This window comes from Arthrobacter rhamnosi, assembly GCF_054510975.1.
Map to the genome: position 1 here is coordinate 57,199 of NZ_JBTNDN010000004.1, position 230,686 is coordinate 287,884.

Annotated in this window: 192 protein-coding genes, 4 tRNA genes and 1 riboswitch (2 of these 197 running past the window's edge); of the genes, 66 read left to right on the top strand and 130 right to left on the bottom strand. The window is 69.5% G+C overall.

The window, feature by feature from the left end; translation table 11 throughout:
- From ACX80J_RS10840 to ACX80J_RS10870, 7 genes are all read right to left on the bottom strand, one after another.
- On the bottom strand, positions 1-894 hold the 5' portion of the coding sequence (locus ACX80J_RS10840) for an acyl-CoA dehydrogenase family protein (RefSeq protein ID WP_459347770.1). Its footprint begins 297 nt before the window's first position; only the first 894 of its 1,191 coding nucleotides appear in the window; the start codon lies at positions 892-894; its stop codon lies beyond the left edge, outside the window.
- Positions 895-1,110: 216 nt separating this feature from the next.
- Positions 1,111-1,184: transfer RNA gene (locus ACX80J_RS10845), tRNA-Ile, on the bottom strand.
- Positions 1,185-1,247: 63 nt separating this feature from the next.
- On the bottom strand, positions 1,248-2,540 hold the full coding sequence (locus ACX80J_RS10850; RefSeq protein ID WP_459347771.1) for a glycosyltransferase: 1,293 nt from the start codon (positions 2,538-2,540) through the stop codon (positions 1,248-1,250).
- Between the two features lie 50 nt (positions 2,541-2,590).
- Positions 2,591-3,466, bottom strand: coding sequence for a DMT family transporter (locus ACX80J_RS10855; protein WP_459345775.1), 876 nt, complete (start codon positions 3,464-3,466; stop codon positions 2,591-2,593).
- Positions 3,454-4,080, bottom strand: a complete 627-nt coding sequence (locus ACX80J_RS10860) for a CDP-alcohol phosphatidyltransferase family protein (protein ID WP_459347772.1) — start codon at positions 4,078-4,080, stop codon at positions 3,454-3,456. Before ACX80J_RS10860 ends, ACX80J_RS10855 begins: the two co-directional genes overlap by 13 nt.
- A gap of 105 nt (positions 4,081-4,185) precedes the next feature.
- A complete protein-coding gene (locus ACX80J_RS10865) occupies positions 4,186-4,992 on the bottom strand; it encodes a phage holin family protein (protein ID WP_459347773.1) in 807 nt (268 codons plus the stop codon).
- A gap of 149 nt (positions 4,993-5,141) precedes the next feature.
- Entirely contained in the window at positions 5,142-6,575 is a 1,434-nt protein-coding gene (locus ACX80J_RS10870) for a sugar porter family MFS transporter (RefSeq protein WP_459347774.1), read from the bottom strand.
- Between the two features lie 292 nt (positions 6,576-6,867).
- Between ACX80J_RS10870 and ACX80J_RS10875 the strand changes: the two genes are divergently transcribed.
- Positions 6,868-8,097, top strand: a complete 1,230-nt coding sequence (locus ACX80J_RS10875) for a multidrug effflux MFS transporter (RefSeq protein ID WP_459347775.1) — start codon at positions 6,868-6,870, stop codon at positions 8,095-8,097.
- Between the two features lie 37 nt (positions 8,098-8,134).
- Here the strand turns inward: ACX80J_RS10875 and ACX80J_RS10880 are convergent, their stop codons facing one another.
- The 6 genes from ACX80J_RS10880 to ACX80J_RS10905 all read right to left on the bottom strand — a co-directional run bounded on the left by ACX80J_RS10880 (position 8,135) and on the right by ACX80J_RS10905 (position 16,038).
- Positions 8,135-9,634: an SDR family oxidoreductase gene (locus ACX80J_RS10880; RefSeq protein ID WP_459347776.1), complete on the bottom strand. Its 1,500-nt coding sequence runs from the start codon at positions 9,632-9,634 to the stop codon at positions 8,135-8,137.
- A 191-nt stretch (positions 9,635-9,825) separates the two neighbouring features.
- A tRNA-Asn gene (locus tag ACX80J_RS10885) sits at positions 9,826-9,898 on the bottom strand.
- 54 nt (positions 9,899-9,952) lie between these two features.
- The gene (gene dnaG / locus ACX80J_RS10890) at positions 9,953-11,896 is read right to left on the bottom strand and encodes a DNA primase (protein WP_459347777.1); all 1,944 of its coding nucleotides are present in this window, start codon (positions 11,894-11,896) and stop codon (positions 9,953-9,955) included.
- A gap of 64 nt (positions 11,897-11,960) precedes the next feature.
- Positions 11,961-13,244, bottom strand: coding sequence for a deoxyguanosinetriphosphate triphosphohydrolase (locus tag ACX80J_RS10895; RefSeq protein ID WP_459345768.1), 1,284 nt, complete (start codon positions 13,242-13,244; stop codon positions 11,961-11,963).
- A gap of 95 nt (positions 13,245-13,339) precedes the next feature.
- Positions 13,340-14,596 (bottom strand): tRNA dihydrouridine synthase DusB, encoded by a 1,257-nt coding sequence (gene dusB / locus ACX80J_RS10900; protein ID WP_459347778.1) that lies wholly within the window; start codon positions 14,594-14,596, stop codon positions 13,340-13,342.
- An 86-nt stretch (positions 14,597-14,682) separates the two neighbouring features.
- Positions 14,683-16,038: a YibE/F family protein gene (locus tag ACX80J_RS10905; protein WP_459347779.1), complete on the bottom strand. Its 1,356-nt coding sequence runs from the start codon at positions 16,036-16,038 to the stop codon at positions 14,683-14,685.
- A 313-nt stretch (positions 16,039-16,351) separates the two neighbouring features.
- Here ACX80J_RS10905 and ACX80J_RS10910 point away from each other — a divergent pair, with 313 nt between their 5' ends.
- Together ACX80J_RS10910 and ACX80J_RS10915 are read left to right on the top strand one after the other, a co-directional pair.
- Positions 16,352-17,083, top strand: a complete 732-nt coding sequence (locus ACX80J_RS10910) for an alpha/beta fold hydrolase (RefSeq protein WP_459347780.1) — start codon at positions 16,352-16,354, stop codon at positions 17,081-17,083.
- A gap of 208 nt (positions 17,084-17,291) precedes the next feature.
- Positions 17,292-18,107: a lysophospholipid acyltransferase family protein gene (locus tag ACX80J_RS10915; RefSeq protein ID WP_459347781.1), complete on the top strand. Its 816-nt coding sequence runs from the start codon at positions 17,292-17,294 to the stop codon at positions 18,105-18,107.
- 34 nt (positions 18,108-18,141) lie between these two features.
- Here ACX80J_RS10915 and ACX80J_RS10920 read toward each other — a convergent pair whose 3' ends face one another.
- The 3 genes from ACX80J_RS10920 to ACX80J_RS10930 all read right to left on the bottom strand — a co-directional run bounded on the left by ACX80J_RS10920 (position 18,142) and on the right by ACX80J_RS10930 (position 21,664).
- Entirely contained in the window at positions 18,142-19,053 is a 912-nt protein-coding gene (locus ACX80J_RS10920) for a GNAT family N-acetyltransferase (protein ID WP_459347782.1), read from the bottom strand.
- Positions 19,053-20,441, bottom strand: coding sequence for a glycine--tRNA ligase (locus ACX80J_RS10925; RefSeq protein ID WP_459347783.1), 1,389 nt, complete (start codon positions 20,439-20,441; stop codon positions 19,053-19,055). The genes ACX80J_RS10920 and ACX80J_RS10925 overlap by 1 nt, the downstream gene beginning before the upstream one ends.
- A gap of 260 nt (positions 20,442-20,701) precedes the next feature.
- Complete coding sequence (locus ACX80J_RS10930) at positions 20,702-21,664, bottom strand: DMT family transporter (protein ID WP_459347784.1); 963 nt, start codon at positions 21,662-21,664, stop codon at positions 20,702-20,704.
- A 66-nt stretch (positions 21,665-21,730) separates the two neighbouring features.
- On the opposite strand from ACX80J_RS10930, the gene ACX80J_RS10935 reads away from it, so the two are divergent.
- Positions 21,731-21,958, top strand: a complete 228-nt coding sequence (locus ACX80J_RS10935) for an RNA-binding S4 domain-containing protein (RefSeq protein ID WP_459347785.1) — start codon at positions 21,731-21,733, stop codon at positions 21,956-21,958.
- 97 nt (positions 21,959-22,055) lie between these two features.
- Here the strand turns inward: ACX80J_RS10935 and ACX80J_RS10940 are convergent, their stop codons facing one another.
- Positions 22,056-22,736, bottom strand: a complete 681-nt coding sequence (locus tag ACX80J_RS10940; RefSeq protein WP_459347786.1) for an alpha/beta hydrolase — start codon at positions 22,734-22,736, stop codon at positions 22,056-22,058.
- 141 nt (positions 22,737-22,877) lie between these two features.
- On the opposite strand from ACX80J_RS10940, the gene ACX80J_RS10945 reads away from it, so the two are divergent.
- Positions 22,878-23,696: an SGNH/GDSL hydrolase family protein gene (locus tag ACX80J_RS10945; protein WP_459347913.1), complete on the top strand. Its 819-nt coding sequence runs from the start codon at positions 22,878-22,880 to the stop codon at positions 23,694-23,696.
- Between the two features lie 188 nt (positions 23,697-23,884).
- Here the strand turns inward: ACX80J_RS10945 and ACX80J_RS10950 are convergent, their stop codons facing one another.
- From ACX80J_RS10950 to ACX80J_RS10960, 3 genes are all read right to left on the bottom strand, one after another.
- Positions 23,885-24,127 carry a hypothetical protein gene (locus ACX80J_RS10950; RefSeq protein ID WP_301229893.1) on the bottom strand — a complete coding sequence of 81 codons (243 nt, stop codon included), beginning with the start codon at positions 24,125-24,127 and terminating at the stop codon, positions 23,885-23,887.
- A gap of 126 nt (positions 24,128-24,253) precedes the next feature.
- On the bottom strand, positions 24,254-25,360 hold the full coding sequence (gene metX / locus ACX80J_RS10955; RefSeq protein ID WP_459347914.1) for a homoserine O-acetyltransferase MetX: 1,107 nt from the start codon (positions 25,358-25,360) through the stop codon (positions 24,254-24,256).
- Between the two features lie 42 nt (positions 25,361-25,402).
- Positions 25,403-26,722 (bottom strand): bifunctional o-acetylhomoserine/o-acetylserine sulfhydrylase, encoded by a 1,320-nt coding sequence (locus tag ACX80J_RS10960; protein WP_459345757.1) that lies wholly within the window; start codon positions 26,720-26,722, stop codon positions 25,403-25,405.
- 81 nt (positions 26,723-26,803) lie between these two features.
- Positions 26,804-26,920, bottom strand: a riboswitch (SAM riboswitch).
- A gap of 154 nt (positions 26,921-27,074) precedes the next feature.
- On the opposite strand from ACX80J_RS10960, the gene ACX80J_RS10965 reads away from it, so the two are divergent.
- Positions 27,075-27,716, top strand: a complete 642-nt coding sequence (locus tag ACX80J_RS10965) for a VOC family protein (RefSeq protein ID WP_459345756.1) — start codon at positions 27,075-27,077, stop codon at positions 27,714-27,716.
- Positions 27,717-27,795: 79 nt separating this feature from the next.
- Here ACX80J_RS10965 and ACX80J_RS10970 read toward each other — a convergent pair whose 3' ends face one another.
- From ACX80J_RS10970 to ACX80J_RS11000, 7 genes are all read right to left on the bottom strand, one after another.
- Positions 27,796-28,083 carry a DUF1540 domain-containing protein gene (locus ACX80J_RS10970; protein WP_087072076.1) on the bottom strand — a complete coding sequence of 96 codons (288 nt, stop codon included), beginning with the start codon at positions 28,081-28,083 and terminating at the stop codon, positions 27,796-27,798.
- A gap of 177 nt (positions 28,084-28,260) precedes the next feature.
- Complete coding sequence (locus ACX80J_RS10975) at positions 28,261-29,058, bottom strand: CPBP family intramembrane glutamic endopeptidase (protein WP_459347787.1); 798 nt, start codon at positions 29,056-29,058, stop codon at positions 28,261-28,263.
- Between the two features lie 57 nt (positions 29,059-29,115).
- Complete coding sequence (gene hutI, locus ACX80J_RS10980; RefSeq protein ID WP_459345754.1) at positions 29,116-30,330, bottom strand: imidazolonepropionase; 1,215 nt, start codon at positions 30,328-30,330, stop codon at positions 29,116-29,118.
- Positions 30,318-31,796, bottom strand: a complete 1,479-nt coding sequence (locus ACX80J_RS10985) for a formimidoylglutamate deiminase (RefSeq protein WP_459345753.1) — start codon at positions 31,794-31,796, stop codon at positions 30,318-30,320. The genes hutI and ACX80J_RS10985 overlap by 13 nt, the downstream gene beginning before the upstream one ends.
- Positions 31,793-33,010, bottom strand: coding sequence for an allantoate amidohydrolase (locus ACX80J_RS10990; protein ID WP_459345752.1), 1,218 nt, complete (start codon positions 33,008-33,010; stop codon positions 31,793-31,795). Before ACX80J_RS10990 ends, ACX80J_RS10985 begins: the two co-directional genes overlap by 4 nt.
- Before the next feature lie 31 nt (positions 33,011-33,041).
- Positions 33,042-34,721: a urocanate hydratase gene (gene hutU, locus ACX80J_RS10995; RefSeq protein ID WP_459345751.1), complete on the bottom strand. Its 1,680-nt coding sequence runs from the start codon at positions 34,719-34,721 to the stop codon at positions 33,042-33,044.
- Complete coding sequence (locus ACX80J_RS11000; protein ID WP_459347788.1) at positions 34,718-35,398, bottom strand: IclR family transcriptional regulator; 681 nt, start codon at positions 35,396-35,398, stop codon at positions 34,718-34,720. The genes hutU and ACX80J_RS11000 overlap by 4 nt, the downstream gene beginning before the upstream one ends.
- A 62-nt stretch (positions 35,399-35,460) precedes the next feature.
- Here ACX80J_RS11000 and hutH point away from each other — a divergent pair, with 62 nt between their 5' ends.
- From hutH to ACX80J_RS11015, 3 genes are all read left to right on the top strand, one after another.
- Positions 35,461-37,083 (top strand): histidine ammonia-lyase, encoded by a 1,623-nt coding sequence (hutH, locus tag ACX80J_RS11005; protein ID WP_459347789.1) that lies wholly within the window; start codon positions 35,461-35,463, stop codon positions 37,081-37,083.
- Positions 37,084-37,132: 49 nt separating this feature from the next.
- Complete coding sequence (locus tag ACX80J_RS11010; protein ID WP_459347790.1) at positions 37,133-37,978, top strand: siderophore-interacting protein; 846 nt, start codon at positions 37,133-37,135, stop codon at positions 37,976-37,978.
- 97 nt (positions 37,979-38,075) lie between these two features.
- Positions 38,076-38,828 carry a SpoIIAA family protein gene (locus tag ACX80J_RS11015; protein WP_459347791.1) on the top strand — a complete coding sequence of 251 codons (753 nt, stop codon included), beginning with the start codon at positions 38,076-38,078 and terminating at the stop codon, positions 38,826-38,828.
- A 45-nt stretch (positions 38,829-38,873) separates the two neighbouring features.
- Here ACX80J_RS11015 and ACX80J_RS11020 read toward each other — a convergent pair whose 3' ends face one another.
- From ACX80J_RS11020 to ACX80J_RS11110, 19 genes are all read right to left on the bottom strand, one after another.
- Positions 38,874-40,073: a cation:proton antiporter gene (locus ACX80J_RS11020; RefSeq protein ID WP_459345746.1), complete on the bottom strand. Its 1,200-nt coding sequence runs from the start codon at positions 40,071-40,073 to the stop codon at positions 38,874-38,876.
- A gap of 7 nt (positions 40,074-40,080) precedes the next feature.
- Positions 40,081-40,563 (bottom strand): cation:proton antiporter regulatory subunit, encoded by a 483-nt coding sequence (locus ACX80J_RS11025; RefSeq protein WP_087072065.1) that lies wholly within the window; start codon positions 40,561-40,563, stop codon positions 40,081-40,083.
- A gap of 24 nt (positions 40,564-40,587) precedes the next feature.
- Positions 40,588-41,562, bottom strand: coding sequence for a cation diffusion facilitator family transporter (locus tag ACX80J_RS11030; protein ID WP_459345745.1), 975 nt, complete (start codon positions 41,560-41,562; stop codon positions 40,588-40,590).
- Positions 41,563-41,702: 140 nt separating this feature from the next.
- Positions 41,703-42,800 (bottom strand): NAD(P)/FAD-dependent oxidoreductase, encoded by a 1,098-nt coding sequence (locus ACX80J_RS11035; protein WP_459347792.1) that lies wholly within the window; start codon positions 42,798-42,800, stop codon positions 41,703-41,705.
- A 9-nt stretch (positions 42,801-42,809) separates the two neighbouring features.
- Positions 42,810-44,105, bottom strand: coding sequence for a glycine C-acetyltransferase (locus ACX80J_RS11040; RefSeq protein ID WP_459347793.1), 1,296 nt, complete (start codon positions 44,103-44,105; stop codon positions 42,810-42,812).
- Positions 44,106-44,119: 14 nt separating this feature from the next.
- Positions 44,120-45,163, bottom strand: coding sequence for an L-threonine 3-dehydrogenase (gene tdh, locus ACX80J_RS11045; protein WP_459345742.1), 1,044 nt, complete (start codon positions 45,161-45,163; stop codon positions 44,120-44,122).
- Between the two features lie 286 nt (positions 45,164-45,449).
- Complete coding sequence (locus ACX80J_RS11050) at positions 45,450-46,349, bottom strand: aminoglycoside phosphotransferase family protein (protein WP_459345741.1); 900 nt, start codon at positions 46,347-46,349, stop codon at positions 45,450-45,452.
- 25 nt (positions 46,350-46,374) lie between these two features.
- Positions 46,375-47,889 carry an Asp-tRNA(Asn)/Glu-tRNA(Gln) amidotransferase subunit GatB gene (gatB, locus tag ACX80J_RS11055; RefSeq protein WP_459345740.1) on the bottom strand — a complete coding sequence of 505 codons (1,515 nt, stop codon included), beginning with the start codon at positions 47,887-47,889 and terminating at the stop codon, positions 46,375-46,377.
- Positions 47,889-49,394: an Asp-tRNA(Asn)/Glu-tRNA(Gln) amidotransferase subunit GatA gene (gene gatA, locus ACX80J_RS11060; RefSeq protein WP_459345739.1), complete on the bottom strand. Its 1,506-nt coding sequence runs from the start codon at positions 49,392-49,394 to the stop codon at positions 47,889-47,891. The genes gatB and gatA overlap by 1 nt, the downstream gene beginning before the upstream one ends.
- Positions 49,395-49,397: 3 nt before the next feature.
- A complete protein-coding gene (gene gatC / locus ACX80J_RS11065) occupies positions 49,398-49,694 on the bottom strand; it encodes an Asp-tRNA(Asn)/Glu-tRNA(Gln) amidotransferase subunit GatC (RefSeq protein ID WP_087072057.1) in 297 nt (98 codons plus the stop codon).
- A gap of 113 nt (positions 49,695-49,807) precedes the next feature.
- A complete protein-coding gene (locus ACX80J_RS11070; RefSeq protein WP_459347794.1) occupies positions 49,808-50,341 on the bottom strand; it encodes a GNAT family N-acetyltransferase in 534 nt (177 codons plus the stop codon).
- Positions 50,342-50,381: 40 nt separating this feature from the next.
- Positions 50,382-50,909, bottom strand: a complete 528-nt coding sequence (locus tag ACX80J_RS11075; RefSeq protein WP_459347795.1) for a DUF2087 domain-containing protein — start codon at positions 50,907-50,909, stop codon at positions 50,382-50,384.
- The gene (locus ACX80J_RS11080) at positions 50,906-51,778 is read right to left on the bottom strand and encodes an inositol monophosphatase family protein (protein ID WP_459347915.1); all 873 of its coding nucleotides are present in this window, start codon (positions 51,776-51,778) and stop codon (positions 50,906-50,908) included. Before ACX80J_RS11080 ends, ACX80J_RS11075 begins: the two co-directional genes overlap by 4 nt.
- Before the next feature lie 32 nt (positions 51,779-51,810).
- Positions 51,811-54,147 (bottom strand): NAD-dependent DNA ligase LigA, encoded by a 2,337-nt coding sequence (ligA, locus tag ACX80J_RS11085; protein WP_459347796.1) that lies wholly within the window; start codon positions 54,145-54,147, stop codon positions 51,811-51,813.
- Positions 54,148-54,261: 114 nt separating this feature from the next.
- A complete protein-coding gene (locus ACX80J_RS11090; RefSeq protein ID WP_459347797.1) occupies positions 54,262-55,266 on the bottom strand; it encodes a PP2C family protein-serine/threonine phosphatase in 1,005 nt (334 codons plus the stop codon).
- Between the two features lie 63 nt (positions 55,267-55,329).
- Positions 55,330-56,667, bottom strand: a complete 1,338-nt coding sequence (locus ACX80J_RS11095) for an adenylate/guanylate cyclase domain-containing protein (protein ID WP_459347798.1) — start codon at positions 56,665-56,667, stop codon at positions 55,330-55,332.
- Positions 56,664-57,260: a PH domain-containing protein gene (locus ACX80J_RS11100; RefSeq protein WP_459347799.1), complete on the bottom strand. Its 597-nt coding sequence runs from the start codon at positions 57,258-57,260 to the stop codon at positions 56,664-56,666. Before ACX80J_RS11100 ends, ACX80J_RS11095 begins: the two co-directional genes overlap by 4 nt.
- A gap of 3 nt (positions 57,261-57,263) precedes the next feature.
- Complete coding sequence (locus tag ACX80J_RS11105) at positions 57,264-58,145, bottom strand: biotin--[acetyl-CoA-carboxylase] ligase (protein WP_459347800.1); 882 nt, start codon at positions 58,143-58,145, stop codon at positions 57,264-57,266.
- Between the two features lie 47 nt (positions 58,146-58,192).
- Positions 58,193-59,071 carry an SDR family oxidoreductase gene (locus tag ACX80J_RS11110; RefSeq protein WP_459347801.1) on the bottom strand — a complete coding sequence of 293 codons (879 nt, stop codon included), beginning with the start codon at positions 59,069-59,071 and terminating at the stop codon, positions 58,193-58,195.
- A 259-nt stretch (positions 59,072-59,330) separates the two neighbouring features.
- Between ACX80J_RS11110 and ACX80J_RS11115 the strand changes: the two genes are divergently transcribed.
- The 3 genes from ACX80J_RS11115 (at position 59,331) to ACX80J_RS11125 (ending at position 61,587) form a co-directional block, all read left to right on the top strand.
- Positions 59,331-60,914 carry an acyl-CoA carboxylase subunit beta gene (locus ACX80J_RS11115; RefSeq protein WP_459347916.1) on the top strand — a complete coding sequence of 528 codons (1,584 nt, stop codon included), beginning with the start codon at positions 59,331-59,333 and terminating at the stop codon, positions 60,912-60,914.
- Positions 60,911-61,150, top strand: a complete 240-nt coding sequence (locus tag ACX80J_RS11120; protein WP_459347802.1) for an acyl-CoA carboxylase subunit epsilon — start codon at positions 60,911-60,913, stop codon at positions 61,148-61,150. The genes ACX80J_RS11115 and ACX80J_RS11120 overlap by 4 nt, the downstream gene beginning before the upstream one ends.
- A gap of 200 nt (positions 61,151-61,350) precedes the next feature.
- Positions 61,351-61,587, top strand: a complete 237-nt coding sequence (locus ACX80J_RS11125) for a YegP family protein (protein WP_459347803.1) — start codon at positions 61,351-61,353, stop codon at positions 61,585-61,587.
- A 26-nt stretch (positions 61,588-61,613) separates the two neighbouring features.
- Here the strand turns inward: ACX80J_RS11125 and ACX80J_RS11130 are convergent, their stop codons facing one another.
- Positions 61,614-62,888, bottom strand: coding sequence for a serpin family protein (locus ACX80J_RS11130; RefSeq protein ID WP_459345729.1), 1,275 nt, complete (start codon positions 62,886-62,888; stop codon positions 61,614-61,616).
- A gap of 175 nt (positions 62,889-63,063) precedes the next feature.
- Here ACX80J_RS11130 and ACX80J_RS11135 point away from each other — a divergent pair, with 175 nt between their 5' ends.
- The 4 genes from ACX80J_RS11135 to ACX80J_RS11150 all read left to right on the top strand — a co-directional run bounded on the left by ACX80J_RS11135 (position 63,064) and on the right by ACX80J_RS11150 (position 68,213).
- The gene (locus tag ACX80J_RS11135; RefSeq protein WP_459345728.1) at positions 63,064-64,779 is read left to right on the top strand and encodes a DUF885 domain-containing protein; all 1,716 of its coding nucleotides are present in this window, start codon (positions 63,064-63,066) and stop codon (positions 64,777-64,779) included.
- A gap of 220 nt (positions 64,780-64,999) precedes the next feature.
- Positions 65,000-65,542: an AMIN-like domain-containing (lipo)protein gene (locus ACX80J_RS11140; RefSeq protein WP_459345827.1), complete on the top strand. Its 543-nt coding sequence runs from the start codon at positions 65,000-65,002 to the stop codon at positions 65,540-65,542.
- A gap of 103 nt (positions 65,543-65,645) precedes the next feature.
- Positions 65,646-66,278, top strand: a complete 633-nt coding sequence (locus tag ACX80J_RS11145; RefSeq protein ID WP_459347804.1) for a Maf family protein — start codon at positions 65,646-65,648, stop codon at positions 66,276-66,278.
- Positions 66,279-66,386: 108 nt separating this feature from the next.
- A complete protein-coding gene (locus ACX80J_RS11150; protein WP_459347805.1) occupies positions 66,387-68,213 on the top strand; it encodes an acetyl/propionyl/methylcrotonyl-CoA carboxylase subunit alpha in 1,827 nt (608 codons plus the stop codon).
- A 33-nt stretch (positions 68,214-68,246) separates the two neighbouring features.
- Here the strand turns inward: ACX80J_RS11150 and ACX80J_RS11155 are convergent, their stop codons facing one another.
- The 4 genes from ACX80J_RS11155 to ACX80J_RS11170 all read right to left on the bottom strand — a co-directional run bounded on the left by ACX80J_RS11155 (position 68,247) and on the right by ACX80J_RS11170 (position 73,506).
- Positions 68,247-68,942, bottom strand: coding sequence for a hypothetical protein (locus ACX80J_RS11155; protein ID WP_459347806.1), 696 nt, complete (start codon positions 68,940-68,942; stop codon positions 68,247-68,249).
- Complete coding sequence (locus tag ACX80J_RS11160; RefSeq protein ID WP_459347917.1) at positions 68,939-70,321, bottom strand: serine/threonine-protein kinase; 1,383 nt, start codon at positions 70,319-70,321, stop codon at positions 68,939-68,941. The genes ACX80J_RS11155 and ACX80J_RS11160 overlap by 4 nt, the downstream gene beginning before the upstream one ends.
- A 191-nt stretch (positions 70,322-70,512) precedes the next feature.
- Positions 70,513-71,925 (bottom strand): MFS transporter, encoded by a 1,413-nt coding sequence (locus ACX80J_RS11165; RefSeq protein WP_459347807.1) that lies wholly within the window; start codon positions 71,923-71,925, stop codon positions 70,513-70,515.
- 180 nt (positions 71,926-72,105) lie between these two features.
- On the bottom strand, positions 72,106-73,506 hold the full coding sequence (locus ACX80J_RS11170) for an NAD(P)H-quinone dehydrogenase (RefSeq protein WP_459345723.1): 1,401 nt from the start codon (positions 73,504-73,506) through the stop codon (positions 72,106-72,108).
- Between the two features lie 119 nt (positions 73,507-73,625).
- On the opposite strand from ACX80J_RS11170, the gene ACX80J_RS11175 reads away from it, so the two are divergent.
- From ACX80J_RS11175 to ACX80J_RS11190, 4 genes are all read left to right on the top strand, one after another.
- Complete coding sequence (locus ACX80J_RS11175) at positions 73,626-74,426, top strand: purine-nucleoside phosphorylase (protein WP_459345722.1); 801 nt, start codon at positions 73,626-73,628, stop codon at positions 74,424-74,426.
- 85 nt (positions 74,427-74,511) lie between these two features.
- Complete coding sequence (locus ACX80J_RS11180) at positions 74,512-76,263, top strand: phospho-sugar mutase (RefSeq protein ID WP_459347808.1); 1,752 nt, start codon at positions 74,512-74,514, stop codon at positions 76,261-76,263.
- Between the two features lie 55 nt (positions 76,264-76,318).
- Complete coding sequence (deoC, locus tag ACX80J_RS11185; protein WP_459345720.1) at positions 76,319-77,008, top strand: deoxyribose-phosphate aldolase; 690 nt, start codon at positions 76,319-76,321, stop codon at positions 77,006-77,008.
- 37 nt (positions 77,009-77,045) lie between these two features.
- Positions 77,046-77,357 carry a hypothetical protein gene (locus ACX80J_RS11190; protein ID WP_459347809.1) on the top strand — a complete coding sequence of 104 codons (312 nt, stop codon included), beginning with the start codon at positions 77,046-77,048 and terminating at the stop codon, positions 77,355-77,357.
- A 98-nt stretch (positions 77,358-77,455) separates the two neighbouring features.
- Here the strand turns inward: ACX80J_RS11190 and mfd are convergent, their stop codons facing one another.
- Entirely contained in the window at positions 77,456-81,043 is a 3,588-nt protein-coding gene (mfd, locus tag ACX80J_RS11195) for a transcription-repair coupling factor (protein ID WP_459347810.1), read from the bottom strand.
- A 251-nt stretch (positions 81,044-81,294) separates the two neighbouring features.
- Between mfd and ACX80J_RS11200 the strand changes: the two genes are divergently transcribed.
- The 5 genes from ACX80J_RS11200 to ACX80J_RS11220 all read left to right on the top strand — a co-directional run bounded on the left by ACX80J_RS11200 (position 81,295) and on the right by ACX80J_RS11220 (position 86,081).
- Positions 81,295-81,792 carry a DUF2505 domain-containing protein gene (locus ACX80J_RS11200; RefSeq protein ID WP_459347811.1) on the top strand — a complete coding sequence of 166 codons (498 nt, stop codon included), beginning with the start codon at positions 81,295-81,297 and terminating at the stop codon, positions 81,790-81,792.
- A gap of 49 nt (positions 81,793-81,841) precedes the next feature.
- Positions 81,842-82,063 (top strand): SCO4848 family membrane protein, encoded by a 222-nt coding sequence (locus ACX80J_RS11205; RefSeq protein ID WP_459345716.1) that lies wholly within the window; start codon positions 81,842-81,844, stop codon positions 82,061-82,063.
- 48 nt (positions 82,064-82,111) lie between these two features.
- Positions 82,112-83,473, top strand: coding sequence for a Na+/H+ antiporter NhaA (gene nhaA / locus ACX80J_RS11210; protein ID WP_459347812.1), 1,362 nt, complete (start codon positions 82,112-82,114; stop codon positions 83,471-83,473).
- Positions 83,474-83,483: 10 nt separating this feature from the next.
- The gene (locus ACX80J_RS11215) at positions 83,484-85,157 is read left to right on the top strand and encodes a sensor histidine kinase (RefSeq protein ID WP_459345714.1); all 1,674 of its coding nucleotides are present in this window, start codon (positions 83,484-83,486) and stop codon (positions 85,155-85,157) included.
- A gap of 282 nt (positions 85,158-85,439) precedes the next feature.
- A complete protein-coding gene (locus tag ACX80J_RS11220; RefSeq protein WP_459347813.1) occupies positions 85,440-86,081 on the top strand; it encodes a hypothetical protein in 642 nt (213 codons plus the stop codon).
- A gap of 41 nt (positions 86,082-86,122) precedes the next feature.
- Here ACX80J_RS11220 and sufU read toward each other — a convergent pair whose 3' ends face one another.
- Both sufU and ACX80J_RS11230 read right to left on the bottom strand, forming a co-directional pair.
- The gene (gene sufU / locus ACX80J_RS11225; protein ID WP_459347814.1) at positions 86,123-86,575 is read right to left on the bottom strand and encodes a Fe-S cluster assembly sulfur transfer protein SufU; all 453 of its coding nucleotides are present in this window, start codon (positions 86,573-86,575) and stop codon (positions 86,123-86,125) included.
- Positions 86,572-87,891: a cysteine desulfurase gene (locus ACX80J_RS11230; RefSeq protein WP_459347815.1), complete on the bottom strand. Its 1,320-nt coding sequence runs from the start codon at positions 87,889-87,891 to the stop codon at positions 86,572-86,574. The genes sufU and ACX80J_RS11230 overlap by 4 nt, the downstream gene beginning before the upstream one ends.
- Positions 87,892-88,308: 417 nt before the next feature.
- On the opposite strand from ACX80J_RS11230, the gene ACX80J_RS11235 reads away from it, so the two are divergent.
- From ACX80J_RS11235 to ACX80J_RS11250, 4 genes are read left to right on the top strand one after another with little or no spacing between them, the layout of a single operon-like run.
- Positions 88,309-89,820 (top strand): glycoside hydrolase family 16 protein, encoded by a 1,512-nt coding sequence (locus ACX80J_RS11235; protein ID WP_459347816.1) that lies wholly within the window; start codon positions 88,309-88,311, stop codon positions 89,818-89,820.
- Between the two features lie 51 nt (positions 89,821-89,871).
- Positions 89,872-91,209, top strand: a complete 1,338-nt coding sequence (locus ACX80J_RS11240; RefSeq protein WP_459347817.1) for a YveK family protein — start codon at positions 89,872-89,874, stop codon at positions 91,207-91,209.
- Positions 91,210-91,211: 2 nt separating this feature from the next.
- Complete coding sequence (gene pssD / locus ACX80J_RS11245; protein ID WP_459347818.1) at positions 91,212-91,661, top strand: PssD/Cps14F family polysaccharide biosynthesis glycosyltransferase; 450 nt, start codon at positions 91,212-91,214, stop codon at positions 91,659-91,661.
- Positions 91,658-92,242: a glycosyltransferase gene (locus ACX80J_RS11250; RefSeq protein WP_459347819.1), complete on the top strand. Its 585-nt coding sequence runs from the start codon at positions 91,658-91,660 to the stop codon at positions 92,240-92,242. The genes pssD and ACX80J_RS11250 overlap by 4 nt, the downstream gene beginning before the upstream one ends.
- Before the next feature lie 34 nt (positions 92,243-92,276).
- On the opposite strand, the gene ACX80J_RS11255 is transcribed toward ACX80J_RS11250, so the two are convergent.
- The 12 genes from ACX80J_RS11255 to ACX80J_RS11310 all read right to left on the bottom strand — a co-directional run bounded on the left by ACX80J_RS11255 (position 92,277) and on the right by ACX80J_RS11310 (position 109,489).
- Entirely contained in the window at positions 92,277-93,809 is a 1,533-nt protein-coding gene (locus ACX80J_RS11255; protein WP_459347820.1) for a lipopolysaccharide biosynthesis protein, read from the bottom strand.
- Complete coding sequence (locus ACX80J_RS11260) at positions 93,806-94,927, bottom strand: O-antigen ligase family protein (protein ID WP_459347918.1); 1,122 nt, start codon at positions 94,925-94,927, stop codon at positions 93,806-93,808. Before ACX80J_RS11260 ends, ACX80J_RS11255 begins: the two co-directional genes overlap by 4 nt.
- Positions 94,928-95,094: 167 nt before the next feature.
- On the bottom strand, positions 95,095-96,033 hold the full coding sequence (locus ACX80J_RS11265) for a glycosyltransferase family 2 protein (protein ID WP_459347821.1): 939 nt from the start codon (positions 96,031-96,033) through the stop codon (positions 95,095-95,097).
- On the bottom strand, positions 96,030-96,452 hold the full coding sequence (locus ACX80J_RS11270) for an adenylyltransferase/cytidyltransferase family protein (protein ID WP_459347822.1): 423 nt from the start codon (positions 96,450-96,452) through the stop codon (positions 96,030-96,032). Before ACX80J_RS11270 ends, ACX80J_RS11265 begins: the two co-directional genes overlap by 4 nt.
- A complete protein-coding gene (locus ACX80J_RS11275) occupies positions 96,449-97,231 on the bottom strand; it encodes a CDP-alcohol phosphatidyltransferase family protein (RefSeq protein ID WP_459347823.1) in 783 nt (260 codons plus the stop codon). The genes ACX80J_RS11270 and ACX80J_RS11275 overlap by 4 nt, the downstream gene beginning before the upstream one ends.
- Positions 97,232-97,234: 3 nt before the next feature.
- Positions 97,235-100,120, bottom strand: a complete 2,886-nt coding sequence (locus ACX80J_RS11280; RefSeq protein ID WP_459347824.1) for a fibrinogen-like YCDxxxxGGGW domain-containing protein — start codon at positions 100,118-100,120, stop codon at positions 97,235-97,237.
- Positions 100,121-100,137: 17 nt separating this feature from the next.
- Complete coding sequence (locus ACX80J_RS11285; protein WP_459347825.1) at positions 100,138-100,572, bottom strand: hypothetical protein; 435 nt, start codon at positions 100,570-100,572, stop codon at positions 100,138-100,140.
- A 356-nt stretch (positions 100,573-100,928) separates the two neighbouring features.
- Positions 100,929-102,419 (bottom strand): sugar transferase, encoded by a 1,491-nt coding sequence (locus ACX80J_RS11290; RefSeq protein WP_459347826.1) that lies wholly within the window; start codon positions 102,417-102,419, stop codon positions 100,929-100,931.
- Positions 102,420-102,727: 308 nt separating this feature from the next.
- On the bottom strand, positions 102,728-105,409 hold the full coding sequence (locus ACX80J_RS11295) for a helix-turn-helix transcriptional regulator (RefSeq protein ID WP_459347827.1): 2,682 nt from the start codon (positions 105,407-105,409) through the stop codon (positions 102,728-102,730).
- Entirely contained in the window at positions 105,406-108,039 is a 2,634-nt protein-coding gene (locus ACX80J_RS11300) for a LuxR C-terminal-related transcriptional regulator (protein WP_459347828.1), read from the bottom strand. The genes ACX80J_RS11295 and ACX80J_RS11300 overlap by 4 nt, the downstream gene beginning before the upstream one ends.
- 203 nt (positions 108,040-108,242) lie before the next feature.
- Positions 108,243-108,824: an aminoacyl-tRNA hydrolase gene (pth, locus tag ACX80J_RS11305; protein WP_459347829.1), complete on the bottom strand. Its 582-nt coding sequence runs from the start codon at positions 108,822-108,824 to the stop codon at positions 108,243-108,245.
- Between the two features lie 14 nt (positions 108,825-108,838).
- Positions 108,839-109,489, bottom strand: coding sequence for a 50S ribosomal protein L25/general stress protein Ctc (locus ACX80J_RS11310; protein WP_459347830.1), 651 nt, complete (start codon positions 109,487-109,489; stop codon positions 108,839-108,841).
- A gap of 235 nt (positions 109,490-109,724) precedes the next feature.
- Here ACX80J_RS11310 and ACX80J_RS11315 point away from each other — a divergent pair, with 235 nt between their 5' ends.
- Positions 109,725-110,222: a VanZ family protein gene (locus tag ACX80J_RS11315; RefSeq protein ID WP_459347831.1), complete on the top strand. Its 498-nt coding sequence runs from the start codon at positions 109,725-109,727 to the stop codon at positions 110,220-110,222.
- A 497-nt stretch (positions 110,223-110,719) separates the two neighbouring features.
- Here ACX80J_RS11315 and ACX80J_RS11320 read toward each other — a convergent pair whose 3' ends face one another.
- The 5 genes from ACX80J_RS11320 to ACX80J_RS11340 form a co-directional block, all read right to left on the bottom strand.
- On the bottom strand, positions 110,720-113,455 hold the full coding sequence (locus tag ACX80J_RS11320) for a helix-turn-helix transcriptional regulator (protein WP_459347832.1): 2,736 nt from the start codon (positions 113,453-113,455) through the stop codon (positions 110,720-110,722).
- Positions 113,455-116,082 carry a helix-turn-helix transcriptional regulator gene (locus ACX80J_RS11325; RefSeq protein ID WP_459347833.1) on the bottom strand — a complete coding sequence of 876 codons (2,628 nt, stop codon included), beginning with the start codon at positions 116,080-116,082 and terminating at the stop codon, positions 113,455-113,457. Before ACX80J_RS11325 ends, ACX80J_RS11320 begins: the two co-directional genes overlap by 1 nt.
- Positions 116,083-116,457: 375 nt before the next feature.
- A complete protein-coding gene (locus ACX80J_RS11330) occupies positions 116,458-117,438 on the bottom strand; it encodes a ribose-phosphate diphosphokinase (protein WP_459314272.1) in 981 nt (326 codons plus the stop codon).
- Complete coding sequence (glmU, locus tag ACX80J_RS11335) at positions 117,435-118,925, bottom strand: bifunctional UDP-N-acetylglucosamine diphosphorylase/glucosamine-1-phosphate N-acetyltransferase GlmU (protein ID WP_459347919.1); 1,491 nt, start codon at positions 118,923-118,925, stop codon at positions 117,435-117,437. Before glmU ends, ACX80J_RS11330 begins: the two co-directional genes overlap by 4 nt.
- A gap of 103 nt (positions 118,926-119,028) precedes the next feature.
- A tRNA-Gln gene (locus ACX80J_RS11340) sits at positions 119,029-119,100 on the bottom strand.
- Between the two features lie 131 nt (positions 119,101-119,231).
- Here ACX80J_RS11340 and ACX80J_RS11345 point away from each other — a divergent pair.
- Entirely contained in the window at positions 119,232-119,762 is a 531-nt protein-coding gene (locus tag ACX80J_RS11345; RefSeq protein ID WP_459347834.1) for a hypothetical protein, read from the top strand.
- 42 nt (positions 119,763-119,804) lie between these two features.
- Here the strand turns inward: ACX80J_RS11345 and ACX80J_RS11350 are convergent, their stop codons facing one another.
- From ACX80J_RS11350 to ACX80J_RS11370, 5 genes are all read right to left on the bottom strand, one after another.
- Positions 119,805-121,316 (bottom strand): dynamin family protein, encoded by a 1,512-nt coding sequence (locus ACX80J_RS11350; protein WP_459347835.1) that lies wholly within the window; start codon positions 121,314-121,316, stop codon positions 119,805-119,807.
- Complete coding sequence (locus tag ACX80J_RS11355; RefSeq protein ID WP_459347836.1) at positions 121,313-123,169, bottom strand: dynamin family protein; 1,857 nt, start codon at positions 123,167-123,169, stop codon at positions 121,313-121,315. Before ACX80J_RS11355 ends, ACX80J_RS11350 begins: the two co-directional genes overlap by 4 nt.
- 87 nt (positions 123,170-123,256) lie before the next feature.
- On the bottom strand, positions 123,257-124,687 hold the full coding sequence (locus ACX80J_RS11360) for an IniB N-terminal domain-containing protein (RefSeq protein ID WP_459347837.1): 1,431 nt from the start codon (positions 124,685-124,687) through the stop codon (positions 123,257-123,259).
- A gap of 114 nt (positions 124,688-124,801) precedes the next feature.
- Complete coding sequence (locus ACX80J_RS11365) at positions 124,802-126,916, bottom strand: helix-turn-helix transcriptional regulator (RefSeq protein WP_459347838.1); 2,115 nt, start codon at positions 126,914-126,916, stop codon at positions 124,802-124,804.
- Between the two features lie 2 nt (positions 126,917-126,918).
- Complete coding sequence (locus tag ACX80J_RS11370) at positions 126,919-129,051, bottom strand: Hsp70 family protein (RefSeq protein ID WP_459347839.1); 2,133 nt, start codon at positions 129,049-129,051, stop codon at positions 126,919-126,921.
- 279 nt (positions 129,052-129,330) lie between these two features.
- Here ACX80J_RS11370 and ACX80J_RS11375 point away from each other — a divergent pair, with 279 nt between their 5' ends.
- Positions 129,331-130,608: a right-handed parallel beta-helix repeat-containing protein gene (locus ACX80J_RS11375; RefSeq protein ID WP_459347840.1), complete on the top strand. Its 1,278-nt coding sequence runs from the start codon at positions 129,331-129,333 to the stop codon at positions 130,606-130,608.
- 68 nt (positions 130,609-130,676) lie between these two features.
- On the opposite strand, the gene ACX80J_RS11380 is transcribed toward ACX80J_RS11375, so the two are convergent.
- The 9 genes from ACX80J_RS11380 to ACX80J_RS11420 all read right to left on the bottom strand — a co-directional run bounded on the left by ACX80J_RS11380 (position 130,677) and on the right by ACX80J_RS11420 (position 143,101).
- Positions 130,677-132,086, bottom strand: a complete 1,410-nt coding sequence (locus tag ACX80J_RS11380) for a UDP-glucose dehydrogenase family protein (protein ID WP_459347841.1) — start codon at positions 132,084-132,086, stop codon at positions 130,677-130,679.
- 70 nt (positions 132,087-132,156) lie between these two features.
- A complete protein-coding gene (locus tag ACX80J_RS11385) occupies positions 132,157-133,242 on the bottom strand; it encodes a right-handed parallel beta-helix repeat-containing protein (RefSeq protein WP_459347842.1) in 1,086 nt (361 codons plus the stop codon).
- On the bottom strand, positions 133,239-135,080 hold the full coding sequence (locus ACX80J_RS11390) for a right-handed parallel beta-helix repeat-containing protein (RefSeq protein ID WP_459347843.1): 1,842 nt from the start codon (positions 135,078-135,080) through the stop codon (positions 133,239-133,241). Before ACX80J_RS11390 ends, ACX80J_RS11385 begins: the two co-directional genes overlap by 4 nt.
- Positions 135,077-136,429, bottom strand: coding sequence for a glycosyltransferase (locus ACX80J_RS11395; protein WP_459347844.1), 1,353 nt, complete (start codon positions 136,427-136,429; stop codon positions 135,077-135,079). Before ACX80J_RS11395 ends, ACX80J_RS11390 begins: the two co-directional genes overlap by 4 nt.
- Positions 136,430-136,946: 517 nt before the next feature.
- Entirely contained in the window at positions 136,947-138,056 is a 1,110-nt protein-coding gene (locus ACX80J_RS11400; RefSeq protein WP_459347845.1) for a glycoside hydrolase family 26 protein, read from the bottom strand.
- Between the two features lie 5 nt (positions 138,057-138,061).
- Complete coding sequence (locus ACX80J_RS11405; protein ID WP_459345670.1) at positions 138,062-139,876, bottom strand: ABC-F family ATP-binding cassette domain-containing protein; 1,815 nt, start codon at positions 139,874-139,876, stop codon at positions 138,062-138,064.
- A 29-nt stretch (positions 139,877-139,905) separates the two neighbouring features.
- Positions 139,906-140,877, bottom strand: coding sequence for a 4-(cytidine 5'-diphospho)-2-C-methyl-D-erythritol kinase (locus ACX80J_RS11410; protein WP_459345669.1), 972 nt, complete (start codon positions 140,875-140,877; stop codon positions 139,906-139,908).
- Between the two features lie 23 nt (positions 140,878-140,900).
- Positions 140,901-141,794: a 16S rRNA (adenine(1518)-N(6)/adenine(1519)-N(6))-dimethyltransferase RsmA gene (gene rsmA / locus ACX80J_RS11415; RefSeq protein WP_459347846.1), complete on the bottom strand. Its 894-nt coding sequence runs from the start codon at positions 141,792-141,794 to the stop codon at positions 140,901-140,903.
- A 350-nt stretch (positions 141,795-142,144) separates the two neighbouring features.
- The gene (locus tag ACX80J_RS11420) at positions 142,145-143,101 is read right to left on the bottom strand and encodes a TatD family hydrolase (protein ID WP_459347847.1); all 957 of its coding nucleotides are present in this window, start codon (positions 143,099-143,101) and stop codon (positions 142,145-142,147) included.
- Positions 143,102-143,285: 184 nt separating this feature from the next.
- On the opposite strand from ACX80J_RS11420, the gene ACX80J_RS11425 reads away from it, so the two are divergent.
- Genes ACX80J_RS11425 through ACX80J_RS11435 form a run of 3 tightly spaced genes read left to right on the top strand, consistent with a single transcriptional unit; the run spans position 143,286 to position 148,313 of the window.
- Entirely contained in the window at positions 143,286-144,311 is a 1,026-nt protein-coding gene (locus tag ACX80J_RS11425; RefSeq protein ID WP_459347848.1) for an AAA family ATPase, read from the top strand.
- A 40-nt stretch (positions 144,312-144,351) separates the two neighbouring features.
- Entirely contained in the window at positions 144,352-145,890 is a 1,539-nt protein-coding gene (locus ACX80J_RS11430) for a DUF58 domain-containing protein (RefSeq protein WP_459347849.1), read from the top strand.
- Entirely contained in the window at positions 145,887-148,313 is a 2,427-nt protein-coding gene (locus ACX80J_RS11435) for a transglutaminase family protein (protein ID WP_459347850.1), read from the top strand. Before ACX80J_RS11430 ends, ACX80J_RS11435 begins: the two co-directional genes overlap by 4 nt.
- On the opposite strand, the gene ACX80J_RS11440 is transcribed toward ACX80J_RS11435, so the two are convergent.
- The 3 genes from ACX80J_RS11440 to rsmI all read right to left on the bottom strand — a co-directional run bounded on the left by ACX80J_RS11440 (position 148,310) and on the right by rsmI (position 151,543).
- Positions 148,310-148,864 carry a hypothetical protein gene (locus tag ACX80J_RS11440; RefSeq protein WP_459347851.1) on the bottom strand — a complete coding sequence of 185 codons (555 nt, stop codon included), beginning with the start codon at positions 148,862-148,864 and terminating at the stop codon, positions 148,310-148,312. The genes ACX80J_RS11435 and ACX80J_RS11440 overlap by 4 nt on opposite strands.
- A 267-nt stretch (positions 148,865-149,131) precedes the next feature.
- The gene (locus ACX80J_RS11445; RefSeq protein ID WP_301229695.1) at positions 149,132-150,613 is read right to left on the bottom strand and encodes an NAD-dependent succinate-semialdehyde dehydrogenase; all 1,482 of its coding nucleotides are present in this window, start codon (positions 150,611-150,613) and stop codon (positions 149,132-149,134) included.
- 138 nt (positions 150,614-150,751) lie between these two features.
- Positions 150,752-151,543: a 16S rRNA (cytidine(1402)-2'-O)-methyltransferase gene (gene rsmI / locus ACX80J_RS11450; protein ID WP_459347920.1), complete on the bottom strand. Its 792-nt coding sequence runs from the start codon at positions 151,541-151,543 to the stop codon at positions 150,752-150,754.
- Between the two features lie 355 nt (positions 151,544-151,898).
- Between rsmI and ACX80J_RS11455 the strand changes: the two genes are divergently transcribed.
- Complete coding sequence (locus ACX80J_RS11455) at positions 151,899-153,530, top strand: dolichyl-phosphate-mannose--protein mannosyltransferase (protein WP_459347852.1); 1,632 nt, start codon at positions 151,899-151,901, stop codon at positions 153,528-153,530.
- 40 nt (positions 153,531-153,570) lie between these two features.
- Complete coding sequence (locus ACX80J_RS11460; RefSeq protein WP_459347853.1) at positions 153,571-155,412, top strand: AMP-dependent synthetase/ligase; 1,842 nt, start codon at positions 153,571-153,573, stop codon at positions 155,410-155,412.
- A gap of 113 nt (positions 155,413-155,525) precedes the next feature.
- Here the strand turns inward: ACX80J_RS11460 and ACX80J_RS11465 are convergent, their stop codons facing one another.
- Positions 155,526-156,404: a TIGR01906 family membrane protein gene (locus ACX80J_RS11465; protein ID WP_459347854.1), complete on the bottom strand. Its 879-nt coding sequence runs from the start codon at positions 156,402-156,404 to the stop codon at positions 155,526-155,528.
- A 126-nt stretch (positions 156,405-156,530) separates the two neighbouring features.
- Here ACX80J_RS11465 and ACX80J_RS11470 point away from each other — a divergent pair, with 126 nt between their 5' ends.
- Positions 156,531-156,833 (top strand): hypothetical protein, encoded by a 303-nt coding sequence (locus ACX80J_RS11470; RefSeq protein ID WP_459347855.1) that lies wholly within the window; start codon positions 156,531-156,533, stop codon positions 156,831-156,833.
- A 162-nt stretch (positions 156,834-156,995) separates the two neighbouring features.
- Here the strand turns inward: ACX80J_RS11470 and ACX80J_RS11475 are convergent, their stop codons facing one another.
- Entirely contained in the window at positions 156,996-157,988 is a 993-nt protein-coding gene (locus ACX80J_RS11475) for a stage II sporulation protein M (RefSeq protein ID WP_459347856.1), read from the bottom strand.
- 112 nt (positions 157,989-158,100) lie between these two features.
- Here ACX80J_RS11475 and ACX80J_RS11480 point away from each other — a divergent pair, with 112 nt between their 5' ends.
- The gene (locus tag ACX80J_RS11480; protein ID WP_459347857.1) at positions 158,101-158,901 is read left to right on the top strand and encodes an RDD family protein; all 801 of its coding nucleotides are present in this window, start codon (positions 158,101-158,103) and stop codon (positions 158,899-158,901) included.
- A gap of 27 nt (positions 158,902-158,928) precedes the next feature.
- Here ACX80J_RS11480 and ACX80J_RS11485 read toward each other — a convergent pair whose 3' ends face one another.
- The 4 genes from ACX80J_RS11485 to ACX80J_RS11500 all read right to left on the bottom strand — a co-directional run bounded on the left by ACX80J_RS11485 (position 158,929) and on the right by ACX80J_RS11500 (position 162,637).
- Positions 158,929-160,230, bottom strand: coding sequence for a L,D-transpeptidase (locus ACX80J_RS11485; RefSeq protein WP_459347858.1), 1,302 nt, complete (start codon positions 160,228-160,230; stop codon positions 158,929-158,931).
- 166 nt (positions 160,231-160,396) lie between these two features.
- The gene (ahcY, locus tag ACX80J_RS11490) at positions 160,397-161,896 is read right to left on the bottom strand and encodes an adenosylhomocysteinase (protein WP_459347859.1); all 1,500 of its coding nucleotides are present in this window, start codon (positions 161,894-161,896) and stop codon (positions 160,397-160,399) included.
- Between the two features lie 58 nt (positions 161,897-161,954).
- Positions 161,955-162,143: a Trm112 family protein gene (locus ACX80J_RS11495; RefSeq protein ID WP_459345141.1), complete on the bottom strand. Its 189-nt coding sequence runs from the start codon at positions 162,141-162,143 to the stop codon at positions 161,955-161,957.
- A gap of 107 nt (positions 162,144-162,250) precedes the next feature.
- Positions 162,251-162,637, bottom strand: coding sequence for a DUF3499 domain-containing protein (locus tag ACX80J_RS11500; protein WP_459345140.1), 387 nt, complete (start codon positions 162,635-162,637; stop codon positions 162,251-162,253).
- Positions 162,638-162,763: 126 nt separating this feature from the next.
- Between ACX80J_RS11500 and ACX80J_RS11505 the strand changes: the two genes are divergently transcribed.
- Positions 162,764-163,258, top strand: coding sequence for a metallopeptidase family protein (locus ACX80J_RS11505; protein WP_459345139.1), 495 nt, complete (start codon positions 162,764-162,766; stop codon positions 163,256-163,258).
- A gap of 34 nt (positions 163,259-163,292) precedes the next feature.
- Here ACX80J_RS11505 and ACX80J_RS11510 read toward each other — a convergent pair whose 3' ends face one another.
- Genes ACX80J_RS11510 through ACX80J_RS11520 form a run of 3 tightly spaced genes read right to left on the bottom strand, consistent with a single transcriptional unit; the run spans position 163,293 to position 169,257 of the window.
- Positions 163,293-165,080, bottom strand: coding sequence for a DUF5719 family protein (locus tag ACX80J_RS11510; protein WP_459347860.1), 1,788 nt, complete (start codon positions 165,078-165,080; stop codon positions 163,293-163,295).
- The gene (locus ACX80J_RS11515) at positions 165,077-168,685 is read right to left on the bottom strand and encodes a glycosyltransferase family 2 protein (RefSeq protein WP_459347921.1); all 3,609 of its coding nucleotides are present in this window, start codon (positions 168,683-168,685) and stop codon (positions 165,077-165,079) included. Before ACX80J_RS11515 ends, ACX80J_RS11510 begins: the two co-directional genes overlap by 4 nt.
- The gene (locus tag ACX80J_RS11520; protein WP_459345137.1) at positions 168,664-169,257 is read right to left on the bottom strand and encodes a WhiB family transcriptional regulator; all 594 of its coding nucleotides are present in this window, start codon (positions 169,255-169,257) and stop codon (positions 168,664-168,666) included. The genes ACX80J_RS11515 and ACX80J_RS11520 overlap by 22 nt, the downstream gene beginning before the upstream one ends.
- Positions 169,258-169,497: 240 nt before the next feature.
- Between ACX80J_RS11520 and ACX80J_RS11525 the strand changes: the two genes are divergently transcribed.
- Positions 169,498-170,265 carry a TIGR03089 family protein gene (locus ACX80J_RS11525; protein ID WP_459345136.1) on the top strand — a complete coding sequence of 256 codons (768 nt, stop codon included), beginning with the start codon at positions 169,498-169,500 and terminating at the stop codon, positions 170,263-170,265.
- Here ACX80J_RS11525 and ACX80J_RS11530 read toward each other — a convergent pair.
- Positions 170,240-170,815 (bottom strand): GtrA family protein, encoded by a 576-nt coding sequence (locus tag ACX80J_RS11530; protein ID WP_459345169.1) that lies wholly within the window; start codon positions 170,813-170,815, stop codon positions 170,240-170,242. The two genes, ACX80J_RS11525 and ACX80J_RS11530, sit on opposite strands and share 26 nt — an antisense overlap.
- Positions 170,816-171,124: 309 nt before the next feature.
- Here ACX80J_RS11530 and ACX80J_RS11535 point away from each other — a divergent pair, with 309 nt between their 5' ends.
- The 4 genes from ACX80J_RS11535 (at position 171,125) to manA (ending at position 175,893) form a co-directional block, all read left to right on the top strand.
- Positions 171,125-172,279: a 5-(carboxyamino)imidazole ribonucleotide synthase gene (locus ACX80J_RS11535; RefSeq protein ID WP_459345135.1), complete on the top strand. Its 1,155-nt coding sequence runs from the start codon at positions 171,125-171,127 to the stop codon at positions 172,277-172,279.
- 123 nt (positions 172,280-172,402) lie between these two features.
- Entirely contained in the window at positions 172,403-172,906 is a 504-nt protein-coding gene (gene purE / locus ACX80J_RS11540; protein ID WP_459345168.1) for a 5-(carboxyamino)imidazole ribonucleotide mutase, read from the top strand.
- Positions 172,906-174,477: an LCP family protein gene (locus ACX80J_RS11545; protein ID WP_459347922.1), complete on the top strand. Its 1,572-nt coding sequence runs from the start codon at positions 172,906-172,908 to the stop codon at positions 174,475-174,477. Before purE ends, ACX80J_RS11545 begins: the two co-directional genes overlap by 1 nt.
- Positions 174,478-174,525: 48 nt before the next feature.
- Positions 174,526-175,893 carry a mannose-6-phosphate isomerase, class I gene (gene manA, locus ACX80J_RS11550; RefSeq protein ID WP_459347861.1) on the top strand — a complete coding sequence of 456 codons (1,368 nt, stop codon included), beginning with the start codon at positions 174,526-174,528 and terminating at the stop codon, positions 175,891-175,893.
- 71 nt (positions 175,894-175,964) lie between these two features.
- Here manA and ACX80J_RS11555 read toward each other — a convergent pair whose 3' ends face one another.
- Together ACX80J_RS11555 and glpX are read right to left on the bottom strand one after the other, a co-directional pair.
- Entirely contained in the window at positions 175,965-177,008 is a 1,044-nt protein-coding gene (locus tag ACX80J_RS11555) for a lipid II:glycine glycyltransferase FemX (protein WP_459347862.1), read from the bottom strand.
- A 60-nt stretch (positions 177,009-177,068) separates the two neighbouring features.
- Complete coding sequence (glpX, locus tag ACX80J_RS11560; protein WP_087074845.1) at positions 177,069-178,121, bottom strand: class II fructose-bisphosphatase; 1,053 nt, start codon at positions 178,119-178,121, stop codon at positions 177,069-177,071.
- Between the two features lie 153 nt (positions 178,122-178,274).
- On the opposite strand from glpX, the gene ACX80J_RS11565 reads away from it, so the two are divergent.
- The 5 genes from ACX80J_RS11565 (at position 178,275) to ACX80J_RS11585 (ending at position 183,660) form a co-directional block, all read left to right on the top strand.
- On the top strand, positions 178,275-179,021 hold the full coding sequence (locus ACX80J_RS11565; protein ID WP_459347863.1) for a DUF4245 domain-containing protein: 747 nt from the start codon (positions 178,275-178,277) through the stop codon (positions 179,019-179,021).
- Between the two features lie 29 nt (positions 179,022-179,050).
- Positions 179,051-179,665: a carbonic anhydrase gene (locus ACX80J_RS11570; protein WP_459345131.1), complete on the top strand. Its 615-nt coding sequence runs from the start codon at positions 179,051-179,053 to the stop codon at positions 179,663-179,665.
- Between the two features lie 22 nt (positions 179,666-179,687).
- Complete coding sequence (locus ACX80J_RS11575) at positions 179,688-181,163, top strand: class II fumarate hydratase (protein WP_459347864.1); 1,476 nt, start codon at positions 179,688-179,690, stop codon at positions 181,161-181,163.
- A gap of 113 nt (positions 181,164-181,276) precedes the next feature.
- Positions 181,277-181,945, top strand: a complete 669-nt coding sequence (locus ACX80J_RS11580) for a TetR/AcrR family transcriptional regulator (RefSeq protein WP_459347865.1) — start codon at positions 181,277-181,279, stop codon at positions 181,943-181,945.
- On the top strand, positions 181,942-183,660 hold the full coding sequence (locus ACX80J_RS11585) for an MDR family MFS transporter (protein WP_459347866.1): 1,719 nt from the start codon (positions 181,942-181,944) through the stop codon (positions 183,658-183,660). Before ACX80J_RS11580 ends, ACX80J_RS11585 begins: the two co-directional genes overlap by 4 nt.
- Before the next feature lie 108 nt (positions 183,661-183,768).
- Here ACX80J_RS11585 and ACX80J_RS11590 read toward each other — a convergent pair whose 3' ends face one another.
- Both ACX80J_RS11590 and ACX80J_RS11595 read right to left on the bottom strand, forming a co-directional pair.
- Positions 183,769-184,239 carry an NUDIX hydrolase gene (locus ACX80J_RS11590; protein ID WP_459345127.1) on the bottom strand — a complete coding sequence of 157 codons (471 nt, stop codon included), beginning with the start codon at positions 184,237-184,239 and terminating at the stop codon, positions 183,769-183,771.
- 5 nt (positions 184,240-184,244) lie between these two features.
- Positions 184,245-184,751, bottom strand: a complete 507-nt coding sequence (locus ACX80J_RS11595) for a prepilin peptidase (protein ID WP_459345126.1) — start codon at positions 184,749-184,751, stop codon at positions 184,245-184,247.
- A gap of 59 nt (positions 184,752-184,810) precedes the next feature.
- Between ACX80J_RS11595 and ACX80J_RS11600 the strand changes: the two genes are divergently transcribed.
- A complete protein-coding gene (locus ACX80J_RS11600; RefSeq protein WP_459347867.1) occupies positions 184,811-185,572 on the top strand; it encodes a hypothetical protein in 762 nt (253 codons plus the stop codon).
- 88 nt (positions 185,573-185,660) lie between these two features.
- Here ACX80J_RS11600 and ACX80J_RS11605 read toward each other — a convergent pair whose 3' ends face one another.
- Together ACX80J_RS11605 and ACX80J_RS11610 are read right to left on the bottom strand one after the other, a co-directional pair.
- Positions 185,661-186,980, bottom strand: a complete 1,320-nt coding sequence (locus tag ACX80J_RS11605; protein ID WP_459345166.1) for a PhoH family protein — start codon at positions 186,978-186,980, stop codon at positions 185,661-185,663.
- Between the two features lie 299 nt (positions 186,981-187,279).
- Positions 187,280-188,047: an isoprenyl transferase gene (locus ACX80J_RS11610; protein ID WP_459345124.1), complete on the bottom strand. Its 768-nt coding sequence runs from the start codon at positions 188,045-188,047 to the stop codon at positions 187,280-187,282.
- Positions 188,048-188,396: 349 nt separating this feature from the next.
- Between ACX80J_RS11610 and trhA the strand changes: the two genes are divergently transcribed.
- Positions 188,397-189,038 carry a PAQR family membrane homeostasis protein TrhA gene (gene trhA, locus ACX80J_RS11615; protein WP_459345165.1) on the top strand — a complete coding sequence of 214 codons (642 nt, stop codon included), beginning with the start codon at positions 188,397-188,399 and terminating at the stop codon, positions 189,036-189,038.
- A gap of 135 nt (positions 189,039-189,173) precedes the next feature.
- Here trhA and ACX80J_RS11620 read toward each other — a convergent pair whose 3' ends face one another.
- On the bottom strand, positions 189,174-189,539 hold the full coding sequence (locus tag ACX80J_RS11620; RefSeq protein WP_459347868.1) for a hypothetical protein: 366 nt from the start codon (positions 189,537-189,539) through the stop codon (positions 189,174-189,176).
- 65 nt (positions 189,540-189,604) lie between these two features.
- Positions 189,605-190,522 carry a mycothiol conjugate amidase Mca gene (mca, locus tag ACX80J_RS11625; RefSeq protein WP_459347869.1) on the bottom strand — a complete coding sequence of 306 codons (918 nt, stop codon included), beginning with the start codon at positions 190,520-190,522 and terminating at the stop codon, positions 189,605-189,607.
- A gap of 74 nt (positions 190,523-190,596) precedes the next feature.
- On the opposite strand from mca, the gene ACX80J_RS11630 reads away from it, so the two are divergent.
- Complete coding sequence (locus ACX80J_RS11630; RefSeq protein WP_459345121.1) at positions 190,597-191,031, top strand: DUF4307 domain-containing protein; 435 nt, start codon at positions 190,597-190,599, stop codon at positions 191,029-191,031.
- A 206-nt stretch (positions 191,032-191,237) separates the two neighbouring features.
- Complete coding sequence (gene greA / locus ACX80J_RS11635) at positions 191,238-191,729, top strand: transcription elongation factor GreA (RefSeq protein ID WP_459345120.1); 492 nt, start codon at positions 191,238-191,240, stop codon at positions 191,727-191,729.
- A 3-nt stretch (positions 191,730-191,732) separates the two neighbouring features.
- On the opposite strand, the gene ACX80J_RS11640 is transcribed toward greA, so the two are convergent.
- From ACX80J_RS11640 to ACX80J_RS11655, 4 genes are all read right to left on the bottom strand, one after another.
- Entirely contained in the window at positions 191,733-192,332 is a 600-nt protein-coding gene (locus tag ACX80J_RS11640; RefSeq protein ID WP_459347870.1) for a rhomboid family intramembrane serine protease, read from the bottom strand.
- Between the two features lie 9 nt (positions 192,333-192,341).
- The gene (gene ilvA, locus ACX80J_RS11645) at positions 192,342-193,604 is read right to left on the bottom strand and encodes a threonine ammonia-lyase (RefSeq protein ID WP_459347923.1); all 1,263 of its coding nucleotides are present in this window, start codon (positions 193,602-193,604) and stop codon (positions 192,342-192,344) included.
- Between the two features lie 92 nt (positions 193,605-193,696).
- On the bottom strand, positions 193,697-195,022 hold the full coding sequence (locus ACX80J_RS11650) for an AI-2E family transporter (RefSeq protein WP_459347871.1): 1,326 nt from the start codon (positions 195,020-195,022) through the stop codon (positions 193,697-193,699).
- Positions 195,023-195,055: 33 nt separating this feature from the next.
- Positions 195,056-195,973, bottom strand: a complete 918-nt coding sequence (locus ACX80J_RS11655) for an aldose 1-epimerase family protein (RefSeq protein ID WP_459347872.1) — start codon at positions 195,971-195,973, stop codon at positions 195,056-195,058.
- A 153-nt stretch (positions 195,974-196,126) separates the two neighbouring features.
- On the opposite strand from ACX80J_RS11655, the gene ACX80J_RS11660 reads away from it, so the two are divergent.
- Genes ACX80J_RS11660 through galK form a run of 3 tightly spaced genes read left to right on the top strand, consistent with a single transcriptional unit; the run spans position 196,127 to position 199,202 of the window.
- Positions 196,127-196,927, top strand: a complete 801-nt coding sequence (locus ACX80J_RS11660; RefSeq protein ID WP_459345116.1) for a DeoR/GlpR family DNA-binding transcription regulator — start codon at positions 196,127-196,129, stop codon at positions 196,925-196,927.
- Positions 196,924-198,051 (top strand): galactose-1-phosphate uridylyltransferase, encoded by a 1,128-nt coding sequence (gene galT, locus ACX80J_RS11665; RefSeq protein WP_459347873.1) that lies wholly within the window; start codon positions 196,924-196,926, stop codon positions 198,049-198,051. Before ACX80J_RS11660 ends, galT begins: the two co-directional genes overlap by 4 nt.
- The gene (gene galK / locus ACX80J_RS11670) at positions 198,048-199,202 is read left to right on the top strand and encodes a galactokinase (protein ID WP_459347874.1); all 1,155 of its coding nucleotides are present in this window, start codon (positions 198,048-198,050) and stop codon (positions 199,200-199,202) included. Before galT ends, galK begins: the two co-directional genes overlap by 4 nt.
- Positions 199,203-199,344: 142 nt before the next feature.
- Here galK and ACX80J_RS11675 read toward each other — a convergent pair whose 3' ends face one another.
- On the bottom strand, positions 199,345-200,193 hold the full coding sequence (locus ACX80J_RS11675) for a Bax inhibitor-1/YccA family protein (protein ID WP_459347875.1): 849 nt from the start codon (positions 200,191-200,193) through the stop codon (positions 199,345-199,347).
- Between the two features lie 293 nt (positions 200,194-200,486).
- Here ACX80J_RS11675 and ACX80J_RS11680 point away from each other — a divergent pair, with 293 nt between their 5' ends.
- The 5 genes from ACX80J_RS11680 to ACX80J_RS11700 all read left to right on the top strand — a co-directional run bounded on the left by ACX80J_RS11680 (position 200,487) and on the right by ACX80J_RS11700 (position 205,525).
- Positions 200,487-201,827, top strand: coding sequence for a branched-chain amino acid ABC transporter permease (locus ACX80J_RS11680; RefSeq protein ID WP_459345112.1), 1,341 nt, complete (start codon positions 200,487-200,489; stop codon positions 201,825-201,827).
- Positions 201,828-201,836: 9 nt separating this feature from the next.
- Positions 201,837-202,817, top strand: a complete 981-nt coding sequence (locus ACX80J_RS11685) for a branched-chain amino acid ABC transporter permease (protein WP_459345111.1) — start codon at positions 201,837-201,839, stop codon at positions 202,815-202,817.
- Between the two features lie 149 nt (positions 202,818-202,966).
- Positions 202,967-203,950, top strand: a complete 984-nt coding sequence (locus ACX80J_RS11690; protein ID WP_459347924.1) for an ABC transporter ATP-binding protein — start codon at positions 202,967-202,969, stop codon at positions 203,948-203,950.
- On the top strand, positions 203,947-204,690 hold the full coding sequence (locus tag ACX80J_RS11695; RefSeq protein ID WP_459345110.1) for an ABC transporter ATP-binding protein: 744 nt from the start codon (positions 203,947-203,949) through the stop codon (positions 204,688-204,690). The genes ACX80J_RS11690 and ACX80J_RS11695 overlap by 4 nt, the downstream gene beginning before the upstream one ends.
- A gap of 130 nt (positions 204,691-204,820) precedes the next feature.
- On the top strand, positions 204,821-205,525 hold the full coding sequence (locus ACX80J_RS11700) for a hypothetical protein (protein WP_459347876.1): 705 nt from the start codon (positions 204,821-204,823) through the stop codon (positions 205,523-205,525).
- Positions 205,526-205,683: 158 nt separating this feature from the next.
- Here ACX80J_RS11700 and ACX80J_RS11705 read toward each other — a convergent pair whose 3' ends face one another.
- The 19 genes from ACX80J_RS11705 to ACX80J_RS11795 all read right to left on the bottom strand — a co-directional run bounded on the left by ACX80J_RS11705 (position 205,684) and on the right by ACX80J_RS11795 (position 227,466).
- A complete protein-coding gene (locus ACX80J_RS11705) occupies positions 205,684-207,078 on the bottom strand; it encodes an ABC transporter substrate-binding protein (protein ID WP_459345108.1) in 1,395 nt (464 codons plus the stop codon).
- Between the two features lie 227 nt (positions 207,079-207,305).
- Positions 207,306-207,378: transfer RNA gene (locus ACX80J_RS11710), tRNA-Leu, on the bottom strand.
- Between the two features lie 146 nt (positions 207,379-207,524).
- The gene (locus ACX80J_RS11715; protein WP_459345107.1) at positions 207,525-208,964 is read right to left on the bottom strand and encodes an NAD(P)/FAD-dependent oxidoreductase; all 1,440 of its coding nucleotides are present in this window, start codon (positions 208,962-208,964) and stop codon (positions 207,525-207,527) included.
- Between the two features lie 63 nt (positions 208,965-209,027).
- Positions 209,028-210,419: a S8 family serine peptidase gene (locus ACX80J_RS11720; RefSeq protein WP_459347877.1), complete on the bottom strand. Its 1,392-nt coding sequence runs from the start codon at positions 210,417-210,419 to the stop codon at positions 209,028-209,030.
- A 4-nt stretch (positions 210,420-210,423) separates the two neighbouring features.
- Entirely contained in the window at positions 210,424-211,368 is a 945-nt protein-coding gene (locus ACX80J_RS11725; RefSeq protein ID WP_459347878.1) for a Ppx/GppA phosphatase family protein, read from the bottom strand.
- The gene (locus tag ACX80J_RS11730) at positions 211,368-212,120 is read right to left on the bottom strand and encodes a DUF501 domain-containing protein (RefSeq protein ID WP_459347925.1); all 753 of its coding nucleotides are present in this window, start codon (positions 212,118-212,120) and stop codon (positions 211,368-211,370) included. Before ACX80J_RS11730 ends, ACX80J_RS11725 begins: the two co-directional genes overlap by 1 nt.
- A gap of 139 nt (positions 212,121-212,259) precedes the next feature.
- Complete coding sequence (locus tag ACX80J_RS11735; RefSeq protein ID WP_459347879.1) at positions 212,260-213,126, bottom strand: FtsB family cell division protein; 867 nt, start codon at positions 213,124-213,126, stop codon at positions 212,260-212,262.
- A 97-nt stretch (positions 213,127-213,223) separates the two neighbouring features.
- Positions 213,224-214,504: a phosphopyruvate hydratase gene (gene eno / locus ACX80J_RS11740; protein WP_459345103.1), complete on the bottom strand. Its 1,281-nt coding sequence runs from the start codon at positions 214,502-214,504 to the stop codon at positions 213,224-213,226.
- Between the two features lie 115 nt (positions 214,505-214,619).
- Positions 214,620-215,432, bottom strand: a complete 813-nt coding sequence (locus ACX80J_RS11745) for a MazG nucleotide pyrophosphohydrolase domain-containing protein (RefSeq protein WP_459347880.1) — start codon at positions 215,430-215,432, stop codon at positions 214,620-214,622.
- Positions 215,432-216,586: an adenosine deaminase gene (locus tag ACX80J_RS11750; protein WP_459347881.1), complete on the bottom strand. Its 1,155-nt coding sequence runs from the start codon at positions 216,584-216,586 to the stop codon at positions 215,432-215,434. The genes ACX80J_RS11745 and ACX80J_RS11750 overlap by 1 nt, the downstream gene beginning before the upstream one ends.
- A 24-nt stretch (positions 216,587-216,610) precedes the next feature.
- A complete protein-coding gene (locus tag ACX80J_RS11755; RefSeq protein ID WP_459347882.1) occupies positions 216,611-217,294 on the bottom strand; it encodes a DedA family protein in 684 nt (227 codons plus the stop codon).
- Positions 217,295-217,547: 253 nt separating this feature from the next.
- Positions 217,548-218,834, bottom strand: a complete 1,287-nt coding sequence (locus ACX80J_RS11760; RefSeq protein ID WP_459347883.1) for a thymidine phosphorylase — start codon at positions 218,832-218,834, stop codon at positions 217,548-217,550.
- An 81-nt stretch (positions 218,835-218,915) separates the two neighbouring features.
- The gene (locus ACX80J_RS11765; protein ID WP_459345098.1) at positions 218,916-219,311 is read right to left on the bottom strand and encodes a cytidine deaminase; all 396 of its coding nucleotides are present in this window, start codon (positions 219,309-219,311) and stop codon (positions 218,916-218,918) included.
- 7 nt (positions 219,312-219,318) lie between these two features.
- Positions 219,319-220,602 carry an ABC transporter permease gene (locus ACX80J_RS11770; protein ID WP_459345097.1) on the bottom strand — a complete coding sequence of 428 codons (1,284 nt, stop codon included), beginning with the start codon at positions 220,600-220,602 and terminating at the stop codon, positions 219,319-219,321.
- Positions 220,599-221,987, bottom strand: coding sequence for an ABC transporter permease (locus ACX80J_RS11775; protein ID WP_459347884.1), 1,389 nt, complete (start codon positions 221,985-221,987; stop codon positions 220,599-220,601). The genes ACX80J_RS11770 and ACX80J_RS11775 overlap by 4 nt, the downstream gene beginning before the upstream one ends.
- Positions 221,984-223,528, bottom strand: a complete 1,545-nt coding sequence (locus tag ACX80J_RS11780; protein ID WP_459347885.1) for an ABC transporter ATP-binding protein — start codon at positions 223,526-223,528, stop codon at positions 221,984-221,986. Before ACX80J_RS11780 ends, ACX80J_RS11775 begins: the two co-directional genes overlap by 4 nt.
- 150 nt (positions 223,529-223,678) lie before the next feature.
- Positions 223,679-224,791, bottom strand: coding sequence for a BMP family lipoprotein (locus ACX80J_RS11785; protein ID WP_459347886.1), 1,113 nt, complete (start codon positions 224,789-224,791; stop codon positions 223,679-223,681).
- Between the two features lie 254 nt (positions 224,792-225,045).
- Complete coding sequence (locus ACX80J_RS11790; RefSeq protein WP_459345093.1) at positions 225,046-226,251, bottom strand: amidohydrolase; 1,206 nt, start codon at positions 226,249-226,251, stop codon at positions 225,046-225,048.
- A 75-nt stretch (positions 226,252-226,326) separates the two neighbouring features.
- Positions 226,327-227,466: a mannose-1-phosphate guanylyltransferase gene (locus ACX80J_RS11795; protein WP_459345092.1), complete on the bottom strand. Its 1,140-nt coding sequence runs from the start codon at positions 227,464-227,466 to the stop codon at positions 226,327-226,329.
- A gap of 382 nt (positions 227,467-227,848) precedes the next feature.
- Here ACX80J_RS11795 and sdhC point away from each other — a divergent pair, with 382 nt between their 5' ends.
- From sdhC to ACX80J_RS11815, 4 genes are all read left to right on the top strand, one after another.
- Positions 227,849-228,232, top strand: coding sequence for a succinate dehydrogenase, cytochrome b556 subunit (gene sdhC, locus ACX80J_RS11800; protein ID WP_087074914.1), 384 nt, complete (start codon positions 227,849-227,851; stop codon positions 228,230-228,232).
- A 4-nt stretch (positions 228,233-228,236) separates the two neighbouring features.
- The gene (locus tag ACX80J_RS11805) at positions 228,237-228,704 is read left to right on the top strand and encodes a succinate dehydrogenase hydrophobic membrane anchor subunit (protein ID WP_459345091.1); all 468 of its coding nucleotides are present in this window, start codon (positions 228,237-228,239) and stop codon (positions 228,702-228,704) included.
- 87 nt (positions 228,705-228,791) lie between these two features.
- Positions 228,792-230,570, top strand: coding sequence for a succinate dehydrogenase flavoprotein subunit (sdhA, locus tag ACX80J_RS11810; RefSeq protein ID WP_459345090.1), 1,779 nt, complete (start codon positions 228,792-228,794; stop codon positions 230,568-230,570).
- On the top strand, positions 230,570-230,686 hold the beginning of the coding sequence (locus ACX80J_RS11815) for a succinate dehydrogenase iron-sulfur subunit (protein WP_459345089.1). The gene runs 669 nt beyond the window's last position; the window shows 117 of its 786 coding nt (coding positions 1-117); the start codon lies at positions 230,570-230,572; its stop codon lies beyond the right edge, outside the window. The genes sdhA and ACX80J_RS11815 overlap by 1 nt, the downstream gene beginning before the upstream one ends.

The window sequence follows — 230,686 nt, forward strand, 5'->3', positions numbered from 1 at the left end:
GACGAGCTGCTGCTGAACGAGCTGGAAGCTGGCGATGGGCCTGCCGAACTGCTCGCGCTCCACCGCGTAGCGGCGTGCGACGTCGAAGGCTGCCAGCTGCTGGCCCACGGCCTGCCACCCGACGGCCAGCCTGGTCACCTTCAGGACCTTGTTCGTGTCCCGGAAGCTGTTCGCGCCCTTCAGATGGAAATCATCGGGGACCACGACGTTGTCCAGCACGATGTCCGCGTTCTCGACGGAGCGGAGGGCGATCTTGTTCTCGATCTTCGTCGAGGTGAAGCCGGGGGTCGTCGTGTCCACCAGGAAGCCCTTGACCTGGTTGTCCTCGAGGTCCCTGGCGTAGATGACCACCCAGTCGGAGAAGGTGGCGTTGCCGATCCAGCGCTTCGCGCCGTTCAGAGTCCACGAGTCGCCGTTCCGGCGCGCCGTGGTCCGCGTTCCTCCCGCGACGTCCGAGCCGCCGAGCGGTTCCGTCAGGCCGAAGGCCCCGATCTTTCGGAGGGCGTAGATGTCCGGCAGCCACTCCTCCTGCTGCTCCTTCGAGGCGAGCAGTTCGATCGAGCCGGTGAACAGGCCGTCGTGGACGCCGAGGAAGGTGGCGAAGGAGGTGTCCGCCCTGGTGAACTCGGCGTGGGAGATGCCCGCGAAGAGGTTGGAGTAGCCCTGACGGTGCACGGGGCTCACCGGATCGAGTTCGGCGATCTTCGGGATGAGCTCCTTCGGGAAGGAACCCTGGTTCCACCAGGCGACGGCATTCGGCCGGACTTCGAGGGCGAGCCAGGACCGGATCTCCTCGAGCCGGGAGCGCTCCTTGTCGGACAGCAGCTCCTCGAATGCATAGAAGTCGCCGCCCGGGTAGGGGAGGTCGTTGACATCGATCGACGTCTTGCTCATCGGAATTCCCTTCCTCTGGTCAGCGGCGACCAGCACACTCCAGGCGGACAGCCTGACGGGCGCGACGCGCTCATGGCCCTATGTTACTCGCCAGTAACTTAGGGCGCCAGCGGTCCACCGGCGGAGCGCCGGCCAGCGGTGGGGTCCGGAATGCACGGATGCGCCGCCCACGGGCGTGGACGGCGCATTGGCGAGGGTCGTGCTCGACCCGGTCGGTAGGGCTGCTGGGGCTTGAACCCAGGACAAACGGATTATGAGTCCGCTGCTCTAACCAGCTGAGCTACAGCCCCCAGGGGCGTACTGCCCCCGATGCGTCGGTCCCGGACTGTTCCCCGGGGCACCGAACGCAGGTTTCATTGTAAGCGGAGGGCGTCCGCATCGCTGTCGGCGGACTCGTCGGCGGGCCCGTCGACCGATTCGTCGTCGGAGCCACTCCGCACTCCGTGCGCGGAGAGGGTCCCGTGTGTGGAGAGGGTCCCGTAGTAGAGCCCTTCGAAGGTCGCGAGCGTCGCGTGGATGTCGTGCTTGTTCACCATCTCCCGGCTCGCCGCACCCATCGTCTGCTGGTCCTCGGGGGACAGCTCGAGGATCTCGGTGATGCGGCGGGCCAGTTCGTCGGAGTTCCCGGGTTCGAACAGGAAGCCGTTCTTCCCGTCGGACACCAGGTGCGGCAGCGCCATGGCATCGGCGAGCAGCACGGGCGTCGAGGCCGACATCGCCTCCAGCGTGACGAGTGACTGCAGTTCCGCCGTCCCGGGCTGGCAGAACACGGAGGCGCGGATGTAGCTCCTGCGCAGCTCCTCGTCGTCGATCAGGCCCCGGAAGATGACGCGGTCGCCGATGCCGAGGCGGGCGGCCTGCGCCTGCAGGGCGGCCTTCACCTCGCCACCGCCGACGATCTCCAGGTGGACGCGGAGGTGCTCGGGGGTCTTGGCCACGGCGTCGATGAGCACATCGACGTGCTTCTCCTCGGCGAGCCGTCCCACGAAGAGGACGGTGGGGTGCTGGTGGGGCTCGATCGTCTCGCCGGGCTGCCGTTCGTAGGCGGCGGAGTCGATCCCGTTCGAGACGGGCAGCACCTCGGTGAGGAAGGCGTGGTCCCGCATGGCCTTCGCGGCGAGGGGGGTCGGCGTGGTCACGGCGGCAGCCTTGGCCATCACCTTGCCCATGTCCTTCCACGAGTTCTTCGCGACGATCCGCTTCAGCCACTCGGGGAACGGCAGGAAGGGATTGAGGTTCTCGGGCATGAAGTGGTTGGTGGCCACCACGCGGATGCCCCGTCGCACCGCCTCGTACAGCGTGTACTCCCCCACCATGTAGTGGCACTGGATGTGGACGACGTCGGGCTGCACCTGGTCGAAGAGCAGACTGATGTCCCGTCGAATCTCCCAGGGGTAGCAGATGCGCCAGTAGTCGTGTGTCGGCACACTGTGCGAGCGGAGGCGGTGGACCGTCCAGTCCCCACCCGGCTCGGTGAAGCTCCTGCCGTTGGACGCCCGGGGCGCGAGGACGTGCACCGTGTGCCCGCGCCCGCTCATGCCCTTCGCGAGCCGGTACCCGAACTGCGCCGCACCGTTCACGTTGGGCGGATACGTATCCGCGGCGATCAGGATGGTCAGGGGTTTGTAGTCAACCGGGTAACTCACGCGTGGATTCCCCTACGTCGGTGTGCTGGACGGAACTGGTGCAGGTCGTGTCAGCGCTGCCTCCTCACGACGTCGGGATGATGTCGGGACAGGGCAACGACCCCCACAATAGCAACGAGGGCGGCCGAGCCCATGCCGAGCGCGGTGACCGTCCGCACATCCGGCTGGAGTTCGCCGAGGATGGTGATCCCCACGGCGATGCCCACGATGGGGTCGATGACGGTGAGCCCCGCGATGACGAGATCGGGCGGGCCTGTCGCGTAGGCGCTCTGCACGAACCAGGATCCGAGGGCCGCGGCCCCGGCGAGCGCGACCAGGGTCAGGAACGGGACGTTGAGCAGGAACCGGCCGTTCGGATCGAGCAGGTGACCGGCGACGACCTTCGTCAGGACCGCGACGAACCCGAAGAGGACGCCGGCACCGAGGATGTAGGCGAAGGCGTTGAGCCGGTGCCGGCCGAGCACCGCCAGGGAGCCGAAGACCACGACGGCGGCACCGAGCAGGAGCACGACGGACAGTTCCTGGGCCGGATCGATGGAGTGGTTCTGACGCGTGACGTTCACGGCGAGCAGCACGAAGAGGGCGCTGCCGCTGACGCACCCGGTGATCGCGGCGACGGTGGGGCGGTTGATGCGGATGCCCTGGTCCCTGGAGTTGACCACGGTGGTGATGACCAGCGCGATCGCGCCGATGGGCTGGACGACCGTGAGGCTCGCGAGGCTCAGCGCGACGACGTTCAGGGCTGTCCCCGCTCCCAGGAGGAAGAGGCCGAACAGCCAGCGCGGATTGGCGAGGAGGCGGGCGAACCCGGACGAGCTGAGGGACAGCCCGCCCGTGTTCGCCCGCACGGCACTGCCCTGCCGCTGCGCTCCGAACGCGAGGAAGACGGCGCCCAACAGCGCAAGCACGATGGCTAGGAGCTGCACGACTGCTGCTCGGCCCGCTCCAGCCGGTACTTGCGGTGGGCTGCGGTGAAGTAGGCGTAGAACGCGGCGAGGTGCAGCGCGCACCCGGCGGCGAGCAGCCCCTGGGCGACGATCAAGATCCACTCGTGTCCGAAGCCCTCGACGCGGTGCAGCAGGAGCAGTGGTGCTCCGACGAGCAGCAGCGCGGTCCGGATCTTGCCGATGGTGGCGACGGGGAGATGCAGGGGCCCGCGGAACAGGACGAGCGCGTTGATGATGAGAAGGACATCCGGGATGACGATGGCCCAGACGAGCCACGCCGGGGCGATGCCGTCCACGACGAACGTGACTGCGACGACGATCAGGGCGGTCCGGTCGGCCAGGGGGTCCAGCCACTTCCCGACGACGGACACCTGGTGGAGGCGACGGGCGATGTAGCCGTCGACCCAGTCCGTGGACCCGACGATGCAGAGGGTCAGGACGGCCGCCCCGTACCGCTGCTGGACGATGAACCAGACGAACAGGGGGGCACCGAGGAAGCGGACGACGGTGATGAGGTTGGGCAGGGTCCATGCCGTCGCGAGTTCAGTGCCCTCGCTGCTGGACCGCGCTCCGGCCCCGATCGATTTCGTCACCTGTGCCTCCCCACCCCATTATGCAGTGGAACGGCCGCTCTCCCGTGGCCTCCCGCGGTGCGGTGCTGGTCGCGGGCGAGCGGCCGTCCTGGAACGTACTGCCTGCTACTTGCTGAGGAGTCGGCGCAGCATCACGAGCATCGCGGCCACGGAGGCGGCGAGGACGCTCAGGGGCTTCCACCGGTCGGCGAGGCTCGTGTTGTGCGGGACCTCGCGCCGGACCGCGACGGCCGCGACCCTGCCGTTGCCCTTCGACGCGTCGGCCTTCGGGCCGGCCCCCGACGAGCGGTGCCGGGCCTTGTCCAGCCGCGCCTTGACATCCGCACGGGCGCCGAGCGAATCGCGGGCGTCGGCGATGTGGGTGCGGCGCTCGCCCGAGCGGCCGCGCAGTTCCTCGTAGGACGGCGTGGGCTCCTTGGGCTTGGTGTCCCGGGCGTCGTCCCTGGAGTCCTTGTCCTCCTTCGGCTTCTTCACGTCGAGGGTGGCGGGGTCGAAGCTGCGGCCTTCCTTCAGCACGCCCAGGTCGTAGCGGATGCCGCGGATGGCATCCTGGGGTACCAGCGGGAGTTGCTTCTTGAGCCGCGAGACGCCGATCAGCGCGAGGATGCCGCCGATCACGAGGAAGAGGAGTGCCACCAGCAGGGCTGCGAGCCAGGCCGGCATGATCTCGGCGAGGCCCATGATGGCCGCGACCACGAGGGCGACGGCGAAGAACAGCACGAAGACCAGCGCGACGACGAGGAAGGCGGCCGCGATTCCGGCCTTGATGCCCTTCTGCTTCATCTGTGCGACGGCGATCGAGAACTCGTCGCTGACCTGCCGCGGCGTCAGGCGCGCCAGGAGTTTGATGAGTCCAAACAGCGAGAGCGAGCCTGTGGACCGCTTGCCGCGCGTACTAGCCGAGCTGTTCATAGGCCCTGCCTCCATTCGTATGTGTCTAGCTGGAAATTCGCTGAACCAAAATTACCACCGGCCGCCACCCCGGGTTCCGCCTCCTGTCGACCCCTGCCGATGTGGGACCGGAGGGCCGCCGGTGCGCTAGTGCGCCGCCGTCGGGACCGTCAGGCGGGCGTGAGTTCCCTGTTGTCCTCGAGGTCCTTCCCGGCGAACTCGGGAAGCCTCGTACGGACGAAGAGGAAGGACAGGACGGCGAACACCGTGAAGGCCGCGTACATGATCCAGAGACCGAGGTTCTCGCTGACCCAGGGGAAGGTCAGCGTAACGATGAAGTTGAACACCCAGTTGACCATCGTGGCGACGCCGAGGGCGATGGAGCGGATGCGGTTGGGGAACATCTCGCCGAGGGTGACCCACATGACGGGGCCCCACGTGGCGGCGAAGAAGATGACGAAGAGGTTCGCACCGACGAGGGCGACCGGGCCCCACGCCCCGGGCAGCGTGATGTCCTCGCCCGATCCCTCGGCCTGCAGGAAGGCGAGGGTCGCGGCCAGGAGGCCGACGGCCATCCCGATGGAACCGACGAGGAGCAGCTTGCGGCGGCCCACCCGGTCGACGAAGAAGATGGCGACGAAGGTCATCGCGACGTTGATGACCGAGGTGATGACCGACGTCGTGAACGAATCGCTCTCGCTGAAGCCGACCGACTTCCAGAGCGTGGTCGAGTAGTAGAAGATCGCGTTGATGCCCACCAGCTGCTGCAGTGCGGCGATGGCCATGCCGACCCACAGGATGGGCTGCAGGCCGAAGGCCGGGCCCCGGAGGTCGCGGTAGCTCGCGCGGTCCTCACGCTCGAAGCTCTCCCGGATCTGGCGGATCTTGCCCCGGGTGTCGCCGATGCCGGAGACACGGGACAGGACGCGCGCCGCTTCCTCGTCGCGGCCGGCGCGAATGAGGAACTGGGGCGATTCGGGGATGATCAGCGCCAGGACCCCGTAGACGACGGCGGGGATCACGCCGATCAGAAGCATCCAGCGCCACGCGGACAGCCCCCACCACAGCTCGTTGCCGGCTCCCCCGGCGGCGCCTGCCAGCGAGGCGTCGGAGAGCAGTGCGGCGAAGATGCCGACGGTGATGGCTAGCTGCTGGACGGAGGCCAGGCCGCCGCGCCACTTCGACGGGGCGATCTCGGCGATGTATCCGGGGACGATCACGGAGGCGATGCCGATGGCGAGACCGCCGACGAGGCGCCAGGCCATGAGGTCCCACTCGGAGGCGGCGTAGGCCGACCCGGCGGAGTTGACGGCGAACAGGAGGGCGGCCGCCACCATGACCTTCTTCCGGCCCCAGCGGTCGGCCAGTCCGCCGGCGAACCAGGCACCTGCTGCGCAGCCGAGGAGCGTGATGGCGACGGTGAAGCCCAGGACCGTGGGGCTCAACTGGAAGTCGGCCTGGATCGAATCCACGGCGCCGTTGATGACGGCGGTGTCGAAACCGAACAGGAGCCCTCCGACGGCGGCGGCGACCGTGATCGCGATCACCCTCGCGAGGTGCTGTGGTGACTGCGCCGTGTCCGATCCGGCGTCGTGCTCGTTCATGGTCCGTTCTCCCTGCTCGATCCGTGTTTCTCACCCTACGTCAATCCGAAGCGTGCTTAGCAGCGGCCCCGGGCGCCCTCCGCCTCCACCCACCATGCTGGAAGGGTTGACGCGGGCCGTAGGATGAAAGGGTCGTTGATTCGCCACAGCAACCAATTCGTCCGGTATCGGACGAGGGGTTGCGTGCCGCGAGCCGCTCCGCCGTCGTCGCCGGGCCGCCGCAGCGATCGATGCCGTTCCACCCCCTCTCTCCGTATCCACCGGCAGCACCTCCCGTTCGTTAGGCAGCATCGTGAGCACCATCACCCACCCAGGCGACACCCTCTCCCGCCGCGAGAAGATCATCTACGTCTTCATCCTCGGCACACTGACGGCACTCGGCCCGTTCACCATCGATCTCTACCTGCCGGCCTTCCCCGCCCTGCAGTCGGACCTGGGCGTCTCCGAGGCTGCGGTCCAGCTGACCCTCACCGGGACGATCATCGGCTTCGCGAGCGGGCAGCTGCTCGTGGGCCCGCTCAGCGACAAGATCGGCCGGCGCCTGCCGCTCATCCTGGCGACCACCCTGCACGTGTGCTCCTCCATCGGCGCGGCGTCGTCGGAGGACATCAACATGCTGATGCTGTTCCGGATCCTCCAGGGCATCGGTGCGGCAGGCGGTGGTGTCGTGGCGATGGCCATGGTGAGGGACCTGTTCGGCGGCTACACGCTGGTGCGCATGCTGTCCTACATGGCGCTCGTCAACGGCATGGCGCCCATCTTCGCCCCGGTGATCGGATCGCAACTGCTCCTGCTGTTCCCCTGGCCCGGCATCTTCTGGTTCCTCGCGTGCTACGGCGTGCTGGTGATCGTCGCCGTGTCGCTGTTCATCATCGAGACCCTGCCCCGGGAGAACCGCCGCCGGTCCGGCCTCACTGTTGCGCAGCGGTACCGGGCGGTCCTGAGCGACCGCATCTTCGTCGGCATCCTGCTGGTCGGCGGCATGAACTTCTCAGGGCTCTTCTCCTACCTGTCGGCGTCGCCCTTCCTCTTCCAGGGACCGTACGGCCTCAACGAGCAGCAGTACGGCCTGCTGTTCGCCATCAATTCCCTGGGCATCGTCGCCGGCGTCCAGATCAGCTCCCGCGTGCTGAGGCGCGTCGGCCCGCAGTGGGTCATCGCCCTGGCCACCGTCGTGCAGGTCATCATGGCCCTGCTCATCATCGCCTTCGATCAGCTGGGCCTCGGGTTCTGGGGCACCGCACTCCCGCTGTGGTTCTACATCATGGCGACGGGCTTCATCTTCCCCTGCGTGCAGGTCCTCGCACTCATCAACAACGGCGCGCAGGCCGGCACGGCCGCTTCGCTGCTCGGCGCGGTCACCTTCGGCACGGCCGGCGTGATCTCGCCCCTGGTCGGACTGCTGGGCGAGGGGATCGAGTCGGCCACGCCGATGGCCCTGGTCATGGCGGCCTGCATCGCCCTCGGCGTGGTGTTCCTGTGGACCATCGTCCGGCCCCGGACGGTGCCCGCGCTGCAGTAGCGCGCTCCTGCAGTAGCGCGCTCCTGCAGAATGCCGTTCAGACCGCGGTCGGCTCCGCCGGCAGGGCCTCCGCCGCCCTGGCGATGTTGCGTGCCATCGCCGCGAAGATGAAGCCGTGGAACGGCAGCACCGCGAACCAGTAGAGGCGGCCCGAGAGCCCCTGCGGGAAGAACACCGCGCGCTGGTAGTAGGAGCTCCCGGAGCCGTCGGGCTCGACCCGGAACTCGAGCCACGCCCTGCCCGGCACCTTCATCTCGGCACGGAGCCGCAGGCGCTCCCCCCGGACCAGTTCCTCCACGCGCCAGAAGTCGAGCGCCTCCCCCGTGAGGAGCTCCTTCGCATCCCGCCGTCCGCGGCGCAGGCCCACGCCTCCCGCGAGCTTGTCCATCCAGCCGCGGGCCGCCCAGCCGACGGGCCAGGAGTACCAGCCGTTCTCGCCGCCGATACCCTCGACGACGCTCCAGAGCCTCTGGGTCGACGCCGTCGAGCTGTACGTCTGGACGTCGGTGAAGACCGTGTGGCCTGCCCACTGGGGGTCCGAGGGCAACGGATCGGCCTCGGCGTCGACCTGCGACGCCCCGGCCCAGCTCGTCTCCACCTCTCCCGCGCGCATCCTGCCCAGCGCCAGGTCCACTGCCCGCCGGTAGCCGGTCAGCCCGCCCGCCGGCGCAGGGACGTACTGGTCGATGTCGTGCTCGGAGGTCACGGCGTCGTGCTGCAGCGATTCGATGAGCGGCATCGCCATGGCCCGCGGGATGGGCGTCACGAGGTTCACCCAGTGCCCGGCGAGGCGCGGCGTGAGGACCGGCAGTGCGAGGATCCGGCGGTGAGGGAGCCCTGCGGCCGCGGCGTACTGGTTCATCATGTCGGCGTAGGTGAGCACCTCCCGGGAGCCCAGGTCGAAGGTCCTGTTCAGTCCGGCGGGAAGATCCAGTGCCCCGACCAGGTAGTGGATGACGTCGCGGACGGCGATGGGCTCGATGTGGTTCAGCACCCACTTGGGCGCCGGCATCACCGGGAGGACGTCCGACAGGTGGCGGATCATCTCGAAGGAGGCGGATCCCGAGCCGATGACGACGCCGGCCTGGAAGGCGATGGTCGGCGTCCCGGACTCGAGGAGAATCCTGCCCACCGCGGTGCGCGAGCGCATGTGGGTGGACAGCTCGACGCCCTCGGGATGGAGGCCTCCGAGGTAGACGATCCGACGCACCCCGGCCGCAGTGGCCGCCGCCGCCACGGTGGACGCGATGTCCGCCTCGCGCTCGTCGAAGTTCCTGCCGGACCCCATGGAGTGGACGAGGTAGTAGAGCGTGTCGACGCCCTGGCTGACCTCGCGCATGGTGTCGGCGTCCTGCAGGTCCCCCTGCACGATGTCGACGGAGCCGGCCCAGGGGACGTCCTTGAGCTTCTGCGGGGAGCGGACGACCACCCGGACGTGGTGTCCATCCGCGACCAGTTTCGTGACGAGGCGACCGCCGATGTATCCCGTGGCTCCGGTGACCAGGATGAGCTTGCCGCGCGTGCCGTCGTTGTCCATGCGCACAGCCTACGCCCGCCGTCCGACACCCCGTCCGACACCCCGGCGGGGTCCGCGGCGGAGCTTCCAGAGGTCCGCGGGCCTCCGTCCGGCCCGGATCCCGAAGCCGACGGGCCCGCGGGAGCACCTGCCGGCCGGATGGCAAAAAGAATGCCCCTGACCCGTGTTTCCACAGGTCAGGGGCATATTTGCTCCTCCGACTGGACTTGAACCAGTAACCCTTCGATTAACAGTCGAATGCTCTGCCAATTGAGCTACGGAGGAAAGCGCGAGTTCTACTTTACATACCTTCCGGGGGGATGTGAAATCGGCACCCGATCACTCCTCGCGGAGCTGTCTCCGCTGCATCTCGAGCTCCATCAGGTCGCGCTGCAGCTGGTTGTAGAGTGCCGGATCGGAGGCGGGGTCCATGCGCTGCAGCTGCCCCAGCTTGTCCGCCTTCTGCTGCGTGATCCGGAGCTCGGTCAGCCGGTTCAGGATGTCGCGGCAGTACGCCACCATCGCGTCCGCATCCTTCGCGGGCAACGGCCGGACGGCCAGTTCGCTGACCAGGGGGCGCAGGACGTCGGGGACGCCCTCACGCACCGATTCCACCCACCGGGGCAGCTCGGTCCCCGCCGCACCCGCTGCGAGCACCGCGGTGTGCAGGGCCTCGTAGACGGGGACGGTGAACCGGAAGGTGGAGAAGCTCTCCCACTGCGTGGCGGTCAGGAGGGTGGGCTGCTGGAGGGCCACCTCGAGCACCTCCCGCTCCATCCGGGCGATGGGATCCCGTGGATCGGGGCGTTCGAAGTACGGCTCGTCCGGGGCAGCCGAGGAGGCACCGGCAGCCGGCGAGCCGGACGGAGCACCGCCCTGCTGGGCGGGGCTCCCCTGCTGGCCCTGCCGGGCGCCGGTTGAGGACGCCGGGCCCTTGTCGCGGCGTGCCGCCGCGGCGACGGCGCGGGCCACCTGGTCCTCGCCGACGTACTGCATGCCGAGCCAGCGCGAGAGCTCGCGCGTGTAGGTGGACCGGAGGGAGACGTCGCGGATCTGGGCGACGATCGGGGCCGCGTGCCGCAGGGCCTTCACCTGTCCCTCCCCCGAGGAGAGGTCGAAGTTGGCGAAGGACGCCTTGATCGCGAACTCGAAGAGGGGGCGGCGGTCGGCGATGAGCGCGCGGACGGCGTCGTCACCCCGAGTCTGCCGCAGGTCGCACGGGTCCGCGCCGGATGCCTCGACGGCGACGTAGGTCTGCGAGTTGAACCGCTGGTCCTCCTCGAAGGCGCGCAGGGCCGCCTTCTGGCCCGCGGCGTCACCGTCGAACGTGAAGATCACCTCGCCGCCCGTGCCGTCGTCGGACAGGAGCCGGCGCGCGATCTTGATGTGGTCCGTACCGAACGCCGTACCGCAGGTGGCGACGGCGGTGCCCACGCCCGCGAGGTGGCATGCCATGACGTCCGTGTAGCCCTCGACGACGACGAGCTGCCGGTTCTTCGCGATCTCCCGCTTGGCGAGGTCGATGCCGTACAGCACCTGGGACTTCTTGTAGAGCGAGGTCTCCGGGGTGTTGAGGTACTTCGGCCCCTGGTCGTCCTCGTAGAGCTTGCGCGCGCCGAAGCCCACGGTGTCCCCGGTGATGTCCCGGATGGGCCAGATGAGGCGCCCCCGGAAGCGGTCGTAGTACCTCCCGGCGTTGCTCGAGGACGCGCTGAACATGCCGGTCAGTTTCAGTTCGTCCAGGGTGAAGCCGCGGCCGGTGAGGTGGTTCAGCAGCGTGTCCCAGCCCTGGGGGGCGTAGCCGACACCGAACTGCTCCGCGGCACCGCGGTCGAAGCCGCGTTCCTGCAGGAACTGGCGTGCGGTGGCGGCGCCCTGGGTGAGGAGCTGGTCCCGGTAGAACTCCGCGGCGATCTTGTGGGCGTCGAGCAGGCGCTGCCGCCGGCCGACGTCCTCCCGCCGCGGCCCCGTGCCGCCGTCCTCGTAGTGCAGCTCGAAGCCGATGCGGGCCGCCAGCTTCTCGACCGTCTCGCTGAAGGAGGTGTGGTCGAGTTTCTGCACGAAGGAGATGACGTCTCCGCCCTCGCCGCAGCCGAAGCAGTGGTACGAGCCCATCTGGGGGCGGACGTGGAAGGACGGCGACCGCTCGTCGTGGAACGGGCACAGTCCCTTCCAGGACCCGATGCCCGCCGACTTCAGCGTGACGTAGGCCTCGACGACCTCCTTGATGTCGGTCCGCTGGCGTACCTCATCGATGTCTTCGCGCTTGATGAGTCCGGCCATGGGACCCAGTTTATGCCCGTTGCCGGCGCCGCCCGACCGCCCCCGGACGGGATGTGCGCAGCGCCTACCAGAGGGCGGGGACGGGTCCGACGATCCGCTCGTGGAGGCTGAGCGCGGAGGCGTCCGTCAGCGACGCCACCTGGTCGATGACCACGCGCAGGCGGGCGTTCCCGTCCGGCGCCTCCCGCCAGTCCGCCGCGTACATGGGCTCGAGGTAGCGGTCGCCGTCGGCGTGGATCTGCGCGACGAGGGACGCGAGGATCTCGCGCTGGCGCTCGTAGAGCGGCTGGCGGTGGTCCGTGGTCATCACGTACGTGGTGGCGAGGCCCTTCATGACGGCGATCTCCATGATGGTCTCCTCGGGCACCACCATCTCCGCGTTGTAGCGGGTCAGCGGGTCCGGTCCGTAGATGGAGCGCGTCGACTGCATGGCGCTCAGGCAGAAGCGGCCGATGAGCTGGCTCGTCATGTTCTTGAGGGCCGCCATGGACCTGCGCGTGCCGTCCGCCTCGCGCACCCAGACCGGCGTCCTCTCGAGGCGGGCCAGTGCCGCGTCGACGGCGGTCGGATCGGTACCCGGGAGGTACCACTGCTGCGTGTAGCCGACCACCCGCGCGCGGGCGTCGGCGCTGTCCATCCATTTGAGCTGCAGGTGGCCGGCGACGATCGCGTCCTCGACGTCGTGCACGGAGTAGGAGATGTCGTCCGCGAGGTCCATCACCTGCGCCTCGAGGCACGAGCGGCCGTCCGGGGCGCCGTCGCGCAGCCACTCGAAGACCGGCAGGTCGTCGTCGTACGCACCGAACTTCGTGGTGCGCTGGCCGCCGATCACCGGTGCCGACGCGGCCGTCCACGGGTACTTGCACGCGGCGTCGAGGCTCGCCCGGGTCAGGTTCAGGCCGGCGGGCTTGCCGTCCTCCTGCAGGACCTTCGGCTCGAGCCGGGTGAGGAGCCGCAGGGTCTGGGCATTGCCTTCGAACCCGCCGATGCCGTGGGCGATGTCATTGAGCGCGGACTCGCCGTTGTGACCGAAGGGCGGGTGCCCCAGATCGTGGGCCAGGCACGCGGTGTCGACGATGTCGGGGTCGCATCCCAGCGTCCTGCCCAGCTCCCGGCCGACCTGCGCGACCTCCAGCGAGTGCGTGAGACGCGTGCGGACGAAGTCGTCGGTGTCCGGCGCGACGACCTGGGTCTTCGCGCCCAGCCGGCGCAGCGCCGAGGAATGCAGCACCCGCGCCCGGTCACGCTCGAAGTCGGTGCGGTGCGAGCTCTTGGGCGGCTCCTCCACCCACCGCTCGGTGTCCGCGGCACTGTAACCGGTGGTGGCGGACAGTTCGGGGAAGCTCATGATGCCTTTCTAGCGCAACGATGACGGAAGGGACCCGCGGCACCGGCCCCTGTGGACCAGGCGCCTGCACGGCGCGGACGGGCACGGCACCGGCGTCAGCCGCCGGACACGTCCACCTCTGCGGCGGCGATGTCCGCCTGCTGGGCGGCGTTGAGGACGCGGCCGTCGAGCCAGTGCTCGGGCAGTGCGGTCCTCTTCGGGGAACCCGCGCGGCCGCGCGGGCCCTCCGCGTCGGAGCCGGGATACGGCGAGTCCTTGTCGAGTTCGTCGAGGAGCCCGCGCAGCACCTCCAGGGTGGGCACGGTGGCCAGTTTGGCCCGCAGTTCCCCACCCACCACGTAGCCCTTGAAGTACCAGGCCATGTGCTTGCGGATGTCACGGAGCCCCATCATCTCGCTGCCGAAGGTCTCGACCAGCAGTTCCGCATGCCGGTAGACGGTGTCGGCGACCTGCCCGAGCCCCGGCTGGTGGCGGGAGGAGCTGCCCTCGAAGGCACTCATGAGATCCCCGAAGAGCCAGGGGCGCCCCTGGCAGCCCCGGCCGATGACGACGCCGTCGACACCGGTCTCCCGCACCATCCGGACGGCGTCCTCCGCGCTCCAGATGTCGCCGTTGCCGAGCACCGGGATGTCCGGCAACGCCTCGCGCAGTTCGGCGATGGCATTCCAGTCGGCCTTGCCCGAGTAGAACTGCGAGGCCGTACGGCCGTGCAGGGCGACGGCGGCCACGCCGCTGTCGCGGGCGATCCTGCCGGCCTCGCGGAAGGTCAGGTGGTCCTCGTCGATACCCTTGCGCATCTTGATGGTCAGCGGGACGTCCCCCTTCGATGCCTCGCGCACGGCGGTCTGCACGATGCCGGTGAAGAGGTCGAGCTTCCACGGCAGGGCCGCTCCCCCGCCCTTGCGGGTGACCTTGGGGACGGGGCAGCCGAAGTTCAGGTCGATGTGGTCCGCGCGGTCCTCCTCGACGAGCAGGCGCACTGCTGCGCCCACGGTCTTCGGGTCCACACCGTACAGCTGGACGGAGCGCACCTTCTCGTCGTCGTCGTGCGAGATGATGCGCATCGACTCCGGGCTGCGCTCGACGAGCGCGCGGGACGTGACCATCTCGGAGACGTAGAGCCCGCCGCCGTATTCACGGCACAGCCGGCGGAACGCCTTGTTGGTGATGCCCGCCATCGGCGCGAGGATCACCGGCGTGTCCACCGTGATGTTGCCGAGGGTGAGCGGCGGGAGGTCGAGCCGGAGCGCGGCGTCGGCCGGGGTGTCGGCCGGACCGGCGGGCGGGCCTGCGGGCGCGTCGGCCCGGGGATCACCGGCGGGCGGAGCGGAGAGTGTCGATACTGCAGTCACCCTCCCATTGTCGCAAGGCGCCGCAAATCCGGCGTCGCTGTTCGCTGCGCGCCGACGCTCCCGGCCGGCTTTGCGCCAGGCGCTGGTCATGCGTCCGGCTCCGTCCTGAGCCGGGCGCTGGGCCCGCCGAGTGCCACGAGCCGCGCACCCGGGGCGAGGGTGCCCGGGGTACCGGAGGGTTCCGCCGTCGTCGCACCGCTGCCGCCGTCGTCGCGCCCGCCCGTGCCCTTCGGGCCCACCGCCTTGACCACGAGCACGGCGACTGCGGTGGTGAGCGGGATGGCCAGGACGAGACCGATCGAGCCGACGAGCGTCCTCACCACTTCTTCGGCGAGTTCGCCGCTGGTCAGGGTGTCGATCAGGGCGCGGTCGTAGAGGGAGACGAGGATCAGGACGGGAAGCGCCGCCCCTGCGTACGCGAAGGCGATCGTGTACACCGTGGAGGCGATGTGGTCGCGGCCGATCCTCATCGCGGAGGAGAAGAGCCTGCGGCCCGGGGTCTCGGGTGCGAGCTCGTACAGCTCCCAGACGGACGAGGACTGCGTGATGGTCACGTCGTTGAGGACGCCGAGGCCCGAGATGATGAGGCCGCAGAGGATGATCGAGGAGATCGAGAGCCCGTCCGAGGCGTTGACGAGGGTGTAGGCGTTCTCGTCGCCCACGCCGGTGAGGTGGGCGGCATCCGTGGCCCAGGCCGCGAGGACCGCCGTGATCCCGAGGCCGACGACGGTTCCCAGCAGGGCGGTGGACGTCCGGGCGGAGAAGCCGTGCGCGAAGTAGAGGACGCCGTACATGATCACCACGGATCCCACGAGCCCGAGCAGCAGGGGCGGCCGGCCCTCCACGAGGCCGGGGAGGATGAACTGGGCCAGGACGACGAGGGCGCCCACGAGCCCGATGATGGCGCGGAGTCCCCGCCACCGGGCCACCGCGATGACGACGACGGCGTATCCGACCGCGAGCGCGACGATCGGGACCGAGCGCACGAAGTCGACGAACACGTACGGTGCCGCTCTGCCCTGCATCACGGTGGAGAGGTCGAGGTAGCGGATCTCGTCGCCCGCCTCCACCGCGTCGGTCTTCGCGAGTTCGGGGGTCACCTCCACGGCGATCACGTCTCCCCCGTCCGCGGGCTGTGTGTCCGCGATCGTGCAGGTCAGCGCGGTGCCGCCGGCGTCGACCGTCGCCTGCGACGACGGGCATTCACCCTCCCGGACCTCACGGACGGTGCCGCGGTCGAAGCTGACCCCCTCCGCCGTCGCGTAGGGATCGGTGACCGAGAGGGACCCGCGGTCCCCGTCCGGCCACAGGAGCACCATGGCGATGAGGGTGATGACCCCGACGGGTACGAGGATCGCCGAGAGCAGCAGGGTGGCGCGTCGCCGCGTGGCGATCACGGACGACCCCCGATTCTCGGTCGGGTGGAGGTGGCTGGTGCCCACGGACTTCCCTCGGGTCGGACGGCGGTCGGACGATGTGTGCCGGACATCCTGCCGTGCGTGACGTCGTGCCGGACGTCGTGCGGGACGGGTAGCGGACCGGACCGGCACCAGGACCGCGGCGCACCTCTCGGATTCTACGCAGGAATGCGTGCGATCGTGCGAACGCGCCGCACGGTTCGCGGGAGCACCCGGCCGGCCGAGGACAGGGCATGCTGGGAGCCACCGGGCAGGGCAGGCCCGACGGTGATGCCCGCGGGTGATGCCGGCAGGGCGTCGGAGCAGGAACAGGCCTCCGGGCGGAGAGGGACGGTCCATGGCACAGGATGCATCGTCGGCAGGGGGCCGGGATCCCGTAGCCACCGTGAGCGGTGCGACGGGAACCGTACGGGGCGTGGCGCTGGTCCTGCACGGCGGCCGGGCGGACAGTTTCGACCCCGTGCAGCCCCAGCACCTCAGTCCCCTGCGCATGCGTCCCTTCGCGGCACGCCTCGCGGCGGGCGGCGCGGCGCACGGTCTGGCCGTCTGGACGCTGCGTAATCGTGTGAGGGGCTGGAACGGCGCGGAGCAGTCGGCCCTGACGGACGCCCGGTGGGCCCTCGACCGCATCGCGGCGCAGCACCCGTCGGTGCCGGTCTACCTGCTGGGGCACTCGATGGGAGGACTCTCGGCGCTCTACGCCGCAGGTCATCCGCAGGTCCGGGCCGTGGCGGCCCTCGCGCCCTGGCTGGCGCCCGCGAGCCCGGTGGAACCGGTGCGGGGCCGGAGCGTCCTCATCATGCACGGGGATGCCGACCGGTGGACGAGTCCGACGGAGTCCCTGTCCTTCGCCCGCCGGGCCCAGGGTGTCGTGGCGGATATCCACTACGTCAGCATGGTGCGGGCCGGTCACTTCATGTTCCGCACCGTCCGGGTGTGGCACGGACTGAGCACGTCGTTCCTGCTCCGCCGTTTCGCGGAGGACACCGGCGCCGCGGTCGACGCCCGCCTCCTCGAGCGGTCCGCCGCGCTCTACCGCGCTCCTGATCCGCTCGGGATCACCGCCTGAGGGCCGGCTGTCCGATGGGGCGCCTGCTCCGGGAGCGCCTGCCTCGGGGGCGCCTGCGGAAAACACCGGATTGCCACGGCGTAGGTCCGGCCGGTCGGGGTACGTAACGGGTACAAAGAGAACGGGCACGGGAAGCAGGCAGCACGGGCGGGGTCCTCCCGCTCGCGCCGAGGGGCAGGAACCGATGGGCAGGAAGAGGGATCCGGGCATGGGATGGAAGCCACGGCAGAACGACCGCATGTACCGGTTCGTGGTGCACGCGGGCCAGGCGTTCTTCGCCGCACTGCGACTGCCCGTCACGGTGACCGGGACGGAGAACCTCCCGGCGCCGGACCCGCTGTCCGGGAGATCCCGCCGCGCGGTCCCGGGGTCGGGCGCCGTCGTCGCGATCACGCACTTCGGCTACCTCGACTTCGCGTTCGCCGAACTGGTCCTGTGGGACCACGCCCGCGCCCAAGCACGCTACATGATCTCGAAACGCGCGGCCGACCACTGGTTCGTGAGCCCCTTCGTGTTCGGGCTCGGACACGTGGTCACGGACCGCAAGGCCGGCGCTCCGGCGTACGACGACGCTCTGGCGAAGCTGCGCGCCGGCGAGTACGTGGCGATCCTGCCCGAGGCGGGCGTGTCCCGCAGCTACAACGTCCGTGCGCTGAAGACCGGCGCCGTGCGGCTCGCGGCCGAAGCCGGCGTGCCCGTCATCCCGATCTCCGTCTGGGGGTCCCACCGGCTGCTGAGCCGCGGCCACGGGTTCTCCCTCAGGCGCGCCTGGAGGGCGCCCGTCCGCGTCCACGTCAGCCCCCCGATCCGTCACGCCCCCGGCCTCGACGTCGTCGAGGAGACGGAGCAGCTGCGCCGGGAACTGCAGGACGGCATCGACACCTGCATCGCCGACTTCCCCCTGACACCCGAACCGGGTGCCTGGTGGATGCCCGCACGGCTGGGCGGCGGGGCGATGACCGACGAGGAGCGCGACGCCGCGGATGTCGCCGACAGGAAGGCCGGCCGGCACGACCGCGGCTGACGCCGCCCAGCGGAACGCCTGCGGGGCGCCGGTCTCAGGCGGTCGCGACGACGAGTGTCTCGGGTCCTGCGAGCTGCGCGGCACCGGTGGCCAGCAGGGGTTCGACGACGGCGACCAGGGCCTCCATGGAGTCGTCCACCTCGAGCTGGATGGGGTACTGGTGCACGAGCATCGCGATGATGGTGGCCACGGCCGCCTGCTGCTCCTGCGGCGCAAGGGTGGTGTCGTAGCCGAGCAGGACGTCCGCGGGGTCGTCGGTCCGGGCCTGCGTGTAGCTGACCGCGAAGGCCGCGATGGCCCCGCCGTCGGCCTTGGGCCGGTCCCGCAGGACGATCGCTCCGCCTGCTCCGCTCGCGTCCCCGAGGAACAGCTGCTGGGCGCGGCCCAGGCTGAGGTCCGCCCGGTCCCACCCGTGGACGGACTCGTAGAAGGAGGCCAGCGCCCGGGTCAGTTCCACGGATCCGGTCGCCGCTTCCTCCAGCTGGGGCCCCGCGGCGTCGTCGAAGGCAGGCGCGGCGAGTGCACCCGGCGCGATGACGACGAGCCGCGAGCGCTGCAGGGCGGTGAAGCCGGTGGCCCCGGCGAAGGCCGCGCCGGTGGTCCCCGGCGTCACCTTGGACCGCAGGGCGGTGATGCCCGACGGCGACGCGGCCGCCTCGTGCTGGAGCATGGTGAGGAGCGTCGACCCGATGCCCGCCCGGCGGTGGTCCGCGGCGACCTCGATGTAGCACCAGAGGCGGTCCGGGTGGAGTGCCGCACCGTACACGCAGCCGGCGGCGACAGGGATGCCCTGGTCCACCACGGTGATGCACCGGTTCCACGGACTGTCCGACGGCGTGCGGAAGGACCCGCGGAACTGCTCGGCGGCGGCCGATTCCGGGCCGCCCCAGAGCTGGATGAGCTCGAGGTCGTCGCCCTCCTGCCAGGCGCGGTATTCGAGGGCCATCAGGCTCCGACCAGGCGGGCGGCGAGGTATCCCTGCACCTGGTCGAGCGACACACGCTCCTGGGTCATGGTGTCGCGTTCGCGGATGGTCACGGCCTGGTCCTCGAGCGTGTCGAAGTCCACGGTGATGCAGAACGGCGTGCCGATCTCGTCCTGGCGGCGGTAGCGGCGGCCGATCGCCCCGGCGTCGTCGAAGTCGATGTTCCAGGCCTTGCGCAGCTGCGCCGCGAGGTCCTTCGCCTTCGGGGAGAGGTCCTCGTTGCGGCTGAGCGGCAGCACCGCCGCCTTGACGGGGGCCAGGCGGGGATCCAGCTTGAGGACGGTGCGCTTGTCCACGCCGCCCTTGGCGTTCGGCGCCTCGTCCTCGGTGTACGAGTCCACGAGGAACGCCATGAAGGAGCGGGTCAGGCCGGCGGCCGGCTCGATCACGTACGGCGTGTACCGCTCGTTGGTGGCCTGGTTGAAGTACCCGAGGTCGGTGCCCGAGTGCTTCGAGTGCGTGGAGAGGTCGAAGTCCGTGCGGTTCGCGACGCCCTCGAGCTCACCCCACTCCGAGCCGGTGAAGCCGAACCGGTATTCGATGTCGGTGGTGCCCTTGGAGTAGTGGCTGAGCTTCTCGAGCGGGTGCTCGAAGAGGCGCAGGTTGTCCGGGTTGATGCCGAGGTCGGTGTACCAGGAGAGCCGCTCGCCGATCCAGTACCTGTGCCATTCCTCGTCCGTCCCGGGCTCGACGAAGAACTCCATCTCCATCTGCTCGAACTCGCGGGTGCGGAAGATGAAGTTGCCCGGCGTGATCTCGTTGCGGAAGCTCTTGCCGATCTGGCCGATACCGAACGGCGGCTTCTTGCGCGCTGTGGTCAGCACGTTGTTGAAGTTCACGAAGATGCCCTGGGCGGTTTCCGGCCGCAGGTAGTGCATGCCTTCCTCCGAGGCGACGGGGCCGAGGAAGGTCTTGAGCAGGCCGGAGAATTCCTGGGGCTCGGTCCACTGGCCCTTGGTGCCGCAGTTGGCGCAGGTGACGTCCTTGAGGCCGTTCTCCGGAGCGCGGCCCTTCTTCTCCTCGTACTCCTCCTCGAGGTGGTCCGCGCGGTACCGCTTGTGGCAGGAGAGGCACTCGACGAGCGGGTCGCTGAAGACCTCGACGTGCCCGGAGGCCTCCCAGACCTGGCGCGGCAGGATCACGGCGGAGTCGAGCCCGACGACGTCCTCGCGGCCGCGGACCATGGTCTGCCACCACTGGCGCTTGATGTTCTCCTTGAACTCGGCACCGAGGGGCCCGTAATCCCAGGCAGAGCGGGAACCGCCGTAGATCTCCCCCGACTGGAACACGAAGCCGCGCCGCTTGGCGAGGGAGATGATGGGGTCGAGTGCTGACTTGGCTGCTGCCATGGTGTTTCTTCTCCAGTTCTGTGCAGGCCGCTGGGTGCGGTCGCAGGTGGGGGGCGCGTCGGCGCTTCGCCACCCCTGTCGCAGGGGCGGAAAGCTACCCCGCAAGCCTACCGGGTCCGCCTTCCGCGGCACCCCGGCAGGGGCCGGGAGACGGCGGACGACCGAGGAACCGGACGACAGCGGAACCGGACGACAGCGGAACCGGACGACAGCGGAACCGGACGACAGCGGACGACCGCCGTCGGGATGGACGCCTCCTGCTAGCGCCGGGCGCGCCGGGGCCAGGGCAGGGTCGTGAGGATGATGGCGCCGAGGGTCAGCAGGGTCCCGGCGACGGTCGCGAACACCACGATGGTGCCGGGGGCGGGAAACACCAGGTCGAGCAGGAGCGAGCCGACGAGCTGCCCGCCGATCATGCACAGGCCCGTGATCAGGACGCCCAGGCTGCGCACCAGCAGGGCGCCGAGCCCGATGAAGACACAGCCCATCGGCCCGCCGAGGTAGTACCACCACTCCGACGGCAGGGGGTTCCCCGGACCCGCGAGAGCAAGCTTGATGAGCCAGGCCGTGGCCAGCACGGCCGTGCCGGCGATGAAGTTCATGAGCGTGGCGGCGAGCGGCGTGCCGTAGTGCACTGCGGCCGTGCCGTTCATCGCCTGCTGGAAGCTCATGAGCACCCCCGCCGCGACAGGTAGCAGGACGGGGACCAGCCAGGTGGAGACCTCCCCCGCGGAGCCGAAGCGGGGCGACACGGCCCAGATGACGGACAGGACGGTCAGCACGACGCCGATCACCCGCATGGGTGTCGCGGCGCGCTTCCCCCCGGGCCCGATGCCCGCCCGGTCGACGAGGAGGCTGCTGAGCGACTGGCCCATGACCGTCGCCACCGTGAACAGGGCGACGCCGAGGATGCCGACGGTCAGTGACTGGGAGAAGACGAAGAAGGCCCCGATCGCGCCGGCGGCCACGTAGTAGGGAGGGAAGCGGCGCTCACGGACGGACGGGATGATCTGGCGTGCGCCGGCCCGTGCGCCCGGCAGTACGAGCGTGAGGGCGACCATCACGATGAGGCCGGTGCCGAAGCTGACCAGCGCTGCGGCGATGCCGTCGTCGAGCACGGCACCCAGCGCGCCGTTGATCCTGCCCTGGACGGGAATGGCGAGGCCCGCGGCAAGTGCGAGCGGAAAGCCGACGGCAGGCGGAAGCGTGGGTGCAGAGGACACCCGTACAGCCTAGTAGCCGGTGCCGGGCATGCCCGTCCGGCGTGGGTGTCGGGCAGAATGGAGTGCATGACCGACGACGCACCCACCGAACTCCCCATCCAGGACGACATGATCCGGCTCGGGCAGCTCCTGAAGCTGGCTTCGCTCGCGGAGGACGGTGTCGAGGCCAAGGCCCTGATCGACAACGGACTGGTCCAGGTCGACGGCGAGATCGAGGAGCGCCGCGGACGCCAGCTGCATCCCGGCGACACGGTCAGCGTCAACGGGCAGTCCGTACGCATCACGCGCGCCTAGCACTCCCCTCCGACCCACCCGCCAGCACCGGCCGGCACCGGCCGCCGCAGCCACCGCGGTACCCATCCGGTACCGGACCGGTATGGTCCGCTCGGCGTCAGCGACGGCCGAGGACCGTCATCGTGAGGAACTCCCGGACATGGGCGAGTTCCCGCAGGTTGATGCTGTGGAACATGTTCGAGTAGAGGATCTTCGTCAGCTTCGTGTGCTTGACCAGCCAGGCGTGGGTGAAGTCGATCATCTCGGGCAGGATGACCTGGTCCTCCTGGTCGCGCCCCCAGAAGAACTCGACGGGCGCCGCCGCGGCCTCGTCGTCCCGGAAGAACTCGTGGCCCTCCGACGGCACGGCGAATCCGGAGAGGCCGACGACGCAGGCGAAGTCGGTGGGCCGGTGACGCAGGAGCGAGGTCGCCACCGCCATGCCCTGCGAGAAGCCGAGGATGCTGACGCTCGAGTGGCGTCCGCGGACCTCGTCGAGCCAGCGGGACACAGCAGTGACGCTCTCCACCACGCGCTCCACCGAATAGTCCGCCTCCCGCGACAGCGGGAACCACGAGTAGCCCGGTCCCGCTGCCTGGGGCGCCCGGAGGGACGCGACGGTGAATTCGGCGGGCAGGTGGTCGGTGAGGCCCATGAGGTCCTCCTCGTTGGCCATGTAGCCGTGGAACAGGACGAGCAGGGGTGTTCCCTCCCGCTCGGACTCGGGCTTCGACCAGAGGACCACGGGGTCCCAGGCGCCGGCGGAGGACGTGGAGGTGCCACGGGCGGATTCAGTCATGGCTCAATCTTGGCACGCCCCGCCGAGGGCCCGGAGCCGCGTTGGCGCGAGCGGCGCACTCCTTGGGAGAATGTCCCGGTGATCTCTGCAAACGCCGGAACGCCCCTGCCGGGCCGACCCGATCCCCTCCTGAACGGCCCGATGATCGATCCGAGCCTGAACTCCGAACCGCACCCGTGGCACCGGTATGTCGCCCTCGGGGACTCCTTCACCGAAGGTATCGGGGATCCCAACCCGGAGAGCGTCGGGGGCAATCGCGGCTGGGCGGACCGGGTCGCCGAGGAACTGGCCCGGGGCCAGGCCGGCTTCGCCTACGCGAACCTCGCGGTGCGCGGACGGCTCCTGCAGCAGATCATCGACCAGCAGGTGGAACCGGCGCTGGCGCTGCATCCGGACCTGGTCACCATCTCCGCCGGCGGCAACGACCTGCTGCGTCCCGGGGGTGATCCCGACCTGCTCGCCACCCGGCTCGACGCCGTCGTCGGGACGCTCGCCGCCTCGGGCGCCACCGTCGTCCTGTTCACGGGGCCGGACGTCCGCGAGACGGTCCTCGGCAGCATCCGCTCCAAGACCGCGATCTACAACGAGAACCTGCGCACCGTCGCCACACGCCACGAGGCCGTGATCGCCGACATGTGGGCCCTGCGGCAGCTGGTCAACCCCCAGATGTGGTCCTCCGACCGGCTGCACTTCTCGCCGCTCGGCCACCACACCATCGCCGCGATGGTCCTGGACACCCTCGCCGTCCGGCACACCCTCGAGCCGCTGCAACCCAAGGAGCTCCCGGCACGGACGTGGCGTGAGGCACGCGCCGAGGACTTCGTGTGGGCACGCGAGTACTTCGTGCCGTGGGTCCTGCGGCGCCTCCGGCACCAGTCGTCGGGCGACGGCGTGTTCGCCAAGCGTCCGGAGGCTGCGCCCATTTTCGGCCCGGGCATGCCGCCGGGTGCTGCCGACTAGGACGTCGTCGCCCCTTCCCGGCAGCCCGGCACGGTGCGCACCATGATCGGCCGGCGCTGCTGCGCCACCTGCGGTGGGGATCTGGCGCCGTCGTTCCCGCTGGGACGACAGGAACGACCGGCCCGCGGGTCGGTCGCCCCTGTCATCCCACGCGTCAGGAGCCGACGGGTACCGCTGGGTGCCGCCGACTAGCTGTCGAGCGAGACCTCGCCATTGGCGACCGCGTCCGCGCACGCGCTCAGGTCCGGCCCGGGCTTGAAGTCGACGAACTGCGGCTGCAGCTTCTGGAAGAGGAACTCGTAGACCTCCTCGCGGGACTTGCCGCCCATCGTCTCGACCGCCTCGCGGACCGCGCCCTGCAGTGCCCGGTCCGAGTCCAGCAGGATCTTGTCGCGTGCTTCCTGGTTCCAGCCAATGGTGCTCAGTTCCATGAACAGCTCCCCTTCATCTTCCGTCGACGAGTCCGGGCGTCTACCTCAGACCTGCCTGCCGCCGATTGCTAAGCAGGCTTAGCTCCAAGACTAGGTGCCCGTCCGGGGAAACCCAACCGATAACCGCTACCCCGCGTAGAAGGCCGAGCGGAGTTGCGCGTCGAGCTGGTGGATCTGGGTCAGGAACGCATCGTGGCCCACCGGCGAGGAGATCATGTGGACGGGCACCTCGCCGGGCAGCCCCCGGGCCAGCCGCTCCGACTGCTCCGGGAAGTAGAGTCGGTCCGAGTCCACGGCGGCGATGAAGAACTCCGCCGTGGCCTCCCCCAGTGCCGCGTCGAGGCTGCCGCGGTCCCGCGCGGCATCGTGGCTCATCAGCGCCTCGGTCAGGATGACGTAGCTGTTCGCGTCGAAGCGGCCCACGAGCTTGTCCGCCTGGTGGTCGAGGTAGCTCTCCACCTGGTAGCGGCCCCGCTCGGCGGGCAGGACGGCACCGAAGGGCTGCTCGGCGTCCTGCTCCGCGCGCCCGAAGCGTGCTTCCAGTTCCTGCTCCGAGCGGTAGGTGATGTGGGCGATGCGCCGGGCGATACCGAGGCCCGCCTCCGGATGCGGGCCGTCGTAGTAGTCGCCGCCGCGATAGGCGGGGTCCAGCCGGATTGCCTGCAACTGCGCCTGGGCGAACGCTATCTGTTCGGCCGAACTGGCGGCAGTGCAGGCGATGACGGCGCACCGCTCCACCCGCTGCGGGTACATCAGTGCCCACTCGAGCGCTCGCGCCCCTCCCATCGACCCCCCGAGGACCGAGTGCCACCGCTCGATGCCGAGCCGGTCGGCGAGCAGGGCTTCGGCCCGGACGGAGTCGCGGATGGTGACGAAGGGGAAGCGCGATCCCCAGGGAGTGCCGTCGGGTGCGAGGCTGGCCGGCCCCGTCGAGCCGTAGCACCCTCCCAGCATGTTGACGGACACGACGAAGTACCGGTCGGTGTCCACCGGGCGGCCGGGGCCCACGAGCGAATCCCACCAGCCCTCCTCCTCCGATGCGCCGCGTGCCACGTGCGAGCTGCCGGTCAGGGCATGCTGCACGAGCACCGCGTTCGAGGCATCCCGGTTCAGCCGGCCCCAGGTCTCGCAGGCGAGCTGCACGTCCGGCAGCTCACCTCCGGTCTCGAGGGCCAGCGGTCCGATCGGGGCGACGCGTAGGAGCCCGTCCCCCGAAGGGCGCGCGTCGTCGATCCCGGGGTGCAGTGGAGCAGGAGGGTAGGTGGTCACGAAGGGCTAGACTCCTTTGGCGGCACGGAACCCCGCGTCGAGGTCGGCGAGGATGTCGGTGATGTTCTCGAGGCCCACGGACAAGCGGACGAGACCCGGACGCACGCCCGCGGTGAGCTGCGCCTCCGCCCCGAGCTGGCTGTGCGTCGTCGACGCCGGGTGGATGACGAGCGAGCGGACGTCGCCGACGTTCGCCACGTGCGAGTGGAGTTCCAGTCCGTCGACGAAGCGCTTGCCGGCCTCCAGTCCCCCGACGATGTCGAAGCTGACGATCGCGCCCGTCCCCCTGTTCCGCCCGTACTTCCTGCCGCGCTCGTACCAGGGGCTCGAGGCCAGGCCGGCGTAGGAGACGCGCTCGACGTCGTCGTGCCCCTCCAGCCATTCGGCGACCGCCTGCGCATTCTGCACGTGGCGCTCGACGCGCAGGCTGAGGGTCTCCAGTCCCTGCGCGATGAGGAAGGCGTTGAACGGCGAGACGGAGGAGCCGAGGTCGCGCAGGAGCTGGACACGGGCCTTGAGGATGTACGCGAGGTTCGCGCCGAGTGCGCTGCCGACACCGAGGTCCCGCGCATAGACGAGTCCGTGGTAGCTCTCGTCCGGCGTGTTGAACCCGGGGAACCGCTCGGGGTACCGGGCGAAGTCGAAGTTCCCCGAATCGACGATGACCCCGGCGATGGCATTGCCGTGACCTCCGAGGTACTTCGTCGCGGAGTGCACCACGATGTCCGCGCCCCATTCGATGGGCCGGATCAGGTACGGCGTGGACAGCGTGTTGTCCACGATCAGGGGAAGCCCGTTCTCGTGCGCGACGGCGCTGATGCCCTCGATGTCCAGGACGTCCTGCCGGGGGTTGGACACGACCTCGCCGAAGAAGAGCTTGGTGTTCGGCCGGACGGCGTTCCGCCACTGCTCGAGGTCGTCCGGGTCCTCCACGAAGGTGGTCTCGATGCCGAACTTCCTCAGCGTGTGCTTGAAGAGGTTGTACGTGCCGCCGTAGAGGCTGGGGCTGGCCACGATGTGGTCCCCCGCCTCCGCGATGTTCAGCACCGCGAAGGTCTCGGCAGCCTGGCCCGAGGCGAGCAGCAGGGCGCCGGCTCCGCCCTCGAGGCTCGCGATCCTCGTCTCCACTGCCTCCTGCGTGGGATTCCCGATGCGCGTGTAGATAGGAGCGAGTTCCGTCAGCGCGAACCGGTTGGCGGCACTCTCGGCGCTCGGGAAGACGAACGACGACGTCTGGTAAATAGGCAGCGCACGCGCTCCCGTGGCTGCGTCCGGTGTCTGGCCGGCGTGGATCTGGCGTGTCTCGAAAGACCAATCGTTGGACATGGTGCTCCCTGTCGGAAGGGGCCCCGCCTGGTCCGGTGCTCCGGCCGGTGCGTGCCGCTCCAGGAGACCGGCTCCCGCAGGAGCCCGCGCTTGCACGGCGCCGGAATAGCGCCGAACCTGGTCTTCACCCGGGGCACCCCACCGCGGTTGGAGGGTTGCCGGCCAGCAAGCCGGGGCTTCGTGCTGGCACTCATGACCTGCACCCATGAAAACCCATCGGAGCGGATCCGGCAAGCCGGATGACCTCTCGTGAAGCAGCCTGCGGAGGGGCGACGGGGACGCGATCGGAGGACCAGCAGGAGTAAGGCGAGCCTTAGTCGAGACGTGCATCACTTAGTGCCAAGATAACCGCATGCGATTGGACCATGTCTCATATGCCTGCGAACCCGATGGACTTGCTGCGACTGCCGACCGGATCGCGGCCAACCTCGGGATGGACCCCGTGAAGGGTGGCGTGCACCCGCGCTTCGGCACCCGGAACATGATCTTCCCCCTGGTGAACGGCCAGTACCTGGAGGTCGTGGAGGTCCTCGACCACCCCGCGTCGACCAAGGCTCCCTTCGGTCAGGCCGTGCGCGCGCGCTCCGAGGCCGGCGGAGGCTGGATGGGCTGGTGCGTCGCCGTGGACGACCTCGCCCCGTTCGAGGAGCGCCTCGGCCGCAGCGCGGTTCCCGGCAACCGCAAGTTCCCCGACGGCCAGGAACTGACGTGGCAGCAGATCGGCATCAAGGGGCTCATCGCGGATCCCCAGGTCCCCTACCTGCTCCGCTGGGACGAGGGCACCGAGGCCCTGCACCCCTCCCAGGCGCGCCCGGCATCGGTGAAACTGGCCTGCCTGACCATCGCGGGCTCGTCGGAACGGGTGACCGAGTGGCTCGGCACCGATGTCGAGGAGACGCTCGACGGCGTGAAGGTCCAGTGGATCGCCCCGAACGGCACTCCGGGCATCATGTCCGTGACCTTCGAGACCGCCGACGGCCGCATCGAGATCTGACGTCGCTGAGAATTGAACAGGAAAGGGCCGGACAATCGTCCGGCCCTTTCCTGTTGCCGCGCCTCGGGCGGAGGCGCCGTCAGGCGTGGGTGTAGGTGAGGCAGTCGGCGGCGTCGGCGCCGGGGCCCACCTTGACGGCCGGGGCGCCGCACAGCAGGTCGTGGTTGAAGGTGCACTCCGAGCGCTGGCACGCGCCCACGTGTGCGAGCATCTTCGGCAGGCCGCCACTGATGGAGGTGTCGATGAAGGTGGCACAGGACGCGTGTTCCTCGCTCCCGGACACTGTGATCGCGACGGCGGTGCAGCCCTCGTGGTTGAACGAACAGTTGTGGACACTGCACTCAGAGACACTGGTGACGACGCTCATGATTCCTCCTGGCTGGTCCGGTGGAGCCCCGGGGCGGAGCCGCCGTTGTGCTGGTGGACATCACGGTAACACCGCGGTCGGCCGATAATTTAGTCACGGTTTTCGCGCGCAAATCAGCGTAGGTGAGCCTTCCCTGGGCAGTTCGTGGGCCGAGGCGTCGGCCGATTCACCCCCGATTCATCCGCCGATCCCGATGGCGGGTCCGAGGAGCGCGAATCCCACGAAGCCCGCCGTGTCGATGAGCGCGTGCGCCAGGACGAGCGGCAGGACGCGGCGCGTGCGCGTGTAGAACCAGGCGAACAGCAGGCCCATCAGCACGTTGCCGACGAAGGGTCCGAACCCCTGGTAGAGGTGGTAGCTGCCCCGCAGCACGGCACTCGTGAGGACGATGGCGGGCGTGGACCAGCCGAGCTCGCGCAGGCGGAGGAAGAGGTAGCCCACCACGAGGACCTCCTCCAGCACCCCGTGGCGGACGGCCGACAGGACGAGGACCGGGACGGTCCACCAGTAGGCGTCCAGGGCGGCCGGGACGAGGGCCGTCGTGATGCCGAGCTCCCGCCCGCCGGCATACACCCCGAGGGTCCCGACGCCGATGACGGCCGCCAGCCCGATCCCGAGACCGATGGTGCGCAGGGGCCTGTCAAGCGTGAGCCCGAGGCGCCGGAACGCCGGAACGCCGTGCCCGCTGAGCAGGAACAGGACGAGGGCCACGGGCACCAGGGCGAAGACGATCCCCAGCACCTGGTAGGTCAGATCGAAGTACGGCCGGTCGTTCAGCACCGGGTTCAGGGTGGTGGTCTGCGCCGCCAGGGGTCCGCGCGTCAGCTTCTCGGCCAGGCTCACGATGGAGTACACGGCCGACTGCCCCAGGGAGAGGCCGAACACGATCAGCAGCTCCGCGGTGATGCGTCGCCGGGGCGGAGCATCCGTCCGGGTATCGACGGCTGAGGGCGCGGAGGTGGACTCGGCAGGCATGGCGCTATCCTCCCAGCGGTCGCTGGGGATTCCCAGTCCGGCGGCCCGGCGAGTGCCCTACCGCACGCGCTTGCCGGCGCGCCAGACCGCGTGCACGAGGGGCATGCCGGGGCGGTACGCGAGGTGGGTGGCCGACGGCGCGTCGAGGAGCTGCAGGTCCGCCCGGTGCCCCACGGCGAGCGACCCGACGGCCCGTCGGCCGTCGGTGTCCTCGCCCGTGTGCCGCCGCAGGGCGAGGGCTCCCCCGACGGTTGCAGCCCGTACCGCCTCGGCGACGGTGAGCCCCATCTGCAGGACGGCGGTCGCGACGCAGAACCCCATGGCGGTCGTGTAGGAGGTGCCGGGGTTGCAGTTGCTGGCGATCGCCAGCTGCACTCCGGCGTCGAGCAGCCTCCGCGCAGGCGGGAACGGCTGGCGGGTGGAGAGGTCGCAGGCGGGCAGGCAGGTCGCCACGGTGCCCGGCGTGCCCTGCGCCCCGGAGCCTCCCCCGAAGTCCGCCCACGTCCCGGCGAGGGCGTCGACGTCGTCGTCGGTCAGGTAGTTGGCATGGTCCACGCTGGCAGCGCCGAACTCCACGGCGAGGGCGACGCCGCCGCCCGGTCCGAGCTGGTTGCCGTGGACGCGCAGGCCGAGCCCCGCCTCCGCGCAGGCCGACAGGACGCGGCGGGACTGCTCGGCGGTGAAGGCGCCGGTCTCGCAGAACACGTCGGCCCAGCGAACGTAGGGGCGGACGGCGTCGAGCATCGGGCCGCACACCAGGTCCGTGTACTCGTCCGGATCCCACCCGGCCGGGACCAGGTGCGCGCCGAGGAAGGTCACCTCGTCGACGGTGCCGGCCGCGATGCGCGCACTCCGCGCCTCCTGCCCGACGTCGAGCCCGTAGCCCGTCTTCGTCTCCAGGTAGGTGGTTCCCCCCGCGGCGGCCTCCGCGACGCGGCCCAGGAGCAGGCGCGTGAGGTCGTAGTCGCCGGCCGCACGGGTCGCGTCGACCGTGACGGCGATGCCCCCCGCGGCGTACGACTCCCCCGCCATCCGCGCCTCGAACTCCGCCGTACGATCGCCGGCGAACACGAGGTGGGTGTGGCTGTCGACCCAGCCCGGCAGTCCGGCCCGCCCGCCGGCGTCGTACGCCTCGTCCGCGGCGGGTGCCTGCGCGGCCGGACCGATCCAGCTGATGCGTTCGCCCTCGAGGACCACGGCGGCGTTCCGCAGGACCGCGGCCTCGCCGTCCTGCGTCATCAGTTCACCGATGTTGGTGATCAGCTGCGCCATGCGTGCTGCTCCTTGGGTTGGAGGGAGTCCGCGGCCTCGTCGAGGCGCGCGATGGCCGCCACGAGGAGATCGGCCGGCCTGCCGAGAACTGTATGCACGCCGTTCCGGGCCAGCAGCTCTCCCCCGACGACGACGGCGGTGACGTCCTGCGCGGTCGCCGTGTAGGCGAGCTGCTCCTCCGCGGAACCTGCCGTCCGCGCGCTGTGCGGGTCGACGGCCATGAAGTCCGCCGCGCAGCCCGGGCGGAACCCGGCGCCGGGACGTCCCTGCGCGGTGGCCCCGCCGACCGCGGCGATGCCGTGGAGCCCGGCCGGGTCGAAGTGCCCGCGGCGTCCGGTGCGCAGGCGTTCGCCGTGCTCGAGCGCGCGCATCTCGAGCCACGGGTCGACGACCGCATGCTGGTCGGTGCCGAGAGCCAGGGTGGCCCCGGCCCCACGGAACCCGCCGGCCGGTCCGAGGCCGTCCGCGAGGTCCGCCTCCGTCGTGGGACAGAGCACGACGACGGCCCCCGCGTTCCCGAGGACCGCCACGTCGCTGTCGCTGACGTGCGTCGCGTGCACGGCGGACAGGTGCTCGCTCACAAGCCCGTACCGGTCGAGCAGCCCGGTGGGCGTGGTGCCGGTGGCGCGGAGGCAGTCCTCGTTCTCCGCGGGCTGCTCGGAGAGGTGGATGTGCAGCGGCATCGCGGACGGCAGGTTCTGCGCGATCACGGCCAGCTGGTCCTCGGGCACGGCCCGCACCGAGTGGATGGCTGCGCCGACGGACACCTGGTGCGCGGGGTACAGCGCGGAGACCGCGGTCCGGAGGGACGCGAGCCGGTCGAGCCACCGGGCGGCCGTGCCGTCGGAGAAGCGGAGCTGCCCGTCCTCGAGGGGCGTGCCGAAGCCGCCGGCGAGGTAGCAGGTATCGAGCAGCGTCAGGCGGATGCCCGCCCGGACGGCGGCACGCGCCAGGGCCAGCTCCATGGCGTGGGGCCCGTCGCCGCCCGGCCCCTGGCCGTAGCCGTCACCGTAGGGAGTGCCGTCGGGCTGGTGGTGGACGTAGTGGAATTCGGCGACGCTGGTCCAGCCGGCTGCGACCATCTCCGCGTACGCGGCGGTGGCCAGCTCCTCGTAGAGCGCGGGCGTCAGGGCTCCGGCCGCGCGGTACATGGTCTCCCGCCACGTCCAGAACGTCCCCCCGCGGTCGTGGGTCCGGCCCCGCAGCGCACGGTGGAACGCATGCGAGTGCGCGTTGGCGGCGGCGGGGAAGGCGACGCCGGAGAGCACGACGTCGTCGTCCTGCGCGGCGACGCCCGGCGCGACACCGACCACCATCCCCTCGGGATCGACCTCCACGCGGACGGCGTCGCGCACGCCGTCCGCATCCAGCCAGGCGTGCTCGCACCAGACGGCGCGGACCGCGCCGCGCCGGGTTCCGTCCGCGCCCGGCGCGGGACCCGTGCCGACCCCACCCCGTCCGCTCACAGCAGGTCCTCCAGGACGTCGGCGAGCGCAACGGCCCCGGCATCGGCGTCGTCGCGCTCCACGAACTCCTCGGGCGAGTGGCTGATACCGGTGGGGTTGCGGACGAAGAGCATGGCCGTCGGGGCGATGGCTCCCAGGATGCCGGCGTCGTGCCCGGCCCCGGTGGGAAGGGTGGGCGTGCCGGGGAAGGACCGGCCGAGCGCCGAGGCCAGCGTGTGCCGGAGGGCACCGTCGAAGTGGACCGTGCCGCTGCGCGATTCCTCCGTCAGGGTGGCGCGGCAGCCCTCGAACGCGCAGATCTTCTGGGCCTGGCCGTGGATCTTCTCGATGAGCGACGCCGTCACCGCGTCCTCCTCGTGGCGTACGTCGAGCCACAGGTCGACGCGCGAGGCGATGACGTTCGTCCCGCCCGGCACCGGCTGGAGGCGGCCGACGGTCGCGCGCGCACCGTCCTGCTCCGCGGCGATCTTCCGCGCCGCGAGGACCACCTGCGCCGCCGCGATCATGGGGTCGGCGCGGTCCGCCATGAGGGTGGTCCCGGCGTGGTTGCCCTGGCCGGTGATGGACAGGCGCCACCGGCCGTGGCCCAGCATGGTGGAACCGATGGCGACGGCGGAGTCCAGGTCGATCAGGCCCCGCCCCTGTTCGACGTGAAGTTCGACGAAGTCCCCGATGTGCCGGATGGCTTCCTCGTCCCGGCCCAGGTGCGCCGGATCGATGCCGGCGGCCCGCGAGGCCTCGGCGAACGTGGTGCCGTCGGTGTCGGTGAGGGACCGGACGGTGTCGGGGTCCACCGACCCCGTGAGCAGGCGCGACCCGAGGCAGGACAGCCCGAACCGGGAGCCCTCCTCCTCGGGGAACACGGCGACGGCGAGCGAGCGGCGCGGCGCGACCCCCCGGTCCCGGAGCAGGTCCACCGCGACCAGCGCCGACGCGACGCCCAGCGGCCCGTCGAACGCTCCGCCGCCGGGGACGGAGTCGAGGTGGCTGCCGGTCACGAGGGCGCCGTCGCGGCTGTCCGTGGCGTCCCACCAGGCCCAGAGGATCCCGTTGCGGTCCGTCTCCACCGACAGCCCGCGGGCCGTCGCCTCGGCGTCGAACCACTCCCGGAGGGACAGTTCGGCGCCCGTGTAGACGCCGCGGGAGTACCCGCCGCGGGACGGGTCGCGGCCGATGTCGCTGATGGAATCGAGGACTGCGGAGACGGTCTGCACGGAAACACCTTCCGATCGGAGTCGAGGGACTTCAGGATTCCATGGGGATGCGCACGCCGCGCTCGGCGGCGACCTCGCGGGCCCGTTCGTAGCCGGCATCCACGTGGCGGATGACGCCCATGCCGGGGTCGTTGGTCAGGAGGCGCTCGAGTTTCTGGGCGGCGAGGTCCGTCCCGTCCGCGACCGAGACCTGCCCGGCGTGGATGGAGCGTCCGATGCCCACGCCGCCACCGTGGTGGATGGAGACCCAGGTGGCCCCCGACGACGTCGTGAGCAGGGCATTCAGCAGGGGCCAGTCGGCGACGGCGTCCGAGCCGTCCGCCATGGCCTCGGTCTCGCGGTAGGGCGAGGCCACGGACCCGGAGTCGAGGTGGTCGCGGCCGATGACGATCGGGGCCGAGACCTTGCCCTCGGCGACCAGCCGGTTGAACAGCAGACCGGCCTTCGCGCGGTCGCCGTAGCCGAGCCAGCAGATACGCGCCGGCAGTCCCTCGAATTCGACGTGCTCCGCGGCGGCGTCGAGCCAGCGGTGCAGGTGGCCGTTGTCGGGGAACAGGTCCTTGAGGGCGGCATCGGTGACGGCGATGTCCGCGGGATCGCCCGAGAGCGCCACCCAGCGGAACGGACCGAGTCCCTCGCAGAACAGGGGGCGGATGTAGGCGGGGACGAAGCCGGGGAAGTCGAACGCGCGGCCGTATCCGCCCTTCCGCGCCTCGTCGCGGATGGAGTTGCCGTAGTCGAACACCTCCGCACCGGCATCCAGAAAGCCAACCATCGCCTCGACGTGCAGGGCCATGGAGGCCTGCGCCTTCTTGGTGAAACCCTCCGGGTCGGCGGAGGCCTCGCGCTCCCATTCGTCGGGCGCGATCCCTTCCGGCAGGTAGCTCAGCGGGTCGTGGGCGGACGTCTGGTCGGTGACGATGTCGACGTCGAGCCCGCGCCGCAGCAGTTCGGGGAAGACGGTGGCGGCGTTGCCGACGACGCCGACGGACAGCGCGCGCTTCTCGCGCTTCGCGGCGAGGACCTGCTCGACGGCGTCGTCGAGCGTGTCGGCCACGGTGTCCAGGTACCGCTTGGCCACGCGGCGGCGGAGGCGTGCCTCGCTCACGTCGACGATCAGGACCGCGCCGCCGTTGAGGGTCACGGCGAGGGGCTGGGCGCCGCCCATGCCGCCGCAGCCGCCGGTCAGGGTCAGCGTGCCGGCGAGGCTCCCGCCGAACCGCTTGTGCGCAATGGCCGCGAACGTCTCGAAGGTCCCCTGCAGGATGCCCTGCGTCCCGATGTAGATCCAGGATCCCGCGGTCATCTGCCCGTACATCATGAGGCCCTCGGCTTCGAGGCGCCGGAACTCGGGCCACGTGGCCCAGTCGCCCACGAGGTTGGAGTTGGCCAGCAGCACCCGGGGCGCCCACGGGTTGGTGCGGAAGACGCCGACGGGCTTGCCCGACTGCACGAGCAGCGTCTCGTCGTCGTCGAGGGTCTCGAGGGTGCGGACGATCGCGTCGTAGGCCGCCCAGCTCCGCGCGGCGCGGCCGGTGCCGCCGTAGACCACGAGGTCCTCGGGGCGTTCGGCCACCTCGGGGTCGAGGTTGTTCATCAGCATGCGCAGGGGTGCTTCCGTCTGCCAGCTCTTCGCGGTCAGCTGTGTGCCGCGGGCCGCGCGGATGGAGCGGGAGGGGTCGTGCGTGGGGGTCGTGGGGCTGCTGGTCATGCTGGTTCTCCTGTCAGGTCCCCGGTCGCGGCGACGCGGGCGGATGGTGTGAGCAGGGCGGAGGCCTCCCGCGCGACGAGCGATCCGATGCGGCGGGCCTCCGCCTCGGTGATGCGATAGCTGGGGACGACGACGCTGAGCGCCGCGACGGCCCTGCCGCCCGGTGAGACGGGCGCGGCGATGGCGGTCACGTCCGCCTCGACGCCGTCGCGGACGACGACGAAGCCTTCGGGCGTGTCCCCGGTCAGGACGGCGCCGACGGCGGTTCCCGCCAGCGGGATGCTGCGTCCCACCCAGCTGGCATGGCGGACGGAGTGCGTCCCCTCGCGCATCGCCAGGTATACGCCCTCGCCGTCGTGGGACGGGACGCTGAGGTAGGCCGATTCACCGGTCTCGTCCACGAGGCGTTCCAGCGCGGGTTCCGCGAGGGAGACGAGCGACTCGTGGCCGAGTGCCTGCGCCCCGAGCTGCATGACCCGGAGTCCCGGCCGGTACGTCCCGAGCCCGTCCCGCCGCACGAATCCCGTGCCCTCGAGCGTGCGCAGGAGCCGGAGGGCGGTCGACGCCGAGAGCTCCGTCTCCCGTGCCGCGTCCGCGAGGGTCAGGGACCCGGCGTCGCAGACCGCCCCGAGGAGCACGAGGGCGCGCTCGACGGTGCGTGTCGATGATTCCGCCACGGTCCCCTCCTTGCTTTCGGCCTTGCCATGCATTTCACTTATTGAAACGTCATTTTCACTCTATGGCAATAGTGGCATCGCCGCAGGAACCGAGGAACACCGTGAACCAGCACTCCGTGATCGTGGGCACAGGCCCCCTGTCCCCCGCCGATGTCGTCGCGGTGGCGCGGCACGGGTCACCCGTCGAGCTGGCTCCCGAGGCGCTGGCGGCCATGGCCGCGTCCCGTGCGGTCATCGACTCCCTCGTCGACGACGGCACGCCCCACTACGGTGTCTCGACCGGCTTCGGCGCCCTGGCCACCAAGCACATCCCGCTGGACCAGCGGAGCCAGCTGCAGCGCAGCCTCATTCGCAGCCACGCGGCCTCGTCTGGTGCCGAGGTGGACCGCGAGGTGGTGCGCGGCCTCATGCTCGGGCGCCTCTCCACCCTCGCGACGGGGCGCACGGGCGTCCGGCCCGTCGTCGCCGAGACCTATGCGGCGATGCTCACCGCGGGCATCACCCCGGTGGTGGGCGAGTACGGGTCCCTCGGCTGCTCGGGAGACCTGGCGCCGCTGTCCCACGTGGCCCTGGCCCTGATGGGCGAGGGCAGTGTCCGGACCGCCTCCGGCGACCTCGTCCCCGCCGCCGAAGCCCTCGCGGCGGCGGGCATCGCCCCCGTGGAGCTGCGCGAGAAGGAGGGCCTCGCGCTGATCAACGGGACGGACGGGATGCTCGGGATGCTGGTCCTCGCTGCGGACGACCTGCACCGGCTCTTCACGACGGCGGACCTCGCGGCGGCGATGAGCGTCGAGGGACTGCTCGGCACCGATGCCGTCTTCGCGGAGGATCTCCATGCCCTGCGTCCGCATCCGGGCCAGGTGGCGTCGGCGGCGAACATCCGGTCGCTGCTCCACGACTCCCCCCTCATCGCGGAGCAACTCACCTCGGAGACCGGCCGCCACCGCTTCACCCGTGTCCAGGACGCCTATTCGCTCCGGTGCGCACCGCAGGTCCACGGCGCGGCGCGTGCCACCCTGGCGCACGCCGAGTCCGTCGCCTCGATCGAACTCGCCTCCGCCATCGACAACCCCGTGATCACCCCCGACGGCAGGATCGAGTCGAACGGCAACTTCCACGGAGCCCCCGTGGGCTACGTGCTCGACTTCCTCGCGATCGCCGTCGCCGACGTCGCCTCCATGAGCGAACGCCGCACGGACCGCTTCCTCGACAAGTCGCGCAGCCACGGGCTCAACGCGTTCCTGGCCCATGACCCCGGCGTCGACTCCGGCCACATGATCGCGCAGTACACGCAGGCCGGCATAGTCTCCGAGCTCAAGCGCCTCGCGAACCCCGCATCCGTGGACTCCATCCCGTCCTCCGCCATGCAAGAGGACCACGTCTCGATGGGCTGGGCGGCCGGACTCAAGCTGCGGAAGGCCATCGACGGCCTCACACGGGTGCTCGCCATCGAGATCCTGACCGCGGCGCGGGCGCTGGACATGCGCGACGGCGGCACTGCCGGCGCTGCCGGTGTGCGCAGCTCCGCCCCTCTCACCGCCGTCCGGGCGCGGCTGCGCGAGGACGTCGAGGGCCCGGGCACGGACCGCTACCTCGCCCCGGAGATCGAGGCCGCGCGGTTGCTGGTCGACGACGGTTCCCTGCTGGCGGCCGCGCTCGGGACGCTCCCAGCACCCCTCCAGTGAAGCTTGTTAGGGTGGACTAACTACTGCCCCGAGAAAGAAGCACAGCTCCATGTCCTCGCCCGTGTCCGCATCGACCCGCAAGCCGCCGCGCCCCCAGGCCGTCCTCACCGTGGAGGAGACGCAGTGGCTGAGCCCGCACCTCGTGCGGGTCGTCGCGGGCGGGCCCGGCTTCTCCGACCTCCAGGAGTGCGACGCCACGGACAAGTACGCGAAGCTGCTGTTCGCGAAGCCCGAGCTCGGGCTGGTGCCGCCCTACGATCTCGCAGCGCTGCAGGATGAGCTGCCGGCCGGCGACCGTCCCGTGAAGCGGACGTACACCATCCGGTGGCTCGACCGCGAGGCGCAGCGCCTCGCCATCGATTTCGTGGTCCACGGGGACGAGGGCATCGCCGGCCCCTGGGCCGCGCAGGCCTCCCCGGGAGACGCCCTGGTGCTCATGGGACCATCCGGCAAGTGGTCGCCGGACCAGGACGCCGACTGGCACCTGTTCGTGGGCGACGACTCCGCCCTCCCTGCGATCGCCGCCGGCATCGAGGCCCTGCACGCGGACGCCGTCGGGCACGCGTACCTCGAGGTGGACAGCGCCGCCGACGTGCTCCCCCTGGCCGCTCCCGCGGGCCTCGACCTGCACTGGCTGTACCGGGACGGGCAGGCGGCAGGAACGACGACGCTGCTCGCGGACGCCGTCGCCGCCGGACCGTGGCCCGAGGGCCACGTCGACGCCTTCGTGCACGGTGAGCGCGGGGCGATGAAGGCGCTGCGGGACGTCCTGTTCAAGGAGAAGAACCTCGCGCGCTCGCAGGTCTCCCTGTCCGGCTACTGGGCGTACGGCCGCGAGGAGGACACCTTCCAGGCGGAGAAGCGCGAGCCGATCGGCAAGATCCTCGACGACTAGGACGGGCCCTGCGCGCGTCGCGAGCCGATCCTACGGGGCGGTGGTTGAACGTAGGGGCTCCCGGGGCCATCATGGCAGGAAGGGGACCGGGGGGACGATGACCGCTGCAGAACAGCAGGCGCTGCCGCGCTACACGTTGAGTGACGCAGGTGACTTCCTGTGCCTGCGCTGGGCGTCCGGCGTCACCCTGCAGGCCGAGGACATCGAGTCGACGATCGCGGCTGTCACCGCCGCGTCCCCCCGGGGCAGGCGACCACTGCTGGTGCACATCGGCCGGGTGGAGCGGATCACGCCGGAAGCCAAGCAGCTGCTCGTGGAGGACACGTGTTCCACGCGGACGGCCGTCGTCGGCGTGGACGAGGTGAGCAGGGTCCTCACGGCCTTCAACTACAGGTCCGCGACCCCCAGCCGGTACTTCACCGAGGAGGCCGACGCGATCGCCTGGCTCCGGGAGGATCCGGGCCCGGACGGCGCCATAGCTCCCGGGGAGGCGTTCCGCGCGGAGATGCGGGGCGACGTGTTGTGGGTCGAGTGCGAGACCAGCACGGATGTCACGAACGACGTCGCCGAAGCGCTGGTCACGCGGGTCCACGAGCTCAGCCCGTCGGTCTGCCCACCGATGCTCATCCGCCTCAACCATCTGGTCTCACTCACCGAGGACGCACTGCACTCCCTGGCGACGGGACTGGACATCGCGTCCCTGGCCATCGTCGGGGCCGAACCCGGGGATCCGATCATCACCGCGTACTACAAGCAGCAGCACCACCCGCCCTACCCCACCAGGCACTTCACCACGGCCGGCCCTGCCCAGGCCTGGCTGGCCGACTGCTTCCGGCAGGGGCCGGGGTAGGACGGGTTTCTTCCTGCCCCGTCGGACCGTCCGTCACCGGTTTGGTCACGAGGCCAGGCCCGTGGCCTCCCTCGGACGCCGCTTCGGGATTCGTTCGGCGAACTGCATCGCCGGCTCGGCGAGGCGCGCCAGGACCGGTCCGAGGACGGCCATGAGCAGGACGTAGGTCGTTGCCAGGGCGGCGAGCTCCGGAAGAACGGCGCCCGACGCCACCGCGAGCCCGGCGATGACGATCGAGAACTCCCCGCGCGCCACGAGCGCGGTGCCCGCGCGTGCCCGGCCCATCCGGCCGATGCCCTGCCGCCGGGCGGCCCACCAGCCGGTCGCGATCTTCGTCGCCGACGTGGCGACGGCCAGGAGCAGCGCGACGCCGAGGACCGGCGGGATCGAGGACGGGTCGGTGTTCAGCCCGAACACCACGAAGAAGATCGCCGCGAACAGGTCGCGCAGCGGCTCGAGGATGCGCGCCGCGTTCTCCGCCGTCGCGCCCGAGATGGCGATACCGAGGAGGAACGCGCCGACGGCTGCCGAGACCTGCAGCGCCGAGGCGAGCCCCGCGACGAGGAGCGCGGCACCGATCAGGGTCAGGAGGAAGACCTCGCGGTCGGTACTGTCGACGACCGCCGAGACGACGTTGCCCCAGCGCAGGGCGACCACCAGCACGAGCGTGACGACGAGCAGCGAGATCCCGACCGTCCCGAGCCCTCCGGCGAAGCTGAGCCCGGCGAGGACCGCGGTCAGCACCGGCAGGTAGATGGCCATGGCGAGGTCCTCGAACACGAGGATCGCGAGGACCGTGGGCGTCTCGCGGTTGCCGAGCCTGCCGAGGTCGCTGATGACCTTCGCCGCGATGCCCGAGGAGGAGATGTACGTGACGCCGCCCATCACGAGCCCTGCGACGGGACCCCAGCCGAGGATGACGGCGACGAGGGCTCCGGGGGTGAAGTTCAGGACGAAGTCCACGATCCCGGCGAGCCAGGACTGGCGCAGGCCGGTCACGAGTTCCTTCGCCGTGTACTCGAGGCCGAGCATCAGCAGCAGCAGGACCACGCCGATCTCGCTGGCGACCGCGCTGAACTCCAGGACGCCCTGGAGCTCGATGAAGCCGCCCTGCCCGAAGAACAGGCCCCCGATGAGGTAGAGCGGGATCGGCGAGAGCCCGATCCGGCCGGCGAGCCGCCCGAGGATACCGAGGAACAGGAGGATGGCGCCGAGTTCGATCAGGGTCAGGGCGGTCGTGTGCACCGGCGGCTCAGCCGTTTCGCAGGATGTCCGCCGCGGCGTCGAGGCCTTCGGACGTGCCCACCACCACCAGCAGGTCACCGGCGGCGAGGGTGAAGTCGGGCGTGGGCGATGCCTGCACCTGGCCGGAGCGGAGGACGGCGACGAGCGACGCCCCGGACCGGGAGCGCATGCGCGTGTCCCCGAGCGGACGGCCGTCGAAGGGCGAGCCCCGCTCGATGAGGAACTGGCGCGTGGTCACGCCGGGCAGGTCCCGGTGCTCCTCCGTCAGCTGCGCGACGAGCTGCCGCGAGCCGAGGAGGTTGCCGATGGTGGCGGCCTCGTCCGGGGTGAGCGGGATGGACGCCACGCAGGCATCCGGGTCCCCCGCCTTGGAGATGATCAGGTCGAGGTCGCCGTCGCGCTGGCTGACGATCCCCACCCTCCGGCCGGAGCCCGTGAGGATCTCGCGGCGCACTCCGATACCCGGGAGGGGTGTTTCGATGACGTTCATGCGCCCATCCTAGACCTGCGCCGGCTAATCGCTGCCGGGCAGGGGCCGGGTGGAGCTTCCGTTCGCTGAGGGCGTCGAGGCGGCCCTCGGGTCGTACAGATCGGGCTCGAGGTAGATGGTCGTGGCGATGGGGACGGCGGCCCGGATCCGCTGCTCGGCCCGGTTGATGTCGGCGGCGATCTGCGCGCCGGTCTCCTGGCTCTCCACGCTGATCTTGGCGGCGACGAGCAGTTCGTCCGGGCCGAGGTGGAGGGTCTTGAGGTGAATGATCCGGGTGGACCCGCCGTCACTGATGGCTGCCTCGATCTTCGCGACGGCCGGCGCGGCCGCCGATTCACCGAGCAGCAGGCTCTTGGTCTCGATGGCCAGGACGGCGGCGATCGCCACGAGGAGCAGTCCGATCATCGCGGTGCCGGCGGCGTCCCAGAGGCCGTTGTCGGTGAGCAGCGTCATGGAGACGCCGAACAGGGCGAAGGCGAGGCCCACGAGGGCGCCGAAGTCCTCGAGCAGGATCACCGGCAGTTCGGGCGACTTCGCCGTCCGCACGAAGCGCACCCAGCTCATGCTGCCGCGCGTGTGGTTGGACTCCCTGATGGCAGTGCGGAACGAGAACCCCTCGGCGATGATGGCGCCGATCAGCACGGCGAGGGGCACCCACCAGAACGATCCCTCGATGGGGTGCGGGTCGAGGTACTTGTGGTAGGCCTCGTAGAGCGCGAAGAGCCCGCCGACGCTGAAGAGGACGATCGACACGATGAAGGCGTAGATGTAGCGCTCGCGGCCGTAGCCGAAGGGGTGCTCCGGGCTGGCCTGCCGTTTGGACCGCTTGCCGCCGACGAGCAGGAGCAGCTGGTTGCCGGAGTCGGCCACGGAGTGGATGCCCTCGGCGAGCATGGACGAAGAGCGCGTGAGCGCGAAGGCCACGAACTTGAGCGCGGCGATGGTGAGGTTCGCGGCGAGGGCCGCGATGATCGCCTTGGTGCCTCCACTTGCTGACATGATCCGTTCCCTACGTTCGATGTGTCGGCCCGCCGGCGCGTGCCGGACGGCCTCGGGTTCCTACTCTACGGAAACTCCTCGCCGCCGGGACATGGTCCGGCCCGCCGGAACGCCCGTTGCGGGCGGCGACGTCGGCGGGCTCAGGCGGGCCGGAGGGCCGTGGCTGCCGCTGCGATCCGGGCGGGGTCGGCTCCGAGGTCCACCGGATCGGCGCCGGTGAGCAGGACGGCAGCGAGTTCTGCGATGCCCGAGGACGTCTGGAAACCGTAGCCGCCCTGGCCGGCGAGCCAGAAGAAGCCGGGGTGGCCGGCATCGAAGCCCACCACGGGGAGCCCGCCGGCCCGCTCCGTCCGGAGCCCGGTCCAGGACCGCAGGACCGAGGTGATGCCGAGGGAGGTGACCGTGCCGAGGTGGTCGATGAGCGCCTCCACGTCGCCCGGGTGGGGCTGGGCGTCCCCGGGCTCGGCGGGCTCCGCCTCGCTTGGGGAGATCAGCACCCCCTCGGCGTCGGGCCGGTAGTAGAACGAGCCGTCGGCAGCCGCGACCATCGGCGTCCCCAGCCGGGGGGCGTTCTCCGCCGTGACGATCGCGGCGGTGCGCCGGAGCGGGACGAGGCCCTGGGGCCCGACGCCGCAGAGTTCGGCGACGGCGTCCGCCCACGCCCCGGCGGCGTTGACGACCACGCCGGCGCCGATCGTGCGGTAGCCCGCGCGGACGCTCCAGCCCGCGCCGTCATAGCGGGCCGCCGTGACGGGAGAGTTCGGAAGGATGATGACGCCGTCGTCACCCGCGCTCCTGCGGTGGTATTCCAGCAGGAGGTCGGTGTCGGTGCCGACGCAGTCGACGTCGAGGGCCGCGGCCTCGAACGATTCCGGGCGCAGCTGCGGGCACAGCTCGAGCGCTTCGGCATGCGACAGCCTGCGCATCGAGGAGTTGGCCTCCGCCGCGACGTCCGCCTCGGAACCGATGAGCAGGAAGGACCGGGGCACCGTCAGGGGAAGTCCGGTGGAGGTCTGCACGCCGGCCAGCAGGTCCAGCGTGCGGTGGGTCAGGTCCACCACGGGTTCCGGACCGTAGCTCGGGATGAGCTGCCGCGCCGAGCGCGACGACGTGTGGTAGCCGAGCGTGGGCTCGGACTCGACGAGGACCACGCCGGCGAACGGTGCCAGCACGGAGGCCAGCGACAGGCCGGCGATTCCGCCACCGATGATCAGGACATCGCACTCGAGGGAACTCATCCGCTCATCCTAGGACGGCTGTCCCCCTCCAGATGCCACCCGGAGCCCGGGCCCAGCCTCGTCCCCGTTCTCGTCCCCGGGATGTGCGCCGGGGGCCCCGCCGGCGGAGTCTGGCTGGTCCCCGCCGACCTCGTTCCGCGCGGCGACGAAGGCCCGGACGCAGGCCTCGATGTCCTCGCCGGTGTGTGCGGCGGAGAGCTGGACGCGGATGCGGGCGGCACCCTTCGGGACCACGGGGTAGCTGAAGGCCGTGACGAAGACGCCGTGCGCGAGCATCGCGTCGGCGGTGCGGGCGGCGAGCACCGCGTCGCCGAACATGACCGGGATGATGGCGTGCTCGCCCTCGAGCAGTTCGAAGCCCTCGTCCGTCATGCGGCGGCGGAAGAGCGCGGCATTGGCGGCCAGGGTGGAGCGCAGGTCGGCGCTGTCCTGCACCAGGTCGAGCGCGGTCAGGGTTGCGGCGACGATGGACGGAGCGAGCGAGTTCGAGAACAGGTACGGGCGGGCTCGCTGCCGCAGCAGTGCCACGATCTCTCGCCGGGCGGCGACGTACCCGCCGGACGCGCCGCCAAGCGCCTTGCCGAAGGTTCCCGTGAAGATGTCCACGCGGTCGGAGACGCCGGCATGCTCCGGTGTCCCGGCACCGGTCGGGCCGATGAAGCCGACAGCGTGGGAATCGTCCACCATGACCATCGCGTCGTAGCGCTCCGCGAGGTCGCAGATGGCCTCGAGGGGGGCGAGGTAGCCGTCCATGGAGAAGACGCCGTCGGTGACGACCAGGCGGCGACGTGCCCCGGACGCCTCCTGCAGCTTCGCCTCGAGGTCCGCCATGTCGCGGTTGGCGTAGCGGAGGCGCTGCGCCTTGGAGAGGCGGATGCCGTCGATGATCGAGGCGTGGTTCAGCGCGTCGGAGATGACGGCGTCCTCCGCCCCGAGGAGCGATTCGAAGACGCCCCCGTTCGCGTCGAAGCACGAGGAGAAGAGGATGGTGTCCTCGGTGCCGAGGAACGCCGACACGCGGCGTTCGAGCTCGAGGTGCAGGTCCTGGGTGCCGCAGATGAAGCGGACCGACGCCATGCCGAACCCGCGCTCGTCGAGGGCTGCCTTGGCGGCCGCGATGATGTCCGGGTGGTCGGCGAGGCCCAGGTAGTTGTTGGCGCAGAAGTTGAGCACCCGCGCACCGTCCGCCCCGGCCGTGATGGAGCTGGACTGCGGTGAGGAGAGAGGGCGCTCGCGCTTGAAGAGGCCCGCTGCGCGGATGTCGTCGAGTTCACCGGCGAACTGGTCGCGGACTGCTGAATACATGGTGTTCCTGCCTCCTAGAAGGTGGTCCAGTCGAGGACCACTTTGCCGCTCGCGCCGTTGCGCGCTGTCGCGAATCCCTGCTGCCACTCCTCAGCGGGCAGGCAGTCGGTGACCACGGACGAGACTGCGTCACGCAGTGTCCGGTTGGACTGCAGCATGGCGCTCATCGCGTACCAGGTCTCGAACATCTCGCGCCCGTAGATGCCCTTGAGGGTGAGCATGTGCGTGACGACCTTGCCCCAGTCGATGGCGATGGGGGCGGAGGGCAGGCCCAGCAGCGCGATGCGCCCGCCGTGGGTCATGTTGTCGATCATCTCCGGCAGGGCGGTCGCATGGCCCGACATCTCCATCCCGATGTCGAAGCCCTCCCTCATGCCGAGCTCCCGCTGGGCGTCCGCGATGCGCCTGCGGCTGACGTCGATGGCGATGTCCGCGCCGACGCCGCGCGCCAGGTCGAGCCGCGGAGCCGAGACGTCGGTGATCGCGATCTTGCGGGCGCCGGCATGGCGGGCGACGGCGACCGCCATGAGCCCGATCGGCCCGGCGCCGGTGATCAGGACGTCCTCGCCGACGAGCGGGAAGCTCAGCGCGGTGTGGACGGCGTTGCCGAAGGGGTCGAAGACGGCGCCGAGTTCGGGCGTGATGCTCGCGTCGTGGACCCATACGTTGGTCTCGGGGACGACGACGAACTCCGCGAAGGCGCCGTCGCGCTGCACCCCCACGCTCGAGGTGTGGATGCACATCTGGCGGCGGCCGGCGCGGCAGTTGCGGCAGACCCCGCAGACGACGTGCCCTTCACCGGAGACGCGGTCCCCGAGGCTCACGCCACGGATGCCTCCGCCGAGGGCGACGACCTCGCCGTAGAACTCGTGGCCGGGGATGAGGGGCGCCGGGATCATGCCCTGCGCCCAGGGGTCCCAGCTCTCGATATGGAGGTCCGTGCCGCAGATGCCGGTGGTCATGACCCGGATCTTGACCTCGCCGAACCCTGCGTCGGGTTCGGGCCGGTCCACGAGCTCGAGGCCGGGATGCGCCCCGGATTTGTACAGCGCCTTCACTGTTCGTTCCTTCCATGCCGCTCCCGGCGTCCAGCGGGATGGGCTGGGCCTGGGCGGTACGAGTGCCGGGCGGGATGTGCCCGCAGTCACACTATCAGCGGGGCGCCGGTGCTGTGGGGTGCTCCCCCGCCGGCCCTTCGGGGTGTGCCGCCGCGCCGGGTGCCCGGACCCGCGGGAACGCCGCCCCGGGTCTGGGCACCCGAGCCGGGTGCAGCGACCAACGCGGGTGCAGCGGCCGAGCCGGGTGCAGCGGCCGAGCCGGGTGCAGCGACCGGAAGCAGCCGGCTCAGTCCTCGAGGACCGCCGCCAGGATCTCGAGGCCCAGCGCGAGGAAGTCCGGCGAGTCGTCGGAGGAGGCCACCATGGCACTGCCCATGCTCAGCGCCCAGCCCCGCGCCCGATCCCAGGTCGCGGCGTCGGTGGGCCGCAGGGCGTCGAGCTCCGAACGGAAGGCCTCCCTGCCCGCGGCGTCGAACACCAGCCAGGCGGCGGCGAGGTCCGTGGCGGGATCGCCGGAACACAGGTCGCCGAAGTCGACGACGCCGGCCAGCGTGCCGTCCGCCGCCAGCACGAGGTTCCCGGGATGCAGGTCGCCGTGCAGCCACAGGGGTGGGCGCGACCACTCCGGGGCGGCGAGGGCCGAGGCCCATACGCCGAGCAACCGCTCGGCCGGAAGGCCCGGCAACGGCGGAAAGGACACCAGTCGGCTCCGCACGACGTCGTCGCGCCCCGCCAACCGCCCACCCCGTCCCACCGGACTCACCGGGGCGTCCGCCGGAGCCTCCTGCTGGAACTGCACGAGGAACCGCGCGAGCGGACGGGCCACCGGAGCGCGGTCGGCCCGCGACACGGTGGTTCCGGCAGCCCCCTCGATCCACCGGCAGACGGACCAGTGCCACGGATAGCCCGGGCCGGGCCTTCCTGCGCGCAGCGGCGCCGACGTCGGCACGTCCAGGTGGTCGATCAGGCCCGGCAGCCACCGCTGTTCGGCGACCATCAGGAGCTCCGCGACCTGCCGCCGGGGCAACCGCACCACGAGGTCCGGTCCCAGCCGGAACAGCTCGTTGTCCCAGCCGTTCCCGGCCCGCACCAGGGGCAGGCCGGCGAGGTCGGGATGCTGGTCGGCCAGCAGGGACATGACAAGGGAGGGCCCGATGTCGATCTCTGCCCTCGGCAGCACCGCCATCGCGCCCTCCCCGGTACTGCTGGTGCTATCCCTCGACGCCGAGGCGCTGCAGGATGAGCTCGCGCACGCGGCCTGCGTCGGCCTGGCCGCGCGTCGCCTTCATGACGCCACCGACGATCGCCCCGACGGCCTGGATCTTGCCGCCGCGGATCTTGTCGGCGACGTCCGGCTGGGCCTCGAGGGCGCCGTCGATCGCTTCGAGCAGCGGGCCGTCGTCGGACACGACGGCGAGGCCGCGCTTCTCCACGACCTCCGCGGGCGTGCCCTCGCCGGCGAGCACGCCGTCGAGCACGTCGCGGGACAGCTTGTCGTTGATCTTGCCCGACTCGATGAGCGCGTTGAGCTCCACGATCAGTTCGGGCGTCACACCCAGCTCGGCGGGCTCGACGTCGGCGAGCTTGGCGCGGCGGGAGATCTCACCCATCCACCACTTGCGGGCGACGGAGGCACTCACACCGGCGGCGATCGTGTCCTCGATCGAGGACATCACGCCCGCGTTGACGACGTCGCGGAACTCGGCGTCGGAGTAGCCCCAGTCGGCCTGCAGGCGCTTGCGGCGCTCGGCGGGAGGCTCCGGCAGTTCGGCGCGGAGCTTCTCGATCCACGCATCGTTCGTCACGACCGGCACGAGGTCCGGCTCGGGGAAGTAGCGGTAGTCGTCGGCGTCGGACTTGGGGCGGCCCGACGTCGTGGAGCGCGTGTCCTCGTGCCAGTGGCGCGTCTCCTGGATGATCGGCGTGCCGGAGTCCAGGACGGCCGCGTGGCGCTGGATCTCGTAGCGGACCGCGTGTTCCACGGAGCGCAGCGAGTTCACGTTCTTGGTCTCGGTGCGGGTACCGAACTTCTCGCGGCCGTGCGGGCGCAGGGACACGTTCGCGTCGCAGCGCACGTTGCCGCGCTCCATGCGCGCATCGGAGACACCGAGGTTCTTCACGATCTCTCGGATCGCGGCGACGTAGGCCTTGGCCAGCTCGGGAGCCCGCGAGCCGGCGCCCTCGATGGGCTTGGTCACGATCTCGATCAGCGGGACGCCGGCGCGGTTGTAGTCCACGAGGGAGAACTCGGCGCCCTGGATGCGGCCCGTGGAGCCGCCCATGTGCGTGAGCTTGCCGGCGTCCTCCTCCATGTGGGCGCGCTCGATCTCGACGCGGAACACGGTGCCGTCGGCGAGCTCGATGTCGATGTGCCCGTCGTACGCGATCGGGTCCTCGAACTGGGAGGTCTGGAAGTTCTTCGGGGTGTCCGGGTAGAAGTAGTTCTTCCGCGCGAAGTAGCACTTCTCGGCGATCTTGCAGTTCAGCGCGAGGCCGATCTTGATCGCGGATTCCACGGCCACGCCGTTGACCACGGGCAGGACGCCGGGCAGGCCGAGGTCCACGGGGGTCACGTTCGTGTTGGGGACGTCACCGAACGCGTTGGGCGCGGAGGAGAACATCTTGGTCTTGGTGTTGAGCTCCACGTGGACCTCGAACCCGAGCACCGGGTCGTACTTCTCCATGGCCTCGTCGAAGGACAGGACCTCATCGGTTACAGCAGTCATTACTTCCCACCTGCAATCTCGGGGGCCTGGGCCAGCAGGGGCCCGCCCCACGTCTCTTCGAGGAGTGATTCGAGGACGGCGCCCACGCGGTACAGGCGTGCGTCCTGGCGGGCGGGGGCGAGGAGCTGGATGCCGACGGGCAGTCCGTCCTCGTCCGCGAGGCCGCCGGGCAGCGACAGGCCGGGGACGCCGGCCATGTTCGCGGGGATGGTGGCGACGTCGTTCAGGTACATCGCCAGCGGATCGTCGAGCTTCTCCCCCAGCTTGAAGGCCGTGGTCGGGGCGGTCGGCGAGATCAGCACGTCGGCCTGCTCGAACGCCGCGGCGAAGTCGCGCTGGATGAGGGTGCGGACCTTCTGCGCCGAACCGTAGTAGGCGTCGTAGTAGCCGGCGCTCAGCGCGTAGGTGCCGAGGATGATGCGGCGCTTGACCTCGTGGCCGAAGCCGGCGGCGCGGGTCGCGCCCATGACGCGTTCGATCGTCGGGGCGCCGTCGGGCACCACGCGCAGGCCGAAGCGCACGCCGTCGTACTTGGCGAGGTTGCTGGAGGCCTCCGACGGCATGATCAGGTAGTAGGCGCCGAGCGCGTACCGGAAGTTGGGGCAGGAGACCTCGACGATCTCCGCGCCCGCCGAGCGCAGCAGCTCGAGCGACTCGTGGAAGCGGGTGAGGACGCCGGCCTGGTAGCCCTCGCCCTGCAGTTCCTTGATGACGCCGATGCGCATGCCGTCGACCTGCCCGAGCCGGGCGGCCTCGACGAGCGCGCCGACGGGGTCGGTCAGCGACGTCGAGTCGTGGGGGTCGTGGCCGCCGATGACCTCGTGCAGCAGGGCGCTGTCGAGGACCGTCCGGGACACCGGGCCGATCTGGTCCAGCGAGGACGCCATGGCGATGGCGCCGTAGCGGGACACCCCGCCGTAGGTCGGCTTCACGCCGACGGTTCCGGTGACGGCGCCGGGCTGGCGGATGGAGCCGCCGGTGTCGGTGCCGAGGGCCAGCGGCGCCTCGAAGGCGGCGACGGCCGCAGCAGATCCACCGCCCGAACCGCCGGGGATCCGGTCGAGGTCCCAGGGGTTGCGGGTGGGACCGTACGCCGAGTGCTCGGTGGAGGAACCCATGGCGAACTCGTCCAGGTTGGTCTTGCCGAGGATCGGCATCTTCGCCGCGCGGAGCTTGCGGACCACGGTGGCGTCATAGGGGCTCTGCCAGCCCTCGAGGATCTTGGAACCGGCCGTGGTGGGCTGGCCCTTGGTGACGATGAGGTCCTTCACCGCGATCGGCACGCCGGCCAGGGGGTGCAGGGTGTCGCCGTCCGCGCGGGCCTTGTCGACCTCGGCGGCGACGAGCAGGGCCTCGTCGGTGTTGACGTGCAGGAAGGCGTTGATGGCGCCGTCCACGGCATCGATGCGGTCGAGGTAGGCCTGCGTGGCCTCGACGGCGGAGACCTCCTTCGACGCGAGCTTCTGGGCCAGGGCGTCGGCGGTGAGGTGGATCAGGTCTGTCATGGGTTACTCCCCGTCCAGAATTGCAGGGACCTTGAAGCGGCCGTCGGCGTTGTCGGGTGCGCCGAGGAGCGCTTCCTCGTTGCTGAGGGTCTCCCCCACGACGTCGTCGCGGAACACGTTGCTCAGCGGGATGGGGTGGCTCGTGGCGGGGACGTCGTCGCCCGCCACTTCGCTCACGGTCTTGATGGCATCGACGATGACGGCGAGTTCTTCGGCCATGCGGTCGAGCTCGTCGTCGTTCATGTCGATGTGGGCGAGCCGTGCAAGGTGCGCGACGTCGTCCCGGTTGATCTCAGCCATGGATCTCCCCTGGAAGTCGGAAGTGGGTATCTGCCTCCAGTCTAGTGCTGGCGCGGGTGGCCGCCGGCATCAGGAACGGGCGACGACGACGGCGTCCGGGTGGTGCCGCTGAGTCAGAGTGCCAGCCGGAAGACCCACAGCAGGATGTCCTCGTTGGGGACCTCCCAGTCACGCTCGGGAACGCGGACGAAGCCCATCGACTCGTAGAGGCGGTGGGCACGCACCATGTCGGAGCCGCTCGTCAGGCTCACCGCCTCGATGCCGGGAAGGGTGCGGGCGTGCTCGATGATGCGCTCGACCATGGCGCGGCCGACCCCGGCGCGCTGGACGGCAGGGTCGACGGCCAGCATCCGGAACTCGAGCTCACCCTCGATCGCGATGTCGGTGTACCGCTGTCCGGCGAAGGTCAGCGCCACCGAGCCCACCACCACGCCGTCGCGCTCGGCGACCCAGACCTCCGCGTGCTGGGCCCGGTGCTCGATGTCGGCCAGCACCGCCATGTAGGGATGCGACTCGTCGCCGAAGTAGCCGGCCTCGAGGTAGGCGCCGCGCGTGATGCGCCGGACGTCGTCGTAGTCCTCGGGGCGGACGGGCCGGATGCTGATGAGGGAACCGCGCAGGGCGCTCCCGGAGGGTGTTGGGGTCACCGGCCCATTTTGCCACGCAGCGGGGGTGCCCCGAGGCAGGTCAGGACGCCTCGGTCACCCGCCGGTATCCGGTGCCGTCGGGGTACCGCTCCAGATACCCGTAGTCGACGAGGGCCCGCCGGAGGGTGGGGATGTCGTGCGTGACGGTGGCGAGCAGGCGGTTGACCTCGGGCTCGCTGATCTCCTCGTCCGCCGGGATGAGCCGCTCGGCGAGGTGGGACAGGAGGTCCTCGCGGTCCTGGCCCGCGCGCGGCAGGCCGTCGATGCGTCCCTCGCGGAAGAAGCGGTCGACGCCCCTGGGCGTGCCGGGTGCGGCGGCCGCGAGAACCGCCTTGAAGAGCTGCCCGTTGACGGAGAGGTCGTCCGTGAGGAGCCCGGCGTCGACCAGGCGCTGCACCTCCTTCGGGGCGGCGTCGAGGGGCTGACCGAGCACGGCGCGGGCGTACAGGATGCGGGCCCGCTCACCGGCGAGTGTGGAGAGGACCTTCTGCCAGGACGGCGGTGCAGCGGGCGCCGGCTCGGGGGTCGGTTCGGGCGCTGGACCGGGTGTTGGTCCGGGTATTGTCATGGCTGCCTCTCGGTGGGTTGGGACGCGCGACGGGCCGCCGCCAGGAAGTCGGCGGGGCCGGCCGCCGTGACCGCGGCGAGCCGTTCGGCCTCCGAGGGACCGCCGTCGAGCATCGGCCGCAGCGCCGGCCGGTGGACCGGGACGCCGGCTTCCTCGGCGATCAGGGCGCCCGCGGCGAAGTCGTGCTCGTTCAGGCCCCGTTCCAAAAAGGCGTCGAGGGTCCCGTCGGCCACCAGGCAGAGGTCGAGTGCTGCCGACCCGAGGCGCCGCAGGTCACCGAATTCCTCGAGGAGCGGACCGAGCTCCGCGACCTGGGCCGAGCGTATGGATCGGTCATAGGCGAATCCCGTGGCGAGGATGCGGCCGCTGTCCGCCGTGGGCCCGGCGAGGCGCCGCACCGCACCGTGGTCGCTGACCCACGCCCCTCCGCCGCGGGAGGCCCAGTAGATCCGGGACAGTGCCGGGGCGTGCACGACGCCGGCGAGCCAGCTGCCGTCCTCGTCCGCAGCGGCTACGGAGGTGCCGTAGTAGACGATGTTGCGGATGAAGTTGGTGGTGCCGTCCAGGGGGTCGATGGACCAGCGGATCCGGGCGCCGCGGGGATCGGCGCCCGAGGGGACGGTGGTGCCGAACTCCTCGCCGGTGATGGCATCGTGCGGCCGCGAGTCGGCGATGACGGCGCGCACCGCCTGCTCCGCCGCGACGTCGAACGCCGTCACCCAGTCGCTGTCCGAGCTCTTGCTGGTGGCGCCGAGCGCCCCGGGGTCCCGCCGCGCCAGGACCTCGGCGCCGGCAGCGGCGGCCTGCCGCGCGAGGTGCAGGAGGGCTGCAGGAGCGACCGTCCGGCCCTCCCTGTCCCGGTCCGGCACCCGGTCCGGGACCCGGTCCGCTGCCCCGTCGCTCACGCGGTGTCCCCGCCCGGAGCGGGACCTGCGCCCGCTCCCGCCTGCAGCTCCTCGGCCACCTCGGTGTCCTCGTCGATGTCCGGCACAGCCGCGGCGCCGTCCGTCCCGGCGTCACCGGCGCCGTTGGCGTCCGGGTCGGCCGCCGGACCATTGGCAAGGAGGGCGATGAAGCCGTCCTCGTCGAGAACCGGGATGCCCAGCGTCTCGGCCTTCTCCAGCTTGGTGCCGGCGTTCTCCCCCGCCACCACGTAGCTCGTGTTCTTCGACACCGAGCCGGCTGCCTTGCCGCCGCGCGTGATGATCGCTTCCTTCGCCTCGTCGCGGTTGTACTGCTGCAGGGAACCCGTCACCACGATGGTCAGGCCCTCGAGCGTCCGCGGGGCGCTCTCGTCGACCTCGTCCTCCATGCGTACACCCGCTGCCGCCCAGCGGTCCACGATCTCGCGGTGCCAGTCCTCCGCGAACCACTCCGTGAGGGCGGCGGCGATGGTGGGTCCCACGCCGTCGACGTTCGCGAGCTCCTCCTCGCTCGCAGTGCGGATCCGGTCCATCGATCCGAACGCGGTGGCGAGGGCGCGCGACGCCGTCGGCCCCACGTGGCGGATGGACAGCGCCACCAGCACGCGCCACAGCGGCTGCTTCTTCGCCTTCTCCAGTTCGGTGAAGAGCTTGCGGGTCGTGGCGCTCGGCTCCGAGGGCTTCTTGGCGGTGCCCTTCGAATAGAAGTAGGGGACGAGCTCGCGACCCGTCACCACGCCCTTGACCTTCTTGTCCCGCTCGATGCGGACGTCCGCGAGCTTCTCCGGCGTGAGGTCGAAGATCTCGGCCTCGGTGGTGATGGGCGGGTCCTCGGGTTCGGCGGGCTGGGTGAGCGCGATCGCCGCTTCCCAGCCAAGGGCCTCGATGTCGAAGGCGCCGCGCCCCGCGAGGTGGAACACGCGCTCCCGCAACTGGGAAGGGCAGGACCGCGCGTTGGGGCAGCGGATGTCGACGTCGCCCTCCTTAGCGGGCTGGAGCGTCGTCCCGCAGGAGGGGCACTCGGTGGGCATCACGAACTCGCGGACCGGCGGGTCCTGCTTGTCCCGCAGGGCGATGACCGGCCCCACGATCTCGGGGATGACGTCACCGGCCTTCCGCAGCACCACGATGTCGCCGATCATCACGCCCTTCGCCTTCACGACCTCCTGGTTGTGCAGCGTCGCCATGCCCACGGTGGACCCGGCGACCTTGACGGGCTCCATCAGTCCGAACGGGGTGACGCGTCCCGTCCGCCCCACGTTGACGAGGATGTCCAGCAGCTTGGTGTTCACTTCCTCGGGCGGGTACTTGTAGGCCACCGACCAGCGCGGCACGCGGGAGGTGTGCCCGAGCGCGCGCTGCAGGGCGAAGCTGTCCACCTTCACCACGATGCCGTCGATCTCGTGCAGGAGGTCGTGGCGGTGCTCCCCGAAGTGCTCGATGAAGGCGATGACCTCGTCCTGCGTCGCGAGCACCTTGTAGTAGGGGGATGTCGGGAGTCCCCAGGCCTTGAGCAGGTCGTAGGTCTCCGACTGCGTCCCGGCCGTCAGCCCGGTGCGGGCGCCGATGCCGTGGACGTACATGTCGAGCGGGCGCTCGGCCGTCATGGCCGGGTCCTTCTGCCGCAGCGACCCCGCGGCCGCGTTCCGCGGGTTGGCGAACGGCGCCTTGCCCGCGGCGACCATGCGCTCGTTGAGCTGGGCGAACTCCTTCGTGGGGAAGAACACCTCGCCGCGGATCTCCACCTCCTCCGGATGGTCCGTCCCGGCCAGGTGCTGGGGTATCGAAGCGATCGTCAGGACATTGTGCGTGATGTCCTCACCGGTGACGCCGTCACCCCTCGTGGCCGCGCGGACCAGCTCGCCGTTGCGGTACAGCAGGTTCACCGCGAGGCCGTCGATCTTGAGCTCCGTCAGCCACGCGATGGTGGCTCCCGGGTTGCGCTGCTCCACGCCGGCGGACGCCCGGTCCAGCCAGGCCTTCAGCTCGTCGAGGGAGAAGACGTCCTCGAGGCTGTACATGCGGGCGAGGTGCTCCACGGGGGCGAAGGCGGACGAGACCTCGCCGCCCACCTCCTGTGTCGGGGAGTCGTTGGCGATGAGTTCCGGGTGCAGCGCCTCGATCTCCTCGAGCCGCCGGAAGAGGGTGTCGAACTCCGCGTCGGAGATGGTGGGGGCGGCGTCCTGGTAGTACGCGATGCGGTGGGCGCGGATCTCCTCGGCGAGCTGGGCGTACTCCTCGCGGAGCTCGCCGCCCGGCGGGTTCCGGTCCACGGTTCCGGCGGTATCGGCTGCGTCTTCGGTTCCTGTGGTCACTTTCCCATCTTGCCCTACGGCTACAGGGCGGGCCACTGCGGGCACCTCGACGGGCGCCCGGTCGGGGCGGCAGGTCGGGGCGGCAGGTCGGGGCGGCCGGTCGGAACGCCCGGGCTACTGGTGCGGGGAGCCCGGCGCCGCGTCCGACCGCAGGACGGCGTGCGAGCCGTTCGCGCGCACGACGTCGTCGGGCTGCGAGCCGTTCACGCGCACGACGTCGTCGGGCTGCGTGTCGGCGGTGGTGCCGGCGGGGATCAGGTGACCGACGTCGGCCGCGAGGATCCCCCCTCGACGGACAGCCGAGCCCTCGACATCCGCGGCCGCCGCGTCGTCGACGCATGTGTCGACGTGTGCGTCGACGTGTGCGTCGACGATGATCAGTGTGACGTTGTCGCGCGCCCCGGAGCGGAGGGTCGCCTCGACGAGCTCCTCGCATGCCTGCTGCGGGTCCGCGACGGTGCTGAGGACGTCGTAGATGGCGTCGTCGGACACCTCGCCGCTCAGGCCGTCCGAGCAGACCAGGATGCGGTCGCCGTCCTCGACGGGCATCAGCCAGAAGTCCGCCTCCGAGTCGTCTCCCGTGCCGAGTGCCCGCGTGACCACGTGCCGGCGGGGGTGGGTGCGGGACTCCTCCATCGAGATGCTGCCGGTGTCCACGAGTTCCTGGACCTCCGAGTGGTCCACGGAGATCTGTCCGAACCGGTCCCGACTCAGGCGGTAGGTGCGCGAGTCGCCCACGTTGAAGAACAGCCAGCACGGCACGCCCTCCTCCTGGACCAGCACCACGCCGCTGAGTGTCGTCCCGGCCAGTCCGCCTGCCTGCCGGCGGATCTCCTGGTCGGCGTCGGCGATGAGCTCCTCCAGGTCAGCGGCGGAGAACTCGGGCAGGTGATGCCCCAGGATGGGGCTGCTGCCCAGGGTCCGGACGCAGATACCGCTGGCGACCTCTCCGGCCGCGTGGCCGCCCATGCCGTCCGCCACGGCGAACACCGGTTCGGCGGCGATCAGGGAATCCTCGTTCAGTTCCCTCCGCAATCCCCGATCCGTCGCGAAGCCGTAGGCGAGGTGCACGTCCCGCGGGGGGCCGGCCTGGGGGGTACGGAGGGGTTGGTCGGTCATTCCCCCATTCTGCCCTGCCCGTTTGCCTCCCGATAGCTTCCGCGGCCTCGGCGGGTCCCGCCCCTAGTCGAGGACGATCCCCGTGCCGGTTCCCCGGGCGAGCGTCACCGGGCGCACCTCACCGAAACCGCGCACCTGCCGGGGCTCGTGCGGCGTCAGGACGAACTTCTCGTTGTGCTCGAGGGTCGCGGCGGTGGCGGAATCGACGAGCACCTCCCCCGGCTCGGCGAGCGCGGTAAGCCGGGCCGCGAGGTTGACGGTCGGTCCGTAGATGTCGCCGAGCCTGGACAGCACCCGCCCCCAGACGAGGGAGCACCGCGCCGAGGGAAGGAATTCGTCCTCGGTGAACGCCTTCGCGAGGGCCAGCGAGATCTCGGCACCGGCCTCGGGCGACTCCGCGATGTAGAGCACCTCGTCCCCGATCGTCTTCACGAGCCGGCCGCCGCCGACCGAGATGATCTCCGCGCACTTGTTCTCGAAGCGCTGCACCAGCTGCGCCAGGGTGCGCTCGTTCATCCGCCGCGACAGGCTCGTGTAGGAGACGAGGTCGGCGAACCCGACCGCCCGCGCCAGCGGGAGCGGTGCGTCCTGTTCGTCTCCGTCGCGCCCTGCCTCGCTGGAGATCAGACCCGATTCCGCGCGGAGGGCCAGCCGCTGGACGGCGGCGTTCATCTGGCGGCGCCACGCATACACGAGCGTCTTCTCGAGCGGTTCGAGGAGGTCGGGGAGCTCGGACACCAGCGTCTTGCGCGCGTCGGCGTCCGTGAGCCCGCGCTGGGCCACCATCTCCTCGACGATCGCCTCGATCTGCCACACGACCATGCGGTCCGTCATCTGTCCCACCGCACGGGTGATCGAGATCGCGGCGTCCTCGGTGAGCTGCTCCTGGCGCACCATGTCGATGATCGTCGTGAGCGCGTGGAGGTCCTTCTCGGTGAAGGCGACGTCGTCGTCCCCGATGTTGGGGAAGCCCATGGCGCGCCACAGCTTGCGCGCGGACAGGAGGGAGACCTTGGCTCCGGCGGCGATGTCACGGCGCTTGAGCGTGCGTTCGGCGCCGAGGAGTTCGCGCTCGAGGCGGCGAATGCTCTCCCGGTCGAGCTCGATGGGGCCGGCAGGCGACGACGTCGGCGCGTCGCCGCCTGCGGCGGCCATGTCCGGCTGCAGCTGCCACACGGCCTTCGAGGCCGTCGACGCCGCGGCCTCGGGTGCGTCGTCGGACGGCGCCGCATCGACCGCGGGTGCAGCCATCACCGCCGCAGCCGTCACCGCCGCATCCGTCGTGCCAGTGTCTGTCGCACCCGCGTCCGTCGCGCCCGTGCCCGTCGCGCCCGGCGTGCCCGCTCCCCCGTCGTCGGAGCGGGCGGGCTGCCCGGACTCGTGGCGGTCCTCGACTGTCACGATTGCTCACCCGTCCATTCCTGCTGCACCCGCGGCGTCCCACCGCGGGCGTACTGCGGATCGATTTCCATATCCACTCCATCGAACATGCGCGTCAGGGGCAGGTCGCTGATCGCCTGCACCACGTACTTCTTGAACGTGCCGATCTGCGGAACGTCCCGGTAGGCGTGCGTGCGGTCGAAGCCGAGGTCCGCGACCAAGGTGCCGCTGCCGACCATGCGCTGCACCAGTCCCTGCTCCGTCTGCAGCTGCGAGATGGCGGACAGGCTGATCTGGTGTTCGGTGCGCCGGGTGACGCCGCGCCGGTGGATGAGTCGCAGGCTCGTGAGCACGTACCGGTTGCTCGACCAGCGGAGCACGGGGCGCACCACCACCCGGAGCAGTACCGCCACGATGGCGGCGAGCGCCACCAGCAGCAGCACCGGCTGCCAGTCGGGGAGCCCGCCCGGCAGGTCCCGTCGGCCCAGGTACCCCAGGCCGAAGCCCCCGGCGGCCAGGAGCGGGAAGGCCGCGAGCACCGGCCCCACGATCGGCAGCGGGTTGGGCCGCGTGCGCACGAGGACGCGTTCGCCGGGCAGCAACTGGATTCGCATGGCCTACGCCTGCGGGCGCAGGTGCACGACGTCGCCCGCGGAGATCGTGTGGCGTTCGCCGTCGTCGTCGCGCACGATCAGCGCGCCCTGGTCATCGAGGGCGAGCGCGCGTCCGCTGAGCAGGGCGCCGCCGGGCAGTTCGGCCCGGACGTCCTGGCCGAGCGTCGCCATGCGCGCCCCCACACGGGTCAGCAGGGACGGCCCGGTGTCCCAGGCCGCGGAAGCGTCGCCGTCGACGTCGCAGAAGGCCCGGTAGGAATCGGCGAACGTGCGCAGGAAGGACTTCAGCAGGATGTTGCGGTCCGTGGTGCCGGCGTATTCGAGCAGCAGGCTGGTGGCCGTGGGCACCGGGAGTTCGTCGTCGGTGAGGCTGACGTTAAGGCCGATCCCCACGACGACGGCGGGCGGCTCGGCGCCCGCGCCCGGCACGAACTGCGCCAGGACACCGGCGAGCTTCCGGCCGTCCACCGTGACGTCGTTGGGCCACTTGAGCTGCGGCGCGATCTTCGTGCGATCCTCGACGCTCTCCGCGAGCGCCAGGGCGGCGAGGAGCGAGAACCAGGAGTAGGCCGTGGTGGGCACGGGCCGCCCGTGCCGGTTGAACGGGCGCAGGAGCACGCTGACGAACAGCGAGGACCGCTCGGGCGCTATCCAGCTGCGGTCCAGCCGTCCGCGTCCTGCGGTCTGCACTTCCGCACCGAGGACGCTGAGGTCTGGCCACCCTGCCGCTTCCCGCTGGGCGTGCTCCACGAGGTCGGTGTTGGTGGATCCGGTGCGGGCCACGATGTCGAGCCGGGAGAACGGACCCGACGGCATGCACAGGGCTGTCCTCAGTGCGCCGAGGTTCAGGCCCGGGCGCTCGAGATTGGAGTAGCGGGAGGACATGGCATCGATCTTATCCGGCCCCGCGCTCCCTGCCCCGGAGCGGGACCTCAGAGGAAGATGTCGGGGACCAGGCGGTCCTCGGGTGCGCCGAGGCTGTACGGCGTGAAGTCGGTGACGCCTTCCTCGCGGAGAACCTCCTCGTCCGTGTAGAAGTTCCCGGTGCAGGCCCGTGCCGGGCGGACCAGGACGGCGTGCGCGGCGTCGGCGACGATCTGCGGGCTTCGGGCCGCCTGGACGATACGGTCTCCGCCGGGCATGGCGCGGATGGCCGCCGTGTCGATGAGGGTGGCCGGCCACAGGGAGTTCACGGCGATGCCGTCGTCCTTGAGTTCCTCGGCGAGGCCGAGGGTGGTCAGGCTCATCCCGTATTTCGCCATGGTGTAGGCCAGATGCCTGCCCGCCCATTCGGGCGTGAGGTTCAGGGGCGGCGAGAGTGTGAGGATGTGGGGGTTGTCCGAGCGCTTGAGCGCCTCGAGGGCGGACTTGCTCAGCAGGAAGGTGCCGCGGACGTTGATGTCCGCCATGAGGTCGTAGCGCTTCATGTCCACGTCGGGCGTCCTGGAGAGGTCGATCGCCGAGGCGTTGTTGATGACGGCGTCGATGCCGCCGAAGGTGCCGGCGGTCGTCTCGACGGCGGCCCGGACGTCGTCGTCGTTCCGCACGTCGCCGACCAGGGGCAGGGCGTGTCCACCTGCGGCCTCGATCTGTTCGGCCGCGGTGTAGACGGTCCCTTCGAGCTTCGGGTGCGGCTCGCCGGTCTTCGCCAGGATGGCCACGTTGGCTCCGTCGCGGGCGGCCCGCAGGGCGATGGCCAGGCCGATCCCGCGGCTTCCCCCCGACAGGAGGAGAGTGCGCCCGGCGAGCGATCGGTGTCCGGGGCGGGCGTCCGGAGCGGAGGATTCCTGAGCGTCATTGCGTGCAGTCATGGCCCCACCATAAGCACCGGGGGTCGCCCGACGGCTCGCGACGCCCCGATGTTACTCGCGGGTAACATCGGGGCTCCGGCTAAGCGTTGGCCGCGGAAACTGTAGACGTCCTACAACGGCAAGCCCTTTGATCCTCACTAGACTTGGGAAAACGCGCCGCACTTTGTCGGAATCCTCCAGTCTCGACTGGGGGCTCCGCGCAACCCAGTGAGGCGCGGTCCCACGCCACCCGCCGACCGGAGACTCCATGCACCAGGACCTGCAGCTCGACCTGACAACGACGGCCGGGAAGCTCGCCGACTTCCGGAGGCGCAAGGCGCTCTCGGAGCAGCCCTCCGGCCCCGAAGCGATCGAGAAGCAGCACGCCCGCGGCAAGAACACCGCCCGCGAGCGGATCGACCTCCTCGTGGACGAGGGTTCCTTCGTCGAGTTCGACGCCTTCGCGGTGCACCGCTCCACCGCCTTCGGCATGGAGAAGAAGAAGCCCCTCGGCGACGGCGTCGTGTCCGGCTACGCGACGGTGGACGGGCGCCTGATCGCGATCTACAGCCAGGATTTCTCCGTGTACGGCGGCTCCCTCAGCCAGGTCAATGGCGAGAAGATCGTCAAGGTGCAGGAGTTCGCGCTCCGCAACGGGTGCCCGGTGATCGGCATCAACGACGGCGGCGGGGCCCGCATCCAGGAGGGCGTCGCGTCGCTCGCGATGTTCGCGGACATCTTCCGCAACAACGTCCACGCGTCCGGGGTGGTCCCGCAGATCTCGCTCATCATGGGTCCCTGCGCCGGAGGAGCGGCCTACTCCCCCGCGCTGACGGACTTCGTGGTGATGGTGGACAAGACGTCGCACATGTTCATCACGGGCCCCGACGTCATCAAGACGGTGACCGGTGAGGACGTGGACATGGAGACCCTCGGGGGCGCACGGCAGCACAACACGACGACGGGCACCTCCGCGTACCTCGCGACCGACGAGGCGGACGCCATCGGTTTCGTCCGCGAACTGCTCGACTTCCTCCCGTCCAACAACCTCGCGGAGGCGCCGTTGACGGAGTTCGTGGAGGAGCCCGAGGTGACGGACGAGGACCTCGCCCTCGACGAACTCATCCCGGACGCGGCGAATCAGCCGTACGACATGCACGCCGTCATCGACGCGATCGTGGACGACAGCCACTTCCTCGAGATGCAGGCGCTCTACGCGCCGAACGTGGTGACGGGCTATGCCCGCGTCGAGGGCCACACCATCGGCATCGTGGCCAACCAGCCCCTGCAGTTCGCCGGCACCCTCGACATCAACGCCTCGGAGAAGGCGGCCCGCTTCGTGCGGCACTGCGACGCCTTCAACATCCCCATCCTGACCCTCGTGGACGTCCCCGGCTTCCTGCCCGGCAAGGACCAGGAGTTCCAGGGCATCATCCGGCGCGGCGCCAAGCTGCTCTACGCCTACGCCGAAGCCACCGTGCCGAAACTGACGGTCATCACCCGCAAGGCCTATGGCGGCGCGTACATCGTCATGGGGTCCAAGAAGCTCGGCGCCGACCTCAACCTCGCCTGGCCCACTGCGCAGATCGGCGTCATGGGCGCCCAGGGTGCCGTCAACATCCTGTACCGCGGGCAGCTCAAGGCCGTCGCCGAGGCCGGCGGGGACGTCGAGGCCGCACGCGCGGACGTCGTGCAGCAGTACGAGGAAGAACTGCTGAACCCGTACCAGGCAGCCGAGCTGGGCTACGTCGACGCCGTCATCGCCCCGTCGGAGACCCGACTGCAGATCGTCCGGGGACTCCGCGCCCTGCGCGACAAGCGGGCTGCCAACCCCGCCAAGAAGCACGGGAACATCCCGCTGTGACCGCGCAGGACAGCACGCCCGACGACGTCGCCCGGGAGAGCCCGGCCCTCCTGTCCGTGGTCTCCGGCAATCCCACGGAGGAAGAACTGGCGGCCCTCACCGCCGTCGTGGTCGCCCTGCGGGGACGCGGGGAAGCGGACGAGGCTCCGGCCCACGGCAGGTCCTGGGTCCGCCGGGCCATGCTGCGGCTGGGTCCGACGCCGGGACCCGGCTCCTGGCGCCGCAGCGTCCGCTGACGCGACACCCCCTCCCGGAACCCCTTCCGGGCCTACTCGCCAGTACGCACCGGGCTCCCTACCATGGGGAAACGGGTGTGGCTGGGGTCACATGGGGGAAGCCCTGTCCCGTCACCGGGCCGCCCGGGACGCAGCGCAGTGTCCCGGAAGTGATGACGAGCCCGGGTGGTGCTGCTGCCGGGCGGTTACAGGGGGTAGCCATGGCCGCGATAATCGAGCTTTTCCATGATCGGGACAACGCCTTCAGATTCCGGTTGAAGACACCGGAAGGGGCGGTCATCGCCGTGTCCAGACCGTTCCCGGACAAGGCGGCGGCCGTAGCGGGCATCCGCACCCTTCGTGAGTGCGCCGGGACCGGCCTGATCACGGACCTCTGCCTCCCGAGGCCGCAGACAGCAGGAGCCGCGCGACGACCCGTAGGGCCCGCAGGCACGTAGGCCCCAGGAGACTCAGCGCGGGAGATTCAGCGCGGATCCGCCACGGTGCCGAGGAACACGGGCAGTCCCGTCTCCTCGTGGACGATCTGGTAGCCGAAGGGGCGATCGAAGGCGATGCTCGCCTCGGGCGGCATCGGAGCGCTCCCCGCCATCGTCAGCTGTGTGACGGCCGCCGCGACGGTGCCCTTCTCCGCGACCGTGATGTTCGCGACCTGGGCAGCTCCGTCGACGAAGGAGCCCGGCTGGATGGCACGGAAGTCGGCGTCGGGTCCGAAGGACTCGTCGAGTCCCGCGGCAGCCAACGGTTTCCGGAGGTCCTGCTCGAACTCGTGGTCCCACGTCGGCAGGCTCAGCTCCACCCGGACGTCGCCGGCCGTATCGAGCAGGAAGGCCATGTCGAGCAGTTCCTGTTCGGTCCACCGCGGCGGTGATCCTTCCGCCGGCAGGATGAGCCGCATGATGAAGCCGTCGCCGTAGGGCAGGTCGATCCCGCTCCAGCCGCCCTCCTCGGCGTACCGCACCGTGCGCGTGCCGTGCATCATCGGGACGTCCACCCTGCTGCCATCGGCCAGCATGAAATCCTGGTCCGACGTCCCGGAGGGATCGAAGGGCTCGTCCCAGGCCGCTGCGAAGTAGACGGCGTTGAGAAGGGACAGCGTGGTGCCCGGACCGACCTCGAGCGGGGCCTTCTCGATCCGGCCGCCGGTCTCCTTCGACACCCAGTCATCGATGCGGTCCGCCGTCGAACCGTCCCGAAAATCGACGGGGTAGACGCCGCTGCCGTACTGGCGAGCCAGGGTCTCCAGGTACTCCTCGCCGATGCCGCCGGACTCCGGGACGAAGACCGCGTTGGCGAGATGCAGGACGGGAGTCTCGGGCGGATCGTCCTCGTCGACGTCACCCGGGTTGCCGTCGAAGCGCTGGATGCTCGCGAGGAGTGCGTTCATCGCCTCGTCCCGATGCTCGGCGGGCAGACCCAGGACCGCGTCCAGCTCCGTGGCGGTCGTCGACCCGGCTCCGGCGCGCAGCATCGACAGCGCATAGAGGGCACTGAGCGGGCTGGTGACCTGGTTGACGTCCGGATCGGAGGTCATGAGCGCGCCGAGGCGGAAGGCGGATCGGAGCAGTGCGTCCTCGGCCTCCGCGAACTCGCCCTGGGCGACGACGACGCGCTCGATCGGCGCCGTCTGCTGGTCCGGCGCGGATCCCGCACACGCGGTCAGCAAGGCCAGAGCCGCGGTCGCCGTGGTGGCGGTCCTGCCCAGGCGTCCGTGCGTGGTCCTCTGTCCCGAGTGCTCCATACCCACGTCCCCTTCATCGTGCTCCCACGGTAGGCCCCCTCACCGCGTGGATCCAGAGCGGCCGAGGATCACGTGCGGTCCGGTGGACTACGACGCCCTGGGCTCCGCCTTCCTGCGGAGCCGGAGCGGCCGCCAGTCAGTAGCCTCCGGCAACCGCTGGGGCTAGGCTCTGGACGTGACCCAAGACACCCCAGCTTCCTTCCCCTCCTCCAGCCAGCAGCCGGCACGGCAGTCGACGGCCGTCGATGCCGTGGCCACGTCGTACTACGAGACCCTGCTCGAACTGATGCCGAATTTCGCCACCGAACTCGGCATCCCCGGTCACGAGACCGAGTACCAGGACTACTCCCCGGCAGGTATCGATGCCCTCGCCGACGCCGCCCGCGATACCCTCCGGCGGCTCGACGGCCTCCAGCCCGCAGATGACGTGGATGCGGTGACGCTCGACGCCATGCGCGAGAGGCTCGGACTCGACCTCGAGATCCATGACGCTGGACTCGGGTACGCCGAACTCAACAACATCGCCTGCCCCGCCCAGAACATCAGGGCCATCTTCGACCTCATGCCCACCGCCACGGCGGAGGACTGGGGCAATATCGCCGGGCGTATGGCCAATGTCCCCGGTGCCATCGACGGATACATCGCATCCCTCCGCGCCGGCCGCGAGCGCGGTCTCGTCGCCGCCCGCCGGCAGGTGGGCATCGTGATCGAGCAGTCCACGAAGTACGCCGAGGACGGCGGTTTCTTCGACACCCTCGGCGCCACTGCACGCTCGGACGACGGCGACCTCCCCGACTCTGTGCAGCAGGAGCTCCGTTCCGGTGCTGACGCTGCACGTGGCGCCTACCGCTCGCTCGCGTCCTTCCTGCAGGACGACCTCCTCCCCACAGCACCCGAGAAGGACGCCGTCGGGCGGGAGCGCTACGCCCTGATGTCGCGTCTCTTCCTGGGGTCCGCCGTCGACCTCGAGGAGACGTACGCGTGGGGCGTCGAGGAACTCGACCGCGTGATCGCCGAACAGGAAGCTGTCGCGAACGAGATCCGGGAGGGGGCCTCCATCGAGGAGGCCATCCGCATCCTCGACGAGGACCCGGCCCGCCAGCTGCAGGGCACCGATGCGCTCCAGGCATGGATGCAGGAACTCTCCGACAGGGCGGTCGACGCGATGGCCGGGGTCCACTTCGACATCCCGGACGTGATGCGCCGCCTCGAATGCAGGATCGCCCCGACCAACGAGGGCGGCATCTACTACACGGGCCCCAGTGACGATTTCTCCCGCCCGGGACGGATGTGGTGGTCCGTGCCCGAGGGCGAGGACTCCTTCACCACCTGGAAGGAGACCACCACCGTGTACCACGAGGGCGTTCCGGGCCACCATCTGCAGATCGCGACGGCGACCTACCAGCGTGCACTGCTCAACCCGTGGCGCCGCAACGCCATCTGGGTCTCCGGCCAGGGCGAGGGCTGGGCACTGTACGCCGAGCGCCTCATGCAGGAACTCGGCTTCCTCGCCGATCCGGGCGACCGCCTCGGCATGCTCGACGCCCAGCGGATGCGCGCGGCCCGCGTCGTCTTCGACATCGGGGTCCACCTCGAGCTCGAGATCCCCGAGCGCTGGGGCGAGGGCACCTGGACCCCGGAGAAGGGCTACGGCTTCCTGAAGCGGAACATCGCCATCAGCGAGGGCCAGCTCAACTTCGAGTACAACCGCTACCTCGGCTGGCCGGGGCAGGCCCCGTCCTACAAGATCGGCCAGCGCCTCTGGGAGCAGATCCGCGACGAGGTCCGGGCCGGCGAGGGCGGGACCTTCGACCTCCGCGACTTCCACACCCGGGCCCTCAACCTCGGGTCCGTGGGCCTCGACACGCTGCGTCGGGCACTGGTGTCCTGACGGAGCCGTCGGGTGCAGGCGGGCCGGGGATGCCGCCCGCCTGCGCCCGATGACTGCGGCCCCGGGGACGCATCTGCCGTCGGCGACCGCCTAACGAATCGGTGTACTTCTAACGATTCGGCGCCGTTCAGCCCGACGACGGCGCTTTTTCCCGGGTGCCGGAGCAGCATAGGATCACCTATCCAGCTCGACAAGGTGGTGCGCTATGAACAAAACGCGCATGACGGGGAAACTCTCCGCCATACTCGCCGCCCTCGCCCTCACCGCAGGCCTCGGCCTCGCGGGGGGACCACCGGCATCCGCCGCCTATTGCGGCATCACATGGGGGTCGTTGGCGAAAGTCGCCACTTCCACCTCCACAGCACCTATCACGAACGTCCGGTCCGGCCGCCACGCTTGCTTCGATCGCCTCGTGATCGACGCCCGCGGCCATGTCTCCGGCTACCGCGTGGCCTACGTCAACCAGGTCAGGGCTGACGGTTCCGGGATGGTCGTTCCGGTCCGGGGCGGCGCACGCCTCTCCGTGACAGTCAATGCCCCCGCGTATTACAACGGCATGTCTACGTATCCCCGCAGCAATGACAGGGAACTCGTGAACGTCGCGGGCTACTCCACCTTCCGCCAGGTCGCATGGGCCGGAAGCTTCGAGGGGTACACCACCCTCGCACTCGGGGTGCGCGCGCGGCTTCCAGTCCGCGTCTTCGTGGTACCCGGTCCCGGTGCCGGTTCGAGGGTGGTGGTCGACGTCGCACACCGCTGGTGACAGATGCCTGCCCGGTCCCGTCCCGACGTCGTGACGGGACCGGGCAGGTACTCCCGGCCCGCCGGGATTGCGCCGGCGGGCCGGCGCCTGCCTAGGCTGGAGCATGACCCTCCGCCTGATCCTCGCTTCGAAATCCCCCGCCCGCGCCAAGCTCCTGACGGAAGCCGGCATCCGCCACTCGGTGATGGTGTCCGACGTGGACGAACCGGCTGTCGTCGCCTCCTACGGCGAACTCGACGCGCACGACACGTCCCTCCTGCTGGCCCGCGCCAAGGCCGAGGCCGTCGGGGCCCTGGAGGACGCCGACGATGCCCTCGTCATCGGCTGCGATTCCGTCTTCGAGTTCGACGGCGAGGCGCACGGCAAGCCCTACGAACCCGCGGTGGCGATCGAACGGATCCGCCGCATGCGGGGTCGCTCCGGCGTCCTGCACACGGGCCACTGGCTCGTGGACACGCGCGACGGCGGATCCGGCGCCACCATCGGCGCAGTCTCCTCCGCGACCGTGTATTTCGGGGCGATGTCCGACGCCGAGGTCGAGGCCTACGTCGCGAGCGGCGAACCCCTGCACTGCGCGGGGTCCTTCACCATCGACGGGCTCGGCGGAGCCTTCATCGACCGTGTGGACGGCGATCCGCATGCCGTCGTCGGGCTCAGCATCTCCCTGCTGCGCGGCCTCCTGCAGTCGGCCGGGGTCTCCGTCACGGACCTCTGGGCGCCGGCGGCGGCGTTGTAGGTTCTCTACAAAGGATTACCCTCCAACACTCCCCACCAGCACGATTCATGCGCGGAAGCTCCAAAAGCGGGTTAGGCTCCGAACTGAGAAGAAGGAGTCCAACGCCCCATGAGCCAGTCCCCCCTTGCCCCGTCCGAATCCGTCCGTAGCAACGGCACCGCCCGGCGGCACCGCCCGGTGACAAAGGTCCTGGTGGCGAACCGTGGGGAGATCGCCGTCCGGGTCATCCGTGCCGCCCGCGACGAGGGCATGGAGTCCGTCGCCGTGTACGCGGACCCGGACCGCGACGCGCTGCACGTGCGCATGGCCGACGAGGCCTTCGCGCTGGGTGGGGAGACAGCCGCCGAGTCCTACCTGGTCATGGACCGCATCCTCGAGGCGGCACGGCGCAGCGGGGCAGACGCCATCCACCCCGGATACGGCTTCCTCTCAGAGAACGCCGAGTTCGCGCAGCGCGTCATCGACGCCGGCATCACGTGGATCGGCCCGTCTCCGGAGTCCATCTCGCAGCTGGGCGACAAGGTGCAGGCACGCCACATCGCCGAGCGCGTCGGAGCGCCGCTCGTGCCCGGGACCAAGGATCCGGTGGAGTCCGTCCAGGAGGTCGTCGACTTCGCGGAGGAGTTCGGGCTGCCCATCGCCATCAAGGCTGCCTTCGGTGGCGGCGGTCGTGGCATCAAGGTGGTCCGCAGCCACGAGGAGATCCCCGAACTGTTCGATTCGGCGGTGCGCGAGGCGACGGCGGCCTTCGGTCGCGGAGAGTGCTTCGTGGAGCGGTTCCTCGATGCTCCCCGCCACGTCGAGACGCAGTGCCTCGCCGACGCGCACGGCGCCGTCGTGGTCGTTTCCACCCGCGACTGCTCGTTGCAGCGCCGCAACCAGAAACTCGTCGAGGAAGCGCCCGCCCCCTTCCTCTCGGACGAGCAGAACACGCGGCTCTACGAGGCCTCCAAGGCGATCCTCCGCGAGGCGGGCTACCAGGGGGCCGGCACCTGTGAGTTCCTCGTGGGCCAGGACGGCACCATCTCGTTCCTGGAGGTCAACACGCGCCTCCAGGTGGAGCACCCCGTCTCCGAGGAAGTCACGGGCCTGGACCTCGTCCGCGAGCAGTTCCGCATCGCCCGCGGTGAGGAACTGGGCTACGGCGACCCCGAAGTGCGCGGACACTCCTTCGAGTTCCGCATCAACGGGGAGGACGCCGGGCGCGGATTCATGCCGGCGCCGGGGACCGTGCGGACCCTCAGGCTCCCCACCGGTCCGGGGATCCGGGTGGACTCCGGCGTCGAGGCCGGCGAGGTCATCGGCGGAAACTTCGACTCCATGCTCGCGAAGCTCATCGTCAGCGGCGCCACCCGGGAGCAGGCCCTGCAGCGGGCCCGCCGGGCCCTCGCCGAGATGGTGATCGACGGCATGCCCACCGTGCTCCCGTTCCACGCGGCCGTCGTCGCGGACCCTGCCTTCGCTCCGGTCGAGGGGCCGTTCTCGGTCCACACGCGCTGGATCGAGACGGAGTTCACCAACACGATCGAGCCCTGGAAGGGTGCAGCGGATCCGACGTCCGACGACGAGTCCCGCCACCGCGTCACCGTCGAGGTCGGCGGCCGCCGCCTCGAGGTGGTCCTGCCCGCGGGCCTGGGTGCGGCGCCGAACGGCAAGGCCAGCGCGCCGGCCAAGTCGAAGAAGTCCTCCCGGGCACGTGCCGGCAAGGCCACCGTGAGCGGCGACGAGCTGACCTCGCCGATGCAGGGAACGATCGTCAAGGTGGCAGCATCCGACGGCGACGCCGTGGCGGAGGGAGACCTCATCGTGGTCCTCGAAGCCATGAAGATGGAGCAGCCCCTGACGGCCCACAAGTCCGGGACGCTGGAGGGCCTCACAGCGGCTCCGGGTGACACGGTCTCGGCCGGCTCCGTCATCGCCACGATCCGGGACTAGCGGGCTTCGGCAGGGGGCTGCGGGGGCAGGGCGCTACTTGTCCTTCCCGCCGCTGCCCTTGCCCTTGTCGCGCGCTTCTTCCGCCGCCTTCTGAGCGGCCTCCCGCTGGTCATCTGCCTTGTCGCGCGCTTCGTCCGCTGCCTTCTGAGCGGCCTCCCGCTGCTGTTCCCCGGCCTGGTCGTCCACCTCGTCGCCGCTGTTCTCCGGGGCCGCGACGTCCTCCTCGGCCGTCCCGGTATCGCCGCTGTCGTCGGAGGCGTCCCCATCGGTCGCCGGAGCAGGTTCGGGCTCCGCCGGGGACGTATCGTCGGGCTGGGGCGCCGGATCGGCCGGTGGAGCCGCCGGCGCGGGTGCCTCCACGGATGGCACCTCGTCAGGAGCGATGTCCTCCGGAGTCGCCTCGGTGGAAGGCACCTCGCCGGACGGTACTTCATCGACGGACGCCTCGGCTTCCAGCGACGCGATCACGGCGTCGATACGCATGCCGATGAGCGCGGCTCGGTCCTCGTCGACTGTGCCCGCCTCCTGAGCGCTACCGACTTCCGCCTTCAGCCTCTGCGCGAGGACGATGGCTCCGGCGGAGTCCCCGGCGGCAGCGGTGGAGGCGATGGCCCGCACCTCGGCCTGGAAATCCCCGGCCGTGGCGGCATCGATGGGCCCGCCACATCCCGTCAGCAGGAGACCGGCTGCAATCAGGAGGGGAAGCCTCACCCTGAGGGCCGTCGTCATCGCTGCACGCTGTCGTAGAGTTCCTGCAACTTCTCGCCCGGCTCGCCGGAAACGGCCGGTAGCGGCTCGATGTCGGGGGCGGCATCGCGCGCCGACGCCGTGAAGGCCCACAGCGCCGCAGCCACCAGGGCCACCACGAGGACCGAGACGAGCCACGGGAGTACATGCCGGCGGCGCCTCGGGGAAGGCTTCGCGAGTACAGGCGGCCGGACCGGCCGGACCGAAGCCTCGGATGCCGTTGAACCGTCGAGGCGGGCAGGCTCCGTAGCGGGCGACACGACAGGCTGGAGGTCCGGCGTCGCCGCACTGCGGTCATAGCCCCCAGCCGCGGAGACGGCGGTACCGGCGTCGTAGGTATCGGCCTCGTAGGTATCGGCCTCGTAGATACCTGCCGGATGCGCCACCGGACGCGTCGCATCGACGGCCTGCGTGAGCCTCGACGTGTCCGGCCCCCCGTCTCCCGATTCCGGGGAGTGCAGCGGCCCAGGACCGGCGGGCAGGGAGATCGCCGCGGTCGGCGGGGCGGCGGACGGAAGCACCATCGTCCGAGGGTCGGCGCGCTTCTGCGGGCCCATCGCCACCAGGGTGTGCACCACGTCCGCCGCGTCCGGGCGGTCCGCCGGATGGTCCAGGGTCATGGACACGAGCAGCGCGGACAGTGCGGGACCTGCGGCGTGCGGGATCGAGGGGCCACGGTGCAGGCGCGCGAGGGCACTCTCCACCCCCGTGCCGGGGAAGGGACGCTCCCCCGTCAGGGCTTCGATCATCACGAGCCCGAGCGAGTAGATGTCCGACGGCTGCCCCACGCCGTCGCCGCGGGCCTGCTCGGGACTGAAGTACGCGGCGCTGCCGATGACCTGTCCGGTCGCCGTCATGCGTCCGCCGTCGAAGAACCGGGCGATGCCGAAGTCGGTGAGGAGGTAGCCGAAGTAGCCGCTGTGCGGATCCGTCCGCCGGGTCAGGATGTTCGACGGCTTGATGTCACGGTGCACGATGCCGCGGCTGTGGATGTACTGGAGCGTGCGGGCGAGATCCAGCGCCATGAGCCGGACATCCTCGCATCCGAGCGGTCCCCTGGTCCGCAGCAGGACCCCGAGGTCGGGGCCGTCGACGAGTTCCATCACCAGGTAGGCGTTGTCGCCGGTCTCTTCGCCGGTGTCCATGTCGAGGACCCGCACCAGGCCCGGGTGATCGAGTCCCGCGAGCAGTCGCGCCTCGGCCGACCCCCGCTCGAGTCCGTCGGCGGTGCCGGGCCGGAAGAGCTTGAGGGCGACGTCCCGCTGCAACCGTGTGTCGCGGGCCCGGAAGACCTCGGCCATGCCGCCCGTCCCGACACGCTCCTCCAGTGCGTACCGCCCGGCCAGCGCCTGCTTCTCCATGTCGTCCACTTCCGCTGTCCTGTCACCCGGCTCCGGGCACACGTGTTCCGCGCGCCACCGCGGATGTGATAAGCCTGCTGTGCTTCAAGTGTAGGGGTGACACTGCGAACGGACGCAAGCAGGAGTCCGGAGACGACGGCGGCGCCGCACCCGGGTAGGGTGCGACGCCGTCGCGTGGACGCCTGCGGAGGTCAGGCGACGTTGTTCTCGTAGTCGTGGTCGCGTGTCTCGCGCGAGATGAAGAGCGCGATGAACGTCAGGACGGCCGCCGCGCTGAGGTAGGCGCCGACCAGCACCGTACTTCCACCCGCGGCCTGCCAGAGCGCGACCGCGATGAAGGAGGCGGGCGCGGCGCCGATCATGCTCGACACGTTGTAGGCCACAGCCGACCCCGTGTAGCGCACGTTCGCAGGGAACAGTTCGGGCAGCACCGCGGCCATGGGGCCGAAGGTGAGGCCCATGAGGGTGAAGCCGACGATCAGCAGGATCATGGCGCCGACAGTCCCTGCCCCGAACAGCGGAGCCCACAGCAGACCGAAGACGGCGATGCCCACGGTGGTGGCGAGGAGCATCTTGCGCCGGCCGAAACGCTCGGCGAGCGGTCCCGACACGAGGGTGAAGATCCCGAAGAAGACGACGCCGATGATCAGCATCCACAGGAAGTCGGTGCGCGCCATGCCGAGGCCGGGGACGAACGCTGCAGCCTGCGCCTCAGTGAACTCCTTGCCGGCGGCTGCCGCGCGGGCCTGGGCCTGCTCGATGCTCGACGGCGCCGTCCCGTAGGTCAGGGTGAAGGCGGTCATGAAGTAGAAGAGCACGTAGGTCGCGAACATGATGAACGTGCCGAGGATCAGTGCGCGCCAGTGGCGACGGAACGTGGTGCCGAGCGGCACCTTCACGACCTTGCCCTCGTTCTGGACCTTCTGGAAGGAGGCGCTCTCGATCAGCTTCAGCCGCACGTACAGGCCGATGACCACCATCACGGCACTCAGCAGGAACGGCACGCGCCAGCCCCACTCCAGGAACTGCTCCGGGCTCAGCGTGGAGCTCAGCAGCACGAACAGCAGGTTGGCCAGGATGAACCCGATCGGAGCTCCGAGCTGCGGGAACGTCCCGTAGATGGCACGCCTGCCCTCGGGGGCGTTCTCCGTGGCCAGCAGGGCGGCGCCGCTCCACTCACCACCCAGCGCGAGTCCCTGGAGGAAACGCAGCACGACGAGCAGCAGGGGTGCGAGGAGGACCCATCCCTCGGTGGTGGCAGAGGGAAGCAGGCCGATGAGGAACGTGGCGATACCCATGGTCAGCAGTGAAGCCACGAGGGTGGCCTTCCGGCCGATCTTGTCGCCGAAGTGGCCGAAGATGATGGATCCGAGCGGGCGTGCGACGAAGGCCACGCCGAAGACGGCGAAGGAGCTGAGCAGCTGGTTCGCGGAGGTCTGGTTGGGGAAGAACAACGCGGGGAACACCAGTACGGCGGCCGTGGCGTAGATGTAGAAGTCGTAGAACTCGATCGTCGTGCCGATGAGGCTGGCGAAGATCACCTTGCCCCGCGAGTTCAGTGGCTTGGTGGTTCCGCTGGCACCAGCGGCGGTGGAGGAGGTCATGGGTCGGCTTTCTCGGACGAGGCGCGACCGCCAGGTGCTCGAGGGCCCCTGCAGCACGGCGCCCGTGCTTCGGTTTGAACCCCAATATCAGATCACCGGCGTCCACTGGGTGGATAAGCGTGTCCACCATGTGGACGCCGGGAACGCCGTCCGGCACCGGTCCCGGTGCCGGACGGAGCGCTAGATGTGCACGTGCAGGCGCCGCGCCGCCTCCGAGATGGACCCGGTCAGCGAGGGATACACCGTGAACGTGTTGGCGACGTCGTCCACGTGCAGCTTCTTGGTCACGGCGAGCGCGAGCGGGAAGATCAGCTCGGACGCGCGCGGCCCGACGACGACGCCGCCGATGACGGTGCCGGAACCCTTGCGCGAGATCACCTTCACGAAGCCGTCCTTGACGTTCATCATCTTCGCGCGGGCGTTGGTGTGCAGGGAGAGCTTGACGACGTCGCCCTGGTACCGCCCGGACTCGATGTCCTCCTCCGTGACGCCGACCGTGGCGATCTCCGGGGAGGTGAAGATGTTCGAGGCGACCTGCTTGAGCTTGATGGGGCTGACGGAATCACCCATGAGGTGGGCGATGGCGATCCTGCCCTGCATCGCCGCGACCGAGGCGAGGGCGAAGACGCCCGTGCAGTCCCCCGCCGCGTAGACGTTCGGCGCCGTGGTGCGGGAGACGCCGTCCACCCGGATGTGGCCGGACTCGTTGACGGCGACGCCGGCCTCCTCGAGGCCGATGTCCGCGGTGTTCGGGACGGCGCCGACAGCGACGAGGCAATGGGTGCCCTCGACGGTCCGCCCGTCCGCCAGGTGGACGATCACGCCGTCGTCGGTGCGGTCTACGGCCTGGGCACGCGACTGGGAGAGGACCGTCATGCCGCGGTCCTTGAACACGCCCTCGAGCACCTCGGCGGCGTCGGCGTCCTCGCCGGGCAGCACGCGGTCGCGGCTGGAGATCAGCGTGACCTTGGACCCGAGCCCGTTGTAGGCACTCGCGAACTCTGCGCCGGTGACACCGGAACCGACGACGATCAGGTGCTCGGGGATCCGGCGGAGGTTGTAGAGCTGCGTCCAGTTGAAGATGCGCTCACCGTCGGGCATCGCGCTGGGCAGTTCGCGCGGCGTCGAGCCGACGGCGAGGAGGACGGCGTCGGCCTCGACGATCGTGGTCTCGCCGCCCGACTCGACCTCGAGCCGGTGGTTGTCGAGGAGCTTCCCCGTGCCGATGATCACGCGGACGCCGAGGCGTTCGAGGGTGGCGCGGATGTCCGAGGACTGCTCCACGGCGAGCTTCAGCAGCCGCTGGTTGACCTTGTCCAGGTCCGCGAAGACCTTGCTGTCCGCGGAGAAGTGGACACCCAGCCCGCTCGCGTCGGTGAAGCGCGTCATGGTGTCCGCCGTGGCGATGAGGGTCTTGGACGGCACGACGTCCGTGAGGACCGCTGATCCGCCCAGGCCCTGCCGTTCGACGACGGTCACGTTCGCGCCGAGCGAGGCCGCCACCAGTGCCGCTTCGTAGCCGCCGGGGCCCCCGCCCAGGATGGCCAGGCGCAATGAACTGAAATCGAGTTGGTTGGTCACGGTTTGATTATCGCCCATGCCACTGACACGCCGAAACGACGGGAGGCCCGCGCCTGAGCCGCGCGGGAAGGGCGCCGCGCCCGGTGTCGGGCCCGGTACGCAGAGGGTAAGTTGAACCGGTGACTTCCGATCCTTTTGACCTGGCCCGCGCCGCTGCCGGCCATATCGCCCGCGCTACCGGCATCGACCGGCACGACACCGCCCTCGTTCTCGGCTCCGGCTGGGGCGAGGCCGCCGAGCTGATCGGCGAGACGACGCACACCCTCGACGCCGCGGACATCCCCGGGTTCTCGGCCCCCGCCGTCGTCGGCCACACCGGCACCGTCCGCTCGATCCTGACGCCGAACGGCAAGCGCGCCCTCGTGCTCGGTGCCCGGACGCACTTCTACGAGGGCAAGGGAGTGCGCGCCGTGGTGCACGGCGTGCGGACCGCGGCGGCCGCCGGCGCGACGACCATGATCCTCACCAACGGGTGCGGCGGCCTGCAGGAACGCTGGCAGCCCGGCACCCCGGTCCTGATCCGCGACCACATCAACCTCACGGCGTCCTCGCCGCTGGAAGGGGCGACCTTCGTCGACCTGACCGACCTCTACTCCTCACGCCTGCGCAGCATCGCACGGAGCGTGGATCCGACGCTCGACGAGGGCGTCTACGCACAGTTCACCGGCCCTCACTACGAGACCCCGGCCGAGGTGCAGTACGCGAAGCGCATCGGCGCCGACCTCGTCGGCATGTCCACCGCCCTCGAGGCCATCGCCGCCCGGCACGCGGGCATGGAGGTCTTCGGCATCTCGCTGGTGACCAACCTGGCGGCCGGCATCAGCCCGGTGCCCCTCAGCCACGCCGAGGTCCTCGAGGCGGGACATGCCGCAGGGCCGCGCATCTCGCGCCTGCTGGCCGACATCGTCGCCACGATCTGACCCGCCTCCTCCACACCGCCGGACCTCCAGCAGGCATGCCCGGCGACCGCCGGACATCCATCGCCGATCCACGTAAGGGACACGCATGACCACCTCTGAACTGGACACCCTCCTCTCCACCGCCGACGCGTGGGCGGCCGCGGATCCGGACCCGCAAACGGCGGAAGAACTCCGCGCGCTCGTGGCATCGGTCCGGACCCGGGACGCCTCGGCCGCCGTCTCCGAGCAGGACCTGCGGGACCGCTTCTCCGGGCCGCTCGCCTTCGGCACCGCCGGCCTGCGCGCAGCCCTGGGCGCCGGCCCCAACCGGATGAACCGCGTGGTGGTGCGCCGCGCCGCTGCAGGGGTCGCCGCCCACGCGCTGGACCTCGCCACCGGCGCCTACGCACCCCGCGCCGTCGTCGGGTTCGATGCCCGCCACAACTCCCGCATCTTCGCCGAGGAGACCGCCGCGATCTTCACCGCGGCCGGCATCGAGACCTTCCTGATGCCGCGTGAGCTCCCGACCCCGGTGCTGGCCTACGCGATCCGCGCCCTGGAGTGCGAGGTGGGCATTATGGTCACGGCCAGCCACAACCCCCCGCAGGACAACGGATACAAGGTGTACCTGGGCGGACGGGCCGTGGAGGAGGATGCGCGCGGCGTCCAGATCGTCGCCCCGCACGACGCCGGCATCGCCGCCCGGATCGACCAGGTCGGCGCCGTCGAGAGCGTCGGGCTCGCCTCCGCCGGCTGGACGGTGCTGCCCGAGAGCATCGAGGCGGACTACATCGCCGCCGTCTCGGCCCTCGCCGACCCGGCCGTCACGGCCCGCGACCTCCGGATCGTCCTCACTCCCCTGCACGGCGTCGGCGGGCGGACGGCGCAGGCCGTGCTGGCCGCCGCCGGATTCGCCGACGTCACCGTCGTCGAACGGCAGGCCGATCCCGATCCCGACTTCCCCACCGTCGCCTTCCCCAACCCGGAGGAACCGGGGGCGCTGGACCTCGCCCTCGAGACCGCCGCCCAGGTGGACGCCGACCTCGTGATCGCCAACGACCCCGACGCCGACCGTGTGGCACTCGCGGCACGCGAGCCGTCCACCGGCACGTGGCGCATGCTGCGCGGCGACGAGGTGGGAACGCTCCTCGGCCTGCACCTGGCCGCGCGCCTCACGGCGGACGCCCGGGACGGATCCGCAGGGCACCCTGCCCGCCGCAGCGTGTTCGCGAACTCGATCGTGTCCTCCCGCCTCCTCGGGCGGATCGCCGGGATGTCCGGCATCGACCACGCCCAGACCCTGACGGGCTTCAAGTGGATCGCCCGCGTCCACGACCTCTCCTTCGGCTACGAGGAGGCCCTGGGCTACTGCGTCGCACCCGACCTCGTGCGGGACAAGGACGGCATCTCCGCAGGGCTGCTGCTGGCGGAACTGGCCGCCGCGACCAAGGCGGCCGGCCGCACGCTCTTCGACCTGTTGGATGACTCCTTCCTCGTCCACGGCCTGCACGCCTCCGACCAGCTCTCCGTCCGCGTGGCGAGTCTCGGGCTGCTGGGCGCCATGATGAACCGGCTCAGGGAGAACCCGCCGACGTCCTTCGCCGGCTCGCCGGTGAGCGTCGCGGAGGACCTCGCCCAGGGGTCCGCGCACCTGCCGCCCACGGACGGGCTGCTCTACCTGACGCACGACGAGACGCGCGTCATCATCCGGCCCAGCGGCACCGAGCCGAAGCTCAAGTGCTACCTGGAGGTCGTGGAGCCCGTCGGGTCCACCGCGGAGCTCGAGGAGGCCAAGACCGCAGCGCGTACGCGCCTCGACGCCGTCAAGCGCGACGTCGGGGAGGCGCTCGGCCTCTGAGCGGCGGTCCGGTGGCGGGGGTCGCCTCCCGGTGGGCCCTCGCCGTCATGGAAAGATGGGGACCATGCCTACCGACGTATCCCTCGCCTCCTTCATCGACCACACGCTCCTCAAGCCCGAAGCCAGCCGTGAGCAGATCCTCACGGTGTGCCGCGAGGCCGTCGAGTACTCGTTCAAGTCCGTCTGCGTGAATCCGATCTGGGTCAGCACCGTGCGCACGGCGGTGAAGGACACCGGCGTCCTCACCTGCTCCGTGATCGGCTTCCCGCTCGGTGCCACGACCACCGAGGTCAAGGTCTTCGAGGCCCGCGGCGCCGTGGCCGACGGCGCCGATGAGATCGACATGGTCATCAACATCGCCGCGGCGCGGGCGGGAGACCGGGACGCACTCGTCCAGGACATCCTCGCCGTCGCCGACGCCGTCCACGAGCACGGTTCCATCCTGAAGGTCATCATCGAGACGTCGCTGCTCACCGACGAGCAGAAAGTCCTTGCGTGCGAGGCCGCCGTCGAGGCAGGAGCTGACTTCGTGAAGACCTCCACCGGCTTCAACGGCGGCGGCGCGACCATCGAGGACGTGGCCCTGATGCGGAAGACCGTGGGTCCGGACCTCGGCGTGAAGGCGTCCGGCGGTGTCCGCTCGCTCGAGGACGCCCGCGCGATGATCGCCGCCGGAGCAACGCGTATCGGCGCCAGCTCGGGAGTCGCTATCGTTAAGGGTGAACAGGGCGCCGCAGGCTACTGACGGCGCAGCAGGTACACCACGCACGCAAGGAGATCCAATGTCACATGAAGCTTCCGCCAGGAGCGACGCCGGGAGCGACGCCGAGCGTTCGCCTGCCCACGCCGGCAAGGGGCACCTCGTCGAGAACATCCTCGTGTTCGTGATCATGTTCGGCATGTTCCTGGTCGGCATGTACCTGCTGACCTGGCTCTCGCTCGACAACGTCTGGCCCATGGCCGCGCTCGTCGTCCTCGCGTTCCTCGCGTTCTTCATCCCCCAGGGCATCCTCGGGCGCGCCGACACCGGCTTCGACCTCGCCGAGGGCAACCGCACCCGCGAGAAGAAGACGTCGGCCGGCGTCAGTTCCTGACCACGGCGGCGCAGCGCCGCGCTCACCTGCACGAAGAGGCCGTCCCCGAAGGGACGGCCTCTTAGTGTCTCCGGCTGTCCGCCGACGGGCCGGGGCGGTTAGGGCGTGAACACCGCGTCGAGCACGTTCCTCGCCCAGTCCAGGATCTCGGCGTCGACGAGGTCGCGGCCGCCGATCCTCGCGGTCTTCGGTTTGGGGACGAGCACCGCGTTGAGGGCCGGCTTCACCGCGGCGCCCGGGTACATCCGGGTGAGGCGCATCTGCTTGGACTCGGGCAGCTCGGCGGGAGCGAACTTGATGAAGTTGCCCTGCAGCGCCACGTCCGTGAGGCCGAGGTGCCGGGCCGCGACCCGGAAGCGCGCCACGGCCACCAGGTTCTGGACAGCGGCGGGAGGCTCGCCGTAGCGATCCTGGAGTTCGGCCACGACCGCGTCGATCGCCTCGTCGGTGGCAGCGGCGGCGAGCTTCCGGTAGGCCTCGAGGCGCAGCCTCTCCCCCGGCACGTAGTCGTGCGGCAGGTGAGCGTTGACCGGCAGCTCGATCTTCATGTCCGCTGCCTTCTCCTCGGCCTCGCCGCGGAAGTTGGCGACGGCCTCCCCGACCAGGCGGATGTAGAGGTCGAACCCGACACCCTGGATGTGGCCCGACTGCTCCCCGCCCAGCAGGTTGCCCGCACCACGGATCTCGAGGTCCTTCAGGGCCAGCTGCATGCCCGCACCGAGCTCGTTGTGCGACGCGACGGCCTTGAGCCGCTCGAGCGCCACTTCGCCGAGAGGCTTCTCCGACGGGTACAGGAAGTACGAGTAGGCCCGCTCGCGTCCGCGGCCCACGCGGCCGCGGAGCTGGTGGAGCTGCGACAGCCCGTAGGAGTCCGCCCGGTCCACGATCAGCGTGTTGGCATTGGAGATGTCCAGGCCCGTCTCGATGATCGTGGTGCAGACCAGGACGTCGAACCGCTTCTCCCAGAAATCGACGATGATCTGCTCGAGCCGGGACTCCGTCATCTGGCCGTGCGCCACGGCGACGCGCGCCTCGGGCACGAGCTCCTTGAGGTGCGCCGCCGTGCGGTCGATCGACGAGACGCGGTTGTGCACGAAGAACACCTGGCCCTCGCGCATCAGTTCACGGCGGATCGCCGCCGAGGCCTGCTTGTCGGTGTAGGGACCGACGTAGGTGAGCACGGGGTGGCGCTCCTCCGGCGGCGTCGCGAGGGTCGAGGTCTCCCGGATCCCGGTCAGGGACATCTCGAGCGTCCTCGGGATCGGCGTCGCGCTCATCGCGAGGACGTCCACGTTGGTGCGCATCTTCTTCAGCGCTTCCTTGTGCTCCACGCCGAACCGCTGCTCCTCGTCGACGATCACGAGCCCGAGGTCCTTGAAGGAGATCTCCTTCGACAGCAGGCGGTGCGTGCCGATCACGACGTCGACGGCCCCCGAGGTGAGGCCCTCCGCCGTCTCCCGGGACTCCTTGGCGGTCTGGAAGCGCGACAGCGCGCGGACCCGCACCGGGAACCCGGAGAAGCGCTCCGAGAAGGTCTCGAAGTGCTGCTGCACCAGGAGCGTGGTGGGCACGAGCACCGCCACCTGCTTGCCGTCCTGCACCGCCTTGAAGGCGGCCCGCACGGCAATCTCCGTCTTGCCGTACCCGACGTCGCCGGAGACGAGGCGGTCCATGGGGATCTCCCGCTCCATGTCCGCCTTGACCTCGTTGATCGTGGTCAGCTGGTCGGGCGTCTCGACGTACGGGAAGGCCTCCTCGAGCTCGCGCTGCCAGGGGGTGTCGGGCCCGAAGGCGTGTCCGCGGGAGGCCATGCGTGCTGAGTACAGACGGATGAGCTCGCCGGCGATCTCCTTGACCGCCTTGCGTGCCTGGTTCTTGGTCTTGCTCCAGTCCGAGCCGCCCATCTTGCTCAGGGCCGGTGCGTCACCGCCGACGTAGCGCGTCACCTGATCGAGCTGGTCCGTGGGTACGAAGAGTCGGTCGCCGGGCGCGCCGCGCTTGGACGGCGCGTACTCGAGGACGAGGTACTCGCGCGTGGTGCGGGTGGGTCCGGCGCCCGTGGAGCGCTGCATCAGTTCCACGAACTTCGCCACGCCGTGCTGCTCGTGGACCACGAAGTCGCCTTCCTTGAGCTGCAGCGGATCGACGGCGTTGCGGCGGCGCGAGGGCATCTTGCGCATGTCCCGCGTGCCCGAGGCGCTCGTGCGCCCGAGTAGGTCGGCCTCGGTGAGCAGCCCCATCTTCAGGCTGTCCACCACGAAGCCGCGGCCCGCGCAGGCCGTCGTGATCTCGATGATGCCGGGCTGCGGCGGAGCCTCGAGCGAGTCGACGCGGCTCGTGGGGATATCGTTGTCGGAGAAGAGCTCGGCGAGGCGCTGGGCCGGCCCCGGGCCCTCGGTGGCGACGACGACGCGCCACTGGTCGCGGACGCGGCCGCCGATGAAGTCCATCATCTCGGCGACGTCGCCCTGGTAGCCGCGCGGCTCGCGCGCGTGCAGCGTGAAGCTGTCGACGTCGCTCAGTTCCTCGTCGGCACCGAACGACGTGATGCCCCACCAGGCGACCGAGTGGGCGAGCGCGGTCGCCCGAGTGTCGGCCAGCGAGCGGAAGCTGGCTTCCTGCAGGTCCGTGCCGAGGCCGCCGCTGAGGTCGAGGGGAGCGGCCCCGCCTTCGGACGCCGTCGACCATGCCGCCGCGAGGAACTCCTCATTGGTCGCGGCGAGGTCATGGGCGCGGGAGCGGACCTTCTCGGGTTCGATGACGACGGCGATCGACCCGGCCGGCAGTTCGCCGACGAACGGCACCATGGCGTCCACGAGCACCGGCGCGAGCGATTCCATGCCCTCGACGGCGATGCCCCCGGCGATCTTCTCCAGCATCGACGCCGCGGCCGGCAGTTCGGACTGCAGCTTCGCGGCCCGGGACATGACCGACGGGGTGATGAGGATCTCCCGGCAGGGCGGGGCGTACAGGGCCACCGGTGGCTCGCCCGACGTGAGCGAGCGCTGGTCGGCGACGGCGAACCAGCGCATCTGGTCCACCTCGTCCCCGAAGAAGTCGACACGGATGGGGTGGTCCTCGGTGGGCGGGAAGACGTCGATGATGCCGCCGCGCACGGCGAACTCGCCGCGGTGCGTGACCATGTCCACCCGCGCGTAGGCGGCGTCCGAGAGCGCCTTCACGACGTCCGAGAAGGCCACCTCGTCGCCGACCTTCAGCGACACGGGCTCGAGGTCGCCGAGGCCCGCGACGAGCGGCTGCACGACGGCGCGGATGGGGGCGGTGATGACCTGCACCGGCACATCGCCGGGGTGCGCGAGCCTGCGCAGGACCGACAGGCGCCGCCCCACGGTGTCGGAGCGCGGTGACAGGCGCTCGTGGGGCAGGGTCTCCCAGCTCGGGAACTCCTCGATGGCGCTGCCGGGCAGGTAGCTCCGCAGCGCGGCGGCGAGGTCCTCGGCTTCCCGACCGGTGGCGGTGATGGCGAGGACCACCGGCGCGGCCCCGCCGTCGGCGGAGCCGGCGAGTCCGTCGACCATCTCGGCGATCAGGGGCGCACGCATGCCGGCGGGTGCACCGATCTGCAGGTCCGCGCTGCGCTGCTCGACAGGCCGTGCGGCGTTGGTCCGTACGCGGGCGTACGACGCGTCCTCGGCAAGCGCTGCGCGCAATCCGTTCAGGCTCATGATGGGACTCCTCAGGCGTGGGTTCCTCCACCCCGTGTCTCCCGCGATCAGCAGGGGCGTGACAGGGCGGAGACAGCACAAAAGCCCGGAAAGATCAGGCGTTCCCGGGGATGTTTCCAGCCTACCAAGCGGCCCTGACACCTGGGGGCCGCCCGGCGCCGGCCGACCTCCCTGCAGGGGCAGGCCGTAGGATTACCGGAGACCCCTGTCCTGCCGCCCGTGCGGCACCGCGCTGATTTCCCGGAGGAACCATGGCACTGAACGCGTCCACCACACTCCCCTACGACACCGCCACCGTCCTCGGCGTCTTCACCGACGAAGGCTTCGTGCGCCACATGAGCGAGTACGTCGGAGGCTCCCTGCAGTCCCTCGCGCTCGACGGCGACCCCGCCGGCGCGTTCACCCTCACCGCCGTCCGCACCATGCCGACCAACCGGCTGCCGGACATGGCCCGCAAGTTCGTCGGCGAGACGCTCTCCGTCACGCAGACCGAGCACTGGGAAGCCCCCGAGGCGGACGGCTCGCGCCGGGCCTCACTCGACATGACGGTCGCCGGAGTCCCCCTGAACGTCACCGCGGTGCAGCGCCTGGTCTCCCAGGGCACCTCCACGGTCGTCGATCTCCAGGGCAATGTGACCTCGTCCATCCCGTTCCTCGGCGGGAAGATCGCCGGTGCGGCCGAGCCCATGATCGGCAAGGCCCTCAACGTGCAGGCCGTCGAGGCCCGGAAGTGGCTCGAGAACCGCTGATCCCCTTCCGCCCCGCACCTTCGTCACCTCCACCCGAAAGACTCGCACCGTGCAGCTCCCCACACCCCTCGCCCTCATCCTGATCCTCGCCGGCATCTGGACGCTGATCGTCTGGCCGCCCTTCCTGCGCCGTGTCCTCAAGGACCCGCGGGCGCGGGACGAGAAGGGCGCAGCGACGCGGTTCCTGACCGTGCACCTCATGCTCATCTCGACGTCGATGATCCTCGGCGCGGCCACCGCCGTGATCGGGGTGCGGGCCCTCATCGGCTGAGGCCCGCACCCGTACGCACGGCAGCGGCCGATTGAGAGAGGACAGCACATGGCAGGCGACGAGTCCGCGAAGACGGCGGGGGCCCACCCCGTCGTCCTGCAGCGGTCCAGCTACCCGGAGTACCTGCGGATCACGGAGATCCTCCGCAAGGAGACCGTGGGCGGGATCCTGCTGCTGATCGCGAGTGCGATCGCCATCGCCTGGGCCAACTCCCCGTTGGCCGACTCCTACTTCGCGGTCCGGGACTTCGAGTTCGGCTACGAGCCCTGGCACCTGGACCTCTCCGTGGGTACGTGGGCGTCGGACGGACTGCTCGCGGTGTTCTTCTTCCTCACCGGACTCGAACTCAAGCGCGAGTTCGTCGCCGGGGACCTCCGGCGGATCAGCCGGGCCATCGTGCCCGTCGCGGCGGCCTTCGGCGGCGTCGTCGTCCCCGCCCTGATCTACGTCCTCGTGAACCTGTCCTCCCCCGACACCCTCAGGGGGTGGGCGATCCCGACCGCCACGGACATCGCGTTCGCCCTGGCCGTGCTCGCCGTGATCAGCTCGCACCTGCCCGGTGCCCTGCGGATCTTTTTGCTGACCCTCGCCGTGGTGGATGACCTCATCGCCATCGCGATCATCGCGTTCTTCTACTCCGAGGACGTCCGCCCCGCCTTTTTGCTGGCGATGCTCCTACCACTGGGGCTCTTCGCCCTCCTCGCCCAGGCCAAGCCCCGGTTCTTCGGCACCACCGTGCACGGGCCCTGGCTGATCCTGCTGCCGCTGGGCATCGCGACCTGGGCGATCATGCATGCCTCGGGCGTCCACGCGACCGTCGCCGGGGTCCTGCTCGGGTTCTGCGTCCCCGTGCTGCGGCGCGCCCCCGACGGCAAGCCCGTCGCGCCACGACCGGACCAGCCCGGGCTCGCCGAGGTCCTCGAGCACCGCTTCCGCCCCCTGTCCACCGGGTTCGCCGTCCCCGTCTTCGCGTTCTTCGCCGCCGGCGTCGCGATCGGCGGCGCCGAGGGCTTCGTGTCCGCCCTCACGGACCCGGTCCTCATCGGCATCGTCCTGGGCCTGGTCCTCGGCAAGCCCCTCGGGATCCTGGCCACCACGTTCCTCGTCACCAAGACCACCCGGGCACACCTGGACCCGGACCTGAGCTGGTGGGACCTGCTCGGCGTCGGCATCCTCGCCGGCGTCGGCTTCACCGTGTCGCTCCTCGTGAACGACCTCAGCTTCGGCACCGGCAGCGAGCACGACGACCACGCGAAGGTCGCCATCCTCACCGCCTCCCTCACCGCGGCCCTGCTCTCCAGCGTGATACTGCGCCTGCGCAACAGGCGCTACCGCCGCATCGAGGAGGAAGACACAATCGATGCCGACGCGGACGGCATCCCCGACGTCTTCGAAGGCCGCGGGAACTAGGATCCTTTCCATGGGGGAACGAGGACTGGCGCCGGGCGGGGGGACTCCCGCAGACGCGGGCCACAGCGGGCGGCGGGCCCGGCACCGCCGGCGCATCATCCTCAGCGAACTGGCGCTGACGATCACGTTCACCCTTGCCATGGCGCTCGGCGTCGCGGAACGCGGGGACCTCGCGTCGACGCCGGTCTTCCTCTCCGGGTGGCTGCTCAACGTGCTCGTCCTGGCGCTGTGCTGCGTCCTCCCGTGGTCGCGCATCCCGAGCCGCTGGGTGATCCTCGTTCCGCTGGTCGATTTCGTGGCGGTGGGCCTGGCCCGTGCGGCGGCGGGCGACGCCCTCGCCGGCGTAGGGCTGTTGGCTGCGTTCCCCGTGGTCTGGATCGCCGCGTCCCGGGTCCGGACGGGCACCGCGGTCGCCGTCACCATCGCCGCGTCGCTCGCGATCATCTGGCTGCCGCTCGTGCTGCGTCCCGAACCCCTGACCGCCGACGCCCTGATCGACCCGATCCTGCTGCCCATCATGCTCACGGGCATGGCGTGGTTCGTGAGCGCCCTGTCGAAGGACAACCGGCGGCGGCAGGAGGCGCTGCGCGTCTCCCAGGCGGCGCTCCGGGAGAGTGTCGAGGCCGGCCGGATCCGGGAGCGGCTGCTGAACACCGTGCTCGACACGGTCAGCGTGGGGCTGCTCGCGGTCGACGCAGACGGCAACGACATCCTCATGAACGCCCGGCAGCGCAAGGACCACCTGGCGGCCGCCCCCGTCGGCAACGACGACCCGAACGAGGCGGAGCTGCTGATCTTCGGCCCCGACCGCGTCACCCCCATCCCTCCCGAGGAACGCCCGGTGCTCCGCGCGATCCGGGGCGAGGACCTCGAGGGAGTGCAGATCTGGTTGGGCCCACCGCGCTCCCAGCGGGCCTTCAGCATCTCCTCCCGTTCCATGCACGACGACGGGGCGTACGCGGGGACGGTGGTGTCCTTCAACGACGTCACGGAACTGGTGCTCGCGCTGCAGGCGAAGGACGATTTCCTCTCCAACGTGTCGCACGAGTTCCGGACGCCGCTGACCTCGATCCTCGGGTACCTCGAACTGACCCTCGAACTCCACGACAGCCTGCCCGCCGACGTCGTCCGCCACCTGGAGGTCGCCCGGCGCAACGCCGAGCGGCTCGAGCAGCTCGTGGAGGATCTGCTGGCCATCAACGCCGGCACCTTCGAGGTGAACCCGGTCGCGACCGACGTCGGCCGGATCCTGGCGGAGGCGGCGTCGTCGGCCTCCGTGCGCGCTACCCGGTCCGGCCTCAGCCTCGTGAACCGCGCGCCCTCGAGCCTGCCCGCCGTGGCGGATCCGGTCCGGCTCGCACAGGCCGTCGACAACCTGCTCACCAACGCGGTCAAGTACAACAGGAGGGGCGGCAGCATCACGCTGGATGCGTCCCTGGACGGCCACGGGCTGACGGTCGCGGTGGAGGACACCGGCATCGGGATCGAGGCGGAGGAACTGCGCCACGTGTTCGACCGGTTCTTCCGTTCACCGTCGGTCCGTACGACGGCGGTGCCGGGGGTCGGACTGGGGCTGCTGATCACCAAGAGCATCGTCGGCGAGCACGGCGGATCCATCACGGTCCGGAGTGAGCCCGGTCAGGGGACGTGCTTCACGATCCTCATCCCGCAGCCTCCGCAGTGACCGTACGGCGGCGGGACGAGCTGCAGCCAGAGCGGGATCCGGCGAAGCGGCTGGTGCTCGGGACGTACCAGCAGGGCGGGTGAAACCCCCTTTCTGCAATGGGGTAGCGGTACGGCCCCCGCTTCCATTGACAGCCCGAAAAATGCGGGCGTAGGTTTCGCCATGTGCCCGGGCTGGCGGACACGCAGCGCCGGTCCACTGGACCTGTCGCCTTCACGGCATCCACCGCATCCCCGGGCAGGACGCACCACGTTGCACTCCTGCCATGTCCAGGAGCCTGACATGACCCCCCATAACATGCTGTGCTTTTCGCTTCTCGCCACGCTGTCCCTCGTCGCCGGATCGGCGTCTGCCGCCACGGCCACGGAGGAGGAGGCCCCTCCACCCGGCCCGCCCGCGGAAACACGCGGGTACGTTCCCGTGCCCGACGAGTACTACGACCCCTTCGAGTTCCAGGCGTGCGGCACCACCGTCACCCTGACGGCCGGAGACGTCCAGGACGTCGAGTACAAGGTCCGGGTGAGGCAGGACGGGGAGACGATCGTGAAATACCGGGGCGGTGCCACCGTGGATCTCACCGTTGCTCCGGATGCAGCCTTCCCGGAGGGAGCCTTCATCGACGAACTCGACATTTCCGGACGGGGAAGCGAACGCATCTCGGCGGACGGCTCGACGGTCGAGGTGTCACTCAGAGGGCCCTCGATCGTCTTCCCGACGGGTAGCGAAGCGGACGCCGCGGCGCTTGCTGCCGAAGGTCTCCCGGAGCTCTTCATCTTCGAGCGTGGAACCCTGACGCTGGAGATCCGCCTCTCCGAGGAAGAGGGCGCGATGGAACCGGAGTCGGTGGAGATCCTGAAGAACACCACGAGGGACGTGGTGGACCTGTGCCAGGCGCTGGAGGAGGCTGCCGGGCATTCCTCCTGATCCTGACCGGCCGCGGCCGCCGGCGTCCTGCCCGGTCAGGGCTAGCCGTTGGCGGCCAGCAGCGATTCCTCGAGGGCGACCCACGCCAGCATGGCGCACTTGACCCGCGCCGGGAACCGCGAGACCCCCGAGAACGCTGCGGCGTCCCCGAGCACTTCCTCGTCCGCCTCGATCCTGCCGCGGGAACGCATCACCTCGCGGAACGCGTCCACGAGGGTGATCACCTCGTCCCGGGGCAGCCCCTGCACCAGGTCGGTGAGGACGGAGGCCGACGCCATGGAGATCGCGCAGCCCGCACCGTCCCAGGTGACGGACTCCACGGTCCCGTCGGAGACGCCGGCCCGGAGGGTGATCTCGTCACCGCACACGGGGTTGAGCTGGTGCGATTCACCGCTCCGGCCCGCGCCGTCGTACTCCCTGATGGGCGAGCCGTGCCGCGCCTTCGCGTGGTCGAGGATGATCTGCTGGTACAGCTGTTCGAGACCCGTGCTCATCGTTGTGCTCCAAAGAAGGGACGGACCTGTGCGACGGCGTCCAGGAACGCGTCCACTTCGTCCGTCGTGTTGTAGAGGTACGTGCTGGCGCGGGTGGTGGCGGTGAGGCCGAAGCGGCGGTGCAGCGGCTGGGCGCAGTGGTGGCCCACCCGCACGGCGATGCCCTGGTCGTCGAGGAACTGCCCCACGTCGTGCGCGTGGACGCCGTCGACGTCGAACGCGGCGAGTCCGATGCGGGGCAGACCCGCTGCTGGCCCGAGGACACGGATGCCCTCGATGGCGCCGAGGCCCTCGACGAGCCTCGCGCCGAGCTTCGACTCCCACGCCTCGATGTGCTGCATGCCGGTCTCGGACAGGTAGTTCGCCGCGGCGCCGAGGGCGATGGCCTGCGAGATGCGCTGGGTCCCGGCCTCGAAGCGGTTCGGCGATGGGAGGTACTCTGCCCCCTCCATGGTCACGGTGGTGATCATGGAGCCGCCGGTCAGGAAGGGCGGCATGGCGTTGAGCAGTTCGGCGCGGCCGTAGAGCGCTCCGATGCCGGTGGGGCCGAGCATCTTGTGGCCGGAGAAGACGAGGAAGTCGACGCCGAGGTCCTTCACGTCGACCGGGAGGTGCGGCACGGACTGGCACGCGTCGAGCAGCGTGAGGGCACCGACGGCGGAGGCGAGCTGCACGAGTTCCCGGACGGGATTGATGGTGCCGAGCACGTTGGAGGCGTGGGAGAACGCCACGAGCCGCGTCGACGGCGTGATGACCGCGTCGGCGTCCTCCAGCCGCAGCGAGCCGTCATCACCGACCGGGAGGAAGCGGAGTTCGGCGCCGGTGCGGGCCGCGAGTTCCTGCCAGGGGATGAGGTTGGCGTGGTGCTCCATCTCGGTGACCACGATGTTGTCGCCGGGTCCGACGGCGAAGCGCCGGGCGGCCTCTCCCCCGCGTCCCAGCGCCGCGTTGGACATGGCGTAGGCCACCAGGTTGATCCCCTCGGTCGCGTTCGACGTCCAGACCAGTTCATTGGTGCGGGCACCGATGAAGCGGGCGACGGCGGTGCGGGCGTCCTCGTAGGCCTCGGTGGCGTCGACGGCGAGTGAATGGGCTCCGCGGTGGACGGCGGCGTTGCGCTGCTCGTAGAACTCCTGCTCCGCCTCCATCACGCTCAGGGGGTTCTGGGACGTGGCACCGGAATCGAGGTAGATAAGCGGCTTGCCGTTGACCTCGGTACCGAGGATCGGGAAGTCGTTGCGGATGCGGTGCACCTCGGCATCGGTCAGTCCCGCGGAAGCAGGGGTGAGGGTGACGGGCGTTTCAACCACGGGCACTTCAAGCTCCTCGGATCGGGTATCCCCTGCGGCAATTACGCAAGGGTTCTCTGATCTAATCGTCCCACTCCGGCCCGGGTCCGGCATCCCAGTGCTACCTAAGAAAGAGGAGGACCCCGACCGCGCCGGCGATCGGGGTCCTCCGTTCCTTTCCTTCCCGAGCCCGGTACAGGCGTTGGTCCATCGCACTGGAGGAGGCGCGCTTCATGGAAGTCGGGGCCGGCCCACTTAGTTGTTACACTCGGCCTACCTCTGGCGCTTTGCTCCATCCGGTCGTGGGACGACGGGAGTCTCGGGAGCGGTGCATTCAAGCCCGAGCACCCAGCACGCTGATAGATCCTGGAGATCTCCATGCTTCCATTCCGATCGCGGTCCAGTACTCCAACGTCGCCTCGACCGAAAAGGACTGCTGCCTTCATGGTGCTCTCCCTCTTCCTCGTGGGCTTGCCGGCCGCATCGGCTCAGGCCGCGTCGGCATCGTACGTTCCCGATTCCACTCGCCTGAGCGACAGCATGTCGCGGAGTGTAGCGAAAGGGTGGGGGGTCTCCTCATCAGGACACCTCTACACGTCATCGAACCAGAACGCGCTGAGGGTGAGCGATGGGGTCGGCTCGGTCCGCCTCGATGAGCCGGGACGGGTTCTGAGCGTCAGGGCCCCGATAGAGCCAGCCCAGGACTCTCGAGCCACCACTGATCTCTCGTTCCCTGCTCTCCCGACGTCAGGAAACGGAGTTTTCACGACGCTGCACCTTCGGGCCTCGGGCGGTTCCTCCTACCAGGCTTCGCTGCAGGTAAGGCCCGATGGGCGAGCCTCGATCGATGTTGCCAGATATGACGCGAGTACGAAGCAGAAGGTCGCCCTCGGTGAGACCGCCATTCTCGATCAGAGGATCAAGGCCGGCAGCGCTGTCCGGTTCCAGTTCGAAGTGACGTCCACTGACCCGGTGCAGCTGAAGGCCAAGGCATGGCCCGTGGGTCAGACGAGCCCGGCGTGGCAAAGACGTGAAACCGATGGGGGCGCCCTTCGACTCGCCGCTGCCGGCGCCGCAGGTCTGGATTCGTATCTATCAGTCCACAGTTCGCCGACGACGGTCCAGTACGACAATCTGCTCGTTCAATCGGTGAAGCGAGCCGTCGTTGAGGCAACCCCGGCCCCAGCACCAGTCCCAGCACCAGCCCTCGGCAACGGCTTCGTTCCGGGATGGGGGGAGCCTACCTGGCGCGACGAATTCAACGGCGGAACGTCCCAGTGGAACGTCAGGGACGGAGAATCGCTCTCCTACGATCGTGCTCGCATCCTGGCGCGTAATGTCACTGTCTCGGGCGGCTTCCTGAACATCACGGCGAAACGCGAGACCGTTGCCGGTCGCGACTTCACCACCGGGTACCTCGATACGAACAACAAATTCGAGCAGAATTACGGCCGCTGGGAGATCAGGGCGCAGATCCCGACCACCCCTGGCCAGTCACGCGGCATCTGGCCCGCCTTCTGGTTGAGAAACAACACGGTGGGAGAGATCGACGTCATGGAGGCCTGGGGCGACCCGTCGCTCCTCGATGCACGCCCCGGCACCTCGATGCTGACCGTCCACGAATCGACATTGGGAACCGGACGGCGCGCCGCATTCAACTGGGAAGTATTATCCGGAGCGACGCAGCATTCCTCGCTCGCCTTCCACACCTGGGCGATCGAATATACGCCGACAGAACTCCGCGGCTACTTCGACGGGAAGCACGTCGTGACGATGACAAAGGTTCAGTACCCCTGGCTTTGGGGCCCCACCTTCAGCACCCCCCTGGAGATGAGACTCAATCTCCAGATCGGATCTTCGTGGCACGGTTTCCCCATCGGGGCGGATTATGCGGACACCAAAATGCCGGCGACCCTCAAGATTGACTACGTACGGGCCTGGAAACTGACCCGATAACGGCAATACGGATATGCTCGGGTCTGTGGGTGGTCTCAGCTGTCACGACATATGGCAGCTACGAAGAATGGGGAACCAGGAGTGCCGGAAATCGAGCGCGGGCAAACCGTACGGCTGAGCGAAGTATTCGACCGAATAGTGAAGCGATGGCGCTTGATCCTGGCTATCACCCTCGTCGGAGCAGTCCTTGGAGCGGCATACTCCCTCGTGCAGAGAGACCAGTACACAGCGTCCGCGACACTGACGGTATCTCCTATCACCACGAATCCCTTCAACGCGGGCGCAGTGAATCAGCAGATCAATATCACGACCGAGCGGGCGATTCTGAATTCCCGCGAGGTGGCGCGCATTGCGGCAGACAAACTGGATCGTGATGTCAGTCCTACGCAACTGCTCGCCGGGTCGGAGGTAGCAGCGCCGTCCGGCTCCCAGGTTCTCGAGGTGACGGTCACCGCCGATTCGCCCGATGATGCAGCAGCCTTCGCCAACGCGCTGGCCGATGCCTACCTCGAGTTTCGGGCCCAGGGAGCTGCCGAGGTGGCATTGGGCTTCATCGATGATCTTGATCGAAGGATCGCCGCTCTGACGCAGTCGGACAAGCTGAACGCTGCAGACCGCGCGGAGCTTTCAGCGCTGCAGGACCAACGGTCAAGCCTCTCGCTGGTCGGTGCAAATCCCGGACGCATCATCGGGGAGGCTGCGGTTCCGGAAACGCCGTCATCTCCCGGCATCGCCGTCTGGGTGATCATCGGTACAGCTGTGGGATTACTCGTCGGCACGACATGCGCGTTCCTCCGGGATCGATTCGATCCCCTCCTCCGCAGCGTCTCGAAACTGCGCGAGAGAACGGGTGCACGCGTCATCGAGTTCCAGGACGAACGCGACAGAGTAGCCGCACGATGGGCGATCCGCGCTGTGTCCGAGCGCTCCCGAGGCCAGGACGCCGCCAAACCCCTCCGCGTGGTATTCCTCGATACGCGTCAGACGTCTGCGGAGCCCCTCGTCGAGACTCTGAAGGACGAATTCCGCCGGGCCGGCCTGATCGCAGAGACGATCACCGTCGACGATCTACTCCAGACGCCGCTCAAACCCCCACGGGAAGCTGTATCGGCGGGCCATGTTCCGGACCTGCTCCTCCTCGACGCTTCCACGGTCCACGACGAGCCGGGAAGGGCATCTGTCGTCGAAGGCGCGGCAAGCGTTCTTATCGTGGCATCGAGCACGACCCGAACTGCTGCCTTCGATCGACTGTTGAGTGATGTGCAGGCGACACACACTGCACCACTTCTCCTCTTCGTGGGGCAGACCTCGCAGACCGGCTCCGAAGCGCCCGCATCGAGGGCTCGACGACGAACCAACCGGTCCGTCGCGTCGTTACAGGAGGGCTGATCGTGAAGATTCTCTTTGTCGCGTCCACAGGAGGGCATCTTGCTCAGCTTCTCTCTCTTCGGCATGAGTTCTCCGGAGAGAAGCTCCACTGGGTCACGTTCCGAAAGCGCGACGCCGAAACTGCACTTGTCGGTGAAGACGTGACCTGGGCCTACCATCCCACAACCCGAAACATCCCGAATGCGCTGAGGAATCTCGCCCTCGCCCTCCCGACGCTCATGCGCGTTCGTCCCGACGTCGTCATTTCCACGGGCGCCGGGGTGAGCGTGCCGTTCTTTCTCGTTGCTCGGCTCCTTCGAATAAGGACCGTCTATATAGAGGTCATCGATAGGATCGAGCAGACGACCTTGAGCGGGCGTCTCTGCTATCCCCTGGCGGATGCCTTCTGCGTCCAATGGCCGGCGCAACAACGGCTGTACTCACAATCCACAGTGATCGGACCAACTCTGTGACATCCAGACCAGACTTCGACATCGTCGTATCACTCGGAACCGATCATCACCGCTTCGATCGCCTCGTCGAGTGGGTGGACGGCTGGTTGCAGGACCAGCCCGATCCTCCTTCATGCCTCGTGCAGTACGGGAGCAGTTCTGCGCCGATCGTGGCTGAAGGCGTCGAACTTCTGTCGAGAGAGCAGATGGTGGCCCTCTACGCCGCCGCAAAAGTCGTCGTGGTGCAGGGCGGGCCCGGTTCGATCTTCGATGCTCGGAGCGTGGGACAGCTTCCCGTCGCTGTCCCACGTCGGGCCGCCTTCCAGGAAGTCGTCGATGATCATCAGGTGGCCTTCTGCCGCCAGCTCCATCAGGAAGGTGAGGTGATACTCGTCGAGTCCGAGGAGGAGCTCACAGCTTCATTACACGCAGCGTTGACGCACCCGCACTCCGTCAAGAAGCCCTCTCGCGAGTCACAAGCTCCTGCTGCCGCTGCAGCACTCAGGAAGACTGTCGATCACGTGGTGTCCCGTCGTGCGGGGATCCTCTCTCTTCAGCGCGCCCTGGAGATCGTGAAGCGAAAAGCAGCAACTCCTGAGTAGGCAGATTATCCGGATGATGCGCGCTTAGGACGGCTCAGCCTCCGACGGCCACCCGTTCGTCCCCTCGGGACGCGAGGCTTATGGTGAGGCCCAGCTTGTCGCGCAGCACGAAAACAGCTCCGGAGGTGAGGAGTGCGGCGACGAGCATCTGCGCGAAGAAGCTGAGCGGCTCCTGATTCGAGAACACGTTTCCGATGCAAAGGGGTGCAGCGAAGAACGCTGTCACGATGAACACAGGCAGCGCCAGTTGCCTCAGCGGAAGCCGGATACCCATCTTCTTGGCCACCTGATACGAGGCCAGCGCACAGTCGACGAGAACAGCCGTTGCCCAAGCCATGGCAGCGCCTGCTATGCCCAGCACTGGTACCAGCAGCAGAAGCAGGATAGCCGCTATGACCAGCGCCACTCCCTTGTTCATCGCTTGCCAGTGACTTCGTCCGCCCATCAGGAGCATGCTCTGCACGCCGCCGGCCGTCACGGCTATCAGCATTGCGACAGCCAGGACGCGCAGGGCCGTCGCTCCTTCGTCGAACTCCGATCCGAAGACCAGAAGTACCTCGGGCGCCTTGATAAGCAGAGTCAAGTAGATGGGCCACGCCAACAGAATCAGGACCTTGCCGGAGACGATGAAGATCTCCTTCACCTGCTCGATCTGGCCCGTGGCCAGGGAGGCGCTGATGTTCGGGCTGGAGACAGTCCGCACGGCGTGATCCACTATCTGTCCTACGCGTATGCATCGGGTCACGACCGCGTAGACGCCGGCGGCTGATTGACCGAGCATGAGCGCTACTGCAAGTACGTCGATCCACTCCAGCAGGATCTCGAGCCCTGAGGATACCCCTCGAGCAGACGAGAAGCGCCAGAAACTTCGTCCGTCGCGGAGAGAAAAACTCCTTCCATTGGAGGTGCCGACGCCCGATGTGAAGGAGTCGCCGTCCTGCAGTGCTCTTCGAAGAAGAATGAAGGTGATCAGGACCGTCACTACGATTGGGGCCAACCAGGCCGCGACAAGGCCGTCGACGGAGAATCCCAGGTAGATGACCGTCAGGATTCCCACGAGACGCAGCAGCGGCAGGATCACGCTTTGCAGCAGCGTGAAGTGCACAACCCTGCCGAGACCACGCAGGGCGCCGAACATGGTGGACATCAAGGTCGCCAGGACCAGGAACGGGGCCGACGCCAGTGCGTACTCAGGCACGCTCGGAGTCCTGTCCATCTCCTGAAGAAATACCGTTGTGGCGATACCGATCAGAACCACCAGGCTGGTCGCGCAGAAGACAGGAACAATTGCGTGTCTGATCAGGGGCCGGAATTCTGCCCCCTGACCCAAGGCGCGGCGTGCCGCAAGGAACCGGACCAGACCTGTGTCAGCACCGAAGGTACAGATGGTGGCGGCCACGGAGAATATCGCCACGAACTGGAAATATCCGCCGATCGCGAAGGCTCCCGCCGATCGGCCGATGATCATGGTTGTCGCCAGAGCGGCCACCGCGCCAAAACCTATGCCGATGAATGCGAGGATAGCGGGCAGAGCTCGCCGGCCACTGCCTGGCTGCACTTCATTCACAGCGTTCGTCCGTCCTCGTACCGATCACGTAGGAGCACTGCGGCGGCGAGCGCAATGGTTGTCATCTGCATGACGTCGAAGCTGTAGAAAATCATGATCACGGCGGCAGCGACCAGTGTGCTGTGCAGACACAGCCCAGCAATGGTCGACACGGGGGACGTCCGCGCGATAGCGCCCCACAGAAATAGGCAGAAAAGGGCGAGGCCGATCAACCCGTACGAGAATGCAAGCATCCACACGTAGCCCTGAGTGCCGAGGGAGACCCCGATACTCTCATCCAGGCGTGGGGCTCCGTACCCGATCAGTGGCGACTTGAGGACTGCTTCGATTGTCGCAGCGTAGATCGACGCGCGGCCGCCCGTGCTATCGCTGTACTCCTGCCGCTCCAGTATCTCCGCAACGGCTCCGCTCCCGATCAGCATGCTGATTCCCAGGGCAGCGATCCCGATGACGGCCAGGAGTGGCGCGAACCGTCGCAGAAGGGCGAGCCGCAACGCGACGTACAGAACGGAGACGGCGATGCCGATGAAAAGCCCTCGGTTACTCGTCTCAAGGGCAGGGTAGAACGATGCGACCACCACGCATCCAAGGAGAACCTTCGCCCACGTCCTTCTGAGAAGGGCGATCTGGGCCACGACGACGGGCAGAAGGACCACGAAGGCGACGCCCCAGCTGTTCGCATAAGGGAACGGCGCAGACGGGCGATTGAAGGGTTCCGGCGCTCCCCAGGGCTGTTGGATCTCGGCGAGGCGGGGGAAGACCAGGTCGTATACCAGGGAGTTCGACGTGAGAGCGCCGGGCAGCACCAAGCCGATCGGAGTCGTCAGTCGGAACGAGGGGAACACCGTCGCGGCAAACCCCATGACGACCACGAAGAGGTACACGGCGGTCAAAGCGCTGATCACGTGTCTCGGATGGAGCCGCTCCCGGGCATTGAGGTAATAGATCATGAAAACGCCCACCGCCATGAGGTTGCCCCAGCGCTGGCCGAAACCCACGAGGGCTTTGCCACCATCGAGGCTGACGGCTGTGACCGCGATCCACGCGACCAGAGCGATCCACGGAAGCAGACCGGGCGCGATCCGAACCGCTCCACGCTGAAGCAGGAGCGCAACCATCACGACGGCGATCGTGATGGGAAGGAAAGGAGCTGCACCGGCTGCCCACCAGAGCGGAAAGCCCCAGAGAAGAACCAGAAGCGGCCATGCCGGAAGAGCCTGCTGTGAGTTTATGAATTCTGTCCCGGAGACCTTCTGCGAGGTACTCGTGACGGGAGAACGAGCCGTCACAGCCCGTGACCAACCGCCTGGACTGCTTTCAGGAGTCTGGTGGCTGAGACGAGTCCGCTGGCGATCATGAGTGAAGCGTAGGCCCTCGGCTGCACCTTGTCCCGGCTGAGCGCGCTCCGCGCCCATACCCACGCCTCGGAGCGCCGCCCCATGGCAGCGTGCGCGAATGCCACCTGCCCGGCAATACGAGCCGTTCCGTGGGGGCTGTCCGCGAACTCGGGGTACTTCCGGAGTATGTAGGTGAGACCTGCAGCGATCTTTTCCCACTTACCCGAAAATTCTGAACTTCCACTCCACCCGACGATCGTGAGGGGTTCAGGTAGGGCTCGGACCGGTCCGAACCTCGCGGCACGGAGCAGCAATTCATAGTCCTCCCCATACGCCTCGGGAAGGTCTTCATCGACGAGACCGATTCGGCCGGTGAGATCCCTGCGGCGAAACATGATGGAAGACGGGTGAATAGCGGTCACGCGGGATCTCAGGAAATCTGCGAATGTCGTCTCACTGGGTGCCCTGCGGACGGTTACACCTCCGCCGGTCTCGATCGAGATTCCCGTTGCGTGTGCCACAGCGTCCGGAAAGCGTGACCAGTCCTTCACCTGCAATGCGATCTTGGTCCCGGCCCACGCATCATCGTCATCGCAGAAAGCGATGAGTTCGCCTGTCGCCGTGAGGATGCCCGTGTTCCGGGCTCCGGCAAGACCTGGGGTGCGCTGGTTGGCAACCGAGTGAAGCGTTCGCCCGGCTCGATCAACGGCAGAGCGGATGTCCTCGAGGTCCTTCCGGGGGATCCGATCGAAAACGACGACTATCTCCAGCTCTCCGACATACGACTGGTTCGCTGCTGCAAGAATCGCTTTACGAAGAAGCTCGGGTCTCCCGCAGGTCGCTATGACACAGGAGACTTTTGGAAGGTGGAAATCGTCCTGAGTCATGCGACCTCTCCGATACCTTCAATGAAACGCCGCAACATGGTCGATGACGTATGCGCCGTGTAGGGGAAGTACTGCACTGAAACCCCCACCTCGGCCATTTCGCGCTCGAGTTTCGCACCTTTGGCCGTTCCCAGCCAATCATCCCCTTTGAACAGGACATCAAAAGGGGTCGCCGCCCAAGCGATCCGCTTATCGATCGATACGTCGAGTACGACGACGTCGACGAAGCGAATGCCCTCCACGATAGCCATACGTTCGCTCTGCGGAATGACCGGCATACGCCCCTTCATCGAGAAGAGGGACTCGTCCGATGCGACTCCGACCATCAGGACGTCGCATCGCGTACGTGCCGTCTTCAGGATGTTGAGATGACCGACATGAAACATGTCGAAGCCGCCCGGAACATAACCAATAGTCATCGGGTCTCACCTTTCTGAGTTCTCAAGACAGCCAGACCTGCATATTTGCGACGCATCGACACCCCTGTGAAGGCAAGTTGAGCCAAGGCCAGGAATGCATAGGCCGCCGCGAAGAGCGGAGGAAATCCCCACAGTACGAAGACCCAGCACAGTGTTCCCGCATCTACGGGGAGCAGGATCAGGGATCGTCGCGGCGATGCCGGTATCGATCCGACCGCGGGTCCGCCGTGTTGGAGCCGGAGTTGCTCAGCCAGGATCTGCGACATGAAGTGTCCGACAGCACTGAGGCAGAAGATGGTCGGTACGACGAGGAAGGGCGTCCAGCCGAACCGGCCCAGAAGCACCAAAAGCACGGCCAGGTGGACGGCCGGAGTACGGATCGCATCCACGACGTGATCCAGCCATTCGCCGGCGGGCCCACCTGTATGAGTGAGGCGAGCAAGCTGACCGTCAGCAGAGTCAAGCGCGAACCCAAAGGCCAGCATCACGGCGACCGCTATGCCTACTCCCGGCCCTGGTTCTACTGCTGCAAGGATGACGAGACCCGCCAGAGAACTCATGGCGCTCGCAGCGGTGATCATATTCGGAGTCATGTGAAGGACATATCCTGCGGCCGCCAGCGGCCGTGCAAGAGGTCGATTGATCCACCTCATGTATGCGGGAACCCCGTGACCTGGCTTCTGCGCCTGGCGGAGCACGCGCATGGCGTCGGTGAAACTCAATCGGTCGGGCCCATCCGCCGGCCGCTGGCGTTCGGACTTGGTATCGAGATCAACCATCACCTACCCCTCCCCGGCCGGTGCCTGGACGGATGCTGTGAGGGTCGCCGTGGCGCTCAGCTCCATGCTGGTATTCGGTGTGGAGCGGTAATTCGAGTGGACCTCGGTGGTGATCACATTCGGACCATTGGTGAACGCAGCTGCCGGCACAGTCACCTTGACGACCGGCGCCGAGCTTGTGGTCGGCGCTGATGATGCGTAGGTCGAGAAGTTCGGCACGCCAGCAGGCATGTTCGCCCGGGAGACCTCTACCCCGTTGACATAGACGACGATTCCATCGTCTGCCTTCGTCGTGATCGTGACGTCCTGGATCTTCGTGACGTCTGCGATCTGAAATCCCTTGCGGTAGTAGGCCGTCAATGGCTTGGTGCCGGTGAAGGATAGTGGCGTCACAATGCTCGTGTGTCCGAAGCCCAGGGGTGCCGCGCCCCGCAGCCAGGTGGAATCGTCGAACGAGGGCGACTTCCAGTCCACCGCAGGTGCACTGTTCTCGAAGCGATACTTCCACTCCGCCCCATTCTTGATCAGCTCCGCTGATTGGGACGGAACGGGGTCGGGCTCCGCAACAACCACCGGTGGAACCGAGAACGCCGCGGTAGTTGCGGATCGATTGCCGGCAGCATCGACGGCCCGGACGAAGTACTTGGTCCCCTGGGGGGAACTGGGCAGAGTCACCTGGGCTGAAGTACTCATCGCAACGACACGATCGGTCCGCAGGATCTCGTAGCTGGCACCCTGCACACCGGTCCAGGACAGCGTGTCCTTCACGCCGTCGGTGGTTGCCGCGGGATTGCCAGGAACAGCCGGCGCGCTCGAGTCTCTCAGCGAGAACCGCGCGAAGCCACCTGACCACTGCACCTGGCCGTTTGTCCTCTGCGAGCTGATGAAGTCTCCACCGATCCAAACGGCACCTGTGGAATCAGCGAAACTACCCCATGCGCCGATGCCCTTGCGACCGCGAAGTACGGGGGCGAAGTCGGGTACGTACTCACCGCTCCGTGCATCCCAGGCACCGACGAACCCGATCTTGTCGCCTTGAGTCCAGCTCTTGCCGGGATCAGGGTAGGTGAATGCGTTCGAATAGGACCAGTCATCGCAGTGGCATCCGGCAAAAACAACACCGTTGCTTGCCGTCATTGTCTGGAAATCACCACCGCTTCGGGTGATATTGCCGGAGAGCCGAGCGAAACTCGCCGTGTCGAAGGTGAAGAGACTGTGCTGCGAGCCCCCGACCCATACGCGTCCCTCGACCTTTTTGATGGTCTGTTGATAATTCGGTTCGTTGGCATTGCTGCTCGTGAAGGGCCAATCGGCAGCAAGCTCAGCGGGCTGACCAGGAGCAGCTTTGACGGCTGCCACCCGGGTTGCGGTCTGCTGATTGGAGAGACTGAAGTATCCCGCCGCATACATCCTCTGATCATCAGCGGCATCGACGGAGACGACGGTCCCGTTGAACGCGGGGTTCCACGTGGCATCGGGAGTCCCGTTGCTCAGCGACACGCGAGCAGCGCCCCGGGAGTATGCGGGAGAGGTTCTTGTTCCTCCGCTGAGATGCGTGAACGCTCCTCCGAAGTACACGAAGTCCTTGGAAATCGAGACGCTCCGCACCGAAAGGACTCCTCCGGTGAGGCGGTTCTCCATGCGGACCGACCAGGAGGTGCTGAGGGCGCCGGTGACCGGATTCAGCGCCGCTACCCCCGGGGACGGGGTTCCGTTCACCGTGGTGAACTCACCCACCACCAGCAGTAGACCGTTCGGCAGTGCCGCAACCGCTTTGACCTGCCCATTGAGGACCGGCCGGAACGTGGAAACGAACTGCCCACTCTTGACATCGAAACCGGCCACGTACGGTTGCTCGACCCGGCCTTCACCGTTCTCGGATTGCTGGACGTAGCGGAAATTGCCTACGCTGAAGACCGTTGATCCTACTTGGGCAAAGCCCTGCACTTCCGCGTCGAGCTCCGAGGAACGACCGTTGGCCAGGCCAGTGACGCCCCACACTGTCTGTTCTGCTCCGGACTGAGGCAGAACGCGCTGCTCCTCACCAGCAAGCCCCTGGTCCGGTATCGCCGCCCGCACCAGGTTCGACTGGAGAAGCTTCGGCCGCAGGAAGACCTGTGTGAAAGGACGCGGAGAACCGATGGAGGTGTTCTCCGCCCAGATGTAGCTCTGGGAATCACTCGATCCTCGAGCATTTGCGCCGAACGCCCACCCTGCGGCCCGGAACTGACTGTTGATGTAGAACCGGGTGTCGACCCTTTGGAAGGTGTCGTCCTTGCCGAAGGTACTCGTGGCACCACCCGAACCGCTCGATGCGTCGAACGTGAAGCTCCCGATCGGATGTCCCGCGGCCGGCGTCCAGACCCACCGGTCTCTCTTCGCAAACTTGAAACGCGCTTCCTGCCAGGTACTTCCCGTCACATCGGTCGCCCTGCGAAGGCGGACGCCGTCTTCCAGACCATCCACTCGTCCGTTGTCGAGCAGCGCGTCTATTGTTCGGGCCGGGAGTTGAGCCACACGGAAGGCATCGGGGCCGGTGACGATATCCCGAACCGCGGCGCTGCTTCCGATGCCGCTGTACGCCTGCGACCATCCCTCACGGCCTCGTCCGACAAGCACCCAACCTCCCCCGTCGGTCTCCTGGTCACAGTAGAACTGCTGCGGAGCCTTCAGTGCTGGTGTGGATAGCCAGAACACACCGCTCGTCGCCTGAGGGTTCGTCTGCTTGACCTCCCAGCAGGACGCGGCGGCGCTGGTGGGCGAAGTTCCGTCGGTCGTTGGGTCCGCTGCCCCTGCTGAGGTGGCTTGAACCAGGCCGCCGAGAATGAGCGCTCCCGCCAGGGATACTGTCTGGAAGATTCTCGTCTTGCTTCGTCTGTGAGTCGACATAACGGTAGGGCTCTCTGTCAGCAATCGGCGTTGTCGGGGAAATAGTGGTTGACGACGATCCACGCGCCATCGCGCAGCTCGAGGTCGTAGAGGTTGAGGGAGCGCCGCGTTCCGGCAGGTTCTTCCGCCTGAATGATTGCGCCGTTCTCGTCCGAGAGCGAAACCGATGAGGAGTCGATGCATGCCTGGATCTGCAGCGTCTTCTGTCCTGATGAAGGAGCATTCACGACTTCGATCGTCGTGACCTCCGCCTCGCCTTCGAAACTCCACTGGTTGGCAGCCAGTTCATCAACCTGTACCTGCAGTTCCTGAAGGGCGGGGCCGGCAGCCAGGTTCTCAAGCTCGGCTTGCGGGGCGCCTTCAGCGCTGACGACGTTCAGAGCCGCGGTGGCACTGGCAAAATCTTGTATCGCGACCTCGGCCCCGCCCTCATCGGGGAGCGCGGGATTCATAGCGGTTGCCTCGCCGGGCTCCTCATCGGAGACTGCAGGATCAGTAGTGGTCGCATCGGCTGCTGGCCCGCCTGATGGCGGCGCCTCCTGCTCGCCCGAAGGTACAGGACCGGCATTTTCCGAGGGGAGATGCACTTCGTCCGGCTCCTGGGAGCTGGACGGCCCTGTCGCAACCGGTACTGCGGCTTGCACTGATGAGGCGTTCGTGTCCGCGCCCGTGCCGCTGGAAACACCCAGCCAAACGCTGGCCGCTGCTACTGCAGCGGCTACCCCATATCCCCAGCGCCGGCCAGATTTCTTTGTAGACCTCGGCACACCAGGGTCGGGACTGCCGGCGTTCTCAGCTGCATTGCGCATCAGTAAGCTCCTACAGGATTGAGCATCACCTTGAAGGTGCGCCACATGATGATGAAGTCCCCGGTAACCGACCAGTTCTCCACGTAGTAGAGGTCGAGCCGGATGCTTTCCTCCCAGTCGAGATCCGAACGTCCGCTCACCTGCCACAGGCCGGTGAGCCCGGGCTTGATCAGGAGGCGACGGTGTGTGTGCTCCTCGTAGCCGGAGACTTCGCTGACGAGCGGCGGCCGCGGGCCCACGAGGGACATGTCACCGCGCAGGACGTTCCAGAACTGAGGGAGCTCGTCGAGCGAGTACTTCCGTATGATGCGTCCGATCCGGGTGACCCGGGGGTCATCCCGCATCTTGAACAGCACACCATTTCCCTCGTTCTGCTCCTTCAAGAGTTCGAGCTCGTCCTCGGCCGAGGTGACCATGGACCGGAATTTGACCATTCGAAATACGGCCGAGTCCTTGCCTGCCCGCTCCTGGACGAAGAATGCCGGGCCCGGTGTGTCGCGCCGGACGGCGATTACCAGGACGAGGAACAGCGGCGCCAGGATCACCAGTGCGGTGGCTGAGAGAACGATGTCCATGGCCCTCTTCAGGACGTGGCGGCCCCCGGTGAAGTGCGGCAGTTCGACGTGCATGAGGGGCAGTCCCTCGACCGGCCGCATGGTGATGCGCGGACCGGCGACGTTGGTCAGGGCCGACGCGAGGACCAGTTCGGTCGAGGACCCCTCGAGGCGCCACCCGAGCTCCCGGATGTAGGAACTGCCCTTGCGCAGGTGCCCTGCGACGATGACGGCGTCCGCCCCCGTGAGCGCCACGAAGTCCTCGATCTTGCGGAGCCCGCTCACCACGGGGACGACCCGGTCTCCCGTCTGCAGGGCGGCCGGGTTGGTCCTGCCCTCGTAGACGGCGCCGACAACGGTGTAAGCGGCCCCGGAGTTCTTCGCCAGCTGGGCGGCCACGTAGCGAACGTCCGTGGGCCGGCCGACGACCACGACCTTCGAGAGGTAATGCCCGAGCCTGCTCTGGTGCATCAGCCACTGGCGCCATAGCCAACGGCTGGACAGCAGGAGGAGCGTACCGGACGGCAGCGCGAGGACGAGCAGGCCCCGGAAGTGCTCGAGGTCCAGGAGGACGACGGTGACCGCCGCCGCCGCGAAGGTGGCACCGCTCGCGCGGATGACCTTCTTGTACTCGCCGGCCCCTGTGCCGACGAGGCGGGCGTCACGGGTCCGGAAGAGCGACATCATCGTCAGCCAGCCGACCGCCATCGTGCCACCGAGCCCGAGGACATCCGTGAGCGTCTCGACGCCGGCATGGAGTGTCAGGACGTTCACCGCCAGCAGCATGACCCCGACGATGAGCACGGAGTCCGAGGCCAGCAGCGAGACCTGGTAGCGGCGGCGCCACGCGGTGCCCGACAGGGGCGCCGGCTGATGGGCCGCGGCGATCCCCGGGACTGCAGTGAGTCCGCCGAAGGCGCTGTGCATCTGCGTCATGGCGTGCTTCCACGGAAAGCGATGACCATTCCCTGGAGGGGTTCTACCTGAGATAAGCGGCGAATTTTGCACAATGTACGACACATATGTGAGACCCGATTCTTCGGAAATTTCCCCAGCTTTGCCTTCAAAGCTCTTGCGAAAATCCTAGGGAGGGGGTTCCAGCTACACACGAGTAAGACCTACGCGACCGATCCAGCGGGCCTGGATCAGAACTACCTGCGTACCACGCGTAGGCAGTACGTATCGGCACTCGGACTACGCGCGGGCATTACGCAGGGGCACTCGGATTACGTGCTGCGGGCCGATCAGGGCGCCCGCAGGTCCTCTCGGCGGTTGACACCGAGCTTTGCGAAGATCCGGTAGAGGTGGCCTTCCACCGTTCGGACCGAGACGCTCTTGGCGTCCGCGATCTCGCGATTCGAGTACCCCTCGTTCACGAGCGCGACGATCGTGCGCTCCGTCGGGGTGAGGCGGGACGTGGTCATTGCGGGGGATGTCGATGCGAGCGGAAGCGAGACCGGCCCTTCCCGCTGCTCCCCCAGCGTCACCACACGGCGCTGGATCGCACGGGCATGGCGGGTCGAGCCCTGCTCACCCACAAGCTGCAGGACGAGGGACAGGCCGACGAATTCGAAGGCCACGTTCCCGTGCTCACCTGCGACAGTGGCGGCGCGGGCCATCGCATCGGCGTCCTTCGCTTCGGCCGCCACCGCGAAATCCAGTAGGTCCTTCGCTCCTGGGCCCTCGAATCCCTGCAGCACCCTGATGAGGGGGGCGATGGCATCCATGTCGCCGAGCAGGAGGGACAGCCGAAGTGCCGCGACTGCCAGCTCCTTCATCTGGTCCTTCTCGGCCGTCGCGGCAAGAGTGAGCAGGTCGGCGCGCGCACCGGGAAGGTCGCCCAGCAGGGCCGCGGCCGCGGTGGCGAAGATGCGCCCGCCCAGGCGCATCGTGCGCGAGCCCCCCTTCGGCGCCCGCTCGAACTCCTCCACGAGGGCGGATGCGCGGGTGGTGTCGCCGGCAAGCGCGCAGGCGTATGCCCCCAGCCCCAGCAGGAGCGTCGTCACCTGTGTGACGTCGGAATCCCCGAGCGCCTCCAGCGCGAGCAGGAACCTGTCCCGCGCTTCGATGTTCCGGGCGGCCCGCAGCGCGGTGATGCCGTCAGCGACGTCGCCCAACCCCGAGAAGTAGACGATGCTGAACGGATGGGCCTCCGCGTGCGCCTGGATCACGGCCCTGGCATCCGCGCCACGCCCGCTCTGGGACAGCGTGATGAGGTGCCGCGCCACGGCGAACCCACGGTATCCCAGCAGGGCGGGGCCCTCGGCCTCGATGATGTCCAGCGCCATGCCCGAGTAGGTACTGCCCTCCACGGCGCGCCCCATGCTGCCGAGCAGTTCGGCGAGCACGATCATGGCTCCTGCCCGCGTCTCGGGAGTGCCCTGGGGATCGGCGATGATGGCGCGCAGTTCTTCCTCGACGCCGCTGAAGCGCCCCTCGTGAAGGCGGAGGTGGCATTCGAGGATCCGGCAGCCGAGCTGGGACTGCGCAACGCCGTCCGCCGTCACCCGGGAGTCCTCCCGCAGCTGCAGGCGGCTGATGAGCGATCTCCAGCGGTCGACGTCGTCGCGCAGGCCCTGGTCCGAGGCCCGCGACTTCAGCTTGAGTTCGAGGGACAACAGAGTGGCGTCCTTGGCGAGGCGCAGGTCGGTGCAGCGCCGCATCACCTCGTCCACGAGTTCCTGCGCATAGGCGAGCCTGCCCCGACCGCCCTCCGCTCGGGCCACCTCGAGGAGCGCACGCTCGCGAAGCCCCGGGGCGGAGACCGCACGGGCAGCCCGGAGAGCGAGGTCGTGGTACCGGAACCCGTTGGCAAGGACGGCGGCCCTGAGGAGAGCCCTGCCATCGGGAGGAACACCGCAATCGAGTCCCCAGGAGACCGTCCGCAGGAATCCTTCGAGGGACTGCGACCCGGGGTCCAGAACGTCGAGCACTGTTCGGCGGATCATCATGCTGCGGGCTGCAGGTACCTGGCAGCGGAGGACCTCACCGTAGAGAGGATGCTCGAGGGAGACCGGGGCTTCGGGCCCCGGTCCGACGGCGATCAGGCGATCGTCCCTCAACCGTTGCAGGGCGTCGGCATCGACAACCTGCGCGACGGCGTCGAGAGCGATGGGTTCTGCGAGGGAGACGACTTCCAGTGCCTTCAGGTCCGCGGCGCTGCGCAGCCGGAGCTGCGATCGGATGAGGTCGCCGAGCCGGAGATGTACCTTCGGCTGTTCATCGGCAAGACGCCAGACGCCGTTGCGCCGGACGAGGTACCCCTCTCCCGTCAGGCTCTGTTCCAGCAGAGTCCGGAGGAACATGGGATTTCCGCCCGTCGCCAGCGCGAGCGCGCCTGTGGTGCCGGTCAGGACGGGTCCGCCGAGCACCTGGGAACAGAGGGTCGTGACGGCCTCCGTATCCAGCGGTCCGAGGTCGAAGCGCGCCAGGAGGCCGTCCGCGCTCAGATTCCGGAATTCGGCAGGCGCCGTCAGGGTGTGCCGGATCATCAGCAGCACCTTGGCACGACGCGCACTGACGAGCTGGGTCAGGAGGGCGCTGGAACTGTCGTCGAGTTCGTGCGCGTCGTCGATCACCAGCAGGGCCGGGTGCTGCGCACGGCCCGTACCTCCTGGCATCAGGTGCCCCATCATGGCGCGGAGGATCGCGACGGGCGATGCCGCTTCGGGACCGGAGAGCGTGTGGAGATAGGGGGCCAGGGCGCCGAAGGGTATTCTGCGCAGCGAAGCGCCGCCGGTCACGCGGAGCACCGGCGCCGTCCAGCGCAGGTGCTCCACGACCGATCGAGCCACAGCGGTCTTCCCCACTCCGGCCCCGCCGACGATCATGGCGCCGAAGCCGCCCGTGTCGCCGAGAGCGATGACGATTTCCTTGACGAGTGGTGCGCGGCCGACGAGGTCGACGGCCGCTCCCGGCCCGGTCATTGCTGCTGTCCGAAGATGAGCGAGAGTTGCTTACGGCTCGACAGGCCGAGCTTGGACATGACCTGGTGCACGTGCCCCTCCACTGTGCGCGGCGAGATGTGCTCCTTCTGCGCGATCTCCTTGTTCGGTACGCCCTGTGCCACCATGCGTGCGATGGCTCGCTCGCGTTCGCTGAGCAGTTTCCGGCGCACGTGGCGGCGGGCCGGCGTGGAGGTCTTGCGAAGGATCTGCTCGGCATGCACCCGGATCATCGGGTCGTCCGTGTCGGCGAGGTGCTCGATGCTGAGGGCTGCGATGTCGCCCGCGAGGTTGTGGTTCCCGCTGTCGAGCGCACGCCGGGCAGCTTCCTTCAGCGCAGCGGGGTCGCGTGAGGACAGCCCCTTGGCGAAGTCCTCGCCCAGCCGCGCGAACGGACCTTCGGACGCGGCGGCCGTGGCTGCGAGCAGGTCCGCCGCTTCGTGCTGCCCGAGTTGGACAGCCTGGCTGAGGAAGAAGAGCTCGATGCCCCGGTACCCCCGGCTGCCGAGATCCATCGCCCGCTCCAGGAACTCGGCAGGGACGCCGGCCGACGGATCGAGCCAGGCTTCGGTCAGCAGGCGGAAGTACTGCACCGCCTGCCGCAGGTGCCAGGAGTAGCGCTGCCCGGTCAGATCGATGCCGCGCAGGTGGTCCTCCGCTGCATCGGGAGCATCCTCGAGGACCTGGGCGTAGGCCGCGGCGGCTTCGGCAAGCGGAAGGAAGCCGTGCCGGTCCCTGATCCGCAACTGGCTGATGGCGGGAACCAGCTTCTCGAGGGCCGCGCCGCTCCTGCCAAGGTACGCGAGCAGCACGCCCTCTGCGAACTCCGACAGCGATCCGCCGAAGAGATGTTCCGTCGTCGTGTCCCCGTCGATCCCCGCCCGGTCGAGGCTCTCCGACCAGTAGCCCGCGATCAGGAGGACCTCGCACAGGTGAACCGAGGCCGCCTCCCGGTCGAAGGGGCCGGTGGGGGCGTTCGCCAGACGCGCGTCGACGTTCCTGGCGCCGGCGACTGCCTGCTCCTGGGCTCCCATCGTCGCGTGGGCAACGCTCTGGAGACTCCGAATCCTGATGCTCCAGCGCGCGTTGTCGGCGCTCGAGGCGAGTGCTGCGGGGGCGCGCTCGTACACACGGTCGAGCTCCCCCTCGAAGACATGCAACTCCATGCGGAGCACCTCCGCCTTGCCCATCAGGTCGGCGGTGGCCTCGGATGCCGGCTCGTGCCGGAGGCGAACGACGACGTCGTCGAGCAATCCCTCGGCGTCCTGCTCCCGGCCATGTGTACGGGCCCTCCACCGTGCAGCAAGAAGCCGTGCGTCCACCCAGTCCTCCAGCGGGACATCCGGCTTCTGCCCGAGGAGTTCCTCGACCGTTCCGAGGGCATCGGCCACGCGGCCCTCCGTGCAGAGCTGCCGAGCACGTTCGATCAGGACCCTGCCGCCGGTCTCCGTAGCCGGTAGGGCATCGAGGAAGCGTTCGGCGGCGCCGTCGATCCGGTGGTCGTTCGCCAGGCGTGCCAGGACCACGAGTTCCGCTGAGTCGAAGGACCCTCCCCGCTCGAGTGCCCACACGGCGAGGGCGATCCTCCCCTGCACGGGCATCGCGGGGTCGCCGCGAAGCGCGCTCACCGTCGCCAGTGCCTCCCGGCCGCCGGCGGAGAGCAACTGTGCGCGCACCACGTGTGCGAACACCTCGTACGTGAGCCTCACCAGAGGGACACCCGCCTGGTCGAGTGTGACCACGCCGTCGCCCTGCAGGGCGTCGAGCGCCGTCGGGGATACGGCCGTGAGCAGGACGGCCAGGGGCACGCGTCCCGCCACGGCGAGAACCTCGACGACCGCGCGGTCCTCTGCCGGCAGGGCGGCCAGTTCCGCCGCGCTCCAGTCCGCCACCGACCGGCCCGAGTCGGGGCGCGGAGCGTCGCGGGAGACCCAGACACCGTCGCACGGGAACAGGTGGCCGGAGGCTACGGAGGTCTTGGTCGCCATCTGGAGGTACTTCGGGTTTCCCCCGCTGGACGCCCACAGCTCCTGTGCGGCCGATCGGGAGATGGGCGCGCCGAGCGCCGTGGTGAGCAGCTCGGTCGCGTCGTCGAGGGCCAGCGGCTGGATGTCGAACCGCTCGAGGACGCTGTCCTTCCACAGATCGAAGAACTCGCCCGGAGCGCGCAGGAGGTCCTCGCAGGTCACGAGCAGGCGGACCGCGCCGACGCGGGCCAGGTAGGCGATCACCGTGGCGGAGAGTTCGTCGATCTCCTCGACACCGTCGATATGCATGAGGGTGCGACGCTTGGCGGGATTGCCCTCGAACATCCGCTGAAGCGCACCCAGGACCAGGAGCGGGCTGCGCGCGGTGTCCTCGTCGAGTTCCGCCAGCAGCACGTTCAGGGCACCGTACGGGGTGGTGGCGTGGGCCGCTGATCCGCGGAGGTAGATGTGGTCGAAGTGCCGCGACAGCCCGCCGACCACGTGCTGGGCGATCATCGTCTTCCCGATGCCCGACGGTCCCACGAGCACCACGCCGCGGCCGGACTCCTCGGCGAGGACAGCCCTGATGGAAGCGACATCCGGGTCGCGACCGGCGAAGGGCCAGCGTCCGTCGACAACCGTCACAGGGCACGACCGAACATGGTCCTGGTCGGTTGCACAACCGACATCCCCGGCTCGGGACCGGGCCCACGTTTCCAGCTCAGCATGAAGTTCCGCCCCACAGCACTTGTCCTCTGGGGCCCACTTTACAGCCCGGGACTCCCGCTGGCCGGTGGTTCCGGCGGGGACGGGCGCAGTATCAGCACAGGGTTTACGCAGCCGGCGTACTACTTCGAAGCGTGGAAGCGCTGCTGGGCCGCTACGAGTCCCTCGGTGATGAGCTGTTCCACGGCGTCGGCCGCATCGTCGAGCAGGAACGGGAGTTCCTTCTTCTCGACCGTGCCGAAATCCTTCAGCACGAAATCTGCAGGATCCTGGCGACCGGGAGGACGTCCGACGCCCACCCGCACGCGGTAGTAGTCCTTGGTGCCGAGGGCCTTGCTGATGTCCCGCAGCCCGTTGTGGCCGCCTTCTCCCCCGCCGAGCTTGAGCTTGAGGGTGTTGAAGGGGATGTCGATCTCGTCGTGGACAGCGATGACGTGGTCAGGCACCACGTCGTGGAAACGGGCGAGCGTCGAGACAGGGCCACCCGTCGTGTTCATGTAGGTGAGCGGCTTGGCCAGGACCACCCGGGGTCCTCCGATGCCGAGCCGTCCCTCGAGCGTCACGGCCTGGGCCTTCGACGACGTGAACCGGCCGCGGAGGCGGCTGGCGAGAAGGTCCAGCACCATCTGGCCCACGTTGTGGCGGTTGCCGCTGTAGCCGGGCCCGGGATTCCCGAGCCCGGCTACTAGCCAGGTGTCAGACACCGTGCGGAGCCTGCTTACTGCTCGTCGGCGTCGGTGATGACGGCGTCGGCGTCAGCGTCGGCTGCCGTTGCGCCTTCGGAGGCGCCTTCGGTGGAGGCGTCGGACTCGGGAGCCTCGCCGAGGTCCTGCTCGGTCTCGCCGGCGAGGTTGACGATCAGGGTGTCCGCATCCACGAGGAGGAGGACGCCCGCGGGCAGCACGATGTCGGAGGCGTGGACGTGCTGTCCGACCTCGCGGCCTTCGATGCTGACCGTGAGGGTCTCGGGAAGAGCGGTGGCGTCGGCCTCGACGAGAACCGTGTTGGCCTCGAGGTTGGCGACGACGTCCGCGGCAGGCTCGCCCTCGACGTGGATGGCGACGTCGACCTGGACCTTCTCGCCGCGGCGAACGGTCAGGAGGTCGAGGTGCTCGACGATCTGCTTGAGGGGGTTGCGCTGGATGTCCTTGACGAGGGCAAGGTGGTTCTCACCCTCGATGTCCAGCGTGAGCAGGGCGTTGGGGGTGCGGACTGCCAGCGTGGTGGCCTTCGCGGGCAGCAGGACGTGGATGGGGTCTGCACCGTGGCCGTAGACGACGGCGGGGATCATGCTGGCGCGGCGGGCCTGGCGGGCCGAGCCCTTGCCGAACTCGGTGCGGACGTGTGCTGCAAGCTTCTGCTCGGACATGGTTTCTCCTGGACGTTGCGGCTCGGCGCTGTCTGCGTGAGCACTGGGACGTTGCCGGGGCGGAAGGAACACGCACGTGGGAGCAGTCGTCTAGAAACCAGTTGAGTCGCTAGCCACCGTCGATCACGGAGTACGGCCGGAATTCCTGCAATCCGGCCCGCTCCCTCGCCTAGGCATCGCGTTCAATGGTACAGGATCGCGCGTCACCGGCTGTCCCCCGGCGGGATCGGCGATAATGGGAGCAACCCCTCAGCCGTCCGGCCCGTTCCTCGAAGGATCTCCCCTGAGCACTGCGCCGCTACCCTCCCGCCGGTACAAGACCGTGACCGCGGGCCTGTGCGCCGCCTGGCTGGTCGCCGTCGCGTTCATCGTCCTGTGGCCGACCCCGGTGGACCACAACGCAGCCGGCATCCTGCGGCGCGGGCTGGGATTCCTGCACCGGCACGGCTTTCCCTCGTTCATCACGTACAACGTCGTGGAGTTCACGTCCAACGTCCTGATGTTCGTCCCGTTCGGCCTGTTCTGGTTCATCCTCGCCCCGTATCGCTGGCGGTGGTGGGGCGTCGCGGCGGGATGTGCCCTCTCCATCCTCATCGAGGCCACGCAGCTCGTTCTGCTTCCGCAGCGCTTCGCCACGCCGTACGACGTACTTGCCAACACCCTTGGCGCGCTGACCGGTGCGGCGCTCGGGTGGGCGCACCTGCAGCTGCGGGGACGCCACCGCGCCCGGTAATTCACACTTTGTTAACACCACACGGGCATCGGTGCGCTCGGCCTGGGCGCCGGCAGCATCGTCGTATCCCGCCGCCGCGCAGGCGCCGGAGCACAACTCCCGCACATCAACGAACGAAGCGGACAGGCCCTACCCGGCCTGTCCGCTTCGTTCGTTCAAGCGGGCCGGCCGGACCGACGGGCGGCACGTTAAAGCGGATCGGCCCCCCGTCATTGGGGGGCCGATCCGCTCACCGATGCTCCCTGGCACCTCTCGAGGTGTCGCCGAAGCGAGTATGAGGGTCGGCGACGGCTGGGGACGAAGTCCTGGTCTCAAGAGAACTCCTACGCCGCCGACCCAGAACATGGGCCGTAGATGGTGTCCGGATCTCCGGTTGCGCCATCTTCGACTGAAACAACTCTAGGCGGATGAGGGGAGGCCATCACGAGTAATCCAGACCCAAATCAAATCGGGAACTACTCAGATAAACCCCGGGATTACCTATCCGGACGGCCCTGCTACGTACCGCGCAACAGTGGTTCGAGTTCGGCCGCAAGCTCCTCGCGCCGACCTATTCCCAGCTTGACGTAGATGCGGTAAAGGTGCCCCTCGACCGTCCGGGTGGAGACGGTCAGGCTCCGCGCGATCTCCTTGTTGGACAGTCCCCGCAGGGCCAGCAGGGCGATCTCCCGTTCCCGCGAGGTGAGCGGCGACGCACCCTCGAGTTCGACGGGCTCCACGAGCAGGCCGCCGTCGATCATGCCACGGCGTCGGCGGACGACGGCGGCAAGCGCGCGCTGCGACCTCGCATCCCCCAGTTCGGCATATGCTTCCATCGCCCGGCGACAGGCATCGGTTGCGAGCAGGTATTTCTGGAACAACTCGGCGCGATCACCTGCTTCGGCCAGGGCGGCGGCATCATGGGAGACCAGCGCGGAGGCGTAGGCATGCAGGACGTCCGCCTCCGCTCCCTCGAGCGTCCCGGACACGCGCGCCAACAGCTCCGGGGACTGCTCGTTGCCGAGTGCCGTCGCGAGTTCGAGGATGTCCTTCTCGCAGCTGAACCACCCGTTGCCGTGGGCCTCGGCGGCATACTCGAGGAGGGCCGACTCCCTGGCACCCTTGAGGAGGAGTGTCTGGGCGGCGTCGTCGAATGCCCTCCCAAGCAGTGAGTACTGTCGGCTCCCCCGATGCTGGATGTGCGCCAGCTCCGCCGAACAGAGGGCCACGAGATCCGGTTGGCCCAGGGCAGCTGCAGCCCAGGCGGTGACACCGAGGGCATAGGGCAGGAGGGCGTCCTGGTCGGAGACGCGCAGGGAAGCCAGGGCGGGACGAAGTTTTCCCAGGCCGCTGGAGAATTGCCCGCGGCGGATGTCGGTCGCGGCGTCCAGGACCGCGAGGCTGCCACTGATGAACGAGTAGTCACGACCCTCCCCCGGCGCGTACTCGTCCACGGTCTGTTGGGCCGCCAGGAAATCCCCGCTGTGCACGAGCAGGCTCACGTGGCGGAAGAACACCAGCCGATGCAGGTCCAGCATCGGCTGCGCGTTCGACTCCGCGAGAGTCAGGGCGGTCGCGGAGTGCTGCCGCCCCTCGGAGCTCCGCCCGAGCGCACTGAGTGCTTCGGCCAGGAAGGCATGTGCCAGGACCATCACGCGCTGGCTGCTGCTGCCGGCCGCGACGAGTGGGCGGAGTGCCTCGACCGTCTCGCCGTAGCGCCCGATGAGGTTCCAGCCGAATCCCTGCGTGACGACACGGTGCTGCTCACTCGTGGGCAGGTCTTCGGCGAAAGCACTGCCGTAAATCGTGCCCCGCCCGGAATCTTCCGCCTCAGAGGAGGTCGAGGAATCGGAGGGAACCGGCTCCAGGGCGTTCAGCGCGTCGGACCAACGGGCTACGATGTCCTCCGTCCCCGCGACGTCCTCGCCAGCGGCGAGCAGCTGCCTCACCTCGAGGACACCCGCAGCGGAGATCAGGCCCGGAGTCCCGCCCTGCTCCAGGAGCCCCTTCGACAGGTTCCGCGACTCCTCGAGTCGGGACAGTGTGAACAGGGCATTCGCCCGGTTCACCCGCGCTCCCGTCGCGAGCCATTCCGCCCGCACTGCGCTCGCGAGCCTCAGTGCCGATCGGGGATCCAGGAGGGTCAGCGCCAGACCGGCCAGTTCGAGCAGCTGTTCGTCCGCCACCGGTTCGCCACAGTCCAGGCTCCACAGCGCGTGCCGGATCTGTGCCCTCGGCGGAAGGGGCAGCAAATGGCTCTTCGACCGTAATTCCCGGTGGAGTGCGTTACTGCGGCCCACCGGGATCAGCTTGCGCGCGATGCGGCCGTACAGGTCGTGCATGTGGATGGCGAACGCTGGATTATCGGGCGCACTCTGGATGAGCGCCTCGGAGAGCAGCGCGAACACGGCCTCCTCGCTGCTCACGCTCACCAGGTCCGCGAAGGCGACCACCTCGCCCAGGGCGAGCACATCGAACGCCTTCCGCTGGAGGTCGTCCAGTTCCAACGTGACGGCGCGCACCAGATCGACCAGTGCGGCCGGCACATTGAGCTCGCCATCGGCCAGGGTCCAGACGCCCTCGGGCTTGGTCAGGCTCCCGTTCATCAACGCCTCGTCGAGGATCGCCTTGAGGAACAGCGGGTTCCCGGAGGCCTCGTCGCACAGGCGGTCACTCGCCCCCCGGACGATGCCTGCCCCGAGTACCTGCGTGCACAGTTCCCGCGCGTCCACGTAGCCCAGCGGTGCGACGTCGTACCTCTCGAGCAGGCCGTCGCGGCACAGTGACACGAGTTCGTCGGACACCGGTGTGACGGACCGGGAGAACACGGCAAGCCGGACGGTCCGCGACGTGACGAGCTGGGCCAGCAGGTGGCTGCTGTCGTCATCGAGCAGGTGCGCGTCGTCGACGATGACGAGGATCGGGCGTCCGTTGGCCCGCCCGCGGAGGAACGACATCACCATGCGGAGGACGGACAGCGGTGAGGCCATGTCCTCCGCCGTCGCGTCCGTCAGGAACGGGCCGAGAGCGCCGTACGGGATGGCACCGAGGGCGGAAGCCGGTGTCACGAGGAACGGGGCGAACTGACCCTGCAGGCGTTTGAGGAGGTGCCGCGCCAAGACGCTCTTGCCCGTGCCGGTGTCCCCATACACGAAGGCGCCGTACACATCGTCCTGTCCGAGCGTCTCCTCGATGGCCGAGAGCAGCGTGCTCCGGCCGACAAGCGGAACATCACCGGACAGTGCGGAGAACATCAGAAGTCGCTCTCCGCCGGAACGACTTCAGCGAGTTCAGTCCGGGTACTGACGCTGAGCTTCGAGTACACCTGGTACAGATGGCCTTCCACCGTGCGGACGGACACGAACAGCTTCTCGGCGATCGTCCGGTTGCTGCTGCCGGCTGCAGCCATGGTCGCGACCTCACGCTCGCGGGCGGTGAGGAGGTCGAGGCTCACAGCGGCGGCGCTCGCCTGTGGTGCGTCGGGTAGCAGTTCCTTCAGCCGTCGCTGGACGATCCGCAACCCCGACCGGTCCTGGTTGCGGGTGGTGGCATTGATACCGGACTGTGCGATGTCCGCCACGAGACGGTAGTCGCCGGAGGCGGCGGCGCACTCCATCGCATCGATCAGCAGCCCGACGTCGGAGTGCAGGAGCGCCTGTGAGTACAAGGTGCAGGCCCGTGCCAGCGGTCCCTGCAACGAGGCGGCAAGCACCCCGAGGTCCGCAACAGCTTCCTGGCGCCCGAGGCGCACCGCGGCGGCCAGGCTCACGAGGGCCCAGATGCTCGCCCCATCCTGCAGGTCGTTCGAGGCGCGCTCCTGCAACCTGCGTGCAGCCTCCGCGCGGTTCTCGGTACGGGCCGACGCCAGGAGCTGGTAGTGCCGCGCTGCACGGCGCACCACCCATGAGTTCCCGCGGCCCGGCTCGGACAACGGAAGGTACGCAATCACGTGCTCCAGGGGACTGGCGAGCGCATGGCAATAGGTGAGCGCAGCTCCTGCGAGCGGCAGGATCCCGTGCGGATCAGTGACGCGCAACTGCTCGACCACCGGTTCCAGGACCTTCACGGCGTCACGGGCACGGCCGAGCCCGACCATCATCAGGCCTTCGGACAGCTGGGTGAGCGAGCCCCGCCTGAACGACCACCGGTCGGAGGAACGCCGGATCGACTCCAGGAGCTCAGCCACCTCGCTCCAGCCGCCCGTCAGCAGGAACGCGGTCTCGACGCGGAGCAGCGCAGCATCCGCGACCCGGTAGGACACGTCGGGATGCGCCAGCCGGCGTACCAGCGATTGCGCCAGGTCATGGCCCGCCGGCCGCTGGTCCACCGTGGCCTGCGCTTCGAGGAGCAGTGACTGGACGACGACCTGGAATTCGCGGTCCTCGCGGTCTGCGGACGCGGACGCGTCGGTCTCCACGTGGCCCGGCAGGGTCTCCAGGTTGTCGCGGTAGCGTCCTTCGAAGGATGCCAGTTCCGCCCGCGCGAGGAACACCCGGCAACCGAGCCGGTCCAGTTCCGCCACTGCCTGCTCATCCGCCTGCGCTTCACGCTGCCAGCCGGCCAGCCTCTCCGCAGCCTCGGTGAGCGGTTCGGCCGCATCGGCGGGCGGGCGCAGTCGCCGCACCCGGGACTCCTCGATCTTGTAGAGGGTCCATGCCGAAGGGTCGAGCCGGTCCTCCACCGTGGCAAGGACCGCGAGGTGGGCCGTGGCAGCCTCGAGGTCGCCCTGGCCGAGGGCGGCCACGACCGCCTGGTACGCCAGGCGGTGCGAGCCGGAACCCGCGCCCAGCGCGGCGATGAGTTCCGCTGCCCGGGCGTAGTGGCCGTCGTCGTTCAGGGCAGTGGCAGCCGCCACGGCCTGATCCTCGTCCACAGGAAGTGCGGCCCGCAGCCACCACGCCACCAGGCGGGCGGGATCGGCTGCGATCTGCCGCGACGCTGCCGGAAGCCCCTGAAGGTGCTGGTACAGGTCCAGAGCCTCTGCGGTGCCGATGGCCTGGGCCACGGCGACCGACAGCCCGGGCGTCGCGAGACGTACCCGGGGCTCCGCTTCGGAGTCGACGACGAGGATGCCGGCGTCCTGCAGTGTGTCGAGGTCGGCAGGGTCGGCACGCCGTGCGAGGTCGAACCAGTCCAGCGCCCCTGCGAGGGCTACCAGGTTCACGATGCTCCGCTGGTCGGGCGTGAGCGCGAGGAGCAGCGGCGAGTTGCCGACGACTTCCCGTCCGGCGCCCAGCCGGTCCGGCAGGAGTACCCAGGCCTCTCCGCGCCGCGCAAGGGTACCGCGTTGCACGAAGCCCTTGAGAGCGGCGCGGGTTGCCGGCAGGTTGCCCCCGCCGACGGCCCACAGTGCCTCGACGCATTCCCTGCTCGCCGGAGCGCCGAGCTCCGATTCGACGAAGAGCGCGGTGTCCGCGAAGGTGAAGGGGCGTAGGTCGAAACGCCGGAGGGAGCCGTTGCGCCACAGCGTCATGAACGCCGGATCTGCCTTCGCGAAGTCGGTGACCGTCAGGATCACGGACGCCACGTTTCCCGCGACGAGCTGTCCGATCAGCGCGGACGACGACCTGTCCAGGTGCTCGGCGTTGTCGACGGCGAAGACCACGCGCCGTCCGCCGGCCTCCGTCTGGAGGTGGGTGCGCACGGCGCCGAACACGAGCGCCGGGTGCATGACCGTGCCGGACAGTTCCGAGAGCAGGAAACTCAGGGCCCGGAAGGGGAAGGGCTCGGCAGAGTGCAGCCCGCGGACATGGATGAGATAGGTGTCCCCGAGGAACCGCTGCACGTGCTGCAGCACGGCGGTCTTCCCGGCCCCATGCGCACCCACTACGACGGCGCCGGCCGAGCCGGGCTCCCGAACCGCACGCTGTAGACCCTTCATCTCCTCCGCACGCCCGATGAAGGGTCCGTGTACCGGCGACTGGTCGGGCCGGGGAGCCGCCACCCGCAAGGACTGGGCAGCGGGCGGTAGTGGGTGGGACTGGACGAGATTGTGAGACCGCATGAAAGTCAGCTTCTTCCCAGCTTGTGACAGGTTTCTGGAAGTCAGCCTAGGAAGGGAAACGTGACGCGGCACGAGTGGCGGCTACGGAATCGTCAGGTCTTTTACTTGATTCTCCTACGTGGCGCCGGTCCGTACTACTCGTTTTTGGGTGCTCTGTACTCGGCGGGGGCGAGGCCCGTAGGGAGTATCCCTCGTGCTCAGGCGCCCGGCCGCCCCACGTAGCGGAGGCCGAGTATTGACGGGAACAGCATCTCAGGCGTTGCCGTCGAACAGGCTCGTCACCGATCCGTCGTCGAATACCTCGCGGATCGCACGGGCGATCAGCGGTGCGATCGAAAGGACCGTGAGCTGCGGGAAGCGCTTCTCGGATGGTATCGGCAGAGTATTCGTCACCACAACTTCACGGGCGCCCGACTCCGCGAGGCGCCGGGATGCGGGTTCCGAGAAGACTGCGTGCGTCGCGGCGATGATGACATCCTTGGCGCCGGCGTTCTTCAGCACCTGCACCGCACCGGAGATCGTCCCGCCCGTGTCGATCATGTCGTCGATGAGCACGCAGGTGCGCCCCTCGATCTGCCCGACGACCTGCTTGGACACCGCCTGGTTGGGAACCGTGAGGTCACGGCTCTTGTGCACGAAGGCCAGGGGCGCACCACCGAGGCGCTCCGCCCACTGTTCGGCCACCCGTACGCGCCCTGTATCAGGGGACACGACCGTGACGTTGTCCGCGTCGACCCGGGTGCGGATGTAGTCCGCGAGCAGCGGGATCGCCATGAGGTGGTCCACGGGTCCGTCGAAGAAGCCCTGGATCTGCGACGTGTGGAGGTCCACCGACATCAGGCGGTTGGCGCCCGCGGTCTTGTAGAGGTCCGCGACGAGACGGGCCGAGATCGGCTCGCGGCCGCGGCCCTTCTTGTCCTGGCGTGCGTAGGGGTAGAACGGCGAGACCACCGTGATGCGCTTCGCCGACGCCCTCTTCAGGGAGTCGACCATGATGAGCTGCTCCATGAGCCAGTTGTTCAGGGGGGCCGGGTGCGCCTGGATGACAAAGACATCGGTGCCGCGGACGCTCTCACCCGACCGTACGTAGATCTCCCCGTTCGCGAAGTCGTACGCCGACACCGGGAGGAGTTCGGTACCGAGCCAGGAGGCGATCTCCTCGGCGAGTTCGGGGTGCGCACGCCCTGAGGCGAGCACCAGTTTCTTTTCGCCGTGCGCCGTGATCTCGCTCATGACTGACCGCTTTCCTGTGGTTCCTGGAGTTCTGCTGGAGGGGTTTCCGGTGTGCTGTCAGCCGCTGCCTCGGCTGACGCGGTGCCTGGCCGCTTTGCGGCGGTCCACCCGGCGATGTTGCGCTGCGGAGCGACACTGAGGCCGAGGGCCCCGGCAGGGAGGTCCTGGCGGATGACGGCCCCGGCGCCCGTGTACGCGCCGTCACCGACGGAGACCGGCGCGACGAAGACGGTGTTGGAGCTCGTCCTGACGTGGGAGCCGATGATCGTACGGTGCTTGTTCACGCCGTCGTAGTTGGCAGTGATGTTTCCGCAGCCGATGTTCGTGTATTCGCCGATCTCCGCATCGCCGGCGTACCCGAGGTGCGACAGCTTGGAACCGCGACCGATGGTCACGTTCTTCGTCTCGTAGAACGCGCCGATCTTCCCGTCCTCGCCCAGGACCGTTCCGGGACGCAGGTAGGTGAAGGGGCCGACACTCGCACCGGCCCCGATGCGCGCACCGCTTCCGTGTGTACGGACCACCTGCGCGCCTTCGCCGATGACGACGTCCGTCAGCGTGGTGTCGGGACCGACAACGGCATCGCGGGCGATGACGGTGGCGCCGTGCAGCTGGGTCCCGGGCAGCACGGTGACGTCCTCGTCGAGCTCGACCGATGCGTCGATCCACGTCGAGGCGGGGTCGAGGACGGTGACGCCCGCGCGCATCCAGCGCTCGAGGATCCTGCGGTTGAGTTCCGCGCCGAGGTGGGCGAGCTGCACCCGGTCATTGGCGCCCTCGACCTGCCAGCGATCCTCCACCAGGAGGCCGGCGACGCGTCCGCCGTCGGCGCGGGCGATACCGAGGACGTCGGTGAGGTAGAGCTCGCCCTGGGCGTTGCTGGCATCGATCCGGCCCAGCGCGGTGCGCAGGACCGCCGCGTCGAAGGCGTAGATCCCGGAGTTGACCTCGCGGATGGCCCGCTGGCCCTCGTCTGCATCCTTGTGCTCGACGATACCGAGGACCGTGCCGTCCCCGGCCCGGACTATGCGCCCGTACCCCGTCGCGTCGTCGAGTTCGGCGGTGAGGACGGTGACGGCATTGCCGGCCCGGGTGTGGGCTTCGACGAGGCCCCTCAACGTGGACGCTTCAAGCAGGGGGACGTCCCCGTAGGTGACGACGACCGTGCCCTCGATGGTCCCGCCCGTCGCGTCGAGCGCGTCGAGGGCCACCTGGACGGCCCGGCCGGTGCCGGGGATCTCGTCCTGGTCGACGAGCACAGCCTCGGGATCGATCGCGGCGACGTGGCCCGCGACGAGTTCGCGCTCATGCCGGACGACGACGGCGAGCTCACGGGGAGCGATGCCCCTCGCTGCCGCGAGTGCGTGTCCGACCATCGAGCGTCCACCGAGGGTGTGGAGGATCTTGGGGGTACGGGACTTCATCCGCGTGCCGGCACCAGCAGCGAGGACGATGACCGCCGCCGGATGGATCTGCTGGGACGTCATCGTGGTCTCTTCGCTCTGGGGGCTCACGAAGCGGGCACTCCTACCTGTGGTCTCGTGGCCGGCCCCGCGTCCAAGGGGGAACACGTCGCCGGGGCTTGCGCCGTTCCGCCCATAGGATTCGAACCTATACTCCACAGCTCCAAAGGCTGGGGTGCTGCCGTTACACCAGGGCGGACCATGCAGCAGCAGCACCTCCGATGAGGAGCACCCGCGCACGGTTATCCAGTTTGCCACGGAGTTCCGACCGCAGCGACTTTGCGGAGCCGGCGATTGAAGCCCGTCGGCAGCGGGGGCTACATTACGAGCATGCGTCCTACCCGGCCGGAGATGTCCAACGCCGTTCCGCCGCCCATCGTCAGGGAGCGCAGGCCTCCCCCGTTGCTCCGCGTCGCCGGCGGCCTGTGGCTCCTCGGCGTGGTGGCCGGAGCCGTCTCGCTCGTCACCGCGTTCCTGGACCGCGAAGCGCACCTCGACGGTCTCCGGGAGACTGCGCTCACCCTCGACAGCCAGCTGGACGCTGCCCGGGTGGACGAGGTCGTCTCGATCGCCCTGTGGGGAACGATGGCCGCATTCGCGCTCGTCCTGCTGGTCGAAGCGCTGCTGGTCGAGCCACTGCTCCGGGGCCAGGGCTGGGCCCGTTGGGCGCTCCTCGGAACGGTGGTCCTCGATGCCGGCGCCGTGCTGCTGGTGCTGGCGTTCCTCGGCAACGACTCCCCTGGGTTCCAACCGGTTCCGCACCTTGCCGTGGCCCAGCTGCTGCTCGCCGTCATGGCCCTGGTCCTGACCCTGCTTCCGCCCGCTTCGCGCTGGTTCAGGGAGCGGCGTCTCCGGCGCTGATGACCCGGCGGGCGGGCGCGGCGTCAGCTCGCTGACGCGCTGTTAGCTCGCCGCCCTGTGCCGGCCCCGCGCAGGCTCGGTCCCCTGCGGTACCGAGCCTGCTAGCACCACCAGTTCCTCGCAGGAGCGGAGCACCACCTGGCAGGCCTCCAGGGCCCCCCGATCGGTCAGCGGGTTCTCCGCCAGCACCCGCCAGCGGTGGAGCGTCCCGAGCGAGGCGGACCGGATGGCCTCTGCGGCGGCCCCCGGGGGAAGGGCGAGACGGTCCGAAGCGCCGGTACCGGAACCTCCCACCAGCCGCTCTGCCTCGTCCGCCACCCGCGCGGGCAGCGGGACCCCGCCCGAGCGCAGTGCCGACAGCAGCGTCAGTTCGTTGATCTCGTGGGCATTGGCCCTGATTCTCTCGACGCCGGCCAGCAGCCCGGCGCCGGCCTCCCGCGGGTTGCTGCGGACCAGTGCCTCGAGTCCGGTCAGCGCCGTCCTCACCCGCAGGGTGGTGGCCCGTGCGCCGAACTGCCGGGTGACCAGGGTCAGAAGGTGGTCGAGCCCGCTGCGCCGGGCGAGTTCATGCGCCAGCGCCGTCGGGTCGCTGGTGCCGCCGCGGACCAGGGCGGGTCCCAGCCGGAGGCCGAACATGCCGAAGCGGTCGAGGAGCCGCGCTGCGTCCTCCGGGGGGATGCCGATGGCGGCGCTTCCGGTGACGAAGCGGTCGGCGGACAGCAGCATGCGTTCACGCTCCGCCTTTCCCAGCGTAGCGAGGGCTACGAATGCCTCGTACTCCGCCTGCCGCAGTGTCCGGGCGCTCTGCGCCAGCAGACCCGCCATGGGAAGCACATCGAGCACCAGCGACTTCAGGGACTGATCGGCGCGGTACCGATCAGCGATTCGCGAGGCGGAGATCAGGGAGTCTATGCGTCCCGACCCGACCTCGTCGGCCCGGGACAGGACCGCGAGCGCGTTGACCGTGCCCGAGGAGGCGGCACTGGTATCGCGGAACGCCTCGAGGAACTTCAGGTCCGAGCCGTGGAGGTGCCGCATCAGGTAGATCACGGCATCGGCCTCGGACGGCGCATCCTCCGGGATGAGGAACCGCGTGCTGCGGGCCGATACCTCGGCGGAGAGGGAGGCGATGCCGGGGGTGTCGATCAGGGTCATGGCGCGCAGGTTCTCGGCGGGCCACTCGACGACGAGCCGGGCCACCTCGTCGGCCTGCTGCCCACCGAGGTCGAACACGAGCCGACCGTCGAACCTCCTCAGCGGGAGCAGCCGTGGGTTCCCCTCCACCGGGTACGCAGTGATGCGGGGCGTCGCTGCGTGGCGGTACCAGGTGACGATACGGGTGCACTCCCCCGTGTCGGTCGGCGCAATCTCCTCCCCGATGATCGCGTTGAGGAGCGTTGACTTGCCGGCCTTGACCATGCCCGCGACGGCGACCCGCAGCGGCTCCCGCAACCGTTGTGCGTAGCCCTCGAGTTCGGCGCGCAACGCCGGGTCGTCGTCGTACACCTGCACCGCCTCCAGGAGGAGGGCCTCGACGGCGCCGCTGTCCCTCATGCTCCGGCGCCCACGTCCGCGGATGCCTGCGGAGCCGTCGCAGCGTCGGGGAGGAGCCGCTTCGCCTGCGCATGCAGCTGGTCGATCCGGGCGAGTTGCGCCTTCAGGGCGGTGACCCGCTCGTCGCGTTCCTGCCGGAAGGTCGAGGCGGACCGCTGGGCGGCGGCCACCGAGTCCGCGAGCGACCGGTGGTGCTCCTCGGCGATGTCCCCGAAGTGGTCGCGGATCTCACGCTGGACGAGGCGCAACCGGTCCTTCAGCTGCTTGCCCACCTGGAAGACGACGTCGTCCATCTGCCGCCGGACGAGGGTCTTCGCCTCCGCCTGGCGGCGCTTGAGCCGGGCATCCTTGTCCTCGCGGTAGGCCTTGCGCCCCAGCAGCAGGCCGGCACCGACCGAGAGCGGGTTGATGAGCGACATGCCGATGATGCCGGTCAGCAGCCCGAACATCAGCACTCCGCCGTAGCTTCCGCGCATGCCGATGAGCACCTTCCCGGCCGCACTGACGCGTCCGGGATCGAGGTAGGGCACCTCCTCGACGGGTGCGAGGACGCCGTCGGTACTGGACACCTCCAGGAGCGGCAGGGGCACCTCGTCGAGCGCGAACAGCTCCGCCACCTGCTCGGCAAGCCATCGTGAGCGCTCATTCGTCCACACGAACGTGTCCGACACCGCGGAGGCGACCCGCTGCTCGAGCCATTCCGCGAACTGGTCCCAGACGGGCCCCGGGTCACCGTCGTCGATGGCAGCCTCGGCCTCCCGCTGGATCGAGCGGAGCCGGTCGCGGAGATCGTGCTCCATGTCGGAGATCAGGTCGGACGCGCCATCGTTGAGCGTGGTCTGCCAGCGTGAGGAACGCTTCCGTTGCTGGTCCGCTTTCGCCTTGGCCTCCTCCAGCTGGGCGAGCAGGACGGGTACTCCCTCGGGATGCTGGAGCGCCTGGAGTTCGGACGTCACGGACAGGCGCAGGTGCTCGGTCGTGGACAGCAGGTCCTGCGCGACGGAATTCCTGCGCAGGACCTGCGCCCTGCCGACGACGTCGTTCCGAAGATAGGCGACGAGTTCCGGAAAGCCCGACTCACGGTTCAGCTCGGCGTCCTTCGTCTGCGACGCGACCAGGCGGAGGTCCGACGACACGGGGAGCAGCTGGACCGCGCCGACGCCGGCCTGCGCGAGGTGGGCCCTGTCCAGGTCGGCGACGGTCCTCCATTGCGGGTAGAGGTCGATCTTGGACAGGACGCAGCCCACGTTGGGAACGATCCTCTGCGCCTGCCTGAGGAAGCGCAGCTCCGGCTCGGTGTACTCCTGCGAGGCGTCCGACACGAGGATCATGGCATCGGCGGCCGGCAGTGCGGTGAGGGTGGTCAGCGCGTGGGCGGACTCCAGGCCGCCCACGCCCGGCGAATCGATGACCGACAGTCCGTCGGCCAGCACCCGCCGGGGAAGCCGGACCTCCGCCGAGGCGAGCCCCTGCCGGTTCGACGGGTTGCCCCGTTCGGACACGAAGCCGGCGATGTCCTCGAGCGCGACCGGCCGGCGCTCGAACGCTGCAGGGTCCTGCTCCGGGCCGCCGCCCTCCCGGGGTACCAGGACGGCGGCACTTGCCGGGTCACCGAAGCTCACGACCGTGGGGACGGAGGTCGCGATGTCGTCGTCGACGGGACAGACCGGGGCGTTCACGAGGGCATTGATCAGCTTGCTCTTGCCCTGCTTGAACTCCCCCACCACGATGACGCGGATGTCCGGATTCGCCAGGCGGGCGAGCGTCTGGTCCAGCCTCTGGCGGAGGTCCGCCCGGTCACCGGCTGCGACCAGACCGAGGCCGGTGTTCACGAGCGTGATGAGGTCGTCCATGCAAAGCTCCCCGTTCGTCATCGAATGAGACCACAGGCAAGCCCAACGGAGGATACCTCCGTTGGGCTTGCCTGATGCGTACTGGAGTTAGAAGTTATTGTCTTCCACGTTGAGATCGGTGTCGACCTCCACGTCCAGCTCGTTGTCGACGAAGACCGCGGAATCGTCGATCGAGGTGTAGGCATTCTCCGAGTTGTCGTTGAACGCGTCCTCGATCGCCACGTCGGTGTTGATCGAGTTGTCGGAGTTGTCGGTGATGACCTCCGTCTCGTTGAACGCGTCCTCGATCGCCACGTCGGTGTTGACCGAGTTGTCCGAGTTGTCGTTGAACGCGTCGTCGATCGCCACGTCGGTGGAGTTGTCGTTGAACGAGTCCTCGATCTCGACGTCGAGGTCGGCGTCCACGGAGTTGTCGGTGACGGTCGTGGTCTCCGAGTTGTCCGTGTTGAAGGAGTCCTCGATGTCCACATCCGCGTCGATCGAGTTGTCGGTGTTGTCCGTGACGACCGAGTTGTCGGAATTGTCGGAGTTGTCCGAGTTGTCCGAGTTGTCGGTGTTCAGGGAGTCCTCGATGTCGACATCGATGTCCGCGTCGATGTCCGTGACGACCGAGTTGTCGGAATTGTCCGAGTTGTCCGAGTTGTCGGAGTTGTCCACCGAGTTGTCGGAATTGTCCGAGTTGTCCGAGTTGTCGTTGTAGGAGTCCTCGTTGTAGGAGTCCGAGACGGAGTTGTCGGAGTTGTCCGAGTTGTCCGAGTTGTCGGAGTTGTCGGAGTTGTCGGAGTTGTCGTTGTAGGAGTCGGTGGTGTTCCCGATGGCAACGCTTGCCGAGCCACCAGCGCTGACATTGGTGGAGCTGTTCTGCGAGTGGTCGTCGGAGTTGTCCACGGAGTTGTCGACGCTGGCGTCGCCGTCCGCAGCGACCGCACCGTTGCCCGAGGCGATGAAGGAATCGTTGTCGAACATCTGGCTGACGTCACCGTTGGCCCAGATGTTCTGGTTCACGGACTGGTCCGTGATGGTGTCACGGTCATCGACGGAGGAGGTGTACGAGTAGTTGTTGACCACGTGCATGATCTGCTGGACAGCGTTCCCGTGGTCGTTGTCGTCCCCGCCAGTGGCAGGCGTTCCCGGCGTTCCGCCCGTGGAAGGCGTCCCTGGCCCCGGCGTTCCCGGCGTCCCGCCCGTGGAAGGCGTCCCCGGCGTCGGCGGAACAACCCCGCCGCCCGTACCGGGTGTCACAGGTACCGGCGCCACGACACCCGGGGTCACGTCGCCCGAGGAGTTGCCGCCCGTGTTGTAGTCGCGGTCGAACGAACTGGCGTTCCGGCCGCCGAAGGAGACCGGAGCGTAGTCCATGACCACGGGCATGACAGCGTCCACGTCGTCCATGCAGACATCCCCGAGGCCCGCCGCAGCAAGAACGGCCTCCGGGTCGCTGATGAATTCGCTGGCCGCTTCCTGGTCATTGAAGAGGTTCATGAGGAAATCGAGGAGGTCTGAAGCGAGAGTAGTCATGCGATGTTCCTTCGGTGTGTGGAGTCGCCGGCGGCTCTGCCTGGCTTGTTCTCAAAGTAGGAGCGGGGGTGGCACCACGGCATCGGTAGTTCCACCCCTAACCGCGGTCGCCCATTAGGGGTTTCGGCCGGTTCCGTTAGGGGTCCTGATAGGAGCACCCCCGGGTGTCGTACTGCCGCCGGCGGCCGGGTCCAGTGAAAGGCGAAGCCGCGCCAGCAGCTCGGAGCGCGACCCGGCCCCGAGGCGGCGACGGATGCGCGCGACGTGGTGTTCCACCGTCCTCGGTGAGATGAAGATCTCCTCGCTGATCTCCCGGTACGTCCGCCCCCGGAGGACCAGCTGCGCGATCTCGCGTTCCCGTCCGCTGAGGGCCGAACCTCCGGGCGGCCGCGCGTCGTCCCTGGAAGCGGCACGTGCGCCGGCCGCTGCGTCCGCGCGCGACACGGCGACCCGGTGCTCGTCCGGTTCCTCCCGTCGGGGGCCGGCCGGCTCCGGTACCCGCTCACGAGCGGGGCGCAGGTCGCGGGCACAGGACAGCAGCCGCGTCATGTCCTTGCGGTCCGCCGCCCGCGCTGACGCATGTCCCGCCAGCCGCGCCCCTTCCCAGCCGAAACCCGCGGCTCCGAGGCCCGCCGCAGCAGCCTCGACCGCGTCCACGGTGAACTGTCCGGCCAGGACCGATACCCAGGCCTTGCCCGCGACCGCGAAGGTGGCCGCCAGTGGATAGGTCCTCGCCTGGCGCACGAGCGCAGCGGCGTGCGGAGCCAGGTAGTCCGGCCGCTCGAGCAGGAGGCCTGCCTGAACCGCTGACCACTGCACGGGCACGGACCAGAGCGGAGGATTCCCAAGTTTCGAGAGCAGCAGCCAGGCCTCCTCGAGGTGTGGCTTGAGCCCCTCGAGATCACGGAGCCGTGCCGCCGCGACGACGAGTTCGGTGAGGGGCAGGACGGTCAGCAGGTCCACGGACACGTGCAGCAGTGCCTCACGGGCCCCTTGCCACGCCTGCACCAGTGCGGCGGCGTCCCCTGCCCGCCTCGCTAGTCCCACCTCGAGCGCCTGCAGCAGCAACTCGTCGCGGGGAGTGGGCTTCTGGCCGTGCACCCCTGCCTCGACGATGAACGCCCGTGCAAGGGCCGGCTGGTCGAGGAGCATGGCCGCCCAGCCGCCCAGGAGGCACAGACGCGTCCGCGTGACGCTACCCCCCTGGCCACTGGCCAGCGCCGCCTGGACCACGGAGTGCGCGGTCTGCGCGCTGCCGCCCAGGAGCGCGACGGTCGCGGCGAAGCCCGCAGGCATGTCGGGAGCCGGCACGGCCGTCCGCGTCGCGTTCACGGTGTCGGAGGCACGGATGAGCATGGGCAGGGCGCCGTGGGGTTCGGGGCTGAGGGAGAGCAGCGCCCCCTCGGCCAGGAGCGTGTGCCCGACGTCGTGGAGTGAGGGGGACGGCGCGGGAGCTCCGCCCTCGACCAGCGACCGTGCTCCCGCGGCATCACCGGCGGCCAGGAGCGCCACCGCGCCGAGCGGATCGGTCCCTGATGGATGCAGCCCCGCCGCCCAGCGTTGCACGTCCGCCGCACGGGACATCATGCCCCGGTGTGCCCAGAGCGCGCAGGACACGCGTACCGCCCGGGGGAAATCCGGGAGCGCCGACCCGGCATCGAGGGACTGATGCCCGAAGTAGGTGTCCAGGATGCGGGAGGCGGCATCCAGGTCGCCGATGCCCAGCGCCGCTTCGGCCCGGCGCGGAGCCGAACAGAGGGCCTCCGTACCGGCGCCGACCGCGAGCTCGAGCAGTTCCAGGGCGCCGTCGGGATCAGAGCCGAGGAGGGCGGTTCCCTCCTCGTCGAGAACGCGCGCGAGTCGCTCGTCGACGACGCCATCCGCAGCGAGCTGACGCGCCACTGTCCCCAGCGGCAGTCCTTCGGCACAGTATGCATCGACGAGGGCGCGCTGCAGCCGTCGCACCTGGGGCACATCGGCGTCCCTCAGGACGGCCGCGCGCACCTCCGGCGAGGGCCGACCGTCGGACTGCAGGACTCCGGCGCTCCTCGCGCGGTCCACCAGCTGCCCGGGCGGCACGCCCTCACTGTGCAGCAGCGGAGGAACAAGGCCCGGTATCGAGAACCCGACGCACAGGGCGAGGACGACCTCGTAGGTCGCAGCATCCAGATCGAGGTGAGGGATGTCCGATGCCGGGCGCACGTCTGTCTCGGGATAGTCGCGGACCATGATCAGAACTCCGGCGCGGGAGCAGGCTCGGTGCTGCCGGGCTCCGGCGAGGGAGGCGGCTGTGGTGTCGTGGCGCCTACGGTCGGGTCAGGCGCAGGCGGCGTGGTGGGATCCGTGACAGGAGGATCCGTCACCGGCGGTTCTGTGACAGGAGGATCCGTGACGGGAGGATCCGTGACAGGAGGTTGCGTGACAGGAGGTTCCGTCACCGGCGGTTCCGTCACCGGCGGTTCTGTGACGGGAGGTTCTGTGACGGGAGGTTGCGGTGAAGGAGTCGGGTCCGGGGTGGGCTGCGGAGCGGGTCCCGTCGGAGGAACGTCGGGGAGGGGACCCGTGGGGGTCGGAGTGGGACCCGTCGACGGGAAAGGAACCGGCGGCGTGGGGTCGACCGGGCTCGTGCCCGGCTTCTCGACAGCACCGGGAGGGGTTGCCGCGGCAGAGGATGGAGCCGGTACCGGGCCGTTCCCCAGCGGCGCACCGTCGGGCGACTCCTCGGAGGTCTTCGCTCCCTGGCGTGCAGCACCGGTGGCTTTGCTCGTGGTCCGTCTCGTGCCGTCGGGCGAACTGGAAGAACCAGCGTCAGTGCTCTTGTCCTTATCCCCTGCCGCCGGTTCCGCGACCAGGATGCCTGCACGGTCCAGGAAGTTCGAACTGTCCTCAGGGTCGACGACGGGCCCGAGCAGTCCTTCGATCCCTTCTGCTTCCGCAGGAGTGGCGGGACCCTCCGTTGCCTCGGCGGACACGGGCGCCTCTGCCGCCTCTGCCCGCGGGTCCCCCGCCAACGCCGAGAGGGCCGCCAGCGGATTGGGGGCGTTGGTGGCTGATGCGGTCGCGATGCCCAGCAACGCCACGGCTGCCGCGACGGCCCCTGCGCGCAGACCGAGCCGCCTGTTCGACGCCATGGCCGCCGGCCCGTGGCGCGGCGCGGGAACTCTGGACGGTAGCCCGAAACCGGCTGCATTGGTCTTCGCTGCGGCTCCGTCCAGTCCATGTGGACTGGAGGCCGTGCTTCCGACAGCAGCCCCGACAGCAGGAGCCCCCTCCTGCGGGGCGTCCTCCAGGGCGGCCGTCGCGAAGGCCGCACCGAGGGCAACCGACGCCTTGGGGTCCAGATCGATGGCGAGCGGTCGGTCGAATTCGCCGGACAGGAGCTGCGCGACCAATGGAATCCGGGACGATCCGCCGACCAGCAGGATCGCGGTCAGGTCCTCCGCGCTGACCTGTGCGCTCTCGAGGGCCGCGTGCAGTGTGTCGATCGTCTCGGCGAGGGCGGGTTCGATCATGGCCTCGAACTCCGACCGCACCAGGCGTACGGAGGAGTGGGTTCCGGGAACCATCACGGAGACGGTCGCCTCGGAGTCGGACGACAACGCCTCCTTGGCTTCGGCACACTCCCTGCGGAGGCGGTTGAGTGCCGCGACGACATCGGGATCGGTCGGGTCAAGGTCCGAGGTGGGGATGTTCGCACCGTCGAGGACGCGGTGGAAGATCTCCTGGTCGAAGTCCGCCCCGCCGAGGCGCTCGAGCCCCTGGGGAACGCCGAGGACGCTGAAGGTGTCCGCATCGGTCTTCCGAAGGACCGTCGCGTCGAAGGTACCGCCGCCCAGGTCGTAGACGGCAAGGGTGCTTCCGCTGACGACCCGCTCCCGCGAGGCGTACGACAGCGCTGCCGCTTCGGGCTCGGTCAAGAGGACGACGTCGTCGATGCCCGCCGCGGACAGAGCCCGCGTCAGGCGGGACGTCCGGTGACCACCCCAGCTCGCCGGATGGGTCAGGGCGATCACCTCGGGGAGTTCGCCCTCCCTCTCCGTGGCGACCTCGACCACCCACGTGACCACGGCGGCGAAGAGGTCCTCCGGCAGGACCTCGGTACCCCCCACGATCAGCGGGACGTCGTCGCCCATCCGGCGCTTGAACTCCCTGGCGATGCATTCCGGATGGGAGAGTCCCCTGCGCTCTGCGGCCTCACCGATCAGCCGGGTGCCGTCCCCGCCGAGGAAGACGACCGTCGGTATGGCTGCGGCCCTGCTTCCCAGGAGGAGGATCTCGGGCGTGCCCGGCCCCTGGCCGCCGGTCCTGATGACCGCTGCGGCTGTGAAGATCGTGCCTACATCGATACCGAGGCCGTAACTCATAGATTCCCCATGTCATGCTCGTCATTGACCATTCCTCCCCAGCTAACAGGACGGCATGGAGCAAAACGAGAGTGGTATCGCACACTCCCTACTTGTCTTCAACAGGGGACTACCTGATTCATGCAGCGGTGATTGGCGCAGGTAATACCGAGCATTTGTACAGGTTCCACTGTTTCTTGCAAGGCTGGTCCGGGAGCTGTAGAGGCCCGTCCGGGACCTTGGCTAGCCTCTGGTGAACTGGCCCGCGGAGCGCGGGTAGGTCTCTCCAGGAAGACGATCATGTACCCCTCCCCCATGCCGAGCACCGTCGGTGCCCGCACCGCAGCAGGCGCAGCCCTCGCCGCCATCGCTGCCTCCCTTCTCGCCGCCCCCGCCGTCGCCGCGACGCCCACGGTCCTCGCCGACGGAGCGGTCCTCGCCAACAGCGTCCAGGCCGACGGCGTCTTCTCGGCGACCGTCGATGCCGCCGCTGGTTCCACGGTGAAGTTCAAGCTGGACGGGGCCTACATCGGTCAGGACGCGAAGGCACCGTACACCTGGCCCGTGACCACCGGGGCCGGAGCGCATAAGCTCGACGCGCGGTGGGAGACGCCCACCGGACGTCAGGAAGTCACCGTGTCCTTCACCGTAGCCGCCCGGCTGGCCGCCGGCCCGACCCCCGTCAAGGCTCCCGCGCCTGCACCGGCGCCCGCCGGCGTCGTGCAGGTCTCGACCGCGGCCGCGCTGAAGTCCGCGCTCGCCACCGCCCGGCCCGGCCAGGTCATCGAACTGCGTGACGGGCGCTATCTCGGTGGCTTCACGGCGTCGGCCTCGGGGACGGCGTCGGCTCCGATCACGCTGCGTGGATCCCGCAACGCGGTGCTCTCCACGGGCTCGACGTCCTCGGGCTACGGCCTGCACGTCACGGGCTCGCACTGGCGCATCACCGGCATCTCGGTCGCCTCGTCGGCCAAGGGGATCGTCCTCGACGGCTCGAGGAACACCGTGATCAACGGTGTGGACGTCGGCACGATCGGAGCCGAAGCGGTGCACTTCCGTTCCGGGAGCACGGACGGCGCCATCCTCAACTCCTTCATCCACGACACGGGCCTCCGGCAGCCCGAGTACGGCGAGGGGATCTACCTGGGCAGCGCCGCGAGCAACTGGGTCGGCGGGGTTCCGGACCGCTCGGACCGCATCTCGGTGCGGGGCAACCGCATCACCAACACGGCCGCGGAGGGCGTCGACGTCAAGGAGGGCACCACCGGCGGTGTGATCGCCGGCAACGTGTTCACCAACTCGGGCACCTCGGGCGCGAACTTCGCGGACTCCTGGGTCGATGTGAAGGGCAACCGCTACCGGGTGGAGGGCAACACCGGTCTCGGCACGAAGCTCGACGCATTCCAGGTGCACGCGGTCTCCGCGGGCTGGGGTACCGGCAACGTCTTCACGGGCAACACCGTGCGGGGCGGCGTCCCCGGCTACGAGGTGTGGGTCCAGTCGGCCTCGCTCGGGACCACGGTCACGTGCAAGCCGAGCGGTGCCGCGCGCGGCCTGACCAACATCGCCTGCCGCTAGCGCGGGTCCGGACGACGGCAGGGGCCGGGTGGGACATCCCACCCGGCCCCTGCCGTTCCCGCCTGTCCTTAGATGGCTGGGGTCGGCGTCTCGTCGCGGACATCGGTGGACAGTTCCACCGTCGCTGCCTGCGCCGGGCGGCCGAGTGCCCGGTACTGCCAGCCCTTCGACGTGTAGTCGTTGGCGTTCAGAGCGTGCCGGCCGTCCAGGATCCGCCGGTGGCTGACCAGGGCGCCGAGCGTGTCGGGATCGGCGTTCCTGAACTCGGACCACTCGGTGAGCAGGGCGACGACGTCGGCCTTGTCCACGGCCTCGGCCATCGAGTCCACGTAGTTGAGGTCCGGGTAGGCGCGGTGCGCGTTGGCGTTGGCCTCCGGGTCGTAGACCGTGACGATCGCTCCCTCGAGGTAGAGCAGCCGTGCCACATCGAGGGCCGGGGCGTCGCGGACGTCATCGGAGTTGGGTTTGAAGGCGGCACCCAGGGCGGCCACGCGGACCCCGGCGAGGCTCCCACCGGCGAGCTCGCGGATCAGATCGACGGTGCGCACGCGACGGCGGTTGTTGATCGAGTCGACCTCACCGAGGAAGCTCACGGCCTGTCCGACCCCGAGTTCCTCGGCGCGGTGCTTGAACGCCCGGATGTCCTTGGGGAGGCAGCCGCCGCCGAACCCGAGACCCGGCTTCAGGAAGCGTCCGCCGATCCGGTCGTCCAGGCTGAGTGCCTTAGCGAGGTGGTTGACGTCCGCCCCCGTGGCCTCGCAGATCTCCGCCATCGCGTTGATGAAGGAGATCTTGGTAGCGAGGAAGGAGTTCGCCGCGACCTTGACCAGTTCCGAGGTCGCCAGGTCGGCGACGATCACGGGCGTGTCCAGATCGAGGATGGGCTTGAACACCTGGCGGAGCTGCTCCTCGGCCCACGCGGAGCCGACGCCGAAGACGAGGCGGTCGGGGAAGAGCGTGTCCTGCACGGCGAAACCCTCGCGGAGGAACTCCGGGTTCCAGGCGACCTCGAGCTCGGTGCCGAGCGGGGAGATGGACTGGACCAGCGAGGTGATGCGCGCGGCAGTGCCGATGGGCACCGTGGACTTGCCGACGAGCAGTGCCTTCCGGTCGATGCGCGTGGCCAGCGCGGTGAACGCGGCGTCGACGTACTTCAGGTCGGCGGCGGAGGAATTGGGGGCCTGCGGAGTCCCGACGCAGACGAAGTGCACGTCGCCGAAGGACGCCGCCGCGTCGAAGTCCGTGGTGAACCGCAGCCGGCCGGATTCCAGCGCCTCACCGAGCTTCTCCGGGAGCCCAGGTTCGAAGAAGGGCACTGTCCCGGCGGACAGCATGTCGATCTTGCGCTGGTCGACATCGACGCCGAGGACGTCGAAGCCCATGATCGCCATGCAGACGGCGTGGGTGGCTCCGAGGTAACCGGTGCCGATGACGGTCACCCGGGGTAGTGGCTGGTTGCTCTCCTGCGAAGTGCTCATCGTTGGTCCTCTTTCGGGTAGGGGGTATCGCAGATTGTCGGACGTCGTCGTGCTGGTGAGGGTCGGTCGGTCAGCCGGAGGTGCAGGGTTCGTTCGACAGGCCTTCTCCGGCATCGGAGGCCGTGTTGCTGCATTCGACGACGTTGTCGCGCACGGGCTTCAGCGAGTAGCCGACTCCGGGTCCGTTGACCTGGGCGACGTTGTCGCGGAAGACGTTCTCGGTGCCCCAGCCGTCCACGATCTCGTGGGTCTGGAACCCGTCCTGGGGCGAGTTGGCACCCGTGTTCCCAGCGATCACCCAGCCCCGTCCCTTGACGTCCACCCAGGAGTCGGCCTCGACGATCGCGGAGCCGTCGAAGCTGTTGGCCTGCAGGATGCCGTTCGAGGTGCCCTCCTTGATGTCGACGTTCTCGGACGTGGTGCCGGAGATCGTGTTCCCGGTGATCTCGTTGCGATCGCTGCGGTCGGGCTCGCAGTTGCTGATGTCGCACCAGTTGCTCTCGGCGGTGCCGATGTAGATGCCCTCGCCGAACTTGGGCTTCCTCAGGCCGGTGTTGCTGATCGTGTTGGCGGTGACCCGATTGTCCGTGCTGAACTTCCGCAGGTGGATCGCTTCGTCGCCGGTGGTGGTGACGGTGAGTCCGGTGATCACGGTGTTGGTGCTCCGGTCCACCATGACGCCCTTCTGGCCGTTCCGGACGGTGAAACCCTGGAGGACCCAGTAGGCGGAGTCCTCGAGGTGGAACACGTAGCCGTCGTCGGTGGTACCCCCGTCCAAGATGCTCTCCGCGTTGCCGCAGAGAGTGATGGGCTCCTCGGCCGTTCCGGTCGCGGTCGCCGTGAAGTTGCCCGTGTAGACCCCGGCCCCGAGGCCGATCACGTCGCCGGGCTGTGCGGCGTCGAGGGCGTTCTCGAGCTCCGTGGAGTTCGACACCCGCACCGTCGGCTCCGGGCATTCGGCCGGCGTGGCCACCGGTGCGGGTGCCTCGCCGGCGTCCTCTGTCGGCTGGGCCTGGGGATCCCGCTCGCCACGCCCGTCTCCCTTCCCGTCGACCTTCCCGCCGGCGCCGTTCGGGCCCACCACCACGACGACCGCTGCCACCACGAGGGCGAGCACTGCGAGGACGAGGGCGGTGATCCCTCCGCGGCGCGTCACTGGGCCTTCCGGACGTCGTCGATGCGGACGATCCCGCGGCTGAGGGCCGTGAGGGGCACCCTCTCCTCGTACGGGTTGCGGATGGTTCGCACCCGCAGGTGGCGCTTGCGGGTGAAGGCGGTGGCCACGAGCAACGCGCCGAGCAGCAGCCAGATGAAGGTCAGCGGCTGGAAGACGGAGGTCATCACGCTGTGCAGGGTGGGGGCGGGATGCCAGTTCAGCAGCTCGTTCTCCTCCACCACCGCGCCGGTCGACCTCTCGTCCCAGATGGCGACGGTCCCGTAACCGCCAACATTGTTGCCGGCGACCCGGGTGTCGGGCACGTTGCCGACCAGGGAGATCCCGTGTCCGGACAGCGACGTCATCGTGTTCCGCGTGACCGTCGCGGTCGCGTCGCGGACATAGACCCCGGTGTCGCCGCCGGAGATGGTGTTCCTGCGGATGTCAGCACGCGCCCCCGGCTCCCGGATAGCGATGCCCTGCTGGTGCTGGTCCCGGAACTCGTTGTCGATGATGCTCACGCCTTCCGCTGCGTAGTTCACGACGACGCCGACCTCGTTGCCCCGGATGGTGTTCCCGGTCACCCGGAGGTTGTTGCCGCCGCTGACCTCGACGCCGTAGCGCCCGTTGTCGGCGACCGTGCTCTTCACGACGCGGTTCCCTCCGTAGGTGACGACGGCCGTCCCAACGGCATTCGGGCCGTCCGCGAGCGGCTGGCCGTCGAGCGAGATGCCGTTGCGGCCGTTGCCGCTCGCCGTCACATCCTTGAGCTGGACACGGGTGCTCGAGCGCCCCACGGTGATGCCGTCCACGGCGTTGTCCGACGACGTCGTGCCGGTGATCGTCGCGTCGGTGACGGAGCGGTGCAGCACGAGGCCGTCCACGAGACTGCCGCTGATGGTGGAGTCGCGGATGGCGACGTCGCGGGCGTTCGTGACGAACAGGCCGAACGCGTTGTCGCGGACGGTCAGGTTGTCGATCCCCGCCGTCACCACGCTGTAGTCGAGGTCCGTCTGGTCGGCGAGGGACTTCAGGTCCGCTTCCGGCAGCAGGCGGGCGCCGGCGGGCGCCACCGGTTCGGCCATCGCGGGAGCATCCTGGAAGGTGCCGGGGGTGTCCGTGCCGGTCAGGGCGAGGCCACCCGTGTTGCCGCTCCAGAATCCGAGGGAGGACACGCTGGCGTGCGAGAACGAGGCGTGGCCGCCGATCACGCGGACGTAGGCACGCCCGTCGGAGGTGTCGGTGTCCGCTCCAGCCCCGTTCCAGCTCGTGATCTCCACATCGGACTCCTCGGTGCCTGCGACCGCGAGCGAGCCGCCGAGCGCGACGATGGACACGAAGGCGTCCTTGTTGCTCTGCAGGCGCACGGTGATTCCCTCTCCCCCGTTGATGGACAGGGTGGCGCCGGGCAGCACCACGATGTTCTCGGTCAGCATGAAGGTCGACGACGCCAGTTCCTTGAAGGTGTCCGGGGCGAGCTTCAACAGGTCCGCCGTGGTGTACGGTGCGTTGCGGGCCGGCAGGACGAGGGTGTTGGTGGCTCCGGTGTGGAGGCGGTACGGGCCTTCGAGCCCGTCGACGCGCCACCGCGCGGCGGAGGCGATGGTCCGCACGTACACGAGGCGCTCCTCCTCGCTCTTCACTATGCGGGCCTCGCTGCGGGGGTCGCCGGTATACAGCTCGCCCTGCACGTTGCCGTTGGCTGCGATCTCATTGCGCCCGACGGCGTCCGCCTCGGCTTCCTTCCAGAGGTTGCCTGCGGCGATGAAGCCCGCTCCCACGAGGGCGATGAGGACGAGGGCGAGGATGCTGAGGAGGATCGGTTTCCTGCCGCTCATGCGACGGCCTCCCGTTCGCCCTGGGCGGTACCCTCCGCGGCATCGGTCTTGGGTTCCAGGCTGACGGCGTCCTGGCCGTCGCCGCCGATCTGGTCCGCGTGCCGGGTGAGCCAGCCCTGCTTGTTCATGGTGGCGAACGCGTAGAGCTTGATGGGCAGTGCCACGAGGATCACCGCGAAGGCGAGGACGGGCAGGATCAGGATGTCCCTAGGCTCGCGTCGGAGGTGGGAGATACCGCGGACACCGCGGCCCAGCAGCAGCCAGCACAGTGCGGCGGCGACGCCCAGCACGGTGAAGTCCAGCCGGTTGAAGATGAGGTAGAACATCGTCAGGCCCATGGTGAGGGGTGTCAGGAGGATCTGCAGGACGGTGACCTTGGTGATGAAGGGTACGCGCCACAGCCAGCCGGTGCCGATGGCCGTCAGGTAGCAGCGGTAGGAATTGCGGCTCCACCGGACGCGCTGCTTGACGAAGGCCCGGAAGCTGGCCGGGAACATCGAGAGAGCGCGTGCCGACGACTGGTGCACGGTCTTGTACCCGGAGGCGAGGACCAGCCAGGTGAGGCGGCCGTCGTCGCCCGAGATACAGCGCTTGCCTAGGAAGTACTCGTTCTCGAGGTGCTCGAGGACGGGCAGGACTGCGGAGCGACGGTAAACGGCCGTCCTGCCGGAGATGCAGGGGACCGCCCCGGCCGCGCCCATCGCCGGCACGTAGTCGAGGTAGCGCAGGTTCACGAGCCAGTCGGCGACGCGGCGCCAGACGCTCGTGTCCCGCTTGTAGACGGTCTGGTGCGTGCCCACCGCGCCGACGAGCGGATCGATGAACGGCATCTGCACGTTCCTCAGCAGGTCCGGCTGCCACCAGGTGTCCGAGTCCGTGAGCACCAGGGTGTCGTACTGGGCGAGGCGGATGCCGACGCCGAGCGCCGAGCGTTTGCCCACGTGGTGGAACAGGATCGGCTTGATCGTCGGGTCCTGCAGCGCCTCGATCCTGGCGTAGGCGTCGAGGTCCTCGACGTCGAGGACGATGATGATCTCGTCCGGCTTCTGCGCACGCCAGGACTCGAGGGCGCTCAAGAGGATGTCGGGGTCCTCGTGGAAGGACGGGACCACGACGGACGTGGTGGTCCGGTGGTCCGTCACGATGGCCTTGGCCCGGTGGGACAGGATGAACCGGTAGAGCCAGAGACCCCACACGATGGCACCGGCGACGGCGACCGGGAAGTAGGGGGAGATCTCGGCCCAGAACGCGCTGACGTCGGTCCAGTCCAAGCTGGCCGTCCAGGCGGACCACAGGGCGTCGAGGGCAGGCCCGGCATTGGGGGCGGAGGCAGGGAGGATCGGGTGCATCGATGTCCTTCATCGGGAGAAAGCGGCTGGTGGACTGCACGTCAGCGGGCACGGTGCGCCCGACCGTTCCTCCGCGGTCGGACTGCGGGGCTGGCAAGCGCTGGGTCACCGGAAGATCGTCAGTAACCTTCTGAACCGACACTATGGGTGCCGTCAGAGGACACGAATACTCGAGATTCCTGGGCTCCTACTTGGTACCCGCGTGTCGGACACTCGCCGTCCGGACGGCTTTGCGGGTGTTGACTTCCAGCCTGGATCAGGGGGCTCCGGGACACGGATGCTGTGCCTTCACCGCCGGTCCACCCCTCTGACGTGGTCTTTTGTCCGCCCGGCAGCGGGCCGGGGTCCGGGGAGGGCATTCGTCGTCCGCCCCGCAGGCAGCTCCTGCGAGCACTATAGGTGTGCCGGACGGGTCAGGATCCTCTGTCGGCGGGTCATACAGACTTTTAACAGGCCGTTTCCTCGGGTGCAATGTGCCCGACGCGTGCCGTTAACACCGGGAGTGCGCCGACGGCCCTTATCGGGCGGACAGTGCCGTTCGGAGGGCGTCGCGTGAGGCGTCGCTGCTGTCGATGCGCCAGTCGGACTCCTTCTGGTAGTCGAACCAGATGAACGCCTGAACGTCGGGCTGCGCCGCGAGGTAGGCCACCAGCCCCTCCGCCCACTCCGCTTTCGATCCGCCCGATTCCGTCGAGGCCGTCTCGCCGATCATGATGGGGATGCCCGGAGCGACTTCGCGCAGCTGGCGCAGTCCTTCCGCGAAGAGCTCCCGGGCGCTGCGCCACGCCTCGTTCTCCCGGGTGGTGCCCCAGTTGTAGGCGTCCAGCGCCACGACGTCCACGTACCCGTCGCCGGGGTAGAAGGCCTCCAGCGGCAGGGAGTCGCAGGTCGGTGCCTGAGGGCTCCAGACCCACGAGACGTTGGTCGCGCCGGCGTCGGCGAACAGGTCATGCACGTGGCGCCACGCGTCGATGTAGTCGGCAGGCGCATTGCCGTTGGTATCGGCTCCCCAGGGATACCAGGGGTAGTTCATCTCGTGCGCGAAACGGAGAAGGACCGGCTTGCCGTAGGCATGCAGGGCGCCGGCCCACTGCTGCAGGTACGCGTCGTGGTGACCGGCCGTGATGGTGCTCAGCGCGAATCGCGTCTGGTCCGAGCCCGTCGCGGGATCCCAGGGTTCCCACGTCACGACGGGCGTGGCACCCCGGGCGGCGACTGCCTCCAGACCGGCCCAGGGCACGGGCTCGGTGAAGTTCGAGTAGGCCATGATCAGGGACGGGCTCTCGCCGAGGGCGGTGGCGGCCTCGTCCCACTGCCCCGGCGATCCGAACCCGCCCTCCGTCGCGATCCCGAAGGCGGGGCGCTTTCCGCTGATGGCCGGAAGACCCGCAGGACCCGGACCGCTGGAAGCAGGCAGGGCGCCGACTGACGACGGCCCGCCGTCGGCTTTCCCGCATACCTCCTCCTGCCCGCCCTGCTGCCCGCTCGCCTGGCCGTCCTCCGACCAGCTCTCCTGCCCGCCCCGCTGTCCGGACAGGAAAAGGACGACGGCCAGGCAGGCGATGAGCGCCGCAGCCAGGATAAGGACGGCCCTCCGCCTTCCGGTGGTGCTTCCTGCCGCCGGCATGGGCGCTACTCCCCCAGGACCTCTGCGGCGTCCATCCACTGGGCCTCGAGGTCCTCGATCTCCGCCTGCAGCTCCTGCAGGCGGAGGTTGAGGCCGGCGATGTGCTCGAAGTCGGCGTCCGGCTTCGCGCCGGCGTCGTTCATCTGCTCCTGCAGCTTGCCCTTCTGCGCGTCGACCTTGGTGATCTGCCGTTCGATGCGGGCAAGGTCCTTGCGGGCCTGCCGCAGTTCCGCCTCGGAGGAGCTCCCCGTGGATCCGCCACTGATGGCGGGTGAGGCGGCGCTCCCGGTGGCCGTCAGCGGACCTGCCGCCTTGCGCAGCTCGAGGTACTGGTCGACGCCGCCGGGCAGGTCCCGCAGCCTGCCGTCGCCGAGGAGCGCCATCTGGCTGTCGGTGACGCGCTCCAGCAGGTAGCGGTCGTGGGAGACCACCACGAGGGTTCCCGGCCAGCCGTCCAGGACGTCCTCGATCGCGGACAGGGTGTCCGTGTCGAGGTCGTTGGTCGGCTCGTCGAGCATCAGCACGTTGGGCTCCCCGACGAGCAGCCGGAGCAGCTGCAGGCGCCGTCGCTCACCGCCGGAGAGCTCGCTGACCCGGGTCCACTGCTTCTCGTTCGTGAACCCGAGCTGCTCCACCAGCTGGCTGGCGGATACTTCCTTGCCACCGACCGCGAAGACGCGCTTCTCGGATTCGATGACCTCGATGACCCGGCTGTTGCTCACGTCGTCGAGCTCGCGCACCTCCTGCGACAGCACGGCGGTCTGGACGGTCTTGCCCTTCTTCACCTTGCCGGCCGAGGGCTTCACCTCGCCGTTGAGGAGCCGCAGGAGGGTGGTCTTCCCGGATCCGTTGACCCCCACGAGCCCGAGGCGCTGGCCCGGTGCCAGCCTCAGCGTGATCTTGTTGAACAGCTGCCGGTCCTCGCCGTCGTCGAGGGTCAGGCTGACGTCCTCGAGGTCCAGGACGTCCTTGCCGAGCCGGGACATGGCCATCTTGCTGAGGGCGAGGGAGTCCCGCGGCTCGGGGACGTCCGCGATGAGCTCGTTCGCTGCTTCGATGCGGAACTTCGGCTTGGCGGTCCGGGCCGGAGCACCACGGCGCAGCCATGCGAGTTCCTTCTTGACGAGCTGCACGCGCTTGGACTCGACGACGGAGGCCATCCGGTCCCGCTCGGCGCGGGCGAGGACGTAGGCGGCATACCCGCCGTCGAAGTCGTCCACCATGGCGTCGTGGACTTCCCACGTGTGGTTGCAGATCTCGTCGAGGAACCAGCGGTCGTGGGTGACGACCAGCAGGCCGCCCTCGGTGGCACGCCAGCGCTGCTTGAGGTGGGTGGCCAGCCAGGCCACGCCTTCGACGTCGAGGTGGTTGGTGGGCTCGTCGAGCATGATGACGTCGTCGTCGCCGATGAGGAGCTTGGCGAGGGCCACCCGCCGCTTCTGCCCGCCGGAGAGCGAGGACACCCTGGCGTGCCAGTCGACTTCGGAGACGAGGCCGCCCATGACGTCGCGGATCTTGGGATTCGAGGCCCACTCGTGGTCCGCCTGGTCGCCGACGATCGCCTGGCCCACCTCGAGGTCGCCGTCGAGCACGTCCGACTGGTCGAGGTAGCCCACGGAGACATCGCGCCGCTTGGTGACGCGGCCGGAATCGGGAGTGCTCCGCTGGGCGAGCAGGCGCATGAGGGTGGACTTGCCGTCGCCGTTGCGGCCGACCATGCCGATGCGGTCGCCGTCCTCGAGGCCGAGGGACACGTTGTCCAGGATGGTGCGGGTGACGAAGGCGACGCTGAGGTTTTCCGCGCCGAGGAGGTGTGCCAAGGAGATGCTGCTTTCGGTTGGAACGGGCGTCAGCCCGCGAAGTCTGGAGTAATCCGAGCCCCGTGCGCCGGGCCGTGCACGGACGCCGCCTGCAGTCCCTCGGACTCGAGGAGGGTCTCCAGCTCGGCGGCGTGGCCGGAGCTCTGGGTCAGGAAGGCGATGGTGGGACCGGAACCGGACACGATGCCGGCCAGTGCACCGGCGGCCTTTCCCCTGTCAAGGATATCGCCCAATGCCGGCGCGAGTTCGAGCGAGGCCTGCTGGAGGTCGTTGTGCAGCAGCGGAGCGAGGCCGAGCGCGTCCCCGGCACGCATGGCGCCGAGGATCGCGGGGTCGATGGAGGGCTGGGGATCGGCGACCACGCCGTCGCGCAGGCGGATCTCGTCGAGGGTGCGGTAGACCTCCGGCGTGGACAGCCCGTACTCCGAGGTCACCAGGACCCAGTGCAGGGGCGTCTTCGAGATGGCCGGCGTGAGCTGGTCGCCCACGCCCAGTCCGACGGCGGTGCCCCCGACGAGCGCGAACGGCACGTCGGCCCCTAGGTCGACGGCGATCTTCGCCAGCTCGTCGCGAGAGAAGCCGCTGCCCCAGAGGGCGTCGCAGGCGAGCAGGGCCGCGGCGGCGTCCGCCGAGCCGCCGCCCATACCACCGGAGATGGGCACGCGCTTCGTGATGTCGAGGTGCACGCCGGTCCGGCCCGGGCTGACGTCGGCGAGGAGCTCGGCGGCACGCACCGCGAGGTTGGTCCTGTCCAGCGGGATGGAATCGGCGGGCAGGTTGAGCGTGCCCTGCCCGTTCACCGTCACACTGATGCCGCTGCCCGGGGCCTCGGTGGCGGTGACCTCCTCGTAGAGCGACACCGCGAGGAACACGCTGGCGATCCCGTGGTAGCCGTCCTCGCGGGGCGGACCGACCTTGAGTGCGACGTTGATCTTCCCGGGGGCCTTCACGCGCACCGAGCGCGCGCCGGAGCGGATGTCGACTGTTCTGCCCGAGACCATACCTACCAACCTAGCCCACCGGCTCAGATCACGCCGGGCCGATCCTCCGCTTCCGCCCGGGCCTCCGCGATGCGCGCGAAGGCGGCGATGTCGAGGACTTCGCCGCGGGCAGTGGGGTCCACCCCGGCGGCGCGCAGTGCCTGCTCGGCCAGGACGGGGCTGCCGGCCCAGCCGGCGAGCGCCGCGCGCAGGGTCTTCCTCCGCTGGGCGAAGGCCGCGTCGATGACGGCGAAGACCTGCTCACGGGTCGCGGTGGTGGCCGGGGGTTCCCTTCGGGTGAAGCGGACCAGCCCCGAGGCGATCTTCGGCGCCGGCCAGAACACGTTCATGCCGATCACCCCGGCCTTGGCCATGCTCGAGTACCACGCCGCCTTGACGGACGGGACGCCGTAGGTCTTCGACCCCGGAGGAGCCGCGAGCCGGTCGGCCACCTCGTCCTGCACCATGACGAGGCCGTGGCGGAGGGACGGGAACCGCTCGAGGAGGTTGAGGACCACGGGGACGGCGACGTTGTAGGGCAGGTTGGCCACGAGCGACGTGGGCTGGTGCGGGAGTTCCGTCACGCGCAGGGCGTCCTCGAGGACGACGTCGAGCGCGGCCGCGCGCTCCGGCCGCCACTGCGCGATGGTGCCGGGCAGCTTGGCGGCCAGGACGGGATCGATCTCGACGGCGACGACGCGCTCGGCGGCGTCGAGCAGGCCGAGGGTCAGGGACCCGAGTCCGGGCCCCACCTCCAGGACGGTCTCGTCCGCCCCGAGGTTCGCGGCGGCGACGATCCTGCGGATGGTGTTGCCGTCGATCACGAAGTTCTGCCCGAGGGTCTTGGTGGGCCGGATGTCCACCTCGGCCGCCAGGCGCCGGATGTCTGCGGCTCCGAAGAGGGGGGCGGGCTGTCCGGCGTCAGGGGGCGTGGTCACCCGATCATCGTATCCGTCCCACTGGTGCGCTCCGCCGCGGCAGGCGTTCTGCGGCACCTCAGTCGCGAGTCGGCGGCGCACTTCTGGGAACCCTGGTCTCAGGAGAGTTCCCGGCGCCGCCGACCCGCTGGGGCAGCTTCCCTGCTGGGGAGGAAACCGCCGGTGCACTGCCGTCCTCCGGTCTCAGGAGAAGGACGGCGGGAGGGGCCCTCCGTCCACACGGGGTGGCGGGCGGGCAGTGCTTCCTCCTCGAGAAACCCTACGGAGAAGTCCCCGCACCGGCACGAGTGCCGTTCACCCGACTTCGCCGTCCGGGCACTCGGATGGCGTCGCGAAACTACCCGCCGGGTTCAGTCCCAGCTGCCGTAGACGGCCTCCGTGTTCGCCGTCAGCCGGGCGCAGAGGGAGTCGAGGTCCGCTCCGAGGATCCCGGCCATGGCCCGCACCGTGTAGGGGACCAGGTAGGAGGCGTTGGGGCGGCCCCGGTGGGGGTGCGGCGTCAGGAACGGCGCATCGGTCTCCGTGAGCACGAGGGCCGGATCGGCGACCTGCAGCGCCTCCCTCAGGTTCCCGGCATTCCGGAAGGTCACGGTTCCCGCGAAGGACATGTACCAGCCGTGCTCGTTGCAGGTGCGTGCCAGGTCCGCGTCGCCCGAGAAGCAGTGCAGCACCACGCGCTCCGGGGCTCCGTCGGCACGGAGCGTGGCCACCACGTCGTCGTGCGCCTCCCGGTCATGGATCTGCAGTGCCTTGCCCAGTCGCTTCGCGATGTCGATGTGGCTGCGGAAGGACCGGAGCTGACCGCCCCGACCCTCCTCACCCGTGCGGAAGTAGTCGAGGCCCGTCTCCCCCAGCGCACGGATGCGCGGACCGGCGGCGAGCTGCTCGATCTCGGCGAGCGCGTCGTCGAGGGTGCCCGCCTCCTCGAGAAGCGGTGCGTCGTTGGGGTGCAGGGCCACGGCTCCGAGGAGCCTCGCGTCCTGGCCGACGACGTCGGCGGTGAAGCGTGAGGAGGCCAGGTCGGTGCCCACCTGGACCGCTCCCCGAACCCCGGCGGCCTCGGCGGCATCCAGGGCCTGCCGGATCGACACCTCGACCCCCTCCCGGAAGTCGAAGTGGGTGTGGTTGTCGATCACGGGGACGGGCAACGGTTCGGGCAGCGGCGGGTACCCGCCCTTCCGCCGTCGCCGCTCGTCCGGCGCGGCGTCCGCCATGTCTGCGGTGTCCGTGCCGTCCGGCTCCCGATAGGCCGGCGGGGTCTCCCCCGCCGCGTAGGGGTGGGGGGCATGGGTTGCGCTGTTACACATGGTTCAAGCCTAGCCAGCACGCGGAACTTATCTCGCGGGGAGCAGGTTGAGCTAGTAATCTGTTGAACCAATCAGCCCTGCCCGTCCTGCCCCGAGCCGGACGGGCTGCGGCCGTTACCTGCGTGTCGATGAACACGGTCCTCCGGCCGACGTCTGCCGCCGCAGCCGCACATGGAAGGCGCCCATGGACGTCCAGCACAACATCGCCGAATCTCCTGCGGATTCCCGGTTGGCGGCACCGGCGGAGCCGGACGTTCCCGGCGCGACCTTCCACGACATCAGCGCCCGCATCCTCTCCACCATCGAGACGGTCATCGACGGCAAGCCGGAAGCGGCGCGCCTCGCGCTCACCGTGCTGCTGGCCCAGGGCCACCTGCTCCTCGAGGACGTACCCGGCGTCGGCAAGACCCTGCTCGCGAAGTCGCTCGCGCGCACGATCGACTGCACGGTCAACCGCATCCAGTTCACGCCCGACCTGCTGCCCTCCGACGTCACCGGGGTGTCGATCTTCAACCAGGACTCCCGGCGCTTCGAATTCCGGCCCGGCCCCGTCTTCGCGAACATCGTCATCGGCGACGAGATCAACCGGGCGTCGGCCAAGACCCAGTCCTCGCTCCTCGAGTGCATGGAGGAGCACCAGGTGACCGTGGACGGGCACACCCACCCGCTCGGTGAACCGTTCATGGTGGTCGCCACGCAGAATCCGATCGAGATGGAGGGGACCTATCCCCTGCCCGAGGCGCAGCGCGACCGTTTCATGGCCCGGATCTCCATGGGCTACCCCGATGCGGACGCGGAAGCCGCGATGCTCGAGACCCACCAGTCCGTCTCCCCGCTCGAGGCCATCCGTCCGGTGGCAAGTGTCGCGGACATCGCCGGCATGATGCGGCAGGTACGCGGGGTGTACGTCTCACCGGCCGTGAAGGACTACACGGTGGCGATCGGACGCGCCACCCGCGAGCACCCGCGACTGCGGCTCGGCGCTAGCCCCCGGTCGCTGCTGCAGCTCCTGCGGGCCGCGAAGGCCGGAGCAGCGCTCGAGGGCCGTGATTTCGTCCTTCCCGATGACATCGCGGCCACCGCCGACGCCGTCCTCGCCCACCGGCTCCTGCTGGACCGCAAGGCCATCAGCGCCGGCGACACCGCGTCGGGCATCGTGCACGACGTCCTCTCACGGGTCCCGGTGGCCCGCGAGACGCACCGGCGATGACGCCGGCCTCCCCCTGTCTTTCCTAGCCCACGGATTCCTGATGGCCCTCCTCGACAAGCTCCCCACGCGGATCCTGACCGTGCGCGGCTGGGGCTTCATCCTCACCGCCGTCGTGGCACTGCTGTTCGCGCAGGTCCTGGGCCGCCGCGACCTCCTGTACGTGGGCGTGCTGCTCCTGACGCTGCCGCTGGCCTCGCTCGTCGTGCTGAGGCTCGTCAAGCCCCGGTTCACGGTGGCCCGCCGCTTCCAGCCGCAGTCCATGGAGATCGGTTCGACGACGACGGTCACGCTCTCCCTCACCGCCGCGGTCACGGGAGGTGCGAGCATCTCGATGGAGGAGCGGCTTCCCGCCCGCTTCGGCCAGGCACCCCAGTTCACCTACCCCTCGCGCAGTCCCCGGAACGGTGTCTCCCTCTACGAGTACCGGATCCGCTCCACCTCGCGCGGGGTCTACGACATCGGCCCGGTCACCGCGGAGTTCACCGACCCGTTCGGGCTCGGGAAGTCGCGGCACGAGCTCGGCGGCACGGATGCCCTCGTGGTCACCCCGGCTCCCGTCGAGTTGCTGGCCTCCGCGCTCTCGGGGTCCCGCGGCAACGACGGCATGGCGACCACCCACCGCCAGGCGAATCCGAGCGACGACGACGTCATGACGCGTGAGTACCGGCACGGAGACTCGATGCGGCGCGTCCACTGGGCCGCGACGGCACGCCACAGTGAACTCATGGTGCGGCAGGAGGAATCCGTGACCACACCGCAGGCCACCCTGCTGATGGACCAGCGGCACCACAGCTTCAGTACGGGCTTCAGCGTGGCCTTCGGCAGCGACGGGACCGGCGGCAACGGCCTCTCCAGCTCCCCGACCTTCGAATGGGCCGTCACCGCGGTCATGTCCATCAGTGCCCACCTGCTCGAGCGCAACTATGCCCTGCGGTTCCTCGACCACCACGGCGCCCCCGCACTGCTGCACTCGCCGTCCGCGTCGTTCCCTGCCGATGAGGAGCACCAGGGACCCGGTGCCGTCGCCGGGATCGCGGAGGGTCTCGCGGCCCTCGAACTCGCTCCGGAGACGGGACGCCGCAGCCAGACCGAGGAACACGGGAGCACGGTGATCCGCGCCGGCGAGGCGGCCCGGACCGCCGCACGCCGCATCCGTCGCACGACGGCCGAGACGTCCCAGGCGTCGTCCCACGCAGCCTTCGGGGACGACCTGCTCGACAAGCTGGTCGCGACCCGGAACCGCGGACCCCTCATCGCCGTCCTCGGCCTCATCACCCTGGACGAGGCACGGGCACTCGCGTCGGCGTCCGACTACGGATCGGCGTCCTACGCCATCATCTCGTCCGAGCGGCCCGCCGATTCGCAGCGGCAGCTCGACATCCTGCGGGACGCCGGCTGGCATGCGGCGGCCGCGTCCCCCGCAGCGGACCTGCCCGCGGTCTGGGCAGGGCTCGAACACGCGGTGGGCCGGGCATCCGCCTCCTCCACGACGTCCTCGTCCAGCACTTCCTCCGGTTCGGCCCGCCCGCCGCACCGCGCCTCCACGTCCCGAGACACTTCCCACAGAGGACCGGCATGACCTCGACACTCTCCCGGCCGACCCCCGCCCCCGCGCCGGTACCCCCTACGCCGACTCCGCCGGCCCCCGCCGCCGATCCCTGGCACTGGTCCGTCACGGGCGCCTCCCTCCTCGCCGTGCTCGCCGCGGCGACGAGCCTCAACGGCGTCGTGGAACCGTGGACGTGGCTCCTGCCCGTGATCCGCACACTCGTCCCCGTGCTGCTGGCGATGGCACTGACCAGGGCTCTCCGCCTGAGCGCCGTGCTGGCCCCCGTCGCGGGTGTGCTCGCGCTCGTCGGCACCCTCACGGCCCAGTTCTTCCCGCGGCAGAGCATCCTCGGCGTCGTGCCGGGGCCGGGCACCTCACTCCAGCTCCAGCGCCTCCTCGCCCAGGCCGAGGACACGGTGGTCTCCCAGGTGGCTCCGGTGCTGCCCGGCGCCGGGATCTTCCTCATCACGTGCGCAGCCCTGGGGCTCATCGCCATCATCGTGGATCTCTTCGCGGTGACGATGCGCATGCCGGCCGCGAGCGGCCTCGGACTCATCGCCGTCATGGTGGCGCCGGCCATCGTGAAGCCGAACGGCGTCGGGATGTTCGCCTTCCTCACCACTGTGATGGCCTACCTGCTGCTCCTCGCCGCAGCCCAGTGGCGGGAGAACCGCCTTGCATCAGGCGGCGCGCGGGCATCCTCGGGATTCGCCGGCCGGAGCATGACCATCGGCGCGGCGGCCCTCGCCGTGACCGTGATCCTGCCTCTGTTCGTCCCCGGCTTCAACTCCGGCGCCTTCCCCCAGGGAGCGCGCCTGAACGTGTGGGGCAACGCCACCGGACTGAATCCCGCCGTGACGCTCGGGAACGACCTCCGGAATCCCACAGGCTTCGGGCGGATCGCCTACTCCACCAACTCGGACACCCCTCTGTACCTCCGCGCGGTCACCCTCGAGGACTTCAGCGGCAGACGATGGGAGCCCGACCAGAGGATGGGAGACCGCGAACGCGGCGTCACCGAGATCGGGGAGGAACAGGGCGCGCCCGGAAACGCACCGGAGGCACAGACCGTCTTCACCCGCATCACCACGCAGAGTTACGCGAGCCCCTGGCTCCTGGCACCCTATTCGCCGGTGGGCATCTCGAACCTTCTGGGGTCCTGGGCCTGGGATCCGGCCAATCTGTCCATCCTCGCCACGGACGGAGGCTCGACGGCGCGCCAGCGGTATCTCGTGGAGAGCCGTTCGGCGGAGCTGACCCGCGACGGGCTCGGCGCCATCCGGCCCTCGGACCCCGACATCGTCCCGGAGATCTTCACGCAGCTGCCCGATGACACCCCGGACATCGTGCGCACCACGACCGAGGAGATCGCCGGCGGGTTCGTGAATCCCTACGACAAGGCGCTCGCGATCCAGAACTTCCTGCGCGGGCCCGACTTCACCTACTCGGTGGAAGCACCCGTGGACGGCGGGTACGACGGCAGCGGCATGGACGTGATGGCACGGTTCCTCGAGTCGAAGTCCGGGTACTGCGTGCACTACGCGGGGACCATGGCCGTCATGGCCCGCGCGGCCGGGATCCCCAGCCGCGTCGCCATCGGCTACACCCCGGGCAGCCCCACGGGCAACACGGAGGAAGGTCCCGGGGGAACGGACCTGCGCGAATTCATAGTGGACTCCCGTAACGCGCACGCCTGGCCGGAGCTGTACTTCGAGGGTGTGGGGTGGGTCCGGTTCGAACCGACCCCCTCGCGCGGGGTCGTTCCCACCTATGCCCAGCAGGCGTTCGCTCCGGTGGGCCCCCGCGCCGACGACACCGACGCGCTCAACCCCGGCGGCCTTCCCGACGTGTCCGGGCAGTCAGGATCGACGGCGGAGGGGTCGGACGCGGCCGACGATGCCGGGGCGAACGGGGCCTCCGACGAGGCGCGGCCCGTCGACGGCCTGCTCGCCGTCACGGGCATCGCACTGCTCGCATTCCTGCCGTTCCTCGCCCGCACGGCCAGGACGCGGTCGCGCCGGCGGGCCGTGGCCGGGACCGGCGCCTTCGCGGACACGGATGGTGCCGCGACCGCGGCGTGGGCAGAGACGACGGAGATCGCCGGCGACTACGGCTACCCCCTCCAGCCCACGGACACGCCGCGCACCTTCGCCGGCCGGCTCGCCCGCGATGCCACCCTGGCAGCAGAACCGGCCACGTCCCTCGCGCGGCTGAGGTCGGCCTTCGAGTACGAGGAGTACGCCGGGCACGGCGGGGGACTACAGGTCACCGACATCTCGTCCGGGGGCATCCGGCCGTCGGTGACAGCACGGCCCACGGCGCTTCCCCGGTGGGACGACGTCGACACACTCACCCGCGCCCTTCGCAGCGGCAGTTCCCTGCGCACCAGGATCCGGGCGCGGCTGTTCCCGCAGTCACTCCTCAACCGCTTCCGGAGCAGCGTCCGCCGCTAGCCGATCTGCTCGTCGAGGAAGTCGCAGAAGTCGACGTCGAACAGCGGATGCGGCCCGGAAACCCTCACCAGCTCATCGGACAGTCCGTTCCCGCCCGGCGCCGAGTCGTTGAGGGTGTCGAACGTGTAGGCGGTGACGATGATGCCGTTCTCTCGGGCCAGCACCTCCCCCGAGGAGTCCCGGATCACGAACCGGCCGACCTCGTGACTGACGTAGTCCACGATGCCGCCCCCCTGCGGGCGCGGCTGGAGTTCCTTGAACAGCCCGTTGCCGGTAACGGTGATGAAGTCGCCGGTGTCCGGGTTGGTGAAGGTGTCGGTGAAACTGAACTTGTTGGTCAGACGGAAGAACTGCCCGCCCGTGGACGGAGTGGCATCCGAGATGGTGACGGTGCCCTCGAACACGCTTCTTCCGGCGTAGAAGTCACACTCGGTGAAGGTGTCCGTCCCCGAATACGGGTCACGCGAGACGGGGGCGGCCTGGGCCGGGGCTGCGGCGGCTACGCTGCCCGCAGCGAGGGCGAGGACGGCAAGGGCTGAGGGAATTTTCATGGGACGCTTCCTGGTTGTCGGTGCCTGCAGAATGGCCGCCGGAAGGAAGTCCCGACGCCCGGCGTCCCCAGTGGATCAAGTGTGGGTCGCGACAGCGGAACTGTCGAGGAAAACACCTGATTCGGCACACGAAGAACCCGCGGCGGCATCGTCCGTGGACGACGCCGCCGCGGGCCAGGGTTCCCTCCGGTCAGGACGCAGCCGGCATCCCGACCGGGCACTCCGCGTTCACCAGGAGGGACACCCAGAGGACACCCCGGTGGACGCCTAGGAGGCGTAGGGATCCGCGATGCCCACGTACTGGGTGTAGAGGTACTCCTCGATCCCCTCGGCACCGCCCTCGCGTCCGAGGCCGGACTGCTTCACGCCGCCGAAGGGAGCGGCGGCGTTGGAGACGACGCCCGCGTTGAGGCCCATCATGCCCGTCTCGAGGCGCTCGCCCATCCGGAGCCCGCGGTTGAAGTCGCGCGTGAAGACGTAGGCCACCAGCCCGTACTCCGTGTCGTTGGCGAGCTCCACCGCCTCGTCCTCCGTGCGGAAGGTGACGATCGGCGCTACCGGACCGAAGATCTCCTCCTGCAGGATGCGCGAGGTGCGGGGCACGTTCTTGAGCACGGTGGCCTGGTAGAAGTAGCCGTCGCCCGTCACGGGCGATCCGCCGGTCACGGTCTCGGCGCCGGCACCGACGGCCGCGGTGACCAGTTCGTGCACCTTGTCGCGGCTCTTCTGGTCGATCAGCGGGCCGAGCTTCGACTCGTCCTCCGTGCCCCGGGCGGTGGTCATGCCCTTCATGCGCTCGGCGAGCGATTCGGCGAAGCGGTCCGCGATGGACTCGTGGACGATGAAGCGGTTGGCAGCGGTGCAGGCCTCGCCCATGTTCCGGAGCTTCGCGAGCATGGCACCGTTGACCGCCGCGTCGAGGTCGGCGTCCTCGAACACCAGGAACGGTGCGTTGCCACCGAGTTCCATGGAGGTCCGCAGCACGTTCTTCGAAGCCGCTGCGAGGAGGTTGCGCCCCACCGGCGTGGAACCCGTGAAGGAGAGCTTCCGCAGGCGCGGGTCCTCGATGAGCGGTCCGGTGACGGCACCCGCGGTGGTGGTGTTGACGATGTTGAGCACGCCGGCGGGAAGGCCGGCCTCCTGCAGGACCGTCGCGAACAGGGAGGACGTCAGCGGCGTGAGGTTCGCCGGCTTGAGCACCATGGTGCAGCCCGCCGCGACGGCGGGGGCGATCTTCCGGGTGGCCATGGCCAGCGGGAAGTTCCAGGGCGTGATGAGCAGGCACGGGCCCACCGGCTTCTTGTTCACGAGCAGCCGGGACTTGCCGTCGGGCGACATGGAGTACCGGCCGGAGGTGCGCACGGCCTCCTCGGAGAACCAGCGCAGGAACTCGGCGCCGTAGGCGACCTCGCCGCGGGCTTCGGCCAGCGGCTTGCCCATCTCGAGGGTCATCAGGAGGGCGAACTCGTCGGCACGCGCGGTGACCATGTCGAAAGCCCGGCGCAGGATCTCGCCGCGCTCGCGTGGAGCGGTGCGGGCCCAGTCGGCCTGTGCCGCGGCGGCGGCGTCGAGCGCGGCCATACCGTCCTCGGGTGTCGCATCCGCGAGCGTGAGGAGGGTGCGTCCGGTCGCCGGGTCCTCGACGTTGAACGTCGCGCCCGAGGACGATGCCCGCCACTCCCCGTTGATGAAGAGCCCGGTGGGCACCTTGTCGAGTACTGCCTTCTCCTGGTCGGCCGTGACAGCCATACTGAGCTCCTTCGCGAAGTTTCCGGGGCATTCCCCGAGGGGGACATTCCCGCTCACGCTAGACCCGGCGGCGAAGGAGTGTCCAGTGAAGGGTGCACCGCGAAGTAGTGCTTCCTTTGGTCGAGTGCACAGCACGGGTCAGCGCGCTGCGATCACCGCCGCGTACAGTTCCCGCTTGCTGACGCGGGTCTCGGCGGACACGGCAGCGACGGCGTCCTTGAGCCTCATGCCGCCCTCGATGAGCGCATTGACGTCCGCGACGTGGTCCTCCGGGCGGGACGCGGCTGCCTCCGGCGCACCGGCGACGACGACGGCGATCTCCCCCCGCACCTCCGTGGCCTGGGCCCACTGGAGGAGCTCGAGGAGTGATCCCCGGATGACCTGCTCATGCACCTTGGTCAGCTCCCGCGCCACCGCCGCCGGCCGGTCCGACCCGAAGGCCTGCTGCAGCGAGCGCAGCATCGGCTCTAGGCGATGCGGTGCCTCGAAGAAGACCATGGTGCGGCGCTCGGCGGCGAGGTCCGCCAGGCGTCCGGCCCGCACGCCCGGCTTCCGTGGGAGGAAGCCCTCGAAGCAGAACCGGTCCGTGGGCAGGCCGGACAGTGCCAGCGCCGCGAGGACGGCTGAGGCGCCCGGCACGGCCGTCAGGTCCAGGCCCTCGGCGACCGCTGCCTCCACGAGGCGGTAGCCCGGGTCGGAGACCGAGGGCATGCCGGCGTCCGTGACCATCAGGAGGGTGGCGCCGTCGCGGACCAGGTCGAGGAGTTCCGGCGTCCGCTCCGCCTCGTTGTGTTCGTGGTAGCTGATGACCCGGCCCGCCACCGTCACGCCGAGCGCCTGCACCAGGCGGTGGAGGCGGCGCGTGTCCTCCGCCGCGACGACGTCGGCGGACTGGAGCAGGCCGATCAGCCGTTCCGTCGCGTCGCCCATGTTGCCGATCGGGGTGGCTGCGAGGACGACTCGCCCGCGGCCGCTGCCATCCCCGACCGTGCCCCGGTACGCCGTCAGGGGGGCGCGGGCCTCCGCCTGGACGCCCGGAGTCTCATTCGGGTCCTCGTCGAAGTGCTCGTCGAAGTGCTCGTCGAAGTGCTCGTCGAAGTGCTCGTCCGGATGCTCGTCGGGGTGCTCGTCCGGGCGCCCGGACGGGTCCTCGTGGCTGAGGTCGGGGGCGGCGTCGTCGTATGGCTGGTTCACCGGTCCAGCCTAGCCGCCATCGGAGGCGGGACCCATGGAACTGCCCGGCGTCCTGCGGAGCCTGAACGGGCACCGCCGGTAGCATGGCAGGGTGAGCTACACCGCCGTCCGTCCCCGGGGGGACAGCCCGAAGTACGGCGGGTCCTGGGTCCTTGCTCCCGGGTACGCCTACACGCGCGACGCACTGACCGCCCGCCTCCTTGGCGCCACTTCCGCGGGAGGCTCCCTCCACTGGATTCTCCCCCTCGCCCTGGCCCTGCTCGGCGGCGTGCTGCGCTTCGTCCGGCTCGGCGAACCCGGTTCGCTCGTCTTCGATGAGACGTACTACGTCAAGGACGCCTACTCGATGCTGCAGTCGGGCTTCGAACGGGAATGGCCCGACGACGCGAACGACTCCTTCAACGCCGGCAACCCCGATGTGCTGCTCGACGCCCCCAACTACGTGGTGCACCCGCCCGTCGGCAAGTGGATGATCGCCTTCGGCATGCTGCTGTTCGGCTCCGACAACGCCTTCGGCTGGCGATTCTCCGCGGCGGCGATCGGGACCCTGTCCGTCCTCCTGCTCGCCGTCGTCGCCCGGCGCCTGTTCGGTTCGGCACTCCTCGGAGCGGCCGCGGGACTCCTCCTGGCCGTCGACGGCCACCACCTGGTGGAGTCGCGCACGTCGCTGCTCGACATCTTCTTGAGCTTCTGGCTCCTCGCCGCGTTCGCGGCCCTCCTCCGGGACCGCGACGACGGGCGACGGCGCCTGGCCCGTCGCCTCGCCGCCCTCGCCGGGCGGAACGGCGACGACCTGCCGACTCGCGCCGAGCTGTCGTGGGGTCCCTTCCTCGGGTTCCGTCCGTGGCGCCTCGTCGCCGGTGTCTGCGTCGGGCTGGCTCTGGGCACCAAGTGGTCCGCCCTCCCGTTCATCGCCGCGTTCGGCCTGATGACCGTTGCGTGGGACATGAGCGCCCGGCGCATCGCCGGCGTGCACCACTGGTTCCTCGGCGGCGCGGTCCGGGACGGCCTGCTCGCTTTCGCGTGCATCATCCCCGTGGCACTGCTGACCTACCTCGGCACGTGGACGGGCTGGTTCCTCTCGGAGGACGCCTACGACCGGAAGTGGGCCGAGCGGAACCCGTCGGAGCAGTGGGGCTGGGTACCGGACAGCCTGCGGTCCCTGGCCGAGTACCACCGCAGCGCCTACACGTTCCACCAGGGGCTCAGCTCGGACCACCCCTACGAGGCGAGTGCGTGGTCCTGGCTGGTCATGGGTCGGCCGACGTCGTTCTACTACCAGAAGCCGACCGGCTGCGGGGCCGACGCCTGCTCGCAGGCCGTCACCGTGCTCGGCAATCCGCTCATCTGGTGGAGCGCCGCGCTGTCCCTGCTCGTGCTGCTGTTCTTCTGGCTCGGCCGGCGCGACTGGCGTGCTGCGGCCATCCTCACCGGCATCGCCGCCGGGTACCTCCCCTGGTTCCTCTACCCGGAACGGACCACGTTCTACTTCTACGCGGTGGCCTTCGAGCCGTTCCTCGTCCTGTCGCTGGTTTACAGCCTCGGACTCGTGCTGGGCGGTCCGGGCTCGGACCGGGCCCGGCGCCGACGGGGTATCGTGCTGGTGGGGGTCTTCCTGGCCGCTTCCGTGGCGCTGTCGGCCTACTTCCTCCCGATCTGGACGGCCGAGATCATCCCCTACGACCAGTGGCGCATCCGCATGTGGCTGCCGAGCTGGATCTAGGGCAGGGTCCACGAGGTCCCCGGAACGAAAGCGAGCACTGGTGCGCGAAGCCATCACGGAACTCCTGGTCGACCTCCCGCCGGCCGGCAACATCACCGATCTCCTCCTCAGGACCCACGACGCCGACCCCGGGCGGGCGCTGTACGCGCTGCAGTCGGGCGGGCAGTGGCGGGACCTGTCGGCCGCGGAGTTCCTCCAGCAGGTGTCGGCGCTCGCCAAGGGGCTGCTGGCCTCCGGCGTCCAGCCGGGCGACGCCGTCGCCGTGATGTCCCGCACGCGGTACGAGTGGACCCTCGCCGACGTCGCCATCTGGTTCGCCGGCGCCGTGACCGTCCCGATCTACGAGACCTCCTCCGCCCATCAGGTGGCTTGGATCCTCGAGGACGCGCGTCCCGCCGTCGTCTTCGTCGAGGACCGGCAGAAGGCCGGAATCGTCCTCGACGCCGCCGGCCGGGCGGGCCGGGCGGACACGATCACGGTGGTGCTCCTGACACCCGGGGACCCCGGCGACGGGGCCACCCTCGCATCGCTCACCGAAGCCGGCACGGCCGTGTCCGATGCTGCGCTGGAAGCGGCGCGCTCGTCCCGCAGCCTGGCCGACGCGGCGTCCATCGTCTACACCTCCGGCACCACGGGCAGGCCGAAGGGTTGCGTCATCACCCACGGCAACTTCGCGCTGTTCGCCGTGAACACGCTGGAGTTCCTGCCCGAGTTCCTGAAGCAGGAGGACGCCAGGACGCTCATGTTCCTGCCGCTCGCCCACGTGCTGGCGCGTGCCGTGCAGGTGGTGTGCTTCACCGGCGGCATCAAGCTCGCGCACTCGGGTTCCGCGGCGCAGCTGCTCGAGGACCTGACGACCTTTCGACCCACGTTCCTCCTCGCCGTCCCCCGGATCTTCGAGAAGATCCACGCCACCGCCGGCCAGCGTGCCGCGGAGACCGGCAAGGGCCGGCACTTCGCGGCGGCGGAGCGCACCGCCGTCGCCTATTCGCGTGCCGTGGACGCGCGTGGGCGGGGAGGCCGCGGCCCCTCGCCCGTCCTGCGGGCGGCGCACGCGCTCTTCGACCGCATCCTGTACCCGCGGCTGCGTGCCGTGTTCGGCGGCGAGGTCAGGTACACGGTGTCCGGGGCCAGCCCGCTCAGCGAACACCTCACACACTTCTTCCGCGGCGCCGGCATCCTGGTCCAGGAGGGCTACGGCCTGACCGAGAGCACGGCCCCCTGCACCGTGAACACCGTGCGCCTGACGCGGGTCGGGTCGGTCGGCATCCCCATGCCCGGCATGAGCGTCCGGATCGACGACGACGGCGAGGTCCAGGTGAAGGGCGCCGCCATCTTCGCCGGGTACTACCGCAACGACGAGGCGACGGCGGAGGCCTTCACGGCCGACGGGTACTTCCGCACCGGTGACCTCGGCGTCCTCGACGAGGACGGGTTCCTGACCATCACCGGCCGCAAGAAGGACCTGCTCGTGACGGCCGGCGGCAAGAACGTGGCCCCCGGTCCCCTCGAGGAGAGACTCCGCGAGAGCGTGCTCGTGGCACAGGCCGTGGTGGTGGGCGAGGGCAAGCCCTTCATCGGCGCGCTCATCACCCTGGACCGCGAGGCGCTCGGACCCTGGGCGGCCGCGCACGGGAAGCCCGGCCTGACCGCGGAGCAGGCCGCCACCGACGCCGAGGTCCTCGCAGAACTGCAGGCCGCCGTCGACGCCGCGAACGCCACCGTCTCCCAGGCGGAGCAGATCCGGCGCTTCACCGTCCTCGACGTCGAGTTCACCGTGGAGTCCGGGCACCTCACGCCGACGCTCAAGCTGAAGCGCGCCGCCGTCGTCGCCGACTACGCGGATGCCCTCGACGAGCTGTACAGCAGGGGGAAGCGCTAGCCCTGGGAGGTTGCGCGACCAGCTCCCATCCGGGGTGCGTGCACCCGGCGCAGCGGCCCCGATTCGCCGAACATCTCCACCGGGTCTGGGCACCCGGCGCGGCGGCGCACCCGTCAGGAAGCCTCGAGGGCCTCGCGGTACCGGGCCTGTGCCGCTTCCTGCGCCAGCATCGAACGATCCCGCCGTGCCCGGGTCGGCCACGTGAGGACGAGCGTGAGGACGGTCGCCGCCAGGACGAGCACCGCGATCGTGACGGCGGAGTCCGTCCAGAACTGCTCCGGGAACAGCCTGATCAGCGTGTCGTCGATGCGGAAGGTCCAGGTGCCGTTGGCAAAGAACAGTGCGTGCACCTGCGTGAAGAAGGTCTCCCAGGCAAGGACGGCGAGGACGGTCAGGACGGCGATGCCGACGAGCGTGAGGACGGCGCCCGAGAACAGCGCGCGCCGGACTCCGCCCTTGTACTTCCGCGCGAGGTAGACGCAGGCGAGTACTGCGAGCACGAACAGCACGAGGGCGATGAGGAAGGACAGACCCAGCACGCCCTTCACATCGGCCATGTGGCCGACCTCCGACTCGAGGAACAGCGGATCGCCCTCCGGAGTCACCAGACCCCCGAGGTACCGCGGCGGCGCGAGGTTCACCACGTAGTCCAGCGCGTAGGAACCGTAGGTCATGCGGTCGTCCAGCGAGAACCCGAACTGGTCGGCAGGGAAACCCGGCCGGTGGTATTCGAGCCACAGGAACGACGACGTCGCGACGGCACGGACTGCCGCTGCCACCACGATGACGGGGAAGAAGAGTGCGACGACGACCTGCAGGAAACGCGGGAGGGCGGGCTTCGCGGCCACGGCCTGGTCCCGTACCGCCGCCCGGCGTGCCGCGTCCCTGTCCGGCGGGCGCACGGAGAGCGCACCGGTGTCCGTCGAGGGCTCCCCGTGGACCGACGACGCGTGGCTCCCGCCGCTCTGCGTACCGGCCGAGGGCTGCGCCACCGGGGAAGGAACTGCAGCCTCGGCACCCGCGGAGGCACCAGTCTCCGCGCTGTCCGCCCGATCTGCAGGTCCTGCGCCGGGGGTCGGGTCCGGGTTCACGGTTGGGTTCGATCCATCGTCGGCGACATGCGCTCCTCGGTGCGGCGCATCAGCGGAACGGGTGCCGGCGTCGTCGAGGCGAGGTCCGTCCTGCACCACAGGCAGCATCCGGGTCTCCGGATCGCCCCCGTCGGCGCGGGCGCCCTCCTCGGAGCCGGGGCGCTCTTCCGGGTCCTCCCCCGGCCGCGCCTCGGGCAGCGTGCCCGCTTCCCGCGGGTCGCGCTGGGCGACGCCCGCTACCGGGACGTCGCCCGGCACCGCTGCGCGAGCACCCGACCGGCCTGCCGCCGCTTCGTCGTCATCCGGGCGGTGCCCGCCGGAAGCGGTTGAACGTGTGCTGTCGGTCTCTGACACTGCGCTGTCTCCTCGTTTGTCGCCACCGGCGCTGGCCCGGCATCTCCGACAGTACCGGCCGCGCGGGCGGCCGGCCGGGAGACTCCCCGGCACCCACCCGGCCACCTCACGCCGTGAAGAGGGCGGCGCCCGGGCACCTCATGCCGTGATAACGGCGTCCCCCCGGTCCACGGTCCCGAGGTCCCCCCGGTACCCCGCGGCGACGGCCCGCCGGCCGAGGACCAGCGTGTAGGCCCAGTACGCGGCGAGGACGAGGAGGCCGATCGTGAGGCGGAGCCAGTGCGGCAGTCCGCTCGGTGTCACGAAGCCCTCGACCAGGCCGGAGACGAGCAGCACCAGGACCAGGCCGAGCGCCACGGTGATCAGTGCACGCCCTTCCTCCGCCAGGGCCACGGAGCGGAGCCTGCGCCCCGGCGCCACCCACGCCCAGAAGATGCGCAGGCCGCCCGCCGTGGCGATGAAGATCGCGGTGAGCTCCATGAAGCCGTGCGGCAGGATGTAGAAGAAGAAGACGTCGAGCCTGTCATGGGCGGCCATCATGCCGGCGGCCACGCCCAGGCCCTGCGCGTTCTGGTACAGGATGAATGCCGGCCAGATGCCCGTCACGCCGAAGGCGACCGCCTGCAGCGCGATCCAGGCGTTGTTGGTCCACACCATGCCCGAGAAGGATGCGGCGGGATTCTCCGAGTAGTAGTTGACGAAGTCCTCCTCCACATAACGCCGGAGGTCCTCCTCCGTCCCGAGCGCCTGGATCACGCCGGGCGTCCCCACCACCCACTGGGCATAGAGCCACGTGACGGCGAGGAAGATTCCGCCCACCACGACGGTGAGCCACCGGATGCGGTAGAAGGCGGCCGGCAGGGAGAACACGAAGAAGGAGGCGGCATCCTCCATGACGTGAGACCTCGCTCCGGTGAAGCGCGTCCGGGCTCGCGAGAGGCGCGTGGACAGTGACCCCGACAGCGCGCTCTCGGGGTCGACCGAGCGGATGATGGACAGGTGCGTCGACACCCGCTGGTAGAGGACCAGCAGTTCGTCCGATTCCGCACCGTCCAGCCTGCGCCGCCGTACGAGCTCGTCCAGGCGTTGCCAGTCGCTGCGGTGCACGGCGATGAATGCGTCCACGTCCATGCGCCTAACCCTATAGTCCGCTCCCGCCGGCGATAGGCTGGGCACGGCGTCGCGGAGCGGCTATCCGCCCCGGCACCGGAATCGCACAGCAGCAGCTGCCCAGGGGGAACATATGAGTTCGGTCGTCACCGGTGAAGCAGTCGTCCTGGAGCTTCGACCTGCCGGCTTCGCCGCCCGTGGGCTGAGCGTCCTCATCGACGTCGTCGCCCAGGTCATCCTCGCGATCCTCCTCCTGCTGCTGATCGGGAACGTCTTCGACGGCATCCTCGACGCCGCGCTCACGAGGGCGCTCGTGCTCGTCGTCGTCGTCCTGCTCCTGGTCGTCCTTCCGGTGACCGTGGAGACCCTCACCCGCGGGAAGTCGCTGGGACGCCTGGTGATGGGCCTGCGGATCGTGCGCGACGACGGCGGTGCGATCCGCTTCCGCCACGCCTTCATCCGCGGCATGCTCGCCATCCTGGAGATCTACATGCTCGGCGGATCGCTCGCGTTCATCGTGTCCCTGTTCAACGAGAAGTCCAAGCGCCTCGGCGACCTCCTCGCCGGGACCTATGCGATGCGGGAGCGCGTCGTCGTCCGGCCACGCGCACTCGCCGTCATGCCGCCGGGGCTGCAGCAGTGGTCGGAGACCGCCGACATCGGCCGCCTCCCCGATGCCCTCGCCCGCAGGATGTCGCAGTTCCTGGCCTCCGCGCCGAAGCTCACGCCCCAGGCGCGGCACACGCTGTCCGTCGACCTCGCCGCCGAGGCGAGCCACCACGTCTGGCCCCCGCCGCCCGGGGCCACGCCGCCCGAGGACTTCCTGCACGCGGTCATCGCCGCGCGCCGGGACCGCGACTACGCGGCGATGATGCGGCAGCGGGAACGGACGGAAGCGACGGCGGCGAGGCTCCACACCCTGCCGTTCAGCTAGCGCTCGCAGCCCGCGTCGGCGGTCCGCCTACGGCTGGTTGACCCACTCGTCCCAGGGGACGTTCCAGTCACCGAAGCCGTCCCAGACGTACATGGGTCCGTACCCCGTGTTCAGGATCTTGACCACGTCGCCCGGGCCGAAGGTGTTGTAGAAGTACTCCGCGCCCTCGGGTGACATCCCGATGCAGCCGTGGGAGACGTTGAAGCTGCCGAGGGCCACCTGCGCCCCGGGCAGTGCCTCGTGGACGAAGGCACCACCGTTGCTCAGCCGGCTCGCGTGGTTCACGACGGTGGGCGGGTAGTACGCGGGGTCTCCGGGCTTGAGCCCGATCGATTCCGCCCTGAACTGCGTGGATTCGTAGTGCTCCATCACCACCATGTACCCCTCGGTGGAGGGCCACTCCTCGGTGCCCAGCGTGATGGGGAAGGTCCGGTCCAGCTTCCCGTCGAGGTACACGTTCATGGTCTTGGTCTCGTTGTCGACGACGGCGATGCGCGCGTTGTGCGTCTTCACGGTCATCGTCGTGTCGGCATTGCCGATCATGCCGTTGCCGAGGTCGACCCCGAAGAGGTTGAGCTTCACCGTGATGGTGCTGTTGGGCGCCCAGAACGTCTCGGGACGGTAGCGCACCTTGGTGTCGGACAACCAGTAGAAGGCACCGGGCTGGCCGCTCGTGCTGGTCACCGTGATGGCCTTCTCCACCGCATCGCGGTTCGTCACGGGCTCGCTGAAGGTGAACTCCAGGGGCTGGCCGGTGCCGACCGTGCTTCCGTCGAGCGGGAACAGCGAGGCATCGGCGGCATGGGCGGGATCGACGGTCACGAACGTCGATATCGTGTTCTGCGCCTGACCTGCGGAGTCGAGCACGGTGTAGGAGAACGTGTACTGGGTGTTGAAGGCGAGCCGCTCGGTGGCGGTCCAGCTCGCGCCGTCGGCGGAGATGGCCCCGGCCACCGGCGTGCCGCCCCCGCTGGGTATCAGTTCGACGGCGTCGAGCGTGGCACCCTCGACCGTCACGGCCGCGACCGTGGCCGGGTTGACCCCATAGGCCTGATCGGTGGGGGTGACGCCCAGGGTGTACTCGCCGGCGGGGCCCTGGGACGCAGGAGGCTGCGGGGCTGCCGGAGCGGTCCGGGCCGGGACCGACGACGGGGACGAGGGGTACGACTGCGGGGCCGAGGACGGCGGGCCGCCGGCCGACGCGTCGTTCCAGGGTGATGCCGTGGCGATCCCGACGCCGCCCCCGATGACGACGACCGCCGCGGCTCCGATGGCGGCGATCTTCCAGCCCTTACGGCGTGGCACGGCCTCGTTCGATTCCTGTTTCATGCATCCGCCCCTCACGTAGCTGCCCGGAAGCGACATTACGCGACGGGGCGGGCCCCGCCGGGCAGGCGGGACGCAGTTTTGACAACGATTCGGCCGCTACCGGGACCTCGTACGGGTCCGGTAGCGGCCGAAGGAAAAGCGCTCGAAGGAACGGCGCCGGTGGGTTCTAGTAGCGGTACTGCTCGGGCTTGTACGGCCCGGCCACATCGACATCGAGGTACTCGGCCTGGCCCTTGGTCAGCTCAGTGAGCTCGACGCCGAGGGCGTCGAGGTGCAGGCGGGCCACCTTCTCGTCGAGGATCTTGGGCAGGACGTAGACCTCGTTCTCGTACTCGCGGTTGCCCTCGGCGTCCTCCTTCTCGAACTTGGTGAAGAGTTCGATCTGGGCGATCGTCTGGTTCGCGAAGGAGTTGCTCATGACGAAGGACGGGTGTCCGGTCGCGTTGCCGAGGTTCAGCAGGCGGCCCTCGGACAGCATGATGATCGAGTGCTTCTCCACGCCCTCGGCCTCGGTCGCCGGGATGACCCACTCGTGGACCTGGGGCTTGATCTCGATCTTCTCGACACCGGGGATGCGGGCGAGTCCGGCGATGTCGATCTCGTTGTCGAAGTGGCCGATGTTGCCCACGATCGCCTGGTGCTTCATGCCTGCCATGTGGCGGGCCATGATGACGTCCTTGTTACCCGTGGTGGTGATGAAGATGTCGCCCTGGCCGAGGACGGTCTCGAGCTTCGCGACCTGGTAGCCGTCCATGGCGGCCTGCAGGGCGCAGATCGGGTCGATCTCCGTCACGATGACGCGGGCACCCTGGCCGCGGAGGGCTTCGGCAGCGCCCTTGCCGACGTCGCCGTAGCCGCAGACGACGGCGACCTTGCCACCGATGAGGACGTCCGTGGCGCGGTTCAGCCCGTCGGGGAGGGAGTGGCGGATCCCGTACTTGTTGTCGAACTTGGACTTCGTGACGGAGTCGTTCACGTTGATGGCCGGGAAGAGGAGCTTGCCCTGCGCGGCGAGCTGGTACAGGCGGTGCACGCCCGTCGTCGTCTCCTCGGTGACGCCACGGATACCGGCGGCGATGGCCGTCCATTTCTGCGGCTCGGACTCGATCGTGGCACGCAGGGTGTCGAGGAACACGGTGTACTCGTGGGAGTAGTCGGCGTCGCCCTCCTGGGGGTTCGCCGGCACGGCGCCCAGGGCCTCGAACTCGGCGCCCTTGTGCACGAGCATGGTCGCGTCGCCGCCGTCGTCCAGGATCATGTTGGGGCCGAGGCCCTCGGCCTGTCCCGGCCAGGTGAGGATCTGGGTGGCGGTCCACCAGTAGTCCTCGAGCGACTCGTTCTTCCAGGCGAAGACGGGGACGCCCGCGGGCTCCTCGACGGTGCCCTTCCCGACGACGACGGCCGCTGCGGCCTCGTCCTGCGTGGAGAAGATGTTGCAGGATGCCCAGCGGACCTCGGCCCCGAGGGCGGTCAGAGTCTCAATGAGCACGGCCGTCTGCACGGTCATGTGGAGGGAGCCTGCGATGCGGGCACCTGCGAGGGGCTGCGTGTCGGCGAATTCGCGGCGCAGCGCCATGAGTCCGGGCATCTCGTGCTCCGCGAGGCGGATCTGGTGGCGCCCCGCCTCGGCGAGCGAAAGGTCGGCAACTTTGTAGTCGAACGTCATGGTGTGCTGTTCCTAGCTGGAGTTCGGAGGATGCGGGGGCAGTGCGTGCGCTGCTGCCCTAGGAGGCGCGGACGGCGCGCAGTCCGGCGCGGAGGAGCACGGGAATGCCTTCGTCGAGCTCGTAGGTCAACGCCCCACCGTCGGGCCCCTCGGCGGTGGACCGGAGGACGGCGCCTTCCTGGACCAGGCGGGAGCCGGTGACGGGGCACCGCAGGACGTCGAGCAACTGCTGTGGGAGGTTCGCCATGGGAAAGCTTTCGCTCGGGGAGGTGGGGATTCTGCGTCCCATTCTACCGCGAGGGGGTTCGGCAGCCTCAATCGGTGCCGGAGGATGCGATGTTGGACGGCGCGGTGTCAGGGGTCCCGCAGGATCCTCAGGTGGCCGCGCCGGGGACCGGTGACGCCGGCCGGGGGCTCCATGGGCGCCCTGCTCCCACGCTGGGGAGTCGCGGGCTGCTCCGTCGAAGGCTCCGCCGCGGCTTCCCGAACCGCATCGGCGAGGGCCAGGAGGTCGTCCGAATTGTGCTCCGGTACGACGTCGGGAAGCGTCAGGCGGACCACCTCCCATCCCCTGGGCACGGTCAGTCGCTCGGCGTGGACCGCGCAGAGGTCGTAGGTGTGGGGTTCCGCGTACGTCGCGAGGGGACCGAGCACCGCCGTCGAGTCCGCGTAGACATAGGTGAGGGTGGCGACCGCCGACCGCTGGCAGGCTGATCTCGAGCATTGACGGAGTGATCCCACGATCGGCAAGCCTACCGGGGATTGCGGCCCGCGCGCCCCGTGACGCGCTCCGGGGGCTGCGCAGCCCGCGATGACAACGCCTTTCGGGGAGTGCAGGCGGGAGGTTCAAGGCTTACAGTTCTTTACATGCACGATGCTTCCACTTTTTCGGTCAACCTGACCGATCCGACGGCCCCGGAAGGCCGTTCGGCGAGGTCGTTCTACGAGCGCCGGCGGAACCGCCGTGGGCGCGGCATGCGTGGCGAACTGCTCCCCCCGCACCTGCCCGGCTCGCGCTCGAGGTCGGAGCAGTTCGACGACTGGGTGATGGAATCGGCGCAGCGGCTCGAGCGGCTGTGGGGCGAGCGCATCCAGGACCTGCAGATCGTGGTGCAGGAGATTCCCGACGGCCTCGAGGACATGACGCCCGAGACCCTGCGGGGCCTGCTCGGGTCGTGCTCCCCCGCGGCACCCGGACAGCCGGCGGTCATCACCATCTACCGCCATCCCGTGCTGATGGCGGCCAAGTCCCTCATGCCGGTCAACGAACTCATCCACGACGTCGTCGTCGAACAGACCGCAGAGCTCATGGGGCTGGCGCCGGAGGCCGTGGACCCCGCCTACGGTCGCTCCCAGGCCTGAGCCCACGGCGTTCTCCGCCGGCCGGACGGCCCGGCTAGTAGCCGAGTTCCACCGGGATGCTCAGCGGGCCCATGGTGCCCGCCGGCACGCCTGCCACCGAGATCCCGGCCCGCGCCCCGGGAAGAGTCATGACCTGCGCACCGTAGACCGGGTCACCCGTCGCAGCGATGAGGACGGCTGCAGGTGCCCGGCCCAGTGACGACGACGGTACCGACACGGAGGTGCCTCCCGCGATCCCGATCACGACCGGCGTCCCGAGTGCGCCACCGGCGGCGACGGGGGTGAGCGTGACCTCGCCCCTGCCGCTCGGCGCGCCGAGCACGAGGGCGGTGTCCACACCCTCGGCGAGGGCCATGGCGGAATCGCTCCCCAGGCGGACGGCGGCGGGAGCCGACGCGAGGTCGACGGGCTCGCCGTCGTCGACGCCGCGCGTAACGCGCGCCGATGCCACCACCGAGACGTCGGAGGCGATGGCGATGGTGTAGCTGCCCTCGGGCAGGGACGCCAGGGGCACGGCGGCCACGGAACCGGCGGTCGCCGTCACGACTCCCCCGCCGGGCAGCTCGACTTCCCCGTCGGGGCCGTAGACCTTGATGTCGAGGACGGCGTCGCTCGATCCGGGTACGAGCACCTGCAGCTCAGGGGCGGCGGCGGCGTATCCCTTCTGGTCACGGATACGGCGCGCCGTCGCGGAGTCCTGGACGACGACGCCGGGCACCACCTGGGCAGTGCCGGCAGGGGCGCTGGGCGAGAGCAGTTCCACCCCGCCGGGCGTGAGGCGGCGGAGGACACTCTGCTGGATGACGCCTGCGATGCGTCCGCCGTCGCTGCGGACGCGGACGGCCACGCGGTCCTGGTCGCCGGCCAGCGCTGCGAGGACGATGCTGCGGGTCTCGCCGGGCGCGACCAGCTGCCCGCGCGTGCCGGCTGCCTCGATGGGCCCGTCCTGCCCGTACAGCTCGAGGGTCACAGCGGCCGGCGTCCCGGTCGGGTTCGTCAGCAGGAGGACCGAGGACTGGCCGACGGCGGTGGCGGCACCGACGAGCCAGAAGTCGCTCGAGGGCACCTGGCAGGCCGTCGCGGCGAGCCCGCGGAGGTCTCCGTCACCGGCGGTGTAGGTGGAGGTCGCTGCGGCAACGGGTGTGAGGCCGCCCTGGGGCTGCGCGCGGAAGACCGAGGCGTCCGCGACCCGGACCCCTCGGGAGACACCGGCGACGCGATTGGTCAGGCCGTCCGTGCCACTGCTTGCAGGACGCTTCGCCAGGGACGCCTCGGGCGCGAACTCCTCGATGAGTGACAGCGGCTTGCCCCCGCCGACCGGCAGCAGCCCGCTTCCGGTCAGCGTTGCACTCAGGTCACTGAGCACCATCCCGGACACGGTCGTCTTCGCGGTGGCGGACGCGGGGCTGAACTCGGGATCCGCGCCCTCGATGGCTGCCTCGAGCAGGCGGGGCGGGGCGGGGCAGACCGCGGTGTAGTCGCCGGCCGGCACTGCGGCCACCGGCACGGGGCGGGCGGTGTCGGACGGCGGGACAAGGGCATCCGTGACGGTGCCCGAAGCGATGGCCGCTGTCGCAGCAAGGAGGAGGACGCCCGTCGCCGCACCGACCGCGGTACCGACCCGGGCCCGACGCACTGCGCCGGCGCCGGTCCCTGCCGCCCTGTCGCGGGCGACTGCCCGGGCGGCGACGGCGCTGTCGACGGACTCCGGGGTCTCGGCACCGGGCCCGCCGCGGTCCTGGAGTCCCGCGCTCGTCGCCGTGCCGCGGTCCTGGGATCCCGCGCTCGCCGTCGTTCTGTCGCGCTTGCGTCCCCGGTTCACGATCGGCCTCTTCCACTGGTCACGGGCTGGGAATCGTCCGCCAGGCCGTCGGCCTCTGCGCGCGACCCGGTGGTCGGATCGGAGGGGTCCGCCGGGACGGGCTGGTCGGTCCGGTCGGAGGGGACCGTCAGGACGGGCGGGGCGGTCGGGTCAGTCAGGTCGGCCCGGTTGGAGGAGGCTGTCACGACGGCCGGGTCGGAGGGTTCTGCCAGGTCGGCCCGGTCGTCCGGGTACGACGGACGACGCCGGTCGGAGGAGTTCGGGCGGCGGCCGCCCGGCGGCCGGACGACCCGCGGTCGCGACGGGATGGGAATCGCCAGGAGCACGGTGAGCCCGAGGATGATCGCCTGCGCGGTCTCTGCCCAGGGCTGGTAGGGACTCACGTAGGAGACCGCCACCGTTCCGCCGTCGGCGGGCAGTGCGAAGGCCTGGCGCCATCCTGCCGACGTCGTCTGCAGCCTGCGCCCGTCGAGGGTCGCCTGCCAGCCGGGGTCGGCTTCCTCGGCGAGGACGAGGGTCCTGCCCTCGGCCCCCGCCGCGATGGTGCCTCGTGCGTCCAGTGCTCCGGACGCGACCAGCTGCTCCGTGCGGCCGTCCGCGTCGACCACCCGGACGCGTGCCGTGCGGTTGCCTGCGTCCTCCGTGCCGTCGTCGAGCACAGGGGCGACGCGCCACAGCCGCCCCGCGTCCGTGTCGCCCACGGCTGTGAGGCCCGGGACGGAGTCGATGCGGCCGCTGAGGAAGCCACCCGTGGTGCCGGCTTCCCGGAGGACCACGAACCCGACGCCGAGGTCGCGGAGGTCCTCCCGCGGGTCCGCACCGGTAGCGCCGACGATCACGGCGACGGTGGTCCGGAGGAGCCGCGCGGACTCGCTGTCCTCGCGCAGTGCGTCCCCGCTTCCCTGCAGGGTGCGGGCGGCGACCACCGGGTTCAGCGCATCCAGGGTAGTCCCGGATCCGCGCATGAGGGAAGCGCCCACGATGTCGTCGTCGTCGCCGACGGTGATGACCAACGTTCGCGTGCGGTCGGGTCCGATGCCCCGGTCCGCGGCGGTGGCGGGCAGGGGGCGCTCGGCTGCGGGTTCGAGGACGAGGCCTGTGCCGAAATCGGTGGTCCCGGCCCCGGTGTCGGGCGCCTCCTCCGCCGGGGCCCCCGGGAGGACCACGGGTTCGGCGGCTCCGGCGGGGGGACCGGCGAGCTCGGGTGCCAGCCACAGGCCGAGGCTGAGCAGCGGTCCTGCGGCGAGAACGATGCCGCCCGCGATCCGCACCGGTCGACGGCGTGCGCCGGGACGTGCAGCGGGCGCCTCACCGTCCTGCGGACCGGGCAGCCCCGAGAGTCCGGCCGCCAGGAGGCACAGGGACATCACCGACACGAGCGGACCGGAGAAGGGCGGGACCAGGGAGGTTGCGGCCACCGCGACAGGCAGCGCCGGGGCAACGGCCGCCAGTGCGAGGGCGAGGACCGTGACCAGCCAGAAGAAGCGCACAGCGGTGCGGTGGCCGCCCCGGCTGAACAGCGCGGCGGCCGCCAGCACGAGAACGGGCCCGCCGATGACGACGGCGGCCACGAGTGCCGGCCCCGCCCCGAGGCCGCCGGCCGATGCCGGCGGGAGCAGGGGCTGGAAGGACACGGGGAAACCGAGGAGTTGCTGCCAGGGGGCAGCCGAAGCGAAGGGAACCGGGACGCCGGGATCACCGAGGAGTCCGCGTGGGTTCCGCAGCGCTGACAGGGCATACGGCAGATGCAGCGCCACGACCGGCAGGAGCGTCCACCACAGAGTACGGGCGCGGCGTCGGCCCGCTACCAGGGCGAGGGCGAGCCCGACGAGCGCCAGAGGGAGAAGGGACGGCGCGGAGGCGGTGACGACGGCAAAGACCAGCCCGGCGGCCGCCGCGGCGGTCCAGCTCCGGGTGCCGTTGATGCCCGGCGTGATGATGCCCTCGGGCAGCGCGCGTGCCGCCTGCGCACCCCCTACCGCCCGGACGATCCCGAGCAGCGCCAGCGGCAGCAGGACGTGGGCGATCAGGGCGCCGAGGCGCCCACTGCCCAGTGCCACCTGCAGGGCGGGTGCCGCTCCCCAGAAGAGGGCGGCCCACAGGCGCAGGCCGCGCGAGCGCGTGAAGGCCGCGGAGGCGAACCATGCGGAGAGCCCCGCCAGCGGCAGGGCGCAGACGATCGTGACGACGACGGCGGTGTTCGCCGAGCCCAGTCCCAGCAGGGAGAGGAGCCAGAGGACGTAGGTGAACGGGGAACCGTGGGCGGCGGATCCGGTGCCGAGGCCCGTCCACCATGCGGTCGCGCTGTCCCAGACGGCACCGGGTGTCTGTGCCACCGGCAGCAGCGCACCGCCCACGAGGGCCTGCGGTCCGACCAGCCGGTGAAGGCCCACGAGGGCCGCGGCCAGAAGCACGACGACGGCGACGACGGCGCCCGCCCCGACCCACGGCCGGGCGGGAGCTGTGAGTGCGGCGAAGTCATCGTGGCTGTCGCCCGATGGTACGTACTCCTCCGTGGCCTGCAGTCCCTCCGGGCCGCTGTAGCCCCCGCGTGAGGTGAAGGCGTCGAGGACGGACCTGCGGTGGGACCAGACGTCGCGGCGGGAGGTCACCAGGGACAGGACGATCGACCGGGGCAGTGTCCTGCTACGGGCGGCGGAGCGGCGGGACCGCAGGAGGTGGAATGGCCGGAAGACCCCGCCGAGGCTCCCGAGCAGTTGTCCGGTGCCGTGCGCGGGGTCCTTCGCCAGGAGCCCCAGGAGGAACCGGACCAGGCCCCCGAGCACGGCTCCGACAGCCAGGAAGGGCACGATCCACGGGGCCGCATGCTTGAGCCGGAGGTACACCTCGGCGGCACGGGCGGCATGGGGGGTGGACGCAGGATGCGGCCGGGAACTCGCGTGGCGCAGGACGGCGTGGGGTACCACCACCACCCGGTTGCCCGCGAGGCGGTTCCGCCAGCACAGGTCGACGTCGTCGCCCACTCCGTGGAAGGCGGGGTCGAATCCGCCGAGGGCGTCCCACACGTCCCGGCGCACGAGCATTCCCGCGGAGTTGACGGCGAAGACGTCGCTCCGGGCGTCGTACTGCCCCTGGTCGTGCTCGTCGACATCGATGAGCGTGAGGCGCTCGGCCCACCTGCTGATGGACAGACCGACGTCCACGAGTTCGCGGGGGTCGTCCCAGGCCACCTGCTTCGCTCCCGCGACAGTCACCGAGGGCGCACGCTCCACGGCGAGGAGGAGTTCGGCGAGCGCGTCGGGCTCGGGTGCGGAATCGTCATGGAGGAGCCAGAGCCAGTGCTGCGTACTCCCGTCCTCCGAGGTCCGGGGTGCAGGGATCTCGGCGACAGCGGTCCGCACCGCGGTGCCGAATCCGGCCCGCACAGGCGCTCCGACCACCGGGCTCCCGGCCGGCAGCTGGAGCTGGAGGATGGAGGCGGAACCGTCCGTCGATCCACTGTCGACGCCGACGCAGAAGTCGGCGGGGCGGGTCTGGCGTTCGAGGGCTTCCAGTGTTCGCGGGAGGTACGAGGCGCCATTGTGGGCTACGACGATGGCGGCGACACGGAGGTGGAGCTGAATCAGACTGCTCGCTTCCGCAATCTGCGCCGCTCGCGCTCGGAGAGGCCACCCCAGATACCGAAGCGCTCGTCGTTCTCCAGCGCGTACTCGAGGCATTCGGACTTCACGATGCAGGCGCCGCAGACCTTCTTGGCGTCACGGGTGGAGCCGCCCTTCTCGGGGAAGAACGCCTCCGGGTCCGTCTGCGCGCACAGCGCGTCGGCCTGCCAGGAGAGTTCGCCGTCGTCGTCCGGGTTGCCCGGCACCAGCGGCAGGCCGACCCAGGCCGGCTGCCCGGCGGGGGCCGAGTGCGGCCGTGCGTCCTCGAGCTCGTCCGGCAGGATGCCGGAGGTCTCCGGATCCAGGCTGGGCAGGACGAACAGGCTGCTCGGACGGTCCTCGACGTCGGGGAGTGAGGTCAGCGCCTCATGCGCGGCGAGGAAGGCCGTTGCCTGGTCCTCGAGCACGGAGCGGGTCTCTTCACGGTACCGCTCCCCTGCCAGGGGGTCTGCGGGGTCCAGGAACCAGTCGGCAGGAACGCCCCGTGAGCCGTAGCGGGCCGAGGCCTGCGCTGCGATGTCTGGTCGTTCCTGAATGCGTTCTGCCTGCCCCATGTCAGCCTTCCCGGTGTTGCCGTTCCAACATCAGCATGGGTCGACCCTCGCGCCCCGCTGCTGGAACAAATCCGATGAGCTAATTACACGTGTGTAAGTCCGACCCGTCAAGCGGGGAGGGAATCTTATAGACTCGGAAGCAGACATTCACGGGCGCCACGCCGATTTGACTACCTGTTCGACTACCTGCTTTTGGTGGCGAACCCGAGTAGTCCGGCCGCCCAGAACGGAAGGGCCATCATGCCACAGACACCTGCAGGGCTCCTGGCCAGGCTGCGGTCCGTCCATCCCTCCTCGCCCCGTCTCGTCTGGCACGGCCGGGACGGCCGGATCGAGCTGTCGGGGCGCGTGTTCGACAACTGGGTGGCCAAGAGTTCGAACCTCCTCGCGGACGAACTCGACGCGGCCGGCGGCACCCTCGTCGAGTTCGACCTCCCCGTCCACTGGAAATCCGTGGCGCTCGCCTTCGCGTGCTGGCAGGTCGGCGCCGTCACCGTCCTGCAGGACGGAGTCCTCCCCGACCCTGCTCCCCCGGTCTCCCCCGGGCACCCGCAGGGGGCCGACATCGTCCTGTCGTCGCACGAGGGCGCCGACGTCGCCCCGCCCCGCCTGCTCGTGTGCGTGGCGCTCGGGTCCCTCGCGCTCCGGTGGGACGGTCCGCTGCCCCGGGGTGCAGTGGACTTCGCGGCGGAGGTCCGCTCCCACGGCGACGTCTACCTCGGAGAGCCCGGCGCCGGCGACGCCCCGCTCGTCTCCACCGGCGGCCGGTCCCTGGCGGCCGCGGACCTCGCGGGCCTCGTGACGCTGCCGCCCGCCGGGGACTCCGGTAGCTCCGGTGACGCTCCCACCGTGCTCCTCGAACCGGGAACGGACCTCCTGCGCGTGCTCGCTGCCGCCCTCGCCGTATGGCAGCAGGACGGCACGCTCGTCCTCGTGGAAGAGGGCGTCCCCGTGACCGACCGTCTGCTGGCCGGCGAACGGGTCACGGGCCGGCTGGGGACTGCCTGACCGGCTCGGCCGCCTCGACGGGCATGTCGACCGGTCCGTCGGCCGGCTCGCCCGCCGCGACCGGGTGATCGCCCGACTCCGCGCTGTGCGGGTGGAGGATCTCCTGGTCGTGGCTGAACTCGGGCTCGGCGTCGAGCTCGGCGCTGAAGACCCAGAAGCGGTAGGCGACGAAGCGCACCAGGGTGGCGAGCGCGGTGCCGAAGATACCGACCAGGAAGAGGGGGCTCGGCTCCGTGACGTCGAAGACGTACTTGGCGACCCAGACGCAGCCGGCCGCGATGCCCATGCCGATGACGTTGATGAAGATGAACATGACGAGCTCGCGGGCGGCGTTGGGCTGCCGCCGGTGCCGGAAGGTCCAGTAGCGGTTCGCCACCCAGGCGAAGATCGTCGCGACGCCGGCGGAGACGAAGCGGGCCTTCACCTCACTACCGCTCATGGGACCGTGGATCAGGTACCAGTACAGGCCGTTGTCTATGACGAAGGCCACTCCGCCGACGGCACCGAACTTCGCGACTTCGCGCCAGAAAAGGGACGCGAGGCCCCGCATCCGATCCATCAGTCCTGCCACTGCAACCTCCACGGTCTGAATGAGAACGCCGTGAATCCCGGGGGGAGACCCCGGCGATTGCAGGACCAACCGCGACAGGGGCCAGCAGAGCGAGCCACCCCGGCTGACCTTTGCATGGCGTGTTTCGTCCTATTTTACGGTGTGTGTGCTACTGCAGGGTTGCCGGACGGACTCCGGCAGCCTGAGAGTCCGCCGGGAATCCGTGGTAGCGGAGGTGCCCGCGGCTGCCCGGAGGAGGTGCGGCCCGGGAGCGATGCCGGGAGCGGCCCGCTCGGTAGGTACCCTGTGATGGTGACTTTTCCAGTAGTAGGCGTGGTCGGCGGCGGCCAGCTCGCGCGCATGATGGCCGGTCCCGCAGTCGAACTCGGGCTCACGCTCCACGTCCTCGCCGAGGGACCCGACGTGTCCGCGGTGGCCGCCGTGGCCCACTCGAGCGTGGGCGACTACCGCGACCCCGAGACCCTGCGGGCGTTCGCCGCCGGGGTCGATGTCGTGACCTTCGACCATGAGCACGTGCCGGGCGAGCTCCTCGACGAGCTCGCCCGCGAGGGCGTCGCCATCCATCCCTCACCGGCTGCGCTGCGCCACGCCCAGGACAAACTGGTGATGCGACGGGCCGTGGAGGAGCTGGGCCTGCCGAATCCCCGATGGAGGGCCGTCAGCGGCACGTCCGACGTCGAGGCCTTCGCGGCGGAGACGGGATGGCCCGTGGTCCTGAAGACCCCCCGCGGCGGGTACGACGGCAAGGGGGTCCTCGTCCTGCGCGACGCCGACGGGCTCGCGGCCGCGGAGTCCTGGTTCACCGGCGGGGAGCTGCTGGTGGAGCAGTTCGTCCCGTTCAGCCGTGAGCTCTCCGTGCTGGTGGCGCGCCGTCCGTCCGGCCAAGCCGTGACGTGGCCGGTCGTCGAGTCGATCCAGGTGAACAGCGTCTGCGACGAGGTGATCGCACCCGCACCGGACCTGCCCGAGGACGTCGCCGCTGCCGTCACCGCAGCCGCGCTCCGCCTCGCCGAGAGCCTCGATGTCACCGGCGTCATGGCCGTCGAACTGTTCGAGACGCCCGGCCTCGGTGCCGGGTACCTGGTCAACGAGCTCGCCATGCGTCCCCACAACTCGGGCCACTGGACCATGGACGGCGCCGTGACGGGCCAGTTCGAGCAGCACCTACGCGCGGTCCTCGACCTGCCGCTGGGAGCGACGGACCCCGTGGGCCGGCACACCGTGATGAAGAACATCCTCGGCGGACCGAACCTCGACATCTACGCGGCGTACCAGTCGGCGTTGTCCTCAGGACCATCGGCTAAAGTGCACTTCTACGGCAAGGACGTGCGTCCCGGCCGCAAGATCGGACACGTCAATGCGCTGGCGGCCCCGGAGGAACCGCTCGAAGCCGTCCGGGCCCGGGCCACGAGGGTTGCCGCGATACTCCGCGACGGCGCCTGACGACCTCGCCAGGACCGACGGATCGACCGGCCGGGACCGACGGACGGGGATCGCCCGGAATACGCAGGATTACCAAGGATCAACCGGAGGAATGCAGTGACGAACGCTCAGGTGGGCCTTGTGATGGGCTCGGATTCGGACTGGCCCGTCATGGAGGCCGCAGCGGCGGCGCTGGCCGAGTTCTCCATCCCCTATGAGGCCGACGTCGTCTCCGCGCACCGCATGCCCACCGCCATGATCGAGTACGGCCGGACCGCGCACGAGCGGGGCCTGCGTGTGATCATTGCCGGCGCCGGCGGAGCAGCGCACCTCCCCGGCATGCTCGCCTCCGTGACTCCGCTCCCCGTGATCGGCGTGCCAGTCCCCCTGCGCTACCTCGACGGCATGGACTCCCTGCTGTCGATCGTGCAGATGCCGGCAGGCGTTCCCGTCGCGACGGTGTCGATCGGCGGGGCCCGCAACGCCGGCCTCCTTGCCGTCCGGATGCTCGCGGCCGGCACGGACGAGCAGGCGCAGGTCCTGCGCAGGCAGCTCGTCGAGTTCGCGGGCGCGCTCCGGGAGACCGCGGAGAACAAGGGCGCGGCCCTTCGCGACCGCATCGCGGCCTCGACCGCCGAGAAGTCATGATGACCGGCACGCGCGTGCAGGGCACGGAGGGCGAGGGCACGACCGGCCTCACCAATCCCGTGAGGTACCCGGAGGCCGCATCACCCGCGGTCCGCACGAAGCGGGCCTTCGTCCTCCTGGCTCTGACCCTCGTCCTGCCGGGGTCCGCGCAGGTGGTCGCCGGCGACCGCCGGCTGGGCCGCCGGGCGCTGAGGACCACCTTCACCTGCTGGGCGCTCGTCCTCCTCGGACTGGTCCTCGCCCTGACCAACCGCAGCCTGGCCGTCGGCGTCGTCACCCACCGCTGGTGGTCCCTCCTGCTGATCGTCGCACTGCTGGGCATGGCCGCGGCCTGGGCCCTGCTGTTCATCAACACCCTGCGTCTGATCAGGATGCCCCTGCTCGACCGCGGCATACGTCCCCTCGTGGCCGGCACCCTGGTCCTGCTCATGGCGATCACCAGCGGATCCCTGGCCTACGGCGCCTACGTGCTCGGGGTCGGCCGGTCGACGGTGGGGTCGATCTTCCAGACCGGCCCGGCGTTCGACCCCGTGGACGGACGGTACAACTTCCTGCTCATGGGAGGGGACGCCGGCGAGGACCGCACGGGCCGGCGGCCCGACAGCATCTCGGTCATCAGCGTCGATGCCGAGACGGGCTCGACGGTGACCTTCAGCATCCCCCGCAACTTCCAGAACGCACAGTTCTCCGACGACTCCCCCCTCTGGGAGGCCTACCCCGACGGGTACAACTGCGGAGACCCCTGCATCATCAACAGCCTCTACACCGACGTGACCCAGAACTACGCCGATCTGTACCCGGGCGCTGCGGACCCGGGCGCCGAGGCGATGATGGACGCCGCGAGCGGCGTCCTCGGGATCGAGGTCCAGGCCTACCTCCTCGTCGACATGAACGGCTTCGAGAAGCTGGTGGACGCGATGGGCGGCATCAGGATCGATGCAGGCGGCTGGGTTCCGATCACGGCCGGTGAGATCCCCGGCACGGACCCCATCCGCCACTACCCGCCCGACGGGTGGATCAAGCCGGGGGTCCAGACGCTCGACGGCTACCATGCCCTCTGGTACGCGAGGTCGCGCGAGTTCGTGACGGACTACGACCGCATCTCGCGCCAGCAGTGCGTCCAGCAGGCCATGATCGCCCAGCTCGATCCCGCCACCGTGCTGACCCGGTTCCAGTCCATCGCGGCTGCCGGCACCCAGATCGTCGAGACGGACATCCCCCAGGACCAGCTGGCGAGCTTCGTGGACCTCGGGCTGAAGGCGAAGGGCCAGCAGACCCGTCGCCTGACCATTGGCCCCCCGGACTTCGGCACGCCTGCGGAGAACTTCGTGACCTACCCCGACTTCGACCGCATCCACAGCCGGGTGCAGCAGACCCTGGCGCAGGGCTCCGCAGAACCGGGCGCGGCGGGCCCGCTGCAGCTCGACCGTGCGGCGCTCGTGGAGGAACTGCCGGCACAGACCACGGACGACGGCATCACCGAGGAATACCTGCAGGAACTCGCCACCATCGGTGACGACGCCACCCTCGGCGAGCTCCTGGCGAACAACGGCGAGTGCTCCCCCGCCTGACCCCGCCCGGCCCGTACGCCCGACCACCCCCAGCCGAAGGATCCGACGATGTACCTCCTGGACAACACCCTTCGCCCCTACGCGTGGGGCTCGGAACGCGCGATCGCCGAGCTGCTCGGACGGGAGCCGTCCGGCGGGCCCGAGGCCGAGCTGTGGGTCGGCGCCCACCCCGACTCGCCCTCGCAGGCCGTTCAGCCGGACGGCGGCCGGCGCAGCCTCGCGGACCTGATCGCCGAGGACCCCGAGGGGCTCCTCGGCGAGGCGACGGCAGCGCGCTTCGACGGCCGCCTCCCCTTCCTGCTCAAGGTCCTCGCCGCAGGCTCGGCCCTGTCCCTCCAGGTGCATCCGAGCCTGGAACAGGCCGCTGCAGGCTACGACGCCGAGGAATCCGCCGGTGTTCCGCGGGACGCCCCGCACCGCAACTACCGGGACCGGAACCACAAGCCCGAGATGATCTACGCGCTCACCCCGTTCGAGGCGCTGTGCGGATTCAGGCCGCTGTCCGAGGCCCTGCGCACCTTCACGGCCCTCGCGTCCGCCGTCGAGCCCGGCTCATGGACCCATGAACTCCTCGACTCCGTCGCAGCCCAGCTTTCGTCCGGCGCGGACTCGGCGTTGCGGTCCGCCTTCACCCTGCTGCTCGAGGCGGCACCGGAGGCCGTTGACGCCGTGGTGGCAGCCGTCGCCGGCGCAACGGGTCCGGCCCAGGCCACCAGCGCCGGAGAGGCGGACGCCGTGGCGGCCGATCTCGCGACCGTCGCCGAGCTGTCCGCGCAGTACCCGGGCGACCCGGGGGTGCTCGTCGCGCTGCTGCTCAACCGCGTCTCGCTCCGGCCCGGGGAGGCCCTCTACCTGCCCGCCGGGAACATCCACGCCTACCTCCAGGGCCTGGGGATCGAGGTGATGGCGTCGTCGGACAACGTGCTGCGCGGCGGCCTGACGCCCAAGCATGTCGACACGGCCGAACTGCTCTCCACCGTGGTCTTCGAGCCCATCGCACCACCCGCGCTCGCGCCCGAGTACACGCTCCTCGACCAGGAGCTGTACCGCCCACCGTTCGAGGAGTTCCAGCTCCAGCGGATCGTGCTGGGCGACCCTGCGGCGGGACCGCAGGGCGAACCGGCGGACGGCGCGGACAACGGCCACGAGGACAGCCCGCTGCCGGCCGGCGAGAGCCTCACCCCGGCGCACGTCCCCGTGCTGCAGAACGGTCCCGTGCTGGTGCTGGCGGTCAGCGGGCCGATCCTGCTGGACACCCCCAACTCGACCCTTGAGGTCCCCCGCGGCGGCAGCGCCTTCGTCGCTGCTGGGGAGGCGCCGCTCGTCGTGCGTCCAGCCGCCGACGAGCACGGCGCGACGGACGGCCCCGTGCTGGCCTTCGCCGTCACGACCGGCGGCGGGACACCGACGCTCTAGGAGCGGCTCGCCCCGAGGACCAGGCACCGGCGCTCCAGGAACGGGTCGCCCCGAAGGCCAGGCGCCGGCGATCAGGAGCGGCCCGCCCGCACCTGCCGCACTACGCCGAGGACCCGCCCGGCCTGCCGGCGCGCAACCTGCATACTGCGCTTTGCGACCGGCAGCGCACGGCTGAACAGCGGGTAGAACGGCGAGAGCGGCAGGTCCCAGGTACCCGCGAGCTGGTCCTCGTGCTTCGCCCACCCCATCTTGAACTTGGAAACCCCGTCGTTGAGCAGTCCGTTGAAGTCGTAGCGCACCACGCCGCGCGCCTTCATCTCGGAGATCGCGAACCACTTGAGGGCGTAGTTCGCGCGCAGGCGCTCACCCTCGTCCGTCATGCCGCCATAGAGCTCGAAGGCCGTGGTGTCCGTCGCCGACAGCCACAAAAAGGCGACGACGTCGTGCCCGGAGAACGCCGCATACACCGGCGAGGCGTCACCGAGGTTGTCGAAGATGTCGAGGTAGTAGGAGTCCTCGTGGATGCCGAACCCGGCACGCTCCGCCGTCAGCCGGTAGACGTCGAGGCACGCGCCGATCTCGCTCCGGACGACCCGCCGGATCTCGAGGCCCTCCCGCCCGGACTTCCGGATGTACTGGCGGTGCTTCTTGGTCATGTCGGCCAGCAGCTCGTCCTCCGACCGGCTCAGGTCGAGGATGAGCGTGCGTCCGATGAGGATGGTGTTCGTGCTCGCCTTCCAGCCGGCGGCAGGCAGCGCGCGCACCGCATCGCTTGCGGCGTCCAAGTCCGGTTCGATGGACAGTGCGACCGAGCGGTGGGCAGCGCGGACATAGCCGGCGACGGCCTCGAGCACCTCGATCTCGCGCCCCGGGGCAGTCTGGGGGCCGCGCGGGATGTAGGCCAGGTTCCGCAGCGGAAGCGGCAGGGACCTGCAGACGATCTGCGCCGCACCGACGACCACGCCGTCCTCGGCGACGATCACGCGGTCGGCGCTCCAGCCGTGCGCCGCCTTCGTCTCGCCCCATCCCCACAGCTGCTGGGGGTGGCCTCCCAGCTGGTTGACGGTGGTGTCCCACAGGGCACGGTCGAAGCAGGGCGATACGGAGAGGGTCATCCGACCAGCCTATAGGGGCGCACCGCCCGTCCGTTCCCGGGCGGCGCGCCCGCCGTGCTCCTACTCCTTGATGCGGGCGTACGTCTCCCACTTGTGGGCCTGGTGCTCGCCGTCGACCACACGGATGGTGCCGGACTTGGAGCGCATGACCATCGACTGCGTCAGGACCTTGTCCTTGCTGTAGCGGACGCCGCGCAGCAGGTCGCCGTCGGTGATGCCGGTCGCCGCGAAGTAGCAGTTGTCGCTCGTCACGAGGTCGTTGGTCGAGAGCACGCGGTCGAGGTCGTGGCCGGCGTCGAGGGCCTTCTGCTTCTCCTCGTCGCTCGTGGGCCAGAGGCGACCCTGGATGACGCCGCCCAGGGACTTGATGGCGCACGCCGCGACGATGCCCTCTGGCGTGCCGCCGATGCCCATGAGGGCGTCGACGTCGGTGCCCTCGCGGGCCGCTGCGATGGCTCCGGCGACGTCGCCATCCATGATGAACTTGGTGCGCGCGCCGGCCGCACGGATCTCCTCCACGAGCGGCTTGTGCCGGTCGCGGTCGAGGATCATGACGTTGAGCTGGCTGACCTTCTTGTTGTTCGCCTTCGCGATGAGGTGCAGGTTCTGCTTCACGGGCAGGCGCAGGTCCACCATGTCGGCGGCCTCCGGCCCGGTCACGAGCTTCTCCATGTAGAACACCGCGGACGGGTCGAACATCGAGCCGCGCTCCGCGACCGCGAGGACGGCGAGCGCGTTGTTGATGCCCAGGGCGGTCAGGCGGGTCCCGTCGATCGGGTCGACGGCGACGTCGCACTCGGGTCCGCTGCCGTCTCCCACGCGCTCACCGTTGAACAGCATGGGCGCCTCGTCCTTCTCGCCCTCACCGATCACCACGACGCCGTTGAAGTGGACGGTCTGCAGGAGCGAGCGCATGGCGTCGACCGCGGCACCGTCGGCGAGGTTCTTGTCGCCGAAGCCGACCCAGTGGCCGCCCGCGATGGCCGCGGCCTCCGTGACGCGGACGAGCTCCAGCGCGAGGTTCCGGTCCGGTTCGTCGTCCCCGACGGCCAGAGCCGGTGACAGTGTCGAGTACTGGGCATTCTTAGCGTTCTGGGACACGTCTATCCTCATCGTCGAAGGTGTTCAGGCACTGCGCGGGCGTACCTGTCCGTGCTGTCATCATAGGCGGGCCGGGCGCCGTCGTCCCTGTGATACTGCATACGTGCCCGTCGATGAAGCCCCTTCCGGTTAGGTGGCGGGGCCCGCATCAGCGAAAATGGAGGGGTGAGCAATTCAGGCGAAGAGCGGCCGACCCCGGGAACCGAGGCAGGCTCCGGCGTGCAGCATGCCGGCGGACACGCCGTCGAACGGCCGGTCGGCAGCCCCCGTCCCGATCCAGCCCGGGACGACGACCTGTACGACGACGCGCCTCCCATCACGCTCACGCCGAGCCAGGCGAAGCGTGCCAGCTCGACCGCCCGCGGCATGCTGATCGCCACCGGGGCGACCATCGCCGTCGTCCTGCCCGTCTACTTCCTGAACCCCACCTACACCGCCGAGACGTACAAGCGCGACATCGACGTCGAGACCGTGGCGCGCCAGGCCGCGGGCGACGCCGGCTACCTTCCGGCCTCACCGGACCTTCCCGAGGGCTGGTCCTCCAACTACGCCCGCTGGGTCACCGGCCGCAGCGACAGCGTGGATTTCTGGGAGGCGGGATTCCTCACCTCGGACAGCGGTTTCATCCAGCTCACCCAGACCGACGACGCCAACCCCACCTGGGTCGCCCAGCGGATCGGCGACGCGCAGGTGTCCGGCACACGGACCATCGGCGGCCTCGAGTGGGAACTCCTGGACGCGCCGAACGGTGACACGGTGCTGACGTCCGACATCGACGGCGCGACCGTCATCCTGAACGGGGAGGCCTCCCTCACCGAGTTCGACACCATGGGCGCAGCCGTCATCGAGGACGTGCGGCAGAATGCCGCCGAGGAGGCCGAGCGCCTGTCATCTTCCGACACGGACGGGTGAGAACGGCCGGGCCCAGTACAGTGGTCGGCGTGACACAGCAACTGACTCCAGCCGCGGCATGGCGCCGACTCCAGGAGGGCAACGCCCGGTTCGTCGCCTCCGACGTCTCGCATCCCAACCAGGATGCCTCCCGCCGGACCGCGCTCGTGAACAACCAGAACCCGTTCGCCGTCATCTTCGGCTGCTCGGATTCGCGCCTGGCGGCGGAGATCATCTTCGATCTCGGCCTCGGCGACGTCTTCGTGGTGCGGACGGCCGGCCAGGTGATCGACGACGCCGTCCTCGGCTCGCTCGAGTACAGCGTCAGCGTCCTGGGCGTGCCGCTGATCGTGATCCTCGGACACGACAGCTGCGGAGCCGTCACCGCGACCGTCAACGCCGTCGAGACCGGGGAGATGCCCGTCGGGTTCATCCGTGACCTCGTGGAGCGCATCACGCCGTCGGTCCTCACGGCGCGCAGGGCCGGCATCACCGACATCAACACGACCGTCATCGAGCACACGAAGCAGACCGCGGGGCGGCTCGTCGACAGCTCGCGGGTGATCGCGGAGGCCGTGGAGAACGGGTCCGTCGCCGTCATCGGCGTCTCCTACCGCCTGGACGAGGGCAAGGCCGTGCTCGTGTCAGGATTTGGCGCACTGTAGCGCCAGCGGTGAGAATTGCCGCATGACTCCAACGCCTGCAGCCAGCCCTGAACCCAGCTCCACGACCGGCGCGACGCCCGGCACGGAGGATGCGGAGTACCGCATCGAACACGACACCATGGGCGAGGTGCGCGTCCCGGTCAACGCCCTGTACCGGGCCCAGACGCAGCGCGCCGTCGAGAACTTCCCGATCTCCGGAACCACCCTCGAGCGCGCGCACATCGAGGCGCTCGCCCGCATCAAGAAGGCCGCCGCGACGGCCAACGCCGAACTCGGCGTGCTCGACGAAGAGCGTGCGCGGGCCATCGAGGCGGCAGCCGAGGAGGTCGCCTCGGGCCGGTACGACGGCGACTTCCCCGTGGACATCTACCAGACCGGTTCGGGGACGTCCTCGAACATGAACGCCAACGAGGTCATCGCGACCCTCGCCAGCCGGGCGCTCGAAGCCGCCGGCAGCTCGGCCTCGGTCCACCCCAACGACCACGTGAACGCGTCGCAGTCCTCCAACGACGTCTTCCCGACGTCCGTCCACGTGGCGGCGACGTCCGCACTCGTCAAGGACCTCATCCCGGCCCTGGCACACCTCGCGGAGGCGCTGGAGCGCAAGGCCGAGGAATTCAGCACCGTGGTGAAGTCCGGCCGCACGCACCTCATGGACGCCACACCCGTCACCCTCGGCCAGGAGTTCGGCGGCTACGCGGCGCAGGTCCGCTACGGCATCGAGCGCATCGAGGCGTCGCTGCCCCGCGTCGCGGAGGTCCCCCTGGGCGGCACGGCCGTCGGCACCGGCATCAACACCCCGGCCGGCTTCTCGGCACGCGTCATCGAACTCCTCGCCGAGGACACCGGGCTCCCCCTCACCGAGGCACGCGACCACTTCGAGGCCCAGGCCAACCGCGACGCCCTCGTCGAGGTCTCGGGCATGCTGCGCACCATCGCCGTCTCCCTCACCAAGATCCACAACGACCTCCGTTGGCTCGGGTCCGGCCCCAACACCGGTCTGGGCGAGATCGCACTCCCCGACCTGCAGCCCGGCTCGTCGATCATGCCCGGCAAGGTCAACCCGGTCATCGCCGAAGCCGTCCTCATGGTCTGCGCCCAGGTGGTCGGCAATGACGCCACAGTGGCCTGGTCGGGGACGAACGGTGCCTTCGAGCTGAACGTCGGCATCCCCGTGATCGCCCGCAACGTGCTCGAGTCCATCCGCCTGCTCAGCAACTCGACGCGGGTCTCGGCCGACCGCATGATCGACGGGATCACCGCCAACGTCGAGCGTGCGCGCTTCCTGGCGGAGGCCTCCCCCTCGATCGTGACGCCGCTGAACAAGTACATCGGCTACGAGAACGCGGCCAAGATCGCGAAGAAGGCCGTGGCCGAGGGCCTCACCGTCCGCGAAGCCGTCGTCGCGCTCGGCTTCGTGGAGCGCGGTGAACTCACCGAGGAGCAGCTGGACTCCGCCCTCGACGTCCTGTCGATGACGCGTCCGCCGCAGGCCTGACCGCAGCCGGCACCCGTCCGGGGAGGGCGCACCATCCGGTGCGCCCTCCTTTTCTCTGCCTGCCGAAGCTAAATTTGCACCATAGGTCCCCTAGTGCAAATATGTACTCTGTGATGATAAGTGCAACAAATAGCGAGCCCGGGCTGCGGGAGCGCAAGCGCCGACAGACGAGGGCCTCCCTCGTCTCCGCTGCCCGGCGGCTGACGCTCGACCACGGTCTCAGCGGATTCACGGTCGAGCGGCTGTGCGACGAAGTAGGCATCTCCCGCCGGACGTTCTTCAACTACTTCCCCTCGAAGGAGGACGCCGTGCTCGGCTCCTCCGACGAGGGACTCCCGGAGGAGCTGCTCTCCGACTTCGTCGCATCGGGCCGGGGGAATCCGCCCCGCCCCCTCCTCGACGCGCTCACCACCCTGTTCGTCGCGTTCGGCAGCAGGATCGGGATCTCGCGTGAGGAGTACGAGACGATGTCCGCCGTCCTCCACCGGGAGCCGCAGCTCCTGGCCCGGATGTTCGCGAAGGCCGAGTCGAAATCCCAGGTCCTGATCGAACTGATCACCACGCGGGAAGGCCTGCCCGCGGGCCACCCCACCGCGCGCGTCGCCGTCCTCGTCTTCGGAGAGCTCTTCCGCCGGTCACTGGACGAGTTCTTCGCCGAGGGCAACGACCTGAGCTACGCGGAGGTCTTCCGCCGCAACATGGACGCCCTGCACTCCCTTTTCACCTCCTCCAGCCCCCAGGTCCTCCCCGACCGACCCTCCCAGAACCAGGAACCAGCATGAGCACCACGACGGCGCCGGACGGCCCGCTCCTCCTGACCCAGAGGCGCATCTGGATCATCTTCTCGGCGCTCATCGCCGGGATGCTGCTCTCCAGCCTCGACCAGACGATCGTCTCCACGGCGATGCCCACCATCGTGGGCCAGCTCGGCGGCGTCGAGCACCAGACCTGGATCACGACGGCGTACCTCCTCGCCACCACGATCGTCATGCCGATCTACGGCAAGTTCGGCGACGTCCTCGGACGCCGGAACCTGTTCCTCTTCGCGATCGCGCTCTTCACTGTCGCCTCCATCGGGTGCGCCTTCGCCACCGACTTCTGGGCCTTCGTGGTCTTCCGCGCCATCCAGGGCCTGGGCGGCGGCGGCCTGATGATCCTGTCCCAGGCGATCATCGCCGACATCGTGCCTGCCAACGAGCGCGGCAAGTACATGGGCCCCCTCGGCGGCATCTTCGGCCTCAGCGCCGTCGCCGGTCCCCTTCTCGGCGGCTACTTCGTGGACCACCTGACCTGGAACTGGGCCTTCTACATCAACATCCCCGTCGGCATCGCGGCCTTCACGATCGCCTGGTTCACGCTGCGCCTCCCCTCCAAGAAGGCCACCCGGCGCATCGACATCCCCGGCGTCGTGCTGCTGTCCATCGCCACGACCTGCCTGATCTTCTTCACGGACTTCGGTGGCGACGCGGCCGAGGGCTGGACCTCCCCGCTCACCTGGACCTTCGGCGCGGGCATGGTCCTTGCCGGCATCGCCTTCGTGCTGGTGGAGCGCCGCGCGGAGGACCCCATCATTCCGCTCGGACTCTTCCGCAACCGGACCTTCGTCACCAGCACCGGTATCGGCCTGACGCTGGGCCTCGGCATGTTCGCCGCGTTGGCCTTCATGCCCACCTTCCTGCAGATGGCGTCGGGCACCTCGGCCGCGGTGTCCGGCCTGCTCCTCGTCCCGATGATCGTGGGCCTCATGGGCACCTCGATCTTCTCCGGTATCGCCATCTCGCGCTCCGGCCGGTACCGCAAGTACCCGATCATCGGCGTCTCGCTGACGCTCGTGACGCTGCTCTGGATGTCCACCCTGGCCGCGACCACGCCCATCTGGGTCATCTGCACCATGCTCTTCTTCTTCGGCGCGGGTCTCGGCCTCATCATGCAGGTCATCGTGCTCGTGGTGCAGAACTCGGTGGCCCCCACCATGGTCGGCGTCGCGACCAGCACCAACAACTACTTCCGCGAGGTGGGCGCGTCCCTCGGCGTCGCCGTCTTCGGCGCCATCTTCACGAGCCGCCTCTCGGAGCGGCTGAACGCGACGTTCGCCTCCTTCGGTGCCAGCCCGGAAGCAGCAGGGCAGGCGACGTCCAGGCTCGATCCCGCCGCCCTGAACGCCCTGCCGGACCAGGTGCGCGACGCCGTCGTGAGCGACTACGCCGAGTCGCTCGCTCCGGTCTTCCTGTACCTGGTGCCGTTCCTCGTCCTCGCCCTGATCCTCGCGCTCCTGCTGCGGGAGATCCCGCTGTCCGACACTGCGGGGATGGTCGCGCGCGGCGAGGCGATCGGCGGCGAGGAAGCGGTCCGGCTGGAGCGCGAGCGCGAGCGCGCCGCGGCGTCGGCCGGAGGACAGGGCGACCAGTCTGATGCCCCGTCCCTGCAGGGAGGACCGGCGGGCTCCCGGACCACGTCCGGAAGCGGGACCGGGACTCCGGGGCAGTCCGACGCCTGAGCCGCAGCGCGCGGTTCCCTGAATTGCAGCGGAGGAGCTCCGGCCCGGCAGTCCTCCGACTGCCGGGCCGGCCGTGTTCCGAGGGCGTTCAGGAAGAGGGCGCGGTGGTCAGCTGACGAAGCGGGTGACGCCGTCGAACCCGCCCGCGCCCTGCACCAGCCGGAGGTGCCGCGCGTTGAGCTCCGGGAGGTCGTCCAGCGGGAACCAGCGAACGTCGAGGGATTCGTCGTCATTCACGCGAGCAGTCCCGCTGATCCAGCGGCACCGGAAGTCGAGGGTGAGGAAGGTGCACACGTCACCGTTGGGATAGGTGATCGGGCCCACGACCGACGTGTCGAGCAGGTACTCGACCTCGACGACGACGCCGGTCTCCTCCAGGACCTCCCGCTGCAACGCCACGGCAGGTTCCTCACCGGGATCGACCATCCCGGTGATGATGGTCCATCGGCCGTTGTCCGAGCGCTGCCCGAGGAGCACGTGCCCCTCGTCGTTGAAGACGACGCCCCCGACCCCGGGGAGCCAGAGCGGGTCGTGGCCGATCTTGCGGCGCAGGGCGACGACGAACTCCGGGGTAGGCATGGTTTTCACCCTAGTACAGCAAGGGCCAGCGCGGTTCCGGCGATGAGGAAGGGCCCGAACGCCACCGGGGAGCGGAGTGTGGCCCGGCGTGCGGTGACGAGCGCCAGACTCCAGAGACCGCCCAGCACGACGGCGAGGAAAGGCCCCCACCACACCTCCGGCCAGCCGGCGAAGCCGAGATAGAGGCCCAGCAGCCCGGCGAGCTTGACGTCGCCGAAGCCCAGCCCACGCCGATGCAGCAGGTGCAGTGCCCCGAAGCCCGCCCCCAGGGATGCACCCCCGGCGAGCATCCCTCCGATGCGGTACCACTCCCCTGCGGCACCGGCCGCGGCGCCGAGCAGGAGGACGGCGGCGGGGTAGGACGGAAGGGTGATGCTGTCGGGCAGCCGGTGCGTCCGCCAGTCGACCAGGCCCAGCCGCACCCCGACCACGACGAAGGCGGCGAGCGCGACGGCGAGGAGGACGAAGGCGACGGGCTCTTCGCCCCGGTACCCGGCGAGGACGGGGATCACGCGGCCTACGGTACGCCACGGCCCTGATGCCGCGACAGGGGTCCGGTTACACTGTGGAAATGGCGGCCCAGAGCAGTTCCGGTACCAGTTCCGAGGAGACCTTCCGCTCGCTCTGCCGCTCCTCCCCCTGGTGCTGGGAGACCCTGCGGTTCACCATCACCTGGCGTGCGCCGTCGGACTCCGGCATCGATACGCCGCCACCCCTCAAGGCGTGGCTGCGCAGGCCCGCGGCGTTGCGCGTGGAGGCGGCCGACGGCTCGCTGCTCCACTCGACGACGGGCACCGAGACCTCCCGCGACGCACTGTACGTGAGCGCGACGCGGAAGTCGTGGCTCCTTCCTCCGCGGCTCGTGACCCCCGTGTACGACCACGCCGGCCTCGTACGGCGGCGGCCCGAAGCGGCCTACGGCGAGGCGGCCTTCGGCGACCCGCGCTGGTCCTCGATGCTCGACCCTGTGGAACTCGCCGGCAATGCGCCGGTTTCCATGGTGTTCCCCGGCGCGAACCGCGTCGACGTGGAGGACCTCGCCGAGGAGACGTTCGCCGGCAGGCCCGTCCTCGCCGCCACCGTCCGGCCCAATGCGTCCTTTGTACCCACGGCGCCGGGCCGGCCGCTCGTGGGCGAGGGCCGGACCCGTGTGGTCATCGATGCCGGCACGGCGGTGTGCGTGTCGACGACGGCCCTCGACGGCCCGTCGCGGGGCGCCGGGCACGACCTCTTCGTTCTCGGCGTGGACGAGTACCTCACCGATGACTACTTCCGGGCTGCTCCTCCCGAGCTGAGCGACGTCAGCAGGCACGTGCCCTGGGTCGTCGGCTGACCCTTCCCGCGCTTCCCTGCACCAGCCAAGGCGGCTGGCACAACCGAGACAGCCGGAGGCCCCGCCGGAGCGGGGCCTCCGACGCCTCCTAGATCTCCGTCCCCTCCAGCAACTCGGTGACGAGGGCCGCTATGGGCGAGCGCTCCGAGCGGGTCAGTGTGACGTGGCCGAAGAGGGGATGCCCCTTGAGGATCTCGACCACGGCCGCGATCCCGTCGTGGCGCCCCACGCGCAGGTTGTCCCGCTGGGCGACGTCGTGCGTGAGGACGATCTTGGAGTTCTGCCCGATGCGGCTCATGACCGTGAGGAGCACGTTCTTCTCGAGGGACTGCGCTTCGTCGACGATCACGAAGGAGTCGTGCAGGCTGCGCCCGCGGATGTGGGTGAGCGGCAGCACCTCCAGCATGCCGCGGTCCATGACCTCCTCCATGACCTCCTGCGAGACGAGGGCTCCGAGCGTGTCGAAGACCGCCTGGGCCCACGGGTTCATCTTCTCGTTCTCGCTGCCGGGCAGGTAGCCGAGTTCCTGGCCGCCCACGGCGTAGAGGGGGCGGAAGACGACGACCTTGCGGTGCTCGCGCCGCTCGAGGACGGCCTCGAGGCCGGCGCACAGTGCCAGGGCCGACTTGCCGGTTCCCGCGCGTCCGCCGAGGGACACGATTCCCACGTCGGGGTCCATGAGCAGGTCGATCGCCAGCCGCTGCTCCGCCGAGCGTCCGTGCAGTCCGAAGACGTCGCGGTCGCCGCGCACCAGCCGGATCTGCTTGTCCGCGCCGACGCGGCCCAGAGCCGACCCCCGCGGGGAGAGCATGATGACGCCCGTGTTGACGGGCTGCTCCGCCCCGGCCGGGGAGAAGACCGCCTGGTGGTCGTACAGCGCGTTGACCTCCTCGGCCGTGGCATCGAGCTCCGCCACGCCCGTCCAGCCCGAGTCCTTGACGAACTCGTTGCGGTACTCGTCGGCCTGCAGGCCCATCGCCGAGGCCTTCACTCGCATCGGCAGGTCCTTCGAGACGACCGTGACATCGCGCCCCTCGACGGCGAGGTTCTTGGCGACCGCGAGGATCCGGGAGTCGTTGTCACCGCTCCGGAACCCCACGGGGAGCACCTCGGGCGACACGTGGTTCAGCTCGACGCGCAGCGTCCCGCCCTCCTCACCGAGGGGAACGGCCCTGTCGAGTCCACCGTTCTCGACCCTGAGGTCGTCCAGCAGCCGGAGTGCCTTCCGTGCGAAGTAGCCGAGTTCCGGGTCGTGGCGCTTGCCCTCGAGTTCGGAGATGACGACGACGGGAAGGACCACTTCGTGTTCCGCGAACCGCAGGATGGCGCGGGGATCGGACAACAGCACCGAGGTGTCGATGACGTAGCTGCGGCGGGCCGCCGCTGCGTCGTGGTCCTCAGCCGACACGGCACCAGCTGCGTCGGGGGTACCGGTGGTGGCGTCCTGCCGGGAGGTGTTGGGTATAGCCACGTGGACTCCGCTCCGGGGTGAGCACACCCCGAATTCGTAGGGTTGGGGTGGATCGCTCCGGCCTGGAGGCCGGGCGCGGCCTCCCCGACTCGTACGAGATGCCTGTCAGCACCGTCGGCGTCATCAGCGGCCTTCCATCGACGGATTCGGACTCCCGTCGATGGACTGACCCTACGCCGTCGTGGAGCCCGACGCAGTCCTTTTTCGCATGGTTATTGTTACGAACTGGTGAACACTCAGGAGCCGAACCGCCGCTGCCTGCGGCCGAAGTCGCGGAGGGCCCGCAGGAAGTCGACGCGCCTGAAATCCGGCCATAGGGCCTCGCAGAAATAGAACTCGCTGTACGCGCTCTGCCACATGAGGAAACCGGACAGCCGCTGCTCGCCGGAGGTCCGGATGACCAGGTCCGGGTCCTGCTGGCCGCGGGTGTAGAGGAAGGACGAGATGTGCTGGTCCGTCAGTTCCTCGGCCAGGGTCTCGAGCGACATGCCCTTCTCCGCGGCGTCGCGCATCAGTTCCTTAACGGCGTCGACGATCTCCCGCCGCCCTCCGTAGCCCACCGCCACATTGACGTGGAGCCCGTCGATCTTCTCCGTGGACGCCGCGAGGCTGGTGAGCTTCTCGCTCAGGTCCCGCGGCAGCAGGTCGAGGGCGCCCACGGGCTGGACTCGTACCCGGTTGCTCTCGCCCAGCCTGTCCAGGGTGTTGGCGATGATGTCGAGGAGCTGGTCGATCTCCTCCTGGGGCCGGCCCATGTTGTCGGTGGACAGCATGTAGAGCGTCACGACGTCGACGCCGAGTTCCTCGCACCAGCCGAGGAATTCGTGGATCTTGTCGGCGCCCGCCTGGTGCCCGTGACTCGTGGGCGCGCCCGCGAGCTTCGCCCAGCGACGGTTGCCGTCCACCATGACGCCGATGTGGTGCGGGATGCGCTCGGGCGCGAGATTGCGCTGCAACCTGCGCTCGTAGAAGCTGTAGCCGACTTCGGGGAACTTCCACGTCACGCCCGGCTGCCCTCCCCTGGTCCAGCTCCGGCCCGGCCGGAGGAATTCTCGATGCGGAACGCCTGCGCCCCGGATGCCTTTTCCTACCGTACCGGCAGTTGCCTGACAACAGGCTGTATTGACGGCATCGGCCATAATTATCGGCCCCGTCGACAACCCCGTCTCCTGCCCTGTGAGCTCCCTCATTCTCCGCGGGAATCCGGCGGTGACCCTCGGGCGCCTGGGCTAGAATCCGGACATGACCTCGCGCCATCCGACCTCCGGACCGGGCCCCTCGGAACCCGCCGGCGGCCGCGACAGGACACTCGGGGACGCCGTCGAATCGGTGGCAGGACCCCTGGCGGATGCGATGGCGACCAAGCCGCTCTGGCGCGGCTGGATCCACGCCGTCGCCACTCCACTCGCGGTCGCTGCGGGGATCGTCCTGGTGGTCCTGGCACCGACTCCGGGACTCAGGATCGCGTCCGCCATCTACGCCCTGACCGGCGTCCTGCTCTTCGGCGTGAGCGCGGTCTACCACCGGGGCAACTGGAGCCCGCGCGTGAAGGTGGTCCTGAAGCGCCTGGACCACACGAACATCATGCTCGTGATCGCAGGTTCCTACACTCCGCTGGCATGGGCCCTGCTGGAGCGTGGACGGGCGGAGATCCTCCTCTGGATCATCTGGGGCGGCGCGATCGCCGGCGTGCTGTTCCGGAACCTGTGGGTCGACGCCCCGCGCTGGCTCTACGTACCGATCTACGTGGCACTGGGGCTCGGCTCCGTGTTCTACATGCCCGACTTCTTCGCGGCGAACGCCCCCGCCGCGACACTGATCTGCGTCGGCGGGGCCTTCTACATCGCCGGAGCGGTGTTCTATGGGATCAAGCGCCCCAACTTTTCGCTACGCGTGTTCGGCTTCCACGAGCTCTTCCACGCCTTCACGGTGGCCGCGTTCGCCGCGCACTTCGTCGCGATCATGCTCGCCGTCCTCCATCCGGTCCACACCTAGCGTCAGCAGGCGCCTCCCCGCCCGGCCGACGGCGCCTCGCCGGACTACGACCGGCCGCGATCCCTCCGTCGGCGGAACCGACGACCGCCACCTGAGGCCGTCACGCTCCCCCGTGTCCGCGGGGACGGCGTCCGTTCAGCGGTTGTCCGGTCCGTGCTCCCCGCCGGGCCTGCGCAGGTCGTTCCCGTCCGGGCCCTGCAGTCGACGCTGCCCGGCGTCGCCCGCTTCCGCCGGCGGAACGGACCCGCCGTCCGCGGCCCCGCGCTGCACCCGGGCCTGCTGCACCTCGGCGGTGTACCGGACCCTGCGGATGCGCTTGGTCATGTCCCGGATCAGGAAGATCACCACGACGACGACGAACAGTGTCGCCAGGAAGCCCAGGGTCCCGGGCGTCACGGACGACGGATCGAGGTCCGGCCGCAGCGTCGGATCTCCCGACGGCGTCGTCGTTGCAGCCAGGTTGAGGGTAAGCACCACGCATGCACCACTTTCGAAGCTCACGGCGGATTCCGATGGCCCGCCGCCTGCAATTCTACGCGGGATAGAAATTCCGCGTGGACTTCGGATCAGGGCGCGATGCCCGTGAAGAAGTCGTCCTCGGGCAGCGGCGACTCGACCCGCGACGTGATGAGGGAGTAGTCCTCCCACGGCCACACCTTCTGCTGCAGCTCGACCGACACGGCGAAGAAGAAGCCGTCGGGGTCGACCTGCGTCCGGTGCGCGAGGAGGGCCCGCTCACGGTGCCCGAAGTAGTCGCCGCAGTCGATCTGCGTGGTGGTGGGGTGGGCCGGGGGCGGGGGCTGATGGCCTTCGGCGTCCGCCTCGAGCCACTGTGCTAGCCGCTCGGCGTACGGAGACTGCAGGCCGGCCTCCTCGAGGGCGAAGTGCAGCGCGCGGAAGCGCTCCGGGTTGAATGCACGGTCGTAGTAGAGCTTCGACGCGCTCCACGCCTCGCCGGTTCCCGGGTACCGCTCCGGGTCCGCTGCGGCGTCGAACGCTTCGACGGCGATACGGTGCGCCATGATGTGGTCTGGGTGCGGGTACCCGCCGTTCTCGTCGTAGCTGATGATCACGTGCGGGCGGAACTCCCGCACCAGTTTCACGAGGGGGGCGGCCGCCCGCTCGAGGGGCTGGAGGGCGAAGCAGCCGAAGGGGAGATCCGGGAGCGGGTCACCCTCGGGCAGACCGGAGTCGGTGAAGCCGAGCCACCTCTGCTGCACCCCGAGTTCGGCGACCGCGCGCGCCATCTCGATCCTTCGCAGGCCCGGGAGGTCGCGCTTCGCATGGGGGTCGTCGTCCATGGCCGCATTGAGGATGTCGCCGCGCTCACCCCCGGTGCAGGTCGCGACCATCACCTCTGCTCCCGCCGCGACATAGCTGGACATGGTGGCAGCACCCTTGCTCGACTCGTCGTCGGGGTGGGCGTGGACCGCAAGAAGGCGGAAGCCCTCACGGGACACACGGGGATGATCCTGGTTCGGCAACACGTGCTCCTGGCTCTGCGGGGGAAGGACGGCGGCCGGAGGAGGCCGCGCCGGGCGGACGGTAAAATAACAGCGTGAGCTCCGCCTATACGCCAACACCAAGAGTAGCCAATCGCTACGGCGCCCCAAAGCCGAAGAAGCCGATCGGTCGGGTGCGGATGCTGCTGGTTGCGGTGCTCCTCGCTGCCGTGGCGGCGATAGCCGCCGTCGCCCTGACCTCCGGGAGCCCGGGCGTCTCCTCCAAGGACGTCGGGTTCTCGCTCACCTCGGACAGCCGGGCGAGTGTCGACTTCGAGGTGACGAAGGACCGCACGGCCACTGCCCAGTGCGCCGTGCAGGCGCTGAGCGAGAACTACGCGGTGGTCGGCTGGAAGGTCGTGACCATCGGCCCGAACAGTGCCGGTGAAGGCGCGAACAACGGCGGCACCACGGCGCACCGCGCCGACGTGCGCACCGACTCGCCCGCCGTGTCGGGCGGCGTGAACGCCTGCTGGATCGTTGAGGACTGAGCGGGGCCCGCGGATCCTTCTTGGGTTATGGCCCTCCCCCCTCTAGACTTGAGGGATACGTATCGCCCCGCTTCACCGGCGTACCGGCCTTCCGGTCCCACGAGGCGGGGTGTTTGCTTGCCGGTGACAATGGCCCCGCCATTGCCCGGTCGAGTGACCATGAGCCCCGCCGATGCCGGCGGCGGCCGTACCTAAGGAGTTATCCCGTGTCCACTAACAGTGCACCTGTCGCCTGGCTCACGCAGGAGTCCTACAACCGGCTCAAGAGCGAGCTGGAGCACCTGTCGGGTCCCGGCCGCACCGAGATCGTCGCCCGTATCGAGCAGGCCCGCTCCGAGGGCGATCTCAAGGAGAACGGCGGGTACCACGCCGCCAAGGAGGAGCAGGGCAAGGCCGAGGCCCGTATCCGCCAGCTCACCCACCTGCTGAACAACGCGCACGTCGGTGAGGCTCCCGCGGACAACGGCGTCGTCGAACCCGGCATGATGGTCTCCGCGAAGATCGCGGGCGACGTGGAGAACTTCCTGCTCGGCAGCCGCGAGGTGGCCGGCGACACGGACATCGACGTCTACAGCGAGAAGTCCCCGCTGGGCGCGGCCATCCAGGGCAAGAAGGCCGGCGACACCGTCACCTACGCCGCACCCAACGGCAAGCAGATCACCGTCGAGATCCTCTCGGCCACGCCGTACGCGGGCTGAGCGCTAGGCACCGAACCGGAAGCGGTCCGTCCCTCCGGGGACGGGCCGCTTCCGTTTGAGCAGGAAGGCGGCGAGGATCCCGCCGAGCGCCCCGAAGAGGTGTGCCTGCCAGGAGATGGAGGAACCGACGATCGGCAGGATGCCCCACAGGATGGACCCGTAGCCGGCGAACAGGACGACGGCGAGCAGGATCTGCTTCCAGTCCCGGTTGTAGAAGCCGCGCGTGATCAGGTAGGTGAAGAGGCCGAAGACCACGCCCGAGGCGCCGATGGTCAGGCCACCACCGAACAGCCAGGTCCCCAGCCCCGAGGCGACCCAGCTCGTGCCGATGGCCACGAGGAAGCGCCGTGCTCCCTCCAGAAAGGCGAGGAACCCGAGGACGAGCAAGGGCAGCGTGTTACTGGCCAGGTGGCCGATCCCCCCGTGCAGCAGCGGGGCGAACACGACGCCGTCGAGCCCGTCCACGCGCCGCGGTGCGATCCCGAACGTCCGGACGAGGACGTTTCCGAGGACGAGGTTCAGCAGGAACACCGCCCACATCAGGGCGACGAGGCCGACGACGGTCACGAGGCCCGCCTGCGCCCGGCGTGCGAGGGGCGTCACTGCCGCTCCTCAGCCCTGGATGACCACCGGCTGGAAGCCCTCGGCGCGCAGGTTGCTGAGGACCTGCTCGCAGTGCTCGTGGCCCTTGGTCTCCATGTTGATGGTGATCGCGACATCGCCCATGCTGATCGACCCGCCCACTCTCGTGTGGTCCACGCCGGTGACGTTCGCATCCGATTCGGCGATGATCCGCGAGATCGTGGCGAGTGAACCGGGCCGGTCGTCGAGCAGCATGCGCACCACGAGGTACCGGCCGGCTGCCGCGAGGCCGCGCTGGATGACCTTGAGCATCAGCATCGGATCGATGTTGCCGCCGGAGAGCACCACCACGGTGTTGCCCGGGTCTGCTCCGTTCTCCGTCAGCTTCCCGTCGAGGAGGGCCGCCACGCCCACGGCCCCGGCAGGCTCCACGACCATCTTCGAACGCTCCAGCAGGAAGATGAGCGCCCGAGCGAGCGAATCCTCGCTGACGGTCACGACGTCGTCCACGAGTTCGCGGATGATCGAGAACGGTAGCTGGCCGGGCCGCCCGACGGCGATGCCGTCCGCGATGGTCGAGACCTTGGTCAGCGGCACGAGGGCGTCGGCGGCAAGGGACGGCGGGTACGCGGCGGCGTTCTCCGCCTGCACCCCGATGATGCGGATCTCCCGGCCCAGCTCCTTGGCCCGGGCCTTGACGGCCACGGCCACGCCCGCGAGCAGCCCGCCGCCACCCACTCCCATGAGGATGGTGTCGACGTCCGGGACCTGCTCGAGGATCTCGAGGCCGATGGTCCCCTGGCCCGCCACCACGTCCACGTTGTCGAACGGGTGGACGAACACCGCCCCGGTCTCGTCGGCGTACCTCTTCGCCTCGGCGAGTGCCTCGTCGACGTTGTGCCCGTGCAGCACCACTTCCGCCCCATGCCCGCGCGTCGCAGCCAGCTTGGGCAGTGCGACGCCCAGGGGCATGTAGATGCGCGCGGCGATGCCGAGCCGGGACGCGGCCACGGCCACGCCCTGCGCGTGGTTGCCCGCCGATGCCGCGACGACCCCGCGGGCACGCTCGGCCTCGCTGAGCTTCGCCATCCGGTTGTAGGCACCGCGGACCTTGAAGGAACCGGCGCGCTGCAGGTTCTCGCACTTGAAGGAGACCGTCGATCCGGTGAGTCGTCCAAGGGCGCGCGACTGCTCGATGGGGGTACGGGCGATGACGCCCTCGAGCGTCCGGTGCGCGGCCTCGACGTCGGCGAGTGTCACCGGGAGATCGGTCGCGGGGGGAAAATCCGGCACGGTGGTGGTCGCGGGAGCGTTCGCCGCGCTTGCGGAGACGGTCCCGGGGTCGGTTCCGGGGTCGGTCGTGGGGGTGGCTACGGATTGCTCGGTCACGGGGTGGTCTCTTCCTGAAGGGCTGGCGCCGGCTGCGCGGGGTAGGGGTCCGGGGTGCTGGCCGGCGACGCGGGATGTCCCGCGGTCACCGGCCCGCTAATGCCGTACCCTCCCTGATCGGGCCGGTGCTCCCGCGCGACGACCGGGTCGTATTCCCAGGCCCGTTGCGCGATATAGCGTACGGAGGTGTTGAGGACCGCCAGGAGCGGGACGGAGAAGAGCGCGCCGGGGATGCCTGCCAGCAGTGTTCCGCCGGCGACCGCGAGGACGACGGCGAGCGGGTGCAGAGCGACGGCCGGTCCCATGATGAGCGGCTGGAGGACGTGGCCCTCGAGCTGCTGGACCAGCAGAACGATCACGAGCATCACGAGGGCGTTGACCCACCCGTTGGCGACCAGCGCGAGCAGGACCGCGACGGACCCCGTGGCGAGCGCGCCGACGATCGGGATGAAGGACCCGATGAAGACGAGGACGCCGAGGGGCAGCGCGAGCGGGACGCCGATGACGGCGGCCCCGACACCGATGCCGACGGCGTCGACGGCCGCGACGAGCATCTGGACGCGGACGTAGCTGGCCATCGACATCCAGCCCCTGCGGCCGGCACCGTCCAGCGCCGCGCGGGCCGGCAGCGGCGCGAGCCCGACGACGAAGCGCCAGATGCGTCCGCCGTCGAGCAGGAAGAAGATCAGCGCGAACACGGTGAGCAGCGTCCCGGCACCGACGTGGCCCGCCGTCGTCCCGAAGGACAGCGCTCCGTTGAGGATCGAGGCGCTGTTGTTCTGGAGCGCGTCCCCGATGTCCTGGAGGTACTGGTCGATCTGGGTCGCGGTGAGCTGCAGCGGCCCCTGGGCCAGCCAGTCGAGCATCTGCTGGCTCCCGGCGCGGGCCTCTCCCCAGAGGCTGGACAGCCCGAGCGCGAGCTGGCTGCCGACGAGGAGGAGGGCGGCGGTGATGAGGCCGAAGAACCCGAGGAGCGTAGCGGCCACCGCCAGCCCGTTCGGCACCCGCCGGCGTCGGAGCGCGTTCTTGAGCGGCAGGAGCAGGGCGGCGAGCAGCCCGGCGATCATGAGCGGGATGACGAGGAGGGAGACCTGGCTGAGCAGGTAGATCAGCACGCCCCCGACGACGACGACGAGCCCCAGCCGCCAGGACCAGGACGCAGCGACGCGCAGCGCGAAGGGGACGTCGGAACGGTCATCGGATCGCGGCGGCCGCCGGGGGGCGGCAGGCTGCTGTGGCAACGGCTCCGGCAGCGCGGCAGCTCCGCGGCTCACGGCACGCTGGAGGGCGCGCTGGGGTTTCGCTCCGCGGAGACGCTGCATGACCCAATCTTTCCATAGAAGACTGGAGGGCCCCTATCCGAGAGCTGGCAGTATGCCCCACCTCGCCGAGAAGGAAGCCCCCGGTTCGAGCCAGCGGAGGCCCTCCCCCGAATTGAAGGCGTCCGCGGGCGCGGTCATCGGTTCGATGGCCACCGCCCTGCTCACGCCGGGATAGCTCGTGCTCACGTAGACATGCGCGTACGCGAAGGATTCCTCGGCCCAGAGGGTGACGCGCCGGCCGTCCGGCGCCGACAGGACGTGCTCGTGCCGGCCCTCGACGATCCCGAGTCCGGTGAACGCCGCATCCAGCCGGAGGTCGCCGATCCGCCGGCCGTTCCGGAGATCGTCCTGCCCGGACACGGGACGCTTGCCCGTGGGAATGGACCGGTCGTCCGACTCGAATACCTCGTCCGCGAGGATCGTCAGTGTGAGCTCCTCGGTGGGGACGTCGGAGATCTTGAGGTAGGGATGCGCACCCAGCGCGAAGGGAGCGGCTTCCGCCGAGAAGTTCGTGAGCTCCTGGGTGACGGTGAGCTGCTGCTCGGTGAGGCTGTAGGTGGCCCGATGCAGCAGGTGGAAGGGGTACCCGTGCTGCGGGAACACCTCGGCCTCGAGGACCACGCCGGCCGGACCGGTGTCGACGGCCCGGTAGCCGGTGTTGCGGAGGAGCCCGTGGCTGGCGTTGCCCTTCGACGGCTCGGTGATGTCGAGCTGCTGCTCCTTGCCGTGCAGGGTCCAGCGACCGCCCGCCACGCGGTTGGGCCAGGGCGCCAGGAGGATGCCGCCACCACCCGCAGGGATGTCGCCGTCCCCCCAGGTCTCGGTGAGGGCGACACCGCCGCACTCGTAGGACCTCAGGGCCGCGGCGAGGCTGGCGACGACGGCGGTCGAGGAACCGGCCCTCAGGGTGAAGTTGGTGCCGCTTGCCGGACGGGGAGTCGACGGAGTCATGGAGCGATGCTACCGCTGCCGATGCGCGGTCCTGACCGTTCCATTCCTGTCGACCTGCTTCTGTGATAGGTTTTGTTCGCTTTAGTGCGGACTCGTTCATTTCGCGCATTCGTCCCGTTCCGTCCCGCCCCGTTCCGTCCCGCCAGGAGGATCATGCTCGCCGCAGAGCGCCATGCAGCCATCCTCGAGCGCCTCGCCCACCACTCCGCGATCCGGGTCAGCGACGTCGCACTCGCGCTGGGGGTCTCGGAGATGACCGTGCGCCGGGACATCGACGTCCTCGAGTCCCGGGGCGCCCTGGTGCGCGTGCACGGCGGAGCCGTACGCCCCGGCAGCCTGAGTTCCGTGGAGCCCGGTTTCGACGCCAACCGGAGCCGGGGCGGCCGGGCCAAGCAGGGCATCGCAGCCACGGCCGTCTCCCTCCTGGTTCCCGGCATGACGGTCTCCATCACGGGCGGCACCACGACCTACGCCCTGGCTCCCCTCCTGACACGCGTGCGGGGACTGACCGTCATCACCAACTCCCTCCCCCTGGCGGACGAACTCCACCGCCTGAACGCCGCATCGGCACAGGACGGTGCACCCCGGGTGCTGCTGTCGGGCGGAGAACTCACGCCGTCGAAGGCGCTCGTCGGGCCCCTCGCCACGAGCACCATCGCCTCCCTCCGGGCTGACCTGTGCTTCATGGGAGCACACGGCGTGGACGCGGCCGCGGGGATCACCACTCCCAACCTGGCGGAAGCCGACACGAACCAGGCCTTCGCCCGTACCTGCGGCAAGCTCGTCATCCTCGCGGACGCGACGAAGATCGGCGTCGTGAGCCTCGCCCGGGTCGCCCCGCTCGACGCCGCTGCCGCCCTCGTCACCGACTCCCAGCCCGGCGCCGAGTACGCCGCGCTCACCCGGATCCTCCGCGACCCCGTCCCCGACCCCCACCTGGAAGAGCGCCCATGACCTCCATCACCCCGACCCGCCTCTCCGACGGGCGCGAGCTGATCTACTTCGACGCGAGGGAAGACAGTGCGGCGCGGCACCGGGACGCGACGGCGACAACCGACGCCCGAGGCCTGCCGCCCCGCGGCCCGGCCGGCACGGCGCGGTACGACGCGCTGACCGGCGAGTGGATCGCCGTCGCGGCGCACCGCCAGTCGCGCACGCACCTGCCCCCCGCGGACCAGTGCCCGCTGTGCCCCACCACGCCCGCCAACCTCTCCGAGATCCCTGCAGCGGACTACGAGGTCGTGGTGTTCGAGAACCGCTTCTCCTCGTTCGGCCCGGATCTGGGCAGCCTCCCGGGCGATCCCTCCTGGGGTACGACGGCGACGGCGTACGGGCGGTGCGAGGTGGTCGCGTTCGACTCCGCCCACGAGGGCTCCTTCGGCTCCCTGAGCCCCGAGCGGGCCCGGACCGTGGTCGACGCATGGGCCCAGCGCACCGAGGCCCTGTCCGCGATGCCCGGCATCAAACAGGTCTTCTGCTTCGAGAACCGCGGCGCCGACATCGGCGTCACCCTGCTGCACCCGCACGGGCAGATCTACGCGTATCCGTTCATCCCGCCCCGCGCTGCGGTGCTCGCGGCGAGGGCGGCCGCATTCTTCGAGGCCTCCGGGGGGAAGCAGACACTGATGGGCCACGCCCTCTCCTCGGAGCGGAGTTCCGGCGAGCGCATGGTGATCGAGGGCGAGCACTTCAGCGCCTTCGTCCCCTTCGCGGCCCGCTGGCCCCTCGAGGTGCACCTGGTCCCCCATCGCCAGGTGGCCGACCTCGCCGGCCTGACGGACGCGGAGCGCGACGAGCTCACCACCGTCTACCTGGACCTTCTCGGCAGGCTCGATGCCCTCTACCCGACTCCCACGCCGTACATCGCGGCCTGGCAGCAGGCTCCGATCGACGACGTCCTCCGGCCGGCAAGCTACCTGCACCTCCAGCTGACCTCCCCGCGCAGGGCCGCCGACAAGCTGAAGTTCCTGGCGGGCTCGGAGGCCGCCATGGGGGCCTTCATCAACGACACCACCCCGGAGACGGTCGCGGAGGCACTCCGCACCGCGACTCCCGCAGCCCGGAAGGACTCCGCATGACCACCCCCCTCGACCTCGCAGCCGCCTTCACCGACCGCTTCGGCAGCGAACCGGACGGCCTGTGGTCCGCCCCGGGACGCGTGAATGTCATCGGTGAGCACACCGACTACAACGGCGGCTTCGTGCTGCCGTTCGCCATCCGCCACTCGACGACGGTCGCCGCGGCCGTCCGTCCCGACCGGACCGTCCGGGTCGCATCCACCTTCGCGCCCGACGACGATCCCGTGACCGCCGACCTCGACGCCCTCGAGGAGGGCAGCGTGAAGGGCTGGGCGGCCTATCCCCTCGGCGTCCTGTGGGCCATGGAGCAGTCGGGGTACCGCTGCCCCGGGATGGACATCCTCGTCGATTCGTCCGTACCCGTCGGTGCGGGCCTCTCCTCGTCCGCGGCGCTCGAATGCTCCGTCGCCGTCGCCGTCAACGAACTCTCGGAGGCGGGCGTCTCCCGGCGGGAACTCGCGGTGATCGGGCAGCTCGCGGAGAACCGCATGGTCGGGGCGCCCACCGGCATCATGGACCAGTCGGCATCCCTGCTCGGTGAGCCCGGGCACGCCGTCTTCCTCGACTGCCGATCCGGCGATTCCCGGCTCGTCCCCCTCGACCTGGAGGGTGCCGGACTGGAGCTGATGGTCATCGACACCCGCGTCAGCCACTCCCACGCGACCGGTGGGTATGCGGCGCGCCGCCGCTCCTGCGAACTCGGCGCCGAGCTGATGAGCGTGCCCTCGCTGCGCGACCTGTCCGTCAAGGACCTCGCCGCAGCGGCCGGCATGCTCGACGAAGAGACGTTCCGGCGTGTGCGGCACGTCGTGACGGAGAACGCGCGCGTCGAGGACACCGTGCAGGTCCTGACGTCCAAGGGACCGACCGACCTCGGATCCCTCCTCGTCGCCAGCCACGCGTCGATGCGCGACGACTTCGAGATCTCCTGCGCCGAACTGGACACGGCGGTGGAGGCGGCGCTCAGCGCCGGCGCTCTCGGTGCCCGCATGACGGGCGGCGGTTTCGGCGGATCCGCCATCGCCCTGGCGCGGGTCGACGACGTACCTGCCATCCGTGAGGCGGTGCAGGACGCGTTCGATGCCGCCGGATTCAGGGCACCGGTCATCTTCAGCGTCCTGCCCGGTGCGGGTGCAGCCCGGATCGCCTGAGGACCACCCGCCTGACGGTCGGCGTCACACACACGAAGGGGCCCGCAACCGGACGGTTGCGGGCCCCTTCGTTCTGCTTTCGATCGGACACCGTTCGGAACGGATCCGGTCAGATCAGTCGACCTGGATCAGTCGTCCTGGATCAGTCGTCGCCACGAAGGATCGCGAGGACACGCAGGATCTCGACGTAGAGCCAGACGAGCGTCACGGTGAGCCCGAACGCCGCCGTCCACGAGTACTTCTGCGGAGCGCCGTGGCGGACTCCCTCGCTGATCGACGTGAAGTCGATGATGAGCGAGAAGGCCGCCAGCCCGATGGCGACGATGCCGATCAGGACGCCGACGGGGATGCCGAAGATCTCGAAGTCACGCATGCCGAACATGCTGTCCGTCGCGCCGAAGACCATCATGCCGAGGTTGACCAGCGAGAACAGCGCGTAGCTGACCATCGCGATCAGGAAGAACTTCATGGCCTTCGGAGTGGCCCGTACCTTGCCGCTCTTGAACAGGGCCAGTGTGACACCGAAGACGATGAGCGTTCCGAGCAGTGCCTGCAGGGCGATGCCCGGGAACATGGCCTCGAAGAACATGGTGAGTCCGCCGAGGAACAGGCCCTCGAGCCCGGCGTAGGTCAGGATCAGCGCGGGCGACGGCTCACGCTTGAAGGAGTTCACGAGGCCGAGCACGAACCCGCCGAGCGCACCGACCACCATCAGCGGAACGGCGAGGCCCGGAACGAGGAACGCCGGAACCGCGGCACCCAGCAGCACGATGCCCAAGCACAGCAGTGTCTTGACGATGACGTCGTCGAACGTCATGCGTCCCGTCTGCGCAGGCCCTGCGGAGGGCTGGTTGTACATGTGCTCCAGCTGCTGCTGGTTGGCGATCGTCTGGCCCGCGTACGTCGCAGTGCCGTATCCCGCCATTTGGTTGCCTCGGGTAGCGGAACGGAAGGCCTTCCCGTTGAGTACCGGATTACCGCCAAGTGCCATTTCTGTTCGTCCTCCATTAGGGGGCTGAGTGTCCTGCAACCCTACCAATTCCAACGGATCAGGCGGATTTTTGTTCCCGTACAGGCGGCGGCCGCAGGCCACCCGGGAGCGGAATTACAACACCGAGGCGGCTGGGTAAAACTTTCGTTACCGAATTGCTACCTCTGTCGGATGCTTTTGCGAAATGCCGAAACATGCCGCTAGTAACATGAGCCCCACGCCCGTGACACTCGTCACAACTGTTGATCCCGGCGCCCGCCGCCGGGCCTGCCCCCACCGTGGAGGTTCCCATCTTGTTTCCCCTATTGACGCCTGCGCGGATCAGGAGACCCCTGCTGCTGGTGCTCGGCCTCCTGGCCACCGTGCTGCTCGGTGCCCCTGCCGCGCACGCGTCCCCCCAGCCGCCCGTCCCTGGAATACACCAGATCCAGGCCGCCTCGAGCGTCCAGGCCTCCGAGTTCGACTACTCGATCGGCGGCGTACTCCGCGGTGTCGACGGTCCCATCGCCGACGTGACGGTCACGGCGACAGGCAACGGCTTCGAGGGTGAGACCACCTCGGGCCCCAACGGCGCCTGGAGCATCGACGTACCCGAGCAGGGCACCTATGAAGTGGCGATCGACGAGGAGACGCTCCCCGAGGGCGTCGCCCTCGCGGAAGGCCAGCAGAACCCGCGCGAGGTGACGTTCGCCAATACGTCGAGCGCGACCACGCTCTTCCTCTTCGGCGAGGGCATCGTCTCCCAGCAGGCATCCTTCCTGGACACGCTCGCGGAGCGCGCGCTGGCAGGATTCAGCTTCGGCCTGCTCCTGGCGCTGAGCGCCGTCGGCCTCTCCCTCATCTTCGGCACCACGGGCCTCACCAACTTCGCACACGGCGAGATGGTGACCATCGGCGCCGTCCTGGCCTTCGCCTTCGCGGGCGCCGGACTCCCGATCGCGGTCTCGATCGTGCTCGCCGTCCTCGGTGGCGGACTCCTCGGCTACGTGCAGGACGCCGGGCTGTGGAAGCCCCTGCGGCGCCGCGGCACGGGCCTTGTGCCGATGATGATCGTGAGCATCGGCTTCGCCCTCGCACTGCGCTACATCATCCAGTTCTTCTTCGGCGGCGCGACGCAGCAGCTGCCCGGTTCGCAGAGCGCGATCATCGAGATGGGATCCGTGGCGATCTCCCGCAACAACCTGACGTCCCTGATCGTGAGCCTCGTGATCATCCTGGCGGTCGCGTTCCTGCTGCTCCGTACCCGGATCGGCAAGGCCACCCGCGCCGTCGCCGACAACCCCGCTCTCGCCGCCGCCTCCGGCATCGACGTGGACCGGGTCATCCGCATCGTCTGGGTCATCGGCGGCATGCTCGCCGCCCTGGGCGGCGTCCTGTGGGCCTACTACCGCCCCGGGGTGTCCTACAACATGGGCCAGCAGATCCTGCTGCTCATCTTCGCCGGCGTCACGCTCGGCGGCCTGGGCACCGTGTTCGGCGCACTCGTCGGATCCATCATCGTAGGGCTCTTCGTGGAGATCTCCACGATCTGGCTCGAGGCAGACCTCAAATATGTGGGAGCGCTGCTGATCATGATTCTCGTGCTCCTGTTCCGGCCGCAGGGTATCCTCGGCCGCCGTGAGCGCATAGGTTAGGGGCTCTTCATGGACTTCGGAAACATCCTCATCAACGCGTTCGGCGAACTGATCAGCCCGACGACGGCGGCCTACGCCCTCGCCGCGCTCGGGCTCGCCGTCCACTTCGGCTACTCGGGCCTCCTGAACTTCGGGCAGGCCGGATTCATGGCCGTCGGCGCGTACGGCTACGCCATCTCGACGCTCAGCTTCAATGCCCCGCTGCCCGTCGCCGTCCTCGTGGCGCTGCTGTCCTCGGTGGTGTTCGCGATCGTGCTGGGCATCCCCACACTGCGCCTCCGGGCGGACTACCTGGCCATCGTGACGATCGCGGCGGCAGAGATCATCCGCTACATCGTGACGACCAACGGACTCACGGACGTCACGGGTTCCGCGAACGGCCTGGCGGCCTTCGAAGGCGGTTTCTACGGGCTCAACCCGTTCCCACCGGGCAGGTACAACATCGGCCCCCTGGGCATGAACGAGCGGGACTTCTGGATCCGCATCGTTGGCTGGACGGTCGTCATCATCGCGTGCCTCGTCGTCTGGCTCCTGATGCGCAGCCCCTGGGGCCGCGTGCTCAAGGGCATCCGCGAGGACGAGAACGCCGTGCGCTCGCTCGGCAAGAACGTCTACGCCTACAAGATGCAGGCCCTCGTGATCGGCGGTGTGCTCGGCTCCCTCGCGGGCATCATCTTCACGCTGCCCCGCGGCGCCGTGCAGCCTGCCAACTACGCGACCGAGCTGACGTTCTTCCTCTACACCTGCCTCCTCCTCGGCGGCCTGGCCACTGTCCTCGGACCGGTCATCGGGGCGATGATCTTCTGGGTGGTGCTCTCATTGACGCAGGGACTCCTGTACGGCGCGATCGAGGTCGGCGCCATCACGTTCCTGTCCAACGCGCAGGCGGGACAGCTGCGCTACATCCTCGTGGGTGTGGCACTGATGCTGCTCATGGTCTTCAGGCCGCAGGGCGTCCTGGGTAACAAGAAGGAGTTGGCGTTCGCATGACCTCCAGCCACAGTGAGAACACACCCGGCACCGACGGCACGCCGGGTACAGGCGGTGCCCACGCGGCACACGCCCCGGTCGACGCCGCGGGAGGAGCCGTCCCTCGGGACACGGCTTCGAGCGACACCGTCTCCCCCGAACGCGACCACATGACGGACTCCGAGCCGATCACGACCGGCACGGCGGGACCGGGGTGCCGCAAGCGCGACCCCATCGTCGTCGCCCGCAACGTCACGCGAAGCTTCGGCGGCATCAATGCCGTCGACGTCGAGCACCTCGAGATCCCCCGGCACAAGATCACCGCGCTGATCGGCCCCAACGGAGCCGGCAAGACCACGCTGTTCAACCTGCTGACCGGCTTCGACGTGCCCAACAGCGGGGACTGGGAATTCGACGGCAAGCCCCTCGCCAAGGTCGCCTCGCACAAGGTGGCCCGCATGGGTATGGTCCGCACGTTCCAGCTCACCAAGGTCATGGGCAAGCTCACCGTCATGGAGAACATGCGGCTGGGCGCCACGGACCAGCCCGGTGAGAGCCTGGCCCGTGCCCTCTTCAAGGGCATCTGGGGCGGGCGTGAGCGGGAGATCACCCAGCAGGCAGAGGTGCTGCTGGCCAAATTCAAGCTCGACACCAAGCGCGACGACTACGCTGCCTCGCTCTCGGGCGGGCAGCGCAAGCTCCTCGAGATGGCGCGGGCGCTCATGGTCCGGCCTCGCCTCGTGATGCTCGACGAGCCCATGGCGGGGGTCAACCCCGCGCTGACGCAATCGCTCCTCGACCACATCAAGAACCTCAAGGCCGAGGGCATGACCGTCCTCTTCGTCGAGCACGACATGCACATGGTCCGCCACATCGCCGACTGGGTGGTGGTCATGGCGGAGGGCAAGGTCGTCGCGGAGGGACCCCCGGACATCGTCATGAAGGACCAGGCCGTCATCGACGCCTACCTCGGCGCCCACCACGACGTCGATCTCGGTGACGACACCGGCATCGAGCGCCTCGAGGAGGAGCTCGCCCACGACGACGCATCGGTCGTCGGCACCGAGAACGAGGGCATCCTCGGCCACGGCGTCACCGAGGTCGGGGGCGCCCATGCCGCCGGCCTCCAGCACAAGGATGAGGAGACGAAGTGAGAGAGGAATTCGAGGGGAACTCGGTGGTCAAGGTCACCGACCTCGTCGCAGGCTACATCCCCGGCGTGAACATCCTGAACGGCTGCAGCATCGAGGCCCGCCGTGGTGAGCTGATCGGCATCATCGGTCCGAACGGAGCCGGCAAGTCGACGCTCCTGAAGGCGATGTTCGGCCTCGTCAAGGTCCACTCGGGGACCGTCGTGGTGCGCGGCCAGGACCTCACCGGCCTGAAGGCGAACCGGCTCGTGAGCCGCGGCGTCGGCTTCGTGCCGCAGAACAACAACGTCTTCGGAACGCTGACCATCGAGGAGAACCTCCAGATGGGCATGTACCAGCGGCCGAAGGACTTCAAGGAGCGCTTCGACTTCGTGACCGGCCTCTTCCCCGAACTGGGGAAGCGGAAGGCCCAGCGGGCCGGCTCGCTGTCGGGCGGCGAGCGCCAGATGGTCGCCATGGGCCGTGCGCTCATGATGGACCCCGCGGTGCTGCTGCTGGACGAGCCGTCCGCTGGGCTCTCCCCCGTCAAGCAGGACGAGACGTTCCTCCGCGTCCACGAGATCAACAGGGCCGGTGTCTCCGTGATCATGGTGGAGCAGAACGCCCGCCGCTGCCTGCAGATCTGCGACCGCGCCTACGTGCTGGACCAGGGCAAGGACGCGTACACGGGCACCGGGCGGGAGCTCATGAAGGACCCGAAGGTCATCCAGCTCTACCTCGGCACCCTCGCCGACACCGCCTGAGGCATCCGGACGGACCGTAGGCGCAGAACGCAAGGAGTGGGCGGAACCGGCAACGGTTCCGCCCACTCCCTTTTGATGACCGCTACGTTGGGGAGGGCAGACGGAGCGAGTACCACGGGAGGGCCGGCACATGGCAGGAGCGAGTGATGCGATCGGCAAGGGCTTCGAGGTGGTGTTCCGCGGCATCAAGCACGTGCGGCGGCACCGCCCCATCCACTCCCGGGGGCTGAGGCTCGACGGCACGGCCGTGGTGCACGACCATGGGCTGAGGAGCGGGATCGCCTGGATCGACCGGCCGGGCGAGACCCCCGCCACCGCCCGGATCTCACGCTCCGTGGGCACCCCGGACGGACTGCCCGACATCGTCGGGCTCGCGGTGCGGATCCACCACCCCGGCTCCGGGCCCCTGACGCCGTTCTCGGACATCCTGCTGTCCTCCACGGGCTGGTCCTTCCCGGGTCGCTTCGCGCTGATTCCCCGACTGCGAGCCTCGCGGGCTCCCCTGACCACGATGATGCCGTACCGCGGCGAGGACGGCCCCGTGCTGCTCGGGGCGCGGACGCTCTCCCCTTCCCGCCTGCCGTCGTCCCTGCGGGGCTTCCGGCGGGTCCTGGGGACCTCGCCGTGGCAGCTCGGCCTGTACTTCGCCACTCCTCGGGGGGCCTGGCAGCACTTCGGCACCCTCACGCTGCGCCTGGACCCCGAGGGAGAGGAGAAGGACCTGCGCTTCGACGCCGTCCTGCACCCCCTGGCCGGCGCCCAGACCTACGACTGGACGCGCAGGGTCCGCGAGCCCTCCTACGCCGTCTCCAGGCGCCGACCGGGCGACGCCTGAGCGCCGTTCAGGCCGCTCGGCCCTCGAGGGACAGCACGTAGCTCCGTTACCCACCCCCCAGACAGCGGAAGGCCCCGGCCGCGCCTTCCGTCGGAAGGGCGGCCGGGGCCTTGAACCACTGCGTGAAGTACTACCGGAGCCGGGCTCCGACCGGATCCCTAGAGCTGTCCGACCTCGGAACGGCTCGGCTGGGGCTTGTTGTCGGCGTCGTACTTGTAGATACCGATGGCGGCTTCGGTGGGGTCACCGTTCTCGTCGAAGGTCACGGGACCGGACACGCCGTCGTAGTCGATGTCCTCGCCGTCGCGCAGCAGCGTGACGCAGCCTGCGAAGTCGAAGCACTTGGTGCCGTCCTTCGAGACCCCCTCGAGCTGCTTCGCGATCTCCGTACCCTCGACGCTTCCCGCTGCCTCGGAGGCGAGCGCGATGAGGTTCACGGCGTCGTAGCTCTCGCCCGAGTAGGCATAGCTGGTCAGCTTCGGGTCCACGGTCGCGAGCGCTTCCTGGAACCCGGGGCCGGTGAAGGGGCCGGGGATGGTGCCCTGCGCTCCCTCGAGGGTGCCGGGATCGAGATCTGCACTGTAGTCGGAGGTGTTGCCGTCGACCATGAACAACGTGCTCGCGTCGATGCCCTTCGCGACCAGCAGCGGGACGATGCTCTTGGCCTCGTCGAAGCTGATGAGGACGATCGCATCGGGCTTGGCTGCGGCGATGGCGTCCACCTGGCTCGAGAACTGCGAGTCACCGGTGTTGAACATCTCGTTGGCGACGACCTGGCCGCCCGCGGCCTCGACGGTCTCCTGGATGGTGCCCTGCAGACCGGTGCCATAGGCGTCGTTCAGGGTGATCATGCCGACGGTCTGGGCGCCGCAGGTCATGATGTAGTTGCCGAGCGTGCGGCCCTGGAGCACGTCCGAGGGGGCGGTACGCCAGTAGAGGCCCTTGTCGTCCCAGGTGCTGAATTCGGCGGCCGTGTTGGCGGGAGAGAACTGCACGACGCCCGCGCCGGTGATCTGGTTGATGACGGTCTTCGAGACACCCGACGATGCGGCGCCCACGATGGCGCTGACGTCCTGGGACAGCAGGTCCGTGACCGACTGTGTCGCGATGTCGGTGGTGGTGTCACCGGAGTCGCGCTGCGTGATGGAGACGTCCTGGCCGAGCACGCCACCGGCCTCGTTGATCTGGTTGACGGCGAGAGTGGAGCCGGCGATCTCGGGCGGGCCGAGGAACGCGAGGGTTCCGGTGGTCGGCAGGAGGGAACCGAGTTTCAGCGGTGTGGGACTCGTGGTCTTGCTGGCGGGCACGGCCGAGGGGTCACCCTTCTCGCCCTGCTCCTCGCCGGCGCCACCCTCGCTCTCGGGGCATGCCAGAGCCGACGAGGCAGCGGCAGCAGTGGTCTCGGTGTCGCCGGCGCCCTCGGAACTCGTGGTTCCGCCGCCACCGCAGCCGGAGGCAAAGAGCGCGATCCCCAGGCTCAGGGCAGCGACCTTTCCCGCGCGCGTGGCATTGTCCCCGATGCCGAGCAGCGCGGAGTTGCGTGTTGCAGTCATGAATTAGTCTCCTCGACCGAAAGGCTCTTGCTGCCTTTGATGCGATCACCAGGTGTTCCTGGCTTATGGAAAAGCTAATCGATAAATGTGTCTTAGATAAGGGAATCGGGTTACATCCTTGTAACACTCGTCACAGCGGCGATGGCACACTCTTGACAGCGGGCACTACTCAGGGGGCTGTCCATGGGCATGACAGCGCGGTAGCGGCACCACGTCGGGGAGGGAAGTGCCCCAGCAGGGACTCGAACCCTGACTGAACAGATTTTAAGTCTGCTGCCTCTGCCATTGGGCTACTGGGGCCGGCCAGCCCGTCCAGCGTACCGCGGACGCACCGGACCCGTTCACAGGGGACAGACGAAGAACGACGGCGACCCCGGGAAGGAGGTCGCCGTCGTTCGTCGGCTCGAGCCGTGTTCGTCCGGTGTCAGCCGGGTGTCAGCCGGGTGTCAGGCCGTCGTTTTCGCTGCTGCTGCCTGCCCTGCCGGCGTGGGCGGCTGGCTCGGCAGCGCGGTGTCCTTCTTCGGCGGCGGGGTCGCCGCTTCGCGGAACTGGCGCTGTGGGTTCTGCAGGTCCGAGAGCGGAGCAAGGTCGCGGCCGAAGAGGAAGCTCATGCTCCAGTTGACGATCACGCGGGCCTTGCGCTCGTACATCGGCATCGCGAAGCCGTGGTAGCCACGGTGGGCGAGCCAGGCCGGGAAGCCCTTCATGCCGAAGCCCATGATGTTAGCGACACCCTTGAACTGGCCGAAGCCTGCCACGGCGCCGAGGTTGGTGTGGCGGTATTCCTTCACCTCACCCACGCCGTAGCCGGCGGCGAGGATGTTGGCTGCGAGGAGCTTCGCCTGGCGCACGGCGTGCTGGGCGTTGGGGACGCAGAAGCCTCCGACTCCCCCACCGGTCAGGTCGGGGACGGCGGCGACGTCGCCCGCGGTCCAGGCGTTCTGGAGGGGTCCGTCATCGCCCGTGATCCTGAGCTCGGCGTTGGCGCGCAGGCGGCCGCGCTCGTCGACCGGGAAGTCCGTCGAACGGACCACGGGGTTGGCCTGGACGCCTGCGGTCCAGATCAGGGTGTCGGTCTCGAACTCGTCGGCCGGCGTCTTGTCCGGCATGTTGATGAGTTTCAGCGTGCCGTCCACGGCGCTGGACAGCGACGTGTTGAGCAGGACCTCGATCTGGCGCGAACGGAGGTGTCCGACGACCCACTCGGCCTGCTGCGCCGTGACCTCGGGCATGATGCGTCCCATGGCCTCGACGAGGACGAAGCGCAGGTCGGAGCGGCTGAGGCGGGGGTTCGCCTTGACGGAGTCGCGGGCAGCGTCCTCCATCTCGGTGATGGTCTCGATACCGGCGAACCCGCCGCCGACGACGACGAAGGTCAGGGCGCGGTCGCGCTCGGGACCCTCGGGCATGACGGAGGCCGTCTCGATGCGCTCGAGCATCTTGTTGCGCAGGGCCACCGCTTCCTCGATGGTCTTCAGGCCGATGCCCTGGTCCTTGAGGCCCTCGATGGGGAAGGTGCGCGTGATGGAACCGGCGGCGACGACGACGTCGCTGTAGCCGAGCTCGAAGGACTCGCCACCGCCCGTGGGCTCGATGGTGGCGGTCCGGCCGGCGTGGTTGATCGACGTGACCTTGCCGGAGATCAGCTCGGTCTTCCGCAGGTGCTTGCGGTGGGACACGATCGCGTGGCGCGCCTCGATGCTCCCGGCGGCGACCTCGGGGAGGAAAGGCTGGTAGGTCATGTAGGGCAGGGGATCCACCAGCGTGACGATGCCGCCGTGGTCCTTGACCTTTTTCTGCAGCCTGTGCGCGACGTACAGGCCTACGTAACCGCCGCCGACGACAAGGATGCGCGGGCGGTCAGAGAAGTGTGGGTTCGATGCCATTCCTCGATGCTACCGGAGTTTGTGAAAATCTTCACTAGCTCCGCGGAGGAGCCGGAGGACCGGTCACCACCGGTTGTTCCCGCCTCCCGCGACGTGCTCGATCCGTCCCGGGTTCTCCTCGGAGGGCACCGGTGTGCGCCTCCTGAGGCGGGTCACGTGCAGGGCCCCGCCGAGGAGCACTGCGAGCATCAGCCCACCGAATCCGAGCACCACGAGCGCGGGCACGGGGTGCACGGAGGTGAGCGGATCCTCTGCCTGCGGCGCCGGCGGAACCGGGATCACCTCGGCCGGCGGATGGCTCGGCAGGGCCGGCGCGGAGACCGGAGGCTGCCCGCCGCGCCGGTAGAGCTGGATCCACTGGGCCATGCTGCCCAGCCGGTTCTCCTTGGGTACCGCGAGGTCGGCATTGACGGCCGCGGCGACGTCGAGCACGCCGTAGCCGTAGAGGGTGTCGAAACCGGGCTGTCCGGCGTCACGTGCCGTGTCCACGATGCGGTTGACGACCTGCGCGGCCGACAGCTCGGGATAGCGGGCGCGGATCAGGGCTGCGACGCCCGAGACCAGCGGTGCCGCACCGGACGTGCCCGACCAGTTCGCGTAGAAGCCGCCGGGCAGTCCGCCCACGAGGTTCTCGGACGGGGCGGCGACCGCGATGCTGATGCCCTCGGAGGATGCTTCGGCGCTCGCGAGGCCCGAACGGTCGAGCCCTGCGACGGCGAGGACGCCGGGTATCGTGGCGGGCGCCCCGACCTGGGTCAGGCCTCCGGCCCGGTTGCCGGCCGCGGCGACGATGACGACGTCGTGCTGCTCCGCGTAGAGGAAGGCGTCGTCCCAGCTCTCGGGCCAGGCGGTGCTCGTGCTGCCCAGCGACATGTTGATGACGTCCGCGCCGTTGTCGACGGCCCAGCGGACCGCCCAGGGGACCTGCTCGTCGACCGACACGCCGGCCGGATTGGGACCGCTGCTCTGACCCTCGATCCAGAGGGAGACGGCAAGCAGATTCGCCTTCGGTGCGACGCCGACGATGCCGTCCGGACCGTCCCCGTACTGGCTGAAGGGCTCCGGGGGCGACGAAGGAGCCCTACCGGAGGGCCTCGGCGCGGCCGGATCGGTGTGGCCTCGCCCGGCTAGGAGGGTGCTGACCAGGGTTCCATGGGCCGGCACCTCCCCGATGCCGCGCTGCCCGCCGGGATCGCCCGCACCCGAGGCATCCGTGCCGCCGATCACGGCTCCTGCGAGGTCGGGGTGGGTCGCGTCGATCCCGCTGTCGATCACCGCCACCGTGACACCCTCGCCCTGCGTGCTCTGCCAGGCTTCCTCGATGCCGTAGTCCTCGAGCCAGTACTCCTTGCCACGGATGTCGTCCGCGGCGGCTGGGGTGGCCGGCACGAGGAGGGCGAGGCATACGACGACGGCAGCCCCCGCACGGACGGCGAGGCGCGCTCGGGAGAGCATCAGCTCACCGTTCCCGCTCCGCAACACTCAGGGCTATCCCGTCGAGGATGTCGTGCTCGCTCGTGATCGCCGTCGAGACGCGGCCGTCCGTGACCGCAGCGACGCGCTCGAGAATCGATTTCCAGATCAGCGCACCCGCCCCGATGACGTCGACGCGACCGGGATGCATGTAGGGCAGGGCGGCCCGTGCGGCCCGCGGCAGGTGCAGGAGATCCGACGCCGCCGCCGAGAGGACGGGAATGGGCAGCTCGGCGCCGTGGATGCGGTCGGCCTGGTAGCGCGGGAGTCCGAGGGCGTGGGCGGTGACGGTGGTGATGCTTCCCGCGACCCCGACGATCTTCGTGATCCGGTCCAGGGGCACCTCGGCCGCGGCCTCATCGATCATCCGGCCGACCTCGGCCTCCATCGCCTCGATCTGCCCGGCGCTGGGTGGATCCTCCGTGAGGAAGCGCTCGGTGTAGCGCACGCAGCCCATGTCCGTGCTCCGTGCGGCGATGAGGCCGTCCGCGGTGCCTGCGACGAACTCCGTGCTGCCGCCGCCGAGGTCGATGACCAGGACGGTCTCGTCGCGGTCCGTCTCCAGCACGCTCACGGCGCCGTCGAAGGACAGTCGCGCCTCCTCGTCGCCGGAGACGACCTCGGGCTCCACACCCAGCCGGGCGCGGATCCCGTCGACGAAGTCCTGGCGGTTCTCGGCATCGCGCGACGCCGAGGTCGCCACGAACCGCACGGACGGGTTGCCGTGCTTCTCGATGAGTGCTGCGTACTCTTCCGTGGCGGCGAACGTCCGGGCGAGCGCAGCCTCCGACAGGCGTCCGGTCGCGTCCACTCCCTCGCCGAGCCGCACCACGCGCATGAGCCGTTCGACGTCGGTCAGGACGCCGTCCTCGGCGTCGGCGATCAGGAGCCGGATGGAATTGGTACCGCAGTCGATGGCAGCTGTGCGCATTACTTCTCCTCGTCGGAAGGCGTGGATTCGGCGGTGGATTCGGCGGTGGATTCGGCGGTGGATGAGGCGGTGGATGAAGCGGTGGAGTCGGACGCGTCGGGCTCCGGCGAGGTTACCTGCGCCCCGCCGGTTCCGGCATCCCGGCGTCGCGCCGCCCGCTTGGCCTCGAGCTCCTCGGGGCTCAAACCCTGGGTCCTGGTGTGCCTGCTCAGGTCGGCGTGCGGCGCCTGGCCCGTCGTGTCCCAGGCGCCCTCGCAGTAGCAGCGCCCGGGCGTCCACCACTGCGCGATGCGGCCGATGGCCTCGTCGCCCAGCGGGTTCACGCCCGGCCCCGCCGCGAGGGCGTGCCCGACCAGGACGTGCAGGCACTTCACGCGGGTCGGCATGCCTCCCGCCGAGACGCCGGCGATCTCCGGCACGGCCCCCGTGCCGGCGCGTTCGCCCACCGCGTCCCGCGCGGCGAGGTAGGCCTCGTGGGCGGCGCGGTACGCCTCGGCGAGTGCCGCATCGGTGCTCAGGCGATCGCTCATCTCGGTCATGACGCCCTCGGCCTCGAGCCGCGACACCGCGGCGGTGATCACCGGGTGGCTGAGGTAGTAGGTCGTGGGGAACGGGATGCCGTTCGAGAGGCGCGGTGCGGTGATGGCGACGAGCGGGTTTCCGCAGACGCACCGGGCGCCGATCTCGACGACGTCCCGGACGGGCCGGCCGAGCTGGCGGCTGAGGACGTCGAGGTCGCGTACGGTCGGGATCCGCGGGCCCTGGCCGTCCTGGCCGAGTTCATCGTGCTCGTCGTGCTGGTCGTGCTGGGTCACGCTGTTCCTTCCTGGGACGCCGCTGCGGGCGTCGGGTTCGCGGCGGGCGGCCGCACTCGCGGCAGCGCCCCGCCGCTCAATCTGTCGCTGCGCGGGCGACCGAGCTCCAGAGCGAGTCGACCCAGGGCAGGTTGGCGGGTTCGGTGGCCGATCCCTCGCCGGTGCTCTCCTCGATCCCGTCGCCACCCTTGACGAGGTAGCGGGTCTCCCCCGGCATCACGAGGAAGATGCGCTCGCGCGCCTGCTGCCGGACGAACGCCGGATCATCCCAGCGGGCGAGCTCCGACTGGTAGTCCGCCTGCTCCTGCTGCTGCCGGGCGATATCCGCGCGCAGGGCATCGAGTTCCGCCTGCTGCTGCAGGTAGCGGCTCACCGACGGCGCCAGCAGCACGATCACGGCGATGAGCACGACGGCGAGGGCGAGCAGGCGGCCCGAGAAGGACTTCGCCGGGATGGGCGTGGCCTCCTCGGCCGGCTCGATCGCCGACTCGGCACGCCGGGACCCGAGCCGTCCTCGGCGGATGCTTCCCGCGAGCTGCGACCGCTCGGCGGCACGCGCCTCCGAGGGGGATGCCGGCGTGGACCGTCCGGCCGCCGGACGCGCGGTCCGCGGCGTCGTTCCGGCCGCCCCTGACGCTGCGCGGGGGTCCCTCGTCCCGGAAGAACCCAGGGAGCGCGGGTCCTTCGTCGCGGAAGGGCCGGCCGCACGGGGTGGGGACGGCTTGCGCTGGCCGGACCCGGCAGGGCGGGGCTGCACGGGGCGGGAAGGGGCGGGGACGTGGCCCGCTCCGCGGGTGCCCGCGGCGGAACCGGTGTCGGTGGGGGAACTGCCGGCCCGGGAGCCGGCAGGGGTCTGGCCCTTGGTCGCTCCGGGGGCCGGCCGGTCCTCCGCCGCAGGCGAAGGACGGCCGGCTCGCGGCACGTTAGGGCGGCGGGCAGTCATGAAGCTCCTCGTCAATGCTGTCGCGTCTGGTCGCGTCGGATTTCTTCCGAAACCCGTCTAACGAGGGTAACCGCCCGCCCGATCAACTGCTGACGTACTACGCCGTGAAACGCGGGAAGGCGCTGCGGCCGGCGTAGCGTGCGGCGTCGTCGAGCTCCTCCTCGATGCGCAGCAGCTGGTTGTACTTGGCGACGCGCTCGCTGCGGGCAGGAGCACCGGTCTTGATCTGGCCGGCGTTCGTGGCCACGCAGATGTCGGCGATGGTGGTGTCCTCGGTCTCGCCGGAGCGGTGCGAGGTGATCGTCGTGTACCCGGCACGCTGCGCCATCGAGATGGCGTCGAGCGTCTCGGTCAGGGTGCCGATCTGGTTGACCTTCACCAGCAGCGAGTTCGCCGTCTGGCTGGAGATGCCCCTGGCCAGGCGCGTGGGGTTCGTGACGAAGAGGTCGTCGCCGACGAGCTGGACCTTGGTCCCGATCGCGTCCGTGAGGTGCTTCCAGCCCTCCCAGTCGTCCTCGTCGAGGGGGTCCTCGATGGAGACCAGCGGGTAGTCGCGGACGAGCTCCTCGAAGTAGGCACTCATCTCCTGGGTGCTGAGCGTGCGTCCCTCGAAGTGGTACGAGCCGTCCTTGTAGAACTCGGACGCGGCGACGTCGAGGGCGAACGCGATGTCCGTGCCGGGCGTGTAGCCGGCGCGCTCCACGGCGGTGGTGATCAGGTCGAGTGCGTCGCGGTTGGAGGGCAGGTTCGGGGCGAAGCCGCCCTCGTCGCCCAGGCCGGTGGCCAGGCCCTTCTCCTTCAGGACGGACTTGAGCTCGTGGTAGACCTCGACGCCCCAGCGGAGGCCCTCGGAGTAGGACTGCGCGCCGAGCGGCACGATCATGAATTCCTGGATGTCGACGTCGGAGTCCGCGTGCGAACCACCGTTGAGGATGTTCATGAGCGGCACCGGCAGGACGTGGGCGTTCGGGCCGCCGAGGTAGCGGTAGAGCGGCAGCGCGGCGGATTCGGCGGCGGCGCGGGCGATCGCGAGGGAGACGCCGAGCATCGCGTTGGCGCCCAGGTTCGACTTGTTCTCGGTGCCGTCCAGGTCGATCATCGCCTGGTCGATGGCACGCTGGTCCGCGGCGTCGAAGCCGAGGAGGGCCGGCTGGATTTGCTCGATGACGGCTTCGACGGCCTGGAGGACGCCCTTGCCGAGGTACCGGTCCTTCTCACCGTCGCGGCGCTCGTTGGCCTCGAACGCCCCGGTGGAGGCACCGGAGGGGACGGCCGCGCGGCCGAAGGTGTCGTCGTCGAGCAGGACCTCGACCTCGACCGTGGGATTGCCGCGGGAATCGAGGATTTCCCTCGCGTGGATGGCATCGATGATGGCCATGGATTTGCTCCTCTTCGTTGGAGTGTAGGGGTTCACATCTTGTTGGGACGTCTTTGTCAGAGCAACGGAGGTGTTGCTCCCAGCCTAGTTCACGCGCGTCCGGACGTGCGCTGGATCACCCGGTTGTGACGTCGGCGTCCGGATCCCGCCGCCCTCGGTCACCGGCGACGTCCTGCTGGTAGTCCAGCACCGCACGGCGGAGGGCACGCTCGGGGTCCACCCCGGACGCCAGCGCACACCGGGTCAGCTCCAGCAGTTCCCTGCCGAACCGCGCCTCGGCGTCCGGATCCCCCTCGGTACCGCCCGCGGCCGCGGAGTCGGGGGCCCGGGGGGCGTCGGCGCCGTCGACGGCGTCCATCGCGGGCTGGGTGACCGCGGCCGGGCCAGGGCCCTCCCCCGCGCGCTTGAGGGTCCTGGCGGCCAGGGCGAGCGCGGGCAGGTGGTGCGGTATCCCCTCGAAGGGCGAGGTGCGCCCGGGCCGCTCCTGCGCCTTCACCGCATGCCAGGTGGCGACGATCTCCTCCACGGAGGCGGGGAAGCTCCCGCGGAGGGCGCCGTCGGGCGAGAAGACGTGCGGATTCCGGCGGACCAGCTTGGCGGTCAGCCCGTCCGCCACCTCGGCGAGTCCGAAGGACCCGCGCTCCGTCTGCAGCTGCGCGTGGAGCACCACCTGGAACAGCACGTCCCCGAGCTCGCCCCGCAGCGCGTGGACGAGGCCGGCGCCGGGGTGGTCGGTCCTCGCGACGTCGTCGACGGCCTCGTAGAGCTCGTAGGTCTCCTCGACGAGGTATTCGAGCAGGGTCGCGTGGTCCAGCGCGGCGGTCCAGGGACAGTGCCGGCGGAGGAGGCGGACGACCTCGACGAGGCGCTCGACCGCCGCACCCGGAGGCCTGCCGGGTGCGGAGGGCCGCGGGTCGGGAGCGTCCACTAGGACGCCTGGCGGGCGACCCTGTCGAAGGTGGACGTGATGTGCTCGGCCAGGGCCTCGCGGTCCTCGAGCGGCAGGAAGGCGGCATCGACCGCATTGAGGGTGAGCTCGAGCAGGTCGCCCAGGTCGTAGCCGAACGTGTCGACGAGCAGCTCGAACTCGTCCGTCAGAGTCACACCGCTCATGAGCCGGTTGTCGGTGTTGACGGTGACCTTGAACCCCAGCTGGTACAGCAGGTCGAAGGGGTGGGCATCGATGGTGTTCCCGAAGGACTCGATCGCCCCGGTCTGGAGGTTCGACGACGGGCACAGCTCGAGCGGGATGCCGCGGTCACGGACCCACGAGGCGATGCGGCCGAGGTTCGCGATGCCGACCTCCTCGCCCTCGGGAAATTCCTCGTCGGCGGACTCCTCGATCTCGATGTCCTCGGCGATGCGGACCCCGTGGCCGAGGCGCAGGGCCCGTCCGGCGACGAGCGCGTCCTTGATACTGTCCAGACCGGCGGCCTCGCCGGCGTGGATCGTCACGGGGAACTGCTCGGAGGCGAGGTAGGTGAACGCCTCCGTGAAGCGTGAGGGCGGGAAGCCGTTCTCCGCTCCGGCGATGTCGAACCCGACCGCGCCCCGGTCACGGTGGCGGACGGCGAGCTCGGCGATCTCCTGGCCGCGATCGGCATGGCGCATGGCGGTGATGAGCTGGCCCACCTGGACCACGCGGCCGGCGGCGATGGCCGCGGCGGCGCCCGCGTCGAGCCCCTCCTGCACGGCCTCGACGGCTTCGTCGAGCGTCAGGCCCTTCTGCGTGTGCTGCTCGGGGGCCCACCGGACCTCCCCGTACACGACGCCGTCGAGCGCGAGGTCCTCGACGAATTCCCGGGCGACCCGGATCAGGCCCTCGCGCGTCTGCATGACGGCGATGGTGTGGTCGAAGGTCTCGAGGTACCGCTCGAGCGAGCCGGAGTCCGCGGACTCGCGGAACCACGCCCCGAGCGACTCGGGGTCGGACGCCGGCAGCTCGTGCCCGATCGCGGCCGCGAGGTCGATGATGGTGGCCGGTCGCAGGCCGCCGTCGAGGTGGTCGTGGAGGGAGACCTTCGGCAGGGTCTGGATGTCGATGGCAGCGTCTGACACGAGGTCGTTCGGGATCTGGGTCACGCTGCCAAGCCTACGCGATACGCCTCAGGACGGGTTCGTCCCGTGGGCCGGTTGGAGCTCGTCCCGGGGCTGCAGGGCAGGAGCCTCCAGCGGGGTGGAGCCCCGGACGAAGGCGGTTCCGCGGTCCACGAGAACACCGATGACGACCGCGATCCCGACGGCCACCGCGACGCCGAGCAGGTGGTTGTGCTGGAACCAGGTACCGGCGATCGCGCCGATACCCACCGAGTAGCCGGCCCACACCGTTCCGGAGAGCGCCGTCAGGGCGACGAAGCGGCGCCGGGGGTAGCCCGTGGCCCCGGCGGTGAGGTTGACGGCCACGCGGCCGATCGGGATGAAGCGGCCAACGAGGATGAGCGACGCCGCCCGTTTCGCGAGCTCGCTCCCGGCCCAGCCGAAGGACCGCTGCATCCGGGGACGCCGCATCCACCGGAAGCGCGTGGTGCCGATACCCCTGCCGATGCCGTACGCGATGTTGTCGCCGAGGAAGGCGCCGAGTGCCGCGACCAGGATCAGCAGCCAGGGGTTCAGCACACCCTGGGTGAGGACGAGGGACGCGAGGCCGACGACGACGGACTCGCTGGGGAACGGCGGGAAGAAGCCGTCGACCACGCAGCACACGAGGACGAGGAGGTAGACCCAGGGCTGCCCGGCGGCAGCGAGCACGAGGCCGCTGATGCCGTCGAGTGCACTGGTGATCGCGTCCATCCTGAGGCTCCTCCGCCGTCGCTCCATGCGGGCGATGCCACCGGGGTGACGAAGCAGGCATGGCGCCGGACGCCGGATGCCGCCGTTCGGATCGAACCGCGATGCTCTGCCGTGCGTCTGCCTCCAACGCTACGGGCCGGCCGCACGGGAGTCGTCGCCCCTGCGGGCGATCTGCGCGGCGGCTGGCATCACCCCCGGGGATGAGGCCGGCCGCGGATCCCCTAGGGGTGGACCCTGAAAGGGCCGGTGGCGCCTAGGCGATGCGGTCGATGATGAGCTGCTGCGCCGGGCGTGAGCCCTCGGGAGCGATGAGGACGGCGTCGGCCAGGGCCTCCCGCGCGCGCTCGAACCGGTCCGGGGTATCGGTCAGCAGCGTCATCAGCGGCTCGCCCGCCCGCACCAGGGCACCGGGCTTCGCATGCATCCGCACACCGGCTCCCGCCTGCACCTGGTCCTCCTTGCGGGCGCGGCCCGCGCCGAGACGCCAGGCGGCGACACCGACCGAGAGGGCGTCGAGTCCCACGAGCACGCCGTCGGCCGGTGCGAGGAGGACCTCCGACTCCCGGGCGACGGGCAGCGTGGCGCGGGGATCGCCGCCCTGCGCCTCGATCATCCGGTTCCACACGTCCATGGCGCGGCCGTCCTTCAGGGCGGCGGCAGGGTCGGCGTCGTGCATGCCCGCACAGGCGAGCATCTCCTCCGCGAGGCGGACGGTGAGCTCGACGACGTCGGCCGGCCCTCCGCCCGCGAGGACCTCCACGGATTCCTCGACCTCGATCGCATTGCCCGCCGTGAGGCCGAGCGGGGTACTCATGTCGGTGAGCAGGGCCACGGTGTTCACCCCGGCGTCCTTGCCGAGCGCGACCATGGTCTCCGCGAGCTCGCGCGCCTGGTCGACGTCCTTCATGAAGGCGCCGCTGCCCACCTTCACGTCCAGGACGAGCGACCCGGTTCCCTCGGCGATCTTCTTGCTCATGATCGAGGACGCGATGAGCGGGATGGCCTCCACCGTGCCGGTGACGTCGCGCAGCGCGTAGAGCTTCTTGTCGGCGGGAGCGAGTCCCGTGCCGGCGGCGCAGATGACGGCGCCGACCTCGGCGAGCTGGCGCAGCATGTCCTCGTTGCTGAGGTGCGCCTGCCAGCCGGGGATGGATTCCAGCTTGTCCAGGGTTCCCCCGGTGTGCCCGAGGCCGCGCCCGGAGAGCTGCGGCACGGCGACACCGAACACGGCGACGAGCGGGGCCAGCGGCAGGGTGATCTTGTCCCCCACGCCGCCGGTGGAATGCTTGTCGCTGGTCGGCCGCCCGAGGGACGAGAAGTTCATGCGCTCGCCGGAGGCGATCATCGCGGCCGTCCAGCGGGAGATCTCCGCGCGGTCCATGCCGTTGAGCAGGATCGCCATGTTGAGGGCGGCCATCTGCTCGTCGGCGATGACGCCGCGCGTGTAGGCGTCGATGGTCCAGTCAATCTGCTCGGGCGAGAGGGTTCCCCTGTCGCGCTTGGTCCGGATGATGTCGACGGCGTCGAAGGCTTCGGTCATGGAGGATCCTCGGGTTGTTCGGATGGGCCGGGTCCTCGGAGGAGCCGGCAGGGAGGGCGCGGCGGGATGGGCCGCGCCGGGTCAGGCGAGGTGCTGCGGACCGAAGGCGTCCGGCAGGACCTCGTCCATGGTGCGGATGCCGCTGACGGTCAGGAGCACCATGTCCGGTGCCCGGAACTCGTACAGCAGCTGGCGGCACCGGCCGCACGGCATGAGGGTGTTGCCCTCACCGTCGACGCAGGCGAAGGCACGGATGCGCCCGCCTCCGCTCATCGCCAGGGCGCTGACGAGGGCGCACTCGGCGCACAGCGTCAGGCCGTAGGAGGCGTTCTCGACGTTGCAGCCGGAGATGATCCGGCCGTCGTCGATCAGTGCCGCCACCCCGACGGGGAACTTCGAATAGGGCACGTAGGCCCGGGTCATGGCCTCCCTCGCCGTGGCGGTGAGGTCGTCCCAGGGGATGTCGTTCTCGCTCATGGTGGTCCTAACCCTTGATGTACGGGATGCCGCTGGCGCCCGGTGCCCTCGACCGGCCTACGAGGCCGGCGACCGCGAAGACCGTGACCACGTAGGGCAGCATGCGCAGGAACTGGTCCGGCACCGGCGTGCCGAGGAGGCTCAGCACGTTCGAGAGGTTCGTCGCGAAGCCGAACAGCAGTGCCGCGAAGAACGCCCCGATGGGATTCCAGCGGCCGAAGATGAGTGCCGCCAGTGCGATGTAGCCCTGGCCCGCCGTCATGTCCCGGCCGAAGCCGGAGACGGCCACGAGCGTGAAGAAGGACCCTCCGACGCCTGCCACGACTCCGGCGAGGAGCACGTTCAGGAAGCGCATCCGGTTGACGTTCACGCCGAGGGTGTCGGCGGCCTTCGGGTGCTCGCCGACCGCGCGGGTCCGCAGGCCCCAGCGTGAGTGGTACAGGGCCACGTAGATGACGGCGACCGCGATGTACATGAGGTAGCCCACGATGGTCTGCTGGAAGAGGATCGGGCCGATCACGGGGATGTCCGCGAGGAGCGGGATCTCGATCACGGGCAGGCGCGGCGGCGAGTTCCAGCGCTCGGAGTCCTCGCTGAGGACGGCGGAGAACAGGAAGCCCGTGAGGCCCGAGACCAGCACGTTGAGCACGACGCCGACGATCACCTGGTTCACGACGTAGCGGATGCTGAAGACCGCGAGGACGAGCGACACCAGGACGCCCGCGACGGCGGCGGCGAGCAGGCCGACGAAGGCGCTGCCGGACAGCGACGCCGCGACGGCCGCCGCGAAGGCGCCGAAGAGCAGCTGGCCCTCGATGGCGATGTTGACGACGCCGGACCGCTCGCAGAGGACGCCCGAGAGCGAGCCGAAGATCAGTGGCACCGCCAGCGTGACGGAGCCCGCGAGCAGCCCATAGAGGGCGACGTTCGGAGTGCGGGCGCTGCCCACCACCCAGGTCAGGAACGCGATGAGGAACAGGACCGCGAAGACGGCCGGCACCCAGGCGGGAACCTTCCGCCGGGCGCGGGTACGCAGGATCGCGAGGACGGCGAGGGCGATCATGGCGATCGCCGCGAGCCACCCGATCAGCGGTGCGGACACCACGATCGACGGCAGGACGATCGGATCGTTCTCCTCGGACAGCCGGAAGGTGACGTCGTTGCCCGGCGCCCCGAGCGCGAACACGAGGAGCGCGAAGAGGGCGACGACGGAGAGGATGATCGGGTTCTTCCAGCTCCGCACGGTGGCGTCGCCGGTGCCGCGGGCGGGCGCGGTGGTTGCTGTGCTCATGCTGCTGCTCCGGTCGAGGCTGGCGTGCGGGTCGTGGTGCCGCCCTTGCCGGCGCGCGGGGCTCCGGGCGCCGGGAGGCGGAACAGCGCGCGGACGAGCGGCGGCGCTGCGATGAAGAGGACGATGAGCGACTGGACCACGAGGACGATGTCGATGCTCGTACCCGTGGAGGCCTGCATCGCGACGCCCCCGGCGCGGAACGCGCCGAAGAGGATGCCTGCCGCGAACGTGCCCCAGGGCGAGGAACGCCCGAGGAGCGCGACCGTGATGGCGTCGAAGCCGAAGCTCGCGGCCACGCCCGAGGTGAGGACCTTCTCGGTGCCGGACACCTGGGCGACCCCGGCGAGTCCGGCGAGCGCACCGGCGATGGCCATGGCGAGGATGTAGCCCTTGCTGACGTTCACGCCCGCGGTGCGGGCCGCACTGGCGTTGGCGCCGACGGCCCGGAGTTCGAAGCCCACCGTCGAGCGGTTGAGCAGCCACCACACGAGGACGGTGGCGAGGACGGCGACGACGAAGCCCCAGTGCAGGCGGAAGCCGGACCCCAGCAGCGGCGGGTACAGGGCCGACGCGTCGAGCTGGGGGCTGATCGGGTTCGTGGACCCCGGGCGCTGAAACGCCGGGGTGCTCAGGAAGTACAGGACCAGGTTCGTCGCGATGTAGTTGAACATGATCGTGAGGATGACCTCGTGGGCGCCGGTGCGGGCCTTGAGGAGTCCTACGAGTCCGGCCCACACGGCGCCGCCCACCATGCCCGCGAGGATCACGAGCAGCAGGTGGATGCCGGCCGGGAGATGCAGCGTGAAGCCGACCCAGCCGGCGAAGGTGGCGCCGATCAGGATCTGGCCCTGCGCGCCGATGTTGAACAGCCCTGCCCGGAAGGCCAGCGCCACGCCGAGGCCCGCGCAGATGAGCGGGGTCGCGACGGTCAGGGTCTGCGTCAGCGGGTAGATCATCTGGGAGAAGGACTCCCCGCGGACGTTGAAGACGGAGCCCTGGAAGAGCGCGATGTACGCACCCGACGCCGCTGTCCAGGCCGCGCCGAGTGTGTCCTGGGGGCGGCCGAAGAAGTACGACGACGCCCGTGTGACGTTCGGGTCGGTCAGGGCGATGAGCAGTCCGCCGAGGATCAGGGACAGCACCACGGACAGGAAGGCGACGAGCGCGTTCCCCGTCATGACGCGCTGCAGGAGCGTCGATTCCGGCGCGGGGCCGGCGCCGGCGGGGGTCGGCACGGCGGGCGGCGGGAGCTCCCCTCCGGCCGTCTCCACCGCGTTCTCGAGGCGTACCTCGTCCTGGCGCGCAGTGTCCTTCGCCTGCCGACGGGTCAGCGGAGCTCCGCCGTCGGGGGCCGGGGGTACCGGCCGGTCGTCCTGCGGGGTCACAGGGTTCCTCCTTGAACGTCGTGGGTCTGCGCGAGCGCTTCGTCGGCGGGCATGCCGGCCATCATGAGGCCGAGGACATCGCGCGACACCGTGCCGGGCACGATGCCCATGATGCGCCCGCGGTAGAGCACTGCGATGCGGTCGGCCAGTTCCAGGACCTCGTCGAGTTCCGTGGAGACGATGATGACCGGCGTCCCGCCGTCGCGCTCGGCGACGATGCGCCGGTGCAGGAATTCGATGGATCCGACGTCGACGCCGCGCGTGGGCTGCGATGCGATGAACAGCTTGAGCGGTCGCGAGAACTCGCGGGCCATGACGACCTTCTGCTGGTTGCCGCCCGAGAGCGTGCCGGCGGCGGCGGCGGCCGACTGCGTGCGCACGTCGTACTCGGCGATCTTCTCGTCGGCGTTCTTCCCGATGGCCGCCGGGGACATCGACAGGCCCCGGGCGAAGGGGGCGTCGTCGTAGCGGTTCAGGATGAGGTTCTCGGCCACGGAGAAGGTACCGACGAGGCCCTCCACGCTGCGGTCCTCGGGGACGAACCCGACACCGGCGCGGATGACGTCCTTGACCTTGCGGCCGACGAGCTCGTTCCCGTCCAGGGTGATCGACCCGGTCACGTGGTCCTGGAGTCCCATGATGGCTTCGGTGAGTTCGGTCTGGCCGTTGCCCTGCACGCCGGCGATGGCGAGGATCTCGCCCTGTGCGACGTCGAAACTCAGGCCGTCCACCACGCGCTGGCCGTTGTCCGCCTGCACGGTGAGGTCGCGGACCCGGAAGGTGACCTCACCGTGCGTCGCCGGCTTCTTGTCGAGCGTCAGGCTGACGGAGCGCCCCACCATGAGGGACGCGAGTTCGGTGGTGGAGGCGCCGGGATCGGCGGTCCCCACGACCTTGCCGCGGCGGATCACGGTGATGACGTCGGACACGGCCTTGACCTCGCGGAGCTTGTGCGAGATGAAGACGATGGACTTGCCGTCCGCCGTGAGCTGCGCCATGATCCCGAGCAGTTCGTCGGTCTCCTTGGGCGTCAGGACGGCCGTCGGCTCGTCGAGGATCAGCACCTCGGCGTCGCGCACGAGGGCCTTGATGATCTCGACGCGCTGCTGCACACCGACCGGGAGGTCCTCGACCACGGCGTCGGGGTCGACGTCGAACCCGTACTGGTCCGAGATGCGGCGGATGCGGGTGCGGGTCTCCTGCAGGTTCAGCATGCCGCCGCCCCTGACGGCTTCATTGCCGAGGGCGACGTTCTCCGCGACGGTGAAGACCGGCACGAGCATGAAGTGCTGGTGCACCATGCCGATCCCGGCGGCCATCGCGTCCCCGGGGCCCCGGAAGGTCACGGGCTTGTCGTTGACGCGGATCTCACCCTCGGTGGGGTCGTACAGTCCGTACAGCACGTTCATGAGGGTGGACTTGCCCGCCCCGTTCTCGCCGAGCAGGCTGTGGACCTGTCCCGGTTCCACGACGAGGTCGATGGAGTCATTGGCAACGAGCGATCCGAAGCGCTTCGTGATGCCGATCAGTTCGAGTTTCACAACCCAGCCTGTTCTGTTCTGTTGTCTCCGGTGGAAGTCACCGGCAAGGATACCGGCTGCGGCTTCGGGGCACGCAGGCGGGACGAACGCGAACCGCCTTCCTCCCGCGGGGATCCGCGGGAGGAAGGCGGTTCGGTGGTGCTGTCGTGCCTACTTCGGGCTGGCCGCGGATTCGACCGTGATCTCACCGGAGATGATCTGGTCCTTCAGCTCGTCGAGCTTCGTCTGCAGGTCGGCGGGGACGTTGGCTTCCTGGTCGTGGAACGGAGCCAGGGCGACACCGCCGTTCTCCAGGGTGCCGACGTACGGGGTGCTGTCGAAGGTGCCCTCGACGTCGGTGCTGATGACGTCCTCGACGGCACCGCCCATGAGCTTCATGACGGAGGTGAGGATGAACTCCTCGGCCTTGCCGGCGGTCTCGTAGCCGTCGGAGTCGACCCAGACGGCCTTGACGTCCTTGCCGGCGGCGTTGGCCTCGATGACGGCGTCGAGCGTTCCGGACCCGACCGGACCGGCCACCGGCATGATGATGTCGGCGCCCTCGTTGATGAAGTTCTGGGTGTTGGTCTTGCCAGCGGCCGCGTCCTCGAAGTTGCCGACGAAGGTGCCGTTCTGGCTCTCCTTGTCCCAGCCGAGGAGCTGCACGTCGCCGCCGGTCTCCTCGTTGAAGTAGTCGACACCCTCGGCGAAGCCGTCCATGAAGATGGTGACCGTCGGGATGTTGATGCCGCCGTAGGTGGCCACCTTGCCGGTCTCGCTCGTCGCTGCGGCTGCGTACCCCGCGAGGAAGGCTGCCTGCGCCGTGTCGTAGATGATCGGCTTGACGTTGGGCAGGTCGATCGAGTTGTCGTCGATGATCGCGAAGTTGGACTCCGGGTTCGCCTCCGCGGCGGCCTTCGTGGTGTCGGCGAGCAGGAAGCCGACGGTGACCGTCAGGTTGCAGCCGCCCTTGACCATCGTGTCGACGTTCGGGCCGAAGTCGGTCTCGGCCTGCGACTCGGCCTGGTTGATCTTGATGCCGAGGTCCGCCTCGGCCTTCTTCAGTCCCTCGTAGCTGGACTGGTTGAACGAGCGGTCGTCGAATCCGCCGGAGTCGGAGACGATGCAGCCCAGGTAGTCGCTGTTCGCCTCGGCGCTCGCGCCACCGCCGGCCGAGTCCTCGGCCGGCGGCGCACCGCAACCGGAGAGGACGAGAGCCGATACGCCGAGAACGGCGGCGGACAGGCCTGTTCCGCGCGAAAATTTGCGCAGTGAGTTCTTCAAAATGCCTCCAGGAGAGAAATGCGCCACGGGGACGAATGCCAGTGAGTGTCCAACACGGGTCAGATGGACCCGAGGCTCTGTTTTCACCGGAAGACCGTGGCGCCGCGACACCGTCGGTGCAGCACGTATGCGAACATCCTAGAGGCTGGGTGACGGGGAGCACTACACGGAGATCCGGCCCGGCCCGATCGTTCGGATTTCGTTATCCTCCGCCCCCTCCCCGGGCGCCGTCCACCGGTGGCGGACGGGCCGGCTCAGGAGTGGCGCCCGAGCACGGCCTGCAGTGCGGCGGCTGCCATCACGCGGATCCCGCTCTCGATGGCGCGCTCGTCCGGCGCGTAGTCACCGCGGTGGAGGTCGTACGTCTCCCCGCCGGGCGTGCGTGTCCCGAGCCGCATCATGGCGCCGGGCACCTCCTGCGTCATCCAGGCGAAGTCCTCGCCGCCCATCGACTGCGGGGTCAGGACCACGGCCTCCGACCCGAGTTCCGCGCGTGCGGCGGCCTCGAGGAGTCCCGTCTCGGCCTCCTGGTTCACGACCGGCGGTACCCCGCGGATGTGCTCCAGCTTCACGTCGACACCGAAGGGGGCCGCGACCTCGCGCACGGCGCGGTCGAGCATCTCGCCCGCCGACTCCCAGGCCTCACCGTCCAGGCAGCGGAGCGTCCCCGACATGAAGCCGTGGGCGGGAATGGCGTTGGGCGCGGAGCCGGAATGGATCTGCCCCCACACCACGGACACCGCGCTGCGGACGTCGATACGGCGTGAGAGGACGGCCGGGACGTTCACGGCGATGGAGGCGAGCGCGAACACGAGGTCCTCGGTCAGGTGCGGGCGCGAGGTGTGGCCGCCGCGTCCGCTGAGCTCGACCCGGATGGTGTCGGATGCGGAGGTGATGGCTCCGATGCGCGTGCCGACGAGCCCGACGTCGATCCTCGGGTCGCAGTGCAGCGCCAGGATCCTCGGGATGCCGGTGAGGACCCCCTGGGCGATGACGTCGATGGCGCCGCCCGGCATCATCTCCTCGGCGGGCTGGAAGATGATCCGCACGGTCCCGGGAAGCGGCAGGTCGGCGTCCAGGTCCGCGAGCACGAGCGCGACGCCGAGCATGACGGTCGTGTGGATGTCGTGTCCGCACGCGTGGGTGATGCCCGTCGACTCCGACGCGTAGGGAAGCCCTGTCTCCTCGATGATGGGCAGGGCGTCGATGTCGGCGCGCAGGCCGATCCGGAGGGGCCCCTGGCCGATGTCCACGAACGCACCGGTACCCTCGAGGCGCTTGGGGGCGAGGCCTGCACGCTCGAGCCGGTCGACGATCAGATCCGTGGTGCGGTGTTCCTTGTAGGACAGTTCTGGGAGCCGGTGGATCTCGCGCCGGATCCCGATCAGCTCACCGAGCAGCGGCGCGAGGGCTGCCCCGATACGGGAGACCGGCGGACTCTGGTTGCTGGACGTTTGCACTCCCTCAGGGTACCGACCGCGGGCCCGTCGCCCTTCCACCGCTACGCCGACACGTCGTTGTGCTACGGACGCGCGCTAGAGGACGTCGGTGTCGCCGCTGGCGCGCAGACGTTCCACGGCCTTCTTCACTTCCTGGGCGTGCTCCTTGGTGGTGACGAGCAGTGCGTCCGGGGTGTCGACGATGACGACGTCGTCGATGCCGATCAGTGCGATGACCCGCTTGGTGTCGGAGACGACGATGCCGGAGGCGTTCTCGGAGAACACGCGGGCGCCCTCCCCCATCACCCTGAGCTCGCTGTTCTCCTCCGCCGGGTTCAGGCGGCCGATGGCGGCGAAGTCCCCGACGTCGTCCCAGTTGAAGTCGCCGGGGATCATCGCGACGTCGCCGGACGCGGCAGCGGGCTCAGCGACGGCGTAGTCGATGGCGATCTTGGGCAGGGTGGGCCAGACACGGCGGGCTACCTCGACGCGGCGCGGGGTGTCCCAGGCCTCGGCGATCTCCATGAGCCCGCTGTAGAGCTCGGGCTCGTTGATGGACAGGTGCTTCAGCATCAGGTCGACCGGGGCCACGAACATCCCGGCGTTCCATGAGTAGTTGCCGCCCTGGAGGTAGCTGTCGGCGACCTCCTGCGAGGGCTTCTCCACGAACTCGACGACGGCGTGGGCGCTGGGAGCCCCCTCGACCGCGAGGGACTCACCCGCCCGGATGTACCCGAATCCCGTCGAGGCATGGGTCGGCTTGATCCCGATGGTCACGATGTAGCCCTGCGCAGCCGTGTGGATGGCCTCACGGACCACCTCCTGGAACACCTCGACCGGCGCGATCACATGGTCGGCGGCGAAGGATCCCATGATGATGCTCGGGTCCCGCTGGTGCAGGATCGCGGCGGCGAGTCCGATCGCAGCCCCGGAATCCTTCGGCTCGGCCTCGAGCACGAGGTTCAGGTCCTCGATCTCGGGAAGCTGCGCGAGGACGGCGCGCCGGTGCACGATGCCGGTGACGACCATGATGCGGCCGTCGCACAGCGGACGGAGGCGTTCGTAGGTCGCGCGGATCAGGGTGCTGCCCGAACCGGTGAGGTCGTGCAGGAACTTCGGCGCCGCCGCACGGGAGAGCGGCCAGAGGCGCGTGCCGGTGCCTCCCGCGGGGATGACGGCATGGAAGCGGTCCAGCACACTGTCAGGGGTCCGGGCAGCCGCCCTCTCTGTACTCATCGCACCACGGTAACCGACGACCGGAGGGAGACGGCATACCCTGCAGCCCCGGATTCGTCCAGACCCGCGTCCTGCCCCCCGCACTCCCCTGCCGCCGCAGGTGGTGCGACTCCCGGATTCTCCCTTACCGACGGCCTGTGGAGACCCGGAATCACCTACATCGGCGGGTGTCAGGACGAGTAGCCGCGGGCATCGACGCGGGTATCGACAGGAGGAATCGACACTGCGGACGACGGGTGTCGGAGGTCACATGTGAGGGGCCCCTAAATTGAACCGGAACTGTCACCGGCCTAGATTATTCTTATCGGAAGAGTGCTGTCGCACCGGCGTAATCCCTGCGTATAACGCGCTAACGCCCATGCGATGCAGGGAGGTAATTTCAATGCCGAAGACACTGACACCAGCAGGCACCCTCTACCGTGGCCGGGAAGGCCAATGGTCCTGGGTGGCCCACCGCATCACCGGGGTAGTGATTTTCTTCTTCCTCCTCGTGCACGTCCTGGACACATCCCTCGTCCGCGTTTCGCCCGAAGCCTACGACGCCGTCATCGCGTCGTACAAGAACCCGCTCATGGGTCTCGGGGAACTCGGTCTCGTCGCCGCCATCATGTTCCACGCCTTCAACGGGATCCGCCTGATCCTTGTGGACTTCTGGAAGGACGGCCCCAAGTACCACCGCCAGATGCTCTGGGGCGTCGTGGGCCTCTGGGCGGTCGTCATGATCGCCTTCTCGATCCGCCATCTCTCGCACGTCTTCGGAGGTTAACACCATGGCTACCCCAACCATCGACAGCCCCCGTTCCGGTCGCGTCACCCCGGGCTACTCGCGCACGCCGGGATCGCGCGGCAACTTCGAGATGGTCGCCTGGCTGTTCATGCGCCTCTCCGGCGCCATCCTCCTCGTGATGATCACCGTCCACCTGTACGTGAACCTCGTCGCCGGGGACGGCATCACCGGTGTGGACTTCGGCTTCGTCGCCGGCAAGTGGGCCAACCCGATCTGGCAGGTCTGGGACCTGGTGCTCCTGTGGCTGTCCATGCTCCACGGCACCAACGGCGTCCGCGTGATCATCAACGACTACGCCGACAAGAACAGCACGCGAATGTGGCTCAAGGGAGTCCTCTACGCGGCGACCGTCGTCATCGTGGTCCTCGGCACCCTCGTGATCTTCACCTTCGATCCGTGCCCCGTCATCGACGGAGTCGCGCACGTGGCGGACTACTGCCCCGCATCGTAAGCCCTGCCGGACCTCGGCAGTTCCCGCATGACCGGCCCTGCGGGGCCCCGTCATGCACGACCGGTTTCAACAGAAAGAGCGACCAGCATGCAGGTCCACAAGTACGACGTCGTCATCGTCGGCGCCGGTGGCGCAGGGATGCGCGCAGCCATCGAGTCGGGGCAGCGTGCCCATACCGCCGTCCTGACGAAGCTCTACCCCACCCGTTCGCACACGGGTGCGGCTCAGGGCGGCATGTGCGCTGCACTCGCCAACGTCGAAGAGGACAACTGGGAGTGGCACACCTTCGACACCGTCAAGGGTGGTGACTACCTCGTCGACCAGGACGCGGCCGAGGTCATGGCCAAGGAGGCCATCGAGGCGGTCCTCGACCTCGAGCGGATGGGCCTGCCGTTCAACCGCACGCCCGAGGGGCGCATCGACCAGCGGCGCTTCGGCGGCCACACCCGCGACCACGGCAAGGCCCCTGTCCGCCGGTCCTGCTACGCAGCGGACCGCACCGGCCACATGATCCTGCAGACGCTGTACCAAAACTGCGTCAAGCACAACGTGGAGTTCTACAACGAGTACTACGTGCTCGACCTGCTGATGGTGGACCAGGAAGTCACCGTCGACGGCGTCACCCGCATCCAGAAGCGCGTGGCCGGGGTCGTCTCCTACGACCTCGCCTCGGGTGAGCTGCACATCTTCCAGGCGAAGTCCGTCGTGTTCGCCTCGGGCGGCGTCGGCAAGGTCTACAAGACGACGTCGAACGCCCACACCCTGACGGGCGACGGCATGGGCATCGCGTTCCGCCGCGGCATCCCCCTCGAGGACATGGAGTTCTTCCAGTTCCACCCGACCGGCCTCGCCGGCCTGGGCATCCTGCTGTCCGAGGCGGCGCGCGGCGAAGGCGCGATCCTCCGGAACTCGGAGGGAGAGCGCTTCATGGAGCGCTACGCCCCCACCATCAAGGACCTCGCACCGCGTGACATCGTGGCGCGTTCCATGGCGAACGAGGTCCGCGAGGGCCGTGGCGCCGGGCCGAACAAGGACTACGTCCTCCTCGACCTGACGCACCTCGAGCCCGCGCACATCGATGCGAAGCTCCCCGACATCACCGAGTTCGCCCGCACCTACCTCGGCGTCGAGCCCTACACGGAGCCCGTCCCCGTCTTCCCGACGGCGCACTACGCCATGGGCGGCATCCCGACCAACATCCAGGCCGAGGTCCTGGCGGACAACGACACCGTCGTTCCCGGGCTGTACGCCGCAGGCGAGGTCGCGTGCGTCTCCGTGCACGGGTCGAACCGCCTGGGCACCAACTCGCTCCTCGACATCAACGTCTTCGGCAAGCGCGCCGGCATCGCCGCCGCGCAGTACGCCCTGACGGCCGACTTCGTCGAGATCCCCGAGAATCCCGCGGCCGAGACCGAGCTGCTCCTCGACCGGGCACGCAGCTCGGAAGGCGGAGAGCGCGTCGCGCAGATCCGCAAGGAGCTCCAGGACGTCATGGACGCCAATGTCCAGGTGTTCCGCACCGAGCAGACGCTGCTCGAGGCGCTGCGCGTGATCGATACGCTGGAGGAGCGGTACACCCGTATCACCGTCCAGGACAAGGGCAAGCGATTCAACCTCGACCTGCTGGAGGCCGTGGAACTCGGGTTCCTCCTCGACATGGCGAAGGTCATGACCGCGGCGGCCCTGCACCGCAAGGAATCCCGCGGGGGTCACTTCCGCGAGGACTACCCAGAGCGTGACGACGAGAATTTCATGACCCATTCCATGGCCTACAAGGACCCGAGCGCCACCGAGACAAGCGGCGTCCGCCTTGAGACCAAACCGGTTATCTTCACCCGATACCAGCCCATGGAGCGCAAGTACTGATGAGCACCGAAACGATGGAAAAAGAGCCGGCCTCGAAGATCGAGCTCAGCAAGGACGTCGCCGGCGGAGAGATCCCCACGTTCGACGTCACCCTCAAGGTCCGGCGCTACAACCCG

What these genes read in the sequence shown, in the direction of transcription:
- ACX80J_RS10865 (WP_459347773.1), bottom strand. Translation starts at nt 4,992, where the DNA reads ATGAACAGCTCGGCTAGTACGCGCGGCAAGCGGTCCACAGGCTCGCTC.
- ACX80J_RS10870 (WP_459347774.1), bottom strand. Translation starts at nt 6,575, where the DNA reads ATGAACGAGCACGACGCCGGATCGGACACGGCGCAGTCACCACAGCAC.
- ACX80J_RS10880 (WP_459347776.1), bottom strand. Translation starts at nt 9,634, where the DNA reads ATGGACAACGACGGCACGCGCGGCAAGCTCATCCTGGTCACCGGAGCC.
- dnaG (WP_459347777.1), bottom strand. Translation starts at nt 11,896, where the DNA reads ATGGCCGGACTCATCAAGCGCGAAGACATCGATGAGGTACGCCAGCGG.
- ACX80J_RS10895 (WP_459345768.1), bottom strand. Translation starts at nt 13,244, where the DNA reads ATGAGCTTCCCCGAACTGTCCGCCACCACCGGTTACAGTGCCGCGGAC.
- ACX80J_RS10910 (WP_459347780.1), top strand. Translation starts at nt 16,352, where the DNA reads ATGGCACAGGATGCATCGTCGGCAGGGGGCCGGGATCCCGTAGCCACC.
- ACX80J_RS10915 (WP_459347781.1), top strand. Translation starts at nt 17,292, where the DNA reads ATGGGATGGAAGCCACGGCAGAACGACCGCATGTACCGGTTCGTGGTG.
- ACX80J_RS10920 (WP_459347782.1), bottom strand. Translation starts at nt 19,053, where the DNA reads ATGGCCCTCGAATACCGCGCCTGGCAGGAGGGCGACGACCTCGAGCTC.
- ACX80J_RS10925 (WP_459347783.1), bottom strand. Translation starts at nt 20,441, where the DNA reads ATGGCAGCAGCCAAGTCAGCACTCGACCCCATCATCTCCCTCGCCAAG.
- ACX80J_RS10935 (WP_459347785.1), top strand. Translation starts at nt 21,731, where the DNA reads ATGACCGACGACGCACCCACCGAACTCCCCATCCAGGACGACATGATC.
- ACX80J_RS10940 (WP_459347786.1), bottom strand. Translation starts at nt 22,736, where the DNA reads ATGACTGAATCCGCCCGTGGCACCTCCACGTCCTCCGCCGGCGCCTGG.
- ACX80J_RS10945 (WP_459347913.1), top strand. Translation starts at nt 22,878, where the DNA reads ATGATCGATCCGAGCCTGAACTCCGAACCGCACCCGTGGCACCGGTAT.
- ACX80J_RS10950 (WP_301229893.1), bottom strand. Translation starts at nt 24,127, where the DNA reads ATGGAACTGAGCACCATTGGCTGGAACCAGGAAGCACGCGACAAGATC.
- ACX80J_RS10960 (WP_459345757.1), bottom strand. Translation starts at nt 26,722, where the DNA reads ATGTCCAACGATTGGTCTTTCGAGACACGCCAGATCCACGCCGGCCAG.
- ACX80J_RS10965 (WP_459345756.1), top strand. Translation starts at nt 27,075, where the DNA reads ATGCGATTGGACCATGTCTCATATGCCTGCGAACCCGATGGACTTGCT.
- ACX80J_RS10970 (WP_087072076.1), bottom strand. Translation starts at nt 28,083, where the DNA reads ATGAGCGTCGTCACCAGTGTCTCTGAGTGCAGTGTCCACAACTGTTCG.
- ACX80J_RS10975 (WP_459347787.1), bottom strand. Translation starts at nt 29,058, where the DNA reads ATGCCTGCCGAGTCCACCTCCGCGCCCTCAGCCGTCGATACCCGGACG.
- hutI (WP_459345754.1), bottom strand. Translation starts at nt 30,330, where the DNA reads ATGGCGCAGCTGATCACCAACATCGGTGAACTGATGACGCAGGACGGC.
- hutU (WP_459345751.1), bottom strand. Translation starts at nt 34,721, where the DNA reads ATGACCAGCAGCCCCACGACCCCCACGCACGACCCCTCCCGCTCCATC.
- hutH (WP_459347789.1), top strand. Translation starts at nt 35,461, where the DNA reads ATGGCAATAGTGGCATCGCCGCAGGAACCGAGGAACACCGTGAACCAG.
- ACX80J_RS11010 (WP_459347790.1), top strand. Translation starts at nt 37,133, where the DNA reads ATGTCCTCGCCCGTGTCCGCATCGACCCGCAAGCCGCCGCGCCCCCAG.
- ACX80J_RS11015 (WP_459347791.1), top strand. Translation starts at nt 38,076, where the DNA reads ATGACCGCTGCAGAACAGCAGGCGCTGCCGCGCTACACGTTGAGTGAC.
- ACX80J_RS11025 (WP_087072065.1), bottom strand. Translation starts at nt 40,563, where the DNA reads ATGAACGTCATCGAAACACCCCTCCCGGGTATCGGAGTGCGCCGCGAG.
- ACX80J_RS11030 (WP_459345745.1), bottom strand. Translation starts at nt 41,562, where the DNA reads ATGTCAGCAAGTGGAGGCACCAAGGCGATCATCGCGGCCCTCGCCGCG.
- ACX80J_RS11035 (WP_459347792.1), bottom strand. Translation starts at nt 42,800, where the DNA reads ATGAGTTCCCTCGAGTGCGATGTCCTGATCATCGGTGGCGGAATCGCC.
- ACX80J_RS11040 (WP_459347793.1), bottom strand. Translation starts at nt 44,105, where the DNA reads ATGTATTCAGCAGTCCGCGACCAGTTCGCCGGTGAACTCGACGACATC.
- ACX80J_RS11050 (WP_459345741.1), bottom strand. Translation starts at nt 46,349, where the DNA reads ATGGCGGTGCTGCCGAGGGCAGAGATCGACATCGGGCCCTCCCTTGTC.
- gatB (WP_459345740.1), bottom strand. Translation starts at nt 47,889, where the DNA reads ATGACTGCTGTAACCGATGAGGTCCTGTCCTTCGACGAGGCCATGGAG.
- gatA (WP_459345739.1), bottom strand. Translation starts at nt 49,394, where the DNA reads ATGACAGACCTGATCCACCTCACCGCCGACGCCCTGGCCCAGAAGCTC.
- gatC (WP_087072057.1), bottom strand. Translation starts at nt 49,694, where the DNA reads ATGGCTGAGATCAACCGGGACGACGTCGCGCACCTTGCACGGCTCGCC.
- ACX80J_RS11075 (WP_459347795.1), bottom strand. Translation starts at nt 50,909, where the DNA reads ATGACAATACCCGGACCAACACCCGGTCCAGCGCCCGAACCGACCCCC.
- ACX80J_RS11090 (WP_459347797.1), bottom strand. Translation starts at nt 55,266, where the DNA reads ATGACCGACCAACCCCTCCGTACCCCCCAGGCCGGCCCCCCGCGGGAC.
- ACX80J_RS11100 (WP_459347799.1), bottom strand. Translation starts at nt 57,260, where the DNA reads ATGCGAATCCAGTTGCTGCCCGGCGAACGCGTCCTCGTGCGCACGCGG.
- ACX80J_RS11105 (WP_459347800.1), bottom strand. Translation starts at nt 58,145, where the DNA reads ATGTCCTCCCGCTACTCCAATCTCGAGCGCCCGGGCCTGAACCTCGGC.
- ACX80J_RS11110 (WP_459347801.1), bottom strand. Translation starts at nt 59,071, where the DNA reads ATGACTGCACGCAATGACGCTCAGGAATCCTCCGCTCCGGACGCCCGC.
- ACX80J_RS11125 (WP_459347803.1), top strand. Translation starts at nt 61,351, where the DNA reads ATGGCCGCGATAATCGAGCTTTTCCATGATCGGGACAACGCCTTCAGA.
- ACX80J_RS11130 (WP_459345729.1), bottom strand. Translation starts at nt 62,888, where the DNA reads ATGGAGCACTCGGGACAGAGGACCACGCACGGACGCCTGGGCAGGACC.
- ACX80J_RS11140 (WP_459345827.1), top strand. Translation starts at nt 65,000, where the DNA reads ATGACGGGGAAACTCTCCGCCATACTCGCCGCCCTCGCCCTCACCGCA.
- ACX80J_RS11145 (WP_459347804.1), top strand. Translation starts at nt 65,646, where the DNA reads ATGACCCTCCGCCTGATCCTCGCTTCGAAATCCCCCGCCCGCGCCAAG.
- ACX80J_RS11150 (WP_459347805.1), top strand. Translation starts at nt 66,387, where the DNA reads ATGAGCCAGTCCCCCCTTGCCCCGTCCGAATCCGTCCGTAGCAACGGC.
- ACX80J_RS11155 (WP_459347806.1), bottom strand. Translation starts at nt 68,942, where the DNA reads ATGACGACGGCCCTCAGGGTGAGGCTTCCCCTCCTGATTGCAGCCGGT.
- ACX80J_RS11160 (WP_459347917.1), bottom strand. Translation starts at nt 70,321, where the DNA reads ATGGAGAAGCAGGCGCTGGCCGGGCGGTACGCACTGGAGGAGCGTGTC.
- ACX80J_RS11165 (WP_459347807.1), bottom strand. Translation starts at nt 71,925, where the DNA reads ATGACCTCCTCCACCGCCGCTGGTGCCAGCGGAACCACCAAGCCACTG.
- ACX80J_RS11180 (WP_459347808.1), top strand. Translation starts at nt 74,512, where the DNA reads ATGACCACCTCTGAACTGGACACCCTCCTCTCCACCGCCGACGCGTGG.
- deoC (WP_459345720.1), top strand. Translation starts at nt 76,319, where the DNA reads ATGGGGACCATGCCTACCGACGTATCCCTCGCCTCCTTCATCGACCAC.
- ACX80J_RS11190 (WP_459347809.1), top strand. Translation starts at nt 77,046, where the DNA reads ATGTCACATGAAGCTTCCGCCAGGAGCGACGCCGGGAGCGACGCCGAG.
- mfd (WP_459347810.1), bottom strand. Translation starts at nt 81,043, where the DNA reads ATGAGCCTGAACGGATTGCGCGCAGCGCTTGCCGAGGACGCGTCGTAC.
- ACX80J_RS11200 (WP_459347811.1), top strand. Translation starts at nt 81,295, where the DNA reads ATGGCACTGAACGCGTCCACCACACTCCCCTACGACACCGCCACCGTC.
- nhaA (WP_459347812.1), top strand. Translation starts at nt 82,112, where the DNA reads ATGGCAGGCGACGAGTCCGCGAAGACGGCGGGGGCCCACCCCGTCGTC.
- ACX80J_RS11215 (WP_459345714.1), top strand. Translation starts at nt 83,484, where the DNA reads ATGGGGGAACGAGGACTGGCGCCGGGCGGGGGGACTCCCGCAGACGCG.
- ACX80J_RS11220 (WP_459347813.1), top strand. Translation starts at nt 85,440, where the DNA reads ATGACCCCCCATAACATGCTGTGCTTTTCGCTTCTCGCCACGCTGTCC.
- sufU (WP_459347814.1), bottom strand. Translation starts at nt 86,575, where the DNA reads ATGAGCACGGGTCTCGAACAGCTGTACCAGCAGATCATCCTCGACCAC.
- ACX80J_RS11235 (WP_459347816.1), top strand. Translation starts at nt 88,309, where the DNA reads ATGGTGCTCTCCCTCTTCCTCGTGGGCTTGCCGGCCGCATCGGCTCAG.
- ACX80J_RS11240 (WP_459347817.1), top strand. Translation starts at nt 89,872, where the DNA reads ATGGCAGCTACGAAGAATGGGGAACCAGGAGTGCCGGAAATCGAGCGC.
- ACX80J_RS11260 (WP_459347918.1), bottom strand. Translation starts at nt 94,927, where the DNA reads ATGGTTGCGCTCCTGCTTCAGCGTGGAGCGGTTCGGATCGCGCCCGGT.
- ACX80J_RS11265 (WP_459347821.1), bottom strand. Translation starts at nt 96,033, where the DNA reads ATGACTCAGGACGATTTCCACCTTCCAAAAGTCTCCTGTGTCATAGCG.
- ACX80J_RS11270 (WP_459347822.1), bottom strand. Translation starts at nt 96,452, where the DNA reads ATGACTATTGGTTATGTTCCGGGCGGCTTCGACATGTTTCATGTCGGT.
- ACX80J_RS11275 (WP_459347823.1), bottom strand. Translation starts at nt 97,231, where the DNA reads ATGGTTGATCTCGATACCAAGTCCGAACGCCAGCGGCCGGCGGATGGG.
- ACX80J_RS11280 (WP_459347824.1), bottom strand. Translation starts at nt 100,120, where the DNA reads ATGTCGACTCACAGACGAAGCAAGACGAGAATCTTCCAGACAGTATCC.
- ACX80J_RS11285 (WP_459347825.1), bottom strand. Translation starts at nt 100,572, where the DNA reads ATGAATCCCGCGCTCCCCGATGAGGGCGGGGCCGAGGTCGCGATACAA.
- ACX80J_RS11290 (WP_459347826.1), bottom strand. Translation starts at nt 102,419, where the DNA reads ATGACGCAGATGCACAGCGCCTTCGGCGGACTCACTGCAGTCCCGGGG.
- ACX80J_RS11295 (WP_459347827.1), bottom strand. Translation starts at nt 105,409, where the DNA reads ATGACCGGGCCGGGAGCGGCCGTCGACCTCGTCGGCCGCGCACCACTC.
- ACX80J_RS11310 (WP_459347830.1), bottom strand. Translation starts at nt 109,489, where the DNA reads ATGTCCGAGCAGAAGCTTGCAGCACACGTCCGCACCGAGTTCGGCAAG.
- ACX80J_RS11315 (WP_459347831.1), top strand. Translation starts at nt 109,725, where the DNA reads ATGGGAGCAACCCCTCAGCCGTCCGGCCCGTTCCTCGAAGGATCTCCC.
- ACX80J_RS11320 (WP_459347832.1), bottom strand. Translation starts at nt 113,455, where the DNA reads ATGTTCTCCGCACTGTCCGGTGATGTTCCGCTTGTCGGCCGGAGCACG.
- ACX80J_RS11325 (WP_459347833.1), bottom strand. Translation starts at nt 116,082, where the DNA reads ATGAAGGGTCTACAGCGTGCGGTTCGGGAGCCCGGCTCGGCCGGCGCC.
- ACX80J_RS11330 (WP_459314272.1), bottom strand. Translation starts at nt 117,438, where the DNA reads ATGAGCGAGATCACGGCGCACGGCGAAAAGAAACTGGTGCTCGCCTCA.
- glmU (WP_459347919.1), bottom strand. Translation starts at nt 118,925, where the DNA reads ATGACGTCCCAGCAGATCCATCCGGCGGCGGTCATCGTCCTCGCTGCT.
- ACX80J_RS11345 (WP_459347834.1), top strand. Translation starts at nt 119,232, where the DNA reads ATGCGTCCTACCCGGCCGGAGATGTCCAACGCCGTTCCGCCGCCCATC.
- ACX80J_RS11350 (WP_459347835.1), bottom strand. Translation starts at nt 121,316, where the DNA reads ATGAGGGACAGCGGCGCCGTCGAGGCCCTCCTCCTGGAGGCGGTGCAG.
- ACX80J_RS11355 (WP_459347836.1), bottom strand. Translation starts at nt 123,169, where the DNA reads ATGGACGACCTCATCACGCTCGTGAACACCGGCCTCGGTCTGGTCGCA.
- ACX80J_RS11360 (WP_459347837.1), bottom strand. Translation starts at nt 124,687, where the DNA reads ATGACTACTCTCGCTTCAGACCTCCTCGATTTCCTCATGAACCTCTTC.
- ACX80J_RS11365 (WP_459347838.1), bottom strand. Translation starts at nt 126,916, where the DNA reads ATGGTCCGCGACTATCCCGAGACAGACGTGCGCCCGGCATCGGACATC.
- ACX80J_RS11370 (WP_459347839.1), bottom strand. Translation starts at nt 129,051, where the DNA reads ATGAGTTACGGCCTCGGTATCGATGTAGGCACGATCTTCACAGCCGCA.
- ACX80J_RS11375 (WP_459347840.1), top strand. Translation starts at nt 129,331, where the DNA reads ATGTACCCCTCCCCCATGCCGAGCACCGTCGGTGCCCGCACCGCAGCA.
- ACX80J_RS11380 (WP_459347841.1), bottom strand. Translation starts at nt 132,086, where the DNA reads ATGAGCACTTCGCAGGAGAGCAACCAGCCACTACCCCGGGTGACCGTC.
- ACX80J_RS11390 (WP_459347843.1), bottom strand. Translation starts at nt 135,080, where the DNA reads ATGAGCGGCAGGAAACCGATCCTCCTCAGCATCCTCGCCCTCGTCCTC.
- ACX80J_RS11395 (WP_459347844.1), bottom strand. Translation starts at nt 136,429, where the DNA reads ATGCACCCGATCCTCCCTGCCTCCGCCCCCAATGCCGGGCCTGCCCTC.
- ACX80J_RS11400 (WP_459347845.1), bottom strand. Translation starts at nt 138,056, where the DNA reads ATGCCGGCGGCAGGAAGCACCACCGGAAGGCGGAGGGCCGTCCTTATC.
- ACX80J_RS11410 (WP_459345669.1), bottom strand. Translation starts at nt 140,877, where the DNA reads ATGGTCTCGGGCAGAACAGTCGACATCCGCTCCGGCGCGCGCTCGGTG.
- ACX80J_RS11420 (WP_459347847.1), bottom strand. Translation starts at nt 143,101, where the DNA reads ATGTGTAACAGCGCAACCCATGCCCCCCACCCCTACGCGGCGGGGGAG.
- ACX80J_RS11425 (WP_459347848.1), top strand. Translation starts at nt 143,286, where the DNA reads ATGGACGTCCAGCACAACATCGCCGAATCTCCTGCGGATTCCCGGTTG.
- ACX80J_RS11430 (WP_459347849.1), top strand. Translation starts at nt 144,352, where the DNA reads ATGGCCCTCCTCGACAAGCTCCCCACGCGGATCCTGACCGTGCGCGGC.
- ACX80J_RS11435 (WP_459347850.1), top strand. Translation starts at nt 145,887, where the DNA reads ATGACCTCGACACTCTCCCGGCCGACCCCCGCCCCCGCGCCGGTACCC.
- ACX80J_RS11440 (WP_459347851.1), bottom strand. Translation starts at nt 148,864, where the DNA reads ATGAAAATTCCCTCAGCCCTTGCCGTCCTCGCCCTCGCTGCGGGCAGC.
- ACX80J_RS11445 (WP_301229695.1), bottom strand. Translation starts at nt 150,613, where the DNA reads ATGGCTGTCACGGCCGACCAGGAGAAGGCAGTACTCGACAAGGTGCCC.
- rsmI (WP_459347920.1), bottom strand. Translation starts at nt 151,543, where the DNA reads ATGGGCGACGCGACGGAACGGCTGATCGGCCTGCTCCAGTCCGCCGAC.
- ACX80J_RS11470 (WP_459347855.1), top strand. Translation starts at nt 156,531, where the DNA reads ATGCGCTCCTCGGTGCGGCGCATCAGCGGAACGGGTGCCGGCGTCGTC.
- ACX80J_RS11475 (WP_459347856.1), bottom strand. Translation starts at nt 157,988, where the DNA reads ATGGACGTGGACGCATTCATCGCCGTGCACCGCAGCGACTGGCAACGC.
- ACX80J_RS11480 (WP_459347857.1), top strand. Translation starts at nt 158,101, where the DNA reads ATGAGTTCGGTCGTCACCGGTGAAGCAGTCGTCCTGGAGCTTCGACCT.
- ACX80J_RS11485 (WP_459347858.1), bottom strand. Translation starts at nt 160,230, where the DNA reads ATGAAACAGGAATCGAACGAGGCCGTGCCACGCCGTAAGGGCTGGAAG.
- ahcY (WP_459347859.1), bottom strand. Translation starts at nt 161,896, where the DNA reads ATGACGTTCGACTACAAAGTTGCCGACCTTTCGCTCGCCGAGGCGGGG.
- ACX80J_RS11495 (WP_459345141.1), bottom strand. Translation starts at nt 162,143, where the DNA reads ATGGCGAACCTCCCACAGCAGTTGCTCGACGTCCTGCGGTGCCCCGTC.
- ACX80J_RS11505 (WP_459345139.1), top strand. Translation starts at nt 162,764, where the DNA reads ATGCACGATGCTTCCACTTTTTCGGTCAACCTGACCGATCCGACGGCC.
- ACX80J_RS11520 (WP_459345137.1), bottom strand. Translation starts at nt 169,257, where the DNA reads ATGGGGCAGGCAGAACGCATTCAGGAACGACCAGACATCGCAGCGCAG.
- ACX80J_RS11525 (WP_459345136.1), top strand. Translation starts at nt 169,498, where the DNA reads ATGCCACAGACACCTGCAGGGCTCCTGGCCAGGCTGCGGTCCGTCCAT.
- ACX80J_RS11530 (WP_459345169.1), bottom strand. Translation starts at nt 170,815, where the DNA reads ATGCGGGGCCTCGCGTCCCTTTTCTGGCGCGAAGTCGCGAAGTTCGGT.
- ACX80J_RS11535 (WP_459345135.1), top strand. Translation starts at nt 171,125, where the DNA reads ATGGTGACTTTTCCAGTAGTAGGCGTGGTCGGCGGCGGCCAGCTCGCG.
- purE (WP_459345168.1), top strand. Translation starts at nt 172,403, where the DNA reads ATGGGCTCGGATTCGGACTGGCCCGTCATGGAGGCCGCAGCGGCGGCG.
- ACX80J_RS11545 (WP_459347922.1), top strand. Translation starts at nt 172,906, where the DNA reads ATGACCGGCACGCGCGTGCAGGGCACGGAGGGCGAGGGCACGACCGGC.
- manA (WP_459347861.1), top strand. Translation starts at nt 174,526, where the DNA reads ATGTACCTCCTGGACAACACCCTTCGCCCCTACGCGTGGGGCTCGGAA.
- ACX80J_RS11555 (WP_459347862.1), bottom strand. Translation starts at nt 177,008, where the DNA reads ATGACCCTCTCCGTATCGCCCTGCTTCGACCGTGCCCTGTGGGACACC.
- glpX (WP_087074845.1), bottom strand. Translation starts at nt 178,121, where the DNA reads ATGAGGATAGACGTGTCCCAGAACGCTAAGAATGCCCAGTACTCGACA.
- ACX80J_RS11575 (WP_459347864.1), top strand. Translation starts at nt 179,688, where the DNA reads ATGACTCCAACGCCTGCAGCCAGCCCTGAACCCAGCTCCACGACCGGC.
- ACX80J_RS11580 (WP_459347865.1), top strand. Translation starts at nt 181,277, where the DNA reads ATGATAAGTGCAACAAATAGCGAGCCCGGGCTGCGGGAGCGCAAGCGC.
- ACX80J_RS11585 (WP_459347866.1), top strand. Translation starts at nt 181,942, where the DNA reads ATGAGCACCACGACGGCGCCGGACGGCCCGCTCCTCCTGACCCAGAGG.
- ACX80J_RS11590 (WP_459345127.1), bottom strand. Translation starts at nt 184,239, where the DNA reads ATGCCTACCCCGGAGTTCGTCGTCGCCCTGCGCCGCAAGATCGGCCAC.
- ACX80J_RS11600 (WP_459347867.1), top strand. Translation starts at nt 184,811, where the DNA reads ATGGCGGCCCAGAGCAGTTCCGGTACCAGTTCCGAGGAGACCTTCCGC.
- trhA (WP_459345165.1), top strand. Translation starts at nt 188,397, where the DNA reads ATGGCGACCAAGCCGCTCTGGCGCGGCTGGATCCACGCCGTCGCCACT.
- ACX80J_RS11650 (WP_459347871.1), bottom strand. Translation starts at nt 195,022, where the DNA reads ATGCAGCGTCTCCGCGGAGCGAAACCCCAGCGCGCCCTCCAGCGTGCC.
- ACX80J_RS11655 (WP_459347872.1), bottom strand. Translation starts at nt 195,973, where the DNA reads ATGACTCCGTCGACTCCCCGTCCGGCAAGCGGCACCAACTTCACCCTG.
- ACX80J_RS11660 (WP_459345116.1), top strand. Translation starts at nt 196,127, where the DNA reads ATGCTCGCCGCAGAGCGCCATGCAGCCATCCTCGAGCGCCTCGCCCAC.
- galT (WP_459347873.1), top strand. Translation starts at nt 196,924, where the DNA reads ATGACCTCCATCACCCCGACCCGCCTCTCCGACGGGCGCGAGCTGATC.
- galK (WP_459347874.1), top strand. Translation starts at nt 198,048, where the DNA reads ATGACCACCCCCCTCGACCTCGCAGCCGCCTTCACCGACCGCTTCGGC.
- ACX80J_RS11675 (WP_459347875.1), bottom strand. Translation starts at nt 200,193, where the DNA reads ATGGCACTTGGCGGTAATCCGGTACTCAACGGGAAGGCCTTCCGTTCC.
- ACX80J_RS11685 (WP_459345111.1), top strand. Translation starts at nt 201,837, where the DNA reads ATGGACTTCGGAAACATCCTCATCAACGCGTTCGGCGAACTGATCAGC.
- ACX80J_RS11690 (WP_459347924.1), top strand. Translation starts at nt 202,967, where the DNA reads ATGACGGACTCCGAGCCGATCACGACCGGCACGGCGGGACCGGGGTGC.
- ACX80J_RS11700 (WP_459347876.1), top strand. Translation starts at nt 204,821, where the DNA reads ATGGCAGGAGCGAGTGATGCGATCGGCAAGGGCTTCGAGGTGGTGTTC.
- ACX80J_RS11705 (WP_459345108.1), bottom strand. Translation starts at nt 207,078, where the DNA reads ATGACTGCAACACGCAACTCCGCGCTGCTCGGCATCGGGGACAATGCC.
- ACX80J_RS11715 (WP_459345107.1), bottom strand. Translation starts at nt 208,964, where the DNA reads ATGGCATCGAACCCACACTTCTCTGACCGCCCGCGCATCCTTGTCGTC.
- ACX80J_RS11720 (WP_459347877.1), bottom strand. Translation starts at nt 210,419, where the DNA reads ATGCTCTCCCGAGCGCGCCTCGCCGTCCGTGCGGGGGCTGCCGTCGTC.
- ACX80J_RS11725 (WP_459347878.1), bottom strand. Translation starts at nt 211,368, where the DNA reads ATGCGCACAGCTGCCATCGACTGCGGTACCAATTCCATCCGGCTCCTG.
- ACX80J_RS11735 (WP_459347879.1), bottom strand. Translation starts at nt 213,126, where the DNA reads ATGACTGCCCGCCGCCCTAACGTGCCGCGAGCCGGCCGTCCTTCGCCT.
- eno (WP_459345103.1), bottom strand. Translation starts at nt 214,504, where the DNA reads ATGGCCATCATCGATGCCATCCACGCGAGGGAAATCCTCGATTCCCGC.
- ACX80J_RS11755 (WP_459347882.1), bottom strand. Translation starts at nt 217,294, where the DNA reads ATGGACGCGATCACCAGTGCACTCGACGGCATCAGCGGCCTCGTGCTC.
- ACX80J_RS11760 (WP_459347883.1), bottom strand. Translation starts at nt 218,834, where the DNA reads ATGACCGAAGCCTTCGACGCCGTCGACATCATCCGGACCAAGCGCGAC.
- ACX80J_RS11765 (WP_459345098.1), bottom strand. Translation starts at nt 219,311, where the DNA reads ATGAGCGAGAACGACATCCCCTGGGACGACCTCACCGCCACGGCGAGG.
- ACX80J_RS11770 (WP_459345097.1), bottom strand. Translation starts at nt 220,602, where the DNA reads ATGAGCACAGCAACCACCGCGCCCGCCCGCGGCACCGGCGACGCCACC.
- ACX80J_RS11795 (WP_459345092.1), bottom strand. Translation starts at nt 227,466, where the DNA reads ATGAGTACAGAGAGGGCGGCTGCCCGGACCCCTGACAGTGTGCTGGAC.
- sdhC (WP_087074914.1), top strand. Translation starts at nt 227,849, where the DNA reads ATGCCGAAGACACTGACACCAGCAGGCACCCTCTACCGTGGCCGGGAA.
- ACX80J_RS11805 (WP_459345091.1), top strand. Translation starts at nt 228,237, where the DNA reads ATGGCTACCCCAACCATCGACAGCCCCCGTTCCGGTCGCGTCACCCCG.
- sdhA (WP_459345090.1), top strand. Translation starts at nt 228,792, where the DNA reads ATGCAGGTCCACAAGTACGACGTCGTCATCGTCGGCGCCGGTGGCGCA.